The organism is Amycolatopsis sp. VC5-11, from assembly GCF_037034185.1.
Taxonomy (GTDB): Bacteria; Actinomycetota; Actinomycetes; order Mycobacteriales; family Pseudonocardiaceae; genus Amycolatopsis; species Amycolatopsis nivea.
In genome coordinates this window covers 1-226820 of record NZ_JBAGKF010000006.1, presented here as the reverse complement: position 1 = coordinate 226820, position 226820 = coordinate 1, and the positions used below count along the sequence as shown (strand labels likewise).

Here is a 226820-nt window from a genome sequence, read left to right as displayed (position 1 = left end):
GTCGATCTCGACCCCGCGGTTTCCGTTAAGCGCTAATGTCGGCGCTGAGGCGGACCACGGAGGAATGGGTGTCGGAAGACTGGGCGGCGGTCGCGAAGACCATCAACGAGCGCGTCCACGCGCTCGGATGGAAACAACGCGAACTGGCTGAACGCTCGCAGGTCTCCCAGGCGATCGTCCGCGAAATTCAGAACCACACTGTGGAGCGCAAGCGCAGCGACCGGACGCTGGAAGCACTGGCCCTGGCACTCGGCTTGCACCCCCAACACCTGATCGCTGTCTTGCACGGCCGCATCCCGCCCGCACCAGGCCAGCCACGCGAAGACATGGAAGATGCTGTATCGGCGCGGCTTGCCGTCATCGAGCGTCGGCTGTCCGACATCACCGACGAACTGGCGGCACTGCGCGTGGATATCGCCGACGCATTGAGTCGGCCGGACAGGCAGTAGGGGTGCCATGCCCAGGCACGTCGAATGCCTAGGCGGCCGGGAGACCGGTTCGGTTCCGTCTGCGTTCATGCCTCAAGAAAACGGCATCGACACGCGTTTTCGCAGGTGGCTGAAGTTAACTGCGGCCCCATTAACCGCAATTAACTGTGCAGGTCAGAGCGGTTATCAGTGGTGGGCTCCGGATGGCTGAAACAAGGCTTCAGGCGGTTCGCCGAACCCTCGGGTACAAGGCCGATGACGTCATCAAGATGCTGCTTCGCCGCGCCGACTCACTCGCCGTTCCTGTCATGTCGGCGACGAGCCTCAAAACAAAGTTGTCGCGATGGGAGAACGGGCGCGAAGCGGTCAGCCAGCCATACCGGCGGCTCTTCCGAGACGTCTACGGACGCACCAATGAGGAACTTGGCTTCCCGGACGAAGAGACGAACGATGAGGCGGAAGAGCTGATCTCCCGCCTCGCTCTGGCTCGATCCGTCGACGCGGAGACAGTCGAGATCTTCAAACGCCAAGTCGACCAGGCGCGGCATGTCGACCGCCGGTTCGGCGGCGTGGCACTGCTCGACCAGTTACGCAGCAATATCGGACAGCTGCAAAGTCTTCTCAACTTCAGCACGATGCACGGACAACGCGAGGCGCTGGCCGGCGTTCTCACTGAGGCATCCGCGCTCGCCGGGTGGGAAGCGCTTGACCGCAACGCCATTCGGCAGGCATGGGAGCACCACGAGACAGCTAAGGCAGCCGCACGCGAAGCTGGCTCGCCAATCCTGCTGGCGCACTCGACTGCGCAGCAGGCATTCATCTTGATCGACCTCGGCGAGATCGAGCCCGCGGTTGGACAACTCGGCGAAGCACGCGCGATCGCGGAGCGCACCGCGCCACCCGTGTTGCGCGCGTGGATGGCGGCAGCACACGGAGAAGGGCTTGCGGCAGCGGGTCAACGGGACGATGCACTGCGGGCCTTCGATTCGGCGGACACGCACTTGCCCACCGATCCCGTTGATCCGGCGCTGCCGTTTCTGTTCCTCGGCGGCGCTCACCTTGACCGCTGGCGCAGCCATGCCCTGAGCAGGCTCGGCGAAGACGACGCGATCCAGCAACTCGCCGACGCACTGCCCCGCCTGCCACCAGACTTCATCCGGGCCAAGACAGGCATGTTGGTTGACCTGGCTTTCGCGCACGCAGCGGCAGGCAATCGAGACGCAGCGCTCGATCACGCACGCCAGGCACGACGGCTCGCCGCGCAGATCAGGTCGGACCGCCAGCTACGCCGTCTCAGCGGACTGATTCTGCCCGGCAGTGCCGCCGCCATTGCGTGACGCGATGTAGTACAGCAACGGAACCAACGCACCCGCGCCGAGGATTTCCTTGCGCAGAGCCAGTTCCGGAATCTTGGCAAGCGGAACCCATTCCAGGCGACCGACTTCCTCAGTGTCGGTAGGCTCGCCGACCTTCTCGGCGTCGCGCCACAAGTAGACATCGGTCGGTGCCGTCACTTGACCTGGTAGAGGCTCGAAGCCGATCAGATGCTCGGCCTCGCCGAGAGGCTGATAGCCGCTTTCCTCACGAATCTCACGAGCAGCCGTTGCGGCGGGGTCTTCGCCTTCCTCCACCAGGCCGCCGAGCAGTTCGTATCCCCACTGGTCGGTGGCGAACCGATAGCGCCAAAGCATGAGGACCTGGTCCTGGTCGTTCACGATCAGACCGATCGCGATGGGGGCCAGGTGCACGACGTGGTACTCCCAGCGCTCCCCGTTCGGTGCTTGAACGTCGGTCAGCCCGAGGCGCACCCACTTGTTGTCGTAGACGGTCCGTTCGCCAAAGGTCTCCCAGGACCCAACCTCGTCAGTCACCCCGGGAGCCTAGCGCGATTCGATGCGGGCCTTAAGCCGCTCAAGCCGCCGAAGCTGGCGGGCCGAGCCGATGTCCGCGGCAAGTGTCTGGGCACGGCGGAGGTGCGCGTGGGCTTGCTCATGCTCGCGCATCGCTACGAACGCAATCGCCAGGTCAACCCGCAACGCGGTTTCGGCACGCACAAACGTCGGGTCGAGACGGCTAAGCGCGTCAGTCAGGACGTCAATCGCTTCTGGCTCGCCAATTCTGGCCAGCGCGTGGCCACGCCAGCGCCCAAGGTGCACCGCGTCCAACGCGAGGTACGGCCCGGCGTCTTGTTCGCCCTCGTCCGCCAGCAGCGAGGCAGCCTGATCGAATGCCCGCAAGCTCGCCGAACGCTGACCGTCGGCCGCCAGCACTTCGCCTTGGGCGGCAGCCAGCCACGACCTGAGCAGCCTGTTCGTACTCCGGTCCGCGTCCCGCCGTACGGTCTCCATCAAGTCGACCGCCACCGCTGAATCGCCAATATCCAGCAGCACGAACGCCTGGCCCGCGCGCGTGTGCGCCTCGAACGCCCGGCCTGCCGGTTCTTTGGCGGCTGCCGTGCCACTTGCGTAGTGCTGCCACGCCTGCGCAGCGTTGCCCAGGTCGAGCGCCTGCCACCCGGCGAGCGTCCGCAGCTCCGACAGCAAGGCCGCCAGCGCCTCACGGTTAGTCGGCATGACGCTGTGCCCCATCAGCTTGCCGACCTGATCGATCTTCGCGACGACCTCATCGTGCGCGAGGATCGCGCCCAACTGCCGGTCAAGCCGACGCGTGACGTTGAGCTGACCTCGCAAGAGATCAAGGACGGTGTTGTCAACCCGAGCGGACGCACGGAGAAGCGCTCGGAACTCACGGTCGTCGTCAGTGACTTTCCGGGAATCCCGAGGCGGGGCGAGCAACTCGTCAATCCCGACGCCGAAGATCCTCTCCAGCAGTCGCGCGGTGGCGGGCTGCGGTCGGCCTAGCGCCTTGCCGCTGTCTCCGCGCCCCGAGGCCAGTCGCTTCACGTGCCGAGCACTGAGCGTGCCTGGTTCTCCGCAGTCCTTCGCGAAGTTCGTCGCGAAGGCGGAGAACTCGTCGTAAGTCTCATGTCGCCCGCGGATGAGCTGTTCGAGCAGAGTCCGCGAAGTGCGCGGCTCCTGCCCGTCGCTCATGCTGCGCTCCCTGTCCCGTGGCCCTGGCGCGGCACCGCCGTGGCCCCCCAATGGCCTTTCGATGAAATCAGTCTAACTGCGACGCTGATGTCAGCGCATCTATTGGCGTCGGCCGGTCCATTGCGACCACGAGAGGCCGGGTTGCATCGGGAGGTTTCTCATGGGCTGGTGGATCAGCTTCGACGACACAGAGGTCGTCACTGATCCGGAGACTGGCGCAGTCATCTGCGAGGACCAGACTGTCCGGATCTTCGCCGAGTCCATGCTGAGCCACATCGAGCGAGGCGTCACGGTTGAGGCGCTCACCGAGCGGACCGGGCTCGATGAATTCCTGATCCGCGTCGCGCTCGACGTCGCACGGGAGCATCGGTGTCAGGCTGGCACCGGCGAGATCAACCCGGCGCACAGGCACGCTGAATGAAGCAACGCCACAACCGCAGCGGCGGCTGCCGAGCACGCTCCGCACTCCTCGGCGTGGAACTACGCGCCGCACGCGAAGAGAAGCAGTACGGCGTGCGCGAACTGGCACGGCGAATCGGCGTGAATCCGGCGCAACTCAACAGTTGGGAATCGGCCCTGCGGAGCCCAGACATGATGGACATCGCCGGAATCCTCGGCGCGCTCGGCGTAGTCGGCGAGCGGAAAGAACGCATCTTGGCGGTCGCCAGACTGGCCGAGTCCGAAGCTATTGTGCTAGGCCAGGCAGACAAACCGCATCACATTGAGGCCGCGGAGGCATGCGCTCGCATGGCGCGCAGCATTGTCGACTGGCACCCGTTCCTAATTCCGGACATCGTGCGCACCCGCGCTTACGCCGAAGCTGCGCTCCACCTCAGCGCGTTCCCTCGCGAGGCCGTAACGGAGGACCTGCTGAACACTCGGGCGCTGGCCGCCATCGGTCATCTTCACGTGAACGCAGACGTCGCTATCTTCATCGGCGAGCGTGCGATCACGCACACCATCGGCAACCCGCTCCTAGCCTTGCAGCAATTGCGGTCTCTGCTCTTAATGACTGAGCCACAGCGCGCGCCGAACGTCACGATCAACATCGTGCCCAGCCACAACGGCGGAACGGAGCAGGCGTTTACCCGCTACTACACCCACGCCGGGCCGATCACCTACGTCTCGCAGGGGTTTTGCGGCTCGTTCACACTGGACCACCAGGAACTGCACGGTGCGGTCATAGATCAGCTCGCCGCTACTGCCTGCAACCCCCGGGAGTCAGCGATCCTGATCGAAGAGCACATTCAGCGACTTGATCACGAACTTACGGACGGGGACTGAATTCCCTGCGCACACACCAAGGACGCTACGTGAACAAATCATGAGCCTGTAAACAAACTTGGCCCGAAGCTTAAATGGTGATCAAACGTATTACGTCACGTCGTACGAGAGATTAAGTCAGGACTCCATTCGTCATGGCAAATTAGTCAATATGACCTGACTTGAAGGAACCATAAAAACACTACGAGACACGGGCTCCAAAAGAGCAAGCTGTCCACTAGAAGACCCAAGCAATAACATTTGTCTAATTTTTCCATCCCTGCCGGTGACTGACTTAAGAGACAACGGAATCCGGGCTGAGTCAACGTATTCCACAGAGTATCGCTTCGGCCTCAGGTCACCCACAACGCGCAACTCCAGCCACGTCGCAGGTGCTGAAAAATCAGCCCGGTCGGCGGACCCATAGGTCGCCGCCAAAGAGTACAAGAAGTAGTAGATAGAGACCGCAATAGATATACCCACAAGCGCAATATTTCGCCGAACCGAGCGCTCGGACACAGTTCGCGATAGCTTCCCCAAGCGGCCTGCGACCCATTTAGACCTATCCGCAATCCACCTAGATCTCGCAAAACTTCTGTTCAAACGTTTGACGCGTCGCAGATTTGACTTACCCTTTCTCGTTAATTTAAGTGCAGCCTTCCGCACTTCTTCAAGCGTCCTTCTTCTCTTGATAATTTCTGACCAGAGCTCTTTGCGAGATATCAAAACCCCGTTCTGATCAGTCCGCAAGTCAGAATTAAAGAAGCTTCGCACTGTTAGTCGCGCACTTAGGCGCACAATCCTGGAAAGATCCGCGCGGGCAGCCTCTATTTCCGCAACACTTTCTCGCAGCTCATCACTTGTGCGACGTATTTCTACTTCCAAGTCACGCAGTCTTCGCATATTTCGCACAGCGGCGTCAATGGTCGCCGCCGCAAGTTTTGCACCGTCACTTATCGCGCGATATACAGACGTCGCACATACGGCGAGCGTGGTTGCAAATACTAGAATTGGCGTAAGAGAAAGCATTCTTTGCGCCGCATTTAGTGGACTTATTCCCACCTGCGACGGATCCAGATCGAACGCTTTAAAATACTGATACGCTATAACATACGAAAAGAACTCAACTATCAGCACGGTGAGCGAAATGCCAGCGATAACTTTAGCGACGACGCCCTCTCGCGGCGGTTTCGCACTACGTGCGGAGTTCGCGACTTTAGGCGCAATTGGACGCGCACGAACAACTTTCGATCGTGGTAGTCTGGAAACCATTTGACCCTCCCGCCTCAGGTCGCGTTACTCTTTCACCGCGATCCACCAATCATGCGGGTGCCAAAAGTTGAGCTGACTGCTCGCCCAGCTACTCGCGCACACAGTTTACAGCCCGCGAATGCAGCAGGTGCAGACGGCTTCGCGCGCGACGGCGCGCGCATCTACAAAGTTCGACTGCATGCACAAATGATCACCGCTATCGGAACACTCGATGTGTAAAGGCTGGTGCGGCGCACATATTGGTTCGCCAGGTCGCTGTGCGAAGGCTCCGACGCTGCGCTCCCGCCCGACACCGACGTCGGGCACCCACAGCAGGTGCTAGTATTGTTAGTTGACGTACTTCGTGGTCGTCCCACTGGACGTAAGCGGGCACCTCGGCGGCGAACCGCCGGAAATTGGCGTCGAGCCGGTTGTAGGCGTGCTGGCCGCGGTATTCGTCGAGGGTTTCGGCGACCTTCGACTTCTCCGGCGTCACGATGTTGTGCCAGGTGCCCCCGCCGCCGGGGAGCGTGACGGTTTCGGTGAGCGGGCCGTCGGCGTACACCGTGTCGCCGCTGTGCAGGAAGAGGTCCGGGCGGCGGTCGGCCATCGCGGAGAAGATCGTCATGCCGCCGAGGCCTGGGTTGATGCCGTAGTTCTGGCCGACGACGTCGCCGCTCCACAGGATCCGCGTGTTCGCGCGGCCGACCGGCGCGGTGGCGAACCGGCCGGCGACCGGCTCGCTCGCACTGCGGCCGTCGAGGTCCACGGCGGTGACGCGGTAGTGGTATTCGGTGCCCGGGGCCAGTCCGGCGACGCGCACCTTGCCGGTGCCGCCGGTGGCGGGCGTGACGAACGGGCCGGGCACGCGGCGGGCGTGCCGGAACGACGGGTCGCGCGCGACCTCGACCATCAGCCGCGCCGGCCGGTCGGCCCGCGACCACACGATGCCGGAGCTGGCGGTCACGTCCCCGGACGCGACGCCGTGGGCGAGCACCGGACGGTCGCGGCGGACGAGCGGGGCGGCCGAGGCGGAGCCGGGCAGCAGCAGCCCGCCTGCCGCGGCGAGCGCGGGGACGGCGATCCCGGCTTTGAGCACCGAGCGCCGGGAAGGGGTCGTTTCGGTCATGGCGGCCGTTCTATCCGGCGACCACGGCCAAGCGGCCAACTCGGGCTGACCGCCGGGTGAACGGCTCACCCGGCAGGAGGAAGCTCACAGCCGGCCGTCACGCTCGGTGTGCTTCCCGAACCATCTCGTGCTCGCACTCGCTCGGTCCGGACAGCGGACGCTCCACGAACCCGTGCCGTTCGTACAGCGCCATGGCGTGCGCGTTGCCGCCCGCGACGCGCAACGCCAGCTCGCCCGCCCCGCGCCCTTCGCTCCAGCGCACGACGGCCCGGACGAGCGCGTCCCCGACTCCCCTGCCGCGCGCCGGCGGGGCGACCCACATCGACAGCAGCTCGGCTTTGTCGCCGCGCTCGGAAAGATGCCCGCTGACCATCCCGGCCGGAACGCCGTCGAGGTCGGCCAGGACGTTGAGCGACACGTCGCGCAGCCGAGCCCGCCAGCGCGGTTCGGCGTCGCCTTCGCCCTGCCAGTCCGCGAGTGTCGAGCTGAACGCTCCCGGGTCCTCGCGCAGCGCCGCCAGCCGGAGGGCACGCCACTCCGCCCAGTTGTCCACGCTCAGCTCGCGCACCACGATCACACTTGCACCGTCGCCGTGGCGGCCCGGCCGTTACATCGGAATAGGGTGAAACCATGCGCATCGACCGGCTCGACCACCTCGTCCTCACCGTCGCCGACCTCGGTGCGACGGTCGATTTCTACACGCGCGTCCTCGGCATGACCGAGGTGACGTTCGGGGCCGGCCGCAAGGCACTGGCGTTCGGCGCCAGCAAGATCAACCTGCACGAGGCCGGGCACGAGTTCGAGCCGAGGGCGGACCGGCCGACGCCGGGCAGCGCGGACCTGTGCCTGATCACGGCCGATTCGCTGGAACAGGTCGTCGAGGACCTCGCGACGCACGGGGTGCCGGTCGAGGAGGGCCCGGTCGACCGCACGGGCGCGACCGGGCCGATTCGCAGCGTGTACTTCCGCGACCCGGACCGGAACCTGATCGAGGTCAGCGTCTACCGCTGAGCCGCACCTCGCGGGAGCGCGGCGGCGGAGAGCGCGGGGCTCAAGCCTGCGGCTGCTGCTGGCTCGGCAACGTGCCCGCCGCCATCCGGCGCGCGACGTCGCGGCGCAGCCACAGGAACCACACGAACGCGGCCAGGAAGATGACGCCGATGATCGCGATCGCGGGCTGGGTGATCCCGATCCCGATGATCGCCAGCTGCAGCAGCAGGATCACCGGCACCGCCCAGACGTGCTTGAGCATCCCGCACAGCACGATCAGCACCACGGCCAGCGCGATGACCGTCCAGCCGGTGAAGCTCGTGATGCCGCCGCCGAGCTTGGCGACCACCGGCAGCGCGAGCGCGACGGTGATCGCTTCCATGATCAAGGTGCCCGCCATGACGCCGCGGAAGCCCTTCATCGGGTCCTTCGCGGGCGGCTTCACCGGCGGCTGGGGCGTTTCCGGGGTCTCGCTCACGCTGGCTCCTTCCCGAACAGCGTCCGCGCGTCGCCCGCGGTGACCACGGAGCCGGTCACCAGCACGCCGCCGCCCGCGAGCGGTTCCTCCGGGTCGTCGTTCTGCTCCACGAGGCCGATCGCGGTCTCGATCGCGGTCTCCAAGTCCGGTTCGGCGAGCACGCGGTCCTCGCCGAAGATCGACGCGGCCAGTTCCGCCAGGTCCTCGACCGGCAGCGACCGCGGCGACGAACTGCGCGTGACCACGACGTCGGAGACCACCGGTTCCAGCGCGTCGAGGATGCCGCGCGCGTCCTTGTCGGACAGCACGCCGACGACCGCGACGAGCCGGCGGAAGTTGAACTCGTCGGTGATCGTCGTGGCGAGCGCCCGCGCGCCCATCGGGTTGTGCGCCGCGTCGACCAGCACCGCCGGGGCGGCCCGCACGCGTTCGAGCCTGCCCGGGTTCTCGACCTCGGCGAACGCCTCGCGCACCGCCTCGATCACGAGCTGCTTGTCTTTGCCCGCCCCGAAAAACGCCTCGACCGCGGCCAGCGCGAGGGCCGCGTTCGCCGCCTGGTGCGCGCCGTGCAGCGGCAGGAAGATCTCGTCGTAGACGCCGCCGAGGCCCTGCAGCTTCAGCATTTGCCCGCCGACCGCGACCTCGCGTTCGAGCACGCCGAACTCGCTGCCCGCGCGTGCCACCGCGGCGTCGACCTCGACCGTGCGTTTCAGCAGGACGTTCAGCACCTCGGGGTCCTGCTCGCCGATCACCGCGACCGACCCGGGCTTGATGATCCCGGCCTTCTCCGCGGCCGCGTCGACCGCGGTCGGGCCGAGGTATTCGGTGTGGTCCAGCCCGATCGGCGTGATGACCGCGACCTGGGCGTCGGCGACGTTCGTCGCGTCCCACGCGCCGCCCATGCCCGCCTCGAGCACCGCGGCCTCGACCGGTGCGTCGGAGAACGCCGCGAACGCCATCCCGGTGAGCACCTCGAACTTGCTCATCGGCACGCCGTCCTCGCTCGCACCGTCCACCATCGCCACGTACGGCGCGATGTCCTGGTACAGCTCGGCGTAGCGGGCGGCGGAGATCGGCCGTCCGTCGAGCGCGATCCGCTCGGTGACCAGCTGCAGGTGCGGGCTGGTGTAGCGGCCCGAGCGCAGGCCCATCCGGGTCAGCAGCGAATCGACCATCCGCGCGACCGAGCCCTTGCCGTTCGTGCCCGCGACGTGCACCACCGGGTAGCCGTGGTTGGGCTCGCCGAGCAGCGTCATCAGCGCCTGGATCCGGGCGAGCGACGGTTCGAGCTTCGTCTCCGGCCAGCGCTGGTTCAGCTCGGCCTCGGCGGCCATCAGGTCGCGGCGGGCCTCCGGGCCGTTCTCGTCGCCGAACTCGGCCGGCGCGCCCTCGTCGTCGAGTTCGTGCAGCTCAGTGCCCTCTTCGACGGACAGGTCCGGGACCGGGCCGAGCGCCAGGTTGTCGCCGAGCTGGCCGATGCCGCCGATCCCGCCGCGCGCACCGCCGCCGACGGTGTAGGCCGCGTCCGGCGCGTCGAGGTCCGGCTCCAGCTCGTTCCCGGGATCGTCCTCGTCGTCGCTGTGCGCGAGCGCGCCCAGTTCGTCGACCCCCGCGAAACTGTCCGGATCGGCAAGATCCGGCCGCCGGGTCTCCTCGGGCTCCTCACCGCGCGGCACTCGTGCACTCCTTGAAGTCGCTGTCCCGGCGCGGTCGCGCGACCGGGAAGACCAGGCGAAAGGTTCGGCCTGGCACACCGTCGAGCGTACCCGGGGCCGCCTCGCGCCCAGCGCCCCCGGGGCTTCGGCGTGATCGCGCCCGCGGGGATCCGTGGCAAGGTCGGGCGCATGCCCTTCGACCACAACCATCACTACCACCCGGCCCTGCTCCGCCTCCTGCCGCCGGGCCCCGGCCGCGCCCTGGACGTCGGCTGCGGCGACGGCCGGTTCGCCCGCAAGCTGGCCGCCGCCGGTATGACCGTCGAAGGCATCGACACGTCGGCGGAAATGATCACCCGCGCGACGTCCGCCGGTTCCCCAGGACCAGGCACCGCGGAGTACCGCCGCGCAGACGTGACGACCGACCCCCTGGAACCCGAGGCGTACGCGTACATCTCCTGCCTGGCCTCCCTGCACCACGTCCCGTTCGAAACCGTCACGAGACTGCGCGACGCCCTCGTCCCCGGCGGCGTCCTCGCCGTCCTCGGCTGCGCCCGCCCGAGCCGCCCCGGCGACTACGCCCGCGAACTCGTCGCCGTCCCCGCGAACCTCGCGGCCAGGCTGATCGTCTTCGCCGGCGACCGCCTCAACGGCGGCCCGGATCCGGTCGCCAAGGCCCCGGTGCACATGAAATTCCCGCCCTTGACCGACGTCCGCCGCGACGCCGCCCGCCTGCTTCCCGGCAGCACGGTCCGCCCGCTGGTCTTCTGGCGGTACCTGCTGACCTGGCGGAAACCCGCAGATCACCCAGCAGCCGGGTGAAAAGCCGCCCCGACCACCCGATCGGCGGAGAGCGCTCGCGCCCCGCGTGCCGAAAGGTAAAGCGGGTCGACCGCTAGGGAGGACGGGTTCCGCATGCGCACCATCCGAATCGTGCTGGCCGCGATCGCGGCCATCGCACTGCTTCTGTCGACGGCAGCGGCCGCGAGCGCCGCGCCCCGGCACTACCGTCATTACGTCGCCTTGGGCGACTCGTACACGTCGGGCCCGCTCATCCCGCTGCCCAGGCTGGATCCGTTCGGCTGCTTCCGCTCGACGTCCAACTACCCGTCGATGGTCGCGGCCTCCCTGGACGTGGACCGCTTCACCGACGTCAGCTGCGGCGGCGCGAACACCTCGCACATGACCGCCCCGCAAAGCGTGCCGCTGGGCCAGAACGCCCCGCAGTTCTCCGCACTGCGCTCCGACACCGACCTGGTGACGGTCGGCATCGGCGGCAACGATTCGGGCCTGTTCGGCAAACTGGTGGACACCTGCCCGACCTTGCGCGCCTCGGACCCGACCGGAAACCCGTGCCAGAAGCACTTCACCGTCGACGGCGTGGACACGATCAAGGCGCTGCTCCCCAAGACGCAAGCAGCCATCCAGCAAGTACTGGCCGGAATCCACGCCCGCTCGCCGCACGCCAAGGTGCTGGCCATCGGCTACCCGCGCATCGCCCCCGCAGAAGGCTATTGCCCGAACGTCCTGCCCTTCGCGAACGGCGACTACGCCTGGCTCTCGAGCGTGGAAGAAGCCCTGAACGCAGCAGTGAGCAACGCAGTGGAAGCGGACGGCCAATCGTCCTATGTGGACACCTACACCCCGTCCTTCGGCCACGACGCCTGCAAAGGCCCAGGCGTAGCCTGGATCAACGGCAAAGACCTGAACCTGCTAGCCGCAGCCCCCTACCACCCTCTCTACGCAGGGATGGCAGGCGAAGCAAAAGTAATCCGCCAACAACTCCGCTAATACGCCGTGAGGGTCCCCCTGAGGGAATCTGATTCCCTCAGGGGGACCCTCACGGCCCTAAAACCGCACCGCTGCACCCAACGAGCGAGGCACCCACACCACCCCCGCACCCCGATACGAAGCCCAAATGCGGACGGCGGGTGCTTGTCAAGGCATCTTTCCCGCCTTGACAAGCACCCGCCGTCCGTCATCACAATCGGCTTCGGGGTGCCCCACGCAACCAGGGGCGCAATGTCGCCGCCAGGCGACGAGCCGCCTAAGACGCAGGCAACGCAGCCAACCGAGCCTCAATCCGCCCAATATCAGCCACCGCAGTCTCCCGCCGCACCTTGATCTTCTCGATCACGTGCTCAGGCGCCTTGGCGATAAACGCCTCATTCCCCAACTTCCCCTCAGTCTGCGCCAATTCCTTCCGCGCAGCCCCAAGGTCCTTCTCCAACCGCTTCCGCTCAGCAGCAACATCAATAGTGCCGGAAGTATCCAACTCCACAGTCACCACACCACCAGCGAGCGCAACCTCCAACGAAGCACTCACCGAGAACCCGTCCTCAGGCTCAGTAAGCCGCACCAACGACCGAATCGCCCCAGAATGCCCCTCCGGAAACGCCTCCCCGGAAAGCCGAGCAGCAACCTTCTGCCCCGGCTTCAACCCCTGATCCGCCCGGAACCGCCGAATCTCGGTGATCAGCTTCTGCACATCAGCAACCCGCGCATCAGCAACCGGATCCGCATACCCCTCAACCGCCGAAGGCCAAGCCGCGATCACCAACGACTCGCCACCCGTCAGGGCTGTCCACAGCTTCTCCGTGACAAACGGAACGAACGGGTGCAGCAACCGAAGCACAGTGTCCAGCACATGCCCCAGCACCTTCCGCGTAGCCTCGACCCGCGCGGAATCCCCTTGGTACAGCTGAACCTTCGCCAGCTCCAAGTACCAGTCACACAGCTCGTTCCACGTGAACTGGTACAGCGCATTGGCGACCTTGGCGAACTGGAAGTCCTCGAACAACCCGTCCACTTCGGACACCAGCGCCGCCAGCCGCCCGAGAATCCACCGATCCGACTCGGTCAGCTCGACAGCAGGCGGCAACGACCCCTCGACCGTCGCCCCGTTCATCATCGCGAACTTGCTGGCATTCCACAGCTTCGTGCAGAAGTTCCGCGACCCGGCAGCCCACTCGTCGGCCAGCGCCATGTCCGCACCCGGGTTGGCCCCGCGCGCGAGCGTGAACCGGGTGGCGTCCGCCCCGTAGGCGTCCATCCACTCCAGCGGGTCGATGACGTTGCCGCGCGACTTCGACATCTTCTTGCCGTTGGCGTCGCGGATCAGCCCGTGCAGGTAGACGTGGTCGAACGGCTGCCGCCCGTCCATCTCCTGCACGCCGAACATCATCATCCGGACGACCCAGAAGAACAGGATGTCGTACCCGGTCGACAGCACGCTGGTCGGATAGAACTTCGCCAGGTCCGCGGTCTCCTCCGGCCAGCCCATAGTCGACATCGGCCACAGCCCCGACGAGAACCATGTGTCGAGCACGTCCGGATCCTGCGTCCAGCCCTCGCCCGACGGCGGCTGCTCGTCCGGCCCCACGCACACGACCTCGCCGTCCGGCCCGTACCAGACCGGGATCCGGTGCCCCCACCACAGCTGGCGGGAAATCGTCCAGTCGTGCATGTTGTCGACCCAGTCGAAGTACCGCTTCTCGAGTTCGGCCGGGTGGATCTTCGTCCGCCCGTCGCGCACCGCGTCGCCCGCGGCCTGGGCCAGCTCGGCGACCTTGACCCACCACTGCAGCGACAGCCGCGGCTCCACGACCGTGTCGCAGCGGGAACAGTGCCCGACCGCGTGCACGTACGGCCGCTTCTCCGCGACGATCCGGCCCTGCTCGCGCAGCGCGGCGACCACCGCGGGACGCGCCTCGAACCGGTCGAGGCCCTCGAACGGACCGGGCACGGTGACCTCGGCGCGCTCGTTCATGACGGTCAGCATCGGCAGGTCGTGGCGGCGGCCGATCTCGAAGTCGTTCGGGTCGTGCGCCGGGGTCACCTTGACCGCGCCGGTGCCGAACTCCGGGTCGACGTGCCGGTCGGCGACCACCGGGATCTTCCGGCCGGTCAGCGGCAGTTCGATCTCGGTGCCGACCAGGTGCGTGTACCGCTCGTCGTCCGGGTGCACGGCCACCGCGGTGTCGCCGAGCATGGTCTCCGCGCGGGTGGTGGCCACGACGATCGACGCGTCGCCGTCGCCGTAGCGGATCGACACGAGTTCGCCGTCGTCGTCGCTGTGGTCGACCTCGATGTCCGACAGCGCCGTCTGGCAGCGCGGGCACCAGTTGATGATCCGCTCGGCGCGGTAGATGAGGCCGGCGTCGTAGAAGTTCTTGAACACCGTCTGGACGGCCTTGGACAGGTTCTCGTCCATGGTGAAGCGCTCGCGCGACCAGTCGACGCCGTCGCCGAGCCGCTTCATCTGGCCGAGGATCTTGCCGCCGTACTCGGCCTTCCACTCCCAGACGCGCTCGACGAACTTCTCGCGGCCCAGGTCGTGGCGCGAGAGGCCCTCGCCGGCCAGCTGGCGCTCGACGACGTTCTGCGTCGCGATGCCCGCGTGGTCCATGCCCGGCAGCCAGAGCACCTCGTAGCCCTGCATCCGGCGGCGGCGGCTCATCGCGTCCATCAGGGTGTGGTTGAGCGCGTGGCCCATGTGCAGGCTGCCGGTGACGTTCGGCGGCGGCAGTACGATCGAGAACGGCGGCTTCTCCGACGAAGCGTCAGCCGTGAAGTACCCGGCCGCTACCCAGCGGTCGTACATCGGGGCTTCCTCGGCGGCCGGGTCCCAGGCACCCGGAAGGTCGGTTTTCTGCTGCGGAGCGTTCTCGGTCACAATGGACAAGTCTACGAACCCGCCGCGGCGGGGTTACGCAGGGGGAAAGGCGGTGCGCCGATGACTCGGCCGGAGGATCCGGACGACCGGATGGAAACCCATCCGGACCTCATGGACCCGGAGTGGCGCAAGCACGCCCAGCGGGACGCGTGGCTCGGCGCCAAGAAGGACATGAAGAAGCGGCGCAAGCGCGAACGCCGCAACGCTCCGTCGCCGGTCTACGGCCGCGGCGGCGCGGCGCCCAGCCGGTTGCCCGGGATCGCGGCGATCGTCGGCCTGGTCCTGCTGCTCGCCGCGGCGGTCGTGGTGCACCAGGTTCAGCCGATCGGGGTCAACGACGAGAAGATCGGGTACATCGTCGGACTGGGCTCCCCCGCCGCGACGAGCTCTCAGCCGCTCTAGCTCGAAGTCCGTGAAGGGCTCCTTCGGGGAATCAGATTCCCTGAAGGAGCCCTTCACGTCTTTCGGGCCGAGGATGCACAGCTTGGACTCAACAGGCTAGACTGTGCTTATGTCCGATGACCCGCCCGTCCCCCCGCGCGTCGCCGAGTCCGCGGGCTGGATCCGCGGCGTCGTCGGCCAGCTGCACCGCAGGCTGCGGCAGGTCGACAACGCCGAGATCCTCACGCCGACGCAGACCGCCGTGCTCAACCGGCTGCACCGCGAAGGTCCGGGTACCCAGGCCGAGCTGGCGGCCGCGGAGCACGTCCGGCAGCAGTCCATGGCCGCGACGCTCGGCGTGCTCGACTCGCTCGGCTACCTGAACCGCACGCGCGACCCGGCCGACGGGAGGCGCGTCGTGATCTCGCTCTCCGATCTCGGCGCCAAGACCGTCATCGGCATCCGGCAGCACCGCGACGAATGGCTCGCCGCCGCGCTGACCGACGAACTGACCGAGGACGAACTCGAAACGGTCCGGCGCGCGCTGCCCTTGCTGCAGCGGATCGCCCAGCGCTGACCCCCTTAAACCCGAGGAGCACTGACGAACACCGCGACCGCCCCCGCGAAATCCCGTTTCGGCGCGCGCCTGGTGACCCCGCTGGTCGCGAGCGCCGTGCTCAATCCGATCAACTCCACGCTCATCGCCGTCGCGCTCGTCCCGATCGGACAGGCCTTCGGCGCCGGCCCGGGCCGCACGGCCTGGCTGATTTCCTCGTTGTACCTGGCCACCGCGGTCGGGCAGCCGGTCGTCGGACTGCTCGTCGACCGCTACGGCGCGCGGCGCGTGCTGCTCGGCGGCGCGTCCGTCGTGATGGTGGCCGGGATCGCCGGGATGATCCCGATCTCCGTCGAATGGCTCACTGGCGTCCGAGCGGTGCTCGGCATCGGCACCTGCGCCGGGTTCCCGGCCGCGATGGCGGTCCTGCGCCGGCGCGCCGACGAAATCGGCGAAGGCGTTCCGGCGCGGGTGTTGTCCGTGCTGGCGATGTCCGCGCAGACGGTCATGGTGATCGGCCCGACGCTCGGCGGCGTGCTGATCGCGCTCTTCGGCTGGCCGGCGATCTTCGCGGTGAACCTGCCGCTCGCCGGGATTTCCCTCGTGCTGACCCTGTTGTGGGTGCCGAAAGACACCCCGGCGGAGAAGCCGGCCGAGCGGATCGACGTCGCCGGGATCGCGCTGTTTTCCGCCGCTCTGCTGGTGTTGCTGTGCTACTTGATGGAGCCGGGCATCGGCGATCTGTGGCTGCTGGCCGTGGCGATCGTGCTCGGCGGGCTCTTCGCGAGGGTCGAACTGCGCGCCCGGAAGCCGTTCATCGACCTGCGGATGCTCGCCGCGAACGGTCCGGTCCTGCGCACGTATTTGCGGCAGGCACTGAGTTTCCTGGCGATCTACACCATCATGTTCGGCTACGTGCAGTGGCTCGAGGAGGCGCGCGGGTTCGCCGAGTCCGCTGCCGGGCTGCTGCTCCTGCCGATGTCCGGGATCGCGGTGGGCGCGGCCGCGCTGTCCGGGAAGCCCACCGGCGTCCGGCTGCGGCTGCTGCTGGTCGGCGCCGCGCTCCTGGCCGGATCCGTCGCACTGCTGTTCGTCAACGACGGCACCGCGCTGATCTGGCTGCTCGTGCTCGCGGCGCTGTTCGGCCTGGCCCAGGGGCTCACCAGCGTCGCCAACCAGACGACGCTCTACCGCGAAACCCCGGCCGAGACGATGGGCACAGCGAGCGGGCTCTTCCGGACCGCGCAATACCTCGGCGCGATAGTCGCGGCCACGGTCATCGCCCAGTGCTATGGCGGGCACGCCGACTCCGGCGGGCTGCACCGGCTGGCCGTCGTGCTGATCGTGACCAGCGGGTTGCTGCTGATCGTGACCGCGGCGGACCGCGCGCTGCTGCGGGCCGAACGCCGCGAACGGGACCGGCAGGAGGCGGTGTGACCACCCCCGTCTTGGGTTCCGCGCCGCGAAGGCGGACGATGTGCCCATGACTCGCGAAGCTCCGACTGGTGACGTGGACGAAGCCCGCCTCGAAGTGGGCAAGCCGAAAGGCTGGGCGGCCGGCATCCCGGGAGTCGCGGTTTCGCTCGCGCGCGGGGTGGAGCAGATGGGCCCGGTCCGCACCGCGCGCACGCTGCGGCTGCTGAACCAGCGGGACGGCTTCGACTGCCCGGGCTGCGCGTGGCCCGAGCCGCGGCAGGTCGACGGCGAGAAGCGCAAGATGGCGGAGTTCTGCGAAAACGGCGCGAAGGCGGTTGCCGAGGAGGCGACGAAACGCCGCGTCGGCCGGGAGTTCTTCGCCGCGCATCCGGTGTCCGAACTGAACGAGCGCACCGACTACTGGCTCGGGCAGCAGGGCCGGCTCACCGAGCCGATGGTGTTGCGCGAAGGCGGTTCGCACTACGAGCCGATCTCCTGGGACGACGCGTTCGGCCTGATCGCCGACGAGCTGCGCGGCCTGTCGAGCCCGGACGAGGCGATCTTCTACACGTCCGGCCGCACCAGCAACGAAGCCGCGTTCGTGTACCAGCTGCTGGTCCGCGCGTACGGCACGAACAACCTGCCGGACTGCTCGAACATGTGCCACGAATCGTCCGGCGCGGCGCTGTCGGCGACCACCGGCATCGGCAAGGGTTCGGTGTCGCTGGCCGACATCCACCAGGCCGACCTGATCGTGGTCGTGGGGCAGAACCCGGGCACGAACCACCCGCGGATGCTGTCCGCGCTGGAGCAGGCGAAGGGGCACGGCGCGAAGGTCATCGCGGTCAACCCGCTGCCCGAAGCCGGGCTGATGCGGTTCAAGAACCCGCAGAACGTGCGCGGCGTGGTCGGCAAGGGCACGCCGCTGGCCGACGAGTTCGCGCAGATCCGGCTCGGCGGCGACCTCGCGCTGTTCCAGGCGGTCGGGCATCTGCTGCTGCAGTGGGAGGACGCCGCGCCCGGGTCCATTGTGGACCGCGAGTTCGTCGAGAAGTCCACGCACGGCTTCGAGGACTGGGCCAAGCAGCTGCGCGAGATCGACTGGCCGGAGACCGAGAAGGCGACCGGCCTCGAACGCGCGCAGATCGAGCACATCGCGCGGATGATCGCGACGTCCGAGCGCACGATCTACTGCTGGGCGATGGGTTTGACCCAGCACAAGCACGCGGTGCCGACGATCGCCGAGGTCGTGAACCTGGCGCTGGTGCGCGGGATGATCGGCAAGCCGGGCGCGGGGCTGTGCCCGGTGCGCGGCCACTCGAACGTGCAAGGCGACCGCACCATGGGCGTGTGGGAGAAAATGCCCGAGCCGTTCATGGACGCCCTCGACCGCGAGTTCGGCATCACCGTGCCGCGCAACCACGGCTGGGACACCGTCGACTCGATCCGCGCGATGCTCGACGGACGCGGCAAGGTGTTCTTCGCGATGGGCGGCAACTTCGCCTCCGCCACGCCGGATTCGGACCGGACCGCGGAGGCGCTGCGGGCGTGCTCGCTGACCGTGCACGTGTCGACGAAGCTCAACCGTTCGCACGTCGTGCCCGGCCGCAGCGCGCTGATCCTGCCGACGCTCGGCCGCACCGAACGCGACGAGCAGGAATCCGGCCGCCAGTTCGTGACGGTCGAGGACTCGATGTCGCAGGTCCACGCCTCGCGCGGCCGCCTGGCTCCGGCGAGCGACGAACTGCTGTCCGAGGTCGCCATCGTCTGCCGCCTGGCGGAGAAGCTGCTCGGCGCCGACCACTCGGTGCCGTGGCGGTCGTTCGAGAAGAACTACGACCTGATCCGCGACCGTATCGCCGCGGTGGTGCCGGGTTGTCACGACTACAACCGCCGCGTCCGCGAACCGGACGGTTTCGTGCTGCCGCACGCGCCGCGCGACTCGCGGGAGTTCACTGGCACGGCGACCGGCAAGGGCACGTTCACCGTGTCGGAGCTGGAGTATCCGGAGGTTCCCGAGGGCCGGTTGCTGCTGCAGACGCTGCGCAGCCACGACCAGTACAACACGACGATTTACGGCCTGTCCGACCGCTACCGCGGCATCGAGGACGGCCGCCGGGTCGTGTTCGTGCACCCGGACGACCTGGCCGCGCTGGGGGTCGCGGACGGGGAGATCGTGGATCTGGTCTCGGAATGGCGAGACGGGGATCGGCGGGCGCCCAGCTTCCGAGCGGTGGCTTACCCGACGGCGCGGGGGTGCGCGGCGGCGTACTTCCCGGAGGCGAATGCGTTGGTGCCGCTGGATTCTGTGGCGGAGAAGTCGAATACGCCGGTTTCGAAGGCCGTGGTCATTCGGTTGGAGCCGCACCACCACGCGTGACCTGCTCGTGAGCGGCGATCACGGTCAGCACCGCGATCGCCGCTCACGATGCGCCCCCCTTCCGCGCGGTCGCGGATCCGACGGATCACCGGTGTGCAGCGGCCGGCTTCCCGAGGCGAATGCGTTGCTGCCGCTCGATTCCGTGATGGAAAAGCCTGGTCTCGAAGGCCGTGGCGATCCGGTTGGAACCGCACCACCCGACGCAACCGTCGGTGCCTCCACGAAGCGAGTGCGGTGGCACCACCGGATTCCGCGATCTCGTGCGCGGCGATGCCGATTAGAACCGGCATCGCCACGCACGAGGCGTCAGTCGATGCAGTTGTCACCGTCTGACGTGACGGGCGGCGGCTGGTCGCTCTTCACCGGCACACCAGCCGCGGATCCGCCGTCCGACACCCCCGGTCCTGAGTAGACCTTCCCGAGCACCACCTGGATGTGCCCTGCCGGAACGTCCGCTGATTCCTTTGTGGACAGTCCGCCCAGCTCCTTCGCCACCTCCGCGCCCTCGGCGGCGAGCGCGGCCGGGTAGCGCACGATCGACGTCCGCTGCGACGGGGCGTTGCCCGCGGCGGTCGCGGCGAATCCCTTGCCCTTCAACACATCCGCGACGCGTGCGGCCAGGCCGGAGGATCCGCCGGCGTTGGAGATCTCCACCGCTGCCTTCGGTGCGGCGGGCGGCGCGGACGACGACGGGGCGGCGCCGACCAACCCGGCCGCAAACGCTTTCACCTGCGCCGGGTCCACCTGCACCGCGGTCGCCGTGGGATGGGACTTGTCGTAGCGGTAGTCCGGGTTCATCACCGGGACCGTCGTGAACTGGATGCCGCCGCCGGACACCCCGCGCATTTTGCTGACGAAGTCCAAAATGTCCCAGGACTGGTCCAGCACCACCGAGTTCTTCACCGCGTCGATGAGGTCGCTCAGCTTGCCCGGGTCGGCGAGCGTCCCGGCCGAGAGCACCTGGTGCGCCATCGCGGCGAGGAACACCTGCTGCCGCCGCATCCGGCCGAAGTCGGTGCCGGGCAGGTTGTCGCGCTGCCGCACGAAGGCGAGCGCGGCGCCGCCGGAAAGCCGCTGTTTGCCTGCCGGGAAGTCCGCGCCCGAGTTCTCGTCCTTGGTGGCGTGCTTCAAGCACACCTCGACCCCGCCGACCGCCTTGCTGATCTCGGAGAAGCTCAGCAGGTTGACCTCGGCGTAGTGGTCGATGGTGACGCCGGTGAGGTCCTCGACCGCCTGCCGCGTCGCCTTGCGCGCCGCGGTCATCGACTCCTGCTCGATCTTGTCCTTGTCCGTCTCCCCTGCCGCGCGCAGTTTCGCGGCCTCGGCGGCCTTGCCCCGGCCGAACGCGGCGTTGATCTTGCCCTTTCCGCCGGGCATCGAGACGTACGAGTCGCGCGGGATGGAGAACGCCTTGACCTCCTGCTGCCCGTCCGGGATCCGCAGCACGATCAACGTGTCGGTGAGGTCGTCGCCGTTCGCGCCGGCGCGCAGTTCCTCCAGCACGCTCTTCGGCAGCATCTGCCCGTCCGGGCCTTTGCGCGAGTCCCGGCCGACCATCAGGATGTCCAGCGCACCGTCGGCGTGCTTTTGGCCCTCGTCCACCGATCCGCCGCCGCCGATGACGTCGCTGCGGGTGATGTCGTCGAGCGCGCTCAGGGTCGAGAACCCGTAAGCCGTGCCGGCGAACACCACCGTCGACAGCGCCCCGGCGATAACTTTTCCTGCGATCCGCACGCCCCTCTGGACGTCTGGCCGCCCCGAAATGCTGCATTCGTGACACAGCTCACAACTCAGCGCAGGTGCGAGGCTCCGTTCATGTCCAGGATCGAACCGGACGCCCACGGCGTCTCCGACGAGGCCAGGAACACCACCGCCTCGGCGATCTCCTCCGGCTCGGCGACCCGGCCGAACGGGCTCTGCTCGCGTACCTCGTCGGTGACCCGGTCCGCGACGCGCTCGGTCGCGGTGAAGCCCGGAGCCACCGAGGTGACCGAAATCCCGTGCGGCGCCAGCTGGACCGCCAGCGACTGGCCGAACGCATGCAGCGCGGCTTTGCTCGCCCCGTACGGCAGGTATTCGGGCTCGCCGCGGAACGCCCCGCGCGATCCGATGTTCACGATCCGGCCGGGCACGCCGCGGGCGATGAGGTGGCGTGCGACGTGGAACGACACGTTGGCCGCGCCGTAGAGGTTGACGTCGAGCGTGCGCTGCCACGCGTCCTGCCAGTCCGCATAGGACATTTCAGCGATCGGCGTGCGAGTGGCCGGGGTGGTGCCGACCGCGGCGTTGTTGACCAGCACGTCGACCCCGCCGAGCTGTTCCTCGGCCACGTCGGCGATCCACTGCGCGGCGTCGGGGTTGCCGAGGTCGCCGGACACGAGCACGTGCCCGGAGCCGGGCAGCGCCTCGAGCGTTTCGCGCGCGGCCTCCCGGTTGGATCCACAGTGGACAGCGACCCGGTCGCCCCGGGTGGCGAAGGCGACGGCGATGGCGCGGCCGATCCCGCGCGAGGCTCCGGTGACGAGGACGTTCATTTCGCGAACAACTGCGTCTCGTCGCGGAAAGCCTTGAACTCCAGCGCGTTCCCGGCCGGATCGTGCAGGAACATCGTCCACTGCTCCCCCGGTTCCCCGGCGAACCGCTGGTACGGCTCGATCACGAACGCGGTGCCCGCCGCGCGCAGCCGTCCGGCCAGGTCGTGGAACGTGTCGACGTCGAGCACCAGCCCGAAGTGCGGCACCGGCACGTCGTGCCCGTCGACCGGATTGCGGCCCGCTTCCGCGCGGGCTCCCGGGACCACGTGCGTGACGACCTGGTGGCCGTGGAAGTTCCAGTCGACCCACGCGTCCGCCGAGCGGCCCTCGGCCAGCCCGAGCACGCCGCCGTAGAACTCGCGGGCTTTCGGCAGATCGTCGACCGGTATGGCCAGGTGGAAGGCGGGACGGACGGCCATGAGGCACTCCTTCGGCACGGGGATCGGTCTCTCCACGTTGACTGGCAGATGTTCGAATGTCAACATTAGGACGTGGAAGTCACCCCCCTGAGGAAGGCGGCGCGCCGCGGGCTCGCCGACGAGGCCGCCGACCGGGTGCGCGAAGCGATCTTCGCCGGGCATTTCCGGCCTGGCGCGCCGTTGCGCGAAGTCGAACTGGCCGCGTCGCTGGACATCAGCCGCGGTTCAGTCCGCGAGGGCATCTCCCAGCTCGCCCGGGAAGGCTTGGTCCGGTGCGGCTGGCATCGCCCGACCACGGTGGTCGACGTGACCCCCGAGGACGTCACCGAGGTCTATTCGGTCCGCGCCGCCCTCGACCGGCTGGCCGCCGTCACCGCGCGCGCCAACGCGACCGAGACGGATCTCGCCGCCTTGGACGCGCTGGTCGCCGATCTGGCGAAGGCGGTCCGGATCAAGGCCCCCGGACCGCAGTTGCTGGCACTGGACATCGCGTTCCACGACCGCGTGTACGCCGCCGCGGGCAACGGCCGCCTCACCGAGGCGTGGCACGCGGTGCGATCGCAGGTGTTTCTCTTTCAGCTGCAACGGGTTTCGCTCGGCCATGACCATTACCGGGCCCGGGTGGTCGCCGAGCATCGCGAACTGGCGGAACTGATTCGCAACGGCGACCGGGAACGGTTGGCCCAAGTGGCCGAGGCGCACGTCCATTCAGCCCAGGAAAGCCTGCTCGCAGGACTGTGACCCGCCAGCCTGGTTCGGGGCGCGGCGGTCGGCAGGCCCGAGGAACACGCGGAAGGCCGAGTGTGGATCATCGCCCTCGGCGCTCGCCCTGGGATACCCGGTCTCCCCGCGTTTCTCCCCCGGACCACCCCGGAATCTCCACAACTCCCGGGCAGGCTGGGCCGGTGGACCTCACCAGCAGTCCGAACCGGACCAGCCAAGCCGTTCTCGGTGCGCTGCACGCCGTCTTCGCGCTCGTGGCCGCGGTCGCCGCGCTCAGCCTGTGCCTCGCGGCGGCCTTCACCGAATCCCCGCTCAACGTGGTGTACATCATCGGCGTCTTCTGCCGCCTGTACGGGATCTTCGTCTTCCCGCTCGCCGCCGCGACCGGGGCGGTCGCGAACCGTTACGTTCCCCGGCCGTACGCCAGCGTCGTCATCTGGACCACCATGCCGGTGGCCGCGGTGCTCTTCCCGCAGATCACCCTGCTCACAGGGTGGCCGTCGCTGGAGTAGCTTTCGCCCGCGCGAGCGCCTCTTCGATCTTCTTGTTGCTCGTCATGCTCATCGTCACCAAAGTCATCGACACGAGCACCCCAGCCGCCGCGACGTAAGGCACTCGCACTCCGGCCGTCGCGGCGAGCCAGCCGCCCAGTGCGGCGCCCGCCGGTGCGGCCGAAGCCGAGACCAGGCGCGAAGCCGCGGCGACCCGGCCCATCAGCCGTGCGGGCACCACGACCTGGCGCAGCGAACCGCCGAGCACCATGGTCGTCGCCATCGCGCAGCCGCACAGCGCGAACATCGCCCCGGCGAGCCACGGATCCCGGGCGAGACCGAAGACCAGGACCGCGCCGCCCTCGATCACCGCGGTGACGGTGAGCGCGGTGCCGGTGCCCAGCCATTTCTCCAGCGGCCCGGCGAGCACCATCGCGCCCACCAGTCCTCCGGCGGCTTCCACCGCGAGCAGGAAGCCGTAGCCAGCCGAATCGAGCCCCAGCGCGTCCTTCGCGAACACCACCAGAACCGCGCCGAACGCGCCGAAGGCCAGGTTTCCCACCGCGGGCCGCAAAGCGAGGCCGAGCAGCAGCCGATCCTTGACTACGTAAGCGAAACCCTCCTTCGAGTCCGCCCACACCGACCGGCCCGGCGTGCGCTCCGGCACCGGTGCCGGCGGCAGCGTCCGGATCAGCACCGCGCTGGCCACGTACGTCAGCGCGTTCACCGCGAACGGCAGCGTTCTCCCTACGGTGAAAAGGAAACTCCCGACCGGCGGCCCGGCGAACTGCCCGGCCGCGGTGGACGCTCCGCGCAGATAGCCGTTGGCGCGGCGAAGCAAGGTCTGGTCCCGCGCCAGCAAATCCGGCAGGTACGCCTGCGCGGCGGTGTCGAAGAACAGCGTGCCGGTGCCGAGCAGGAACGCGACCACGAACAGGACCGGAATGCTGAGCCAGCCGAACGCGCCGGCGGCCACCGTCGCCGCCAGCAACACTGCCCGGGCCAGGTCCGCGAGCCACATCGTGCGCCGCCGGTCCCAGCGGTCGACCAGTGCGCCGGCGAACAGCCCGGCCACCGGATACGGGGCGAGCACCGCCACCGTCACCAGGCTGACCACCAGCGGATCGCTGTCCAGCAGCAGCGCCAGCAGGGGCAGCGCCGCGGTATACGCGCCGTCGCCAAGGGAACTGACCGTCGCGGCGGTCCACAAGCGACTGAACGCGGGAGGCATTTTCGTCTTGGTCATCGGGCCGCTCCGGGGCCCGGGCGGAAGAACGCGACCGCGACGGTGGCGGCTGCCTCGTCGGCGTCGCGCGCGTCCCGCAGCTCGTCGAGCAGCCCGGCCAGCCTGCGCTCGAACTCCTCGAACTGCGTCTCGCTGATCCGCGTGTGCTGCAGCCGGACGAACCGGTGCGAGCCCTCGGGCGCGGTCGAGAGGTCGTCGAGCGCGTGCTGCAGCAGCACGTCCCGCTGGCCCGCCGCGGGTTCGGGCAGCTCGATGCTCTTGCCGACGTGCGCGTAGTAGCGCTCCAGCACGCCGCGCACCTTCCGCGTGCGCACCACGTGCACGATCCCGGCCCGTTCCAGCACCCGCATGTGGTAGCTGGAACTGCCTTTCGCGATCCCCAGCTGGTCGGCGACCTGCGTGATCGTCGCGGGCCCGTCGCGCAGCACCGCGAGCACACGGTGCCGCACGACGTTGCTCACGGCGCGCAGCTGGTCGGTCGTTTCGACATGGACAGTGTCGTGCGGCGGGACGTAGCCCGCTTGGTCATCCCCAGTCACGGGGCTAATGGTCAACGACTCTTGACCATTTGTCCAGAGCTTATTTCCGGGCAGTGCCGGTCAGCGGGACTCAGCCGCCGAACAGCCCGACCACCTTCCGGATCAGCTCGACCACGCCGTAGCCGAACGGGGCGAGCACCCACAGCCACGCGATCACCAGCAGAACGGTCCGGCCGCTGGAACGGCCCTCGGCACTCGTCATCACGCCTCGCTCCCCACCGCGGTCTGCCCGGCCGGTTCGTGGAACTTCTCCTTCACCGGGCGCACGCATTCGTTCGCGACGAACCCGACCACCAGCAGGCCGATCATGATCCAGAACGACAGCTGGTAGAGGTCCGGCCCGGTCTTGCCCGCCGCCTTCTGGCTGTCCGCGATCCCGTCCACGATGAGCGGCCCGAGCACGCCCGCCGCCGACCACGCGGTCAGCAGCCTGCCGTGGATCGCGCCGACCTGATAGGTGCCGAACAGGTCCTTGAGGTACGCCGGGAGCGTCGAGAACCCGCCGCCGTAGAAGGACAGGATCAGCATCGCGCACAGCACGAACACGAGCTTCGACCCGTTCGTGGTCAACGCGATCACGAGGTACAGCAGCGCGCCGACGCCGAGGTAGAACCGGTAGATGTTCTTGCGCCCCACCAGATCCGAGGCGGACGACCAGACGAACCGGCCCAGCATGTTGGTCAGCGAGAGCAGCGCGACGAACCCGGCGGCGGACGCGGCGCCGACCGGCGCGGAGGTGCCCTTGAAGAAGTCGGTGATCATCGGCGCGGCCTTCTCCAGGATGCCGATCCCCGCGGTCACGTTGAGGCACAAGACAATCCAGAGACACCAGAACTGCGGCGTCTTCAGCGCGTTCGCCGCCGAGACGTTCGCCGTGGAGATCATCGGCTTGGCCGCGGCCTGCTTCACCGCGCCCGCCGGACGCCAGTCGTCGGCCGGGACGCGGACGATCAGCACGCCCATCGTCATGAACACCGCGTACACGATCCCGTGGATCAGGAACGCCGTCGCGATGTCGCCGGTCGTGGGCGAGGTGCCGAGCATCGCCGACGACCACGGCGACGCGATCAGCGCGCCGCCGCCGAAGCCCATGATCGCGATCCCGGTGGCCATGCCCGGCCGGTCCGGGAACCACTTGATCAGCGGCGACACCGGCGAGATGTAGCCGATGCCGAGGCCGATCCCGCCGACCCCGCCGTAGCCGGCCACCACGAGCCAGAACTGCCCGGTCGCGACGCCGAGGGCGGCGAGCAGGAACCCGGCGGAAAAGCAGACTGTGGCGACGGTCATGGCCCAGCGCGGACCGTTTTTCTCCACCAGGGTGCCGCCGAACGCGGCGGACAGCCCCAGCATCACGATGCCGAGCTGGAACGGCAGCCCGGACTGCGTGCCGGACAGTCCGAGGGTCTTCTCCAGCGGCGTCTTGAAGACGCTCCACGCGTAGGCTTGGCCGATCGACAGGTGGATGGACAGCGCAGCGGGCGGCACGAGCCAGCGGGTCCAGCCGGGCGGTGCGACGATGCGGGAACGGGCAAGGAAGCCGGGGACAGCCATCGGCGGTCTCCTCCCAACAGTGACGAGGTGCTGGGAATGGTTTACCAGATCCTCGGCGTTGCGCCGGATGACTGTCGAATGACTTGAGAATGTCTTGTCGATGACAACAAAATTCGACGCCGAAGACGACAACCGGAACGAGTGGAGCAGGCGATGGGCAGAGTGACGGTGCGACGGCCGGTACGGCGGATCTCCGCGGCCGGCGAACGGCGCAGGCCGGACTCGCTGGCCGCCGAAGAACCGCTTGAGCTGCGGGTCGGCGGCAAGGCGCTGGCGGTGACAATGCGCACGCCCGGCCACGACGTCGAACTCGCGCACGGCTTCCTGCTCTCGGAGGGCGTGCTGGGGTCCCGTGAGGACGTGGCCGTGGCGCGCTACTGCGACGGCGTCGACGACCAAGGCCGCAATACCTACAACGTGCTCGACATCGCACTCGCCGAAGGAGTAGCTCCGCCGGACACCGGCGTCGAGCGGAACTTCTACACCACCTCGTCGTGCGGCGTCTGCGGCAAGGCCGCGCTCGACGCAGTGAAGCTGCGCAGCCGGTTCTCCCCCGGGGCGTCGGAGTTCGCGGTGAAGACCGACGTGCTCTCGCAGATGCCGGATCGGTTGCGGGAAAAGCAAAAGGTGTTCTCGTCCACCGGCGGCCTGCACGCCGCCGGACTGTTCACTTCGGACGGTGAGCTCGTCGTCGTGCGCGAGGACGTGGGACGGCACAACGCGGTGGACAAGGTGCTCGGCTGGGCCCTGCAGGCGGGCCGGATCCCGGCGCCCGATCTGGGGCTGCTGGTCTCCGGCCGCGCCTCGTTCGAGCTCGTGCAGAAGGCCGCGATGGCGGGCATCGGGCTGCTCGCCGCGGTGTCCGCGCCGTCGTCGCTCGCGGTCGAACTGGCCGAGGAGAACGGCATGACGCTGATCGGTTTCCTGCGCGGCGACAGCATGAACCTCTACACCGGGGACCAGCGTCTGCTTACCTGATCACGCTTCGGCGGGCACCCAGTTGCCGTGGAAGCCGTGCGGGACGCGGTCCGGCAGGTGGACCGCGGCGACGGTTTCGAGGGTGCCCGCGTCGAGCAGGACGAGATCGCTGCGCGCCTCGGCCGCGTCGTACACGTAGCCCATCAGCACGCCTTCGTCCTCGCCCGCGTCCGCACTGGACGGAACGAACACGAACTCCCCCGGTTCGCGGCCGGGACCGAAGCGGTGTGCATCGACCGAACCCTTGCGGAGGTCGTGTTTGTACACCGCGCCGACGCTGCGCGACCGGTCGTCGAGCGCCGTCGCGTAGCCGTACCGGTGCGGCAGGCCGACGAGACGTTCGTCCACCCGCGGGAACTCCTGGCCGTGGTCGTCGATCCGTTCCTCGACGACTTTCCCGAGCGTGAGGTCGACGGTCCACCGGTCGAGCGTCGGCTCGCCTTCGGCCGGGCCGTGCAGCGCGCGGTCGAACATCTTCGGGTGCCGGACCACGTCGAGCACGATCCGGTCGTCCTCGTCGTAGGCGTTGAGCGGGTGGAAGACGTAGCACTGGCCGACGTCGAACCAGCGGACGTCGCCGTTGTCCCCCTCGCGCGGCATCACGCCGATGCGCGCCGGGTAGTCCGGATTCCACCGGTACGGCAAGGAACTCACACCGCGGCCGGTGCGCGCGGTCAGCGGGTCGGGCACGTCGACCGGCACCGGGGCCTGGTCCGGATCGAAGGTGACCGGCAGGTCGTAGAACACGACATACCGTTCGGTGAGCGAGAAGTCGTGCATCATCGGCGCCCCGGTGACCTCGATGTCGACCGTCCGCCGCGCCCGTCCGTCGGTGCCGACCACCGAGTACTGCACCCGGTTCCCGAGCCCGAATTGGTACGAGACAGCGTGCAGTTCGCCGGTTCGCGGGTCGCGCTTCGGGTGTGCGGTGTACCCGGAGAGGGTGCCGCCGAAGTCGCAGACGCCCAGGGTGTCCAGCTCCTCGCTGAGCTCCCACTGCGGCAGCCCGCCCTCGACCAGCGCGATCGTGCGCCCGGCGTGCCCGATGACGTTGGTGTTGGCCCCGCCCTCGTCGGTGCCGACGCGGCGGCTGCGGTACCACTCGGCCCGGCCGTCGCGAAGGCGTACGCCGTGCACCATGCCGCGACCGAGGAACCAGTGGTGCGTTTCGGGATCCGGGTCGGCCGGGTTCGGCCCGTTCCGGAGATAGCGGCCGTCGAGGTAGTCGGGCAGCTGCCCGGTGACCGTCAGCCGGGTGCTCGTGTACTCGCGCTCGACCGGCGCGAAGTTGCCTTCGAGGAAGTGATTCGCCATGACCCGCTCCGTCCATAACGTGGTTATGGTCACCGGTATAACAGGGTTATGGAATACTGGCAAGCATGAGCGAGCGGACTCGGGGCGAACACGCGCGGACGCAACTGGTCGAGGCGGCGATCCGGCTGCTGGCCGACGGCGGCGCGGAAGCACTGCAGGCCCGCAAGCTGGCGGCCGAGATCGGCGCGTCCACCATGGCCGTCTACACGCACTTCGGCGGGATGTCCGCGCTCATCGAAGCCGTTGCGCGGGAAGGGTTCCGGCGGCTGATCGCGAACATGGCGACGGTCGAGCGCACCGACGACCCGGTCGCCGATCTGTACCAGCTGGCGCTCGCCTACCGCCGCACCGCGGTCGAGCACCCGGAGTTGTTCGCTCTCATGTTCCGCGAGGCGGGCGCGCACGGACAGCCGGTCGGCGAGCTGATGAAGGCCAAGGAGGACAGCGAGGCGGCGTCGTCATTCCGCGGCATGGTCGCCGCCGTCGGCCGCACCATCGACTCCGGACGGCTCCAAGGCGACCCGCTCACCGTCGCCGCACAGGTGTGGAGCGCGGTGCACGGCTATGTCACCCTCGAGTTGCTGGGCCACTTCGGCCGGGGCGACCACGGGGTGACCGAGGTGCTCGCGCCACTCTGCGTGACGCTGGTCGTCGGGCTCGGAGACCGCCCTGCCGCCGCCCGGGCGTCCGTGGGGCTGGTCACAACAACCGAGTGAAGATCTTCCGAAGGCAACGTTTCGTCCCTTCCTCACGTCTTACGCTATATGGGTGAGGGGGATCGGGTGACCGAGGAGACTGAGGGCCGAAGGCGGGTGAGCCGCCGGTCCATGCTGATCGCGGGCGCTTCGGGCCTCGGCATCGCCGGGCTCGCGGTGGGGAGCGCGACCGGCGTCGTGCCGTTCAACCAGGCCATGCAGCGGGCACTGGGCGTCACGTCGTCGACACCGGTGACGCAGCTGGGCAGCATGCGGGTGGAACGCGTCTATTCGCACGCTCGCGGCCGGGAAGTGGACCTCGTTTTCCTGCTGCCGAGCAAGAAGCCGCCGGCCGGTCTGCCGATGTCGCTGATGCTGCACGGCCTGCACGGTTCCGCCCGCTCCGCCGCGCCGAGCGGGCTGCTCAAGCAGCTGGGCAGCGACGTCGCCCGCAAAGCCGTGCCGGCGTACGGTTTCGTCGCGGTCGACGGCGGCGACAACTACTGGCACCAGGTCCGCCCTGGCGACGACCCGATGGCCATGCTGTTGGAAGAAGTCCCGCAATGGCTGCGCGCCCGCGGCTTCGGCGGCACGGACGGCCAGCCGTTCGCGTGCGCCGGAGTGTCGATGGGCGGTTTCGGAGCGCTCCTGTACGCCCGCCGCCGAGCCGAACGCCGCCAACCGCCCGCCGCGGTCGCCGCGATCGCTCCGGCGCTGATCACGTCGTGGCCGGAAATGGCGAAACGCCGCATTTTCACCGGGCTGAACGACTGGACGTCGCTGGATCCGCTGCGCCACCAGTCAGCGTTGCAGGGCATCCCGACGGCGGTTTACTGCGGCACGGAGGATCCGTTCATCACCGGAGTGCGGCGGTATATCGCGGAAACGCACCCGACGATCGGGTATACGGCGCACGGGAAGCACAGCGACACGTTCTTCCGGACGACGGTGCCGAGCATGGTGGGGTTCTTGGGGAAGCATCTGCGGCAGAAGGCGTGATCCTTCTCAGCGGAGAATCCCCAGTTCGAGGAACAGTTCCGGCGACACTGGCCCATACGCGACGTTCAGCGTGTCCAGCCGGTAGTGCCACTCCCCCGCGGCAGACACCGAACAAGCGGTAATTCCCCTGCCACCGCAGCCATTCCCCGCAGGCCAGGTGGTGCGCCGGAGGGCGACGCCAGCGGCGAGGATTCCCCGTGCGGCCTTGTTTCCAGCTTCACCCGCAGGCGATCGGGACCGCATTGCGGCGAGCCGCCTCCGCACCGCCGCGGGATTTCTTCGTCCACGAGGTGCACACCCACTGCACGACCGCATCCACCGCGCCATCCTCCACTGCGGAGGACGCCTACCGCGAGGGAATTACGAGACCCAGCGAGCCACGACCGACATCACCCAGAACCCCACCATCGCCGCCAGCGCCATCAGCAGCGACCACCGCAACTGTTGTGCCCGGGTCTCCGACGAGCGCAGGCGGCGCAGGAACAGCCACGACACCGCGAACAGCGGGATCGGCAGCAGCGGCAGCGCCGACAGCCGGGTGCCGACCGCCACCAGGCAGACCAGCGTGAACAGTGCGAGCATGATCTCGGACGCGCGGATCAGCCACGGGAAGCGCGTCAGCACGGACGCGGCGACCCGTTCGCTCAGCTCGACAATGCCGACCGGAGCGGCGGAAGGCTCGGTCTCGGCGGGTACCGCTTCGCCGGGGTCGGCAGTGTCGTCCCCCCGGGGTGCGGTCAGCGGCACGGTTGTCATCCTGTCCATTATCGCGCCCGCCGCCGACACCCGGACAGCCGACTCCTGCTAACGCCCGGCGGCCGCCGGGTCAGGCCGACTTCTCGCCGCGCTCGCTGCGGGTGCGGCGCGACGGCTGGCGAGCCACGATCGTGGGGTTGACGTTCTCCCGCACGGTCTGCTCGGTGATCACGACCTTCGCCACGTCCTCGCGGCTCGGGATGTCGTACATGACCGGCTGGAGGACTTCCTCCATGATCGCGCGCAGGCCGCGGGCGCCGGTGCCGCGGAGCACGGCCTGGTCGGCGATCGCCTCGAGCGCGGTCTTGGTGAACTCCAGCTCGACGTTGTCCATCTCGAAGAGCTTCTTGTACTGCTTCACCAGCGCGTTGCGGGGCTGCGTCAGGATCGAGACGAGCGATTCCTTGTCCAGGTGGTTCACCGTCGCCACGACCGGGAGCCGGCCGATGAACTCCGGGATCAGCCCGAACTTGATCAGGTCCTCCGGCATGGTGTCGGAGAACACGTCGCTGCCCTCGATCTCGGCCTTGGTGCGGATCTCCGCGCCGAACCCGAGGCCGCGCTTGCCGACCCGCTCGTTGATGATCTTTTCCAGCCCGGCGAACGCGCCCGCGACGATGAACAGCACGTTCGTGGTGTCGATCTGGATGAATTCCTGGTGCGGGTGCTTGCGCCCGCCCTGCGGCGGCACCGACGCGGTGGTGCCCTCGAGGATCTTCAGCAGCGCCTGCTGCACGCCCTCGCCGGACACGTCGCGGGTGATCGACGGGTTCTCGCTCTTGCGGGCGATCTTGTCGACCTCGTCGATGTAGATGATGCCGGTCTCGGCGCGCTTGACGTCGTAGTCGGCCGCCTGGATCAGCTTCAGCAGGATGTTCTCGACGTCCTCGCCGACGTAGCCCGCCTCGGTGAGCGCGGTGGCGTCGGCGATGGCGAACGGCACGTTCAGCAGCTTCGCCAGCGTCTGCGCGAGGTAGGTCTTGCCGCAGCCGGTGGGGCCGAGCATCAGGATGTTCGATTTGGCGAGCTCGACCGGCTCGTCCTTGGAGTCCTTCGGCCCGGACTTGTCGTCGGCCTGGATCCGCTTGTAGTGGTTGTACACCGCGACCGCGAGCGTCTTCTTCGCGTCGTCCTGGCCGATGATGTACTGCTCGAGGAACTCGTGGATGTCGGCGGGCTTCGGCAGCTCGTCGAGCTTCACGTCGCCGGCTTCGGCCAGCTCCTCTTCGATGATCTCGTTGCAGAGGTCGATGCACTCATCGCAGATGTAGACCCCTGGCCCGGCAATGAGCTTCTTCACCTGCTTCTGGCTCTTGCCGCAGAAAGAACACTTCAGCAGGTCGCCGCCGTCACCGATCCGTGCCATGGCCGTTGACCTCGTCCCCTCCGGTGCGCGGGGCGCACCTGCACTACTTCCTGGCGGCCCCGGGACTGCCAGGCGTTCCCGGGACCAACACGCATTGCCATCGACGGTACCCGTCCGAAGGCGCGGTCGGGAACACCCGACCCCTTCGGGCTCGTCGACGACCGACAGTAGACCAGCGGACCGGTGCGCGTCGCGGATTCGCCGCGCACCGGCCCGTCGCGGTCAGTTCGCCGAGGCCTTCCGGTACGGGAGCACCTCGTCGATCAGGCCGTAGGCCTTGGCCTCTTCGGCGGTGAGGATCTTGTCCCGCTCGATGTCGGCCTTGATCTCGTCCGGTTCCTTGTTCGTGTGCTTCGCCAGGATGACCTCCATCTGGCGGCGCACGCGCTGGATCTCGTTGGCCTGGATCTCCAGGTCCGAGACCTGCCCGTAGGTGCCCTCGGTGGCGGGCTGGTGGATCAGCACGCGCGCGTTCGGCAGCGCCATGCGCTTGCCCGGCGTGCCCGCCGCCAGCAGCACCGCGGCGGCCGAGGCGGCCTGGCCGAGGCACACGGTCGAGATGTCCGGGCGGATGTACTGCATGGTGTCGTAGATCGCCATCAGCGACGTGAACGACCCGCCCGGGCTGTTGATGTAGATGCTGATGTCGCGGTCCGGGTCCTCGTGCTCGAGGTGCAGCAGCTGGGCCATCACGTCGTTGGCCGACGCGTCGTCCACCTGCACGCCGAGGAAGATCGTCCGCTCCTCGTACAGCTTGTTGTACGGGTTGGACTCCTTCACGCCGTAGCTGGTGCGCTCGACGTAGGACGGGAGGATGTACCGCGACTGAGGAGTCTGCGGAGCCCGGAAGTCACCCGGGAGCCGGAAGTTGCTCATGATGCTCTCCTGTGTGGTGCTTCGGGGCTCAGTTGCTCGAGGTCAGGCCGCTGTCGCGGGTCAGCACGTGGTCGACGAAGCCGTAGTCCTTCGCCTCCTGCGCGGTGAACCAGCGGTCGCGGTCGCCGTCCTTGATGATCTGCTCGGTGGTCTGGCCGGTCTGCTCGGCGGTGATCTTCGCGAGCTCCTGCTTCCACTTGTTGAACAGGTCCGCCTGGATCGCGATGTCGGAGGCGGTGCCGCCGACGCCCGCGGACGGCTGGTGCATCAGGATGCGCGCGTGCGGGAGCGCGTAGCGCTTGCCGGGGGTGCCCGAGGAGAGCAGGAACTGCCCCATCGAGGCCGCCATGCCCATCGCGTAGGTCGCCACGTCCGGGCGGATCAGCTGCATGGTGTCGTAGATCGCGAACCCGGCGGTCACCGAGCCGCCCGGCGAGTTGATGTAGAACCGGATGTCCGATTCGGCGTCGTCCGCGTCGAGCAGCAGGAGCTGCGCGGTGAGCCGGTTGGCGACCTCGTCGTTGACCTCGGAGCCGAGAACGACGATGCGCTCCTGGAGCAACCGCTCGAACACCGAGTCGGTGAGGTTGAGCCCCGCGGTGCCGGTCCGCCCCTCGGGCATGTGCTGCTTCACGTCTGCCTGCCTTTTCACCGGCGGCGGGCCGGCCGGAGGGCCGCGCCGCCGCTGTCGTGTTCAGATGCTTGAGATCTTGCAACCGACCCTAACGAACTTGGGCGGTGCAGAATGCCTGACACCGCCCAAGTTCGCTCACAGCTTTACTCCGCGGGGGTCGCCGCCGCTTCTTCGGTGACCTGCGTCTCCTCGGCGGGGGCTTCCTCGTCCGCGCCGAACAGCTCGCTCAGGTCGACCTCGGACCCGGACGCGTCCTTCACCGTGGTGCCGCGCACGACGGAGGCGAGAGCCTTGCCGCGGCGGACGTCGGCGTAGATCGCGGTCAGCTGGCCGGACTGCTGGGCCCGCTGCACGTACTCGTCCGGGCTGACGCCGAAGCGCTGCGCCTGGTAGATGATCCGCTCGGTGAGCTCGCCGTCGTTGACCGACGTCTTCTCCTTGTCGGCGATGGTGTCCAGCAGCAGCTGCGTGCGGACGGCCTTCTCCGACTCCTCCTTGACCTCGGCGTTGAACTCGTCGAGGGTGCGGCCCTCGGCCTCGAGGGCCTTGGCGAACTGCGCCTCGTCGTGGTCGAACGGGTGAATCGCGTCGTGCTTGCGGTTCTCGATCTCGGCCTCGACGACCTTCTCCGGCAGCGGCACGTCGGTGCGCTCGAGGAGGATCTCGAGGACCTTGTCGCGCGCCTGGACGCCCTGCTGCATCGTCTTGACGCGGCCGAGCCGGGTGCGCAGGTCCTCGCGCAGCTCGTCGATCGTGTCGAACTCGCTCGCCAGCTGGGCGAACTCGTCGTCGGCCTCGGGCAGCTCGCGCTCCTTGACCGACTGCACGGTGACGGTGACCTCGGCGTCCTGGCCGGCGAACTCGCCCGCGACCAGCTTGGTGGTGAACACCTTGGTCTCGCCCGCGTTCGCGCCGACGATGGCCTCGTCGATGCCGTCCACGAGCTGGCCGGAGCCGATCTCGTAGGACAGGCCGGTGGTGGAGGCCTCTTCGACGGCCTTGCCGTCGACGCTGGCCGACAGGTCGATCGACACGAAGTCGCCGGTCTGGGCCGGGCGCTCGACGCCGGTCAGGGTGCCGAAGCGGGCGCGCAGCTCGTCGAGCTGCTCGGCGACCTCTTCGTCGGTGGTCTCGACGTCGTCGACGCTGATCTCGAGGCCGGCGAGGTCGGGCAGCTCGATCTCCGGCCGCACGTCGACCTCGGCGCTGAACTCCAGCACCTCGCGGTCCTCGAGCTTGGTCACCTCGAACTCGGGCTGGCCGAGCGTCCGGACCTCGCCCGCGCGGACGGCCTCGATGTACTTGGCCGGAATGGCCTCGTTGACGACCTCGTCGAGCACCGGCGCGCGGCCGATCCGGCTTTCCAGGACGCGAGCGGGGACCTTGCCGGGACGGAAACCGGGGACCCGCACCTGCTGGGCGATCTTCCGGTACGCGGCGTCGAAGTTCGGCTTGAGCTCGTCGAACGGCACCTCGACATTGATCTTCACTCGCGTCGGGCTGAGCTGCTCGACGGTGCTCTTCAAGGTCTTCTCCTCGAGCGGTAAACGATGGGGGCGGACAGTCCCTCGGGACCGCCCCGGTCACCTGCTGACCGGGATATCCGAGTCTAGGCCAGAGGGTTGACAAGACCGGCCGCGGGTCACCTGCCGCTCAGCGCGCTCCGATCCGCGCCCGTAGCGTCGGGACGTGGTTTCCGGTCAGCAGAACGAAGGTCCGGCCGCAGCGGCGGCGCGGCTCACCGGTTTGAACACGGACTCGCACGGCGCCTCGGGCACCCTCAGTGAGATCACCCTGACCGACGGCGCCCACCGCGTCGAAGCGGTAGTGAAACGCGGCCACGCCCCCGGCGCGACCCGAGCCGAAGCAGCCGGACTCCGCTGGCTCGCCGAAGCGGACGCGGTCCGGATCCCCCGGGTGCACGGCGCGGACGACACGTGGCTGGTGCTGGACCGAGTGGCGGAGAGCACGCCGTCACACGCGGAGGAGTTCGGCCGCAACCTCGCGCGCCTGCACGCAACCGGAGCCCCAGCCTTCGGCGCCCCACCCCCAGACGGCTTGACGGATGCCTGGATCGGCACCGCACCGATGCGCAACTCACCAGGCGATTCGTGGCCGGAATGGTACGCGGAAAACCGAATCCTCCCGTACGTCCGAATGGCCGCCGAGATCCTTGATACGGACGTCTTCGAACGAGCCTGCACCCGAATCCCGGCAATAGCTGGCCCACCAGAGCCTCCGGCCCGCCTGCACGGGGATCTGTGGAGCGGCAATGTCCTCTGGGACGCACACGGAGCAGTACTAATCGACCCAGCCGCACACGGCGGCCACCGGGAGACCGATCTAGCGATGCTGCACCTGTTCGGCTGCCCACAGTTAGAGCGAATCGTGGCCGCCTACAACGAGTTCGCACCACTGGCCGACGGCTATCGAGAACGAATCGCCCTGCACCAGCTCTTCCCACTCCTGGTGCACACAGTCCTGTTCGGACGCTCGTACGCCAACCAGGCAACCGCCGCCGCCCGCTCTCTGGGCTGACCTGCTGACTTCGCCGTCCGTGAGGACCGCTCCGCCCGCCGCCAGCCACCGGGATGCCGCCCCAATGCGGCATTGGGTGCGTCAGATGCACCGAATGCCACATTGGGTGCGTCCCACGCACCCAATGTGGCATTGGGGCGCTAGCCCCGCCCCAACCCAAACCGCACCGGTGCACCCAACGAGCGAGGCACCCAGCCCTCCCCCGCACCCCGATACGAAGCCTCCCTGCGGTTCGGGGGTGCTTGTCAAGGCATCTTTCCCGCCTTGACAAGCACCCCCGAACCGTCAGCACAATCAAGCTTCGGGGTGCCCCACGCCACCACTCAAAGCGATGTCGCCGCCAGGCGACGAGAAGCCCCCACAGCCCACTCACAGCGAGCACACATCGCCCCCACACCGACGAACCGCACCCTCAAGCCATGACCCCCCGCGCAAGGTTCGCCGCCGCCCGCCCGGCCCGGCAATCCCTGCGCACAAAACTGACCGTCTCCGTAGTAATCCTCCTCTCCCTTGTCTGCCTGACCATCGGCGTGATCAGCGAATTCGCCCTCCGCGCCTTCCTCATGACCCAAACCGACACCCAGCTCTCCGCAGCCACCGCCCGAGCCCTGGACTTCGCCACCCACCCCGGCCCGCCCGGCGGCGAACGCAACCCCCTCGACGCCCCAGGCCAAGGCGCAGGCACCGTCACCGCGCACTTTTCCCCAGACGGCACCAACGGCACCGGCGGCTGGCTCTCCCCCCACGGCCAACGCCTGACCCTCACCCCAGACGAACTAACAGCCCTGCAAGACCTCCCCACCAACGGCCGCCCCTACACCCGCACCATCGGCTCCCTAGGCGACTACCGCCTCACCGCGTTCCCAGTCCCCGACGGCGTAGTCATCACCGGCGTCCCTCTGGCCGCGATGCAACAAACCCTCCTGACCGTCGGCCTGATCCTCTTCGGCGTAGCCGCCGCCGGAGTAACCGGCGCAGCTTTCCTAGGCGCCTTCGCCGTCCGCCGAACCCTCCGCCCGCTGGAGCGCGTCGCGGAAACCGCCTCCCGAGTTTCCGAACTCCCCCTCGACCGAGGCGACGTCGACCTGTCCGTCCGAGTCCCCGCCGAAGACACCGACCCCCGCACCGAAGTCGGCCAGGTCGGCGCGGCGCTGAACCACATGCTCGGTCACATCTCCTCCGCCCTCGAAGCCCGGCACGCCAGCGAACTGCGCGTCCGCCGGTTCGTCGCCGACGCCAGTCACGAACTGCGCACGCCGCTCGCCGCGATCCGCGGGTACGCCGAACTCGCCGGGCGGTCCGGCAGCCACGCCCCGCCGGACGTCGCGCATTCGATGACCCGGATCGAGTCCGAAGCCGACCGCATGACGGCGCTCGTCGAAGACCTCCTCCTGCTCGCCCGCCTGGACGCGGGCCGCCCGCTGGACGTCGCCGAAGTCGACCTGACCCGCTTGGTCGCGGACGCGGTCGGCGACGCGCACGTGGCCGGTCCGCACCACGTCTGGCAGCTTGCGATGCCGGACGAACCGATCCTCGTCCTTGGCGATGTCCAACGGCTGCACCAGGTTCTGGCGAACCTGCTCGCGAACGCCCGCGTCCACACGCCGCCCGGCACCACGGTGGTCACCGCTCTCACGAGATCCGCGGACGGCAGCGCCATAGTGACCGTGACCGACGACGGCCCAGGCATCCCGCCGGAGTTGCAGCCAGCGGTCTTCGAACGCTTCGCGCGCGGGGATTCGTCACGGTCGCGGGCAGCCGGTTCGACCGGACTGGGCTTGGCGATCGCGTCGGCAGTGCTGACCGCGCACCACGGCACTATCGCGATGCGGAGCCGCCCCGGCCAGACGGAGTTCGCCGTGCGGCTGCCGATCGCGGTTCCGGCTCAGCGCACACCGCCCGTGGATGACCGCAAGTCCCACAGCGGGCACACAGGGTAGGCACATCGCGGCCCCAGGTCGTCCCGCGAGGCTGGCCGCATGACCGCAGTCGCGACCCATTCCGCCGTTCCCGCCGCGCCGGTACAGCGCTCCGAACCGAGATGGGTGCGCCCGGTCCTCGTGCTGCTGCTCGTCGCCACGGCCGCGCTGTATCTGTGGGATCTCAGCGCTTCCGGCTGGGCCAACGCGTTCTACTCCGCCGCCGCGCAAGCCGGATCGCAGAGTTGGAAGGCGTTGTTCTTCGGCTCCACCGACGCGGCCAACGGCATCACCGTGGACAAGACGCCAGCCGCGCTCTGGGTGATGAGCCTGTCCGCACGGCTGTTCGGCGTGACCGCGTGGAGCATCCTGGTGCCGCAAGCGTTAATGGGTGTCGGCTCCACGTGGCTGCTGTACGCGACTGTGCGGCGCACTTCCGGCGCGGCTGCGGGATTGCTCGCTGGCGCGGTACTCACCCTCACCCCGGCTGCGGCGCTGATTTTCCGCTTCAACAACCCAGACGCGTTGCTGGTGCTATTGCTGATCGCCGCTGCTTACTGCACCGTGCGGGCAATCGAGAAAGCCAGCCCTCGATGGCTCGTTTTCGCTGGCGTGGCAATCGGATTCGGTTTCCTCGCCAAGATGTTGCAAGCTTTCCTCGTCCTGCCAGCCTTCGCCCTCGCGTACCTCGTCGCCGCACCGATCGCCCTCGGCAAGCGTCTGCTGCATCTGCTCGCCGGACTGGGCGCGGTCGTGGTTTCGGCAGGCTGGTATCTCGCCGTCGTGGCGTTGTGGCCGGCCGCGGACCGGCCGTACATCGGCGGGTCGCAGAACAACAGCCTGCTCGAACTCACCTTGGGCTACAACGGTTTCGGCCGCATCACCGGGGACGAGACCGGCAGCGTCGGCGGAAGTCCGGGCGGCGGTTGGGGCAGCACCGGGCTGTTCCGATTGTTCGGCAGCGAGATGGCAGGCGGTATCGCGTGGCTGCTGCCCGCCGCGGTGCTCGGGCTCGGCGCTGGTCTCTGGTTCACCCGTTACGCGCCGCGCACCGACCGCAGTCGCGCTTCGCTGGTGCTCTGGGGCGGTTGGCTGATCGTGACCGCCGCGGTGTTCAGCTTCATGGGCGGGATCATCCACCCCTACTACACCGTCGCGCTCGCCCCGGCGATCGCCGCGCTCGTCGGGACCGCTGTCGTCCAGCTGTGGCGGATCCGCGGCAATCCGACCGCGGTCGGGCTTTTGAGCGGCGGTGTCGCGCTGACGACGGTAACGAGTTACCTGCTGTTGGACGGCTCTTGGCAACCGTGGCTTGCCCCGACCGTGCTCGTTCTCGGGCTTTTGGCCGCTATCGCCCTGTTTTTCGTTCAGCACTTCGGCCGGATCGCCGCGGTGCTGGGATTGGTCGTGCTGCTCACCGGAACCGGCGCGTACAGCCTCGCCACCGCGGCGACTCCGCACAGCGGCGCGATTCCTTCTGCCGGACCGAATACCCGGCAAATGTTCGGCGGAGGCGGAGGCGGACTCCTCGGCACCACCCTGCCCGGCGCGAATCTGACGGCACTGCTGCGGCAATCCGGCGACCACCGGTGGGCCGCGGCGACCGTCGGGTCCAACAACGCCGCCGGATACCAGCTCGGCAGCGGCGAACCCGTGCTCGCGGTGGGCGGATTCAACGGCACCGACCCGTATCCGACGCTCGCGCAGTTCGAGCAGTACGTCCGGCAAGGCCAGATCCGCTACTTCCTCGGCGACGGCATGACGATGCGCAGGTCCGGCAGCGGAAGCGACGCGGCCGCCCGGATCGTCCAGTGGGTGGCAGAGAACTACCGAATGACCACAGTGGACGGTGTCACCGTCTATGACCTGACTGCCTGATTCCGTGCCGTGCGGCCAAGATCACCCGAGCGGGCGTACGTCGCACAGCGCAGGCACAGGAACACCACAACGTGGCCAAAGCCCGGCGGACGACGGTGAACTCATGAACGCCACCGCCCCCTCCCGCAGCGGCGCCCCGCGGCCCGGGACGACTCCGGTCGGCCTCGGCGGCCCGCATCCCGTGCTCGACGTCGTCATCCCGGTCTACAACGAGGAAGCCGACCTCGAACCGTGCATCCGCAGACTGCGGGCGCACCTCGCCGAACGCGCCGGCTATCCGTACCGGATCACCGTCGCGGACAACGCGAGCACCGACAAAACCCTTGCCGTAGCCGAAGAACTGGCCCGCGAGTTCCCTGAAGTCGAAGTGCACCACCTCGACGAGAAGGGCCGCGGCCGCGCACTGCAAGCCGTCTGGTCCGCCTCGGACGCCGCCGTGCTGGCCTACATGGACGTGGACCTGTCCACCGACCTCGCCGCGCTGGACCCGCTCGTCGCCCCGCTGCTGTCCGGACATTCGGACGTCGCGATCGGCAGCCGCCTCGCCCGCGGCGCCCGGGTGGTCCGCGGGCCGAAGCGAGAGTTCATCTCCCGCTGCTACAACCTGATCCTCCGCGGCACGCTCGCGGCGAGATTCTCCGACGCACAATGCGGGTTCAAGGCGATCCGCGCCGACGTCGCCCGTGCGCTGCTCCCCCACGTCCGCGACACCGGCTGGTTCTTCGACACCGAACTGCTCGTGCTCGCCCAGCGCGCCGGGCTGCGGATCCACGAGGTGCCGGTGGACTGGGTCGACGACCCGGACTCGTCGGTCGACCTCATCGCGACCGCCACCGCAGACCTCAAAGGCATCGCCAGGGTCACCCGCGCGACCCTCACCGGCGAGATCCCCGTGCACCGGCTGCGCGAACAGCTCGGCCGCGAACCGATCGGCGTGGAGGCCCCCGGAGTGTCCCCGAGCCTGGTCAAACAACTCGTGCGGTTCGCCGCGGTCGGCGTCGCCAGCACCGTCGCGTACCTGCTGCTTTTCCTGCTGCTGCGGACCATGGTCGGCGCGCAGGCGGCCAACTTCACCGCGCTGCTCGTCACCGCGATCGCGAACACCGCGGTGAACCGGCGGGTGACGTTCGGCGTCCGCGGCCGGGCCGGAGCCGGGCGGCACCAGTTCGAGGGGCTCATCGTGTTCGGCCTCGGACTGGCGCTGACCAGCGGTTCCCTCGCCCTGCTCAACCACACCACCCATCCCGGGCTCGTCCTGGAGACGACCGTGCTCGTGCTGGCGAACCTCGCCGCCACGGTGCTGCGTTTCCTGCTGCTGCGGGGCTGGGTCTTCAATCCGCGCCGTACCGCTACCGAGGAGTCGTCTTGAGCACTGTCCTGTCCGCCCGGCCTGCCGTCCCGGACGCGCCGGACCGCGCGAAGCCTCGCTGGGTCCGCCCGTCGGTGTTCGGCCTCCTGGCGCTCACCGCTGTCCTGTACTTCTGGGATTTGACCGCTTCCGGGTTCGGCAACTCGTTCTACGCCGCGGCCGTGCAATCGGGCACGCAGAGCATGAAGGCGTGGCTGTTCGGCTCTCTGGATGCCGGGAACGTGATCACTGTCGACAAACCGCCTGCCGCGTTGTGGGTCGGGACGGCTTTCGCTCGTATCTTCGGGTTCTCGAGCTTCACCGTGCTCGCTCCGCAGGCGCTGATGGGCGTCGGGTCGGTCGGGTTGCTCTACCTGACTGTCCGCCGGGTTTCCGGGCCGCTGCCGGGATTGCTGGCCGGGGCGATGCTCGCGCTGACGCCGGTCGCCGCACTGATGTTCCGCTTCAACAACCCGGACGCGCTGCTCACGCTGCTGCTGATCGCGGGTGCGTACTGCACGGTGCGAGCGGTCGAGAAAGCCAGTCCTCGGTGGCTCGTTTTCGCTGGCGTGGCAATCGGTTTCGGGTTCCTGACGAAGATGATGCAGGCGTTCCTCGTACTGCCCGCGTTCGCGCTGGCTTATCTGATCGCCGCGCCGACCGGGCTCGGGAAACGGTTGCTGCACTTGGTTTACGCAGGGATCGCGGTAATCGTGTCGGCGGGCTGGTTCGTGGCGCTGGTGGAGCTCTGGCCTGCGGCTTCGCGGCCGTACATCGGCGGGTCGACCGGGAACAGCCTGCTGGAGCTGGCGCTCGGGTACAACGGGCTCGGCCGGATCTTCGGCGGGCAGGGCAACGGCGGCGGCATGGGCGGGATGGGCGGCGGCCAGGGCGGCGGGAACACCGCGTTCGGCGGCAGCTCCGGTCTCGGGCGGATGTTCGGCGCGAGCTTCGGCACGGAGGTCTCGTGGCTGCTGCCGGCCGCGCTGATCGGCCTGGCGGCCGGGCTGTGGTTCACCCGGCGGGCCGCGCGCACCGACCGGACCCGGGCGTCGCTGCTGGTCTGGGGCGGGTGGCTGCTGGTGACCGGGCTGGTGTTCAGCTTCATGAGCGGCACCGTGCACCCGTACTACGCGGTGCAGCTCGCGCCCGCGATCGCCGCGCTGGTCGCGATTTCCGGGCACGCGCTGTGGCGCGGCCGGGCGCACCCCGCGCCGCGGACGGTGCTGGGCGGGATGATCGCGGCGACCGCGGTGTGGGACTTCATCCTGCTCGACCGGACGCCGGACTGGGTGCCCGCGCTGCGCTGGGTGATCGTGGTGCTGGGGTTGCTCGTGAGCACCATCGTGGTGGTCGGGGTGCCGCGGACGCGGACCGTCTTGGTCGGCCTGGCGGCGGCGATCGTCCTGACGCTCGGGGTCGGCACCGCCGGGTACGCCGCGGAGACGGTTTCCTTGCCGCACAGCGGTTCTATCCCGACTTCGGGTCCTCGGAGCAGCGGAATGGGCGGCGGTTTCGGCGGCGGGATGGACGAGGCCAACGGTTCCGTCGGCCAACTGCTGGGCGGCACGACGACGAAGTGGGCCGCCGCGACGACCGGATCGCAGTCGGCGGCGAGCCTGGAGCTCGCGAGCGGCAAGTCGGTGATGGGCATCGGCGGCTGGGACGGCAGCGATCCGGCCCCGACGCTGGAGCAGTTCAAGCAGTACGTCGCGGCGGGCGAAGTGGCGTACTACGTGGACGGCGGCCGGGGCGGCGGTCCCGGCGGCGGGTCGAACGACATCTCCGAGTGGGTGGCCGCGAACTTCACCGCGACCACGGTCGGTGGCGAAACTGTCTACCAGCTCACCCGGTAAGTCGGGAAATCCTCAGCCTCCTCCCAGGAACGAGGCGCATTCTGGAAAGCACGGAGAGTCATCCGCCGCGAACGTCCGGGAGGTCACGATGGCCGCATACCCACGCTGGCACACCGCGAGCGAGCAGGGCCCGCGCGAGCGCAATGCCGACGCGGTGAGCGCCTACGCGGCCGCTGGGGCGCGCGGAATCACCTTCGCACTCGCCGACGGCGTCGGGGACGACCCCGGCGCCGGGCGAGCCGCCCAGGTCGCCGCCGCGGCTGCCGCACGGACTCCCGTCGAGGCCGGTCCGGTCAAGGCGGTTTTGGCCGCCCAGCAAGCAGTTCACCGGCTGGGCGGCACTGGCGACGCAGTCCTCGTGGTGGCGATGCCGTTCGCCGGCGGATACCGGATCGCGTGGGTCGGCGACGCGCGAGCGTATGCGTGGGACGGGTCGATGATCCACAAGCTGACGCGGGACCACACGATGGCGGAGTACTTCCGCTCGCGGCACCAGCCGTACTCGCCGCGGATGGAGCATCTGGTCACCACGAGCGTCCGCACGACGAAGCCCGAGGAGATCGGCACGACGGAGACGGCGAGCGGCGGCCTCCTGCTCACCAGCGACGGCGTGCACAAGGTCCTCACGCCAGCCACGATCGACGAAATCCTCGCCGACCCGGCCCGCGGCGCCTCAGCGCTGGTCGCCACCGCCATCGCCCTGGGCGGCCGAGACAACGCGACGGCGCTGTTCGTGGAAGCCCCCGACGTGGCCGCACTGGTCACGGAGAGGCTGCACACCGCCGCCTAAGCGCGCTCGCGCATGAGGGCCCGGTACTCGCGGTAGACGAGCACGATGATCACCGCGTCGAGGGCCGCGAAGAACGGCAGCGCGATGGAGTGCGTTTCGAAGGCGCGGTAAATCTCGTACACGACGAACGCCGCGAGCACGAGCATCGCGACCGGATAGGCGCGGATCCACTTGCGCGCGAGCGCCCACACGAGGGCGAGCTTGAGCAACCCGTGCGCCAGCAGGTAGATCACGGCGAACGTCTTGGTCCCCCCTCCGGCGAAATGCTCGGCAGCGGTTTCCAGATGCCGTGCCAGCGTGCCGGAGGGGTCGCCCAGCAGATCGCGGGTGATGACCGCGTTGACGAACCCCGTGACGACCGTCGCGGGGATGAACGCCAGGATCAGCGCCCCGATCAGCTGAAGGCCCCCGTCGAGGCCCTTCAGCGTGATCGCGATCTTGAACAGCCGCTCGGTGGAACGGGTGGAGGTCTCCTCGCTCATCGGTACAGGAAACCGGAAAACCCCGGGACATGCTGGGTTGACGGCCTGGTTTCGCGCGGGTGATCCGGTTTGCGTGCCCTGCTTTGACCGCTGGCCGGGGTATTCCGGTTCGTGCCCTGCTTCCGCCGCAGGCCGGGCTGTTCCGCGCCCCGATTCGGCCGCTGGCCGGGTTGCTCCGGTCCGTGCCCTGCTTCCGCCGCAGGCCGGGCTGTTCCGCGCCCCGATTCGGCCGCTGGCCGGGTTGCTCCGGTCCGTGCCCTGCTTCCGCCGCTGGCCGGGCTGTTCCGGCTCGCGCCCGCCGTGGCTCACCGGTTCCGCTGCGGTTGCGCCCCCTTCACTCGCGAAGCATGGCCGCACCGCCCTTGCTCTGGCAGTCCGCGCAGCGCGTATACCGTTTCGTGTGATCGTGCGGATCCTGCCCGAACACCGGATAACACGCGGCCCCGCACAACCCGAGATACACCGGCCCGCACCGCAGCGGACGCCGCCCGACCTGATGCGCCAGCCGAGCCGCGTTCTCCGGCGCACCCGCCTGCGGCAGCCAGCCGTGCGCGGGCAGGCTCGCCAGGACGATCTCGTTGAGGTGATCGGCCCGCCGGATCAGGGCCCGCCCGAGGTCGAGAAGGCGCTCGCCGAGATCCCGCACCGCGTCCGGTCGCGGATATCGTTCGTCGAGCGCACGGGTCAGGAACCCGAGATCCAACGCCAGGGTGGCTTGGAGGTCCCGAATCCAGGTAACCAACTCGGGGCCGGTGAGCCCTACTGCTGACGTGCGCTGCTCGGGCAGTCTGCTCCAGTGGCCGGTCATGCGCTGTCCCCAGCGAATGCCAGGCCGCCTCGTGCTCCCACTCGGTTGGATGCCCCTCGCGGTGCTGCTGCCGCGGCAGGCAACCCACATGCCGGTGCCATTCCCCAACGCGTTGCCAGCCCCGCCGCCGATGCCAGCTGTGGCGCCACCGCCTCGGGCCGTGGCGGCACCAACCGCGAGGTCCGTGTCCAGCGCTCCAGGGCAGCTTCTTCTCCCGCCAAATCCGGCCCCGCCGCGAACCGCACGCGCAAGACCGGCATCGACCTGTTCACACCAGGCACCGTTCTTCACTCGCGTGGGCCTGTCCCTCCTGGCGGAGCCATTCCTCCGCGCAGTCAGGGCACGTCGGATCGAACCAGTGGCCGCCGAGCTGTGGCACGTCGCTCCGGGCGACCGTGACTTCAGCTCCGCACAGTGCGGTGAACGTTTCCCCGGGTCGCGGCGCGAACGGCCCGTCCAGTGCGTGCCGTTTTCCTTCCGCCTGCTGCCATCTGAACACCGGACTCCTCCCCTTGTGGTGCTTGGAGTCCTATTTCCGATGTCGCCGCCGCGTAACGCAAGCCCCCGTTCCGGGTGATCATCGGAGCCGGGATTTCCCCTTGGCCACAAGGACTTTCCCCACACGCCGGGGAGCGAGCGCGGGTTACCGCCGGGTTAGGTGTCACCAGATGGTGACACCCCCGGGGAGAGCGGACGCCGCCGCGAGCGTTACGGCGCCCGTGCTGCTTCAGCGATGCGAGGCGCGGCAGCAGTCACGGGCACCGCGAGAGGGAAGGCGGCGAGCGTCCGCGCGGGCATCACCTCGCTTTCCGGAGTGCGGTCGCCGCTATGACTGCTGTCGCCAAGCGCATACGCAACCCCCGCGCGCGGGTTGTCACACGACCGTGGCGCGAATTGCCAGGATGCGGGCGCGATCACGACACGGATGGTGGGGTCGATCAGGGTGCCGGGAGCCGCGTCTGGGCCAGGGCCGTAGCGCAAGGCGGCACAGCAGCGGAGTCTGATCGGCAGGACGGACGAGGCCTGGTGGTCATGCAGCGTGGGTACGCCAGCCGGATCAAGCCACGGTGGTGCGGCTGATCAGCACGTCGAGACCCGGGCCGCTCAGATCGTCCGCCGCCGCGCGACGGCCCGCCAGCGTGAGCAGCAAAGCTTCCGCCGGGCCGCGGACTTCGACGCCCGTCCCGGACGTCCAGTCCAGGTCGGTCGCGACCGCGCGCAGACCGGTCAGTCGGCGCGACACCCCGATCGGCGGAGCGCGCAGCGACAGGTCCAGCGCCCGGCGCAACCGCGCCGCCGGGATCGTCCTCGGCTGCCCGAGCGGGCGGCGGATGTCCTGTTGATGGATCAAACCGTCGAGAAACCCGATCATCCCGCCAAATTTTCCCAGGAGCCGTCCCGGCTGCGGGTGTCGACGCATGACGCCGATCAACTCCTCCGGCGCGCGCACCCGGTATTCGGCGAGGCCGATTTCGTTGGCTCGGCTCAGCGACAGCCTCGCGCGGGCGAGCCGCTGCGTCAGCTGGCGTCCGCTCAGTTCGTCGTAGCTCACGACGTGCGCGACGACCGAGCGAACGTTCCAGCCCGCGCACAGTGTCGGCTGGTCCCACTGCTCTGGCGTGAGCGTCTCGAGGAAGTCCGCGAAGTCGGCGCGTTCCTCGCGAGCCAGGGTCCGTACGTCCATGCCCTCCCCCATCTGCGACGGACACTCACCGTAGCAGCGCACCCGTCGCGTTCGCCGGGTTGATCAAGGCGGCGAACCCCAAAGTGGACCTCGGGCCACATTCATCCGATCGGGTCGAATATGTGCGGACAGATAACACCTGGAATAGTCCGGCAGATCGCGAATACCCGTTCCGCAAACACCACGAACGGCGGCTTCGGCGAAGAATTTCCCGCCCCGGGTTAGCGCGATCGGCGACGGGCATGCAAAGATGGCATCACCGCAGGCAGGAGGGGTTAAAAGGGTGGAATATTCCATACCCGGGACGCCCGCCGCGGCCGCCGGAACCAGTTCCCCTCGGGGGCGGGCTGGGAACTGTGTTCCGGCGCTTTTCCGGCGGAGAAGAAAGGAAGCGCAATGACCGTTCCTGGCGCGGAAAATGCAGGCCAGGCATGCCGTCGGACAGAAAAACCGGACAGCCGCGACGACAGACCGTATGCCGTCGCCGTGAGTCAACGCCCCGGCCGGGTGACCGTGACGTTTCATGAACCGGGCATGCCCCAGCCAGCCCCGGTCGTACCGTCGCCGCGGCCGACTACGAGACCGGCCTACCCGTCGTGGAAGACCGCGCGGACGGCGGTCGAACTGGCCGCGCAGCGGGACGGCGGGACTCAGCCGTGGCAGCTGATCGCGCTCCTGCTGGTGCTGCTCGCCGGGGCGACCGCGATCGTCTTCGCGACTGCTGGCGTCCTGGCCGGGCTGGCCACCGCGAGCGGAGTCGCCCTCGTCCACGTCGCCGGCGCCGTGCTGCACAAGCGGCACACCGCGAACCGGGGCACCTGACCACCCTCGAAGCGGACGCCGGCGGCGGCTCAGGGCCGCCCGCGTTCTGCGCTCCCGGTGCCCGGTCGGGCAGGGCCGGGCACCGGGAGACGAGGTTGCCGTTCCGGGATTGACTCTGGGGTCGCGCCGAGTACTGGCGACGGGTGACAGCTGACGGCTCGGCAGCCGAGATCGCTGCCGCTTCGGGATTACGCGAGTTCGGCTCGCACGGGCACGGCTGCTCGACGCGGCTCCGCCCGGCTCGACGGTTGCCCGCCCCACGCTCTCGATCGCCCGCCTGGCTTGGCCCGATCCCTCGACACTGAGCGGCCAACATTGCCCCTTCGGCCTTCCGCTCCCACACGACCGGGCCGCAGAGTCCGACCCCACGATCCCGGTCCAGCAGGCCGCCCCAAGACAACCGCGCGCAGTGGCGCAAACACGACTCCGCCGAACAGCTCAGCCCCTCAACCGCCCCCGACTGTCATCAACTGCAGACACCCAACCCCCTCCACCCCGCAAAAAACCACGAAAAAAGCACCCGCCACCCCACCTCAACAACGAAATCCACAACACCAGCCCGAAATTGCACGTGCGAAAGCACCACCCAATGCACGAGAAGTGTCCATTCAGGTGAAATCCCCGCCGCACACCGCGCCATTGATCCACCAGGCCACTACCCTCAGGAATATTCCGAACACATTCCGTACTTCGCGGAATATTCCATTCACTCATCGAAAACGAGAAAACGAGGGGTTGCAGTGGACGCCTACGACCCGCACGAGCACGAGCAGCACCCGACCCACGCCCCGGCGGCCGGGCCCGCGGCGCGCTTCCCGGACCACGCCTGGCGGAAACCCGCTGCTTGCGGGCCTAATTCCGGCAACTGCGTCGAAGTGAACCTGGCCGAGCACGGGCTGGTCGGGGTGCGGGACAGCAAGATCGGCGACTCTCCCGTCCTGGTCTTCGACCGGGGCGAGTGGGCGCGGTTCGTCGAGGCCGTGCGGCGCGGGGAATTCGACGGCTGACCAGGCACGACAACGCAGCTCTGCCGAAAACGCCGGGAACCTTGCGAAAAAGGCGCCGACCCGGAGTATTGCCCGCCGGGTCGGCGCATTATCATCGGAGGTTCTCACATCGGCCCCTGGACGAAATGACGGAGCCCCTGGTGACCACCCCGATCCGGCAGCCCCCGCCGTCTCTGCGGACCCAGCGTTCCCGGCTGGGGTCCCGGATCCTCAAGTGGCGCACCGCTCGCGGGCTGACCCAGGTCGACCTCGCCGACGGGATCGGCTGCAAGCAGCCCAAGATCCAGAAGATCGAGTCCGGCAAGGCGGGCACCCGGCCCGACGACCTCGAGCGGATCATCGAGGTACTGGCCGTCCCGCCCGCCGAGGCCGATCAGCTGCGGGAGCTCAACCAGGCCAACGATCCGTCCGCGCGGCGTGCCGAGCGGAGGATGATCACGCCGCAGTGGTTCCGCGAGATCCTCGAACGCGAGCAGGCGGCGGCGGAAATCCTCAGCTGGACCGGGAATCGCATCCCGGGACTGCTCCAATCGGAGTATTACATGCTCGCGCAGTTCCAGGCCAGCCGCCAGGAGCGGGTCACCGACCGGGTCGCCGAACGCAAGGCGCGGCAACGGCTTTTCGACGCCTGCCCTGCTCCGCGGACGATCTTCATGCTGGAGTACAGCTGCATCGAGAAACTCGTCTACGGCACCAAGGCCAGCATCGCCACCGATCAGCTCGAGCACATGATCCGGATCGTCGAGACGCATCCCTTCGCCGAGGTCCGGATCCTCCCGCGCGACGCGGCCGCCTACCCGGACGAGGACTTCACCATCCTCCGCTTCGGCCATCCCGACCTGCCCGATTTCGCTTACCAGGAAAGCAAAGTCAAGCTCATCACCGTGCCGCAGGGCCAGGACGAGTTCGCCTCCTACGAGGAGTCGTGGGAAGCCCAGCTCGCCGCCACCCTGTCGCGCGACCAGTCCCTGCAGTACCTGAAGGAATGGGCGAGCCGCTGCGCGACGCCCGTCCGCTGACCCGCAGTCCCGAACGAAAGGAACAGCCACCGGTGGCCGACGAACCCTTCCCGCCTCCCGGGGTCGACCTCGACCACCCGAGCGTCGCGCGGGTGTACGACTACTACCTCGGCGGCACCACGAACTGGACGATCGACCGGGAGTTCGCCGACGAGGTGATCCGCGAGTTCCCGCTGATCCGCCCCATCGCGAAGGCCAACCGGCTGTTCCTGCACCGGCTCGTGCGCCACCTCGTCAAAAAGGGCGTGCGGCAGTTCGTCGACATCGGCTCCGGCGTGCCGACCATGGGCCACGCGCACCAGGTCGCCGACGAACTCGCGCCGGGCGAGAGCCACGTCTGCTACGTCGACTACGAACCGGTCGCCGTCGCGCATTCGGAAACCCTGCTGCGCGAGGCGGGCGACCTCGACCGGCACGCGGTGATCCACGCCGACATGCGCGACCCGGAACGGCTGTGGGAGCAGATCGCGGCGACCGGCGTGATCGACGTCGAGAAACCGCTCGCGCTGCTGCTGATCGCGGTGCTGCACGTCCAGCAGCCGCCCGCCGAGGACAGCGGCGGCACCGAGGACCTCGGGCCGTCCATCGTCGCGCGCTACCGCGATCTGCTCGCCCCGGGCTCGTTCCTCGGCATCTCGCACATCACCGACCAGGGCGTTCCCCCCGACGTGGACGCCGGGCTGGTCGAGCTGAAGCAGCTGTACGACCGGTCGAGCAGCCCGGTGATCTGGCGTTCGCGCGAGGAGATCCAGGCACTGTTCGGGTCTTTCGAGATGCTCGAACCGGGGCTCACCTGGACGCCGTCGTGGCATCCGGAGGAGTCCGGCGAGGGCGCGCCGCAGGTGGAGTTCGAGACGCCGGCGCATTCGGTGATCCTGGCCGGAGCGGCGCGCAAGCCGTAATTCGCTCGCTTCGGGCAGATGCCGCTGCGACCATCGACGCATGCGCACGAGCACTGTGGCGGACCGGATCCGCGAAGCCACCGTCTTGCTCGGGGACGGGCCGGACCGCCACCGCTTCCCCGACCCGACGGGGTGGTGGCGTGCGCCCGGACTGCTGCGCGAACTGGGTCCGGCGCTCGCCGCGCTGTTCGCCGACGAGCAGCCGAATGTCGTGCTGGGCCCCGAATCCCGCGGGTGCCTGCTGGGTCCGCTGGTCGCGGTGGAATTCGGCGCGGGCTTCGTCGAGGTGCGCAAGAACCGGTACCCGACCTGCGATTCGGACCGGTGGTTCCAGCGCACCTCCCCGCCGGATTACCAGGACCGGCACCTGCGGCTCGGCTTCCGCCGCAGTCTGCTCCAAGCGGGCGACCGTGCGCTGTTCGTGGACGACTGGATCGACACCGGCGGCCAAGCCTTCGCCGCACAAGCCCTGGTCGCCGACGCCGGGGCGACGTGGATCGGCGTCGCCGTGGTCGTCGACGGGCTGCGTCGCCACGAGCCCCGCCGGCAACTCCGCGTGCGCTCCCTCCTGCACTCGCGCGACTTCTGATCACCGGAACGCGTCGACGCTGCGGCTCGCCCAGGAAGCGAACGAGGTCGCCGGACGGCCGAGCACCTTCTCGACATCGGGGCTGCTGCGGAGCTCCTCCGGAAGCGGCTGGCCCAGGATGTCGAGCGTGCCGTCGGCGACCGGTTCCGGCATCTGCTGCACCATCTGCTCGCGTGCCTGCGCACGGTCAAGCTCGACGAATTCCAGCGGCTCGCCGAGGGCCGCGCCGAGGATCTCCGCACGCTGTCGCGGGCTCGTCGCTTCCGGTCCGGTAAGGACATAAGTCTGTCCGGCATGACCTCCCCCGGTCAGCGCGGCCGCGGCGACTTCGGCGATGTCGAGCGGGTCCACGGCCGGGAGCGCGACGTCGCCGAACGGCGAGAAAACCTTGCACTGGGCCCGAATCGTCGGGATCCACGCGAAGGTGTTGGTGGTGAACCCGCCGGGGCGAAGGACTGTCCACTCCAGACCGGAAGACCGGACAGCCTCTTCCAACGCGGCGAGCGGCGCGTGCGAAACCGCGTCCGGCCGAGTTCCCGCGGCCTGCGACGACTGCAGGACGACCCGCGAGACGCCAGCGTCGGCGGCCGCCCGCAGGACAGCTTGCCCATCGACGTGCGCGCCCGCGCCGGAGACCAGCAGATACAGCGCGTCCGCGCCCTTCAGCGCAGGGACCAGGCTGCCCGCGTCCGCCAGGTCCGCGACTATCGGGGTCACGCCGGGCCGCGACAGCGGCGGGGACGTCACGCCGCGGGAAACGGCGGTCACGGCGTGTCCGGCTTCGGTCAGAGACTCGACCAGCAGGCGGCCGACGTTGCCCGTGGCGCCGGTGACGACGATCATGACTTGCTCCTCAGCTAGGGGTCGAAAGCGACACAGCGAGGCTAAAAGCCGCCGTACAGTAGGTTCCCCAGGGAAAGTATTGGAGCCGCATGACCACCACCGCGCAGACCGGGGCCGATCCGCTCGCCGCGTGCCGGATCAGCCCGGCCGTCGACCTGCTGTTCAGCCGGTGGACGACCCCGATCCTGTGGACGCTCAGCCAATCCGGTCCGGTGCGGTTCGTAGAACTGGAACGGCGGCTCGGCGCGACTGGGAAGGTGCTCACGCAACGGCTTCGGCAGCTCGAGCGCGACGGCTTGGTGGAGCGGCGCTATTACGCCGAGGTGCCGCCGCGCGTCGAGTACGAGATCACCGAACTCGGCTGGAGCCTGTCCCCGGTGTTCGCCGCGCTCGCCGAATGGACCGACGAGCATCTGCCCGCCGTCGAGAAGGCCCGCGACGCCTACACCGGCCCGCTGCCGCGTTAACCGGCGAACTGCTCGTTCCCCAGCACGCCGAGCAACTGGATCTTCTCGAACGCCTCGCTGCGCGGCGGCGCGGTCAGCACGAGCAACGCCTGCGACTGGTCCTCGGTGAACAGCACCTGGCAGTCCACCTCGATCTCGCCGAGCTGCGGATGCACGAGCACCTTGTGGTCCTCGAACCGTTTCGCCACTTGGTGTTCTTCCCAGATTCGCGCGAACTCCGGGCTCTCGCGGGTCAACGCGCGCACCAGTTCGCCTGCTCGCGAGCGCGGCCCCATCGACCCGTGCACGACGCGCAGGTTCGCCACCAGCGCACGGCTTTGCCGGTCCCGGTCGTGCGCCGGATAGACGAGCCGCTCGTCCGGGTTGGTGAACCACCGGTAGATCTCGCTGCGCGCCAGACCCGTGTACTGCGAGCGGTCCCCGTACAACGCCTCCGCGAACCGGTTCTGCACCAGCACTTCGCCGAGGTTCGACAGGATGAGCGCGGGCGTGTCCGACAGCCGGTCGAGGACCCGCATCAGCGCGGGCGCGACGTGCGTGGCCGCGACGATCGGCGATGGTGCGTTGCGGCCCGCGAGGTGGAACAGGTAGTCGCGCTCGTCGTCGGTGAGCCGCAACGCCCTCGCCAGCGAGGCCAGCATCTGCTCGCTCGGCTGCGGTCCACGTTGCTGCTCCAGCCGCGTGTAGTAGTCGGTGGACATCGCCGCCAGCGCCGCGACCTCCTCCCGCCGCAGTCCCGCCGCCCGCCGCCGCGCGCCCGCGGGCAGCCCGACGTCCTCGGGCCGCAATCCCTCGCGACGGCTGCGGAGGAAGGCAGCCAGCTCAGCTCGATCCATGGGTCCAGTATCGGCTCGGTCCGGCGCCTCAGCCAGGGACCGCCGATCCCCCGATATGCGCTCTCTGCCGCCGCGACGCCGGCCGGCCGAAACTCAGTGGCATGAACATCACCGGAAACACCGTCTTCATCCCCGGCTCGACCAGCGGCATCGGCCTCGCTCTCGCCCTCGAACTGCGGGCGAAGGGCAACACCGTCATCGTCGGCGGGCGGCGCACCGAACTGCTCGCGCAGATCGCCGCCGAACACCCCGGTCTCGACACCGTCCAGATCGACACCACCGATCCGGCGAGCATCGAAGCCGCGGCCAAGGAGGTGCTCGCGAAGCATCCGGACCTCAACGTGCTCGTGCCGATGGCAGGCATCATGCGCGTCGAGGACTGGCACCACCCGGAGTCCTTTGTGGACAGCGCGGAAGCCACCGTGACCACCAACGTCCTCGGCCCGATCCGGCTCATCGCCGCGTTCGTCGAGCACCTGCAAACGCGTCCGGACGCCACCATCCTGACCGTTTCGTCCGGCCTCGCCTTCGCGCCGCTGAAGGCCACGCCGAGCTACAACGCGTCGAAGGCCGCGATCCACATGCTCAGCGAATCGCTGCGGCTGCAACTGGCCGACACCTCGGTGAAGGTCGTCGAGTTGGAGCCGCCGTCCGTGCGCACCGCGCTCCTGCCCGGCCAGGAGGAAAGCGAGTTCGCGATGCCGCTGGACGCCTTCGTCGCCGAGGTCATGACGCTGCTCGAAACGCAGCCGGACGCGACCGAGATCCAGGTCGAGAACGTCAAATTCCTCCGGCACGGCGAGGCCCGCGGCGACTACCACCAGGTGGTGGCGATGCTCAACGCCGCGGACCCGCACGGGAAGTGATTCACAGGTACAGCACGGCGGTGAGCACCATGCCGCCGAGCGCGACCACCCAGGTGTAGGGCAGCGTCGAGGCCATCGCCCGCTCCGGGCGCACGCCGGAGTACTGCGCGGCCCACACCGTCTGGGTGCTGGTCGGGTCGGACACGCCGAACACCTGGTTGTACGACGCCATCAGCCCGACCACGGCGGGCAGCGGGTAGATGCCGCCGGTCACCAGCACGCCCGCGACGCCCGCGCCGAGGCCGAACACGTTGAGCGGCCCGCGGAACAGGCACAGCGGCACGAGAAGCACGAAGACCACCACGAACCAGACGGCGCCGGACGGGCTGATCGCCGACACGATCGGCGTCAGCGCGTTCTTGGCGCCGGGAAGTTTCACCGCCGCGAGCAGCATCCCGATCGCGACGAACAGCGCGATCGGCGGGGCGGCGACGTCGAACGCCTTGTACAGCGAACGCAGCGCGCGGCCATTGAGCTCGCCCCATTTCGTGGTGGCGACCAGCCCGTACAGCACTCCGGCCAGCAACGACGGGACGATCGGCACCGCGAACCCGAGCGCCAGCACGATCGGCAGCAACGGCGTGAGCAGCGCGTACCAGGGCGCGTCGCCGCGCCGGACGCGTGCCTTGGGCCGGTCGAGTTTCACCGCCCACGCGTGCCGCGCGCCGCGGCGAGTCTGGACCAGGACGTAGACGATGCCGACTATCAGCGCCATCGGGAACAGTTTGATCATGATGGATTTGACGTCGGCGACCGGTGCGCCCAGCGCGTCGGAGAGGAACTGCCACACCGGAAGTTCCAGCGGCGAGCCCGCGGAAATGCCCATCAGGACGGTGCCGCCCGCGGCGACCGGGCGCACGCCGACCGCGATCATCGCCGGGATGCCGACCACCCCGGCGAGCATCGCGGCGGGGGCCGAGCCGGTGATGCTGCCGCACAGGATCGACACCGCGAACACGCCCAGCGCCACCACGGACGGCCGTTCGCCGCCGAATTCGACGATCTTGCGCACCAGCGTGCCGGCGATGCCGGTTTCGTCCATCAGCGTGCCGAGCCACGAGCCGAGCAGGACAGCGATCATCGTGGACGCCAACGCCGCGGCGCCCGTTTGCAGGACGCCGGTGAGGATGCTGTTCTTCCCCTCGGCCAGCGGCGCGCCGGCGAGCAGCGAGATGCCGATCGCGAGGAACACCAGTGCGAACGCCGTCGGCAGCACCCGGGTGAGCATCAGCACCACCCCGACCGCCATCAGGACCAGAATCGCGATACCCATGGTCAGTTCCCTCCCGCGAGTGCGGTGGTGAGCAGCAGCGGGCTGACGCTCAAGCTGCTGCGGCGGTGGGCGAAGCGGTGTGCGGCGATCTCTTCGGCCCCGGCGACGTGGCCGCGCACGCGGAACGGGCCGAGCCGGAGCGCGGTGTGGCCGAGCCGCCGGTTCAGCTCGCGGACGTCGAGGCGGTGGTGGGCTGTCTCGTGGGCGATGGCAGCCGTTCGCAACGCTTCGCGAGAGACTTGATACCCGTGCTCAGCGGCGAGTTTTGCCAGTCGGGTCAAGGAATCCGTATACACCGTGACGGTGCCTCCGTGGTGTTCGGCGACCAGGATCTCGTCGCGGCGAACCCCTCCCTCGCGCTCCACGACGTGCACGTCTTCGTCGGTTCCGGCGGCCAGTTCGTCGCCGTAGGCGAGGGCGATCGCGGCCCATTCGCGGAGCTGTTCCTCGCTGCGGTTCTCGTGGGTGGGCGTCGCGCGCAGCAGGTCGACGGCCAGGTCCAGATCGGTGTTCACCGGCGGTCCTCCAGGATCAGGACGACCGGCTCGTCCGCCGCTCGGGTCTTGACCTCGGCTCCGGCCAGCGCGACCAGCTGGTCCCGGTCGAGCACGCCGGACAGGTCCGCGATCTTCGGCCCGACCAGCAACCACACCGCAGGCGCCTGGGAGCCGCCGTCGCCGTAACGGGTGTGCTGGTCGGCCAGCGTCGCCAGGCGCGCTTGCGCGGAGCCGGCGTCAGTGTGCTCGATGACCGAGCCGGTGCCGTGCAACCGGATCACCCCCTCGCCGTCGACCACGCGCACCTGCTCGACGGGCCGGGCGAACCGTCCGAGGAATCCCGCACGCCGCGCTTTTGCGCCAAAGACGCGGTGCCGCGCGGTGCCGTCCAGTTCCCGCACTTCGCCCGGCTGGACCCCGATGCTGCGCGCGACCTCGGCCCTGATCGCTGTTTCGTCCACAGTGGAGGCTCGATCCTTGGTGCGCAGTTCGGTTGCCCCGGTGGCGACCGCACGCACCAGGTTGCGCTGCGGGTCCACCGTCACGTCCACTTCGACGCCCGCGGGGTCCGCGCCTTGGGCCACGACGGCGGATTCCGCTTCGGTGCGCACGGCGAGAATGTCCGCATTGGACGGACTCGGCACGATCCGTTCCACCGATTCCCGCACCAGCGCGAGCGCCGCACCGAGCGGGCTGATCACTTCGGCGTGCGCGGCGATCCGCCAGTCGTGGGAGGATTGCGCGCCGAGGAACGGCGTGACTGCCGCGGCTCCGCCACCGCCGCCGACGAGTGTCGGCCGGTTCAGCCGGTATTCGGCGACCAGTCCGTCCACGACCGTCCGGACCGGTTTGACCGCCTGCTCCAGCACCGTCCGCGCGGCCTCGTCGACCGTCACCCCCAGCGCCGCGGCCAGCGGTTCCATCGCCAACCGTGCCGATTCGCGCTCGGCGCGCGCATAGGCGTCATCCGGGACCACGCCGAGCGCGTTGGCCGCGCAAGTGAGCGTCAGCGCGCAGCGACGACCGCCGGACAGCTCCAGTGCGACGTAATCCGACGGGTCGTCCGGCCTCGGCGACACCGTGGCCAGCTTCGCCCCCGCCAACGCGGAAGCCGGCTCGAAACACGCGTACGGCAGCCCCGCGATGTGCGCGCTGCGGGGCCCGACCTCGGTCACCGCACGCCCGGAGAACCGGATCAGCGAGCCGCCGCCGATGCCGACCGTCCGCACGTCGAGCGCGGGCATATATGTCTCGTGCCCGCCGAGATGTGCGTGCCGCACCTGGACGCGACCACGCCGGATCACGCTGATGTCCGTGGAAGTCCCGCCTGTTTCCAGGAAAACGCCCTCGCTGAGCTTCTCCCCCATCAACGCGCCGGCCACTCCGGCGGCCGGGCCGGACAACGCTGTCAGCAACGGACGGCGACGCATCTCCGGCAGCGACATCACCCCGCCGTCACCGCGCACGACCATCAGCGGCGCAGTGATCCCGGCCCGCTGCACACTGGCCTCGACCACGTCCGCGGTGGACACCATCCGCGGCATGATCCCGGCGTTCAGCACCGCCGTCCGGGCTCGTTTGGTCAGCCCGTACAGCCCGGTGATCTCATGCGTAGCCGTCGCGAGGACTCCGCGTTCCCTCGCCGCGGCTGTCACCGCCCGCTCGCCCTCGGGATCGTCCACACTGAACGGTTCGACGGCGACGATCACCTCGGCACCCTGTTTCACCAGGTCGTCGACCGCGTCCCCAGCCGCCGAGAGGTCGGCGACCGGGGCGAACCGCACCGGCATCCGCCGCCCGGGAGCCAATTCCATTTTGCCGAGCGCAGTGAGCCGCCGGGTGGCGAACGCGTCGAAACCGGTGCCCACGCCGGCGATGCCGACGGTGGCGACGTCGCCTTCCAGCAACGCGTTCGTCGCCTGGGTGGTGCCGTGCGCGAGGAACGACACGTCCTCCGCGCCGACCTCCGCCCGCAGTTTCTCCAGCGCTTCGAGAATGCCGTGGGCGACGCCGTCGTCGTGGTCGTGGCTGGTCGGCACTTTCACCTGGCCGAGCAGTTCGAACGTCCGCGCGTCGACGGCGACGGCGTCGGTGAACGTGCCGCCGACGTCGATGCCGACGCGCACGGGACCGGGATGGAACGCCATTGTCCGCACCTCCTGAGGGAAATCGTGATCAGTAGCCGCGGACGTCGGGCCAGCGCCGTTCGACCCCGGCGCGGTCCAGCACGCGGGCGAACTCGTCGAACCGGTCCTCGCGGATTTGGTGCGGCTGCAGCCCTTCGCGCAGCGCGAACCCGGCGAGGTGGCCGGCGACCTCGCCGACGTTCCACTCCACCGGATGCAACCGGTGACAGCCGTTGGTGATGTGCGTGGTGCCGATGTTTTTGCCCGCGGGCAACAGGTTGCGCATCCGTTGCGGCAGCAATGCGCCCAGCGGCAGTTCGAACGGGACGCTCGGCACGTCGAGGTAACTGTCCCCGGCGGTCGACGGGTGAAGGTCGATCCGGTAACTGCCGACCCCGACCGAATCCTCGCGCCGCTTGCGGCCGGTCGGGCCGAGGATGTCGAGCGACACGTCCTGTTCGACGACTGTGGTGACCGCCCGGATCCGCCTCGCTTCGCGCACGTACGCGGACTTCGCCAGCCCGTCATCGGTGCCGACCACATCCGGGCGCAGCTTCAGGCCGGGGAAACCGGTGCCGCCGTCCAGCCGTGGTGCCTCGGTCTGGAGCCAATACAGCACCGACAGCGAAAGCTGTTTCGCCTCGTAGTGCGCGCGGGCCACGTCCGCGGCGGTCGTGACCCCGTCGATCTCCAGCGCGGGCCGCAGCCAGTAGTCGTTGAGCGGCCAGTTGACCAGGGTGAGGTCGGAATCGAACGCACCCGGCTGGTGCAGCTTCCTGGCGAGGATCCGCCGGAACCCCCACAGTTCCTTGTCCCCGGCGTCGGCGCTCTGGTCGGCGCTCACCGCGAGCGGATCCGTCTCCGGGTTCGGGTCGAAGGTCCGCGGCACCGGCTCCAGCGACCGGGGATCCGGGGCGAGGAACCCGAGCAGCGGGCCCGGCCAGAAGTCCGGCTGGTATTCGCTCCAGACGCCGTACAGTTCCGGCCGGTCGATCGTGTGGTCCTCGCCCGCGTGATGGGACAGCGCGAAGCAGTAGGTGATGCCCTGGAGGTTGCCCGGGTCGGCCTGCTCCGGCGCGTGCGGTTCGCCGTGCTCGGACTGCGCTTCGGCCCCGATCGCGAACTCGGTACCGGTGAGGGGCAAGAGGTCGCCGTTTTCGGTGGCGTCCAATGTGTACTCGGCGCGAACCGTCGTGCGGTTCCCGTCCGGCCCTTCGAAGGTGACCGCCTCGACACGGTCGCCGGTCACGTCCGCCGCGACCGGCCGGTGTCGCAAAAGGACAGTCAGTCGGCCGGACGAGCGATGCGGGGCCAGCATCGATTCCAGCACCGCGAGCGCGACGCGCGGCTCGTGGCACAGTTTGCTGACCCGGCCTGCCCCGGGGTTCAGGTCGGTGAGCGCGGCCGCTTCGGCGCGCAACGGGTAGTGCCGCCGGTAGTAGTCGCGCACCCCTTCGCGGAACCGGCGATACGTCGCGGTGCCGCCGAACTGTTCGATCCAGGGATTCTCGTCCGGGGGCACCGCCTGCGCGGTGAACTGGCCGCCGAGCCAGTCGGTCTCCTCGGTCAGCACGACGCGGTGTCCTGCCGACGCGGCGGCCAGCGCGGCGGCGACGCCGCCCACCCCGCCGCCCGCGACGAGGATCTCCGTGCCGAGTTCAGCCATTGCTCTGTCCTAACCGGATCGTGGTGCGCCGACGTCTTCGCCGGCCACCGGTGGGCACCACAGCAGCTGCTGCCGCGTGGTCGTCTTCTCGGTGACGAGGTCCACGAGCAGGCGCACGGCCAACCGGCCCATCTCCCGCATCGGGACCTCGAATCCGCTCGTCCCCGCCGACCCGCCGAGCACCGCGAGGGACAGGTCGTCCGGAGTGGACAGTCCGGCTTGGTCGATCGCGGCCCGCACCGCACGGTGTGCGGCACCGGTGTCGGTTCCTTCCACGACCACCGCCGTGACGCCTTCGTCAAGCCATTCCCGGATCGGAATCGGCTTTCCGTTGAGCCGGACGATCTTCGTGTCCGGAGCCGCACGCAGCACGCCGCGCTGACGGTCTTCAGAGGACGGTGCCTCGTCCGCCTCCCGGACGTACCGGATTTCCCGGTGGCCGAGGCCGATCAGCCGCTCCAGCACTTGCGCCGAGGCGGTGACGTAATCCGCGCCGATGTACGGGATCTGTCCGTCCAGCTCCGGCCGGCGTCCGATGTAGACCAACGGGAACCCGGACGCCATCAGGCGCGAAACCGGCCCCTCCGGAACGTGCCTGCCGAAAAACAGGCAGCCGTCGGCCATCCGCGTCCGGCGGATCGCCTCCTCCTGCCGCGCGTGCGGCCCGCTCGTGCCGGTGAACAGGATCAGATCCTGGCCCAGCGCCGCGGCTTCCTCCTCGACGCCGGAGAGAATCGGGTGGTACGCGTCGGCCTCGTCGGTCGGGAACGCCGTGCGGAAGGTGTACAGCCCGAGCAGATTCGCCCGCGCCGACGCGAGCCGGGTGGCCGCCGGATTCGGCACGTAGCCCAGTTCCTCGGCCACCCGCAGCACCCGGCTGCGGGTCGACTCGGCCATCCGCACGGTCCGGTTGCCCGCCAGCACGACCGAAACCGTCGCCTGGGACACCCCGGCGATGCGGGCGATGTCGGCTTGGCGCGGCATGCGGTTGCGGCCGGGCACGGGTCACCTCCGAGGAGCGCTAATGCGGATTAGGCGAGGATCTGCGCCGGGCCCGGCACCGTCAAGGCTTCCGGGAGGTTTCTGTCCTGTTTTGCCGGGGCGAGGGACTAATACGTATTAGCACCTTGACAGCGCCTCAGCGGCGCCCGAAGAGTCGCTCCGGGTAACCGCCGATGAAAGGGAGCGTCCGCATGACCGAACTTTCCCGCCGCACCGCCCTGCGCGGCGCAGCCGGAGCGAGCTTCGCACTGGCCGCGCTGCCCCTGCTCAGCACCGGAACAGCGAGCGCAGCGCCCGCCGGGTTCCCGGAGTACCGGTTCGTGCGCACCGCGTTCGACAAAAGCAAACTGCAGTACCCGCCGGCGAGGCGCGAGGTGATCTTTCCGTGCATCCGCGGCGTCTATGACAAGCTCGCCAACCCGCTCGGCCGCTATTACCTCTACTACGCCCCGCACGACGCGCCGGGCGGCATCTGCCTGTCCTATGCGGACAGTCTCGAAGGGCCGTTCGTCGAATACCCGCGCAACCCGATCGTCAAGAACGTCTGGAAGCCGCACTACGACGTGTCGCACGTGTCGTCGCCGTTCGTTCTGTGGCACGAGCAGACCCGCGAGCTGTGGCTGTATTTCCACGGCGAGAACACCACGACTCGCCTCGCGCGGTCAAAGGACGGGATCCACTTCACCTACGACAAAACGGTGCTGTCGACGTCGATGCTGCCCAAGGGCACCACCGAAACCTCCTACGCCAAGGTGTTCGAGCACGACCTGCCTTCGCGCGGCGCGAAGTACGTGATGGTGTTCATGATCAACACCACCGCCAACCACCGCAGCATCGGGTGGGGCTGGTCGGCCGACGCTCGCGATTGGACATTCTCGCAGACGCCGCTGATCCGTCCCGAAGAAGTCGGCGCGAGCAACATCGGCGCGCCGACCGTGGTGCGGCGCAACAATTCCACCTACGTCGTGTACCACGAGAACATCGAGGCCGGCGGGAACATGCTGATCACCGAGGTCGGCAACGACTTCGGCAAACGCGAGCACCTCGGCGTCTTCCACGCTCCGCTCGCGGGCGCGCCGGACAACGGCCGGTGCGCCGCCGCGTCGTTCGGCACGATGAACGGCAAGGAGTACATGTTCTACGAGGCGGGCGAACGGCTCAAGGGCGCGATCGCCATCGCCCGCGCGGTCTAGGCCAAGTACGTCGGCCTCCCCGCCACGATCGTCGCGGACACCGGCATTTCCCGCAGTTCCTTCGTGGACAGTCCACTCGGGTCGGCCGCCGTCAGGACCAGATCGGCCACGTCGCCGACCTGGACGCCGCGGCGGCCGCCCGAGGACGCGGCCAGTGCGTCGGCGAGCGGGATGGCCTGCTCGGGATGCCACGGCGGCCGCTCGTCGTCGGTCCGGCCGACCGCGGCGGCGATCCCGTCCCACGGATCGAGCGGCGCGACCGGCGCGTCCGAGCCGAGTTCCAGCCGGGCACCGGATTCGAGCAGGGCGCGGTACGCGTACGCGCGGTCGGTGCGGCCGTGCCAATGCCAGTCGGCGACGTCGCGGTCGTCGGGCTGGTGCGCGGGCTGCACACTCGCGACCAGCCCGAGCGCGGCGAACCTCGGCACGTCCTCGGGCCGCAGCAACTGCGCGTGCTCGATCCGGCCCGGGCAGCCGACCTCGGCGAACGCGTCCAGCGCGATGGTGTTGGCGTGGTCGCCGATCGCGTGCACCGCCGGGGTCAGCCCGTGCTCGTGCGCGCGGCGCAGCAACGGCACCAACTCCTCCGGCGGCAGCTCCAGCAGCCCGTTCTCGCCGGATCCCGGGTACGAATCGTGGCAGTAAGCGGTGCGGGTGTTGAGCGAACCGTCGACGAACAGCTTGAACGGGCCGACCGTGAGCAGTCCTTCGCCCGCGTCGAGCACGTCCCCGGTCCGGTGTCCTCTTTGGATGGTCTCGTCCAGCAAATACCTTGCGATCACACAGGAAACCCTCGTCGCCGGCTTTGCCGTGGCCGCCCGCCGGGTCCAATCCGTGACCGTGTCCGCGTATTCGTAGTCGACCACCGACGTCACGCCCCGCTTCGCGGCGGCAGCCAGCGCGTCGGCAACCCAAGCGTCCTGGACCTCGACCGGCGCGGTTGGCAACGCGGCCGTGGCGCTCATGCAGTCGTTCTCCAGCAGGACGCCGGTCGGATGCTCGCGGCCGATCAGCTTCAACGCGGCCGGGCTGAGCCACAACGTATGCAAATCCGCGCTGAACAACGCCACCGCGCGGCCCGGGAGCGCGCGCTGCAGCAGATCCTTGTGCGGCCGGTCCGGCCAGAGCCCGTCCCGGAACCCGACGCCGACGACGAGCTCCCCCGCCGGAGCGTCGAGCAGCTTCTCCATCAGCAATTCGACCGCGCCCACCGCGGATCGCGCACCGTCCAGCGGGATGCGCCTGCGGAATCCGGCCCACTGCACGAGGTGCGCGTGCGCGTCGACGAGCCCGGGCAGGAGCGTGCCGCCGTGCCCGTCGAGCACGCGGGCGGCGAACCCGGTCCCAGCGCCCGGTTCCTCGATTGCCGATACGACACCGTCGCGCACCCGAACGTCGGCCAGCGGCCCTTGCAACCCGACCCGGACGCGGCGGAGGAGAAGATCGTCCATGCGCCCAGCCTGCCAGCAGGCCCCGTTCGGGTGAAGCGGGAATTCTGATGCTGGGGCGGGCGTTGAAACGGGTACACGCAATGCATGGCAGCCGTCGCCCGCCGAAGGGTCAGGGCCGGTCAGGAGCGCCGCCTTCACAAGCCGCGCAGGGTTCGACTCCCTCGGTTGCCGCTTTGTTCCGCTGGACCGCGCGGGTCGGGCGGAGTTGTCTTGGTTCGCGGTGGCCGTTGCACAGCTGATCCCCTCGCAGGCTGGGCTTTGAGCGCCGACATCGTCCGCCCGGCCTGACCTGACGCAGCGGAAGCTTCGGTACTTCCGCACGGAGCGCGACCAGCTGACCCCGCTTCGCGCAGGATCTCGCATTCCGCCCGGCGAGCCGCCTCGCCCGCCCCGCAGCCGACACCCGTCGGACTCCGACCGTGAGCCGAACCCGTCCCCGCCGCGACCGAAACACTTAGCCCTTGCGCTAACCATCCCCGCCCGCAATACTTAGCCTCATGGCTCAGTATTCGACCACGCTCGACGGGGTCTTCTCCGCCCTCGCCGATCCGACCCGGCGGGCTGTCGTGCGGCGGCTCGGGGTGGGGCCGGCGAGTGTCGGGGAGCTCGCGGGCGACGCGCCGATGACGTTGCCGTCCTTCATGAAGCACGTGCGGATGCTCGAGTCGCACGGGCTGATCCGCACCGAGAAGTCCGGGCGGGTGCGGACGTGCGTCCTCAACCGCGAGCGGTTCGCGCTCGTCGAGGACTGGCTCGCCGAGCAGCGGCGCGTCTGGGCCGGGCGCACCGACCGGCTCGAGCAGTTCGTCACCAGCCAGGAGGACCAGCCGTGAACCCCGACCTCGATCTTTCCCTCGACCGCGTCATCCGCGCGCCCCGCAAACGCGTCTGGGACGCCTGGACCGACCCGGCCAGCCTCGCCCAGTGGTGGATTCCCGCCCCGCTGCGGTGCCGCGTCGAGGAACTGGACGTGCGTGCTGGGGGTGCGTTCGTCACGCGGATGAGCGAGGACGGCGACACCTTCGTCTCGCATCTCGACGCGTGCTTCCTCGTCGTCGAGGACTACGAGCGGATCGTTTTCACGAACGCCCTCGACAGCTCGTGGCGGCCGGCGAACCCGCAGCCGGTCGCGATGACGGCGGAGATCGTCCTCCGGGATCATCCGGACGGGACGGATTACCGCGTCGTCGTCCGGCACGGGGATCCGGCGGCCCGGGAACGGCACGCCGATCTCGGGTTCGCGGACGGCTGGGGCACGGTCACGGCTCAGCTCGCCCGGGTCGCGGAAAGCGAGGCCTGATGCAGATCTCCCTCACCGCGTTCGTCACGCTCGACGGCGTCAGCCAAGGGCCTGGATCGTCCACAGAGGACACCAGCGGCGAGTTCTCCCGCGGCGGCTGGTTCGTCCCGCATCTCGACCAGGCGTTCGTCCAGCGGGCGTCGGAGTGGCTGGATCTGGCAGACGGACTGCTGTTCGGCCGCCGCACCTACACGTCGTTCGCGCGGGATTGGCCCGCGGTCACGGATCCGGACGATCCGTTCGCCGAGCGGATGAACGCCCTGCCGAAGTACGTCGTGTCGAACACGCTCGAAACCGGCAATTGGGCCCCGACCACCGTGTTGCGCGGCGACCCGGCGACCGCGGTGCGCAAGCTCAAGGCGCAGCCGGGCCAGGAGCTGCAGATACACGGCAGCGCCCGGCTCGGCAACACCCTGCTGTCCGCGGGGGTCGTGGACAAGGTCCGGTTGGTCATGACGCCGACAGTGCTCGGGGCGGGACGGCTGCAGTTCCCACATCCGGTGTCGGCGACCGGGTTGCGGCTCGTCCGGCACGAAGCCACGCCCAGCGGCCTGGTGCTGCTGGAGTACGACGTCACCGGAGCAGCCGCGCTCGACGACTACGACGGAGTCACGAACCTCGCCTCATGAAAGGTGCGCGGCGGAGACCATCGCGCGGTAGACGTCGGTGTTGTCCAGCGTCCCGTCGAGGCGGTCCGAGCCGGGGCCGGTCGCGGTGACCGGGGTCGGCACGCCGCTGTGGTCGCCGCTCGTCCAGTCGACGGTCAGCGAAAGTTTGGTGCCGGGAACGGGAAACGGGCCGTCCTCGTTGCCTTCGGGCGCGCCGTCGGTGTTCTCGATGGCCAGTCCGCCGGTCTCGTGATCGCCGCCGATGATCACCAGGGTGTCCGGATGCGAGCGGGTGAAGCGCAGCACCTCGGCGACGGCCGCATCGAGCGCCCGGCCCGCGTCGAGGACGCCGTGCGCGTTGTTTTCGTGGGACATTCCGTCGATGCCTTCTTCTTCCAGGAACAGGAAGAAGCCGCGCGGGTTGGCGGAAAGCGTGTCGAGCGCCTTCTTCGCCATCACCGGCAACGCGACCTTCGGCTGGTACGCGCCCTTGCCGTCCGGGCCGTAGTCGACCATGTCCTCGTTCGCGAACAGGCCGAGCAGCCGCGGCGCGCGAGTCGCGGCGAGTTCGCTGGCGTTCCGCACGTAGGTGTAGCCGGAGCGCTTCGCCTGCTCGATCAGGTTTCCGTGCGTGCTGCGGCTTTCCTCGCCCGGCTTGTCCGGCCACGCGCCGGGATCGCCCTTCGGCAGCCACCAGTCTTCGCCGCCGCCGAGGAGGACTTCCGGACGGCTTTCGGTGATGTACTGCTTCGCGATGTCGCTCTGCAGATCCCGCGAGGGCACGTGCGACGCGAACGCGGCCGGCGACGCCCCGGTGACCTGCGCGGTGGTGACCAGTCCGGTCGACTTCCCGGCGCGTTTCGCCTGCTCGAGCACGGTCAGCAGACGGCGGCCCTGCGCGTCCTGGCCGACCGCGCCGTTGCGGGTCTTGTGCCCGGTGGCGAGCGCGGTCGCCGCCGCGGCCGAGTCGGTGACGAGTTCTTCCGGGTCGTCGGGGTCGGTGTGCACCATGCCGGTGACCGGGAGCCGGTTCATGACCAGGTCGCCCTTGCGGCCGGTCGTCGCGAGCCGGACGAACTCCCGCTGCGCCGCACCCATGCCGTCGCCCTGGATGTAGACGATGTTGCGCGCTTTCGGATGCCAGCCAGGGGAATCCGCGGCGGGACCGTCCCCGGCCATCGCGACCGCGGGCACCGCTCCGGCCACCGCGAGCACGGCCGCGGTGAGCACCATCGTCTTGCGCATCCGGATCCTCCTTTAGTTAGGAAGCTTTCCTAACATGTTTCCGGATGCGCCGCGAGAGGGTCACCTGAATGGACGTGTCCGCCGACGGTGAACAGCACGCCGCCGGGACCCGGCGCTCATTACGGTGGGTTCTCATGGAGACCGTCACGACGCGCACCGTCGAATACCCGGCCGACGGCCTCACCATGGTCGGGCGTCTCGCGCTCCCCGCGGGCACCGGTCCCCGGCCCGCGGTCCTGATCGGGCCGGAAGGCACCGGCCTCAACGACTTTCAGCGCGCACGGGCCGACGCGCTGGCCGAACTCGGTTACGTGGCCCTCGCGTTCGACATCCACGGCGGCCGCTGGTTCACCGATCCCGACGAGATGCTGGCGCGCTGCCTGCCGCTGCTCGACGACCCGGACCGGATGCGCGACATCGGCCGCGCGGCGCTCGACGTGCTGCTCGCCGAACCGCGGACCGACCCGGACCGGATCGCCGGGATCGGCTACGGCACCGGCGGCGCGATCGTGCTGGAACTCGGCCGCGCGGGCGTCGACCTGCGCGCGATCGGCACGATCAACGGCCTGGTCACCGGCCGTCCGGGCGAGGCAGCGAACATCCGCTGCCCAGTCTGGGCGGGCGTCGGCTCGGAGGACCCGATCATGCCTGCCGCGCAACGGGACGCGTTCGCCGCCGAGATGCAGGCGGCGGGCGTCGACTGGCGGCTCACCGTCTACGGCGGCGCCCAGCACGCGTTCCACCACCCGCCGATCGGCCCGGAGCAGCGGCTCCTCCCCGGCGTCGGCTATCACCCGGTGCAGGCCGAGCGAGCCTGGCGCGACGTCGTGACCCTGCTTGCCGACAACCTCGGCTAACGGGCGAGGAACGGCCCCGGGTCAGCCAAAACGCCGTGGATAGTGCGGCCCGCGGCACCCAGCGTCGCGGCGGAATCGCCGAGTGCGGACGGGCTCAGCACCGGCACCGAACCGCGGAGGCCGGTCAACCGCGTCCGCAGCACGGCCTCCGCAGCGGGAGCCAGCCAGGGAAACAGCGGCCCGAATACGCCGCCGAGCACCACGCGGTCCACATCCACGAGATTGACCGCCGACGCCAGCGCCAGACCTAGAGCCTCCCCCGCTGCCGAAACAGCTGACAACGCCGCGTCGTCGCCCGCGGCCAAGGCGGCTGCGAGAGCGTCCACTGTGGATACTCCGGCCGCGGCGAGCATTGCTTCCTGCCCGGCGTAGGTCTCCAGACAGCCCGCCGCACCGCAGCGACAGGACGGGCCGGACGGGGAAACCAGCACGTGCCCCAGTTCGCCGCCGGTGCCGCGGAACAACCGCGAGTCCACGACCAGTCCCGCGCCGATGCCGATCTCGCCGGACACGTATAGGAAATCCGCCGCCCCGGCACCGAACCACAGCTCGCCAAGCGCACCGAGATTCGCCTCGTTGTCCACCGAAACCGGGACCGGCAGCTCCAACTCGACCGGAACGTTCCGCCAGCCGAGGTTCGGCGCGCTCAGCACCACGCCGTCCCGCACCGGGCCGGACACCGCGAGCACCGCACCGGCGACCGTCAAGCCCAGCTCGCGCGCCTCGGCCAACTCCGCGGAAGCCAGTTCCCGCACCGCCTTCAGCACAGTTTCCGCTGGCACGCCGCGGTTGTCCCGCTCGATGCGAACCGACCGGCGGACCGTGCCGGTCAAGTCCAGGACGCACGCGGCGAGATAGTCCACATTGGCCTCGAGCCCCAGCGAAGCCATCCGCGCGCCGCTCAGCGAAACCTCGACCCCGGGCCGGCCGCGCTCCCCCGCGCGCACGGCGGCGGTCTCGGACAGGTAGCCCGCGTCCAGCAGCGAGCCGACCAAAGTGGACACGGTCGACTTGGTCAGCCCGGTCAGCTCCGCCAGCGCGGCGCGGGTCAGCGGACCGCCGCGGCTGATCTCGCCGAGCACCAGTTCGAGGTTCCGCGCCCGCATCGCGTCGTGCCGGACCGGTTCCATGCAGACCTCCGCTCTTGACGGCCGGGACGACCGTAGCGCAGTATTTAGTCTACAACGTGAACTAAATGAAGGGACGGGCATGGCCGACTACGCCCCCGCACCGGAGGACAAATTTTCGTTCGGACTGTGGACCGTCGGCTGGCCCGCGGCCGACCCGTTCGGCGTCGCCACGCGCCCGCCGCTCGACCCGGTCGAGAGCGTGCACCGGCTGGCCGAACTGGGCGCGTACGGCGTCACCTTCCACGACGACGACCTCCTCGCCACCGAACCGGACCGCGACACCGCGATCGCCAAGTTCAAGCGCGCTCTCGAGGAAACCGGCCTGCGCGTGCCGATGGCGACGACGAACCTGTTCAGCCACCCGGTCTTCAAGGACGGCGGCCTGACCAGCAACGACCGCGACATCCGGCGGTACGCGCTGACCAAGGTCCGGCGCAATCTCGACCTCGCCGCCGAACTCGGCGCGCAGACCTACGTGCTGTGGGGCGGCCGCGAAGGCGCGGAATCCGATGCGGCGAAAGACGTCCGCGCCGCACTCGCCCGGTACAAGGAGGGGCTCGACGTCCTCGCCGACTACGCCGTTTCGCAGGGCTACGACCTGCGGTTCGCGCTGGAGCCGAAGCCGAACGAGCCGCGCGGCGACATCCTCCTGCCGACGATCGGCCACGCGCTCGGGTTCATCTCGCAACTGGAGCGGCCCGAGCTGTTCGGGCTGAACCCGGAGGTCGGCCACGAGCAGATGGCCGGGCTGAACTTCGTGCACGGCATCGCGCAGGCGCTGTGGCAGGGCAAGCTGTTCCACCTCGACCTCAACGGCCAGCACGGCCCGAAGTACGACCAGGACCTGATCTTCGGGCACGGCGATCTCGCCAGCGCGTTCTTCCTCGTCGACCTCCTGGAGCACGGCGGCTACGACGGCCCGCGGCACTTCGACTACAAACCGCTGCGCACCGAGGATCCCGAGGACGTCTGGGTTTCCGCGGCAGCGAACATGCGCACTTACCTGATCCTGCGCGAGAAAGCCCGTGCCTTCCGCGCCGATCCGGAGGTCGCCGAAGCGCTCGCCGCGTCGCGGGTGCCGGAGCTGGCGACGCCGACGCTGTCCGAGGGCGAAACCCTGGACGATCTGGCCGCCGACGAGTTCGACGTCGAAGCGGCCGGCCGCCGCGGCTACCACTTCACCCGGCTCAACCAGCTGGCGCTGGAGCACCTGCTGGGCGTCCGGTAAATCAGGCGACGCGGGCGGCGGCGGTGTTTTACCGTTGCGGGCAACACGTTGACGGAGACGAGTAGCGCAGGGCGCCGCGAGGGACAGAGAGCTGCCGCCGGTGAGAAGGCAGCGTCGCGGCCCTGCGCGAAGACACTCCTGAGTGCGGGGAGGAAATGCCCCGCCGGCCCGGCCGCCGTCACCCGGCCAGAACGAGGCCGCCCACTCGGCGGCGAAGGTGCGGTGGCACCGCGAGTGTCCCTTCTCGCCCGCACCCCCAAGGGGTCGCCGAGTGCGCTCAGGAGAAGGAATGAGTACCCGCACCCCGGTGGCCTGCCTGCGTGACCGCGTGGGCTCCACCGTGACGATCGCCGGCTGGGTGCACCGCCGGCGCGTGCTGAAATCCGTGGCGTTCCTGGTCGTCCGCGACCGGTTCGGCACCGCGCAGGCGGTGTTCGCCGAGCCGCCGGAGGTCGCCGAGGAGACCGTCGTGCGGCTCACCGGGCAGGTGGTCGCCAATCCGCAGGCACCGCAAGGAATTGAACTGCGGGAACCGGTATTAGAAGTGCTGTCCGCGCCGGAAAAGCGGCCGCCGTTCAATCTTTATCGACCCGAAGTGGCCGCTGGTTTGCCGGTGGTGCTGGACAATGCCGCGGTCGCGTTGCGGCATCCGGTGCTGCGGCGGCGATTCGAGGTGGCCGCGGCCAGTGTCGCGGCGTTTCGGCGAGTGTTGGACAGACAGGGATTCACTGAGATTCATACGCCCAAGATCGTTGCCACCGCGACGGAATCCGGGGCGAACGTGTTCCAGCTCGACTACTTTGGCCGTCCCGCTTACCTCGCGCAGTCGCCGCAGTTCTTCAAGCAGGCCATGGTCGGCGTGTTCGAGCGGGTGTACGAGGTGGGGCCGGTTTTCCGGGCCGAACCGCATGACACCGCACGGCATCTGGCCCAGTACACGAGTCTCGACGCGGAACTGGGCTTCATCGCCGACCACCGCGACGTCATGGCGGTGCTGCGCGACGTCGTAGCGGAGATGGCCGCCGCGGCGGGACCGGACGCGCCGACGGTGCCGGAAGAGATCCCGTCGATCGATTTCGCCGCGGCGCAAGAACTTCTGGCCCGGAACACCGGCGAGGACCCGCGCGGCGAGCCGGACCTCGCGCCCGCGCACGAACGATGGCTGTGCGCGTGGGCCGAGCGGGAACACGGGTCGGAATTCCTGTTCGTGACCGGATACCCGATGGCGAAACGGCCGTTCTACACCCATCCGGACCCGGCGGACCCGGCCCGGTCGAACAGTTTCGACCTGCTCTTCCGCGGCCTGGAACTCGTGACCGGCGGCCAGCGGCTGCACCGGCACGCGGACTACCTCGCCGTGCTCGGCGAGGCGGCCGGGCAATACTCCGACTATCTCGACGCGTTCGCGTACGGCATGCCGCCGCACGGCGGGTTCGCGATCGGGCTGGAGCGCTGGGTCGCGCGCGTGCTGGGCGTGGCGAACGTGCGCGGGGCGACGCTCTTCCCCCGGGACCTGCACCGCCTGCGGCCCTGATCGCCCCTCGAAGGTGCCGCTGGCCTGGTACGCGGGGTTTTCGGTCCGTGAAGGGCTCCTTGAGGGAATCTGGCTCCCTCAAGGAGCCTTCACGGAACGTCACTGAGCAGCGAAGGTGAGCGACCCCAGCGCGGTGACCAAGGGCGCCAGCTCCGGCAGCTCCTCCGCCTCGGCGAGCGCGGCCGAAAGCGCCGTGTCGTGCGTCGGGCGGGCGGCGGCCAGCAGCTTCTGCCCGGAGGGCGTGACCTCGGTGTAGATGCCGCGCCGGTCGTCCTGGCACAGGTAGCGCGACAGCAGGCCGCGCTCCTCCAGCCGGGTGACCAGCCGGGTCGTCGCCGACTGGCTCAGCACCACCGCGTTGGCCAGCTGGCTCATCCGCAGGTGGAAGCCGTCCTGGCGGCCGAGCACGTCGAGCACCGTGTACTCGCTCACCGACAGCTCGTGCTCGCTTTCCAGCGCGCGGTTCAGCCGGTCTTCGATCCGCGCGTGCAGCGCCGCCAGCGTCCGCCAGCCTTGCGCGCGCGCCTCGACGGCGTCGTCCGACACCGACATGGTGCACCTCCTCCAGACGGCCCCGGTTGCGGGCGGCCGCGGGCCCCGAGCAGCATCGGCGCAGGTCAATGTGACTGCAAGTATTGCGCGCGCCGGTAGTACTCAGCTGCCACTGTACTCGCGAAACGCCGGGAGGTCCGCCCGGCGGCGTGACCTCGTGCGTCCTCCCCCGGACCCGGCTCAGCTTTTGTCCTCGCCCGACGGCGAGTAAGTTGTCCCCGCTACCCGGGGGAAAGGCGAGCGGCACATGACCGGCACCGGCGATGCGGACGCGGGCACGACCGCGAGACGGTTCGCGCTGGGCCGGTACGGGCCCGCTCCGCTGGTCCTGGCCGGCCGGTACGAGGTGGGCGAGCGGATCGGCGAAGGCGCGACCGCCAGCGTGCACCGCGGCGAGGACCGCGAAACCGGAGGCGAGGTCGCGGTCAAGCTGTTCCACGCCGGAGCGGTCGAACTGGGCCGCAACCGCCGGGACCAGGAGATCGCGGCGCTGCGCGCGGTGCGGCATCCGGGGTTGGTCGGGTTCGTCGACGCCGGAATCGACGAGGGGTACGCGTACCTCGTCATGGACTGCGTGCACGGGCCCAACCTGTCCGAATGGCTGTGCTCCGGGCCGCTGCCCGCCGACCGGGTGGTCGAACTGGGCGCGCAGCTGGCCGAGGCGCTCGCTCACGTCCACGCGCACGAGGTGACCCACCGCGACCTCAAACCCGCCAACATCCTCATGTCCGACGACGGCCCGCGGATCGCCGACTTCGGCGTCGCGCGCATCGTGGACGCGACCCGCGTGACCGACACCGGCGCGGTCGTCGGGACGGCGGCTTACCTCTCGCCGGAGCAGGTGCTCGGCGAGCACCCCGGCCCGGCTTCGGACGTGTACGCGCTCGGGCTCGTCCTCCTGGAATGCCTCACCGGCGTCCGCGAATACCCGGGTACGGCAGCGGAAACCGCGGTAGTGCGGCTGCATCGATCGCCGCGGGTGCCGCCGGGCACGCCGGAACCGCTTGCGAGGACTCTGCGCGCGATGACCATGCGCGATCCGGAAGAAAGACCCTCCGCGACCGCCGTGGCGCGTGCGTTGCGCGGCACGGAAACGTTGCGGCTTCCGATCAAAACGCGGTTGGCCGTCTTCTGCCGCCGCCACCGGGTCTCGCGGCGGCGCGCGGTGCTCGCGGCGGGCCTGCCGGTCGTGCTGGTCGCGGCCGGAACGCTGCTGTTCGCGTCTCCGCTTCGCCCCGGCACCGGGTCCGCGCCGGGCCCCGACCCGGCACCGGTTCCGGTTTCTCCGCCGTCGTCCGCTCCGTCCGATTCGCCGGACCAGGCTCCGCGGCATTCGCCGTCCGCGCCGCCGGTCCGTTCGACGAACGCGGCGACGCCGCCCCCGCAGACCACGACGGTTCCGCCCGGCCCGACGGCCCAGACCACGTCGGCGTCGGAAAGCCAGGCCAGCCAAACGAGTCAGCCGGGCCGGACGCCGCCGAAAACCCCGCCGGGACAGACGAGACCGCCCCGGAACACCGTCACCGGGCCGCCGAGCGACAAGATTCCACATTAGACAGACCGGACCACCCGGTCGGCTGACGCGGCGCAATTGGGTGGCGAAGTCCGTCCGGGCGCGCGATCCTGGTGGCGAGCCGGGGAGGTGGAACCGATGACCGCACACTCGCGTCGGTTCGGACGGCAGTGCCGCGAACACTTCGAGCGCCCGGAACCCGCCCGCACCGCCGAGCCGAAACCGGACACCGAGGCCGTTCCGGAACCGGAGCGAGCGCCGGAGCCGGAGACCCAGCCCGGGAAGTAGCTTTCCGGTGCCGGGCAAGGAAAACGGTGCTTACTCCGCCCGCGGCGCGGCCTCGATCGCCAGCACCGCGATGTCGTCGTGGCCGGAATTCCCGAGCCAGGCCCGCACTGCCTCGCGCAACCGGCGCACGACCTCGCGCGCCGGTTGCCCGACGCAGTCCTCCAGCACCGTGTAGAGCCGTTCGTCGCCGAACAGTTCGGTGGATTCCGTGCGGTTGCGGGCTTCGGTGACGCCGTCGGTGTAGAGCAGGCAGACGTCGCCCTCGTCCAGGTGCGTCGTCGCCTCGGCGAAGCGGGCCTGCGGCGACACGCCGACGAGCGTGCCGGGCACGCTGATCTCCTCGACCCCTCCCCCGCGCCGCAGCACGAGCGGGGCCGGATGGCCGCCGGAGGCGAGGGTGACGTCGAGCCCGGACTCGGCGGCCGCGACCGAACCGAGCACGAGCGTCGCGAACCGGTTGCTGCCGCCGGAGATCAGGAGTTCGTTGAGCAGCCGCAGCATCGTCCGGCCGTCGCGTTCGACCAGATGCAGCGCGGCCAGCGAATGCCGCACCCGGCCGGTCAGCGCGGCGGCCTCGGCGCCCTTGCCGCAGATGTCGCCGACCACCACGAACGCACTGCCGTCGTCGCGGGAAAGGACGTCGTAGAAATCGCCGCCGACGCCCAGCACCCCGCCCGCGGGTTCGTACCACAGCTCGAAATTCGCGCCCTCGACCTGCGCGGGCGGCGTCGGCAGCAACGTCGATTCGAGCCCGCGCGTGGCTTCCTCCTGGCGGGCGTAGCGCTGCGCGTTGGCCAGCGCCGTGCCGGCCGCGTCCGCGAACGCCTCGACGGCTTCGCCTTGCGAGAGGCCGAACGCGGGCTCGCCGCGCCTGCCGAGCAGCACCGCGCCCGCCATGCCGGAGCCGAACGAGACCACTGACACCTCAAGGTGCCCCTCGAACGGCTCGGCGACCGCCGCGGGCAACGCCGCGACCTCGGTCGCGGGCACCGCGCGGACCTCGGGCCGGGCGACGTCGGTGATCGCGTCGGAGACCACGGGCGCGAGCTGGGCCGGCACCCGCCGGATCCGGCCGTGGCCCGCCGCGCCGTGCTCGGTGCAGCTCCACCATTCCCAGCGGCCGCGGGTCGTCGGCAGCAGCACGAAGGCGCAATCGCCCAACGCGGACGCCGCCAGCTCGGCGATCACCCGGGCCGTGCCGTGCCGTCCGCGCGCGAGCGCCAATTTCGGACCGGCCTCGGCGAGGAACTCTTCGGGACGGCGGCGGCCGTCGTCGACCACGGTCCAGGCGCGCCAGCCGCCGGGCAGCGCGCGGATCTTGGCCGGGCGGTGGCCGACCTTGCCGGTGGTCTCGGTCACGCCGACGAGCTCGGCCGGGCCGAGCCGCTGCGCGGACGCGTTGGCCCAGCGCAGGGCGCCTTCCGGGTCCTGGAGGAACACCGGCTCCCGGACGTCGTCGAGCACCGAGCGCCAGAAACCGGCGTGCCCGGGCAGCTCGGCGCCGGGTGGCAGGGCCGACGCCGGAGCGGGCCGTGACACCATGCACGAACCTCCTGCCTCCGGGTCGACCTGACGGTCCTGGTCCTTCCAGGTTGGCACAGTGTGCGCGGGCGGACTGGGTCGAAGTGTAGGGCGAACCGTGGCAGGCTGGGTCGACGACCATGGCTGGCACACGCGTGGTGGGAAGGTCGGCAGAGATGACAGAGACTCCCCAGGCTTCCGGGAGCACCCGGAACTCCGGGGCCGCTGACCCGGATTCCGTCCCGGCGAACGAGGTCGCGGCACTGGAGCGGCTGCTCGCCGCGGTCCACGACCTCGGGGACGGCAACTTCCGGCGGCGGTTCGTGGCGCACGGCGACGGGATCACCGCCCGGCTCGCGTCGGCGTTCAACGACATCGCCGAGCGCAACCAGCGGCTCGTGACGGAACTCATGCGCGTGCGCGACGAGGTGGGCCAGGAGGGCAAGCTCACCGAACGCGTGCGCACCGAGATCGGCCCCGGCGGCTGGGCCACCGCGGTCGACACGGTCAACGGGCTGATCGAGGACGTCAGCCGCCCGGTCGTGGAGCTGGACCGGGTGCTGGGCGCGGTCGCCGAGGGCGATCTGTCGCAGCCGATGGCGCTGCAGCTGGACGGCCGTCCGCTGCGCGGGCAGTACGCCGAGCTGGCGAAGACCGTGAACGGCCTCAACGCGCAGCTGTCGCGGTTCGCCGCCGAAGTGATCCGGCTGTCCCGGGAGATCGCCGGAGAGGGCCGCCTCGGCGGTCAGGCCGAGGTCCCCGGCGTGGCCGGGACGTGGCGCGACCTCACCGACTCGGTCAACTTCCTCGCCGACAACCTCACCGAGCAGGTCCGGAACATCGCCTCGGTCACCACCGCGGTGGCCCGCGGCGACCTGACGCAGAAGATCAACGTCGACGCCCGGGGCGAGATCCTCGAGCTCAAGAACACCATCAACACGATGGTCGACCAGCTCTCGTCCTTCGCCGACGAGGTCACCCGGGTGTCGCGCGAAGTCGGTTCCGAGGGACGCCTGGGCGGCCAGGCGCGCGTGCCGGGCGTGGCGGGCACCTGGCGCGACCTCACCGACTCGGTGAACCTGATGGCGGACAACCTGACCGACCAGGTCCGCAACATCTCGCAGGTCGCCACGGCGGTCGCGGCGGGCGATCTGACGAAGAAGATCGACGTCGACGCGCGGGGCGAGATCCTGCAGCTGAAGACGACGCTGAACACGATGGTCGACCAGCTCTCGTCGTTCGCCGACGAGGTCACCCGAGTGGCCCGCGAGGTCGGCTCCGAAGGCCGGCTCGGCGGTCAGGCGGAGGTACCCGGCGCGGCCGGCACGTGGCGCGGGCTGACCGACTCGGTCAACCAGATGGCCGACAACCTGACCGACCAGGTCCGCAACATCTCGCACGTGACCACCGCGGTCGCGAAGGGCGACTTGACGCAGAAGATCACCGTGGACGCGCGGGGCGAGATCCTCGAGCTCAAGACCACGATGAACACGATGGTCGACCAGCTCTCGTCCTTCGCCGACGAGGTCACCCGAGTCGCCCGCGAGGTCGGCACCGAAGGGCAGCTGGGCGGCCAGGCCACCGTGCCCGGGGTCGCCGGCATCTGGCGCGACCTCACCGGCTCGGTGAACTTCATGGCCAACAACCTCACCGCGCAGGTCCGGAACATCGCGCAGGTCGCGACTGCGGTCGCGCGGGGCGACCTGACGAAGAAGATCGCGGTCGACGCGCGCGGCGAAATCCTCGAGCTGAAGACGACGCTGAACACGATGGTCGACCAGCTCTCGTCCTTCGCCGACGAGGTCACCCGGGTGTCGCGAGAGGTTGGCACGGAAGGAAAACTGGGCGGTCAGGCGACCGTGCCGGGCGTGGCGGGGACCTGGAAGGACCTCACCGACAACGTCAACTTCATGGCCAACAACCTCACCGACCAGGTGCGGAACATCTCCCAGGTCACCTCGGCCGTGGCGCGCGGCGATCTGACGCAGAAGATCACCGTCGACGCGCGCGGCGAGATCCTGGAGCTCAAGAACATCCTGAACACGATGGTCGACCAGCTGTCCGCCTTCGCGGACGAGGTCACCCGGGTCGCCCGCGAGGTCGGCACCGAGGGACGGCTGGGCGGCCAGGCGCGCGTTCCGGGCGTCGCGGGGATCTGGAAAGACCTCACCGACAACGTGAACGTCATGGCCGACAACCTGACCGTGCAGGTCCGGAGCATCGCCACGATGGCGAGCGCGGTGGCGAACGGCGATCTGTCGAAGAAGATCTCCATCGACGCGGCGGGCGAGGTCGCGGCGCTGGCCGGGACGCTGAACGACATGGTCGAGACGCTGCGCGCGTTCGCCGACGAGGTGACGCGGGTTGCCCGCGAGGTCGGCACGGAAGGCATCCTCGGCGGTCAGGCGCGGGTGCCCGGCGTGGCCGGGACGTGGAAGGACCTGACCGAGAACGTCAACTTCATGGCGCACAACCTGACCAGCCAGGTGCGGAACATCTCGCAGGTCACGACGGCGGTCGCGCGCGGCGACCTGTCGCGCAAGATCGACGTCGACGCCCGGGGCGAGATCCTGGAACTCAAGACGACGATGAACACGATGGTCGACCAGCTGTCCGCGTTCGCCGCGGAGGTCACCCGGGTCGCCCGGGAGGTCGGCACCGAGGGCAAGCTGGGCGGTCAGGCCGAGGTCGAAGGCGTGTCCGGCACCTGGAAGCGGCTGACCGAGAGCGTGAACCAGCTGGCGGGCAACCTGACCACGCAGGTCCGCGCGATCGGCCAGGTCGCGACAGCGGTGACCGCGGGCGATCTGACCCGGCACATCACCGTGGACGCGTCCGGCGAGCTGGCGGACCTCAAGGACAACATCAACCAGATGATCGCGAACCTCAAGGAGACCACCTCCGCGAACCGCGAACAGGACTGGCTGAAGACGAACCTGGCGCGGCTGTCCGGGCGGATGCAGGGCCACCGCGACCTCGCGTCGGTGGCGACGCTGATCCTGTCGGAGCTGGCCCCGCTGGTGAGCGCGCAGCAGGGCGCGTTCTTCATCGCGCACGACGACGAGGACGCCGGCGACCCGGACAAGCTGCTCGACTGCATCGCCGCCTACGGCCTCGCCCAGGCGCGCACCGGCCTGCGCTTCCGGCTCGGCGAATCGCTGATCGGCCAGGCCGCGGTGGACCGGCGGACGATACTGGTCAACGGCGCTCCTCCGGAGTACGCGCTGGTGTCGTCCGGGCTCGGCTCGGCGCCGCCGGTCAACGTGATCGTGCTGCCGGTGCTGTTCCAGGGCGAGGTGCTCGGCGTGCTGGAACTGGCGTCGGTCAACGAGTTCTCCGCGGTGCACCTGGACCTGCTGGAGCAGCTGCGGCACACGATCGGCGTCAACGTGAACACGATCCTGTCGAACTCGCGCACGGAAGCGCTGCTGACCGAATCGCAGCGGCTGGCCCAGGAACTGCGCGCGCGGTCCGAGCAGTTGCAGGCCCAGCAGGGCGAACTGCGCCGGTCGAACACCGAACTGGCCGAGAAGGCGGCGCTGCTGGCCCAGCAGAACCGCGACATCGAGGTCAAGAACATCGAGATCGAGCAGGCCCGCCAGGAGCTGGAGGAACGGGCCGGGCAGCTGACGGTCGCGTCGCAGTACAAGAACGAATTCATGGCGAACATGTCGCACGAGCTGCGGACTCCGCTCAACAGCGCGCTGATCCTGGCGAAACTGCTGTCGGAGAACCCGGAGGGCAACCTCACGGAGAAGCAGATCCAGTTCGCGAAGACGATCTGGGCGGCGGGTTCCGACCTGCAGCAGCTGATCAACGACATTCTGGACCTGGCGAAGGTCGAGGCCGGGAAGCTGGACCTGCAGATGTCCGACGTGACGCTGCCGGAGCTGGTGAACTACGTCGAATCGCTGTGCCGCCCGCTGACCGCGGACAAGGGCCTGGAGTTCGCCGTCATGATCGACCCGCCGGTGCCCGGCAGCGTGCACACCGACGAACACCGCCTCCAGCAGGTGCTCCGGAACCTCCTGTCGAACGCCGCGAAATTCACCGACGAGGGCGGCGTACGCCTGCACATCCGGATGGCAGACCCCGAGGAAGTCGAACAGGAATCCCTGCGCTCGGCGGCCGGGATCATCGCGTTCGGCGTCGAGGACACCGGCATCGGCATCCCCGAGGAGAAGCTGGAAGTCATCTTCGACGCCTTCCGCCAGGCGGACGGCACGACGAGCCGCAAGTACGGCGGCACCGGCCTGGGCCTGTCGATCAGCCAGCAGCTGACCGAGCTGTTGAGCGGCGAACTGCGCGTCAGCAGCGTCCCCGGCAAGGGCAGCACCTTCACGCTGTACCTGCCGGTCGGCGCCGCGAACCTGATCGCCCCGACGACCCCCGTGCGCCCGACCCCGAAGCTGCCGGTCCTGCCGAGCACCATCACCGTGGCCGAACCGAACAGCGCCCCGAAACGCTTCAACGGCGAAAAGGTCCTCATCGTCGACGACGACCTGCGCAACGTCTTCGCTCTCGCAGCGGTCCTGGAACAAGCGGGCCTGGAAGTCATCTACGCCGACACCGGCGTGGCCGGAATCCGGGCGCTGGAACGCCACGAGGACACCGCGTTGGTGCTGATGGACGTGATGATGCCGGAACTGGACGGCAACGCCACCATCGCGGCAATCCGAGCCGAAGCGGCCCACGAAGACCTGCCAGTGATCGCCGTCACAGCGAAGGCGACGGAGGAAGACCGCGAACGCACGCTGGCTTCGGGAGCGGACGACTACATCACGAAGCCGGTGGACACTGACCTGCTGCTGGACGTGATCGCCGCCCGCCTGGAGGCGGACGCGGCGTCGTCCTCGAACTCGGAAGTGCTTGGAGCGGGTGACGGGAATCGAACCCGCGTAGCTAGTTTGGAAGACTAGGGCTCTACCATTGAGCTACACCCGCAGCGCCCTCGGTGACCCGGGAGCGAAGCAAGCTTAGCGTGCCCGCTAGGGTGGGTCGTACACCCCCCGGGTACCTGGGTTCCGGAGGCCTTCATGAGGCTCCCGGACCACGGGCTTCGGGGGTGCCGGGATGTGGCGCAGCTTGGTAGCGCATCCGCTTTGGGAGCGGAGGGTCGCAGGTTCAAATCCTGTCATCCCGACCGAGAGGGGCTGGACCTGCGGGTTCAGCCCCTTTTTCGTGCCGCCGGACGCGGCGCGGGAGCTAGCACAGCGCTCAGTGACACTCCTATTTGAGGATTTTCACATGCGCACCCGAGCCCCTTTTCGTGCCGTCCGACGCGGCGATACTCCCGCTTGAGGTTTGCCACCTTCGCGCCGAGCACTGACCTCTGCTCCGCTCGCCTGGCAGGCCTTGATCGACGAGTGATCTACGCCACTCGAGGCGGAGCCAAGAGCTCTCGCACCCATCCGCGGCTGCTGCGACACGGTGCGCTCTTCCGCACCTGGCTCGCCGACCCGATCGCATGACCTGGCATCGGCACCACCGGAGCAATCGCCACGCCGCCACCGATTCAACACCACGTATCAGACGGATCGGCTTTCGCGGTGTTTCCATGCTTCAAACAGGGCAAGCGCCAGCCAGTGACCGTAGCTTCGAGCCATCTCCTCTGCCGTCACCTGCTCGAAGTCAGTGCTTCGACGAAGCGGGTCGGCCCCGCGAGCGAGAAGATAAGCCGTGAGATCGACATGCAATGGATTGCCCGTCTGCACATGACCATCACCTTCGACGTCAATGGCATGCTGCAGGAGCGTCATGCCGTTGCATTCTTCGTCGACATCGACACCTTGATCCAAAAGGTCCCGAAGAGCCGGAAGATCGCCCATCTCTACCGCAATATGTGCGGGCGTCATATACTCGACCACAACAACATCCTATCCACCACTGATGACCTCTGCTTTGATTCCCGGAAATTCTTGGGCGATCGACGAAGTAGGTCAATATTTGAGCTCGGTATCCCAACCACGCGGACATCCGTCCGAACCGACTGTGCTTCACTCTCTGGCGAGGCGAATTTTGCACGGATTCGTCTCCGAACCCCACTTCAGCTCCAGCCCGCCGGGTTCGATCCCGTCTCGTAGTCGACAGGGCTGACGTGTTCCCATTCCTTTCCTGTCGAACTCTCGTAGGCGTGTTGCGCGACGTAGAGCAGGAATTCGGCCTCTGGTCCACCGGTCCCGGTGTATGAACCGAATTTTTCCGGGTCCTCGAGAACAGATCGGTAGGCCTGTTCCCCCGCCAGCACCACCGCTGCCCGGCAGTACAGGAAGGAATCGTTGGAGAGAGGCAAACCGGTGGCGGCCGACGGCACCGCGGCGAACTCGGACCGGTCCAGGTCGTAGAGACGCTGGGCGAGGATGTCCTCGAACTTCTTGATCTCAGCTTCGTCGCGCCTGCCGAGTTCCTCTTCCAGAGGTGCGAAAGCGGCCTGATCCGTCGCCGGCGGGTCCTGCCGCACCAAGGAGACGAGTGCCCAGAACTCGTGGTTGTCCATCAGGGCCTGTTCCCTCCGGGTGAGTTGACAATGTGGCTGAGATTACCGATGCCGCCCAGTTCTTCGATCAATCCGGCTTCAACTCGCTCGCGGTCCTGCTGGGTACCGCGCACATGATCGCCAAGTGCGCACCGCAGTTCATCCACGAACGACCCGCGGCCGTTTCGACTAGGTATAGATTCGGTCGCTGCCCGAATCTACGATTACCCTCATACCACGGTCTTCCAAATCTGCACGGCGATCGAATATCCAGGCAGCGGCCTCGCCGACCACTGCGAATAGATCGGTCATTTTATTTCCAGTCCAATCACTCATCCTTGAGGCCGCCGGCCGATCAGCGCTGGATCTCAGCCAGCCATTCGAAGCCGTCGCACTTGGCGCGCAGTCGCTTGAGGCCTTGTTCCAGGCAGTCGTCGAGGCTGGCGGCTTCGGCGCGGATGAATCCCTGCCCTCCGAGGCCCGCGCCTGACATCACCAACGTCCACGGCTTGCCGCCCTCCCTCATTCTGTCGTCGTCCGCCTTGAGGATTACCGTGACGCCTGCGCGGCACAGCTTATCCATCAACTGCTCGATATCCGTCATATTCGCTCCCATCAATATTCTCTCAAGGCTGTCTAGTTATTTCCTGGGCCCCAGGAAGCGGCCACCGGACGGTGTTGTCGGGGAACGCCTAGCACCACGACGACCTCGGCTGGTTCTGCGGGGTCGTCGCCGTAGACGGATATCGCGTTCAAGTCGCGTTCCACGGGCAATTCCAAACGAAGCTGGCCGTTGGGGTCGTAGAGCACTATCGACGATCGAGCCAGCTGAATCACGCCGCGATGCACCAGCGCGAGCCCCTCCGGAATGACGGGCTCTTCGACACACGCGACAGCAACCAGCCCGCTGGCCGACTGACGAACGGGCACGTGCACTGAATCCTTGCCAGCGTGCACATTTTCGCGTGCGGGGTCCCCGCTCGAGTGGTCGTCAACACTGTCCGGGGAGGAAACCACCAGCAAGCCGAAAGAGAACCGAGCCACGCCGCCTCCGTAGTAGAGGTCGCCGTGGCTGTCGAAGTTCGAAAAGTTAGTCATTTTCACTCCCAACCTGGCCGTTGACGCAACCACTCCAGAGGAGGGAGCAGGATCGGGTACGAGGTTAGTCGGAACCCCGGCGATCGGTGCATGTCGTGAGCCCAGATGCCACGCCTTTCCGTCAGAATTTTCCGCCATTCGTTCGCGAGGCCCACTGAAGCGTTTGTGCGCACCGACACAAATCGCCCTGCCCGCCGCGAGATCCCGCGGGGGTGTAGGACACGGGGTGCGCTCCCGCATTCAGGCTGTACGTCGAGGGTGGCGTCGCCGGGCTCGTCGTTGCGATTGTCGCGATGCTCATCGCAACAGTTTCCCGCGCGCAGGCTTCCGTTCTCGCGGAATGATGTCGAGCGGCTCGTCGTCGAGACCATCGAGGACGGTCTCGACGACTGGGTTTCGCTGGATTGGCTGATCACCAACACAGCACGGGTGGTTCCCGAAGACAGCGATCGCTTCGCCAGGTTCTTCGCCGCCGTGCTCGGCTACCTGCTCCGCAGAGGACTGATGGTCGTGGGCGAGATCGGCGACACCGGCATCGAACCCTGGCCGCCCGCTGCCGTCGAAGACGACCGTGGACCGCGTCGTTCGCGACTGCCAAGCAGTCAACTGGACACCCCGGCTCGGGCTGTGCTGGCTCGCCAAGACGCCGGGCGGGGTGAGCCTCCGGCGGAGCTGGGCTCGGCGACCAGGTCGTGGTGGGGCTGATGGAGATCCAGCATGGCCCTGACAGCCTCCGATGAGATTTTAGCGCCCCACCCGTCTGTATGTCTGCGATCGACGCACAAGGGAGGCTGACATGACCCGAAAGCTGATCTTCGGCATGAACCTGACACTGGACGGCTACGTCGCCGCGACGGGAGACGACATCGGCTGGAGCGGGCCGCCGAGCGAGGAGTTGTTCCAGTGGTGGCTTGATCAGGAGCGCGCGAACAGCATGTCGCTCTACGGGAGCAAGCTGTGGGAGGCGATGAGTTCCTACTGGCCGACCGGCGACCAGCAGCCGGGCGCCACGGCGGCGGAGGTCGAGTTCGCGCGGAACTGGCGGGACACTCCGAAGGTGGTGTTCTCCTCGACGATCGACAAGGTCGGCTGGAACACCCGGCTGTTCGATGGCGACGCGGTTGCCGAGATCGCGCGGCTCAAGGCAGGCGACGGCGGGCCGATGAGCGTCGGCGGCGCGACGCTCGCCGGGGCGGCTATGCGGGCGGGGCTCGTCGACGAGTACGCGGTGGTCACCCATCCGGTTCTGGTGGGTGGCGGTACGCCGTTCTTCAGCGCGCTGGACAGCTGGGTGAACCTGAATCTCGTGGAGACGCGGACGTTTCCCGGCGGCGTCGTGCTGACCCGCTACGCGACCAGGCGGTGATCACAGGGTCGGGGCCAGGCCAAGCCATGGTTTGTCGGCGACCTCGAATCCGGTGAGTTCGGCGATCTTTCCGTCGGCGATGTGCAGGACCGCTAGGTTCAGCAGCCGGTACGCCGGATCGTCGGCGGTCCGGAGGTAGAGCGCGGCGGCGGGCATGCGGTTGACCGTCGTGGCGATGCAGCGCCAGTCGTCGTAGCGCTGGAAGAGGCCGCCGGAGACCCAGCCGTCGACGGCGTCCCGGGCCGTTGTGATCACGGTGCCGGAGTCGGGCAGCATCGCGAAGCGCAGGTCGTGGCGGAGAAGGGACATGAGGCGGTCGAGGTCGTTGCGTTCGTGGGCTTCGATATACGACTTCACCACGGCGCGCTCGCCTTGCGACAGTTCATGGGTGGCGGGGCTGCGCCAGTCCAGGCGGCGGGCGGGTAGTTGCTCGCGCATTGTCACGCGCGCCCGTTGCAGTGCGCTGGTTACCGACGCGACGGTCAGCTCAAGGGCTTCCGCAGCCTTCGGTGCCGGCCAGCCTAGGACGTCGCGCAGGGTGAGGACTGCGCGTTGCCGCGGCGGCAGGTGCTGGACGGCGACGATGAACGCCAGCTCGATCGTCTCCCGTGCGACCACCGATTCCTGCGGGTCTTCGGGGAGCATCCGGTCGGGGTATGGCTGCAGGTACGGCAGTTCGGAGCCCGCTAGGTCGGACGGCACGGGGGTGCGGTCGTTGCGCTTTTCCAGGAAATCGAGGCAGGCGTTGGTCGCGATCCGGTACAGCCAGGTTCGCAGCGCAGCACGGCCGTTGAAGGACTCCCGTTTGTTCCACGCTCGCAGGAACGTCTCCTGTGTCAGGTCCTGGGCGTCTTCGTAGTTCGCGAGCATTCGGTAGCAGTGCACTTGCAGCTCACGCCGGTGGCGCTCGGTCAGCAGCGCGAACCGCGCTGGGTCGTCGGTGTCCGGCGGGCTCATGGTCGTCGATCCTTCCACCAGGGCGAGGGGGTCACCAGAACTGACGACCGGGCGGAGGATTTCTCATCGGTCTGTGAAGGACCCCTTGCGGGAATCCCCGTCCCGCAAGGGGTCCTTCACGGCCGGTGCGCGGGATCAGTCAGTGGCGAGAGCCCGGGTGGCGGGACCGATCGCCGCCCAGCCGCCGGACTGGGCGTTCCAGCGGTAGATGCCGCCGCTGTTGATGCCGTACACGCCGTCGGCGTTGGCCGCGAACGCGTCGCCGGAGCCGCCGATGCGGGCCCAGCCGTTGCCGGTCAGCAGGTTGACGTCCTTGGTGGCCGGTTCGATGCCGAGCAGCGTGTGCGCGCCCGCGTACAGCGCGCTCTGCGCCTTGCCGACGCTCGCCCAGGCGCTGCCGCTGCCGGTCCAGTGGTACACGCCGCCGCCGTTGGCTCCGTAGATGCCGTCGTCGTTGATCGCGAAGCCGCTGCCGGAGGTGCCGATCTTGACCCAGGTGCCGGGTGCGGTCATCAGGTAGAGGTCGCCGGTGCCGGGCACGGTCCGGGCGAGCAGGTGGCCGGCGGCGTAGAACGCGGTCCCGGCGGGGCCGACCGTTTCCCAGCCGGTGCCGGTCCAGCGCAGGACGCCGCCGCCGTTGTAGCCGTAGACGCCGTCGGCGTTGACCACGAACCCGTCGCCCGGGCCGCCGATCTTCGCCCACTGGCCGGGGGTCCCGGTGTAGCGGTAGACGTCGTGAGTGTCGGCGCGGGTCGCGACCACCGCGCTTTCCCCGGCGTAGACCCGGTCGAACCCGGTGCCCAGGGTCGTCCAAGCGCTGCCGGTGCCGGAATAGGCGAGGACCGCCCCGTTGGCGTCGACGCGGTACAGGCCGTGGTGTCCCGCGACGGTGTGCGCCGTGACCCAGTCGCCGAGGTCGTCCACCCGGGCGGCACTCACTGCCGGGTTGGTCGCGGTCTCGCCGAGGCAGTTGTGCTGATACGAACCGGTGATGACGCCGGTGATCCGCCCGTCGGCAGTGAACACCGGCGCTCCGGCGTCGCCTCGGCACACGCCGCTCGTGCCGGACGCCTCGAGGGCCAGTCCGTGGTCCGGTGCGCCGGCCGCGATGGTCAGCGAAGCCGACTGCGGAGCGTCCGGGATCCATTCGGTCGCCGTGCGGCCGAACCCGGCCACCGTCACCTGCCCGCTCGACGGCGGCGGCGTCGCGGCGAGATTCCCCGCGCTGGCCCCGAGAACCGGCGCGACCAGCCGCAGCAACACGACGTCGCGGTCGGTCCGCGTCGCCACGCGGTCCACGGCGATCTGCCGGGTCGGCTTCCCGGTTTCAGTCACCGCGGCGTTCACGGCGACGGCAGGCGGCGCGCCGTCGACCAGTCCGTCGCCGGCGTGCGCCCCGGTCTTGCCGGTGAGGCACGACGCGGTCGTCAGAATCCATTGCGAGGAAACCAGGGTTCCCGTGCAGGCGTGGCCGCCGCTGGTCGCGTCACCCCCGATCGCGAGCCGGACCAGCGAGGACGCCGCGGCACCGGTGACCGGTGCACCCCCGGCCACCGCGTTCGCCGGCGCCGCGGCGGCCAGCAGCCCCGCGGCGGTCACCCCGGCGACACAGCCGGCCAAGCGCGAAGCTTTCCGGTTGAACACCATGAAGAAACCCTTTCGTTCGGACGCTGAATTCCTCCGATTACCGGCCACAGAACAGCGAGGATTTTCCGCACTCGCCGATTACGGCCGGTCCACGCCGGGGAATCCACCGCGGCACGGGAAGCCATTCCTCCGTTTGCCGCATGCCCCTCCCCCGTTTGCCGACGCGCCCCATCCCCTCACGCGCCGCAGATACCATCGCGCACATCAGGCCGCCATTACCGCAGCACGCGGTGACGTACCCCACATTCCGCGGGCTCTGGATACGTGGTTAAGATGCGGCGCTTTGTCGGCGTCCGAGCAGACAAGAATTGTCAGTTATTTCGCCGCGGCCTTTTCCGGTTCCGAATTTCCGCGCGAAGCCGAGCTCAGGCGTTGCCGTTCTCCGAGCCCCCGCCGAACTTGGCCCACACCTTGCTCGCGGTGTCCGCGACCGTCTCCCCGACGTCGGTGAAGACCTTCGTCAGCGGGTCCGCCGAGGCGGTCCAGGAATCCTTGTACGACTTCGCCGCGGACTTCAGGTCGTCCTTCCAGTCCGTGGCGGGCGCGTCGTCGTCCCGGCGCGGGTACTCGCCGGTCAGGATCGCCCGGTACTCCTCGGACGCGGCCCATTTCTGCAGCTGCGTCGCCCGGACCACGGCGAACGGGTGGGTTTCGGTCTCGACGTACTTCAGCTTCAGCAGGCTGTCCCGGATGTCTTCGCCCGACTCGTATTCCGCTCCCTGCTGGAGGAAGGACGGGATGTCGATGCGGGAAGGGTCGACGCCGCCGGCGAGCTGGATCTGCGCGCGCAGCGCGGCGGTCGGGTCCTGGCCGCAGAGCAGGCCCGCGCGGTCGCAGGACAGTTCGGCCTTGCGGTACCACTCGCTCAGCGCCGCGATGATCGCCCGGATGCCGAGCGCGCTGACCGGCGTCCAGGACATCGACATCTGGAGGTTGATCAGGCGCACCATGATCGTGCGGTAGACCGCGTGCCCGGACAGCACGTGCCCCATTTCGTGGCCGATGGCGAACCGCAGCGATTCGTGGCTCAGCCGCTCGACGAGCGCGGTGCTGATCCGGATGAACGGCTCGTCCATGCCGAGCGCGGACGCTTGCAGCCGCGGGTCCTGGTAGACGAACAGGTTCGGCACGGCGGGGAGATCGAGCGTTTCGGCGCATTCGTGGCGCAACCGGTCGAGTTCCGGATACTGCTTCGGTCCCACGCGAATCGACGACGCCAGCGCCATCAGCCGTTCGCCGCGTTCGTTGTAGAAACCGGAGACGGCCTTGATCACCTGGGCGAATCCGGGCATCGCGCGCAACGTGGCGAGCGCGCCGCGGTCCACCGGGTGTTCGTAGGCTCTCGGGCTGATTCCCGGAAAACGGACGGCGGCCCGGCGCACCGGTTCGATTTCTTCAGTCATCGCTCCCCCAATGAAGTCGTTGACAGCAGCCTACTCAACGACGATCACCGGCCGATTCCCCGGCGCTGAACTGCTGTTTCCCATTAACGAAAACGCAGTGGATCACGCAAGGAATATCCGCGTTGTCCAGACCACTGCCCGCGCCGGGCCGGCGGTCGCCGCTGTGCCCGTCCGGCGGGATCGGCCGGATTGGCTACGATTGGGCCACGACTGCGGGGGAGGCGGCGTGGCGCAAGGACCTGAAGAGCCCATCCCGGGCGTGGACCTCGACCGGCCCAGCGTGGCGCGGGTTTACGACTGGTATCTCGGCGGCACGGCCAACTGGGCCATCGACCGCGAGTTCGGCAAGATGGTCCTCTCCGCCTTCCCGGCCGGGATGTACTGCGCCCGGGCCAACCGCGCGTTCCTGCACCGCGCGGTGCGGCATCTCGTGCGCCTCGGCGTGCGCCAGTTCGTCGACATCGGGTCCGGCGTCCCGACGATGGGCAACGTCCACCAGATCGCCGACGAGGTCGCGCCGGATTCCCGCGTCGTCTACATCGACCGCGAACCCGTGGCGGTCGCGCATTCCCGGATCCTGCTGGAGCGCCACGGGGATCCCGAACGCCACGCGGTGATCCAGGGCGATCTTCGCGAACCGGACGAACTGTGGCAGTCCGTCGCGGACACCGGCGTCATCGATCCCGGCCGGCCGCTGGCGCTGCTGGTCACCGCGGTCCTGCACATCCAGCAGCCCGGCCCGGACGGGCGCGACCTCGGGCCGGAGGCCATCGCGCGGTACCGGGAAATGCTGCCCTCGGGGTCGTATCTCGTGCTGTCGCAGATCACCCACGAAGGGTTGCCCGAGGATATCGCCAGGCAGTTGCGCGCGGTGATCCAGCTGTACGACACCAATGTCAGCAAGCACGTGCTGCGCTCGAACGCGGAAATCCGCGCGTTGTTCGGCGATTTCGAGATGCTGGACCCGGGGGTCACCTGGACCGCCGCCTGGCATCCCGAGGAAAGCGGGGTCAACACGCCGGTGGTCGACTTCGCGGATCCGAGCGAGGCGGCGATGCTGGCGGGTGTCGCGCGCAAGCCCTGATCCGCGCCGAAACCGCCTCCCCTAAGCATCACGGATGCAGGTCAGCCCGTAGCAGCATGGCGTTGCGAAGGATCCCGTCCGGCGGGGCGGTCGTGCCGCCGTCCGTGGTCACGTAGAAGGCTCGCCCTTCCTGCCCCGGAACCCAGGCCGCGCTGGACGGCCCGACCAGGCGTTCGTCGAACGGCTCGCCCGCGATGTGCCGGACTTCGCTGCCGTGCCGCGGAATGAGCGGCACCCGGTCGAGCGTGTTGGCGCGATGCCTTGTCACGTAAGCGAATCCGGCCTCGTCGTCGAGGGCGAAGTCGTCGGCGTTGTCGATCGCGGCGACGAATTCCGCGCCACCCGACGGGTCTAGCGTCTCGGGGTCGACTGGCACTCGCATGAAGACTTTCTGCGCGGTGGACGTGTAGTAGAGGTAGCCGGTCCGCGCGCTGTACCGGACGCCGTTGACGCCTGGCTGCCGCGGCGGGGCGATCTCGGCGTCCGGGTCGTCGGCCATGGTGTCGTGGGCCAGCCAGACCCGGGCCTGCCCACTACGAGCGTCGGCATCGAGGTCGACGCGCCAGATCAGCCCGGCGAAGCAGTCGGCGACGGCCAGCACTCCACTGCCGAGCAGGCAGCTGCCGTTGAGTGCGCGCACCCGGTCGTCGAAGGTGAAGACGACCTCCGGGACGACCGGTTCGCCGGGCGCCCAGCCGGTGAGGTCGAGCCGCACCAGATGCGATTCGTGGGTGGTGTAGCCCTCGGTCAGGCTGAGCACGAAGACGTCCGGCTGCACCTCGACGATCCCCGTCACGGGATGGTCGAAGCGGTGCACGAGAACGGGCCGCTGCGGCTCCGGCACGATCCACAGCTCCTGCTGCAGGAGGACGGTGACCAGCACCGAACCGTCGGAGCGGACCGCGAGGTTTTCCGGGAAGTACTTCTCGGGGAAGGACGCGACCGGAGTCAGCGTGACGTCCGGGACGGGAGTCATGGGCATGGCGGGGGTCTCCTGACGCTAAAAGAGGACGGACATCCGCTTTTCTTTTACGCTAGGCTGCCCCGGCGACGGGTGTCAAGGCGAGGAGCGGACGTTGCCGAGGGTGAGCCAGCAGTACAAGGACGACCAGCGCGGGGAAATCCTGGCGGCCGCGCGCCGCTGTTTCCTCCGCGACGGCTTCCACCGCACCTCGATGCAGGACGTCTTCACCGAGGCGGGCAAGTCCGCGGGCGCGGTTTACCGGTATTTCCCGAAGAAGGAGGACATGATCGTCGCGGTCGCCGCGCAGAACCTCGACGACGTCACCGGGGTGCTGCGCGCTGCCCTCGCCCGCGGCGGCGAGCGCGGGGTCGGCGAGGTGATGGCGGAGCTGCTGGAAGCCGTCACCGGCCTGCACCGCGACCGGGAACTGGCGAGCATGGCGGTGCTGGTCTGGTCGGAGGCCCAGCGCAATCCGGAACTCGCCGAGCGCCTCGCCGCCGCGTCGGCCGAGATGAGTGCCGAGGTGGCCGGTCTCGTGCGCAGCCACCAGGAGGCCGGGGCCTGGACCGGTGTGCCGGCCGAGGCGCTCGCGCAGGCGATTTTGGCGCTGCTGCCCGGGTTTCTCTTCAACCTGGCACTGTCCGGACCGGACGGAGTGGCCGGATTCCCGGACGCGGTCCGCACGCTGTTGCCGCAGTGAACCCCGCTTGACGCCCGGCGAGTTTGCATCTGCCGCGGAGAACGAGTGAGATGCCCTGATGCTCAACCCGTCCGAAGTCGCCCCGGTTCCCTGGCGCAACGGCGCAGGCACCACCCGCGAACTCGCCGCCGACGCCGATCCCTCCCGATGGCGGATCAGCGTCGCGGACCTCCTCGAAGACGCGCCGTTCTCGTCTTTCCCCGGAATCGACCGGCTTTTCACCGCTCTCGGGCCGCTCCGGCTGACCGTCAACGGGACCACGACCGACCTCGAGCGCGGCGACCAGCTCCGGTTCGCCGGGGAGGACACGGTCAGCGTCACCCTCGATCAGCCGACCCGCGCGCTCAACGTGATGACCCGGCGCGGGCTGTACCGAGCGGAAGTCGTCCTTCGCTCCCCCGCGGAGAACGGCCCGGACGGCGCGGTCGCGTCGGTCGACCTCGGCGAGCAAATCGCCGATATTTTCCTCACCACGCTGGCATGATGCAGCGATGACCAGCACTGCCCGGCGCATGTTCGAGCTCCTGGAGCCGATCTGCCTCGTCACCTTCTTCGCCGACGAGTGCAACGAAGAACTGGCCGCACTCGGCCACCGCACCTATTGGGACGGATACTTCGCCAGCCGCGCCGCGCCGCTGGGGCGGGTGCCGGCGGAGGTCGTCCACGCGGCGTTCTACAACTTCGCCGAAGGCGAGGCCGCGCGGCACATCCCGAGCGCGTGGGAGACGATCCCGCCCGAGGCTTCCGTCGCCGCGCGGGAACGAGGCAGCGCCGCGTCGGTGCGCCGGATCCTCGGCGACGAACTCGCCGGTTCCCCGGGTCTGGTGCGCGCCGCCGACCTGACCGCCAAGGCCGCGACGAGCGCGCCCACCGTGGGTCGGATGATGTACGCCGGGATGCGCACCCTGCCGATGCCGAGCGATCCGGTCGCCCGGTTGTGGCATTCCGCGACCATGCTGCGCGAGCATCGCGGGGACGGGCACATCGCCGCGCTGGTCAGCGCGCGGATCGGCGGTGCGGAGGCGCACATCCTGTCCGCGCTGGAGATGGGCATCCACCCGCCGGAGTCGTTCGGGCGCGTGCATCACCTGCCGAAGAAGCGGCTGGCCGCGATCATGGACGGCTTGCGCGAACGAGGTCTCGTCGACGCGGAGGGTCGGTTCACCGACGCGGGCCGTGAAGTGAAGCAGCGCATCGAGAGCTTGACCGACGAGCTTGCCGCCGCGCCGTACGAAGCTCTGTCGGCGGCCGAACTCGACGAGTTGATCGCCGCGCTGGAACCGATCACGGAGAAGCTGGTGGCCGCCGGATCGCGGTGACGCGGCAAGAGTCCGGCTCATTTTCGATTCATGCCCGCTCGGCAATGCTTTAGCCTCGTCCGGTGGACCGGGGAGGCTACGCGATGGCGCTGGAGTTCCGGGTGCTGGGCGAGGTCGGCGCGACCGCGGACGGCGAGGTGCTGGCGGTCGGGCACGCGCGGCAGCGGCTCGTGCTGGCCGCGTTGCTGCTCGACGCCGGGCGCGTCGTTCCGGCCGATCAGCTCGTGACCCGGGTGTGGGGCGAGCATCCGCCGTCCCGCGTCGCGAACGCGCTGCAGACCTACGTCGCCCGCCTGCGCCGGGTCCTGCATCCGCACGGCGGCGGGATCGAACGGCGGTCCGGCGGATACGTCATCCCGCTGCCCAGTCCGGACGCGCTCGATCTGCACCAGTTCACCGACCTGGTCAGCCAGGCCCGCGCGACCGCCGACGACGCCGAGGCCGCGCGGTTGTACGAACGCGCCCTCGACAGGTGGCAGGGCGACGCGTTGCTCGGGGTCGATTCGGCGTGGGCCGACAACGTCCGGCATTCCCTTGCCCGCCAGCGCACTGCCGCCGAACTCGACTACGCCGACCGGCAGCTGCGTCGCGGACAGCACGGCGCTGTCCTCGGTCTCCTCGCCCGGCGCGCGGACGAATACCCGCTGGACGAACGCATCGCCGCCGCCCTCATGCGCGCCCTGCACCACAGCGGCCGCACCGACGAAGCCCTCGCGCGCTACCAGCGCACCCGCACGATGCTCGTCGACGAACTCGGCGCCGACCCGTCGCCGCACCTGCGCGCGGTGCACGAGGAAATCCTCGCCGCCCAAACTCCCGGCCCCGCACCGCTGCGGGCGTGGGCCGCGCCGGTCCCCCAGCAACTCCCGTCCCCGCCGCCGCGATTCGCCGGTCGCGAAGACGAACTCCGGCACCTCGACACCCTCGCCGAACCACACGCCACGGTGCCCATCACCGTCCTGCACGGCGGTGGCGGAATGGGCAAAACCGCCCTCGCGCTGCACTGGGCCCACCGGCAAGCGACTGCGTTCCCGGACGGCCGCCTCTACGTCGACCTGCGCGGCTTCAGCCCGGACGGCGACCCGACCGCGCCCGACGTCGCGTTGCGGGGTTTTCTGCACGCGCTCGGCGTCACCGGCTCCGCCATCCCGGCCGAACCCGACGCGCAGACCGCGCTCTACCGCACCCTTCTCGCCGGAAAACGCGTCCTCGTCGTCCTCGACAACGCCCGCGACCCCAGCCAGATCACGCCGCTGCTGCCGGGCGAGCCGAGCTGCGCCGTCGTCGTGACCAGCCGCAACCGCATGACCAGCCTGACCACCACGCACGGCGCCACCCCGCTGGCGGTCCGGCCGCTGCCCGCGGCACACGCCCGAAGCGTCCTGATCGACCGGCTCGGCCCGGACTACCTCGACGCCGACCCCGACGCCGCCGAACAACTCGTCACCCGCTGCGCCGGTTCTCCGCTGGCACTGGGAATCCTGGCCGCCCGGGCCGCCGAACACCCCGACTTCCCGTTGGCCGCGCTGGCCGCCGAACTCACCGACGTGAGCGCGCTCGACGACGGCGATGCCAGCGTCGCCGCAGTCCTGTCGTGGTCCTTGCGCGCTCTCCCGCCGCAGCACGCCGAGGTGTTCGAACTGCTCGGCCTCGCTCCCGGACCGGACATCAGCGTCCGCGCGGCCGCCAACCTCACCGGCTTGTCCCCGAACGCCACCGCGGCGATTCTCCTTGCGCTGGAACGGGTTTCACTGGTGGAGCAGGACGCGCCCGGCCGCTACCGGATGCACGACCTGGTCCGCCTCTTCGCGAGGACCCACACCAGCCTTCCCGCCGAGGCGCGCACCGCGGCGCTGGTCCGCGTCATCGGCTACTACACCGGCACCGCGCTGGCCGGAAACCGGGTCCTGCATCCGCACGGCGTCCTCCCGCCCGGCATCGACACCGGACACGACCATCCCTATCCGCATCCGCCGGCGAGCACCGGAGAAGCTCTCGACTGGTTCGACGCGGACCACGATTGCCTTCTCGACGCCCAGCGCGTCGCCTCCGCACACAGGTGGCACGAACCCGCGTGGCAGATCGCCTTGGCGCTGACTGCCTATCACTACCGGCGTGGATTCCTGCACGAAGACCTCGAGGTCTGGCCTGTCGCGGTGCAGGCCGCCGACGCGCTCGGGACTCCGGAAACCCGCGTCCTCGCGCACCGCCGCTACGGCCTGGCTTGCGCCCGCGGGGCCCGGCACGACGACGCCCTCGCCCATCTCGCGCAAGCGCTGGACCTGGCCGACCGCGGCGAGGACCAGCGCGTCCGGGCAATCATCGAACACGACCTCGCCCAAACCTGGGAACTGCACGGCGACCAGCGCGCCGCGCTCGAGCACGCCCAGCGCTCGCTGGAGCTGTTCCGCCCGCTCGGCAATCCGGTGTGGGAAGCGCAGGCCCAGAACGGCGTCGGCTGGTATCTCACCCTCCTCGGCCAGCACGAGCAGGCCCGGCCGCACTGCGAACGCGCGCTCCAGCTTTACCGGACTGCGAACCACCCGGCGGTGGCCGACGTCCTCGACAGCCTCGCGCACATCGCCCACCACACCGGCCGCCACATCGACGCCATCGAGCACTATCGCGAAGCGCTTGCGCTGTACCGGGAATCCGGCAATACCTATCTGGAAGCCGACACCCTCGAACACCTCGGCCACACCCACCGCGCAATGGGCGACTCCGGCAAGGCGCGCTCGGTGTGGCAGCTGGCGCTCGATCTTTTCCGCGCCCAAGGCCGGTTCGCGGAGGTCAACGCGGTGGAAACGGCGCTGGCTCGGCTCGATGCCGGGAAGACCCGGTCCGCGCCGCACTGAACGTGCGTCCCCTAGCGATCGCGCCGCAGCAGCGCGCGTCCGGTGAGTTTGCGGTCCGCCGCAAGCAAATACGCTACCGGCGATTTCGCCACCTGCTGCCGCCGTGCTTTCGTCTTCCCTGCCAGATAAGGCACTAGCGTCACCGCGACCGCGGCACCCGCTACCGCCAGCTGTCCGCCCGCCGCAGCGACGCTGCCGAGTACGGTGCCCGCCGCCGCGTTGAGGTCAATCTTCTGCACCAGTGTTCCCGCGGACGCCTCGATGCCCATGCCGCGCAACGCTTTGCGGAGTTCGTCCAGCTGCGGCCGGGTCCGGGTTTCGTACAACGCACACAGATGCGCCGCCGCCACTTCCAGGTTCTCCGCTTCCGCGGCGGCTTGCAGCTCCGGGCCGAGGCTCGCCACGTGCGCCTGGAACGCGGCGAGTTCGGCCCGGTGCTTTTCCCGGAAACTGATGAGCTTGTCCGCCGGCACCCGGTCCACATGGGACGGTTCGAGCACCGTCTCGAGCGCGATCTGCAGGTAGGCGCTGGAAACGTTCTCCACCGCCGGCACCGGAACGTGCTCGTCGAACACCAGCGACACCAACCGGTCCAGCGCACCGGTCGCGTGATGCATGCGCGGGTCGTCGGTGACCGGCGACAGCGCTTCGCGGTGGCTCATCGCGTCGGCCAGCACCGCGAGGTAGATCGAGGCCAGTTCCGGGTCGAGGCCGACCCACTGTCCGTCCATCGGCACCGCGAGGCCGAGCCGGACCAGCCCGTCCCGGAGCCCGCCGGTCATTTTCGCGCCCGGGCCGCCGACCGGGACCGCCGTCAGCACCTCGACCGGCGGCGGCCCCATCACCATGTGCTGGGTGATCGGCGGCGCGTACCCTCGCCAGCCCGGCCCGCTCGGGTCTCCGTCGCACGCCCGCGGCTCGTCCAGCCCGTAGCGGTCGAGCAGGCGGCCGGGATCGGCATCGAAAATCTCGCCGAACGACTCGGCGACAACGTTCAGCACGGCGGCGCTCGGCGCGGTCTCCACCAGGAAATCAGTCTCGCCGCGGAGACGGCGGACTAGGTCCCCGTCCCGGTCCGGCGCCGCGGGCGGGCGCATCCGGGCCAGCCGGTCCCAGGTCAGCAGCGCGAGCTTGAGCCAGTTGTCGTTCTGGAAGTGCGTCCACGGGCAGTACAGGCCGAGCGACGGCATGCCTGCTCCTTCACCTGGATTCCGACATCCGGCAAGCTGGGTCCGTGCCCATGGAATCAGCGATCGACAACCACGCCAAGGCCCAGTTCGACTACTTCATCGACGAACACCGCGAAGCGCTCCAGCACTGCCTCGACGGGCTCACCGAGGAGCAGGCCCGCCGGAGGCTCGTGCCGTCGAAGACCACGCTGCTCGGGCTGGTCAAACACGTGACCTTCGTGGAGAAGGTCTGGTTCGACGAGGCCGTCACCGGGCGTTCGCGCGCCGAGATCGGGATCCCGGAAACGCCCGACGAATCATTCGTCCTCACCGACGACGACAGCATCGCGTCCATCCAGCAGGCGCACCGCGAGGCATGCGAAGCCGCCCGTGCAGCCACCGCGCCGCTCGAACTGACCGACATCCTCCCCGGCAACCGCCGCGGCCCACTGCCGCTGCGGTTCGTCTACCTGCATGTGCTGCGGGAACTCGCGCAGCACTGCGGGCACGCGGACATCCTCCGCGAGCAGATCCTCGCGGAGGACGGCGCGACGGCTACTTCTTGACCGGATAAGCCTTCGGCGAGCCGTCCTGGTCGACGCCCGCCGCGGCGTACTTGCTGACCCAGTCCGGCACGAAGCCCACCTCGGTGGACAGGTCCTTGCCGGTCTTCGCGTCGAGGACGATCGGCTGCTTTCCGTTGGTGTAGCCGTACAGCGCGCCGTGCCAGGCGACGGTCAGGCCGCCCGGCGCGACGCGGTTCGCGGCCTGGTCCGGGAGGCTCCACAGTTTGGTCCCGGCCTTCGCGTCGTACGCGGTCAGCACGCCGGAGTCGGTGCAGGCGAGCACCGACTGCTCGTCGTAAAGGCAGTCGCCGTACGAGTCGGGGCCCAGGTTCCGGGTGCCTTCCACGGAGAACTTCTCCGCGCCGGTCGCCGCGTCGAGGAACTTCAGGAAGGCGTGGCCGCTGCTGTACTCGTTGGCCTTCAGGACCACCATCGCCGGATCGGCGGGCAGGATCTCGACCGCGCTCGATTTGGCGGCGCCGACCCATTTCTGCTGGCCGGTGGCGATGTCGAGCGCGGTCGCCTGGACCATCGACTCGTTCTCGGCGACATTCGAGTCGACCCCGACGACGACGTCGCCGTTCACGCTGCCCGCGTCGTAGTCCTTGCGCACCCACAGCTGCTTCCCGGTCGCCGGGTCCAGCGCGACGGTGAGATTGCCCTCCGACTGCGCGAAGCTGGCGATCACGGCCTTGCCGGTGACCGCGACGACGTGCGTGACCGAACGGTCGCCGCTGATCCCGTACTGGTCGTCGGCGATCTTGGTGTTCGTCTGCCAGACCTTGGCCCCGGTCTGCGGATTCACCGCGATGACGGCGAGCGCGAGGTAGCCGGGCGTCGTGCCCTGCTCGGGCATCCGCAGCGGGACGGCTCCGACGGCGAGCTGGTCGGTGACGAGCGGCGGACGCGGTCCGCTCTGCTCGACGAACGGGCCCTTGTGCGCGTTCGGGTCGGCGGCCGGGCCCTCGATCCTGGTGTTCCACTTCTCGCGGCCGGTGAGGACGTCGACCGCGCTCAGCGATTCGGGGGCGATGATGTAGCCGGTGCGGTCGCGCAGCGTCATGAACTTCGACGTGACCGAGCCGCCCATGTTGGCCTGCAGCGCCGTGCGGGGCAGCGCGACGCCCTTGCTCGTGTCGAAGGCCATCGGCGGATCGGCGGTGACCGCTTCCGGCTCGGCGGAGGACGCGGGCGGCTGCCCGGCCGGTCCGGCCTGGTCGGTGGGCAGGGCCGGGGCCGCCCCGCCGCCGCACGCGGCCGTGGCTGCCAGCACCCCCAGACAGGCCGCAGTGATCACCATTCGCCGCATCGGTGTCCCCATTCTCCCGAATGACTGCTCCATCCGGAGTCGTCCGGGAATTTAGCCGACGGAACAGCCGCTTGCGCACGAAATCACGCAAATGCGCCGAGAAAGGCGCCACGGGTCCGAGCGGACCCCCGGACGGGTGACGCACACCCACCCATCCGCGCCCGGTCCGGCTGCGAATGCCTGGCATGACCTCCCGTCTGCGGTTCCTTCCGGCAGCGCTGTGCGGCGTGCTCGCCCTGGTCTCGGCGCTGGCCGCCGGGCACCTGGCCGCATCGTTCGGCAACGTCAACGCCTCGCCGTACCTCGCGGTCGGCAACGGAGCCATCGACCTGACGCCGCTGCCGCTGAAAGACTTCGCGGTGCGGACCTTCGGCACCTACGACAAGGTCGTCCTGCTCGGCGGCATGGCGGCGGTGCTGGTGGTCGTCTCCGCGGCGGCGGGGCTGCTGTCCCGGCGGAAGCCGTGGCCGGGTGTCGCGATCATTGTCGCGTTTGGACTGATCGGCGGGGTCGCGGTGGCCGCGCGGCCGGATCTGACCGCGGTCGCGTTGCTGGCTCCGCTGGCCAGTCTCGTCGTCGGGGTCGCGGTTTTCCTGCTGCTGCACCGAATCGCTGCGCGACAGCAGGCGACGGACTCGTCGCGCCGGTCGTTCTTGCTCGGCAGCGTCGGCACCGTCGTCGGGGCCGGAGTTCTCGGCGGTGCCGGGCAGGCGATCAGCGGAACGAGAGATGCCGCGGCGTCCCGGGAGGCGGTCGGGCCGCTCGTGCCGGCGGTCTCGGCTCCGCCCATTCCCGCCGACGCGGATTTCGCCAAACTCGGCACCCCGGCGTTCCTCACGCCCAACCGGAACTTCTACCGCGTCGACACCGCGTTGTCGGTTCCGCAGGTGCGCACCGAGGACTGGAGCCTGCGGATCCACGGGATGGTCGACCGGGAAATCCGGTACCGCTACCGCGATCTCCGCGACCGGCCGCTGGTCGAGCGCACGGTGACGATGACGTGCGTGTCCAACGAGGTCGGCGGCGATTATGTGTCCACTTCGAACTTCATCGGCGTCGATCTCGCGGATCTGCTGGCGGAAGCCGGGGTCCAGCCGGGCGCGGAGCAGCTGTTCTGCTCCAGTGTGGACGGTTGGACGTCCGGCACCCCGGTCGCGGCCGCGCTGGACCGTTCGCGCGGCGCGATGCTGGCGATCGGGATGAACCGCGAACCGCTGCCGCTGGAGCACGGTTTTCCCGCGCGGCTGGTCACTCCCGGGCTCTACGGGTACGTCTCGGCGGTCAAATGGGTGGTCGACATCGAGGTCACCACGTGGAAGGCCCGGCAGGCGTACTGGCTTCGCCGCGGCTGGGGCGAGCAGGCGCCGATCAAGACCGAATCCCGGATCGACACGCCCAAGGGATTCGCCACCGTTCCGGCCGGGGCGGTGCGGATCGCCGGCGTCGCCTGGGCGCAGCACACCGGGATCGCCAAGGTGGAGACCAAAGTGGACGGCGGGCCCTGGCAGCCGGCCACCTTGTCCGCCGAGGTGAACCGGAACACCTGGCGGATGTGGTGGACCCAGATTTCCGTCAAGCCCGGCACGCACCAGGTTTTCGTGCGTGCGACCGACAAATCCGGCTACACCCAGACCGAGGCCCGCGCCGGAACCGTGCCCGATGGGGCGACCGGATGGCATTCCACGACTTTTATCGCTTCCTGACCAATCCGGTGCCGGCCCGGCGCCGAATCCCTGTCGAACAATCCACTGTGAACGGAGAATTGCCGTGAAGACCCTTCGCCTCGCCGGTATCGGCGCCGCTGCCGCCCTCGCCCTCACCGCGTGCGGCACCAGCACCGACAACAACGCCTCGGGCAGCTCCCCGTCGGCGATGCCCTCGTCGATGCCGTCCTCGGCGCCGATGTCCAGCAGCGACTCCGGTGTCACCACCAACGCCGACGTGTTCGGCCCAGCCTGCTCGAAGCTGCCGCAGGGCAACGCGCCGGGTTCGCTCGACTCGATGGGCCCGCAGCCGGTCGCGTCCGCCGCCTCGACGAACCCGCTGCTCACCAAGCTGGTCGCGGCGGTCAAGGCCACCAACCTGGTCGACACCCTCAACAGCCAGCAGGCCATCACCGTCTTCGCCCCGGCCGACCCGGCGTTCAACGCGCTCGGCGACGCGAAGTTCAAGGAGCTGGCGGCCAACCCGAACCAGCTCGCGCCGATCCTGCAGTACCACGTCGTCGGCAAGCGCTACGACGCCAAGGGTCTCGAACAGGCTGGCACGGTCACCTCGCTCAACACCGCGGGCGGCCCGATCAAGATCGAGGGCTCGGGCGACAACATGACCGTCAACGGCGCGAAGATCCTGTGCGGCAACATCCCGACCAAGAACGCGACCGTGTTCGTCATCGACAAGGTCCTCACCCCGGGCACCAACAAGAACTGAAGCCACCGGGCCCGGCGCGCCTCCCCGGCGCCGGGCCCGGTTTCCCGTTCTAGCTGAGCGAAGAAGCCACGTGCAGATCGACGTTCTTGGTCTCCGGGGCCATGAACGCGCTCACGATCGCGCCCAATGCGGCGATCCCAGCGGCGATGTACATCGTGGCCGACAATCCGAGATTGGTGAGCGCCCACGGTGTCGCGAAGGTGCCGACTGCCGCGCCGATCCGGCTGATCCCGGTGCAGAGCCCCACCGCCGACGCGCGGACCTCCGTCGGGAACAGCTCGTTCGGGTAGATCCATTCCAGAATGGACGGTCCGCCGTTGAACACCGCGTACACCGCGAAGGCGAGCGCGATCAGCCACAACGCGGCGCCCGGTTGCAGACCGAGATAGAACAGTCCGGCCGCGGAAATCGCGAAGCCCCAGATCAGGACGGGACGGCGGCCGAGCCGGTCCACCAGCAGCAGCGCGGCGATATTGCCGACGAAGAAGAAGAAATTGATCAGGCCGTAGCCGAGGTGCGACAGGTTTCCGCCGCCGAGGTTGAACAGTTCGAGGATCTGCGGCCCGAAGGCGTAGATCGCGAACAACGGGACGACCGTGCACGTCCAGAAGATCGAGATGAACACGACCCGCTTGAGATATCCGCCGCGCCACAACGCGGACATCGGGGTTTTCGTTTCGGCTTCCGGGAGATCGTCCAGTGTGGCGTGCTCGCCGATCGTCGTGCGCAGCACCTCCAGCGCTTCCGCGTCGCGGCCCTTGCTGTGCAGCCAGCGCGGCGATTCCGGAATGCTGGTGCGGGCGATCACGATCAGCAGCGCGGGCACCGCCGACGACAGCAGCATCCACTTCCAGCCCTGGTCCACGTTCAGCAGGAAGAACCCGACGAACGCGGCGACGGTGGCCCCGACGAACCACATCGCGTTCAGCCCGCCGACCAGCCGCGCCCGCCACGCTTTCGGCGCGAATTCGGTGACCAGCGCGGTCGCGATCGGATAGTCCGCGCCCACCGCGATGCCGATCAGCAGCCGCAGCACGAACAGTTGCGCGGCGTCGGCGACGAAGAACTGCAGGACCGAGCACACGATGATCGCGATCAGGTCGATCGTGTACATCAGCTTCCGGCCGATCCGGTCGGTGAGCGGGCCGAACACCGCTCCCCCGATGAACACGCCGACCAGCGCGGACGCGCCGATCAGGCCGGACCACAGCGAGTCCATCTGCCACTGCGGGCCGATCTGCACCAGCGCGATGCCGATGATGCTGAGGATGTAGCCGTCCAGGAACGGCCCGCCGGACGAGTACAGCGCGAGCTTGCGGTGGAACCCGTTGAGCCGGGCCGAATCCAGGGTCGCCCGAACAGCGTTGTCCGGTGCGCGGTCAGTCTTCATGTCGGTTGGTCTCCTCGCTGCCGACCGCCGCCACGGCGTCGATCTCGATGCGTTTCGTCCCCCGGAACCCGGCGACCTGGACCGTGGTCCGCGGCGGCAGGTCGATGCCGGCGAAACGGTCGAGGTAGGCCTGGTGGTAGGCGTCGAACTCGCCGAGGTCGGCGAGGAACACCGTCAGTTTGAGCAGCGTGCGCAGGCTCCCTCCCGCGGCCCGCAAGGTGTCCTCGAGGTTGTCGAGGGCGACCCGCACCTGCTCGTCGATTCCTTCCGGGACGCTGCCGTCCCGCCGTGCCGGGACCTGCCCGCACGCCCAGATCACTCCGCCGAACACGGCGGCTCCGGCGTAGGGCCGCGGTCCGTGCGGATGCGCCACCAGCTCGCGCGAGGTCATCGGCCCTCCCGGTGGTCCGGAATCAGGAACCCGCGCGCGATCGAATACGCGAGAGTCCACAATGGAGCTTTCACGGACACGCCATGGGTGACCGCTTCGCGATTCCGCTGTTTCCGTTCCGCCGCGGTGGAAATCACCTGCGCGTCCGGCACCTCGGACAGCGGGCGGATCACCAATCCCGCGACCGGCGGACGTGGTTCAGCGGCGGCAGGAAGCCGCAGCAGATCCCCGCCGGGCGTGACGACTGTGCGGTGTCCACCGTCCGAAAGGGACAGTATCCGCCCGGCCCGTTCGGCGATGTCCAAGGCAGCCCAGTCCAGTACCGGACTGCCCGCCATTCCCGGCACGACCAACGTGCCCACCACGGCGGCCGTTTCGCAGGCGGGCACGAAAGCCTGCAGCGGACCGCGCGAAGCCGGGTCGTGCGCCACGGCGTACCCGTCGCAATGTTCCAGCCGGAGACCGACCCGTCCGGCCGGGATCCGGGCCGTCTCGATGGTCAAGGCGTCGAGCCCGGCAGCCTCGTGGATCTCCGCGGTCGCGATGACCTCGGCCAGGTAGTCCGCCTCGCCGCTGCTCAGCCCCGAAGCCCGCAAGGCACGCAGCGAAACCTCGTGGATCTCCCGGACCGAAACCCGGGTCTGCACGGTTTCGGCCGCCGAGACGCGCTCGGCCCTCGCCGCGGTCATTGCCCGGCTCCGGGGAAGACCGTGTCGAACAGCCGGAGCCAGTTGCCTCCCAGCACCTGCGCCACGACGGTTTCGTCCAGGCCCACTTCCAGCAATCCTTCGGTGAGGACCGGGAAATCGGCCGGTCCGCCGAACCAGTTCGGCCACACCGGCCACTGCGGCTCCACCGGCACCGCGGACGCGGGCCGCCACCGGCCGTTGCGCAGCCAGGCGACGTAGTCCTGCGACCAGTTCCGCGTGCAGTCGCTGCCGAGCGCGACGTGGTCCGGCCCGATCCGCTCGACCAGCCCCGCGACCATCTCGCAGAACTGCCGCCGGGTCGTCTTCTCGCCGCCGATCACGTTGGGGTACAGGCAACAGCCGAGCACTCCGCCGCGCGCGGCGAGCGCGTCGATGACATCGTCCGGCTTGTTGCGCGGCGAATCCGCGAAGGACAGCGGGTTCGCGTGCGTGATCGCGACCGGCCCGGCCGAGGCGTCGATCGCGTCGCGGCTCGTGCGGTTCCCGACGTGCGACAGGTCGACCAGCATCCCGACGCGGTTCATTTCCGCGACGATGAACCGGCCGTACGCGGTGAGCCCGGAATCGTGCTCGTCGTAGCAGGCGCCTCCGACGAGGTTCTGGATGTTGTAGGTCAGCTGCGCGATGCGCACGCCGAGCCGGTGGAAGACCTCGACCATCCGGTAGTCGTCGCCGAACGGCGAGGTGTTCTGGAAACCGAGCAGGACGGCGAGCCTGCCGTCGCGCTTCGCCTGCCGGATGTCGTCGGCGTTCCCGGCGAGGACGACCAGATCGGCGTTGTCCCGCGCGAGTTCGTACCAGTCCGCGACCGCGCGCAGCGTTTCCTGCGGGCCTTCCCAGACCGCGCAGGTCGCGTTCACCCCGGTGACGCCGCCGGCTTTCAGTTCCTCCAGGACTTTGCGGTCCCAGTTGTTGATCTGCAGTCCGTCGACGACAGTGAGGTCGCCGTGCTCCAGGGGGTCCACTCAGGACTCCTTTCCGGGCTTGCGGGTGAACAGCCAGTCGTCGTCCACTCCGGACTCGACGTCGCGCGCCCGGGGCGCGCCGGAGAACAGCGTGACGCGCAACCAGTCGGTCGACTGCGGGCTGTAGTTCTCCATGCCGTAGAGGGCGAGCTGGAATCGCTGCAGGTGCAGCGGGAGGAAATCGTCGGCGAGCAGGTTCGCGCGGACCTCGCCGTAGCGAAGCCCGGCGACCGACTGCACGCGCGCGACGATGCCGCGATGCCACGGGAATTCCAGCAGGAACTCCGCGACCGAACGGCCCGCGTCGGCACCGGCCAGGTCGTGCCGGAGGGCGTGCACGGCGCGGGCGATGTCGATCGGATGCTCCATCGATTCGCCCGGGTCCTGGCCGCGGTTGCCGCGCCGGGGTTCTTCGTTGTCCTCGGCGGAGAACCAGAACCGCGCCTGCTCGTTCGGGTCGGCGAAGTCGAACTCGCGGGTCCAGTCGTACCGGTCGGCGAGCAGGTCGCGCAGCTCGCCGCAGGACTGGGCAGGGTCGACGCGCCGTCGTTGGTCACAGGTCAGCAGGTGCTCGATCTCCGAGTCGAGCGAGTCGTCCAGTTCGACCAGGACAGTGTGCAGCACGGCCCGGGCCTCGGCGCCGAACTCCGCGGCCCGGTCGTCGAGGTCCCGCCACCGGAAGCCGCCCGCGGGGAATTCGCTGAGCAGCGAGGCGATTCCGGCGAGACGTTCAGCCAGTTCGGGGCCGGTCAGGTACGGCGCGGTCGTCAGGGTGTCGCGTTCGGCGAAGTACCGGCGGGCGCGGTCGAGCAGTTCGCTCGCCCGCCGGACCGCACCGGCGTCCGCCTCCGCGTCGAGGGCATGGGCCAGCGGGAGTTCCCGTGCCGAGCACCAGGCGTCGAGGATGTGCGGATGGTTCACCACGAACGGGACCATGCCGAGTCCGGTCGCGTTCCCGAGGCCGAGGTACCGCCGCCAGTCGCCGGAAAGCTTTGCCGCGGCGGGGTTTCGCCGGGCGGCGCAATGCTCGACCAGGTCGTAGCTGAACTCGCGCAGCAGCCACGCGGCCAGCATTTGCGCGCGGTAGGGCACCTGCAGCGGCGGAATTTCGGCAAGCCGGTCGAAGTCGGCGAGACCGAACTTTCCGTTGCTGTAGAAGGCGGTGCTGCGCAGGATGTAGCAGTTGTCGCCCATCGTGGCGCAGTCTGGCTGTTCACCGGCGGCCAGTTGAGCTGCGACGTACTCGAAGAACCGTTCGCTCCGGTTCGCCCGAGTCCACACGAGCGTCGCAGCGTCGGCGCGGCCAGCTTCCTGCCGTGGTACTTCACGGCGCAGCTCTGCCATCCGAGTGTCCGGAACTGGGCCTTCCACCAGCGCGGCAGTGACATCCCACCGCTTCGCGATCACGCGGTCAGTGCGCTCGTTTTCCTGCAGTACCGTGGAAAACACCGTGAAGTGCAGCAGAGTGCCGTCCGCGTCGATCCGGTACACCGCCTCGCCGTGACCGCTGTCGTCGAACTCCCACCGGGTGCGGGACACTGCCCAGCGTTCCCGAGCGGCCTGCCGGAGGAACGACCGCGCGAAGCTGTGCCGGGTGTAGCGGGCAGCGCCCAGTTCCGCCGGGGCGAGCGCGGTGTCCGCGGGCCGGGTCACGATTGTTCCCGGGGCGCGGACGTCCGCAGGTACGCGGTTTTGGTCCAGGTGAAGAACTCCGCGGCGGATTCGCCGTTCTGCTCGCGGGGCGCCGGGAACGACGAGTCCTTGAGACCGCCGAACGGCGCGTGCACCTCGGACCCCGTGTTCGGCGCGTTGACCTTCACGATGCCCGCGTCCAGGTCGCGCAGGCACTGCCGCACCGCGCGCTCGTCGTCGGTGAACACCGCCGCGGTGAGCCCGAACCGGGTGCCGTTCGCGAGCCGGATCGCCTCGTTCAGGTCGGCGGCGCGCAGCACGGTGGCGACCGGGCCGAACACTTCCTCCTGGCTGATCGTCAGTTCGGGCGTCCCGGCCAGCAGCGTCGGTGCGACGAACGCCCCGCCCTGCGGGCAGTCCGCGCGGGCCAGCACCGTCGCGCCTTCGTCGACCGCCTGCTGGATCGCGCCCTCGACCTCTTCCGCCGCCCGGGCGGACACCAACGGCCCGATCTCGACTCCCGGCGTCGTGCCCGAGCCGACAACGAGCCCCTTGACCCGCGCGGACAGCTCGGCGACCAGCCGGTCGTAGGCGTCCCCGACCGCGATGATCCGGCGGGCGGCCGTGCACTTCTGCCCGGTCCCGCTCATGGACGCGGTGACCAGCGCCGCGGCGGCCTGGGCCGGGTCGGCGTCGGGCAGGACGATCGCCGCGCTGTGCCCGCCGAGTTCGAGCTGCACCTTCGCCCCGCGCGGCACGACCGCGGCCAGGATCGCCCGGCCCACCGGCACCGACCCGGTGAAGGTGACGCCGGACAGCTCCGGCCGTTCCACCAGCTCAGCGCCCAGCGATCCGGGCGCGAGCAGCAGGTTGAGCACGCCGTCCGGCACCCCGGCCTCGATCAGGATCTCGGCGAACGCGACCGCCAGCGCGACCGTGTCGCTGGCCGGCTTCCACACCACGGAGTTGCCCCACAGCAGCGCGGGCGCGAGCTTCCACGCCGGGATCTGCACCGGGAAGTTCCACGGCGTGATCACGCCGACGACACCCAGCGGACGGCGCACGGTCCGCACGACCTCGTCCGGGTTGCCGGAGGGGTAGAGCACGCCGTCGGCACTGCGCGCCCGGCCCGCGTGATAGTGCAGCGTCTCGACCGAGGCAGCCACCTCGCCGCGCGACTCCGCCAGCGTCTTGCCCTGTTCGCGGGTCATCAACGCGGCCACCGATTCGGCGCGCTGGGCGAGCAGTTCCGCCGCCCGCCGCAGCACGAGACCGCGCGCGATGGTGCCCTGGCGATCCCACTCCGGCTGCGCCGCGACCGCCGCGCGCACCGCCTCGTCCAGCAGTTCCGGACCGGCCGTCCGGTACTCGGCCACGATCTGCGCGGGATCCGCCGGGTCGGCACTCCGCGCGACCGGTCCGTCGCCGGGAACCCACCGTCCCGCTACGAAGTGCTGCAACGACAATGCGTGATCCACGGGTGCTCCTCGACGTTCGCGACGGTGCTTGTCGTCCATGACGCTAAGTCGCGCGGAACACAGAGTGAAGTATCTATTGCCTACTCACTGATAAGGAACCATTATCAGCGGCGTGGAACTCCGCCAGCTTCGCTACTTCGTCGCGGTCGCCGAGGAACGCAGCTTCCGCCGCGCCGCCGAACGGCTGCACCTCGCCCAGCCCGCGCTCAGCCAGCAGATCGCGAAGCTGGAGAAGGAGCTGTCCGTGCGGCTGCTCCTGCGGACGACCCGCAGCGTCGAGCTGACCGAACCCGGCCGCGTGCTGCTGACCGAAGGCCGTCGGGTGCTCGCGGACAGCCAGCACGCCCTCACCGCGGTCGCCCACGCCGCTCGAGGCGAACTCGGAGTGCTGCGGATCGGGTTCGTCAGCTCGGCGGCGCTCGAAATCGTGCCCGCCACGGTGCTGAAAATGCGTCGGCAATGGCCGAACGTCCGATTTGAACTGACCGAATCGACCACGGACGCGCAAATCGCCGCGCTCGGGGACGGTCAGCTCGACGTCGGCATCGCCCGCGAAGTCGGCGAAGCCGCCGGACTGACCGTGCACCCACTGGGCCGCGAACGGCTGATCGTGGCCGTGTCCGAGACGCATCCGTTGGCAGACAAGGAAACCGTCGAGATGGCGGAACTGGCCGACGAGCCTTTCCTCGCCTTCCCGCGCACGCGCGTCTCGCGGCTGCACGACCACATCGAGACGCTGTGCCTGCGCGCCGGATTCCGGATGCGCGTGGTCCAGGAAGCCGTCCAATTCCCGACCATGCTCGGCCTCGTCGCCGCCGACACCGGCATCGCGATCGTGCCAAACGCCTTACGCGCCTTGCAGCTCCCCGGACTGCGCTACCTCACCCTCACCGACCCCGGCGCGTTCTCCACCGTCTCGGCGATCTCGCGCACCGACCACGAGAACAACCCCGTGGTCGACCGTTTCCTCAGCGTCGCACGTGCCGGATGATGACGCGGTGGACTTCGAACCGCTGCGCCCGCGCGCCGGATCCCGGACGCGCGTGCGCCGCCGACACCGGCATCGCGATCGTGCCGAACGCTTTGCGCGCCTTGCAGCTGCCCGGACTGCGCTACCTCACCCTCACCGACCCCGGCGCGTTCTCCACCGTCTCAGCGATCTCGCGCACCGACCACGAGAACAACCCCGTGGTCGACCGTTTCCTCAGCGTCGCACGTGCCGGATGATGACGCGGTGGACTTCGAATCGCACCGCGGCGAACTGACCGCTTACTGCTACCGGATGGCCGGCTCGTTCCACGAGGCCGAGGATCTGGTGCAGGAAACGCTGCTGCGCGCGTGGAAAGCCCGCGACCGGTACGACCCGGCCCGCGCTTCGGTCCGGACCTGGCTGTACCGGATCGCGACGAACGTCTGCCTGACCGCGTTGGAAGGCCGGGCCCGGCGTCCGTTGCCCTCCGGTCTCGGCGCCGCCAGCGACGATCCGGGCGCGCCGCTGCAACCGGCGATGGACATCCCGTGGCTGCAGCCGTTCCCCGACGCCCGCTGCGATGCCGACACCCGCGCCGGACTGCGGCTGGCGTGGGTCGCCGCGACCCAGGTCCTCCCGGCGCGGCAACGGGCGGTCGTCGTGCTCCGGTCGGTGCTCGAATTCAGCGCGGCCGAGGTCGCCACCCAGTTGGAGACGACCGTTCCGGCGGTCAACAGCGCACTGCAACGCGCCCGCGCCGCGCTCGCCGACGCGGGCGCGATGGACGAGATCGCCGAACCGGACGACGCGGAAACCCAGGCCGTGATCGACCGGTACGCGCAAGCCTTCGAGGCCGCCGACGTCGAGGCGCTCGTCCGGCTGCTCACCGACGACGCGATCCTGGAAATGCCGCCGGTCCCGCTCTGGTTCCGCGGCAGCGACGACTACGGCCGGTTCATGCACCGGGTCTTCGAAATGCGCGGCGTCGGCTGGACCGTCCGCGGCCTCACCGCCAACGGGCAGCCCGCGCTCGCCGCCTACACCCCCGACGGCCAGTTGCACACTCTCCAGGTCTTCACCGTGGTCGGCGGGCGGATTTCGCACAACGCCGTGTTCGCCGATCCGCGCGTTTTCCAGGCGTTCGACCTGCCGGCGAAGATTTTTTGAGATTCGCCGATGAGTTCGGCCGGGGCCGCCGGTAAGTACTGGCGACACCGATTGAAGGGATCTCCGCCATGAGCGTCATCGTCATCGCCTTCACCACCCTCGACGGCATCTCGTCCGACCCGGACGCCTCCTCCGGCGCCCCGGACGCCGGCTGGGCTTTCCGGCACGGCCCGGAGTCCGTCGCGGGCGACAAATTCCGCCTCGGCGCCACGCTGGACGACGGGGTCCTGCTGCTCGGGCGCAAGACCTGGGAGCTGTTCTCGCACCTGTGGCCGCACCGCGACGACCCGTTCTCGCAGCGGATGAACGCAGTGCCCAAGCTGGTCGCCACCAGCACGCTGGCCGACACCAGCGCGTGGCAGAACTCGTCGGTCCTCGACGGCGACCTGGTCGACGCGGTGAAACGGGAAGAGCGGGACGTCGTCGTCACCGGCAGCCTGAGCGTGGTGCACACGCTGATGGCTGCGGACCTCGTCGACGAGTACCGGCTGCTGACCTTCCCCACCATTTTGGGCCACGGCACCCGCCTTTTCCCGGACGGCACCGGACCCGCGCACCTGGAATGCGTGTCGGTGGAGCGCGTTGGCGCGGCGACGCTTTCGCGGTATGTGCGGGAAAATTCGGTGGAGGGTTCCGAGCAGTAGGCCCTAGCGTCGGGGCAATGTTGCTGGTTGTCTCGGGCGCGTCCTGCGTCGGCAAAACCACCGCTCGCGTGCACGCGCGGCCTCTGCTCGGCGACACGTACGAGACCGCCGAACTGAGCACGCTGGGCCCGATCCCGGCCGTGCCGACCGTCGCGTGGCGGCAGGAGCAGGTGGAAATCGCGGTGCAGCGCGCGATCGCGCTCGAAGCCGAAGGCAGGCACCTGCTGCTGGCCGGCGATCCGATACCGGTCGGCGAAGCACTGGCGGCGCCGAGCGCGGACCGGATCGACATCGCCGGCTGCCTGCTCGACCTCAGCGACGACGCCCACCTGGCTCGGCTCGCCCGCCGCGGCGAGCCGAGCCCCGCGAACCAAGCATTCGCGGCGTGGCTGCGCGCGCACGCTCACAACCCGGGTCATCTCCCGGAAGCTGTCACGACGGACGCCTGGCCGGAGATGCGCTGGGACCGCTGGGTCGGGCGCGTGCCGGGTCCGGACTGGGCGATGACCGTGATCGACACGTCCTCCCTCGGCCCGGCGGAGGTCGGCGAGGCGGTCGCGGACTGGTGCCGCCGCGCCGTGGCGGGCGAGGCTCCGGTTTTCCGCTCCGGCTGGTTCGCCCGCTGACTGTCCGCGAACCCAGGTCGTCGCTCAGTCCGCGTAGCCGTGCTGATGCGCGTAACGCACCGCCTGCGCCCGGGTCCCGCAGCCGGTCTTCGCGAAGATCCGGTTCACATGCGTCTTCACCGTCGCCTCGCTGACCTGCAGTTCCCGCGCGATCTCCCGGTTCCCCCGGCCCGCCGCGACCAGCTTCAGCACGTCCACCTCGCGCGCGGTCAGTCCGTCCTCCGGCGGTGCGGCCGGGCGCCGGGCCGCGGCCAGCAACGTCCGCTGCACCGACAGGTCCATCACGGTCTGCCCGGCCGCCGCCGCGTGAATGGCGCGGCCGATCTCGTCGCCGTTCGCCGCCTTCGTCACGTAGCCGACCGCGCCCGCGTCCAGTGCGCGCACGATCGACGCGCTGTCCGCGTAGGTCGTGAGCACCACGACCCGGGTGCCCGGCAGGTCCGCGATGATCCGCCGGGTCGCCGCCGCGCCGTCGCAGCGCGGGAGGTCCAGGTCCATCAGCACGACGTCCGGCTGCAGCCGCAGGGTCTCCTCGATCGCCGCGATCCCGTCGCCCGCCTGTCCGACGACCTCGATCTCCGGCAGCAACCCGACCAGCAGCACCAGCCCCTCCCGCACCGCGGGCTGGTCCTCGGCCACGAGCACGCGCACGATCGTCATGCCGGGATCCTCACCGACAATCGCCAGCCCGCGCCATGCGGGCCCGCGGTCACCTCGCCGCCGACCAGCTCCGCTCGCTCGCGCAGACCGGTCAGCCCGTATCCGGCACCGGGCAGGCCGCTGCCGGACCCCGTCCGGTTGACGACCGTCATCGTCACCTCGCTGTCCAGATAGGACAGTTCGACCGACACCGGCGCGCCCGCCGCGTGCTTGCGCGCATTGGACAGTCCTTCTTGGACAGTGCGGTACAGCAGCAGGGTGACGTCCGCGGGGAGTTCGCGCGGTTCGCCGGTCACCTGGATCGACGCGTTGTCCGGCAGCGAGCCGAACAACTCCGGCAACGCCATCGGATCGCCGCGCAACGCGTGCACCGCCCGCCGAGTCTCGATCAGTCCTTCCTGCGCCAGCTGCCCGGCCTTCCGCACGCACGCGGCGAGTTTTTCGTCCGGGGACGGCAACTCGGCCACCAACCGCGCCGCGGCCTGCAAATGCAGCGAAAGCGCCGAGAGCGAATGCGCCTGGATGTCGTGGACCTCCCGGGCGAGCCGGGCGCGTTCCTCCAGCGTCGCGCCCCGGGCGACGGCCTCCTGGGTGAGCCGCGTCTGGTCCAGCAGGTCCCTGGCCTGCCGAGCCTGCACCCGGTACTGCCGCCGGTTGAGCCCGAGCAGCACCACCACGGCCACCGCGAGCGCGTTCCCCGCCACGAGCTCGCCCGGCTGCCCGGCGAGGTATCCGCCGACGGCGGCTGCGACCCCCACGACCGCAGCCACCGTGATGATCTCCGCCGGGGTGATCGCCGCCAGCGAGGACAGCACGAGCAAGGACAGGCAGACCAGCGACGGTCCGGTGAGACTCGGGTCCGCGACCGCCACGACCGTGCCGAACAGCGCGGCCAGCGAAAGCAGCACGACCGCCGCCCGCGGCCAGCGAAGGTCCAGCGCCCCGAACGCCAGGCCGCTCGCGACGGAAGCGGCCAGTGGCGCCCACTCCCACTCCGCCGGGGGCTGCGCGGTGACGAGAATCGCGACGAACGCGACCGGCGTGAGCAGCCGCATCAGGACCAGCGGCAGCCGAGTCATCGCATTCCCTCCCCTTGGGCTTCTTCGCAGCTCAGCGTAGTCAGGCCCGCACCGGCTGCCCATCGCGGACGGCTTCGAGCTGCCGGGACCGCCACAGCACCCCGCCGGCCCGCACCGCGACCATCGCCAGCGCCATCAGCACGAAGAACAGGCCGACACCGTCCTTGTCCAGATGCGCGCTGACCAGGAATTCGCCGACCTTCACCGCGAACGGGCGCACGTTCTCCACCGCCCACACGAACACCAGCCGCCCGCCCAGCACGGCGAGCCAGATCAGCAGGTACGGCCAGCCCGCCCAGGTCTGCACGCGCCCGGTGTCCGGGCTGCGCTCCACCCGCGTGGTCGCGATCAGCCCCACGCCGGCGACTCCGCCGACGACAGCCCCGACCAGGCCGGCCGTCAGGTTCGGCGCGGTGAGCGAGATCCCGCCGGTGAAGTACAGGACCCCGATGACGGTGCACGAAACGAACGGCATGATGCCCATGACCAGGTTGTGCCGATGGCGGCCCACCTGGGTGAAAAGAACGAGGGCGAGCAGGATCCCGCCCATGATGAGAGCGTCAGTCATCACGGCCTTCTTCTGGAGTAAGGCGGGCCGGAACACCCGCGTTCCCGACGCTAGGGAGCGGAGCCCGCCGAATCGTCCAACCATCGACCGAATCCGGGTGGACGTGACGTACACCCGGAATGCCGGGCCCGGCCGGCCCCCGCCGGTACACTGTGGAGCGTCAGCGGCCGAAGACGGCTGGGCGCGACCAAAAGCCGTGGAGCCTCACGAACGATGATTACCGCACTGCTGGTCCTCTCGACCGCGGTTCTGCTGCGCGCGCTCGCGGCCAAACGGCTCGACCGGTGGAACATCGCCGCTCCCGTGCTGATGGTGCTGTGCGGGGCCGCGACCGCGTTGTTCGCGAGTCCGGCGAAACTGCTCGAGGTCTTCGACACCGAAATCGCGCAGCACGTCGCCGAACTCATTCTCGCGATGCTGCTTTTCGTCGACGCCACCGAGGTGCGCGGCGGCCGGCTGTGGGGACACGCGCCGGGCCTCGTCGCGCGGGTGCTGTTCTTCGCGCTGCCGCTGAGCCTCGGCCTGGCCATGCTGGCCGGCTGGGCGTTCTTCCCGGGTCTGTCGTGGCCGTTGCTGCTGATCGTCGCGTGCATCGTCATCCCGAGCGATTTCGCGGCCGCCGAACGCGTCGTGCGGGACCGAACTCTCACGCCGCAAGTGCGCAGCGTGCTGAATGTCGAAAGCGGTTACAACGACGGATTGGTCTCGCCGCTGTTCCTTTTCGCACTCATTCTCGCGCGCAGCGACAATACGGCCAATACCGGCGGGAAAGCGCTCGCGACCGCTTTGCCGTTCGCGATCAAAGCCATTGTCGCCGGAGCCGTCGTCGGCACGGCGATCGGCATCCTGCTGTTCCTCGCCGTCCGCGCCGGCTGGACTTCCGGACAGGGACGGCGCATCGCCCTCCTCACGACTCCCCTGCTGACCTACGCGGCGACAGTCGCCATCGACGGCAACGGATTCGTCGCCTGTTTCGTCAGCGGGATCGCCTTCCGCTACGTCTACCGCGCCTTCGCCGCACGGCACCTCCGCATCTCGGACAGCCACGCCCGCGAGCACTTCGCCCGGCCGTCGGAGGACCTGCAACTGCTCGAAGAGGTCACCGGGATCCTGACCATGGCGATGTGGTTCGTCGTCGGCGGCGCCGCGGTCGTCGTGGTGTCCTTCGGCATCGCGTGGCAGCCGGTCGTGTTCTGCCTGCTCGCGCTGACCGTCCTGCGGATCGTGCCGGTGATGCTGTCGCTGAGCCGGACCCGGATGCCGCACCGGGACCGGTTCCTCGTCGGCGCGCTCGGCCCGCGCGGCACGACGTCGGTCGTGTTCGGGCTGCTGGCGATCAACGGCCTGACCGGCGAGGAGAGCGACCTCGTCCTGACCCTGACTGTGGTCTGCGTCCTCGGCAGCGTCGCCCTGCACGGGCTCGGCTCGACGCCGCTCATCACCCGCCTGATGACCCCGCGGACGCACCGTCAGTCTCAGTAGGAAGTACGCACAGTGACCATTTGGCAGACTGAGAATCCCTAGGCAGTACACAGGTTTCGCGGAAATTCTCCCCCGCGCGGGTGGTCTCTGGACGATTCATGTAGCGTTCCGTGACCGCCGACAGAGTAAGGGTCAAGCGCGACGCACCACGTCGCAGTTCCGCGCAGAGGACCCCAGCTCATGTCCGCACCCACGCTCGCCGAACCACGAACCGGACGGCACCGTTCCGGCAGCGTGCGCGTCGTCGCCGTCATCCCCGCGCACGACGAAGAAGCCCAGATCGCGCACACCGTCGCCGCGCTGCGCGGACAGGACCGGAGCGTCGACGAGGTTTTCGTCGTCACCGACAACTGCACTGACAACACCGCCGCCGTGGCTTCGATCGCCGGCGCCCGGGTGCGACCGTCCACAAACAACACGCACAAGAAGGCCGGCGCCCTCAACCAGCTGCTCGCCTGGCTGCTGCCGCGCCTGGACGAGGACGACGTAATCCTCGTCCAGGACGCCGATTCCACTTTGGACCCGCAGTTCGTCAGCACCGCACTGCACCACCTCGACCACGGATACGGCGGCGTAGGCGGAGTCTTCCGCGGCGGACCGGGCGGCGGTTTCGTCGGACACCTCCAGCGCAACGAATACGCCCGCTACGCCCGCGACGTGCACCGGCTGCGCGGAAAATGCCTGGTGCTGACCGGAACCGCGGCGATGTTCCGGGTCCGCACCCTCCGCGAAGTCGCTGACGCCCGGCTAGCCGGGCAGTTGCCCGCAGGCGACGGCCGCGGCGGGATCTACGACACCACCGTGCTCACCGAGGACAACGAACTCACTTTCGCCCTGCTGCACCTCGGTCACCGGGTGATCTCGCCCAGCGCGTGCACGCTGGAAACCGAGGTCATGACGAGCTGGAGTGCACTGTGGACACAACGCCTGCGGTGGAAGCGCGGCGCGGTGGAGAACTGTGTCCAATATGGACTGACCCGCGTCACGTGGCGGTACTGGGGCAGACAGCTGATGACGATCGCGGGCGTGCTGGTCAGCGGGATCTACCTGACCGCCCTCGCGATCGCCCTGTTCCGCGGCGGCCTGCACCTCAACCCGTGGTGGCTCGGCATCTCGGCGATCTTCGTAGTGGAGCGGGTAGTGACCGTGCGCTACCGCGGCTGGCGCCGGATGCTGCTCGCCGCGTCGATGTACGAGCTGGTGCTCGACTATTTCCTGCAAGCCTGCCATCTCAAGGCATACGCGGACGCGCTCCTGCGCACCCGCAAGAACTGGTGAACACCCGGACGGAAGAGAGAACCCCATGTACCAGAAAATCGGCGCGGCCTCGGCCGCGGGAATGACCGGCGGACTCGCGTTCACCGGAGTGAACGTCCTGTGGCTTCTGCTGGCGGGATTCGCTTTGCTGGCAGCGGGAACAGCCATGCTGCGGATCCTGCCGAAGGTCCGCAACCAAGACCGATGACCGGCCGCGGACAGCGATTTCCGTTCCGCGTGCACCAGGCCGCGCTGGGCGAGCATGTCGCCGCGATCTGGGGCTGGGACGACGAAACCCAGCGCCGCTACCACGACCACGCCTTCGCACCCGGCCCGCGATACCAAGGCCGAGGAATCGGCGGCGGCTGCTCCGCTGGCTGATCGGCGTCGCGGCGGATCCTGCCGAAAGCCCGCAACCAGGACCGGTGACCGCGCTACCCTGAACACATGCCAGGCAAGATCGGCCTGCGTCCGACAACGCCCGCGGACAGCGATTTCTGCTTCCGCGTCCACCGGGCCGCGCTGGGCGAGTACGTCGCCGCAATCTGGGGCTGGGACGACCAAACCCAGCGCCGCTACCACGACCGCGCCTTCTCCCCCGGCACATGGCAGGTGATCACGATCGACGGCGCAGACGCCGGCCTGCTCGCGGTCGAGTACCGGCCGACGGAGATCTGGCTCGGCCGGATCGAACTCGACCCGCGCTACCAAAGCCAAGGAATCGGCGGGCGGCTGCTCCGCTGGCTGATCGACGTCGCGGCGGAGCGGAAACAGCCGCTGGTACTCGAAGTCCTAGACGTCAACCCCCGGGCACTCGCGTTCTGTCTGCGGCACGGTTTCCGCGAAACCGGCAGGCGCGGACGGAAAATCCTCCTGGCCCGAAACCCGGACCAGGAGGATTGACCGAGCGGTCCGGCCTCAGCCCGCGTCCGTCACCGTCCCCGTGACGTCCACGTCCGGGCCGGATTCCTTCGGCTCGCCCGTCACCTGCAGCAGCACGTGCTTCGCCGGGTCCGCCCCGTCATGCCGCACAGTCGGGATCGTCAGCTCACCGCTCGTCTTGCCCGCCGGGATCTGCACCACTGCCGTCAATCCGGTCTCCGACAACGGCTGCTTCTTCGCCGGATCGAGGCCGTGCTCGATCAGCCACTCCGGATCGACGTCGGAGGTCATCAGTTCCGGCCGGTTCTTCGGCGCCTTCACCTGCCCGAGCACGCTGACGTCCGAATCGGCCACTGTGGACAGCCGGACCGGCCACGTCAGCGCACTGCCCTCCACCGCAGTCACCTCGGACTGCCCGACGCTGATCTTCGGAGCCGGGTCGTCGTTCTCGACGTTCAGCGAGCCCTCCGCCGACCCGATCACCGTGCCGCGGGTGGCCTGCACCTCGGCCAGCATCCGGTACGGCCAGCTCCACCGGGTGTTCCCGGCGACCGTCACGGGCAGGTCGAGCGTGTGCTGTCCCGGCGCGAGCGTGACCGCTTGATAGGTCCACTTCACTGACATCGGCGAGACCGTGTCCGCCCGGAAGACGCGCAGCGAACCGCCGCCGTCGCCGGTCACGGTGACCGGGATCTGGTATGTCTTCGAGCCGGAACCGCCTTCCTTGACCGTCATCGAACCGAGGTCGATCCGGGTCAGCGGAGCCGGGTTCGGGTCGGGCAGGCCGGGACGCCAGGCGTACGCGTCCAGCAGCCACGCCTCGCCGCCCGCTGTCCGCGGCGTCAGCTCCAGGCTGGCCACCTCCAGGTGCGGCGGCAGCGGGACCCGGACTTCCTGGCCCCAGAACGATTTCGTGCGTTCGTTCCCGGCCAGTCCGGCCACCGTCACCGCACCCAGTTTTGTGCGTTTCCCCCGCGTGTCGAAGACCGCGACGTCGAACGACTCGGCCGGGACGTTCTCCGGCGCGATGAGCCGCATCGCCAGCGCCCGCGCACCGTTCGGCGAAACCGGTTGCGGCAGCTGGATTTTCGCCGGTGCCCCGGCCGTCGCGGAGCGCACGTGCACGGCGGTCCGCGACGGATCGGGAGCGTCGTCCAGCCCGACGAAGTGCGGCGATTTGGACGCGCCGGAGTCGACGAGGCACCGCCGGTCCGGACCCACTTGCTGGCAGACGTCGCCGCTCCCGGTGACCTTGGTCGACGAATCCGGGACCAGCACCGGAGTCCGCGCGCCGCCGAGAGCGTGGGACAGCACGTGCGCCGGATCGGCGGACGGCGCGCGCACGCCGGAACCGTCCAGCAGCGGCTCCATGCGCAGATCGTGCTTCTGGAACAGATGCGCCGCAGCGGCGACATAGGTCGCGCCGACCGCTCGCTGCTGCGCGTCCGTCAGCCGCGCGGGCATGCCGGGCGAGCAGTACGGATCCGGCTGCGGAGAAAAGAAATCGTCCTGCGCCGGAGCCACCGCGACGCCGGGCGTCCATTCCGAGTTGAAGTAGTTGTGGTTGGCGCCCGAGATGTACAGCGCGCTGTGCAGAGCCGTGCCCTGGCTGACGCCGCGCGTACCGTCGACGTATTGCTGCCCTTGAAGACTCGAAACGTCGCCGTCGCAGGAGGGCAGGAAGGTGACCGACGGGACGTCCGGCACCGGGTTGAACCCGAACACGGTCGGCGCGATGAGCACGTCGCCGCGGATCTTCCACCGGACCGGCCCGGAGAACCCGGTGTCGCCCGGCGGCGGATACAGGCTGTCCATCGCCGCGCGGTTGACGCCCTCGCCGCCGCGGGAATGCCCCACCAGCACCACATTCGACAGATCCGCGGCCGGCGAATCCCGGACGATCTGCGGTGCGGTCGCGCGGTCACTGCCGGACCAGTCCGCCCAGTGCGCCAGGTGCAGCCGGACCAGCGACGACCGGGCCTGCGCGCCGCCGTCCTGGGCCGCGTGGTCGAGCGCGTTGATCGCGTCGGCCGAAACGGACACTGTCACGAATCCCTGCGACGCCAGCAATTCCTGGGTCTGCAGGTAGCCGCGGTAGCTCGGGATCGGCAGCATCCCGGCCTTGCACGGCCAGGCCGTCGAGTAGTCGCCCGGATCGGCCGGGTGGTAGCAGGGCTGGTGACGGCCGTGCAGGAACACCACCAGCGGCCGGTTCCCCGGCGCGTGCCGGGGCGCGACGACCAGGCCCTGCATCTCGATCGGCCCGTCCAGCCCCGGCAGCCGCACCGGGTCGAGCGAATACTCGCCCTTGACCGTCGAGAACTGCCCGGGTTTACCGGGATCCACCGCATTAGCGGGCAGCTCGGGCAGCGGCACCGCGGCCGGTTGCTTCGCCGTCGCGCGAGGCGGATTGGTCAGCGAACGGCCGCCGACGCGCACCTCCAGCCCGCGCAGATCGCGGATCCCGCCGGCTGGCAGCGAGAACGTCCGCAGGTCGGCCTGCGGCTGGGCTCGGCCGAGCAGCTTGCCGCCGGACCAGAACTCCACCGCACCGTCGCCGAACAGCGGTTTCGGCGCGGTCCAGAGCAACTGGCCGTCGGCGACGCGCCACTCGGGCGAAGCTGCCGGACTCGCCGCTGCCGACGGCGCCAAGGTGACTGCCAAGACGGCGGCTGCCGCGATGGGGACAAATTTACGCAGAAGGACCTTCACTGGGTACTCCCTCCCCGATGATCTTTCCTTTCTACCGGGAAAGCAGCCCGCCGTGCCAGAACGGCGACGAGGGTCCTGTGCACTCAACACCGACGACCCGTGCACCGTCCGGGCCTGGAAGCCTTGCTGCGCCAAGCGTTCAGGCCCGCATAGCCGTCTCAGCCCATTCCTCGAAGCTGGTCAGCGGAATCCCGAGTTCCCGCGCGAACTCGGGCCGCGCCGGTTGCCCGAGCGCGTTCAGCATCGCGTGGGAGAAGCCCATCGGCGGCATCCCCGCGGCGAGCGCCTCCTCGACGGTCATGTCCGGCACCGACAACGGCACGCCCAGCACCCGGGACAGGATCGGCGCGATCTCGGCCATCGACCGGTAGTCGCTCGCCAGTTCCAGTTCGACCCGGTGGAACCGCTCCGGTTCCGCGATCGCCGCCGCGGCCGCCCGGCCGATGTCGCGCGTCGCGGCCAGCGACAGCCGGGTTTCCGGACGCAGGATCGTCACCAGCCCGCCCTCGATGCCGCGCGGGAAGACGTACTGCGTGGACGGCAGGAAGTTCTCCATGAAGAACCCCGGCTTGAGCAGGGTCCATCGCGGGAATTCCGCCGCCCGGAGCCGATCCTGGATCGCTGCCTTCGCCTCCATCGCCGGTGCCAGGAACGCCCAGCGCTCGTCGGCCAGTTCCGGCGATCCCGCGCCGCTCACCGAGGTGTGCACGAACTGCGGCACGCCCGCGTCTTTCGCCGCCTCGAGGAGATTCACCGCCGGGGTCACCTCCCCGGCGAAATCCGGCTCGGCCCCGCTCATGTCCGGCATCTGCACGCTGAACACCGCCCGCACGCCCTTCACCGCCCGGGCCAGCCCGTCCCGATCGAGCAAATCCCCGACGACGAGCTCCGCGCCCGCCGCTTCGACCGCCTTCGCCCGGTCCGCCGCCGGATCCCGGACCAGCGCGCGGACGGGAACGCCCGCCGCCAGCAGCTCGCGCGCCGTCGCGCCGCCCTGCCGTCCCGTCGCGCCGACGACCAGTACCGGTGCTGCCTCACTCATGATTCTCCCTGGGAACGCTAAGTGGCGGGGCCCGCCATTTCGTGTCCGCTACGATACGGCGGGGCCCGCCACTTAGCAAACCCGGAGGTCACGCCATGCCCGGCCAGCAGCGCGCGGACGCGCGGCGCAACTACGCGCGGATTCTCGAGGTGGCCGAGGCGGAGGTCGCTGCGCACGGGGCGAACGCGTCGCTGGAGCAGATCGCGCGCACCGCCGGGGTCGGCTCCGCGACCGTGCGACGGCACTTCCCCACCCGGCACGCACTACTAGAAGCCGTTTCGCAGGAACGGATCGCGCTGCTAGCCGCGCGTGCTCAAGAACTAGTGGGGGAAGCCGACAGCCGCCGCGCACTCCTGGAATGGCTGGACGACGTGGTCAGCTACTGCGTGACCGCGCGCGGCCTCGCCGCCGCCCTCGCGTACGACGTGCCGGATCCGACGCACGGAAACTCCTGCTCGATGACGCTGGAGGAATCCGCGGCGCCGCTAGTGGCCCGCGCCGCTCGCGACGGGGCTGTCTCGCCGGAGGTGACGGTCGGCGACCTGATCGCGTTGATCGTCGGCATCACGCTCACGACCGAACGCCATCCGGAACCGGCCGCCGAAGCCAGCCGGCTGTTCCGGATCGCGGTGGCGGGAATCAGCCCGCAGCCGGGTCGAGGCTGACGGCAAGCCGCTCCGCGACCGAGCGCGGCTCGCGGCCGAGAAGCTCCGCCAGCAGGGTGCCGGACTCGACGAAATAGCCAGCGCGGGAAGCCTGGTACCAGGTCAGCATCAGCCGCGCCAGCTGTTCCGGGACGCCGACCGCGACCTGGTCGGCAACCCACCGTTCGTCTTCCACGACAACACGTTTGACGCTACGACCGGTGAGCCGCGAAGCGATCCCGGCGAAGTCGTCGAAGGTGACCGCGGCCGGAGCGGCGAGCGTGACAGGGCCGTCGATGACGCGGGTGCCAGCGAGGACAACCGCAGTGGCCTCGGCGATGTCCGCACGGTCGGTGTACGGGACGGGCCCGTCTGCCGGTTGCGCGATCTCGCCGGTCCGCTGCCACGGGCCGAGCACCTGGTCAAGCGGGCCGTAGGCGCCGTTGCGCAGTGCGGTCCAGGCGACTCCGGAGTCGGCGAGGATCGCTTCGGTGGCGATGTGGATGTCCGACGGCCTGTACGGGTTTCCGGGGACAGCTCCGTGCTGGCTCGTGTAGACGATCCGCCGGACCCCGGCCGCCACAGCTGCGTCGACGGCGCCTCGGTGCAGGCTGACCAGGTCGGCGGCCGGATCGTTGCCGGACACCAGAAGGACCTGCTCCGCACCGGCGAACGCGTCGCGCAGCGCGGCCGGATCCTCGTAGGAACCCTGTCGCACGCGCACCCCACGGTCGGCGAAGTGCTGCGCCTTCGCGGGATCCCGGACACTGACGCCGACCTGGTCGGCGGGTACGCGCTTGAGGAGGTGCTCGACGGTGGTGCCGCCCAGCCCGCCGGTAGCGCCGGTGACAACGATCATTTCTGCCCCTAGATCTAAGTTGACCCCACTGGTCAACTTCTCCTCTCCCGACTTTAGGTAAGCTGACCAAGCGAGTCAACTTACGCCGCGAGGCGACAGCGAGAGGGAGGGCGAAGTGCCTTCGGAGTCCGGGCTGCGCGCCGACGCCAGGCGCAATTCCGAGCAGATCCGCGCCGCCGCGATCGGCGCCTTCCAAGGCCGCGGCCTCACGGTCCCGTTGGAGGAGGTCGCGCGAGCGGCGGGGGTCAGCAAGGCCACGATCTTCAACCGGTTCGGCGGCCGGATCGGGCTCATCGAGGCGGTGATCGAAGAGGTCGTCGCGGCGGAACTGTTCGCCGTCATCGATCGCACGCGGGCCATCGACGACGCCAGCGAGCGGATCGCCTCCTACCTCACCGAACTGCGCGACCTCCAGTACCGCCAGCCCGCCGTCAACGACGTCCTGTTGCAGATCTATCCGCACTCGCCGCAGCTCATGGAGATCTGCCGGGTCGGAAGCGAGGCGAACGAAGAACTGGTCGCGGCGGCGCGGGCCGCGGGCGCGGTGCGGCCGGAGTTCACCGCAGGCGATCTCCACGCGCTCGTCGTCGACAACGCCCTCGCCCTCAAGCACGGCGAACGGCCTGCCCGGGACGCCTACGACCGGCGCACCGCCTACCTGCTGGACGGAATCCGCCGGTAACTAGGGCCGCCCCGCCACCGCGTCCACCCCGGCGAGCAGCAGCTCCAGCCCGAACTGGAACCGCTCCTCGAAATCGAGCATCGATTCCACCGGCCCCGCCTCCAGGTGCACGTACTTCCGCGCCCCCAGCACGCTCTTCAGCACCTCGACCTCGTCGCCGGTCGCGCCCTGCTCCTCGAGCGTTTCGCCGAGCACGAAGCAGAAAACCGCGCTCGTCGCCCAGATCGCGTGCTTGCGCGGCAGCCCGGACGCCAGCAGGCCGCCGAGCAGACTGTCCACGAAGGTCAGATTGCTGCGCTTCGCCGCGTAGTTCCCGCCGACGATCCGCGCCCCGTCCCGATGCGCGAGCAGCGCCGTGCGCAATCCGGCGGCCATGCTCCGCACGCGGCTCTTCCAGTCGCCGTCCCCGGCGGGCAGCTTCGCCACCGCGCCGGCGAGGATCGCCTCGGCCATCTCGTCGATCAGCGCGTCCTTGCCGTCGAACAGGCGGTAGATCGCGGGCAGGTGCAGCCCCATCCGGTCGGCCAGCTGGCGCATGGTGAGGGCCTCCAGCCCGCCCGCGTCGACCAGGTCCAGCGCCTCGGCCACCGCCCGCTCGGCGCGCGTCGCGGCGATTCCCGCCCGTTTCGTGTCGGTTGACATGTTAACGATGTTACCAATACTCTCGGCGAGGCGCGGAGTAACAACGTTAACAAAGGGAGGGAAGCCGATGACCTCGAACGCCGGAACCGCCGGGCAGCTGGACGTCTTCGTCCGGCAGCTGCGCTGGGAAGCCGACGGCGTCGTCTCGCTGGACCTGGCGGCCGCCACCGGGAAACCGCTGCCGAACTGGGAGCCCGGCGCGCACATCGACCTCGTGCTGCCGAACGGCGTCGAACGGCAGTACTCGCTCTGCGGTCCGCCCGGCGAACGCGCGTACTACCGGATCGGCGTCCGCCGGGAACGCGCGAGCCGCGGCGGATCGGAATACGTGCACGCGTTTCTCCGCCCCGGCCAGCGCGTCGCGATCAAGGGCCCGCGGAACAATTTCGGCTTCCACGCCGCCCAGTCGTACGTCTTCGTGGCCGGCGGCATCGGCATCACCCCGATCCTGCCGATGGTCCGCACCGCGGCGGCCAAGGGCGCCGACTGGCAGCTGTACTTCGGCGGCCGCACCAGCACGTCGATGCCGTTCCTCGACGAACTCCGCGGCTACGGCGAGCGCGTGCACTGCCATCCGTCGGACACCATCGGCCGGATTTCGTTGTCCGCACTGGAAAATCCCGTCGAAGCCGGGGCGAAGGTCTACGCCTGCGGACCGGCTTCGCTGCTGTCCGATTTGGACACCGCGGCCGAGAACTGGCCCGCCGAAGCACTGCGCCTGGAACGCTTCAAAGCCCCGCAGGCTCCGCCCGCGGAGAACAAGCCGATCGAGGTCGAATGCGCGGCCTCGAAGAAGACCGTGTCCGTCGCCGCCGACGAAAGCATTGTCAGCGCACTGGAAAAGGCCGGCATCCGCCCGGTGACCTCGTGCCGGTCCGGAATCTGCGGCTCGTGCGAGACCAAGGTGCTCGACGGCGTCCCCGACCACCGCGACGGCATCCTTTCCCCGAGCGAACAAGCGGCAGGCGACCGGATGTTCGTCTGCGTGTCCCGCGCCCGCACCCCACGCCTCGTCCTCGACCTGTGACGGGAGAGCCCATGACCACCGCAGCCGACGCGTACAGCCCGATCACCATGGCGCGCATCCGGGAGATCATCGGTTTCCCGGACCAGTTCATCGCCGAGAAAAAGGAACCGCAGCTCGGCGAATTCGCCATGCGGTTCATCGCGCACAGCCCGTTCTTCTGCGCCGCCACCTTCGGCGCGGACGGCCTGATGGACGTCAGCCCGAAAGGCGACCCGCCCGGTTCGGTGCGGGTCCTCGACCCGTGGACGCTCGCCATCCCCGACCGTCCCGGCAACAAGCTCGCCGACACCTTCGAGAACGTCACCGCCACCTCGTCGATCGGGCTCGTGTTCTTCGTGCCCGGCCTGCGCGAGGTGATCCGCGTCAACGGCGACGCCTTCGTCACCGACGATCCGGAACTGCTGAGCATGCTCAGCGCGGACAACAAACCCGCGGTCCTCGCGACGGTCGTCCGCGTGCGCGAAGTGTTCGGTCAGTGCGGAAAAGCTGTCATCCGGGCGAAATTGTGGGAGGGCGACACTCGCGGCCTCGCCGAGGCAGCGACCCTCGGCGGCGATTTCTACACCCTCTCCATCGCCGAACAGGCGCAGAAAATCAACAACAGCCTCGGCGACCTCGTGAACGGCGGCCTGTACGACGTGGTCGACGAAAACTACCGGACCGAGCTGTTCTAGAAACTCCGTTGCTCCCACCGCGAAGCGTTGCCTAGTATCCGTTTTGTGCGATCCCGACCGGCCTTTCCCACCGACGACACCATCACCCGCGTACTCGCCGAACAGTGGCAGCCCGTCTCCGAGATCGCTTACCTGCCTTGGGGTTTCGGCGCGCACCACTGGCGCGCCGACTCCCTGTTCGTCACGCTGGACCAGCTCGAACCCCGGCACACCGCGGCGTCGCTGGAAAGCACCTACGCGAGCGCCGCCGAACTGGCCGCCGCCGGGCTGGAGTTCGTCTGCGCCCCGGTGCCGACGCGGTCCGGCCGGTTCACCGTCGACACCGGAGCCGGTGCGCTCAGCGTCACCCCGATGCTGGACGGCCGCAGCCCCGCGGAAGACGAGGTCGACAAACCGGCAATCCTCGCCGCGCTCGACGCCCTGCACCGCACCCCGCCGCCCGCCGGACTGCGCGAGTGGGCACCAAAGGTCGGCCCCGGCTTCGCCGACGAACTGCGCGCCCGCACGGCCGAACCCTGGACGTCCGGCCCGCTGGCCGAAGAAGCCCGCACCGCCCTCGCGTCCCGCGGCGACGCGATCAAACGCTGGAACGACCGCTACCTCGAACTGGCCGCTTTTGCCGCCTCCCGGCGCGGCTCCTGGGTCCCAACCCACGGCGAACCCCACCACGGCAACCAGGTCGCCACGCCTGAGGGCCTGCGCCTGGTCGACTGGGAAACCCTCGCCGTCGCCCCGCGCGAACGCGACTACGCCGACCTGCCCGGCACCCCGGGTCTGGACCCCGCAATGCTGGAACTGTTCGCCCTCGACTGGCGGCTCTCCGAACTGCGCGAGTACGCGGACTGGTTTTCCGCGCCACACACCGGGAACGAGGACGACGTCATCGCGTGGGAAGGGTTGCGCGAGGAACTGGGCCTCGCCTGACCGAGGTCCCGGCAGCTGTTCTCCTTGGCAGTCACGGCGTTTCGGGTGATGAGGCCGACCGCTCTGCCGACGGTATTGCGCAGTGCCAGCCCGTGCCGAGTCCGCGGAACGAGCAGCGCGGCGACAAGGTTGACGCGCCGATGCTTCGGGTCCACCTGCCGCCGGTGTTTCGCCTCGTAGACCTGAAAAGCCCGGGCATGATCGCCAGGATGCGCGGCGAGCGCTTCGGCCAGCGTCTGCGCACCGGTCACGGTCGTAGCCGGGCACCCGCCCGCCGCGGAAGGTGAACGTCGCGAGCGGCTTTCCCCTAGACGGATGGACAGTGAGCATCCGGCCAGGCGCGGTCGACCTGCTGACCGCGGAGCGCCGCGGCGCCTGACCCAGCGGCCGTCGTTCACCGACCCGCCCTGATCACCGGACGCGGACAACGAGATCCGGCTGCCGGAACCCTCCGGCGTCGACCCAGCGTCCGCCGTCGAGGCGACCGGTGGCGGCCACCCGGTCGAGCTGGCCGGGCGAGCAAAACCTGCGGCCGTCCCCGCCCCCGACGATCTCCCCGGTGTCCGCGAACAGGTGGATCTGCCGCGTGAGCGTCCATTCGCAGCGCACGACCGGCCGACGCAAGACAGCTTCGAACCAGTTCGCCGCCCGCGTCGCCAGGTCTTCCGGCCCGCCGGTCGCGGCGAACGCCAGCTTGGTCGGCTCGTCCGGCAGGGTGAACAACTGGTTGTGCACCTCGTCGCCGCGCAGGGTCCGGCCGTCCAGATGCACCCCGAGGGTCATGAGCACGCAGTGCGCGACCGGATCGGACAGGTCCAGGGAAGCGATCAGCGGAAGCTCCGCGTCGGGCGGATCCACTCGGCTGTCGAGCGGGCTCGCGCGCCAATGAGCCGCGCGAATCCGCAGCGCCTCGACAAAGCGGCGCTCAGTCTCGCCGAGCTCGCCGTCGTATTCGAACCATTCGTCCGCCACATCCGGAAGCATGCCAGCGCAACGACTAGGTATCCAGCAATTCCGGCACGAAAATCTCCTCCACCTTCATCAGCCTCTTCGACAATCCCTGTTCGAAGTGCCACCGCAGGAAAGCCTCCACCGACCGCCGGTTCTTCTCAATTCCGTACGGCCACCAATCCTCCCCGAACAACCGGCGGTTCTCGTCGTACAACGCACTGAACCACGGCACCATCCCGGCATCGCCCATGTGATTGAAAATGCGCCCCCGCCGGTAATCCGCCATCGCGACTTCCTTCGCGTCGACAAACCCCCGATACAGCCGCTCCGCCAGACCCGGATTCTCCGCCAGCAGATCCCGCCGGACGACCACCGCATGCATGATCGGCCGGATTCCGGTCCGCCGGTAATACTCGCGTTCCACCGGCACGTAATCCGGGAACAACTGCGCCACCTCCGGCGAATCCTCCCGGATGCCGCGCGGCGGATCCGCGGTAATGAACGCGTCGATCTCCCCGCTCTCCAGCATCGGCCCGAGCGCTTTCCCCGCCGGAGCCTGCCGCACCTCCACTTCCGCGGGGTGCAGTCGCGGAACGAAATCGAACCACTCCATCGGCCAGTCGAATCCGCCGATCACCCACCGGCTCTGTTCCGGCCGCACGCCGTACTCGTCGGACAGCATGCCTTTCGCGACGACGCCCGCGTCGTGCCCGTACGTCGCGAACTCGCCGATCGTCTTGCCGATCAAATCGCGCGGCTCCCGGATGCCGCTGCGCGCGTTGACGTAGATCGCCGAATGCCGGAACTGCCGGTTCGGGAACACCGGCAGCGCAACGAACGGCGGATCCGGCAGGTCCAGGGTGCGCAGATAGAACGTGAGCCCCAGTTCGGCGACAGCGAACTCCCTGCCCCGCACCATCCGCTCGAACAGGTCCGAGACGATGTCGGCAGTGTGCAGGGTCGCGTCGACGCCCTCGAAGCGGACCCGGCCGTCGAACAGCGGGCGGGTGTTGTCGTAGCGGTACAGGCCGAAGTCCAGCCGCAGGTCAGTCATGACGTGCTCCTCTCCGTCCGGTCTCATACTAAACGCGTTTACTATCTTCGGGCAACCGCTACGATGCCTCCCGATGGACAAGGACGCGCTCGCCGAACTCTTCGCCACCGCCTCGCTCGGCGCCCCCGAGAACGCGGTGGGATTCGTCATGTGGCGCGTCGTGCACCGCTACGTCCGCGAGGTCGACCAGGCCCTCGCCCCGCTCGACCTGACGCACCTGCAGTTCCAGACGCTCGCGCTCGCCGGCTGGCTCAACCGCACCGGCGGCCCGGTGACCCAGTCCGGGCTCGCGACGTCCGGCGACATCCACCCGATGCAGGTGTCGCAGATCCTGAAAACGCTGGAGCGCAAGGGATTCGTCGCCCGCGCGCGCAGCGCCGAGGACGTCCGCGCCAAACGCGTCGAGGTCACCGACTCCGGCGGAGCCGCCCTGCGCGCCGCGATGCCGCTCGTGATCGAGGTGCAGCACCGGATCTTCGGCGACGAGGGGCTGCCCGGCGGAAGCCTGCTGAACACCTTGCTGCGCCTGGACAATTCCTGACCGAGGCCCTTGCCGGGCTGCTACGGTGGAAGCGCACCTGTCTCGGGGAGGGACGATGCCGGGAGCTTTCACCGACCGCAAAGCACAAGAACGCTACTTCGCCGTCTACGCGCGAGTCCTGCGAGAATGGCCGGTTCCGTCCGAGGAACTGGACATCCCGACGAAGTTCGGCCCCACGCGCGTCCGGCGCAGCGGTCCCGGGCACGGCACGCCGATCGTGCTGCTGCACGGCATCATGGGCTCGTCCCTGTCCTGGTACCCGCACCTCGCCGAACTGGCCGCCCGTCATCCGGTCTACGCCGTCGATTCGATCGGCGAACCGGGCCACTCGGTCGAGACCGTCTCCGTCAGCACCGACGACGACCTCGCCGCATGGCTTTCTGAACTCCTCGCCGCGCTCGGCCAGGAAAAGGCGTACCTGGCCGGGGTTTCGCGCGGCGGGTACCTGGCGCTGAACCTCGCGACCCGTTCCGCCGACCGGATCGCGGGCGTCATCGGCCTGGAACCGGCCGGCTTCGCGGAGATCAGCGTCCCGAAGTTCCTCCTGTGGAGTTTCCGGGAGATCTTCCGCTGGCTCCTGCCCGCCGCGATCCAGCGCCGGATCGTCGCCGGCGATCCGACCGTGCGGCGCACCTTGCGGCCCTTGCTGTTCGCCAGCCTGAAGTACAAGGCGCACCTGCCGCCGCAGCACGTCTTCACCGACGACGAACTCCGCGCGATCGAAGTCCCCGTCCGCCTGGTCCTCGGCGAACGCAGCCATATCCATCGCGCGTCCGAAGTCGCCGCCCGGGTCGCGAAGCTGAATCCCCGCATCAGCACGGAAATCGTGCCGAGAACGACGCACGCGCTAACGCTTCAGCAGCCCGACCTCATCACCACACACGTTCTCGACTTCGCCGAAACAGACCCAGCCTGACGTCAAACCTGCCGCGCCGTCGCCATCGCCCGCTCCGTCTCCCAGAACGCCCGCATCGAAACGACCAACCCGTCCTCGTTCACCCGATACACGAACACCCCGTCGGTGTCGACGCGATAGCCACCAGGCAAGTACGTCGTGATCGTGCCGACGTTCGCGACCTCTGAACCCGCCGCGTGCGAATCGCGGATCACGAACTCGAACTTCTCGACGTTCCCGATCGTCTTGTCCCAGAACGCGGAAAGGCCGTCGGGGCCGTGGTGGCCCTTGCCCTCCTCGTCGAACATCGACGGGCCGACCGGGTCCTCGACGACCGCGTCCGGGGCGAACAGCGCGAGCCAGCCGTCCTTGTCCCCCGCGGTCGCCGCCGTCATCGACTTGAACGCCGCTTCCCGCGCGGGCGGCTGCTTCGCCGCGGGGTCCCAGCAGACCTCGACTCCCATGTCACTCCTCGATTTTCGCGATGATCTCGTCGCCGAACTTGCGGATCGCGTCGACCTTCGGGCCGAGGTCCGCGTCGAATCTGTGGCCCTCGAACACCCACGGCATGGTGATCGCGTCAGTGACGCCCGCCTCGGCCTGTTCGCGGAACCCGTCGAGCCCGAACCGGTCGACGCACACCGCCTGGAACTCGAACGGGTCGTCGGCGCGCCCGCGCTCGGCGAGCAGGCCCTTGAGCTTGCCGATGGTGTCGCGCAGCTGGTCGAGCGTCATCATCGCGGACGACCAGCCGTCCGCCACGCGCGCGGCCCGGCGCAGCGCGACGTCGGTGTGCCCGCCGATGTAGAACGGCACGCGCGACGGCGGCGCCGGGCTCATCTTGAGCTTGTCGAAGTCGAAGAACTCGCCGTGGAACTCGACCATGTCGCCGCTGAGGATCAGCCGCAGCACCTCGATGGCCTCGTCGAACCGTTTGCCGCGCCGCTGATACGGCGCGCCGCACCATGCGAATTCCTCCGGCGACCAGCCGATCCCCAGCCCGAGGCCGAACCGCCCGCCGGTCAGCGCGGCGACCGAGTTGACCTGCCGGGCGAGCAGCACCGGATTGCGCGAGCCGAGTTTCAGCACCGACGTGTAGAACCGGATCCGCTCGGTCACCGCGCCCATCGAGGCGGTCGCGACCAGCGGATCCGCCCAGGGCGTGTTCTCGTCCCAGAACCGGCTGCCGTCGGGCGTGTAGGGATAGTCGGCGGACACTTTCTCGGAGTAGAAGAGCGAATCGGGCAGCACGATCGAGGAGAACCCGGCCTCCTCGGCGGCGCGGGCCAGCCCGGTCAGCTGGTCGAGCGGGCTCATCGCGATCGACAAGGAGAACTTCATGCCGCGGACTATAACGTGTTCTAGTTTTGTCGGCCACCGCCCGATCGGCGGCGCCGCCGGGAACTCTCCGCGCACGGTCCGCGTTGTCCGTTTCAGGGACGGCTGCCCGGCCGTCGCGTCAGATCGAGACACGGAGTGACCCATGGGCACCGCGATCCTCCTGATCGTGCTGGTCGTCGTCATCGTCGGAGGCGGGTTGTACCTGGCCAGGAAGCAGGCCGCGGCCAAGCAGAGCCAGCTCGAGGACGCCAAGGCCGACGCGCGCCGCCTCGTCGAACGCCTCGGCGGCCAGGTCCTCAACATCACCGGCACCGACACCGCCTCCCAGCAGGCGATGGCCGACGCGAGCGAGCGCTACAACGCCGCCGGTTCGCAGCTGGAGCAGGCCAAGACGGTCGAACAGGCCCGGCTGGTGAAGGAAACCGCCGTCGAGGGCCTGTACTACGTGCGCGCCGCGCGCGTGGCGATGGGCATGGACCCCGGCCCGGCGCTGCCGGACGAGGCCGAACGCGAACGCGCGGGCAAGGTCACCGAACACCGCGAGGTGGACGTCGAGGGCCAGCGCTACGCCGCCTCGCCCGACCCCGGCCAGGACACGCCGTACTACTACCCCGGCGGCCGCGTCGCGGGACGCCCGGTGCCGCAAGGCTGGTACAGCGAGCCGTGGTGGAAGCCCGCGCTCGTGGCGGGCGCGTGGGGCCTCGGCTCGATGTTCCTGTTCAGCGCCATGTTCTCCGGCATGAGCGGCATCGCCAGCGCGTCGGCCTGGGAATCCGGCTACGACGCGGGCCAGGCGGACGCCCTGGACGCCGGCGGCATGGACGGAGCGGACGGCGGCTTCGACGGCGGGGGCTTTGACGGCGGCGGATTCGACGGAAGCCAGGACTTCGGCGGAGGTTTCGACGGAGGCGGCTTCGATGGCGGCGGGTTTGACGGCGGAGGCTTCGACTTCTGACCGGTGAAACGGCGAAAGGCCCCGCGGCAGGCGTGCCGCGGGGCCTTTGTCGTTCCCGCAGGAGGAAACTGGCCGGATGCCCGACAGCGAACGGAAGAAGCAGTCGAACCTGCACCGGACCACGGTGGACGCCGTGGCGGCCTACCTCGCCGACGAGGACGCGGATACCTACAACCTCACCGACGCCGCCGTCCGCCAGGACGCGTTGCGAGCGGCGCTGTATCTGGTCGCACTGGCTGCGAGAGCGGTCACCGCCCTCGCAGAGGCGACCGGCCGCACACCGCAGGAAGCCCTGCGCTCGATCGAGCGTTGACGAACACTAAGCGGGCAGAAACACGAGAGCTGCTCTCGCTTCGAACCGCCGAACTCACGCAGGCTGACAGGTCGGACACCAATAAAGATTCCGCGCCGCCAATTCCTTCTGCGCCACCGGCGTCCCGCAAATCAAACACGGCATCCCGGCCCGCCGGTACACGTAAACCTCGCCCCCGTGCCGATCCTCGCGGGGAGCCCGCCCCATCGCCGCAGGCAAATGCTCGGGCGCGACCGTGTCGATCCGGCCGACCCGGACCCCGGCGCGCATCAGCGTCACCAGGTCCGCCCACATGTCGTCCCACAGCGCGCGGTCCAGCGACCGACCGGGGACCATCGGCGAAATCCCGTGCCGGAACAGCACTTCCGCGCGATAAACGTTCCCGACCCCGGCCAGCACAGCCTGATCCATCAGCAACGCGGCGATCGTCGTCCGCGAGCGCGAAATCCGCTCCCACGCGCGATCCGGCTTCGCGTCGCGGCGCAGCGGGTCCGGGCCGAGGCGGGCCTTGATCGCGTCGACCTGCGCCGGATCCAGCAGTTCGCACCGGGTCGGGCCGCGCAGATCGGTCCAGTGGGTGCGGCCGACGAGACGCATCCGCACCTGGCCGACCGGCTCGGTCTCCGGCAGCGGCGCTTCGCCGAAGGTGCCGTACAGACCTAAGTGGACATGGACTGTCCCCGCCGGACCGTAGTCGTGGAACAGGTGTTTCCCGTACGCCTCAGCGGAAACGAGCACCTGCCCGTCGAGTTTCTCCGCCTCCGCGGCGAACCGGCCCTGCGGACTGCTGACCGCGACCGGTCCGCCTGCGTAGCGGCGTTTGTGGAGACGGGCCAGCCGATGGAGCGTGTGCCCCTCGGGCATCAGGCCTCCGGCAGGGCGGGCGGGGTGCCGGTGCGCTCGTAGTCGAGCAGCTGCTGCACGCGCCGCGTGTGGCGTTCGGCCGGGTCCACCGGCGTGGCCAGGAACGCCTCGACGATCTCGGTCGCCTGCTCCTCAGTGTGCATCCGGGCGCCGACGCCCAGCACCTGGGCGTGGTTGTGCTGCCGGGTCAGCTGCGCGGTTTCGACGCTCCAGCCGAGCCCGGCGCGGATGCCCGGCACCTTGTTCGCGGCGATCTGCTCGCCGTTGCCGGACCCGCCGATGACGATCCCGAGGCTGCCCTCGTCGGCGGCCACGCGGCGCGCGGTTTCGACGCAGAACGCCGGGTAGTCGTCGGCCGCGTCGTAGACGAACGGACCGATGTCGGTCACCTCGTGCCCCTGTTCGCCGAGGTGGCGGACAAGGTGGTTCTTCAGCTCGAAACCGGCATGGTCGGATCCCAAGTAGACACGCACAGCGGGAGTGTGCCATCTCGCCGCCGACCCGGCATGCTCCGGGGGTGGACATCGCAGCGCAGCACGGCACGGACGTGCGACTCGAATGGGGCGGCGAAGGTGTCGAAATCCTCGGCCCGGAATGCGCCGTGCTGATCATCGTCGACGTGCTTTCCTTCAGCACCACAACGGATCTCGTCGTCGGTCGCGGCGGCCGCGTGCTTCCGGTGCGGTGGCGCGACGAACGCGGGATCGCCGAGGCGCGCGGAGCGGGAGCGGTGGTCGCGGGCGAAGAGGAATGGACGCTCCGGCCGTCTTCTGTGACGGAGATCCCGTCCGGCACGCTGCTCGCCCTCCCCTCCCCCAATGGTGCGACGCTCTGCGCGGCCGCGGCGAAAACCGGCGCGCACGTATTGGCCGGTTGCCTGCGGAATGCGTCGGCGACCGCGGCGGAAGCCAGGGAAATCGCCGACGGACGGCCGATCGGCGTCATTCCCGCCGGGGAACGCTGGGGCGTCGACATGTTCGGAGAAGGCGCGGAATTCGGTCCCCTGCGGCCGTGCGTCGAGGACCAGCTGGGCGCGGGTGCGATCGTCAGCGCGCTGCCCGGCTCGTGGTCCGCCGAAGCCGCGCTCGCCGCGGCCGCCTACGCGGCCACCGATGTTCCGACAGCGCTGCGCACCTGCACCTCCGGCCGGGAACTCGCCGCGACCGGCCACGGAAACGACGTCGTTCTCGCCGCGCAGCAGGACGTCAGCGCTAGCGTGGCGAGGCTGTCGCGCGGAATCCTGGAGGGGCAATGAGCTGGACCGAGGTGGCCGACCGGGTTTTCGCCCGCCGGTACGACGAACTGGACCTCACGACCGGCCTAGTGCTCGGCCAGGAGAAGTGCCTGGTGATCGACACCCGCGGCGACGTCGACCAGGGCGCCGAATTCGCCGCCGCGGTCCGCGAGCTGACCGAACTGCCGTGGTCGGTCGTCTACACGCACGCGCATTTCGACCACGCCTTCGGCACCACGCCGTTCCTGCCCTGCGACGTCTGGGCCCACCCCGGCTGCCTGCAGGCCATGCTGAAAAACGGCGAAGCTGACAAGCAAACCTGGGCCGCGCACTACCGCAACGAAGGCAAGCCGGAGATCGCCGACGCCATCGAACGAACCGGACTCATGCCGCCGGACCGTCTGGTACCCGACCGCGCCGAACTCGACCTCGGCGGCCGCACCGTCACGCTCGTGCACCCCGGCGTCGCGCACACTGACCACGACCTGCTGGTGCACGTGCCGGACGTGGATGTCGTCTTCGCCGGAGACGTCGTGGAACACGGCCCGCACGGCTTCACCGCGTACTCGTTCGGCCCGGACGATCAACTCGACGCGTGGGCCGCGGCAATGGACGCGCTGCTCGCGCTCGAACCGCGCGTCGTCGTGCCCGGCCACGGCGACCCGGTGGACGAAGCGTTCGTCCGGACGCATCGCGACGGGTTGCTGCGGCTGCACGAGCTGAAGACCGCCAAGACGCCGATCGAGGAAGCGGTGAAAACCTCGCCGTATCCCGAAGACGTCACCAGGGCCGCGCTGGGGTGCTGATCGCGGAAGAAACGCGACCAGCACCCGCGAACGCGCGTCAGTCGAAGTTCAGGTCCCCGGTCCGGGTGCGCTTGAGCTCGAAGAAGTCCGGGTAGCTCGCCAGCGCGACCGCGCCGTCGAACACCTTCAGCGCGTCCTCGCCGCGCGGGATCGACGACAGCACCGGGCCGAAGAACGCGCTCCCGTTGACGTGGATGGTCGGCGTGCCGACGTCCATGCCGACCGGGTCCATGCCCTCGTGGTGGCTCTTGCGCAGTGCCTCGTCGTATTCGGTCGATTCGCCCGCCTCGGCGAGTTCGGCGGGCGCGCCGATCGCGGCCAGCGCCTCCTTGATGACGAGCTTGCGGTCCTCGTTGTGCTGGTTGTGGTAGCGGGTGCCGAACTCGGTGTAGAAGTCGCGCACGGCTTCCTGCCCCTGGGTCTGCGCCAGCGCGGTCGCGACGCGGACCGGAGCCCAGCCCTCGCTCAGCAGCTCCTTGTACCGCTCGGGCAGGTCTTCGCGGCCTTCGTTCAGCACCGACAGGCTCATCACCCGGAAGGTCAGGTCCAGCTCGCGGTGCTTCTCGACTTCCAGGATCCACCGCGACGAGATCCACGCGAACGGGCAGATCGGGTCGAAGTAGAAGTCCACCGTGGTGGGCTGGGACGAGTCAGTCATTTTTCACGGGCTCCTCGGCGAGGCTGCTCCCCGGCGCGCGCCGGGGACGGGGCCAACCCCCGCACTGCGAGCCAACGCGGCGGCCCCTCCGCATTGTTCCCTGGTCGCCCCTTCCCGGCCCGTCATGATTGGATGCTGAACGTCGTGCCCACCGGATCCGAAGACCAGAGGTGCCCGTGCCCGCCCCCAACCTGACGCGTGACGAAGCCAAGCAGCGCTCCGGCCTGCTGGACGTGTCGTCCTACGACATCGAGCTGGACCTGACCGACGGCAGCGGCCGTCCCGGGGAGAAGACGTTCCGCTCGACCACCACGGTGCGGTTCTCCAGCAGCCGTCCCGGCGAAGCGTCGTGGATCGACCTCGTCGCCGAAGGCGTCCGCTCCGCCGTGCTGAACGGCACTGAGCTCGACGTCAGCGGCTACGCCGAGGAAAAGGGCATCGCGCTGCCCGGCCTTGCCGCGGAGAACGAACTCGTCGTCACCGCGGACTGCCGCTACATGAACACCGGCGAGGGCCTGCACCGGTTCGTCGACCCGGTCGACGACGGCGTCTACCTCTACACCCAGTTCGAGACCGCCGACGCGAAGCGCATGTTCGCCTGCTTCGACCAGCCGGACCTCAAGTCCGTCTACCGGCTCGCGGTGCACGCCCCGCGCGACTGGAAGGTCGTGTCCAACGCGCTCGTCGAAAGCGCCGAGGACACCGAGGACGGCGCGCGCCGCACGCAGTTCGCCGAATCCGAGCGCATTTCCACCTATCTGGTGGCGCTCGTCGCCGGCCCGTACGCGGAGTGGACCGACGAGTTCCGCGACGAGCACCGCACCATCCCGCTCGGCATCTACTGCCGCGCGTCGCTCGCCGAGCACATGGACGCCGAGCGGCTGTTCGTCGAAACCAAACAGGGTTTCGCCTTCTACCACGAGAAATTCGGCACCCCGTACCCGTTCTCCAAGTACGACCAGCTGTTCGTGCCGGAGTTCAACGCGGGCGCGATGGAAAACGCCGGCGCGGTCACCTTCCTCGAGGACTACGTCTTCCGCAGCCGCGTCACCCGCTACGCCTACGAGCGCCGCGCCGAGACGCTGCTGCACGAGATGGCGCACATGTGGTTCGGCGACCTGGTCACCATGCGCTGGTGGGACGACCTGTGGCTGAACGAGTCGTTCGCGACCTTCGCGAGCGTGTTCGCCCAGGCCGAGGCGACCGAGTACAAGAACGCCTGGACCAGCTTCGCGAACATCGAGAAGTCCTGGGCCTACCGCCAGGACCAGCTGCCCTCGACGCACCCGATCGCGGCCGACATCGTCGACCTGCACGCGGTCGAGGTCAACTTCGACGGCATCACCTACGCCAAGGGCGCGAGCGTGCTGAAGCAGCTGGTGTCCTACGTGGGCATCGAGCACTTCCTCGACGGCCTCAAGGTGTACTTCGGCAAGCACGCGTGGGGCAACGCCACGCTCGCCGACCTGCTGGCGGCGCTGGAGGAAGCGTCCGGCCGCGACCTGTCGTGGTGGAGCGCGGAATGGCTGGAGACCACCGGCCTCAACTCGCTCAGCCCGCGCTACGAGATCGCGCCCGACGGCACCTTCGCGTCGTTCGCCGTCGTGCAGACCGGCGCGAAGCCGGGCGCCGGCGAACTGCGCACGCACCGCGTCGCGGTCGGCGTGTACGACGAGGACAGCGACGGCAAGATCGTCCGCACCCGCCGCGTCGAGCTGGACGTCACCGGCGAGCGCACCGAGGTGCCGGACCTGGTCGGCCAGGCCGCGGGCAAGCTCGTGCTGGTCAACGACGACGACCTGACCTACTGCCGGATGCGGCTCGACCCGGCGTCGCTGACCACGCTGATCGACCGGATCGGCGACATCACCGAATCGCTGCCGCGCACGCTGTGCTGGTCGGCCGCGTGGGAGATGACGCGCGAGGCCGAACTGAAGGCTCGCGACTTCGTGACGCTCGTGGCGCGCGGGATTCACGCCGAGAGCGAGGTCGGGGTCGTGCAGCGGTTGCTGCTGCAGGCGCAGACGGCGCTCAACTCTTATGCGGACCAGAAGTGGGCCGCGGCGGAGGGCTGGCCTGCGTTCAGCGGCCGGTTGCTGGAGCTGGCCCGGACCGCGGAGGCTGGGTCGGACCATCAGCTGGCGTTTGTGAACTCGCTGGCCGGCGGGGTGTTGAGCGAGGACATTCTCGCGGAAATCGCCGGGTGGCTGGACGGGTCCGCGCCGTTGCCGGGTCTCACTGTCGACACCGATTTGCGGTGGCGGTTGCTGCAGGCGCTGGTGGCGCACGGCAAGGCTGGTGCGGACGAGATCAATGCCGAGCAGGCGCGGGACGACACTGCGGCTGGGCGGCGGCATGCTGAGCGGTCTCGGGCGTTGCAGCCTACTGCTGAGGCTAAGGCGGATACTTGGCAGCGGGCTATTTACGACGACGAGATTCCTAATGCGGTTTCTGACGCGTTGATTTCCGGGTTCTCGCATCCGGGGCAGAAGCATTTGCTCGGGGATTATATTGAGCGGTACTTCGAGGTTATTGACGATGTCTGGGCTCGGCGGTCCAGTGAGCGGGCGCAGCCGACGGCGATTGGGTTGTATCCGTCTTGGGCGGTTGAGCCTGCGACGGTGAATGCTTCGGATGAGTGGCTTGCAGGGGATCATCCGGCGGCGTTGCGGCGGCTTGTTTCCGAGGGGCGTGCTGGGATTGTCCGGGCGTTGGCTGCTCGGGATTTTGACAGTCAGGTCTGACTTCTCGTCGCCTGGCGGCGACATCGGCTTTGGTTGCGTGGGGCACCCCGAAGCTTGATTGTGCTGACGGTTCGGGGGTGCTTGTCAAGGCGGTAGAGAGGCTGGGTGCCTCGATGGTTGGGTGCGCCGGTGCGGCTGGGTTCGCGGTTTGGGGCTAGTGGCGGTGGGGTTCACGGTGTGCGGCTAGCGCCCCAAAGTGGCATTGGGTGCGTCAGATGCACCCAATGTGGCGTTCGGTGCGTGGGATGCACCCAATGTGGCGTTGGGTGCGTTCCGGCGGCAGGTGCGATTGAGCTCGTGGGGATTGGGGCGTGCGCCCCAAAGTGGCATTGGGTGCGTCTGACGCACCCAATGTGGCGTTCGGTGCGTCCCATGCACCCAATGCGGCATTGGGGCGGCATCCGGCGGCTGGCGAGCTGGGCAGGCGGCCCGTGAAGGGCTCCTTGAGGGAATCCAAGTCCGTGAAGGAGGCCCTCACGCACGGGTGGCGGGTCGTGAGGGGAACCCTGGGGGAATCAGAGTCAATGAGGGTGGCCCTCACGAACGGCGGCACCGCCGGAGGGCAGAACGTAAAAGAGCCGTCCCGCTGAGTGCGGGACGGCTCTGGTGTGGGATGTATCAGTGCTTCGGCGCGGGGCCAGCTTGGTCGCTCAGCATGCGCAGGGCATTGACCAGACCGCCGGTCAGGTCGCCTTCCTTGAAGGACGCCACCATGCTCGCCACGGCCAGGTTCGCGCCTCGGTCGGGGAGGCGGGAGTGGGCGCGCTCGCCGGTGACGATCTCGATCGCGCGCTGGGCGGGGGAAACGCCGAGCAGCACCGCGTTCGTCGGGTCGTCGGTGGCGGCGTGCAGCTTTTCCGCGCCGGCCCGGGTGTCTTCGCCCAGGTCGCCCAGGTAGATGCTGAAGTCGAGGCCCGTTTCGCGCGTCGCGAAGGTGAGGGCCTCGTCCAGGCGGGCGAGCTGCTGCACCGTGAACGGGCTCGTCGGGGCCGCGGGCTCGTACATTTTCGCGGCGGACAGCCTGCCGCTGTTGGTGATGACCTCGCCGAAGGCCAGGTCCTTCTCCGCGACCGCGGTCTGGGTCACTTCACCACTTGCCACGAGCGCCTCCTGCGGCCGTCGAAGCGCCCGCGGGCGCCGCATTCACGTCAACCGCCGGGCCATGGCCGGCTCCTACGCCGTCCGGGTTGGCGGTCCACCACATAGCGGGGTACTCCCACGGCTGCCCCGGCCGGTACCGCGGCGTCCCCGAGAACTTCTTCCGCAAGGTCGCGGCGCCGACCACGAAGTAAATGGCCCCGGGGATGACCGCGTAGACCAGGATCGTCTCGACAACGTTCACGCCGGTGAGCGTATCGGATGCCTCCGGCAGCCACCGCGCGACACCGGCGACCGGGGGCGACCGTTCGTCGCCGCCGAGGCGCCGTCCGCCGCTTGGCCCGCGTCCGCTGGAACGTTGGGGCGAAGGGCTGCGGGCCGAAAGATGGCAACTCGCCGTACAGGCGGCCGTACCGGGCGATAGCGGCTTGTCCGAACCTTGAAATCCTCGTAGCTTTTTCACCTGTACGGGCCTTGTGCCCGCCTCCCCAGCCCCAGCCCGTCACGCACCGGTCCCAGGAGGACACCTCATGCAGAGCGTCCAGCCCCCCGCTCAGGCGATCACCGAGACCATTTCGTCACCCAGCGAGACCGGATTCGTGCCCGGAACGCGGGTCACGTCCGGCACCAGGGTTACGCGCGGCACTCGGGTCACCCGCGGAACCCGGGTCACCGCGGGCACTCGCGTGACAATGGGTACCCGGGTCACCATGGGAACTCGAGTCACCAGGGGAACCCGCGTTACGCGCGGGACCCGAGTCACGGCCGGCACTCGCGTCACGATGGGCACCCGCGTCACGCGCGGAACCCGCGTCACCCGGGGCACTCGCGTCACGGCAGGCACCCGCGTCACCTGCGGCACGCGCGTCACGATGGGCACGCGCGTCACCCGCGGCACCCGGGTCACCGCCGGAACTCGCGTCACCATGGGCACGCGGGTCACCCGCGGCACTCGCGTCACGCGCGGCACCCGGGTCACGATGGGCACGCGCGTCACCTGCCAGGCCGACTACAGCCTCGCCGCCTGAGCACCGCCAGCACCGGAACAGGGACGTCGAGCACGGTCCATCGGCTCGCCCCGGCCGCCGCACAGGCAGCCGGGGCGCCGGCGTGTCCGGGAACGGGCGGCTAGGCCGCCGACCCGAGATACGGCCGCCACAGCGGATCGGCCTCTTTGGAATGCGCCAGCAGCCGCCAGTGCGGGCCGTGCGGGGCGCGCGGCACCACGCGCAGCCGCCAGCCGATCTCCGACAGGAGCCGGTCGGCCTTGCGGTGGTTGCACTTCGCGCAGCAGGCGACGCAGTTGGTCCAGCTGTGCGGACCTCCCTTGCTGCGCGGGACGACGTGGTCGATAGTCTCCGCGCGGCCGCCGCAGTAGGCGCAGCGGTGCCGGTCGCGGTGCATCAGCCCGGCCCGGGTGAGCGGCACCTGCGCCCGATACGGCACCCGCACGTACGTGCTGAGCCGGATCACCGAGGGAACGGGCAGCGACACCGTCGCGGCGTGCAGTTCGACGCCGCCCGGATCGCCGTGGACGACCTCCGCCTTGCCGCACATGACGAGCACCACCGCGCGCCGCATGGGCACCGCGGTCAGCGGCTCGAAAGTGGCGTTGAGCAGGAGGACCCGGCGCCGCCCCCACGCCGGGGCGACCGGATCGCGGGCTCTACGCTGTCCGGGCGGACGGGATGCTCCCCCTGGACGGGTCCCCGGCCCGGACGGGACGGAGCCGCCGGATGCGGACCCTCCCGGGCAGGCACGCAGGATCGCCTCCGGCGGCAGCTCGGCCATGGCTTGGCCGGCGCCGCCGAGGGGGACGGGTTGTCGGTCTGGCACTCGACCACCTCCACCGGTGCAGGCATAGTCGACCACACATCAGGGCCCCGGCGCACGCGTGTTCTGTGACGTGTCACATACCCGCGACCCGGCGGCCACTCGCCGGCCGCCTGTGCGCCGCCGGGACAAGCAACGAGAAAGGACTTTCCCCGCCAGTGAATGCCGTGCTCAGCGCCCCACCCCGCTGCATCTCCGAATCCGGGACGTGGTGTGCCCAGGTCTATTCGGTCACGCACAACGAGTGGCTCGCCGCGTCGGCGGGCTGGCTCGTCACGAAGCCGCTGCGGATCATCCTGATCCTGGTCATCGCCTTCGTGGTGCGGTATCTCACAAGGCGGGTCATCAACCGGGTCACCACGCTCCCGGCCTCGGGCAGCGAAGGCAAGATCCCGACACTGCTGCGGCCGCTGCGCGAACGCGCGCCGGACATGCTCGGCTCGGCGGTGACCGAACGCCGCAGGCAGCGCGCCAAGACGATCGGCTCGGTGCTGAAGTCGATGGCGACGTTCCTGATCTACGGCCTCGCGTTCATCCTCGTGCTGGGCGAACTGGGCATCGACCTGGCCCCGATCATCGCCTCGGCCGGCATCGTCGGCGTCGCGCTCGGGTTCGGCGCGCAGAACCTGGTCAAGGACTTCCTTTCCGGGATGTTCATGATGATCGAGGACCAGTACGGCGTCGGCGACGTCGTGGACATCGGCGAGGCCACCGGGACCGTCGAGGCGGTCGGCCTGCGCATCACCACGCTGCGCGACCTGAAGGGCACCGTCTGGTACGTCCGCAACGGCGAGGTGCTGCGCGTCGGCAACTCGAGCCAGGGCTTCGCCTACGCCGTGGTGGACGTCCCGCTGAGCTACTCCGCGGACGTCGACAAGGCCACCGAGGTGCTCAGCGGCGCGGCCACGAAGGCGGTCGAATCGGACGCGCTCTCGGTGAACGTGCTGGAGCCGCCGGAGATGCTCGGCGTCGAACAGGTCACGCCCGAGGGAATCGTGTTGCGCCTGACGGTCAAGGTGCGACCGGGCAAGCAGTGGGCGGTGCAGCGGAAGCTGCGCGGGCAGTTGCTCGGCGCGCTGGAGGAGGCCGGTTTCGAACCGCCGCTCGGCCGGTTGCTGTCGTCCATGCAGGACAAGCAGTCGGGCGCGCCGCGCAGCTGAGGCAGGGCAAGATGGAGGTGTGTCGACTGTGAGCGAGCCGGAACCGGCGAACCTGTACGAGGCGGTGGGCGGCGAACCGACCTTCCGCCGGATCATCAAGCGGTTCTACGAGGAAGTGGCCCGCGACGAGGTGCTGCGCCCGCTCTACCCGGAGGAGGACCTCGGCCCGGCGGAGGAGCGGTTCCGGCTGTTCCTCATCCAGTACTGGGGCGGTCCGCACACCTACTCCGACCAGCGCGGCCACCCGCGGCTGCGGATGCGGCACGCGCCGTTCAAGATCGGCCCGATCGAGCGCGACGCGTGGCTGCGCTGCATCCGGATCGCGATCGACGAGGAGAACCTGCCCGAGCCGTACCTCAGCCAGCTGTGGGCGTACCTGGAAATGGCCGCGCACAGCATGATGAACAGCTTCGTCTGATGAGACGCAGGGTCGCGGGACGGCGGCCGGACCGCCTTCCGCGGCCGTCGTGGTGGTCGGACGCGGTGTTCTACGAGATCTACGTGCGGTCCTTCGCCGATTCGGGCGAGGACGGCATCGGCGACCTCGAGGGCATCCGCAGCAAGCTCGGCTACCTGGAGCTGCTGGGCGTCGACGCGCTGTGGCTGACGCCGTTCTACCCTTCGCCGATGGCCGACCACGGCTACGACGTCGCCGACCCGCGCGGCGTCGACCCGATGTTCGGCACCCTCGGCGACTTCGACGTGCTGCTCACCGAGGCGCACCGGCGCGGCATCCGGGTCACCGTGGACGTCGTGCCGAACCACACGAGCAACCGGCACGCGTGGTTCAAGTCCGCGCTGGCCGCCGGGCCGGGCAGCCCGGAGCGGGAGCGCTACCACTTCCGCGACGGCCGCGGCCCCGGCGGCGCGGAGCCGCCCAACAACTGGATCAGCGTGTTCGGCGGCCCGGCGTGGACGCGGGTGCCGGACGGGCAGTGGTACCTGCACCTGTTCGCGCCGCAGCAGCCGGACCTGAACTGGGCCAATCCGGACGTCCGCGCCGATCTGGAGCGCACCCTGCGGTTCTGGCTCGACCGGGGCGTGGACGGCTTCCGGATCGACGTCGCGCACGGGATGGCCAAACCCGCCGGGCTGCCCGACATGGACCCGGACACGCCCGCGCACGGCGGCGGAGTGCTGGGCGACCCGCGCTTCGACGACGACGGCGTGCACGAGGTGCACCAGCTGATCCGCAAGGTGCTCGACGAGTACCCGGACGCGATGGCGGTCGGCGAGATCTGGGTGCAGGACGAGGAGCGGCTGGCCCGCTACCTGCGGCCGGACGAACTTCACCTGGCGTTCAACTTCCGCCTGGTGCTCACCCACTTCGACGCGGACGCCGTGCGCACGTCGATCGAGCGGTCGCTGGCGGTGCCGCGCTCGGCGGGCGCACCGGCGACCTGGACGCTGTCCAACCACGACGTCTGGCGCGCGGCCAGCCGTTACGGCGGCGGCGCGGCCGGGGTCCGCCGGGCGCGCGCGATGGCGCTGGTGGAACTCGCCCTGCCCGGTGCGGTCTACCTGTACCAGGGCGAAGAGCTGGGCCTGCCGAACGCCGACCTGCCGCTGGAGGCGATGACCGACCCGCGCGCCCGCTCACAGGGCCCGGAATTCAGCCGCGACGGCGAACGCGTGCCGCTGCCTTGGGAGGGCACGCTCCCGCCGTACGGGTTCTCGCGCACCGCGCAGACCTGGCTGCCGATGCCCGCGGACTGGGCGTCGCTGACCGTGGAACGGCAGCTCGAGGATCCGGAATCGACGCTGTCGCTGTACCGGCGCGCGGTGGAACTGCGCAAACATCACCCGGCGTTCCGCGGCGGCGACGAACTGCAGTGGTTCGGCGCGCCCGCGGGCTGTTTCGCGTTCCGCCGCGGGCGGGGCGGGCTGATCTGCGCGCTCAACACCTCGGCCAGCTCGATCGCCCTGCCGCCGGGAGAGGTGCTGCTCACCAGCAGCCCGCTGATCGACGGCAGACTCGCCCCGGATTCGGCCGCCTGGCTCGGGTAACCCAGGTCAGACGCGCACCCGCCTCCAGCCCGAGCATGTCGAGCAATCCCCACAGGTCATCGGCATCTCGGCAGGGCGGGCAAGGTGTTCCTGAGGGTCGCCCAGATCCTGTTCGGCCGGGGCGGGCTGATCTGCGCGCTCAACACCTCGGCCAGCTCGATCGCCCTGCCGCCGGGAGAGGTGCTGCTCACCAGCAGCCCGTTGATCGACGGCAGACTCGCCCCGGATTCAGCCGCCTGGCTCGGGTAGCCCAAGCCCGGCGGCCGCCCCGGTCAGGTCAGACGCGAGCACCCGCCTCCAGACCGAGCATCGCGAGCAATCCCCGCAGGTCATCGACATCGTGCGCGTGCCCCGCGACGGTGCGGGCAGCGTGCTCCTGCTGGACGCGCAGGTCCTGTTCGGCGGACACCCGGGCACGGGCGAATTCACTGGTTTCGGCGGACAGCGGACGTCGTTCCGAGCGCATGTCGCTCCTCGTCGAGGTGGAAGGGGCCACCGGCGGCACCGCGGGGGCGGGCCCGCCGGGGACGACGCCGGCTCGAACGCCGGCGCACGATGAGACTTCTCGACGGTGCTGACGCTACTCCCCGCCTCCGACCTGCCCGCGAGCCGTCCCCGCCGCGCGCGTCGCGACGTCCACAGTGGACCCTTCGGGCGACGGCCCTGGTGAGACCGGCCCGGGCGTGCTTTACTGAAGACGGTCGTGTTTTGTGTTCGTGCGGTGGGTACGTCCCGCAGCCACGCTCGCAAGATGTAGCGGGCGTGGTGTTTCTCTTTTCGGAAGGCACACCGTCGGTTGCCAGGCCCGGATGCCGAGGTGGCATCTGTTGTGAGTCCGATGGAGATCGTTTTTATGACGCAAGGCACCGTGAAGTGGTTCAACGCCGAAAAGGGCTTCGGGTTCATCAGCCCGGACGACGGCAGCGCCGACGTCTTCGTGCACTACTCCGAGATCCAGGGCAACGGGTTCCGCAGCCTTGAGGAGAACGCGCGCGTGGAGTTCGAGGTCGGCCAGGGCCAGAAGGGCCCGCAGGCCACTGGCGTTCGCGCCATCTGAGTTTCCCCGGTGTTTCCCCTGGTGCGGAAGGCTTTCCGCACCAGGGGACCCGCGCCGAAGCGGACTTTTCCGCCCACGGCAGCCGAAACAGCTCGGCACCCCGGTGCGGCCCGGTGAGTTTTCCCGGCCGCACAAGGTCTTCCGCGTTCCGGGAACCCGGACGCGAGATCACCCGTTGACCAGGGCAGGTCGCGACTGGCCTCGAGGCCCTCCCCTGCCTGGCCAGTACGCAACGCACGGCGCACCCCCGAGGCGGCCCCCTTCCGCCTGGTCCGCGCCGCGGCATCGGCCTCGGCCCCGCAGAGCGCGGCGGCCGGACCAGCTCGAGTAGGAGCGTTACCCATCGACACCCAGAGCACCGTCCAGCGTCCCCCGAAATCGCCGCAGCCCATGCTCGCCGGCCACAAGACCGGCACCGAGGCCTTCCTGGTGAAGCTCTTCGCGGTCGTCCCCCTTCTCGCCGTCGCCGTCGCGGTCCCGCTCGCCTGGGGCTGGGGGCTGAGCTGGCTCGACGTCGGCCTCGCCGCCGCGTTCTACTGCGTCAGCGGCCTCGGCATCACCGTCGGCTTCCACCGGTACTTCACCCACGGCGCGTTCCGCGCCCGCCGCGGGCTGCGGATCGCGCTCGCCGTCGCGGGCAGCATGGCCATGCAGGGACCGGTGATCGACTGGGTCGCCGACCACCGCCGCCACCACGCCTACTCCGACCGCGACGGCGACCCGCATTCGCCGTGGCGCTTCGGCACGTCGCCCGCCGCGCTCGCGAAGGGCTTCTGGCACGCGCACATGGGCTGGCTGTTCGGCCGCGACCGGACCAACCCGCGCCGGTTCGCCCCCGACCTGCTCGACGACGCCGACCTGAAGCGGATCGACCGGCTCTTCCCGGTGCTGACCGTCGCGACGCTGCTGGGACCCGCGCTGCTGGGCGGGCTCATCACGATGACCTGGTGGGGCGCGCTCACCGCGTTCTTCTGGGCCGGGCTGGTCCGGGTCGCCGCGCTGCACCACGTAACCTGGTCGGTCAACTCGCTGTGCCACCTGATCGGCGAGCGCCCGTTCGAGGCCCGCGACCGGTCGGCGAACTTCTGGCCGCTGGCGATCGCGTCCTTCGGCGAGTCCTGGCACAACTCCCACCACGCCGACCCGACCGGGGCCCGGCACGGCGTCGGCCGCGGCCAGCTCGACATCTCCGCGCGGCTGATCTGGATGTTCGAGAAGTTCCGCTGGGCCTCGCACGTGCGCTGGCCCCGGCCCGAACGCCTCGCCCGCAAGCTCAAGGCCGCCTGAGCGTCCGGTCTCTTGTGGTCCGTGAGGGGAATCCGATTCCCTCAGGGTGGCCCTCACGGACCGCTGATCTTCGCGTCGCGGGCCCGTCAGGACCTGCGGACTCGCTCCTCGAGCCGGGTCCGCAGGTCGCCGTGACTGGACACCGCCAGCACCGGTCCCGGCTTCCCGGCCGTCTCGGCCGAGCTCACGACCTCCGCGACGAACCGCCGCACCCGTTCCGGCGCGGGCGTGACGTCGCCGCCCAGCTGGGCCACCGGCTGCGGGGATTCGGCGGGCGTCGTCTCCACCGCCACCGACCAGCCCTGCCGCATGGTCCACAACAGCATCAGATCCCGGCCGGGGAAACGCGGGGACCGGCCGCTCAGCGCGACGTACGCGGTGATCGTGTCGGTGACCTCGCACGACGTGCACTCCACCGACACTCCGACCGCGGCGGCGACCTCGCGCACGTACGCGGCCAGCGCCTGCCGCAGGACCTGCGGATCGTCGGCGGTGGGCAGGGACATCGGGCGTTCCGGACCGGACAGGAGCATGGGTCTCCTCTTCCGCCGCCGCTTCCGCTTCGCGCAGCAAGCGAACCGGGGTTTCGCCTCGCGCGAAGGCCGGCGGTCGCGATGATCGGGGTCGCACCGGATCGGGCATCCGGCAGCTGGACCGGACTCCGACTCTACCCGCTGGGACAAGCCCGCAGCCGAGATCAACCCGTCTGGCCGCCGCGGAAATCGCTCGATCGGCCGCGTCCGCAGGAGAAATCCTTGCTCGACGTGGCGATCCGCCCGGCACACTGTCCACTGAGGACAGCCGGGTTCAGCCCGATTGGCCGCCGAAATCGCCGCCGTCGGCCGACTCCGCGATCGACGTCGCCACCCACGCGGCGAACAACCCCGCCTGGACGTACGGCGCGGCCTCGCCGACCGCGCGCACCACCGACCGCGCACGCCCTGGCGCGGGTTCGGCTTCCGGCGCGGGATCGGCGTCCGCGGGCCGGTCGGTGCGCCATGGCGTCTCCTCGGGCCGGACCTCGGCGAGGAAGTCCGCGGTCGGGTCGCCGTCCGGTTCGGTCATGCGGTTCACGATGACATCGCCGGACGGCTCCCGCCAGCAGAATCGTCAGAACAGCAGCGGCAGCAACGCTTGGCGCCGCTTCAGCACCGCACCGTAACGGGCGTCGAGGCGCAGCCACGAATCAGTGGCGGTCACCCGGACCACGTCGCCGTCGATCGACGAATCGAACAGCCCCATCCCGGACAGCGCGAACAGGCACCGCATCTGGACCTTGACCTCGAGGTCTCCCCCGGTGACGGTCAGCACCGCCTGGTCCATCAGCGAGGCGGGCGGCGTGCCGTGCGGCCCGGCGTTGTCGCGGGCGAGCGCGACGCCGCGGTCGGCCAGGTCCGACACCACGTCGACCGGCAGCTCGTCGACCTTCTGCCACCGGTCGGACACCGGCAGCTCGGCGTGCCACAGCAGGTCGCGCGCCGGGCCCGGGTCCATCACCTCGCCGCCCGCGACGGCGAGCGCCGCGAGCAGTTCGTTGCCGGACACCGTGACGTCCGACGGCGTCACCGTCCCCGCCACCGCGCGGGTCGCGAGGACCTCGAACGGCGTGGCCGTCCACGCCTCGACGACGTCGTCGCCCCGGCGGCGCAGCCGGACGGCGGTCGTGCCGTCCAGCCGCACCGCGCGGGCCACGAACGCGCTGAGCGTCTCCCGGTCGCCCGGATCGGGAATCCGCAGCTCAGGCATCGGCCAGCACCCGCTTGAGGAATTCGGATTCCTCGTCGCTGAGCCGGCGCGGCCGGAGGTTGGCCGTGTCGTACGGGGCCAGCACGGTCTCGGCGGTGACCGCGACCGGATCGGTCGCGTCCGGACCGGTCCGCACGACGTACCCGAGCGTCACCGTCGAGGCCTTCAGCTCGGTGAGCGTGATCTCCACGCGCACCGAGCGGCCGGGCGCCGCGACGATCGGCGCGCGGTAGTGCACCCCGAGCTTCACGACCACGACGCCCTTCGGCAGTTCGGTGAGCCCCGCGCGCTCGGCTTCGCCGAACAGCACAGGCACCCGGGCCTCTTCGAGCAGCGTCACCACGTTCGCGTGGTTGACGTGCCCGTACACGTCCATGTCCGACCATCGCGGCTGGACGTGGGAAACGAATGTCACCGCACCGTGCTCCGGATCTGGCGCGCGGCCACGGACAGCGTCGCGAGGTCGAGCCGCCCGGAACGGGTGATCTCGTCCAGCGCCACGCGCGCCCGCGAAAGCCGCGACGCGTTGGCCTTCTCCCATTGCTCGATCTGCTCGTCGACGGACAGGTCCTGGTCGCTGTGCCGCAGTGCGTCGAGCGCGATCGCGCGCAGGGAACCGTACACGTCGTCGCGCAGCGAGAGCCGGGCGAGGGCGTGCCAGCGGTTGCCGCGTTCCAGCGCGCTGATCTCGGTGAGCATCTTGTCGATGTCCAGGTGGTCCGACAGCGCGTAGTACAGCTCGGCGGTGTCCGCCGGGGTGTGCGTCGCGTCGAGCCCGACCTGCTGCTCGGCCAGCTCCGCCACCTCGACCACGTCGAGCAGGCCGTAGCTGTGCAGCAGCAGCGCCACCCGGCGGGCGAGGTCGGCGGGCACGCCCTGGTCGACCAGCGCGGCCGCGTCCTGCTCCACCGACTCCAGCTCGCGCCCGCGCAGCAGCTCGCCCAGCTTCGGGCCGAGTTCCGCGAGCACCGGGCCGAACCGGTTGATCTCGGCCAGCGGCGCGAGCGGCTGCGGGCGGTTGGTGAGGAACCAGCGCGCGGCCCGGTCGAGCAGCCGCCGCGTCTCCAGCACCATCCCGTCCGCGACTTCGGTCGGCACCACGTTGTCCAGCGCGTCGATCTCGGCCCACAGCTTCGGCAGGTCGTAGACGTGCGTGACCACCGCGTACGCGCGCACCGCGTCGGTGGCGGTCGCGTTCATCTCCTCCATCAGGCGGTAGACGAACGAGATGCCGCCGCCGTCGACCAGCTCGTTGGTGATGAGCGTGGTGATGATCTGGCGGCGCAGCGGGTGCTGCGCGATCGCCGCGGCGAACCGCTCCCGCAGCGGGGCCGGGAAGTACTCCGGCAGCCTGCGGGTGAACACCTCGGACTCGGGCAGGTCGGAGGCGAGCAGCTCGTCCTTGAGGTCGAGCTTCACGTGCGCGAGCAGCGTCGCCAGTTCCGGCGAGGTCAGGCCCTCGCCCGCCTTCTCCAGCGCGCGGAACTGCGACGGGGTCGGCAGCGCCTCCAGCTTGCGGTCGAACGCGCCCTTCGCGACCAGCGCGGACACCTGCCGCGCGTGCACCGACACCATCGGCCCGGCGTGCGCCCGGCTGACGCCGAGCACCGCGTTCTGCCGGTAGTTGTCCGCGAGCACGAGCGAGCCGACCTCGTCGGTCATCTCGCCGAGCAGCTCGTTGCGCCGCGCGTGCTCCAGCTCGCCGCCCGCCACCAGGTGGTCCAGCAGGATCTTGATGTTGACCTCGTGGTCGGAGCAGTCGACGCCGGCCGAGTTGTCGAGCGCGTCGGTGTTGATCTTGCCGCCGGCGCGGGCGAATTCGATGCGGCCGAGCTGGGTCAGGCCCAGGTTGCCGCCCTCGCCGACGACCTTCACGCGCAGCTGGTTGCCGTTGACGCGGATCGCGTCGTTGGCCTTGTCGCCCGCCGCGGCCTGGCTTTCGCTCTCGGCCTTGACGTAGGTGCCGATGCCGCCGTTCCACAGCAGTTCGACCGGGGCCAGCAGGATCGCCTGGATCAGGTCCATCGGCGCGAGCTTCGTGACGCCCTCGTCGAGGCCGAGCGCCTCGCGGACCTGCGGGGTGATCGGGATGGTCTTGGCCGACCGCGGGTAGATCCCGCCGCCCTCGCTGATCAGCGAACGGTCGTAGTCGTCCCACGAACTGCGCGGCAGGTCGAACAGCCGCCGCCGCTCCGCGTAGGACGACGCGGCGTCCGGGTTCGGGTCGAGGAAGACGTGCATGTGGTTGAACGCCGCGACCAGCCGGATGTGCTTGGACAGCAGCATCCCGTTGCCGAAGACGTCGCCCATCATGTCGCCGATGCCGACGACCGTGAAGTCCTCGGTCTGGGTGTCCTTGCCCAGCTCGCGGAAGTGCCGCTTCACGCTCTCCCACGCGCCCTTGGCGGTGATGCCCATGGCCTTGTGGTCGTAGCCGACCGAACCGCCGGAGGCGAACGCGTCGCCCAGCCAGAAGCCGTATTGCGCCGAGACTTCGTTGGCGATGTCGGAGAACTTCGCGGTGCCCTTGTCCGCCGCGACGACCAGGTAGCTGTCGTCGGCGTCGTGGCGCACCACGTTCGGCGCGGGCACGGTCTCGCCCTCGACGCGGTTGTCGGTGAGGTCCAGCAGGCCGGAGATGAACATCCGGTAGCAGGAGATGCCCTCGGCGAGCTGGGCGTCGCGGTCGACCCCGGCGTCGCCGGTGGGCCGCGGCGGGCGCTTCACCACGAAGCCGCCCTTCGCGCCGACCGGCACGATCACCGCGTTCTTCACCGCCTGCGCCTTGACCAGGCCCAGGATTTCGGTGCGGAAGTCCTCCTGCCGGTCCGACCAGCGCAGGCCGCCGCGGGCGACCTCGCCGAACCGCAGGTGCACGCCCTCGACGCGCGGCGAGTACACGAAGATCTCGTACTTCGGGTGCGGCTCGGGCAGCTCCGGCACGCCGCTCGGGTCGAGCTTGAGCGCCAGGTACGGCCGCGGGTTCCCGTCGGCGTCGCGCACGTGGTAGTTCGTGCGCAGGGTCGCGTTGATGACCGCGAGCATCCGGCGCAGGATCCGGTCCTCGTCGAGGCTCGTGACCTCGTCGACCATCGAGGAGATCTCGGCGGTCAGCGATTCCTCGTGCGTCTTCCGGTCCACATCGGACAGTTGCGGGTCGCAGCGGGTTTCGAAGAGCCGCACCAGTTTCGTCGCGACCTCGGTGTGCTTGACGACCGTGTTCTGGATGTAGGACTGGGAGAACGGGCTGCGCGCCTGCTGCAGGTAACGCGAGTACGCCCGCAGCACCGCGGCCTGGCGCCAGGTGAGCCCGGCGCGCAGGACGAGCCCGTTGAGGCCGTCGACCTCGGCGTCGCCGCGCCACGCCGCGTGGAACGCGTCCTGGAACCGCTCGCGCACCTCGACCGCCGCCGCCTCGTCGGCTTCTTCGAGGCCCTTCTTGTCGACGCGCAGGCCGAAGTCGTAGATCCAGCTGGCCCCGCCGTCCTCGCGGAACAGCTCGTACGGCCGCTCGTCCACCACCTCGACGCCCATCGCCTGCAGCACCGGCAGCACCTTGGACAGGGTGACGCCCTCGCCGCGCAGGTAGAGCTTGAACCGCCGCTCGCCGGGTTCGGCGTCGGCGGGCAGGTAGAACGACAGCGCGAGGTCGCCCTCGTCCGCGAGGGTGTCGAGCTTGGCCAGGTCGGCCAGCGCGTCCTCGGCGGTGAAGTCTTCCTTGTACGCCTCGGGGAACACCGCGCCGAAGCGCTGGCCCCGGTCGACCGCGGACTCCTCGCCCATCATCCCGATCGGGCCGCCGTCGCCGACGCGCTCGCGGCGTTCGGCGATGATCGCCTCGACCAGCCGGTCGTCCCAGCTGCGGACAACGGTGTTCAGGCGTTCCTGGATCCGCAGGGTGTCCGGCTCGAGGGCGTTCGACGGGTCGGTGTGCACCATGAAGTGCACCTGGGCCAGCAGCGTTTCGCCGACGCGCGCGCTGTACTCCAGCTGCGTGCCTTCGAGTTCTTCCAGCAGCACTTCCTGCATCGCCAGCCGCGAGCGCGTGGTGTAGCGGTCGCGCGGGAGGTAGACGAGGCAGGAGTAGAAGCGGCCGTACGGGTCGCGGCGCAGGAACAGCCGCAGCCTGCGGCGGTCGGACAGGGTGATCGCGCCGGTGGTGGTGTAGAAGAGCGAATCGGTGTCCGCGGAGAACAGGTCCGCGCGCGGCCAGTTCTGCAGGACCTCCAGCATCCGCTGGCCGGAGAACGACTCCATCGGGAACCCGGCGCGGTGGATCACCTCGCGCACGCGCTGGCCGACCACCGGGATGTCGAGCACGTTCTCGTGCAGCGCGGTGGTGGTGAACATGCCGAGGAACCGGTGCTCGCCGGAGACCTTGCCGTGCTCGTCGAACGTCTTCACGCCGACGTAATACGGATAAACCGGACGGTGCACGGTGCTCGGCGCGCTGGCCTGGGTGAGCACGAGCAGCGACGGCGCGAGCGCGTCGACCGAGCTGTCCGGGCCCGCGGTGAGGCTGCGCGCGGCGAGGCTGTCCTGGCGCAGCACGCCCAGCCCGGACGCGAGAACCGCGCGCAGGGCGGGCTCGTCGCTGTCCGGCTGCGGGCTGTCGACCAGCTCGTACTTGCGGTAGCCGAGGAAGGTGAAATGGCCGTCGGCGAGCCAGCGCAGCAGGCGCGCGCCCTCGGTGACTTCGTCGTCGCTGGGCAGCTTCGGCGGGTGCTGCTCCAGCGTTTCCGCGAGCGAGCAGGCCGTCTGCGCCATCTTCTCGGCGTCCTCGACGACCTCGCGCACGTCGCCGAGCACCGACGTCAGCCGGTTGTCCAGCTCGCGGGCCCGCTGCGGGTCGGTGACGAGGTCGATCTCCACCAGCATCCACGATTCCGCGGACGCGCCAGCCGGCGGATCGGCCGGGTCGGCGTCGAGGTGCAGGCCCTCCAGCTCGCCGGTCAGGCCGCGGCTCACCACGACGATCGGGTGCACGATGCGCTGCACCTGCACGCCGTCGCGGGCGAACTCCGCGGTGACGCTGTCCACGAGGTAGGGCATGTCGTCGGTGACGACCTGCACGACGGTCGCGTCGCGCGTCCAGCCGTCCTCGGCGGTGGTCGGGTTCAGCAGCCGGACCGCCGGGCGCCCGGGCATGCGCTGCTTCGCCAGCTGCAGGTGCGACCGCACCGCGCCGACGAGCGCTACCGGATCGTCGCCGACGATCTCGTCGGCCGGGATGTGCCGGTAGTACAAGCGGATCAGGTCCGCGATCTCCGGCGCCTGCGCCGCGGCGGTGTCGATCAGCTCGTCCCGGATCTGCTCCGGGCTGGCTGTCGTGCGGCGGGCGGCGCCGGCTTCGGTGCCGACATCGGGCGGGGACGAAACTCCCGTCGAGCTCATTGAGCAACTCTCCAGTATGCGAGACCGAGATGCGTCCGTCACCACAACGTGCCGGACATCCCTCACCCTAATCCGCCCGGAGACGCCCCTGTGCGCGGCGGGGAAAGACTTAAGGTTCGTTTCAGGGGTCCCCGGCGCCGCGCTCGCGCGGGATCGGTTCAGCTACCGGCGGGTTCGGCACGGGCGGTTTCCGGCAAAAGGCTTGGCACGAGGCCGGAGCGCCGGTTTCGCGGCCGCGGCGGCCGCTTCGGGATCGGTTCAGTGCCCGTATCGCCCGCGGCGGGAACGGAAAAGGTTGCGTCCCTCCCCTGCGAGAATTCCCACCCGTACGGGCTAATTCTTCCGTTGCTGCGGAGGGAGCCGGGGTTTCAGGATGGGGCGCCCGCGAGGTGTCCGCAGATGGCGGACGGGGCAGCTTGTGCTGCTTCGTCGCGGCGCGTCCAACCAGTGAGTGGGAAAACCGCTTGGCGCAGCGCGGAAAACGGGACGATCTTCCGCTCCGGCGCGGAGTGCTCCCGCAGAGGTACGTGAGGGTGGCCCTCACGTACCTCTCGATGCCGGAGCCGCGGGATTCTCCGCGTCGGCGAGGTTTTCCGCCAGCAGGCTGCCCTCCCACAGCGGTCCGTGAAGGACTCCTTGAGGGAATCTGATTCCCTCAAGGAGTCCTTCACGGACCACTCGAGGTCGCGTCCGCGTGAATCGTTGTCCCGCTGCGGAATCTGCCCGGCCGGGCCAGCGTTTCCCGTGCGGTGCAAGAACTTTCCGGCGCGCGTCAGTCGCCGTTGTTGCGGTGGCGGTCCGCGGTCGCGCGGCCGTTGATCGGCTTCGGCTCGTCGTTCGGGCCGAGGCGTTTCACCAGCGCGGCCGCGCTCGCGGTGCCCGCCTGGTGTTCGGCGAGGGCGCGGGCGAGCAGTTCGGCGAGTCCGGCGTCCGGCGGCGGTTCGTCCTCCGCGATGGCTCGCGCGTAGCCCTCCGGGAACGGCTGCTCCGACGGCGTCCACGCGTCGATGTCGGACAGCGGGTCCAGCGCCGGCGGCATCCGCAGCCGCGGCAGCCAGGGCTCCTCGGCAGGCTCCGGTTCCTCCGGACGCGGCGCGGGGGCCAGCTCCGGCTTGTCCTTCGCCTTGTCCTTCGCCGCGGGTTCCGGTTCCGCCTCGGCGGATTCGGAACGTCCGGGCTCGTCGGCCCGGCGCCGTCCGCCGCCTCCGCCGCTCGCGGTGATGCCCAGCCGGTCCAGCACGGACTTCGCGGCGACCGAGCCGTGTTCGGCGTCGTGCCGGGTCTTGCGGCCGCGGGTGTCGCGGCGGGCCGCTTCCTCCTTGGCCCACTCGGCGCTTTCCCACAACGGCGCGGCGGGCTCGTCCGCGGGAGCCGGGGCGAGCGGAAGCTCCGGCAGGATGTCCGACAGATCCGGCATCCGCAGCGAGAACCGCGGTGCCTCCTCGGCCGGAGCCTGCGCTTCCGCGGCGCGCCGAGGAGTCTCGGGCCGCGTTTCAGCGGCCGCCCGCACCGGCTCCTCGGACTTCGTCTTCTCTTCCCGACGAGCGGGCGCGTCCTCCGCCGACCGACGCGCGGCAGGCGGCTTCTCCGGCCAGCGCACCGCGGTCTCCTCGGCAGGCTGCGCCGTCTCCGCCCGGCGACGACCCGGCGTGGCCTCAGCGACCTCGGCAGGCCGTGCCCCAGCGCTCTCGGCGACCTCCGCCGGACGTCCCGACGCCGCTCGCGAAGCCTCCGTCCGGCTGACCGGCTCCGCAGCCGCCCGCTTCCGCGGCGCGGGCGCGTCGGCGCTCTTCCGCCCGAACGGCCGCGCCCATCCCGGCAGCACCGGCGACTTGCGGTCCTCGGCCCGCCGCCGTCCGCCGGTCCGCGGAGCCTCCTCGGCCTCTTCCCGGATCGCCGGGAGCACCGAAGTCTGCTCGACCTCCGTCTCCGCCGCGGCCCGCCGGAACGACCACGCCGGCTTCTTCTCCCCCGCCTCGACCCACGCCGCGGCCGAAACCGGCGCCGCGGGCACCTCGACCTGCGCCGGAACGACCGGCAGCGGAGCCGCGACCGGGTCCGGCCGCTCGGCGGGGACGTCCCGGATCGCCGGCATCACCGAGGTCTCCTCGGCCGCGACCCTCGGCTCGACCTCCATCGACACCGGGCGGCCGTCGCGCGGGGCGGACGCGGCGAGGACGTCGTCGAGGTCCATCGACGCGACCGACTCGGCGCCCAGCTCGCCCGCGATCAGCCCGCACGCCTGGCGCCGGGCCCGCGCGTGCACGTGTTCCGCGGCCCGCGCGCGGTGCAGGCATCCGATGGCCTCTTCCGCGCTGCCGAACCGTTCCTCGATCTGCGCCAGCTCCAGCCACAGCCGCGCGGTGACCGCCGCGAGCCCGTGCCGGTCGGTGGCCGCGACGGCCTCCCCCACCAGTTCGGCAGCGGCGTCACCGGCGCCGGAAGGCAGGTGAATGCGCGTCGCCACCGCCAGCCGCAGCCACGCCGCGGGCGCGACCCCGGCGGCCCGGACCGGCTCCCGCAGCACGGGTTCGGCGATGTCGTAAGCCATGTCCGCGTCGCCGCGGTCGAGCAGCGTGCTGACCAGCTGCAGCACGAGCCGGATCCGGACGAGACCGCCGTCGTCGCCGGGCCGGTCCATCTTCTCCAGGAACCCGAGCCCGGTCCGCGCGGCGTCCGCGGCCGCGGTGAGGTCGCCGTGCCGGCGCCGGTGCGCCGCGGTCCCGTTGCGCAGCAACGCCCGCATCAGCAGCCGGTCGTCCGCGTCGAGCGAATCGTCGGCCACCAGCAGCCGGTCCGCCTCGACGAGCACGCGGTCCAGTTCCGCCTTCCGGCCGAACGGGGCGAGGCACCCGACGAGATGGCACAGCGCTTCCGCGCGCAGCGACGGCGGCACGTCCTCGGACAGCACCGGCCGCAGCGCGGCCAGCCCCATCAGCGGAACGCCGAGGCTGCGCGAGCACACCGCGAGGTCGACGCGCAGCCGCGCCGCCGTCGTGGCGTACCCGGCGTGCTCGGCCGCGCGCAAAGCCGCGACCGCGCGGCCGACCGTGGACGTCCGCGCCCCGGTCCGCACGCGCGCGGACACCACGAGCGCTTCCGCCCGGATCCAGTGCCCGTCCGCGCCCGCCGCCTCCGCGAGCGCGGCCGAGCGTTCGCCGAGGACCAGCGAAAGCTCGGGCGCCCGGAAGCGGAGCGATTCCGCCCGGTCGATGAGCCGACCGAGGTCGGCGAGGGTCCCGCCACTGGCAACGGCGGGCCGCCCGTCCGCGGTCGCGGACGGGCTGGGCCGGTTGTGCCTGCTGGTTTCCACTCGGGACCCCCGCGCCGGTCAGTCGCGCTTCAACTTGCGGTGGGTGACCCGGTGCGGACGAGCCGCTTCGGCGCCGAGGCGCTCGACCTTGTTCTTCTCGTAGCCCTCGAAGTTGCCCTCGAACCAGAACCACTTCGCCGGGTCCTCGTCGGTGCCTTCCCAGGCGAGGATGTGCGTCGCGACCCGGTCGAGGAACCACCGGTCGTGGGAGATCACGACGGCGCAGCCGGGGAACTGCTCGAGCGCGTTCTCCAGCGAGCCCAGCGTTTCGACGTCCAGGTCGTTCGTCGGCTCGTCCAGCAGGATCAGGTTCCCGCCCTCTTTGAGCGTCAGCGCGAGGTTGAGCCGGTTGCGCTCGCCGCCGGACAGCACGCCGGCCGGCTTCTGCTGGTCCGGGCCCTTGAAGCCGAACGCGCTCACGTAAGCGCGCGAAGGCATTTCGGTCTGCCCGACGTGGATGTAGTCGAGCTTGTCCGACACGACCTCCCACACGGTCTTCTTGGGGTCGATCCCGCCGCGGCTCTGGTCCACATAGGACAGTTTGACCGTCTCGCCGATCTTGACCGAGCCGCCGTCCGGCTCCTCGAGCCCGACGATGGTCTTGAACAGCGTGGTCTTGCCGACGCCGTTCGGGCCGATCACGCCGACGATGCCGTTGCGCGGCAGGTCGAAGGAGAGCCCGTCGATGAGCACCCGGTCGTCGAAGCCCTTGCGCAGCTTCTCGACCTCGACCACGACGCTGCCCAGCCGCGGGCCCGGCGGGATCTGGATCTCCTCGAAGTCGAGCTTGCGGTGCTTGTCCGCCTCCGCGGCCATCTCCTCGTAGCGGTCGAGCCGCGAACGGGACTTGGTCTGGCGCGCCTTGGCGTTGGACCGCACCCATTCCAGCTCGCTCTTGAGCCGCTTGGCCAGCTTGGCGTCCTTCTTGCCCTGGACCTCGAGCCGCTCGCGCTTCTTCTCCAGGTAGGTGGAGTAGTTGCCCTCGTAGCCGACGACGCGGCCGCGGTCGAGCTCCATGATCCACTCGGCGACGTTGTCCAGGAAGTACCGGTCGTGGGTGACGGCGAGGACGGCGCCCTTGTAGGTGGCCAGGAACTGCTCCAGCCACAGCACGCTTTCGGCGTCCAGGTGGTTGGTGGGCTCGTCGAGCAGCAGCAGGTCGGGCGCGGAGAGCAGCAGCTTGCACAGCGCGACGCGGCGGCGCTCGCCGCCGGAGAGGTGGGTGACCGGCTCGTCCGGCGGCGGGCAGCGCAGCGCGTCCATCGCCTGCTCGACGGTCGAGTCGAGCTCCCACGCGTCGGCGTGGTCCAGCTCCTCCTGGAGCTGGCCCATCTCCTCCATCAGCGCGTCGCTGTAGTCGGTCGCCATCAGCTCGGCGATCTCGTTGTAGCGGTCGAGCTTCTGCTTGGTCTCGCCGAGGCCCTCCTCGACGTTCTGCCGGACGGTCTTCTCCTCGTTCAGCTCCGGCTCCTGCATGAGGATGCCGACGCTCGCGCCCGGCTGCAGGAAAGCCTCGCCGTTGCTGGCCTGCTCGATCCCCGCCATGATCTTGAGAACGGTCGACTTGCCGGCGCCGTTCGGGCCCACGACGCCGATCTTGGCTCCGGGGTAGAACGCGGTGCTCACGTCGTCGAGGATCACCTTGTCCCCGACGGTCTTGCGCACCTTCTTCATGGTGTAGATGAACTCGGCCATGCCACCGATCGTAGAGTGGCTCCTCCGGCGGCCTGACGGCGGTTACCACCGCGCTACCGAGGGTCAGGTCGTCCTCACTCCGGCGATATCAAATCCGGGGAGTCATTCCGCCCGTTTGCCCTCGGCGAGGTTCTTCAGCATCGCGTTGTAGGCGGCGAGTTCTTCGCCGCCGGTGGTCTCCTCGCGCCGGTCGCGCCGCTTCGCCTCGCGCTCGTCCTGGCGGGCCCACTGCACCAGCAGCGCGATCAGCACGAGCAGCACCGGCACCTCGCCCGAAGCCCACGCGATGCCGCCGCCGAGGCGCTGGTCGGTCAGCAGGTCGCCGACCCACGGCAGCTTCAGCGCCGTGTAGAACTCGCGGCCGATCACGGTCTGCATGTTCATCAGGATCACGCCGAAGAACGCGTGGAACGGCATGGCGCCGAACATCATCCCGAGCTTCCCGATCGGCGGCAGCCGCCGCGGTGCCGGGTCGACGCCGATCACCGGCCAGTAGAAGACGTAGCCGACGAGCAGGAAGTGCGCGTTCATCGCCAGGTGCGCCCAGTGGTAGTTGAGCGCGCTGTCGAAGAGGCCGGAGAAGTACAGCGCGTAGAACGACCCGACGAAGAGCAGCAGGGCGACGATCGGGTTGGTCAGGAACCGCGAAACCGGCGAATGGACGGCGGCCAGCAGCCATTCGCGCGGTCCGGGAGGCGCTTCGCGGCCGGCTGGCGGGAGCGCGCGCAGGGCAAGCGTGACCGGGCCGCCGAGCACCAGCAGGACCGGCGCGACCATCGACATCAGCATGTGCGTGCCCATGTGCACGCTGAACATCGCGGGCGCGTACCGGCCGATGCCCGACGAGGTGGCCAGCAGGATCACCAGGCAGCCGGCGAGCCACGCGACGGTCCGGCCGACCGGCCAGGTGTCGCCGCGCTTGCGCAGCCGCCGCACGCCGGCCAGGTAGAGCCCGGCGAGAACGATCGCGAGGGTGCCGTAGATCAGATCGAACCGCCAGTCGGTGAGCAGCCGCCAGAACGTCGGCGGGCCCTGGAGGTCGTAGCCGATGAGGAGTTCGACGGTGCCCGGCTGGGTGACCGCGTCGGCCGGCGGCGGCGTGCGGGCGAGACCGGACGCGATGCCGATGGTGACGAACATGATCAGCACCTCGACGGCGGCGAGCCGCAGCAACTGGCTGCCGCCCTTGCCGTCGACGAGGTTCGCGACGCCGCGGCTGCGCTGCTGCTGGCCGAAGACGCCGAGCAGCAGCAGCGCGACGATCTTGGCGACGACGAGCAGGCCGTAGTCGGTGGTGAAGAGGTCGCCGAGGTTGATCCGGACCAGCGCGTTGACGATGCCGGACACCGCCATCACGATCCAGCAGACCAGCGCGAGCTTGGAGAACCGCTGCGCGGCGAGGCTGAGGTTCTTGCCGCGGCGCCAGCCGAGCGCGAGCACGGCGAGCAGGCCGCCGACCCACAGCGCGGCCGCGACGAGGTGGAACAGGAGGCTGTTGGTGGCCAGGTCGTGCGAACCGCCGCTGGCCGAGTGCCCGGTGACCGCGACCGGGACGAGCCCGGCGACGGACAGGAAGAACAGCACCGCCGTCCAGCCCCAGCTGAGCACCAGGCGGCAGCCGAGGGCGAGCAGGATCGCGATCAGCGCCGTCCACAGCCACGCCTTGGGCTGTTCGATCGCGCCGACGAGGCTCAGCAGGGTGTCCGGGGACAGGACGTCGCCGAACGGCTTGCCCGCGCTGTCCGCGGCGGTGAAGGCGACGGACAGGATCGAGGCGGCGAACCACACCCACGCGGCGATCCCGGCGGTGCGGACCGCGGCGTACCCCTCGGGCGCGAGCGTGCCGGATTTCTGGGGCGGCACGAGGAAAGCGGCCAGCAGCAAGGCGCCGACGCACACGACCGACGCCGCTTCGGCGAGCACCCGGACCACCGTGACGCCGTAGCGGGTGACGAGTCCCGGGTCCGGCAGCCCGGCGATGACGTAGCCCGCGCCGCCGGTGAGCGCGACGAGCCCGACCGCGACGACCGCGCCGAGCACGACTCCGACCGAAAGCAGCGGGAGCACGCTCGTCTTGCGGCCGCGGTTCGGGGCGGGTTTCGTCACAGGTTCCGAGCTCACGGTACGAGAGTAGGCCGGTCGCGCGCGCGGCGGTGCGCGGGGCGGGGCGCTCGCCGGGTTTCGCGCCGGAACGCTCGCTTGCGGTGTTTGCGCTGGTCGAGGCGGGTTGCCGGACGGAATCCGGTGCACGGCAACGCTTTCCTCTATGCTCCGCCGATGACCAGCAGCCGTCGCCGCCGCCCTACGCTGGACGACGTCGCGGAGGCGGTCGGGGTGTCGCGCGCCACTGTGTCGAACGCCTACAACCGGCCTGACCAGCTGTCGGCGCAGTTGCGGGAGCAGATTCTGCGGGTGGCGGGTGAACTCGGTTACCCCGGCCCGAACCCGACCGCCCGCAGCCTCGCCACGAGCCGCACCGGCGCGATCGCTTTCCTGCTGGATTCGTCGCTGTCGGCGGCCTTCTCCGACCCCGCGCTGTCGATCACCCTGGACGCGCTCGCGAAAACCGTGGAACCCACCGGGAACGCGCTGTTGCTGCTGCCCGGCCGCGAGGCCCAGGAAGGCCCGCCCGCGTCGCGAGTGCTGGCCGCACAAGCGGATATCGCCGTGGCGTACTCCCTCGCCGACGGCACTCCCGCGCTGGAAGCCGTGCGGACCCGGGGTTTGCCGCTGGTGGTCATCGACCAGCCGCCCCTCCCCGACACGGCCCGAGTCGGCTGCGACGACCGCGGCGGCGCTTCGTTGGCCGCCCGCCATTTAGTGGAGCTCGGCCATCGCCGCTTCGGAATCCTGGCCGCCCCGCGTCTTTCCGCGGTGACCAGCCCTTTCCACGGCACCCGCGAACGTCTCGCCGGATACCTCGACACGCTGGCCGCCGCCGGAATCACCGACGTCACCATCACCGAAGCCCCGTGGCTCTCCGCCTCGACCGCCCGCGCCGCCGCGACAGACCTGCTGACCGCCTCCCCGCGTCCGACAGCCTTGCTGTGCATGTCCGACCAGCTGGCCTTCGCCGCGATCGCCGCCGCCCACCGGCTGGGCCTGCGGGTGCCTGCCGACGTCTCGATCGCCGGCTTCGACGACACCCCGCAAGCCGCGTGGTCTGAACCACCCCTCACCACCGTGCGGCAAGACCTGGCAGGCAAGGGCCGGGTGGCCGGAGAACTGGTGATGGACCTCCTCGCCGCCGCCCCGGTTCCGCCACCTGTCGAGCTACCGGTCTCGCTGGCCGTCCGGGAAAGCACGGCCGCGATTTAGCAAGACCGCTCGGCGATCTGTGGACAACTAGGTCTCGTCCGGGTGACGCGAAACTACTTGTCCACAGACGTAGGAATGCGGGCAGACAAATCGCGGGGAACCCGCCAAGGTGGAGACATGCCCGGATTCCCGGGATACCCGCCGGCTCCTTCGCCCGGCATCGCTTCGATTGAGGGGGAGTTCCCACGATGTTCCGCCGTCTGCTGCCGTCCCTGCCGTTCCCCGGCCGCCGCTCCCGGCCCGCCGCCGCGTCCCGCCTGCCCGGGGTATTGCTGCTGGTCACCGCCGGTCTCCTGACCACTTCCGGCCTGGCCCAAGCCACCCCGGCCGTTCCGCCCGCTCCCGCCTGCGGTGCGGGCGAGTTCTGCCTGTGGGACACCGAAACCTATTCGGGCGGCGTGCAGAGTTATGACCTGCGCACGGCAAATCCGGGTGATTGCATTCCCCTGCCCGAGGGATTCCAAGGCCATTCCTTCGTCAACCGGATGACCCGCGACGTCACCATCTACCAAGGAGCAGACTGTTCTACGGAAGGCGATTTCATCACCTATCCGGGCGGTGGCACGTACGTCCCGCAGTCCCCGTTCGCGGTGCGTGCCCTGAAAGTGTGGGAATAAGCCCCGCCCTCCCGAGACCGGGCCAGGCGAACGAGGCCGCTCCAGGCCGAGTCGACTCGCAGCCTTAGTGCCGCCTGTCCCGGGGGCCGCACCCCCGAGCGGCCCCAGGCCCGTGGGCGCGCAGCCCGGAACCACTGCGCCCACGGGCCCCTCGCCTCCCGCTCCCAGCCCCCGACCCGGGGGCGGGAGGCGAGGCTCCCTGTCCTCCACCGCGGCCCATGCGGTTCGGCCCCGTTCGAGTGCAGGTCTGCCTTGCTCTGCGGGCTGGCCGCTGCTCTCAGCAGGACCCGCCTGTCGCCCGGACCTGGCAGCGACGTTCGCGCTCCGACCCGACGCCAGGATTCCCGCGCGGAACCTGACGGCAGGAGCTCGCACACCGACCTGACGTGCGCGGACGTGATGTCCGAGTTCGTGCGCCCCCGCCTGCCGGGCCGAGGTGGTCCAGCACCGTTCGAACACCCTGGAGCCCGACCGCAACCGCCGAACCGCCCAATCGCCCCCGCCCGGGTCAGACGCCTTACATCACAAGATCGCCACAGTCTGCCGAGCCGCACCGCCCGCCCCCGAACCCCGTCCCGCCGCCCCGCTCAGGAGATCCAGGTGCGCAAGCTGCACAAACCCCAGTCCAGCCGCAGCAGCGGGCCGCTCCCCCGCGCAGTGCGTACCGGAACCGTCGCACGCTGTGGCATTCCGCCCCCGAAGACCCGCAAATCCGACGAACGGAAGCTGAAACGATTCGACGGTGTCGAACGATCGAGAGATTGGCGATGACTAAGCTGCCCATGCTGGAGGTCAGCAGCTGTCAGCCACCCGGGCCCTCGTAGCTCAGCTGGATAGAGCAAGAGCCTTCTAATCTCTAGGTCGCAGGTTCGAGTCCTGCCGGGGGCACAAACGGCCTGGTCAGGGGAATCCCTGGCCAGGCCCGGCCGAAGGCCGGAAATCAGCCGGCCCATGCCTTTGCCGGACGCGGTCGAAGCGCATCCGACGTCTCCGGCAAGGCATTGCCCCGAGTCGGCACTCCCGCCCGTTCAGAAGCACCCCGCCGTCACTCGGCATCACGACGCCTCAACCAGGTCGAACCGCACTCGTGATCTTGCCCTCAGCCAGCTCACCCACGCCAGGAACCCCTATGTCCGACCGTCCCAGTCCCAGCCGGCGAACACGGAACCGAGCAGCCCGAGTTCTCTTCGAGGAAGCGCGCCGCGCCGGGCTCGTCCAGCGGCATCTCCGCAAACTCCACTACCTCGCCCGTCACCCGCGATCACTGACCGCGAGCACACCGCGACCTGCCGAGAACCTGCGCGCCGCCGAGGTGCCGGCCCAACCGACCGGAGTCCGCCGGTCACCCGGGCAACTCACCCTTGGCATCGATCTCGCTCGCCAGCCGGTAACGCCGTCGTACCGACCGTCCACAAAGACCACCGCAACGGACGAAGCCGCCTAGCCGCCAACCACATTGGGCCAGCCCGCTCCGACGACAAGAGCCAGCTTTCCCGCTCTCGCATCAGCGGAGGCGAACGCGGGTATCCGCGCTTCTCGTACCCGAAGCCGCCCAGCGCGTAACAGGGCTGGATTGGCAATCGGGCTGGTCGAATCAGCGCATCGGGGCAACCAGAAGCCGGACGCCGCCGAGCGGAAGGCGTAACCGCTGGATCCCCTCCGGCCACGACATGGACAAGACACGCTGAGCTTCCCGCCTGAGCCCGCCCAGAGGTCGAGTGACGATCACGACGCCCCCTGGAGATGTCCGATCATCGCGGTGGCGAACTTCTTCGCGATGCTGCAGGGGTCCTTCTTGTTCGAACCCATGCTGATGTTCGGCAGGACCGAGACGGCGAGCTGGTCGGTGACGCCGACCCAGAGGGTGCAGATGCCGTTCGAGCGGCTGTCCTCGGTACCGGCGAAGACGGCCGGGTAGCCGTTGACCGTGGTGGGTTCGAAGTAGGCCTGCTTGGCCTTCTGGTCGTAGATGTCGCTGATCCCGCGCTTGTTCTGCTCGATCGGCGTGTTGTTGACGAAGTTCAGGTTGCTTCCGGAGGAAGTCCAGCGGCACCCGTTCAACACGCCGGAGCTCTTCTCGCCGGGATACTTGAGACCGACCTGTGCTGCCTCCGCGGCGTTGAGCACGCTGCACGGATCGGCGAGCAAGTCCTTGGTAGGCAGAGGGGCCGGAACCTTGGGCCCCGAGCCGCCGCTGTCGGCCGGGCTGCTGGCCGGCGGCTGAGCAGTTCCTCCGGTCCCGCCGGTCTCACCGCCGCAGGCGGAGGCGGCGAGCAAGCCGATCGTGGCGACGGCAGCGGTGGCGAGTCGGACGGTGCGGTGCGGCATCTGGTGCTCAGACTCCCTTAGCCTGCTGGTTCAACGTGTCGCGATTATCTTGCCCCACCCAGCTTCAGTGCTGCGCGGTCGCGATCCGGGCTCCTTGACGACGAGGAAGTCTCCGTGATCACCATCGAGATTGTGCCCGCCCTTCACACAAGGCGCGGCCTGCCACGCCGATATCGTCGAGACCCGCCCGAGGCTGATGAGGCCGGCGGCGGTGAAGGCGCTCTGTCCGCATGCGCCGAACCTCGAAGAACCAATTCGCGGCTGACTTGTCCGCGAGCGGAGGACCCGGACCGCCGCATCGGGCGTGGCGTGCCATCTCCGCAGGCACCTCGGCCACCGGGCAGGTCCGTCCACAGTAGACGGACGTATCCGCGGTCAGCCGCCCCTGGAACACCCACAGCCGAGTGCTGCGTCCAGTACGCACGCCGACTGGTCGCCCCGCGACGCAGTCAGTGCATGGACATTCCGCCGTCGACCGCGAGCGTCGTGCCGGTGACGTAGCCGGACGCCGGTGACGCGAGGAAAAGCATCGCCGCGTCCAGTTCGTGTTGTTCTCCCATCCGGGCGAGTGGGCTCGTGGAGCGGATGAACTCCGTCAGCCCCTCGCTCGGCACTTCCGCGGTCATCTCGCTCTGGAAGTAGCCCGGCGCGAGCGCGTTGACGCGAATTCCCCTGCGGCCGGACCACTGCTGGGCCAGGTCGCGGGTCAGGCCGATGAGCCCGGCCTTGCTCGCGGCGTACGCGGCTTGCGGGACATAGGATTTGATCAGCCCCAGCACGCTGGCGACGTTCACGATGCTCGACCCCGGCCCCATCGCGCGGCCGCACGCCTGGGCCATCCAGTAGGCGCCGTTCAGGTTGACGTCGATGACCTTGCGGAACTCGTCCGGCTCTTCGCGCAGCGCGGGTACTGCGGTGCCGATGCCCGCGTTGTTGACCAGCACGTCGACCTGCCCGAACTCCGTCAACGCGGCCTCCACGAGCCGGTCGCACTGACGCGGGTCGCGCACGTCGGTCGCCACGGCCAGCGCTCGCCTGCCCCGTTCGGCCACCGCGGAGCGCGTCCGGTCGAGGAGTTCGGTCCGGCGCGCGGCGAGTACCAGGTCCGCCCCCGCGTCGGCCAGCGCGAGCGCGAATCCGGCGCCCAGCCCGGAACTCGCCCCGGTCACCACCGCGACTTTGCCGTCCAGCCGGAACAGGTCCAGTACCGACATCACGCCACTCTCCTTCGCCTTCCTCGCGACGGGCGCCGCGAGCGGCTAATGTACGTTAGCCTTACACTGACGGACAACCAACGCCCTTGATCTCACTCAGCTAACCTCAATTAGCCAGGAGGACCGCATGGCCGTCGATTTCGCGCAGGACCCCGAGGTGCTCGCTCTGGCGGACCGGACCAGGCAACTGGTCAAGGACACCGTCCTGGACGCGGAGAAAGCGTCCAGCGGCGTCCTGACCGGCGACGAGGGCGAAGCCGTGCGCGGCAAGCTGCAGCAGGCCGCCAAGGACGCCGGCGTCTTCGCGCCGCACGTCAGCGCCGAGTACGGCGGCCACGGGCTGGACATGCGCGGACGGGCCCCGGTGTTCGAGGAAGCCGGTTACTCCCTGCTCGGGCCGCTGGCGCTCAACATCGCCGCGCCGGACGAGGGCAACATGCACATGCTGGAGCGGATCGCCTCTCCGGAACAGCGGGAGCGGTACCTCCGCCCGCTGGCGACCGGTGCGGTCCGGTCGTGCTTCGCGATGACCGAACCGGCGCCGGGCGCGGGCGCGGATCCCGCCGCGCTGACCACCCACGCGGCGCGGGCGGCGGGCGGCTGGGTCCTCAACGGCCGCAAGTGGTTCATCACCGGCGCTGATGGTGCTGCTTATGCCATCTGCATGGCCCGGACGTCCGGCGCGCCCGGCGACCGCGGCGGCGCGACGATGTTCTTCGTCGACGCGGACAACCCCGGCATGCGGATGGTGCGCCACATCGAGACGCTCGACGAATCGCTGTACGGCGGGCATTGCGAACTCGTCTTCGACGACTGCTTCGTTCCGGACGACGCCGTGCTCGGCGAGGTCGACCGGGGCTTCGAGTACGCGCAGGTGCGGCTCGGCCCGGCCCGGCTCACGCATTGCATGCGGTGGCTCGGGATCGCCCGCCGGGCACAGGACATCGCACTGGAGCGCGCCAACGAACGGCGGCTGTTCGGTTCCCGACTGGCCGAACTGGGCATGGCGCAGCAGATGATCGCCGACAACGAGATCGACATCGCCGCGGCCCGCGCACTGATCCTGCAGGCGTGCTGGGAAATCGACCTGGACCAGCCGTCGGCGCAATCGGTCTCCATCGCCAAGACCTTCACCGCCGAGGCGGTGTACCGGACGGTCGACCGCGCGCTGCAGCTCTGCGGTTCGCTGGGCGTTTCCGGCGATGTGCCGCTGTCCCGGTTCCTGCGGGAGGTCCGGCCGTTCCGGATCTACGACGGCCCGTCCGAGACGCATCGCTGGGCGATCGCCAAGCGCGCGGCTAAGCAGGCGAGGACGGCCGCGGATGCCTGATTCGCCCGTCGGCCTCGACGTACCCGCGCTCGAGGCATACCTGCGACGCACAGTCCCCGGCTTCACCGGCCCGGTGGAAGCGGAACTGCTGTCCGGCGGCCGTTCCAACCTCACGTATCTGCTGCGCGCAGACGGCGTGCGATGGGTGTTGCGCCGCCCGCCGTTGGGCGGCTTGACGCCGTCCGCGCACGACATGGGTCGCGAGTACCGGGTCGTCGACGCCCTGCAGAACACCGCCGTCCCCGTCGCCCGGACGGTTGCCCTGTGCGAAGATCCAGCGGTGCTTGGTACGCCGTTCTCCATCGTGTCGCATGTGGACGGTCCGGTACTGCGCACCGCGGCCGACCTGAACCCGCTCAGCGACGCCGAACTCGCCGATATCGCGGAGACGCTGATGACGACCATGGCCCGGCTGCACGCCGTGCCCTATGCCGAGGTCGGCCTGAGCGGGCTGGGCAGGCCAGCCGGGTATCTCCGGCGTCAGGTCGACCGCTGGGCCGACCAGTGGCGACGGGTCGCGACCCGCGAACTCGACGACCTTCAGACCCTGCACGCCCGCCTCTCCGCCGCGGTGCCCGCCGAGTCCGGCGCCGCCATCGTCCATGGCGACTTCCGCATCGACAACGCCATCCTCGGCACCGGCCGCCCGGCCGAGGTACGGGCAGTCGTCGACTGGGAAATGGCCACGCTCGGCGACCCGCTCGCCGACCTGGCGCTGAGCCTCGTCTACCGCGATCCGGCGTTCGCCCCGGTCCTGCCGGGCGGCGCGGCGTCCACCGACGACCGCCTGCCGTCCTGGGAAACCCAGGCGCAGTACTACGCACGCGAATCCGGCCGCGATCTGTCCGATCTGGACTTCCACCTGGCGCTCGGATACTTCAAGATCGCGGTGATCGCCGAAGGGATCCACGCCCGGCACCTGGCCGGCCAGACCGTCGGCGACGGGTTCGACACCGTCGGACAAGCCGTCCCCGAACTGGTCGCGGCGGGCCTGCGCGCCTACCCGGCAGCATGAGCTCCGAAGAGCGGATCGACCAGATCCGGGACGCGGCACTCGCTCTGTTCGCCGAACGCGGTTACCTCGCGACGACGATGGCCGACATCGGGTCCGCCGTCGGGATCCGCGGCCCCAGCATCTACAAGCACGTGCCCTCGAAACAGCACCTGCTGGCCGAAATCATGACCGCCACGATGCGCGACCTGCAGACCGGCTTCGACCAGGCAACCGCAAGCACCGACGACGCAGTAGACCGCTTCCGCCGCGCGGTGGACGCCCATGTGCGTTTCCACGCCCGGCGACGGCTCGAAGCCTTCGTGGGAACGCGAGAAATCCGTAACCTGGAACCGGAACCGCATGACCAGGTGGTGGCACAGCGAACCCGCTACGAGAATGGATTCCGCGAACTGATCGAAGAAGGCGCCGCGGCCGGGGTGTTCCACACTCGGTCGCCGAAGCTGGCTTCTTACGCGGTTCTCGACATGGGAATGGGCATTTCCGTCTGGTACCGGGAGGACGGCGACCTCGCGGAGGACGCGCTGGCGTACGCATACGACGACCACGCACTGCGTCTCGTCGGCTACCGCCAGGCTGCGGGAGACTGACGCATCAGCGCGATCGGCACTGGTCTCAACTGCTCAATTCCTTCGATCGAGCCAGTGCCGTCCGTCTGATTCGTTTCGTGCGCCCTGAAGAAGCCAGGTACTCGAGCACCTGCTGCCGAGAGGAAGAGGTCGCGGCCCGCAGCTGCAGCCACGGCGACCAGCGCTCCATCGAAGCTGGCTCCACCTGATCACCAGGCCGCGAAACGAGCGCATCGAGCACCGACAGGTCCGCCATGCGCGCTCTCACGAACTCTTGTGAATTACCAACAGGAAGCGCGCTTGCCACCATCTCGCGAAGCGGCTCGGGAAGCTCCTCGATGCACTTCAAGGCAACCGAAACAGCGATTGCCTCGTCTGGCTCATGGCCTAGCGCTGAGATCAGTTGGTCGGCTCTGCCAGGAATCCGCAGGGCGGCGGAATATACGCGCCAGCGAGCATGGCCGCTTTCGAACGAATCCTCCTCCAGCCCGGTCTCATGCGCCAGCTTTCGCAGATCGCGCACGAAATCTTCTTCGAGCATCAGAAGCCTCCCGGAGGGCTGGGACGACGAGGGACCATACTCTCGCGGCAGCATTTCGGGAATCGGAATATTCGGACGGCCGCCGAGCATTCACACGGTCGGCGCGGAGGCGCGCCCGAGTCCGCGACGCTCAGCCAGGCCTACCATCTGGCACTGAGATCTGGCTCACAACTGGACCTGTCGCTGGACCTCGCCGTCCTCTTACCGTAGTTCTGGTATACCAAATTGCCTCCGGGACACCGCATCCGGAGCCGGGCAACCGACCCGGCCGCTGTCGTCCCGGCGGGTGCCGTCCCAGGCTTCAGGAGGTCTCATGCTCGGAAGTCGCTGGTCTCTCGTGATCGCTCTAGGCCTGCCCGGGCTGGCGATCTTCGTCGGCGTGCCGCTCTGCAGTCAGAGCACCGCCACCGTGTTCGGCATACCACTGGTGTTCGCGTGGCTGTTCGCTTGGCTGCCGCTGACGACGCTCTGTCTGTGGGCGTCGTGGCGGTTCTTCGATCGTGCGCAGTACCGGCGAGTGGAAGGCGGAGAAGAATGATCGCAGCGGTATTCGCCGTCGTCATGGCGTTGTCGATCGGGGTGGCGCTGGCCGCTCGCCGCGGCGGGACCGGCAAGGGCGCAGTCGCCACGCTGGTCGCCGGGAGGGCGTTGCCGAGCCGGTTGATCTTTTTCCTCGCTGTGGGCGAGATCTACAGCATCGGCACCATGCTCGGCTTCCCGGGCGGCATCTACGCCAAAGGCGCCTCCTACGGGATCTGGTTCATCGGCTACATCCTGGCGGGCTACGTCCTCGGCTACTTCCTCGCGCCGCTCGTGTGGCGCGCGGGCAAGGCGTACGACGCGGTCACCGTCGCCGACGTCATGTACGGCCATTACCGCAACCGGCTGCTGGAACGGCTCACCGCGGTCTCGTTCGTGCTGGCGCTGGTGCCGTGGGCGATCTTCCAGTTCATCGGGCTGCAGACGGTCCTCACCGGGCTGGGCATCCCGGTCACCCGCCTGGAGGCGATCGTCGGAGCGGGGGTCATCGCGTTCGTCTACGTCGCCGCGTCGGGCATGCGTTCGACCGCGTTCGTCGCGATCGTCAAAGACGTGTTCATGCTGCTGGGCATCATGCTCGCCGGCATCGCGGCGGTGATCGCGGCGAAGGGCGTGCCCGGAGTTTTCGCCGTGGTCGAAACGGCGCCGCGGCTGGCCACCGTCGGCGGCGCCGGGCTGGTCTTCGCGATGACCACGATTCTCATGCAGTCCTTGCAGTTCTACCTCACGCTGCCCGCGCAGTTCCTGTTCTCCGCGCGGTCCGAGGCCGGGGTGAAGAAGTCCGTGATCTGGATGCCGTTGTACATGCTGATGTACCCGTTGCTGGTCTTCGCCGCCTATTACGGCCTGCAGACCAGGCCCGGCCTGCACAACGCCGATTCGGTCTTTCTCGAGGTGACCCGCGAACTCGCGCCGGACTGGATCGTGGGCCTCGTCGCGGCGGGAGCCGGGCTGGCCGGGGTGCTGGTGCTGGCGGGCAACGCGCTGATGTTCAGCGGCGTGCTCACCCGCAACATCCTGCCGAAGCGCTCGCAAGCGGCCGCGCAGGGCAGGCTCAAGCCGATCATGGCGGCATTCCTGGTCGGCACGGCGGCGCTGACGACGTTCGCGTCCTCGATCATGCTGACGTTCCTCAACCTGGCGCTGTCGCTGACCGCGCAACTGGTGCCGGCCTGGCTCGGCGTGCTGTTCTTCCGCAAGCTGCGCGCGGTCCCGCTGGCTGTCGGGCTGATCGCGGGCTGCGTCACCGTGGCGTTCTTGTACTTCAGCAAGGCTCCGGTCGGCGGAGTCGTCAACAGCGGACTGATCGCGGCCGCGGTGAACGCGGCGGTCGCGGCTGGTTTGTCCGCCCTGTATGCGGGCAAACCGGTCGACCACGAGACCCCGATCGTCCGCCGGGCGCGCGAAATCCTTTCGCCGGCGAGGAAAACAGTCCAGCCGGTTCCGGCGAACGGCGAACGGTGAGGCAGACATGGTTCGCATCGTGACGCGTTCGGATGTCGAGGCAGTCCTCGACCTGCGCGAGGTGATCGACGCCGTCGAGGACGCGCACCGCCAGCTCGTGCTCGGCGGAGCCACCCAGCCCGGCCGCTCGTGCGCGCCGATCCCCGGCAACGACGGGCTTCTCGTCCCGATGACGGCCACAGTGGACGGTGCCGGGGGCGTCAAACTGCTGGCCGACCTGCCAGGGAATCCGGTGGCAGGCAGGCCGCGCCAGCAGTCGACGATCACCCTGCTCGACAGCGCGACCGGCCGCGCCGAAGCCCTGCTGGACGGTGCGGTCATCACCCGCTACCGCACCGCGGCGGCTTCAGCGGTAGCGACCAGAGCACTGTCCAATCCGGACAGCTCAGTGCTCGGCTTGATCGGGGCCGGTGCACTGGCGCGAGCGCACCTGGCGGCCATCTCCTGCGTCCGTCCGATCAGGACAGTGGTGGTCTGGAGCCGTAATCCCGCGACCGCACAGGCGTTCCGGGACGAGACAGCCGATTCCGGGTGCGAAATCCGCGTGGCGGACACCCCTGCCGAAGCAGTCCAGGCCGCCGACGTGGTGTGCACGCTCACCCCGTCAGTGGACCCGATCGTGCACGGAACCTGGCTGCGCGCGGGCCAGCATCTGAACGTGGTCGGCGCGCCGCCCCGCCCCCGCCACCGCGAAATCGACGCGGAATGCCTGCGGCGCGCCCGCGTCGTCGTGGACAGCAGGCATACCGCGTTGACCGAGTCGGGTGCCACGCTCACCGCGCTGCACGAGGGCGTCATCAGCAAGGAGCACCTGACAACTGAACTAGGAGAAGTGCTGGCGGGAGTCTGTCCTGGGCGCACTAGGGAAAGTGAGATCACCCTGTTCAACTCGGTAGGGGTGGCGGTCCAGGACATCGCTACGGCGGCGTTGGTATTGCGGCGCGTCGTAAGCAAAGGGCTCGGCGTCGAAATCGCACTGGACCGATGACGGCGCAGTGCGGCAACAAACTTCGCTGTCCACAACGATGATCCTCGGGCGGAACGCAGCTTGCGCCCGGGTCTCCTGGGCGCAAGACCTCCGCCTCAGTGATCGAGCAGATCGTCAATCCTCACGACCGGTGCTGAAACCGGCTCCGCCAACCGGTCGAGGACTGTCAGGAACGCCTCTTCCGACACCACCGGAACGCCGAGTTCACGCGCCTTGCGCGCCTTGCCCGACAGCGAGTCAGGGTCTGCCGCCACCACGACGCGAGTCTGCCGGCTGACGCTCCCGATTACTCTCACGCCTGCGGCTGCTGCCTGCGCGATGATCTCTTCGCGCCCCCGCGCCATGCTCCCGGTCAACACCACCTTGTCTCCTGGTCTCAGCGCCAGCCCGCCGAGTCTGCCGCCGGAAGGCGCAACGGAAGAGGCCGCCGCGCGTTCCTCGTCCAGGATTTGGTCCACCACCACGTGATCGAGCGCGAGAAGCGTCGCGACGGTGAGCAGGTCGTGTCGTTCCTCGTCGGTGACCACCTCGTCGGCCCATGCTTCCCGGGCAAGATCGCGCATATAGCTCAAATGCAGTGCGACCAATTCGTTGCGGCCCAGGCCGAGATCGTGCGCGAGGTCGACGAGCATGTCCCCCTCTGTCGAGGAGATGTCCCGGTCGAGCAGCGCCGCGTCGAGCATGGCCAGATACGCGTCGGCGACAGGTTCCTCGTCGCGCGGCATCCGCTCTACCAGCCGTGCGAGAAAATGCGGTTCCACGTGTCCTGGTTCGCTGCGCCTCACCGCAGCCGCGGTGCCAACCGGAATCCGCGGCCAGTCCCAGAACGCGGCGCCCACCTGCGCTTCGGTGAGCATCACCGCGTCCGGCGCACAGCGGATGAAGTACCCCAGCAGTTCGGCCGCTGCCAGTGCGTCGTCACGCGCGCTGTGCCAGGAACGTTCGGGCACGCCTGCCGCCGCGCAGCAGTCGGCCAGAGAGCGCCGAGAACCCAGGCGGATCCGGCCGGCCGCGCGCATTGTGCACAGGCCCGACGAGGATTCGAACGGCGTCTCGATGCCGAGGCGTTCGAACTCGGACCGAAGGTGCCTGGCGTCGAACGACCAGTTGTGCGCGACGGCGACTCGTCCGCGCAACCGCGCCACGAGATCGCCGGCCACCTCGCCGAACAACGGGGCGCGCCGCGCGTCGACGGCGCGGATGCCATGCACGTTCTGCGGGCCCAGATCACGCTCCGGATTGACCAAGGTCGACCATTCGCCGGTGATCGTGCCGTCCGGGCTGACGTGGACGACGGCGATCTCCGCGATCCGGTGCTGCCATCCGCCGGTGAGGATTCCGGTGGTCTCGGTGTCGATGACGGCGTAACCGTGCACGGCCTTCACAGCGGCAACCTCGTCGCACTCGCGACCTGCACCGCGCTCAGCCAGCTCGGCGGCAAGGGTTCCACCTCGCCGTGCGCCTCCCGCACATAACGACGGCGGTTCTTCGCCTTCTCAGTCTCAGCCCACACCGACGCCACCCACCTCAACGTCCGCGCGATCGTCAGCGCCTCCGACACGACAGGGTTCCCCTCCGCGGTGCGCACCCCGGCAATCCGCCGCAGCTCCTCGAAGCTGCCGACCTCAACGCCGTCCGACAGTTCGTGCACCCACTCCAGATCGGTAATCGCCTTGTTCCGCGCGCGTTCCTCTTCGACGGTGCCCGCGTACCTCCGCCGACGCTCGACGATCTCCCCGAACGCTTCGACCGGCGAGAATTCCTGGCGTTTCCACCAGCCGTTCCGCTCCGGAAGATCCGCCGCCGCGGTCAACTGCTCCAACCAGCCCGGCACTGTCTCCGGATACACGTCGGCGACAGCGCGGCGTTCGAGGAACGACAGAACGCGCCGTGCCGCCGAGCGAGCACCGAACACCTCCGAGACCGGCGAGACCCAGGCTCCCGTCAGCGCACCCACCGCGCTGACGTGCCACACGGCGAGCGACTCCACGCCGTTGTCTCCCCCGCCAATCGCGAGCACCGCAGCTCCGGGAACTTGGAACGCCGCAGCATCACTCGCCGCGACTTCGTCAGTCACCGCGTCCGTCATCGAACCTCCTCTTCCGACAACAACAGGTCGTCGCTGCGGCGAATCCGTTACACGGAGCAGCCCGCGCGAGAGCCGAAATGCAAGCGACACAATCGTTGCGAGCAGGCACAATCAGCCTCACTTGACGACCACGGAGGCAAGCACGTGCCCGGCCAGCTCATTCCCGACCGCTCACCCACGAAACCTGACGCGCCAAACATGCCGCGCCGTGACGTGCGGGCCAGCTTCACTGACCACACCATCACCGTCTATCAGGCGTACTCACCGCAAATCGCCGACGCGGCAGTTGAAGCGCAGACGTTCGTGGCGCCGTTCAAGCGCGAGCGGATGACCTGGATCAAACCTTCGTTCCTGTGGATTATGTACCGGGCCGGGTGGGCCGCCAAACCGGGGCAGGAACGGATCCTGGAAATCCAGCTCACCCGGGACGGCTTCGAATGGGCGCTCGCACACGCCGCCCTGAGCAGCTACGAATCCGGGACCTACGCGAGCCAGCAGCAGTGGGCTGAGCGCAAAAATGCCAGTCCGGTGCGGATTCAGTGGGATCCGGACCGATCGGTGACACTCGCGCCGCTCAACCGGCGCGCTGTCCAGATCGGGCTGTCCGGCGAGGCTGTCGACCGCTATCTCGACCAGTGGATCACCAAGATCACGGACATCACCCCGTTCGCGGAGTGGGTCCACCGCCAGGTCAGCGATGGCCGTCTCGATGCTGCGCGGGAGGAACTGCCGGTCGAGCGGGTTTATCCCGTGCCCGCGCCGATTCTCGGCCTGATCGGGGCCAGCGAGCCTCAAGTCGACGAGCCCGCGTGAAGCTGTCCGCGTTGTGGCGGGAGCAGTGGCCCCAGTGCCGTCCGCTGCCCGACGGCCTGAAGCACGCCTACCCCGACCGATGGGTGCGTTTCCACAGCCTGCCTGAATCCCAGCGCTATCCCGGCACCGACGCCGAGTACGCAATCGTGCTCGACCGCTACAACAAGGTTCTGGACGAATTGTTCGGCGGGCAGGAGGTCTGGATCGTCACGGCCGACTGGTCAGGGTCGCCTGAGCCCCCGGAGTTGTCCGGGCGACACGCGCTCTGGAATCCGGGTGCCCAGCGTTGGACGACTGTGCGCGCGAACGAGGGTGAAACCGACCCGGAATTCATCGTCTACACCCATCTCTACGCGGGCCGCCGACGTTGGCGTACGGGGCTGGTGGACCTCCTGCTCCGCGCCGTTGCCGACGAGGTCGCCGCCCACGTGATGATCGCCAGCCTGTCGTTTGACCGCGTGCACCATCCGTACGACGGAGGTGCCGACGTCCTGCTGCCCACGACCGGCGAACGCGACGAACTGAAACGTCGCCACGCCGACTGGCTTTCCGCTCACCCCTCCGGTTTCTGAGCGGCCAGCGCCGCCACCATCTGGTCGTAGACCCGGGCCGCCCGGGCGTCGAGTTCCTCCGGCGGCACATCGAGGTCCCGGGCGAACGCCGTGCGGAAGATGCAGTAGCCGAAGTAGGCGGCGGCAGTCATGGCGTGCATGACTTCTCCGTCGGCGTCGGCGGGGAGGCTGCCGTCGCTCTTGTCTCGTTCCAGGGCGCGGCGGGTGAGGTCCAGCGCCGGGAACGGGGTTAGTTCGGGGTCCTCGTCGAGGGCGAGCAGCGCTTCGAGTTTGACCAGGTCCGGCTGCCGGAGCGCCCAGTGCCACATCGCTCGCCGTCGTTCAGCGAAGGGCTGTTCCCAGTGTGTGCTCGGGTCAAGGCGGTCTTGTTCGAGCATCTGGGCGATCGCCGCGCGCAGCAGTGCCTGGCGGCTGCCGAAGTACACGTAGATCTGCCCATGGTTGACGCCCGCCTCCTTGGCGACCTCGCGGAGGTTGATTCCCGCGAGCACGCCGTCGCGGCGAAGGAGCCGCAGGGCGGCGGCGAGCAGATCGGCCTTCGTCTCCTCGCGGCTGCGCCGCCGGCGTCGGGTTGGTGCGGTGCTCGGCTGCTCGGTCACGCCGTCCCCTCGTAAGTTACTCGTCAGTACGCCTTGTTGTGCCTCGGGCCACTCTATACGGTTCGTTACCAACGTTTCGTTAATAACACTTCGTTGGGAGTTGTGGTGGAAGCAGAGCTGCCGTTGCGGGGCGTGCGGGTGCTGGACGTGGCGACGGTGCTGGCCGCGCCGGTGACGGCCACGTTCCTCGGCGATTTCGGCGCCGAGGTGGTGAAGGTGGAGGAACCGGGCCGCGGCGATTTCACTCGCGGCCGGGCCGCCGAGCGGGGCGGCCGGTCGTTGCAGTGGCTGCAGGAGGGCCGCAACAAGAAGTCGGTCACGGTGGATCTGCGCCAGCCCGCCGGACAGGACCTCGTGCGCCGGATGGTGCCGCACTTCGACGTCGTGATCACCAATTACCGCCCGCCGACGCTCGAGAAGTGGGGCCTCGACCCTGAAACGCTGCAGGCGCTCAATCCCCGCGCGGTGCTGGTGTACCTGACCGGCTACGGCTTGTCAGGCCCCTACCGCGACCGGGGCGCGTTCGACCGGATCGCCAGCGCCTTCGCCGGGTTGACCGACGTCAGCGGCGAACCCGGGCGGGCTCCGGTCCGGTCCGGCTACGCGGTGATCGACTACATGGGCGCGTACCTTTCCGCTTTCGCGGCGATGGTCGCCTTGTACGAGCGGGACGTCAACGGAGGCAACGGCCAGGTCGTGGATCTGGGCCTGTACGAGGCCGGGTTCCGCGCGGTCGAGGACGCGCTGCTCGACTTCTCGGCGAACGGCCGGGTGCGCCGTCGGATGGGCAACCGCAATCCGCACGTGGTGCCCGCCAGCGATTTCGACACCGCCGACGGACGGCGGATTTCCGTCCACGCCGGCACCGACCCGTTGTTCCGCCGGCTCGCCGCGGTGATCGGCCGGCCGGAACTGGCCGCCGATCCGCGGTTCGCCACCCGCGCCGCTCGCACCGAGCACGCCGACGAGCTGTACGCGATCATCGCCGGCTGGGTCGCCGAGCAGCCGGCGGACGAGGCGACGCGGGTGTTCAACGACGCGGGCATCCCGTCCTCGCCGATCATGACGATCGCCGACATCGCCGCGGACGTCCACTACCGCGAGCGCGGCACCATCGTCGACGTCGAGGACCCGGAGCACGGCACGGTTTCCATGGCCGCGCCGATCCCCCGGCTGAGTGCCACCCCGGGACGCATCAGCTCGCTCGGGCCCAGCCTCGGCGCGCACACCGACGACGTTCTCCGCCAGCTGCTCGACCTGCGCGACGACGACCTCGCGACCCTCCGCCGCGACGGCGTCATCTGATTCCGGCAAAGGAGCCGATCATGCCTTTCGCAGCGCCGCCGTCCCCGGATGCGCCCCGGTCGATCCGCCGCCGGGCCTGGGCGGTCACCGCGCTCATCGCGGTCTTCATGGTCATCAACTTCGCGGACAAGGCGGTGCTCGGGCTCGCCGCGGTGCCGATCATGCGCGAATTGCACCTGTCCAACAGCACCTACGGCCTGCTGGCGAGCAGTTTTTACCTGCTGTTCAGCATCACCAGTCTCGCCGCCGGACTGCTTTCCGCGAAGGTCGCCAGCCGCTGGATCCTGTTCGCGCTGGCGGTGTGCTGGGCCGTCGCGCAGGTGCCGGTGCTCGTGTTCGCCGCGGTGCCGACGCTGTTCGCCAGCCGCGTCCTGCTCGGCGCCGCCGAAGGCCCGGCGTCCGGAATGAGCATGCACGCACTGTACAAATGGTTTCCCGACGAGCGCCGCAGTTTGCCCACCGCGCTGCAGCTCACCGGCGGCTCGGCCGGCATCTTCGTCGCCGCGCCGCTGCTCACCTGGATCATCACCGATTACGGATGGCGGGCCGCGTTCGTCGTTCTCGCGGTGGTCGCCGGACTTTGGGCGCTCGTGTGGCTGCCGATCGGGCACGACGGGCCGTACGCCGCACCGACGGCGGCTGCCACGAACACCGAACCAGCACGTGTCCCGTACCGCAAATTACTGCTCAACGGCACGGTTTTCGGCGGGTTCGCCAGTGCTTTCGGCGCTTACTGGTCGCTGGCGCTCGGCTCGTCCTGGCTGCCCGCGTACCTGCAAACCGAAGCCGGATTCGGCCCGAAGACCTCGGCGACGGTGATCAGCCTGCACGCCGCGCTGAGCATCGTGCTCATCCTCACCGTCGTCCCGGCGACCGGCCGGCTCGTCCGGCGCGGGGTCTCGAGCCGGTGGGCCCGCGGTGCCACGCAAGGGATCGCGGTCGCGCTCGCCGGCGTCTGTATGGCGTTGTTCCCCCTCACGACGTCGGACGGCCTGCGCGTCGTGCTGATCATGATCGCGTTCGCGGCGGGCAGCCTCGCCTATCCTCTTGGGTACCTGACGGCAGGCGAACTCGTGCCCGTCCGGCAGCGGGGCACGGTTTTCGGGCTGGCTGTCGCGATCAGCACGCTTCCCGGGATCATCGCGCCCGCGGTCACCGGCAGCCTCATCGACCACTACGGCTATCCGGCCGCTTTCGCCGTCGGAGCCGCCATCATGGTGCTGACTGGCGCTTACGCCGCTTTCGCCATCCGACCGCAACGCGACGCCGCGCGCATCGGCCTTTCCCCAGCGTCCAACATCCGCCCAGCGACCAGCCCGGCTCAGGAGCACGCGTGACCGACCTGTCCTTCGCCACCGCGACCGAACTCGCCGCAATGATCCGCGCTCGCGAACTCTCGCCGCTCGAACTCATGCGCCACACATTGGACCGCGTGGCGTCGATCAACGGTGACCTCAACGCGGTCGTGTCGCTCGACCCCCAACGCGCGCTCGACGAGGCGACGGCGCTGACCGACCGGCTCGCGCACGGAGCCGAGCCCGGGCCGCTCGCCGGACTTCCGATCGCGGTCAAAGACCTCGAAGACGCCGAGGGTTTCCCCACCACCCGAGGGACCAAAGCTTTCCGCGACGCTCCGCCCGCCGCCTCCGACAGCGTCCACGTCGCCCGGCTGCGCGCGGCGGGGGCCATCGTGATCGGCAAGACTAACGCTCCCCCGATGGGAGCCGCGATCGCGACCCACAACGAAGCCTTTGGCATCACCCGAAACCCGTGGAATCTCGACAAGTCGCCGGGCGGTTCGAGCGGCGGGGCCGCCGCGGCCGTCTCCGCCGGACTGGTTTCCCTCGCCACGGCAGGCGACGGCGGCGGTTCCACCCGGATCCCCGCCGCGCTCTGCGGCATCGTCGGGTTCAAGCCGACCCGCGGCCGCATTCCCCACGGCCCGGCCGCGATTCCGTCCTGGACGCAGCACAGCTGTCTCACGCCGATGACCCGCACGGTGCGCGACGCCGCGCTGCACCTGGATCTCGCCGCGGGGTTCGACCCGGCAGATCCGTACTCCCTCCCGTGTCCAGTGGAGTCCTATGTCGACGGACTGGAGCAGCGGCCGCCCGCGCTGCGGATCGTCGTCCACCGCACCCTCGGCGTCGCCGAGCCCGAACCGGCGGTGCTGCACGCGCTCGACCGCACGATCGAGGTCCTGCGAGAACTCGGCCATGACGTCGTGGAGGACGAAATCGCCCATCCGCACGCTCAAGACTTCCCGGCCGCCGTCCAGCTGCGCCAGAAAGTCCTTGCCTACCAGCGGTTCGCCGCGGTCGCCGAGGAGTTCTCCGCGCACCGCGACCGGTTCGAGCCCTGGTTCGCGGACCTCCTCGACCACGGAAGTTCCGTCACCACAGCAGAACTCTCGCGCTACTGGGAACACCGCGGGCAGCTCGACCGCTGGGCCGCCGGACTCTTCGACCGTTGCGACCTGCTCCTCACCCCGACCACCCCGACCACCGCCTGGCCCGCGGAAGGCCCTGACGTCCAGCGGCGGACGATCCCGATCGCCTTCACCGCGCCGTTCAACGACACCGGCAATCCCGCGATCAGCGTCCCCACCGGTCTCAGCCCGGACGGCCTGCCATGCGCGGTCCAGCTCGTCGCTCCGCACCACCGCGACGATCTCCTGCTCCGCGTCGCGGCTGATCTGGAGCAGGTGCTCGGCGCGCCTCGCCCGGGAATAACAGCCCGGCGATAGCGTTGCGCAGCTGCATGATCAGCGTGCTCTGCTACGGCGATTCCAACACCTACGGCCAGCGTTCCGAGGAAACGGACAAGGGACGGTGGCCCGCGGACATCCGGTGGACCGGCCAGCTGGCGGCCCTCCTCGGCGGCGGATACCACGTGCTCGAGGAGGGCCTCGGCGGCCGGACCACCGACCTCGACTACCCGGAATCGATGAACCGGCCGGGCCGCAACGGACGCACCTACCTCCTGCCCGCTTTGCTGAGCCACAACCCGGTCGACGTCGTCGTGCTGATGCTCGGCACCAACGACTTGAAGATCCAGTTCGGGCGAACGGCAGCGGAAGTGGTCGCCGCGATCGCCGGACTGCTGGACGACGTGGCCGCGCACGGGAGGACGGATGCCGGACGCGCACCCGAGGTCGTGCTGGTGTCGCCGCCGCACATCGACGTGACCGCGCCGGACTTCGCCGACGTCAACGGAGCCTTCTACGACGCGACATCGGCCGCGAAAGCGCTACAACTGGCCGGACCGCTCGCGGAACTCGCGGCGGCGCGCGGTGCGACGTTTGTCGACGCGGCGACCATGGCGGAGACGGGAGCCGACGGGACGCACTTCAGCGTGCCCTCACACGAACGGTTCGCCCGGGTGATCGCGGGCGAGGTGCGGCGCATCGCCGGTTGAGCAATAGTCAGACCAGCAGAACCCGCCGTCCGCGGGTGTGTCCTGCCTGGCTGTCCGCGTGCGCCGCCGAAGCTTCGGCCAGCGGGTAGGACTTGTCGACCGGGATGTGGAGTTTGCCGCGCTCGATCAGGTCGACGGTCTCGGCCAGGGCTTCCTGCATGTTCCCGCCCGTCCCGGCGAACCGGATGCCCAGCATCGGGGCCTCCAGGTCGGCGATCGTGATCACCTTGTCCGGGTCCCCGGTCAGGTCCAGCAGGCCGCGGATCACGCCGGTGCCGTTGAGGTCGAGGGCGGCGTCGACCTGGCCGAGCTGGCGCACCCGGTCGACCCAGCCCTCGCCGTAGGTGGTCGCGATGGCGTCCAGGCCGCGCACGTAATCCTGATTCGCGGCGCTGGCCGTGCCGATCACCTTGATTCCCCGGTCCCGGGCGACCTGCAGCACCGCCGACCCAACTCCGCCCGCGGCGCCGCTCACCAGCAGCGTCTGTCCAGTTTGGACACCCACCAGCCGGAGGACGCGGAGCGCCGTCTCGACCACCGACGGGTATCCGGCCGCTTCGGCGAAGGTCAGCCCGGACGGCAACGGCGCCCAGGAATTCAGCACGGCGAACTCGGCGTAGGTATTCGAGCCTCGGCCCAGCACCGGGTCCCCGACCGCGATGCCGGTGACGCCTTCGCCGATCTCGTCGACCACGCCGGAGGCGTCCTGGCCGACGCCGGAGGGCAGTTCGATCGGGCGGATCCGCTGGAACTGGCCCTCGCGAGTGCGCCAATCGTGCGGGTTCACGCCGGCCGCCCGCACGGCGACGCGGATCTGGCCGGGTCCGGCGTGGAGTTCGGGGACTTCGTCCAGCTCAAGGACTTCGGGACCGCCATAGGCTGCGAAGCGCACTGCTTTCATGCCGCCAACTTAACAACAACGGTTAGCGTTTTGCAACCGTTGTTGTTAAATGAAGAACATGGCGACCGCCGACGAAAGCCGAGAGCTGACCGCCGCACCGGGCCCGCCCGACGGCTGGATTCGGCCTCCTGACCGTGACTACTGGGCCTAACCCCGAGCAGTCCGCACCCGCACCGCGCTCCCCGCGCAGACGATCACCGCCAGCCCGCCCAGCATGGTCTGCCAGGTCAGTTCCTCGCCCAGGAAGACCGCTGCCCACGCCAGATTCAGCACTGGCTGCACCAACTGCACCTGGCTGACCCGGGTCATCGGCCCGAGTCCCAGCCCCCGGTACCACGCGAAGAAGCCCAGATACATGCTCACCACCGCCAAATAGGCGAAAGCGGCCCACTCGCCCACTGTCGCATGTGGAGGGTGGTTCGCCACCGACACGACGGTCAACGCGACCATCAACGGCGAGGCGACCACCAGTGCCCACGAAACCGTTTGCCAGGCGCCCAATTCCCGCGCGAGCAATCCGCCTTCCGCATAACCCACCGCGGCGGCCAGTACCGCGCCGAAGAACAGTGCGTCCGACCATTGGAGTCCGCTGAGACCGCCGCCTTGCAGGACGGCGAAGCCGATCGCCGCGACGGCGCCGACGGCGGCCAGGGCCCAGAAGGTTACAGGCGGGCGTTCGCGCGTGCGGAGCACCGCCACTACCGCCGTCGCGGCGGGGAGCAGTGCGATGACGACGGCGCCGTGGCTGGCGGAGGCTGTGGTGAGGGCGTACGAGGTCAGCATCGGGAAGCCGATCACCACTCCGCCCGCGACGACGGCGAGGCGGAACCATTGCGTGCCGCGCGGGAGGCGTTGTTTGGTGGCGATCAGCGCGACGCTCGCGAGCACCGCGGCGACCACTGCTCGCCCGGAGCCGATGAACATCGCCGAGAGGCCGCCGTTTTCCACCGCGACCCGGGTGAACGGCACGGTGAACGAGAACGCCACGACACCGAGCAGGCCCCACCAGAGACCGGCCCGGGGTAGCGCCGGTGCCGCCGGGAGAGTAGCGCTATCCTTCAGTTTCATGTCCGACGATAGCAGCTCCCGGATCGCTTCGACACTGCGCGAGTGGATCGCCACCGCCCCGGCGGGCGCGAAGCTGCCGTCGTCGCGGGAGCTGGTCGCGCGGTATTCGGCCAGTCCGGTGACGGTCCAGAAAGCACTGCGCAGCCTGTCTTCCCAGGGACTGGTGGAGAGTTTGCCGGGAGTCGGCACGTTCGTCCGCGCCGCGCCCGCCACCGGGTCCGGCGACTACGGCTGGCAGACCGCGGCGCTCGGCACGCCCGGGCACGGGCCGCTCAAACAGCCCGCATCGCTGCAATCGGTCTCCACGGGGACAGTAGCGCTTCATTCCGGCTACCCCGACCCGGAGCTGTTGCCGGAGCGGCTCGTCCGGAGCGCGTTCTCCCGGGCAGCGCGAACGGCAGCGCTGGTCGGACGGCCACCGACCGCGGGCGTTCCCGAACTGCAGGCCTGGTTCGCCGCGGAACTGCGCTCGGCGACCCCGGCCGGGATCGCGCCGGTGAACCCGCGAGACGTCGTGATCACCCCGGGCAGCCAGAGCGGCCTGGTCACCGCCTTCCGCGCGCTGGTCGGGCCGGGGCAGCCGCTGCTGCTGGAATCCCCGACGTACTGGGGCGCGATCCTCGCGGCGACGAAAGCGGGCGTCGCGGTGGTTCCGGTGCCGAGCGGCCCGAACGGACCGGATCCCGACGCGCTGGACCGGACGTTCGAGCAAACCGGCGCGCGGGCCTTCTACGCGCAGCCCAGCTTCGCCAGCCCGACCGGCGCGCTGTGGCAACCCGATCTCGCCGACCGCGTCCTCGACACCGTCCGCCGGCACGGTGCTTTCCTGATCGAGGACGATTCGGCGCACGATTTCGGCATCACCGCGGAACCGCAGCCGCTCGCGGGCCGCGACGACGACGGCCACGTGGTCTACCTCCGCTCGCTCACCAAGAGCGTCTCCCCCGCGATCCGCGTCGCCGCGCTGATCGCCCGCGGCCCGGCACGCGACCGGATTCTCGTCGACACGCTGGCGGAATCGATGTACGTCAGCACGGTGCTGCAGACCGTCGCGCTCGACGTCGTGACCCAGCCCGCCTGGCGCACGCACCTGCGCCGGGTCCGGCACCAGCTCAAGACCCGCCGCGACCTCCTGCTCGCCGGTCTCCGCGAGCACGCGCCCGCGGTGCAAGTGGAATCCGTGCCGCAGGGCGGGTTGAACCTCTGGGCGCGGCTGCCCGGCACGGTCGACCTGCCGCGCGTGGTCCGCGATTGCGAGTCCGCCGGCGTGGTGATCGGCCCTGGCGACGAATGGTTCCCCGCCGAGCCGACCGGACGGTTCATCCGGCTCAACTACGCCGGGCCGAATCCGGACGCGTTCGCCGACGCCGCGCGGGTGATCCAGGAAGCGGTCGAGGCGAACGCCTGACCACTAGCCGTTTTCCGCGCGCAGCGCCGCTTTCTGCACCTTCCCGGACGGCGTCAGCGGCAGGCTGTCGCGGAGCACGATCTGGCGCGGGACCTTGTAATCCGCCACCTGCGCCGCGCAGTACTCCTTCAGCTCCGCCTCGGTGACAGCCGAATCCTTTGCCGGGACAACGTAATACCGGCCGATCTCCCCCAGCACCGGATCGGGCACGCCGACCCCGGCCGCCAGCAGCACCCCCGGATGCGCGGCGAGGACGTTCTCCACCTCGACCGGGTAAATGTTGAATCCGCCTTGGACGAACATGTCCTTGGCACGGCCGTGCAGCGTCAGGTAACCGTCCTCGTCCGCGCGGGCCATGTCGCCGGTGTGCAGCCAGCCGTCCGCGTCGATCGCCGCGGCGGTTTCCTCCGGCAGATTGTGGTAGCCAGCCATCATCGACGGGGTCCGGAACAGCAATTCGCCGGTTTCGCCGATCGGCAGCGCTTCTCCGGACGGGGACGCGATTTTCGCTTCCACGCCGGGGAAAGGGACGCCGATCGAGCGTTCAGTCGCTTCCGTGCTGGCATTCCACGGCGTCATCACCACGGCACCGGACACCTCGCTCAGCCCGTACAGATTCATCACGGTCGCCTTCGGGAACGCAGCCGTAAGGCGTTGCAGCAAAGCAGGTTCCGCGTTCGCACCACCGGTGACGACCACGCGGATCGCCGAAGTGTCCACACCGGCGAAACGCTCGTGGTTCAGCAGCAGCGTGTGCATCGTCGGCACACCGACCCACATCGTGAGGCCAGCCGTCCGGAACAGATCAGCGGCGGCACCGGCGTCGAAGGACGGCAGCAGCACCGTCCGGCTGCGCGCGACCAACGCGGACAGAATGCAGCAAGTGATGCCGCTGACGTGGTTCAGCGGAACGGCTACCGGCAACACGTCGTCGGCGCTCAACTGCAGGTGATCGGCTTCCGCGGCGGCGGACGCCAACTGGCCGCGGTGTGTCAGCGTCGCGCCTTTGGGACGACCGGTGGTGCCGGAGGTGTAGATGATCATCACCGGGTCGTCCTTCTCGACTGCCGCCGAAGCAGCGGCCAGCGCGTCGGCGTCCGGTTCCGCCGTGCCCACTTCGGCGAAAGTCGCCGCGAAAACGCCCGGCAGCGCGAGGTTTCCCAGCAGGGCAAGGAAATCGACGTCGCCCGCCGAAGGTTCGGTCACCACGAGACGCGCGCCGGAATCGTTCAGGATGTGCGCGAATTCGGTTTCCCGGTACCGAGGGCTCAATCCGACGACTACGGCGCCGATCTTCGCCGCGGCGAAGTAGACCGCCAGCCACTCCGGCGTGGTGCGCCCGTTGACCGCGATCCGGTCGCCGCGCCGCACGCCCCGCCGCAGGAAATCGGCGGCGATCCGGTCCGACCAGGCGTCCATCTCGCCGAACCGGAGGTCCCGGGACCCGGCCGTCCAGCCGACGGCGTCCGCCGGGGCGGTGCGGAGCAGGTCGTGGATACGCGTCATCGCTCGTCCTCACTGGGTCAGGTGGACGGCGAGGAAGTCGAGCTGATCCGCGACGACCTTTTCGACCACAGGCGGATGGTAGACGGTGAAGTGATCCGCATCGTAGTGCTTCAGCACGGCGCGCGGCGCGTCCTCGGCCACCGCGGCGGCGATCGACGGATCGATGAGGTTTTCGCGGTCGCAAGCACAGATCAGCAAGGGGCACCGCACCCGCGAGGCCTGCGCGGCGGCGTTGTAGAACACCATGTCCAGCCCGGACGCGGCGGTGATCCGGTTGTCGAACTCATCGCCTTCGGGCGTCACCGATTCCCAGCCCGCCAACGCTCCGGGCTGATTCACGAAGGCCAGCTCGCCCGGGCGGCCGACCAGCGGAACGTACCGGCGCGGCAGCCGCAACGCGGACCGCACCAGGTCCGACCCGATCGGCCCGGTGAAGCGTGCGAGGTGCCGCAGCCCGGCTCGCGCGACGACGGCCCGGCCGCTGAACACCGGACACTGCACGACCGCCGCGGCCAGCGACGGATGCCGCGCCGCCGCGGCGAGCACGTGACTGGACCCGAACGACGTGCCCCACAACGCGATCCGGCCCGCGTCGATCTCCGGCCGGGAGCGGGCGAACGCCAGCGCCGCGTCGACGTCCTCGGCGTACCGGCGCTGGCTGACCAGCTGCCGGGGCTCGCCGCCGGACTCGCCGAGGTGCCGGAAATCGAACGCCAGCACGGCGAAACCCGCCGCGGAGAACCAGGTTTCGTACTGGCCGAGCATCATCTCGTGGGTCGCGCCGCCGCCGTGCACGAGCACGACGGCCGGATGCGGACCCGCCCGGTCCGGGAGGGTCAGCCAGGCCGCGCACTGGTCGCGGCCGGAACGGAAAGCAGTGCGCACGATCCCTCCATCAAGTACGTTGTACGTGAACTTAGCTTAAACACGTACCTTGTACTTAATCAAGGAGAAGCATGCCCGCACCGCGGAAGTTCACGCGCGAACGGCTGCAGGCCGCCGCGCTCGCACTGGTCGACGCCGCCGGGCTGGACGGCCTGACCATGCGCAGCCTCGCGACCGAACTCGGCACCGGGCCGATGACAATCTACAACTACGTCGACGGCCGGGACGGGCTGGAACACCTCGTCACGGAAGCGGTGATGGCGTCGGCGACCTGGCCGGATCCGTCCGACGACTGGCGCGCCGACGTCCACGCCGTCGCCGAGGGAATGTGGCGGGCGGTGCGGGCGCATCCGCACGCCATCCCGCTGATTCTGACCCGCCGCAGTTTCGACCTGCCGACCCTGCGGCCGGCCGAGGCGCTGGTCCGGGCGCTGGTCCGGAGCGGACGATCCGGGACCGAGCTGCTGGTCGCGTTCCGCACGGTGTCCGCCTTCGTGGCCGGCTTCGCCCAGGCCGAACTGGCTGGTCCGCTGTCGCGCGACGCGGACTCCGCCGAGACCGCCGACCGGATCGCGGAACTGGATCACGACGAGTTCGCCGGGCTCCGGGAGATCGCCGAAGCCGCCGCGCGAAGCGATCCGGAAACCGAGTTCACCGACGGAATGCGCGTGCTTTTGGCTGGCCTGCACGAAAAAACCCGGTGACCGCCGAGGCAGCCACCGGGTTTTCTCCCGGGCTCAAGACAGGTGATGCACGTCCTGCAGCCCGTACACCGGCGTCTCAAGCCCTTCGAAGCGCGCCTTCAACTGCAGCGCCAGATACAGCGAGTAATGCCGCGACTGGTGCAGATTCCCGCCGTGGAACCACAATCCCTCCTGCTGGGTGGGCTTCCACATGTTGCGCTGCTCGCCCTCCCACGGGCCCGGGTCCTTCGTCGTTTCCGAGCCCAGTCCCCAGCATTTGCCGACCTTGTCCGCGGTCTCCTGGCCGACCAGGTCGGCGACCCAGCCGTTCATCGAGCCGTAGCCGGTCGCGTAGACGACCACGTCGGCTTCCAGCTCCGTGCCGTCCGACAGCACCACCGAGTTCGCGGTCAGGTGGTCGACCTGGCCGTGCGCGAGCTTGATGCTGCCGTTGGCGACGAGTTCCGACGCGCCCACGTCGATGTAGTAGCCGGAGCCGCGGCGCAGGTACTTCATGAACAGGCCGGAGCCGTCGTCGCCCCAGTCGTGCTTGAAGCCCGCCGCCTCGAGCCGGGCGTAGAAGTCCTTGTCGCGTTCGTGGATCGCCTGGTACACCGGGATCTGGAACTCCGGCATGATCCGGTACGGGATCGACGCGAAGATCAGGTCGGCCTTCTCGGTGGTGACGCCCGCAGCGAGCGCGCGCTCCGAGTACAGGTCGCCGAGGCCGAGGTCCATCAGCGAATCCGACTTCACGATGTGCGTGGACGAACGCTGCACCATCGTCACGTCCGCGCCGTGCTCCCACAGCGCCGCGCAGATGTCGTGCGCCGAGTTGTTCGAGCCGACGACGACCGCCTTCTTGCCCGCGTACGCGTCCGGGCCGGGGTGCTGCGACGAGTGGTGCTGGTCGCCCTCGAACTCGTCCATGCCGGGGAACGACGGCAGGTTCGGCTTGCCGGACATCCCGGTCGCGAACACGACGTGCCGCGGCGTGAGGACCACCTGCTCGCCGTCGCGGTCCACCGTGACGTGCCACTGCTTCGCGTCGTCGTCCCACACCGCGGAGGTGACCGCCGAACGCGTCCAGTACGGCACCTCCATCAGCTTCGTGTACATCTCGAGCCAGTCGGCGATCTTGTCCTTCGGCGCGAACACCGGCCAGTTCTCCGGGAACGGCAGGTAAGGCAGGTGGTCGTACCAGACCGGGTCGTGCAGGCAGAGGTTCTTGTACCGCTTGCGCCACGAATCGCCGGGCCGGTCGTTGCGCTCCACCACCAGCGACGGCACGCCGAGCTGGCGCAGCCGGGCGCCGAGCGCGATCCCGCCCTGCCCGCCGCCGATCACCACGACGTAGGGCTGCCGGCCGTAGCCGAGCGTCTCCTGCTCCTCGGCCCGCTTCTCCGCCCACGACCGGCGGCCGCGGACCACGCCGTGCTCGACGCCCTTGGGCCGCCGTTCGCGCTGCGACTCCTCGAAGCCCTTCAGCTCGCGCAGGCTGGTGAGCAGCGTCCACGCGCCTTCTTCCTTCAGCCGCAGATGCCCTTTCGCGCGTCCGGCGGCGGTTTCGAACTCGATCCACGCCTCGGTGACCCCGCCGGCCTCGGTGGCCGGTTCGCTCGTGCGGAAGCCGCTCGGATCGGTCGTCTCCAGACAGCCGCCGAGGAGGCCGGCGATCCCGTCGCGGCCCTCGACGGTCTTGAGGTTCCAGGTGAACGAAACCAAGTCGCGCCAATAGGAATCGACGGCGAACAACGCCGAGGCAGCCTCGATGTCGCGAGCGGCCAGCGCGGCCTCGAACCGGGCCAGCCAGTCCTCGACCCGGGCCTGCGGCGTGCTCGCCTCCGCGATCCGGTCGACTGTCTGTGTCATCGCTACTCCTCGGACGTCGCTGTCGTGGGTGTAGCGCCGATCACACTCCTCCGGCGAAGGGTGCGGCAAGGGTTGCAGCGTGTTGCACGCGCCCGGTACGTGGAAACATCGGCGCAGGTCACCTATGCTGGGCGGCTAGCGCGACGGTGCGGGAGGTGACTGTGGTGGTGCACAGTGCGGTGCCTCCGGGCCGCAACCTGCCCACCCACGCCCGCGACCTGGTCCGCATGCACGAGGCCGTCATCGGCGGCAGCCGTCCCGCGGTGCCGCCGCGTCCGCTGGTCTCGCGTTCCTGGTCCCGCGTGCTGAGCCTCGGCCTCACCGCCGACGGGATGAACGCCCGCGATTCGGTGCCCGGCGACGAGGTCGAACGCCGCAGGCACGGCTCCCCGCTGCGGCACGTCATCGAAGACCTCCGCCAGGTCGTCGGCGCGACGTCCGATTCGGCGCACATGCTGCTGGTAGTCACCGACGCCGACGGCATCATCCTGTGGCGCGAAGGCTCGTCCGCCATCCGGCGCAAGGCGGACACGCTGGGCTTCACCGAAGGCTCCGAATGGACCGAATCCCGCGTCGGCACGAACGCGATCGGCACCGCGCTGGCCGAAGCCGCCCCGATCGAACTGCTCGCCGGCGAACACTTCGAGCAGAACCAGCACCCGTGGTACTGCACCGCCTCGCCCATCCACGACCCGCGCACCGGCGAACTGCTCGGCGTCATCGACGTCAGCGGCCCCGCGCTCACCCTCCACCCCGCCATCGGCGCCCTCGTCGAAACCGGCAAGCGGCTGGCCGAATCGCAACTGTGGCGCACCCACCGCCAGCGCCTCGAACGACTGCGCCAAATGGCTGAACCTGTCCTCTCCTCCGGCCCCGCCCTGGTCGTCGACGAGGACGGCTGGGTCGCGCACAGCGTCGGCGTCTCCGCGGGCGAACGCATCGCCGCCCCTCAAGCGGGCCAGGTCGTCGCCGTCCCCGGCCTCGGAGCCTGCCTCCCCGAACCCGTCGCCGACGGCTGGCTCGTCCGCCCCGCCGACACCGCGCGCACCGTCCGACTCGACCTCGACCTCACGCCCGCACCCCTGCTGAGCCTCCAAGCAGGCGACACCGGCTGGCGCCGCCCGATCACCAAACGCCACGCGGAAATCCTGGTCCGCCTGGAAAAGGCCGGCCGCGACGGCCTGTCGGCGGTCGCGCTCAGCCACGCCCTCTACGGAGACGCCGAACACCTGGTCACCGTCCGCGCCGAGGTGTCTCGCCTGCGCCGCCTGCTCGGCGCCATCGTCGACACCCGCCCCTACCGCCTGGCCGAAGGCGTGCGCATGACTGTCCACGCAGGACAGTGACCAGCGAAGTCCCCGAAACCGGGCCCCCCGTGCGACGTCGCCGAGGCATCCGCTAATGTTTACGACACGTTGCACAGCAGCAAGCGCGATTAGCTCAGCGGGAGAGCGCTTCCCTGACACGGAAGAGGTCACTGGTTCAATCCCAGTATCGCGCACTCCAGTCCACCCCAGGCTGGTGCGTTGCACAACGGGCGATTAGCTCAGGGGGAGAGCGCTTCGTTCACACCGAAGAGGTCACTGGTTCGATCCCAGTATCGCCCACTCGACTCGAGGCGAGCTGTGCCCGCACAAAGCGCGGGCCTGCTCGTCTCGTCGTGTTTTCTGGGGGTGCAACCCCCAGGCCCCGCCCGGAGGGGCTTCGCCCCCCGGCCCCCCCAAAGCGCGTGGTTCCGTCGGTCTTGTCGGTGCCGGTGCGGGTCAGGGGTTGCGGGGGTTTGTTTTGGTTGCGGCGGTGTTGCGGGTTTTCTTCGTGCGGGCGTGTTCGGCTAGCAGGGCGAGGGTCTGAGGGGACGCGGAGAAATCGGCTAGGCGTCGCTGCATCCAGTCGCTCGCGGCGGACAGGGCGGCGGCGTCCGGGGGCTGGCCGTTTTCGGTGTCCAGCCACAGTTGCCAGTCTCGTACTCGTTGGCGGACGAACGCGCGGTCGTTTGGCGGTGCTAGGCGGTCTGCTTCGGTGACGATGTCTGCCGACTGCTGCTGGAATTTGGTCGGGTCTGCGGTTTTTTCTGCGATGTAGTCAAGCAGGTTCACCACTGCGGTCTTGGCTGTCAGTGGTTCCGGGTCCCGTGCCAGCACCGCGGCCAGCTCTCGAGGGTCGGTGCTGTCCGCCGCGATGACGCGGCGGTAGGCGGAACGGACGTGCTCGTCCGCGATCGCGGCGTCCACTTCGACGTCGGTCAGCTCGGCGGCCGCGAACAAGGCGGTCAGGTCGGCTCGCAGCGTCGTCACTTCGTACGTCCTTCGAGCACGGCTTGGCCGGTCAGAAGCTCCAGGGGTCGGGGTGCGGGGTTCTGGTGGGGTCCGCCGACCAGATGAGGCGGCTTTCCACGTCGGGAGCCGCCAGGGTCCGCAGGCGGTCGGCCGCCCATTCGTTCCAGTAGAGCTTGGTCGACTGCGGAACCCGGAAAACCGGGAGGCCGGAGGGCACCGCGTCGGGGCGGAACACCGATTTCCGGATCACCCCGTCCCATTCCGGCTCGGACGACTCGCCGAGATCCAGGCAGTCGACGACCTGCTCGACGAGAAAAAGGAACCACTCGTCGCTCTCCTTGCCGTCGACAATGAGCGGCAGCAAGCTTCCGGAAGCCTCGAAATCGGCCCGGAACTCGTCGGCGACGCGGCGGCCGACGATCGGGGCCTCGTCCGCGCCCGGCGAGAACTCGACCGGCCGCCAGCCCGGGTCGCCGACCCACTCCGCGTGGATCCCGCGCGGATAGTCGTCCGGCGAGCCCGACAGCATCCAGCGGACGACCTTCGTCAGTTCGCCCCCGATGGTCAGCGCGCGATACTCCCCGCGGGCTTCGCTCACGCTCGGCAGCAGGCGGCACACCGCCCGGCCACGTGGGATGTCGGCCATCACGCGGTCCAGTATGCCCCAGGCCCCGGCGCGCCGCTGGAAAGCTCGCCCAGCACCGATTTCCCGATGCCGCGCAACTCGTTCCGCAGCAGCCCGCCGATCGCGGTCTGGCTGAGACCGCGCGCCTGGCCCTGTGCGACGACGCCCTGCAGCCGGTTGTAGACCTTCTCGTGAAATCCGCCGCGGTGGGTGTAATTGTGCGGCGTCGGATGCCCCAGCGGAATGCCGTTCGCCGGGTCGTTGATGTCGACCTTGTGCGCGTCCAGCAGATCCCGGCTCTTCGCGCCCCACGCCCACTGGTTCTTGGTCCCGCCCGACGGCACGATGTGCGCCGCCGCCTCCCCCGGTGCCGGAGCGCGCCCCTCGGCCGCCATGTTGTTGCGCAGGATCGCGGCGTTCTGCTTGCACGTCAGCAATCCGAGATAGTCCAGCCACGCCATCGGGTTGATCGCGTACGAACGCTGGTTCGGACCGCCGGCGAGGCCGAGCGGGTCGGCGCTGGCGTACTCCGCGGTGGCCGGGTCGTAATGCCGGAAGTAGTTGTAGTGCCAGCCGGTTTCGGGATCGAAGTACTGTCCGGGGAACCGCAGCGGCGTGTCGGCGGTCGAGTCCGGGGCCCGGCTGGTGACGCCCCACACGGTGCGCCGCGCGTGCCACGCGACGGCGCCGCTCTCGTCGACCAGTTCGGTGGGAGTGCCGAGCACGTCGGTGACGATCGCGAAAAACCGTTCGTCCACCACATGTTGCGGAGCGTCCGCCGCCGTCCGGCGTTCGACCTGGCTCACCGGACGCACCCCGTCGCGGTCCCAGGTCGTGGTCGTCACGTCCGGACGGTCGACGGCACGAGTGCTCTGTTCGACGAGATGCACGCCGTCCCAGGCGAAAACGGTTTCTTCGGCCACGCTCACGCCGTCCGGGCCGAGCCGCTCCTTGGCGATCCGCCGCCCGAGCGGGTCGTGCCGGTAGCGCCACCTGGTCCCGTCCGGGGTCGTCACGCCGGTCAGCCGGTCGTCGGAGTCCCAGGTGTAGCTCCAGACCCGCCGCTGCCCGGACAGCGTGCGGCTGGAACGTTCGACGATCCGGCCCTGCGCGTCGTGCCGGTAATGCACGGCGCCGCCGCGGCGAAGGACGACGCCCGCGTATTCGCGACCGCCCTGAGGGGCAGGGTCCTGATCCGGCCACTCGGCGCTGCTGACATCGCCGAATTCGTTGTAGGCGTAGCGTTCCGTCCATCCGGCCCCGCGCACCGCGGTGACGCGTCCCCAGCGGTCCAGGTCGTACTGCCGGGTACCGGCGAGCTGGTCCTGAATACTGGTGACAACACTGTCCGCGCGGTAGTGGTAGGCGCGCCGCTGACGGGACCGGGCGGAGGCGTCGGTGACCTGCTGCCCGACGAGGCGGTGGTTCGCGTCCCAGCTCTGGTTCACCATCGCGCCGCCGCCGAGCTGACGGCGGACCTCGCGACCGGCCGCGTCGTAGCTGAGCCGGACCGTGTGGCCGTCGGTGCGGACCACCACCGGCTGGTCGTTCCCGTTGTACTCGCAGCCGGTCCGCACCCCGGCCGGGGTCACACGCAGGATCCGCCTGCCGAGCAGGTCGTACCCCGATTCGACGGCCCGGCCGTTGCAGCTTTCCCTGAGCACCCGCCCGAGCGCGTCCCGCTCGAGGACCAGTTCGGCGTCCGGCCCGGCCGCCCGGACCAGCTGATCGGCCGCGTCGAACTCGTACGTCGTGACCCGGCCGCCGACGCTCTTCTCGATGACGTTCCCCCGCGCGTCGTGGCGGAACGTCATGACTTCGCCCGCTCCGTTCGTCCGCGCGATCAGCTGGCGGGCCGGGTCGTAGGCATAGGACGACGTCCGCCCGCCGAAGTCGGTTTCCGAAACCAGGTTGCCCGCCGCGTCGTAGTCGTACCGCCATACTCGGCCGCGGGCACCGGTGACGGATAGCAGGCGCAGTTCGGTGTCGTACGCGAATTCCAGCCGGGACCCGTCGACGTCGATCTTCGCGGACGGCGAGTCGAAAAAGGTGTACTCGGTGCGGATGGTCTGGCCGAGCGCGTCGACGTAAGCGATCTCGTTGCCCTCGCCGTCGTACCGCCAGTGTTCGGTGGTCCCGTCCGGCTGCGTGCAGGACAGCAGCTTGCCCTCGACCGTCCAGGAGAACCGGGTGATCCCGCCGAGCGGGTCGGTGACCGTGCTGATCCGGCCGAAGACGTCCCGGGTGTAGCGGGTGGTCGCGCCGAGAAAATCCGTGACGGCGACCGGTTGGCCCGCCGCGTCGGATTCGACGCGGCGGGTCTGGCCGAGCGCGTCGGTCAGCCCGGCCGGATGCCCGCGGCTGTCGAGGTGGTACCGGGTGACCGCTCCCGCGGGATCGGTGACGGCGGCGAGATTGCCGCGTTCGTCGTACTCGTTGCGCCACACCGTCCCGTCCGGCCCGGTCAGCACGACCGGCTGGCCGTCGCTGTCGTACTCGGCGGTCGTGGTCCGGCCGTCCGGGTCGGTGACGGCGATCAGCCTGCCGTCCTCGTCATAGCGGAAGCGCGTCGTCTGCCCGAGCGGATCGGTGCGCGACAGCAGCCGGTCGTACCGGTCCCGCTCGGTGACGACCGTGTGTCCCAAGGGATCGACCGCGCGGACGAGCTGCCACGCGTCGTTGAAGTGGTAAGTGGTGACCTGTCCCAGCGAATCGGTGTAGGTCGTAGTCCGGGCCGCCGAGTCGTAGCCGATGGAACAGGCCAGCGCCCCGCCGGTGCCGTCGGTGCGGACGCAGCGGCCGAGTTCGTCGAAAACGTAGGCATACCAACGGTCGTTGCGGTCGGTCCACTTGACCACGCGCCCGTGGCTGTCGTACTCGAACCGGACCGGCAGACCCGAGGAGTTGAGGATCTCGGCCAGCCGGCCCGCGTCGTCGTAGCGATAGCGCACCAGGTCGATCCCGGCCCCTGCGTCCGGGCCGAGCAGGCGAAGCCCGGTCACCAGTCCGTTGCCGCTGTCCACCGCGATCCGGTACCCGCCCGAATGCCGCAGCAAAGTCGGGACGCCGTTCTCGTCGCGGTCGACGTCGATCCGGTCGCCGTTGCGGTCGGCGATCGACGCGAGCGGCAGCACGGTGATCGCGCCGGCTTGGTGCGAGGGCGAGAAACTCAGCGTACGGCGGAGTTCCGGGCAGTCGATCGCGTAGCCGCCGTCCGGCGTGCGCGCCAGCGGCCACCGCGCGCCTTCCTCCGGCAGCACCGGCGAACCGTCCTCGGGCGGGACCGGGTACGCCAGCAGCACGCCGTCCGGGGCGGCGTACCAGATCCGCGTGCCGTCCGACTCGAGCCGCTCGTCCAGCGTCGAGGCCCAGGACGGGCCGAAAAACCGGCCGGCGCGGTAGGAGGACAGGTGCGCCCTGGTCACCACGAGCGGCAGCGCGCCGGGCAGTTCGACGTCGGTCTGCACCATCAGCATGTCGCCGGTGGCCAGGTCGATCGGGTCGCCGCCCTCGCATTTCCCGTCGTTGGAGCGGCCGTCCTTGCGCGGCTCGCCGTTCTCGTGCACAGAGCCTTCGCCGTCCGGATTCCCGGTGCGCGCCTCGCTCGGCGAGGTGTGCCCGTCCGGCGCGGCAGCGGGATCGTCGGCGTGCGCGGCCTGCGTACCGTCGCCGCTGGGTTCCTTGCCGTGCGGGGAAGTGTGCGGATCCTCGGCCGACGACACGTGGGTCGCGTCGCCGGCTTCGCCCCGTCCGCCGTGGAGTTCGGCCAGCACCTTCTTGATCGACGCGAAGATCTCTTCGAGCTTCGACATCAGCGGCCGCAGCTTCTCGACCGAGTTGATCAGCTTCTTGATCAGCGCGCCGATCTTCTCCAGCCACGCCGACACCTGCTCGACGACCTGCGCCACCACGACCGGCGTGCCGAGCCCGAGCGAGCACACCTCCTCCAGCGCGTCCTGGATGAAGTCGCCGACCGCCTGGGTGATCATGTCGCGGACCAGGCAGCGCACCGCGGCGGTGATCACGCCGACGACCTCGACCACCGTGCTGATCGTGTTCGCGCACGTCGCGGCGGCGTTGATGTGGTCGATCTTCTTCCCGATATTGGCCCGGTACGCGTCGGCCGCCGCGCCCTTCCAGTTCGCGGTGTCCTTCTGCACGGTCGCCGCGAGATCCTTCGCCGCCTGCTGCGTGGCCTGGCCGACGTTCTTCCAGGTCTGCGAGTACGCCGAGATCTGGTCGCCGTCGCCCGCCAGCTGGTTCAGCGCGTCCTGCAACGGTTTGACGTGCTCGATCAGCCAGTTCAGCCCGTAGGAGATCAGCGTGCCGACCGGGTTCATCGCCATGGTCAGCATGTCCAGGCCGGTGCCGAGGGCGGCGATCCCGCCTTCGATCCACGAACCGGACTGCACCCCGTCGTACACCCCGGCGGCGTCGTCGAGGACGTTGATCCCGCTGTGCCAGGTGGTCGAGTCCTGCCGCTGCGCCACCAACGGGTTGCTCACGAGAGATTCTTCCCGAGGCCGTTGATGGTCTGCGTGTGGTTCTGCTCAGCGGTCTGATACGTCGTCACGGCCTGGTTCACCGTTTGCGCCACCTGGCCCATCGCTTGCTGCGCCAACGCCAGCGTCGCCAGCCCGGGCGCGCTCACCGCGAGCACGATCGGCACGAACAACGGCCCGGTGATCAGGCCGTACGCCTGCACCCCCACCGTCACCTGCTCCGCCGCGGCCAACGCCTGCCCGAGTGTTTTGCCGACCTGCTCCACCGCTTGCGCGTGCTTGGCGAGATCGTCCGGATGGACCTCGTAGCCGCCGGAACCGTCACCTGCCATCGGATCATCCCCGTGTCATGAAGGACTGGCCGAAGCCGTCGTCGCCGTCGTCGGAGTCGCCGGGAGGCCTGCGCACCGGAGGCGGCTTCGGCGCGGATTCCTCTTCGAGGCCGCCGAGATTCCGGACGTTGCGGTCCTCGCCGGGATCCGGTTCCTCCGGCTCCGGCTCGGGAAACTTGGCCCGGTAGTTGCCGACGATCGTGTCCATCGTCTGCCGGTCGTCGCCGATCGTCTCCGCCATGACCTCGCCGAGCCGGTCCGGCAACCGCGCCTGCGCGCGCCGCAAAGTCGTCAGCACCGCAGCGGCGACCTGCGCACCGGAGCACTCCCGGACCTGATCGGTGATCCGCAGATCGGTCACGTTCCCCGCGGAGTCGACCGTGACCGTGACCAGACCGTCCTTGCCCGTCTCGGTCACCGAGACCTGCCCGACCGCGGCCTGCATCGCTTGGTACCGCTGGGCTTTCTGCTTCGCCTCGGCCACCATCCGGTCCACGCGCGCCGCCGCGTCGCCGGCGTCACCGGACAGCGGATCGCTCATCCCCGCATCCCCCGTTCCCCCGGTTTTCGGACCCACCAGAGGAAACCACCGGCGTTCGAGGCACATGGTTCGCGCAGGGCAAGTTAGCTCGAATAGCCGAGCCGTTATGAGCGGTTAACTCGCCGTTTGCCCGGAATGCCCGGCAGTCCGTCTCATCGGCATGACGTGCGGGCGGCGTCCGGATTGCCGGGATCCGGCGCGATCGCGGCGAACCGGAAGTATTCATCCGCGCGCCAGATCCGGGACACTCGGCTCGTTCATGATCTCCCCCGGGCGAGCGGCGGCCGGTAAATCCGGGCGACCGCTGTCTCGCCGCGAGCACATGGAGGAACACGACATGGCGGGTACGAGTCGCCGGAACTTTCTCGGCATGGCGGGCGCTTCGCTCGCCGGGGCGGCGGCCGGAGGGCTGCTGCCCGGGTCCATCGGGAAGGCGCTCGCGGTCGAACCGGCCCGCCGGTCGGGGACCATCGAGGACGTCGAGCACGTCGTCGTCCTCATGCAGGAGAACCGGTCCTTCGACCACTACTTCGGCACCATGCGCGGCGTGCGCGGCTACGGCGACCCGCGGCCGCACCTGCTGCCCAACGGGCGGCCGGTGTTCTACCAGCCGCCGGCGAAGACGCGCACCTCCCGCTACAACGGCCGCGGCCTTCCCGACGACGCCGAGTACGTGCTGCCGTTCCCGCTCGACGCCCTGCGCACCAGCGAGCACATCGCCGGCACCGACCACAGCTGGGGCAGCGGCGAGCCGCTCTGGAACGGCGGACGCTATGACGGCTGGGTGAACGAGAAGCAGGACGTGTTCACCATGTGCTACCAGCAGCGTTCCGAACTGCCCTACCACTACGCGCTGGCCGAGGCGTTCACCATCTGCGACGCCTACCACTGCTCGGTTCCCGCCGACACCGCGCCGAACCGGATCATGCTCTGGTCGGGCACCATCGACACGCAGAACCGGCTCGGCACCAACCCGAACGGCCCCGGTCTGGACGAGCGCGCGAACACCAACGGCTACACCTGGACCACCTACCCCGAGCGGCTGCAGAAGGCCGGCGTCACCTGGAAGCTCTACCAGGGCGGCAGCGGCATCCCGGGCGAGCCGACGGACAACTACACGGACAACTCCCTCGAGTTCTTCGCGCAGTACCACCCGCAGGAGGGCGCGTCCGGCCCGCTGGTCGAGCAGGGCGTTTCGACGCACACGCTCAAGGAGTTCCGCGCCGACGTGCAGGCCGGGAAGCTGCCGCAGGTCACCTGGATCGTCCCGCCGTACAAGTACAGCGAGCACGCCGCCGCGTCCGCCAGCGACGGCGCGTACTACCTCAATCTCGTCCTCGACGCGCTGGTCTCGAACCCCGAGGTGTGGAGCAAGACCGTCTTCTTCGTGAACTACGACGAGAACGACGGCCTGTTCGACCACGTCGTCCCTCCGATGCCGCCGCTGGTGAACCAGCCGGGCACGGACGGCCTCGTGTCGCGGGCGCTCTCGGCCAGCCTCGCCGACGAGTTCCTCGACTTCGACAAGCTGCGCCCGAGCACCGGGACCGGCCCGAGCGGCCACCGGCTGGCCGGAAAGCACCCGGCCGGGCTCGGTTCCCGGGTGCCGATGTTCGTCGTGTCGCCGTGGTCGCGCGGCGGCTGGGTCTGCTCGGAAACCTTCGACCACACGTCGGTGCTGCGTTTCCTCGAAGCCCGGTTCGGCGTGGCGGAGCCGAACATCAGCGCGTGGCGCCGGTCCGTCTGCGGCGACCTCACCTCGGCGTTCGACTTCTCCCGCCCGCAGACCAAACCGGTCGTCACGCCCACGCCCGCCCCGCTGCCGAGCAAGAACCAGCCGTTCTCGGTGAAGCTGCCGCAGGCGATGCCGAAGCAGGAGCCGGGCGTCCGTCCCGCACGGGCGCTGCCGTACCGGTTCACCACCGCGCTCGCCGGAAAGCGCGACGGGCACTCGGTTTCGGTGCGGTTCACCAACGACGGCACCGTGGGCGCGCACTTCTACGTCTACGCGCACGGCGACTCGCCCCGCCGCTACACGGTCGCCGCGCACGACACCCTCACCGACACCTGGGAAGGCGCGCCGGGCACCGACGAGCACGGCAAGTACGACCTGCGCGTCACGGGCGCAAACGGTTACCTCGCGCAGTTCACCGGCACCACCGCGGACACCACCGAACCCGAGGTTTCGGTGTCCACGAACAATTACGGTGCCCCGCTGCTGACCCTGACCGTCACCAACCCGGGCCGGCAGCGCCGGAAACTGAAGCTGCGCAACGATTACAGCCGCGGTGCCGCCCGCACGATCGTGCTCGGCCCGGGCGAAACCCGCCGGGTACCGTGCGAAACGGCCTCCGCGTTCGGCTGGTTCGACATCTCGCTGACCGATCCCGCCGCGCCGGGCTACCTGCGCCGGTTCGCCGGACACAACGAGACCGGCCGACCGAGCTTCAGCGACCCGGGTCCGCGGCGCTGATCACCGCTGCACACGTTCGCGCGTAATGGAAACGCCCGGCCGGGCAGTCCAGGCCGGGCGTTTCCGCGTGCCGATCGCTTCGTCGCTTGAGCCGGGCCACGCCCGGCGCGGGCGGATCGCGCAGGCTCTCCCCTGACGAAGCGGCTAAAGTCCGGCCATGAAGCGCGCATCGGCGGCCGACGGGCTCGACCTCTACCTGCCCGTGTCCACCACCCGTCCAGCGCACGCGCTCGAAACGGCGTTGCGCGCCGCGGTCGTCGACGGCCGTCTCCCGGTGGGCACCCGGCTGCCCGCCTCGCGCGCACTCGCCACCGATCTCGGCATCGCCCGCAGCACCGTCTCCGAGGTCTACTCGCGACTCGCCGCCGAAGGCTGGCTGGAAAGCCGCGTCGGAGCCGGAACGTGGATCGCCGGGTTCCCTCGGCAGGCGCAACCAGCTGCCGCGCAACAACAATCGCCGCCCGAATACGAACTGCGCGGCGGCCTCGCTGACGCCGGAGACTTCCCGCGCAGCCAATGGAGCGCGCAAACCCGGCGGGCGCTGTCGGAAATGCCGGTCTCCGCGTTCGCCTACGCACCGCCCGAGGGAGTGCCCGAACTCCGCGACACCCTCGCCGGATACCTGGCCCGCACGCGCGGCGTCACCGCGGGGGACATCGTGATCGGCAGCGGCTTCGGCGACCTGCTTTCGTTGACCTGCCGCAGTATTCGCGCGCGCGGCGGCAAGCGGATCGCCGTCGAGGAGTACGGGCACGAACGGCACCGGCGCATCATCGCCGAGTCCGGTTTGGACATCGTCCCGATTCCGGTGGACGCGGAAGGCGCGGACCTCGACGGCACGAAGGCCGACGCGGTCTTCCTCACCCCGGCCCACCAGTTCCCGACCGGCGTCCCGCTCTCCCCGGAACGCCGCCGGGCCGCCGTCGAATGGGCGAACGCGCGCGACGCGCTGATCCTGGAAGACGACTACGACGGCGAATTCCGCTACGACCGCCGCAGCATCGGCGCGCTCCAAGCCCTCGCGCCGGATCGAGTCGTGTACCTGGGCACGTCGAGCAAAGCCCTCGCCCCGGCCGTCGGCGTCGCCTGGGCCGTGACCCCGCCCGACCTCCTCCCCGAGTTGCTCCGGCAGCGAAGCCTCAGCGGCGTCACGCCCAGCGGTCTGCACCAGCAGGTCCTCGCCCGTTTCCTCGATTCCCACGAGTACGACCGCGCCGTCCGCCGCCGCCGCGCCACGTTCCGGACGCGCCGCGAACTGTTCGCCCAGCTCCTCGCCGAACGAACTCCGGACCTGCGGCCCGGCGGTCTCGCCGCAGGTCTGCAATGCCTGGTCGAACTCCCGGACGCCGCCGCCGAGGAACGCGCGCTCGCCGCCGCCCGCCAGTTCGGCGTCGCCCTCGAAGGACTTGCCGACTACCGCGCCCCCGGCGGCAACCCGGACCGCGCCGGAGTCGTCATCGGCTACGGCGCGGTGTCGTCCGCCCGCGCTACGCGTGCCCTCGCCTTGGCCGCCGACGCGCTGGCAAATGGTCTGAGTTCTTAGCTCCAGATTGGCCGGGAACCCGGTCCATTCGAGACCTAATCTAGGTCCATGACAACGACGATCCCGATCCCGCAGCGCCTCGATTTCGACGCGCTGGCCCCGATTTTCTCCCGTGCGATGAGCACTTTGGACGACGCCGCGACCCAGCAGCTCGACCACGCCGAGATCGACCCGGGCCTGCGCGAGTTGGTCCGCCTCCGCGCGTCCCAGATCAACGGCTGCGCCTACTGCGTCGACATGCACTCGCAGGCCGCGCGCAAGGAAGGCGTCACCGCCCAGCGCGTCGACGCACTCGCGGTCTGGGCGGAATCCGGCCTGTTCACCGCTGCCGAGCGGGCCGCGTTCGCGCTCACCGAGGACGTCACGCGCCTCTCCGAAACGCACGTGCCCGAGTCGACCGTTTCCGAGGCCGTCGAGGCATTCGGCGAGGAAGGCGCGGCCGCGCTGATCGCGCTCATCACCGCCATCAACATGTGGAACACGGTCGGCGTCTCGACCCGGTGCTGGTCGGTCAGCCCGGCATGACCAGCGCGCGCACGGCGATCCGGCGGCTCGCCACCGCCCAAGCTCTGACCTCGGCGGGCGACGGCGCGGTGCTGGCCGTGTCCGCTGTCCACTTCACCACCAGGGTCGGCCTGCCGGCCGGAATCGTGGCGCTCGGGCTGTCACTCGGCGCCGCGACGAGCCTGACCACCACCGTTCCGTTCGGAACGCTGCTGGACCGGATCGGCGCCCGCCGCGCACTCGCCGCGGCGACCGTCGCCGCGGTCGCGGGCCTGCTGCTGTTCGCCGTCGCGCACACTGTTCCGCTGTACATCGCCGCGTGCGCGCTCTTCGCCTGCGGGCAGAGCGCGCTCGCGGCGGGCCGCCAAGCCGTCGTCGCGACGGTGGTGGCTCCCGAAGGCCGCGTCCGAGCCCGCGCACTGCTGCACACCGCCGTGAACATCGGCATCGGCGCGGGCTCCGGCGTCGGCGCACTCGTCCTGGCCGCCGGCACCAACGCGGTCACCGTTTTCCTCGTCGACGCCGGATTGTTCGTCTTCGCCACCGCGCTGTACCTGCACGCCGGACCGGACGCGCCCACCGAACGCCAGACCGGGTGGCCGGCTTTGCGCGACCGCCGCTACGTCACCTTGACGGTGCTCGCGGCGGTCACCCAGCTGACCATGCCGATCCTCAGCGTCACGCTTCCACTGTGGATAGTCACGCGCAGTTCCGCTCCACAATGGACGTCCGCGGTGGTGCTGCTGGCCAACACCGTCCTCGTCGTGCTGCTCCAACTGCCGATCAGCCGCCAGGTCCGCGACGCCCGCACCGCACGCCGATCCCTAGCCGTGGCAGGGATCTTCCTGATCGCCGCCTGCTCCGTCTTCGGCTCGCTCGGCGCTTCAGCGCACCCGGTAGTCCTGGCGCTCGTCGGCGCGCTCCTGCTCACTCTCGCCGAAACGACCGCATCCGCCGGTGCCTGGCATCTCGCGTTCAGCCTTGCCCCCGAAGGACATCAGGGCCAATACCAAGCGCTGTTCGCCACCAGCACCGCGCTCGCGCGCATCACCGGCCCGATCGTGCTGGTCCCGCTCGTGCTGACGTTCGGCTTCCTCGGCTGGACGCTCGCCGGGCTCGGGATGCTGGCCGCGGCCGCCGCACTGGCGGCCATGGCCGTCCCGCGGCGGAGCCCTCAGCGGAAAGCCGACTGCCCGGTGATCGCCTGACCGACCACCAGCGTGTGCATCTCGACGGTGCCCTCGTAGGTGAGCACCGATTCGAGGTTGTTCATGTGCCGGATCACCGGGTACTCCAGCGAAATCCCGTTCGCGCCGAGGATCGTGCGCGCGGTGCGGCAGATCTCGATCGCCTCGCGGACGTTGTTCAGCTTGCCGAGGCTGACCTGTTCCGGCCGCAGCACCCCGGCGTCCTTGCGCCGTCCCAAGTGGATCGCCAGCAGCAACGCCTTCGTGCACTCGAGCGTCATGTCGACAAGTTTCTGCTGCGTCAGCTGGAACGCGGAGATCGGCTTCCCGAACTGCGTGCGCTCCTCGGCGTAGGACATCGCCGCCTGCAAGCAGGAACGCGCCGCGCCCACCGAGCCCCAGACGATGCCGAAGCGGGCTTCGTTGAGGCAGCTCAACGGCCCCTTCAGCCCGGTGACCTCCGGCAGCACCGCATCCGCGGGCAGCCGCACGCCGTCGAGGACAAGCTCGCTGGTGATCGAAGCGCGCAGCGACAGCTTGTGCTTGATCTCCGGCGCCGAGAAGCCCGGAGTGTCCGTGGGCACCACGAAGCCGCGCACGCCCTTGTCGGTCTGCGCCCACACCACGGCGACGTCGGCGACGCTTCCGTTGGTAATCCACATCTTCCGGCCGTCGAGGATCCAGTCGTCGCCGTCGCGCCGCGCGCGGGTGCGCATGCTCGCCGGGTCCGAGCCGGCGTCCGGTTCGGTCAGCCCGAAGCAGCCGATCGCCTCGCCCGCCGCCATCGACGGCAGCCACTGCTGCTTCTGCTCCTCCGAACCCCACTTCCAGATCGCGAACATCGCGAGCGACCCCTGCACCGACACCAGCGAGCGGATGCCCGAGTCGGACGCTTCCAGCTCCAGGCAGGCCAGGCCGTACTCGGTCGCCGACATCCCGGCGCAGCCGTAGCCCTCCAGGTGCATGCCGAGCACCCCGAGCGAGCCGAGGTCCTTGGCGAGACCGCGGACGTCGGGCAGTTCGCCGCGCTCGAACCAGTCGCCGACGTACGGGTCGATCCGGTCGGCGCAGACCCGGCGGACCGCGTCCGCGATCGCCTTCTCGTCTTCGGTGAACAGGTCGCCGAGCCCGGCGGGGTCGCGCGGATCCAGCGGCGGCAGGGACTTCGTGGCGCTCATTTCTTCTCCTCTGCGAGCCAGCGGCGAATCTCGTCGCTGTGCTGCCCCAGCCGGGGCGGGGCGGTGTAGCGGGCGACCGGCGTCTCCGAATAGCCGATCGGGTGACGGACCTGGGGCGGCGAGTCGCCGACCGGCACGGTGGGCGCGAGGCCGAGCGATTCCGCGAGCTTGAACCCGTCCGCGAGATCGCCGACCGCACCGGCGGGCACGCCGACCTCGGTCAGCCGCGCGGCCCACGCCGCCACCGTGTCGGTGCCGAGCTGCAGTTCGAGCGCGGCGCGCAGCTCCGGACGGTTGCGCACGCGTTCGGCATTCGTCGCGAACCGCTCGTCGTCGGCCAGCTCCGGAGCGCCCAGCACCTCGGCGAGCTTGCGGAACTGCCCGTCGTTGCCACAAGCCAACGCGAGCACGTCGTCCTTGCAGCGCAACGTTTCGTACGGCGCGATCGACGGATGCGCGTTGCCCATCCGCTGCGGCGCGCGTCCGGTCGTGAGATACGACGAGGCCTGGTTGGCCATCGAACCGAGCAGACTGGACAGCAGATTCACCTCGACCCGCTGCCCCCGCCCGGTCTGCTCGCGGGCCCGCAGCGCGGCGAGAATGCCGATGGTGGCGTCCTTCGCGGCGAGCACGTCGACCAGCGCGACGCCGACCTTCGCCGGTTCGTCGGTGCCGGTGACGCTCATCAGACCGCCCATCGCCTGCACGAGGAAGTCGTAGCCGGGCAGGTCCGCGTCGCCGCCGAAGCCGGAAACCGAGCAGTACACGATGCCGGGATTACCCACGCGGACGGATTCGTAGTCGAGCCCGCGCCGTTGCAGCGCGCCGGACCGGAAGTTCTCCACGAGCACGTCGGCGCGCTGGGCGAGTTCGCGCGCCAGCACCAGGTCGTCCGGATCGCCGAGGTCGAGCACGACGGACCGCTTGGACCGGTTGGCGCATTCGAAGTACGAGCTGGAGTGCGCGGTCCACGGCGGTCCCCAGCCGCGCGTGTCGTCCCCGGAGCCGGGCCGTTCGACCTTGATCACCGTCGCCCCGAGGTCGGCCAGGTTCACGCACGCCAGCGGACCGGCCAGCACCCGGCTGAAATCCGCGACGACGACACCGTCCAGTGGCATGCTCACGAGCGCACCTCCTCGCTACGCATACTGGCATCGAAATACGTATTTACGCAACCCGCAGGTCCGGGTAGAGTTCCCGATCACCCGAGGAGAGAAAGCACCGATGCCGACGCACCCCACGCCGGACGGCCGCCCGAGGCCGCACCACCGGATGATCGACCGGGTGTCGACCATCCTGGAGCGGGCCGCGCGCTCCCGGAACGGGGTCACGCTCACCGAGTTCGCGCGCGAGCTCGACGCGCCGATGAGCTCGATCCAGGGCCTGGTCAACGGCCTCGTCGCCACCGGCTACCTCGACGAGCACGACCGCCGCTACTCCCTCGGCCCGGCGCCGTTCCTGCTCGTCCGCCTCGTCGGCCGCCCCACCGTCACCACGGTGTCGCACGAGGACCTCGAAGCGCTGCACGAGGAAACCGGGATGACCGCGGTGCTGGCGATCATGGTGGGCAGCGACCTCTATTACGTCGACTACGCCTCGCACGACCCGCGGTACGCGTATCTCGCCGAAGGTTTCGTGCGCCGGTCGCCGATCCGCACGTCCACCGGCTGGATCTTGCTGGCGGCCATGGAAAACCGGGACCTGTGGCCGCAGATCGGCGCACTGCCGCCCGCGGATGCCGAACTGGTCGAACGCTTCGTGCAGGACCTGACCCGGATCCGCACCGAAGGCCTGGTCGCCGCGCCGAGCGCATCGACCGAGGCGGACGGCGTGTCCGTCGCCGTGGTGGAGGACGGCCGGACCGTCGCCGCGGTCGGGATCATGGGCAGCCACGCCGAAGTGGCCGAGCGCAAGGACGAGTTGATCAAAGTCCTTACCCAGCACCGTCGTGAGTGGCAAAGCCGGTTCTAACCGGTTTCAACGCTCACGATCGCCGTCAGCACGCCGCCGTCCGGATCCAGGTCGCGTTCGACCTCGGCCAGCCGGGCCGTCGCCCGCTGATGCGCACTGCGTCCGCGCGGCGCGAGATACACCCGGACCCGCCGCCGGTCCTCCGCGTCGACCTCGCGGTACGCGGCCGCGGTGGTGACCAGCCGGTCGACCACGCGCGTCAGCGTCGGCCCGGTGACCAGCGTGTGCCCGGCGAGTTCGGTCATCGTGAGCCCGTCGCCCGCGGCGAGCGCGTCCAGTACGAGCCAGCCGTCGAGGGACAGCCCCTCTTGCTTGAGCAGCGGTTCGATCCGCAGGGTGACCGCGCGTGCGGTGCGGGTGAGCGCGCGGATCAGCGACGCCTCGGCCGCCTGTGCCTGCCTCATCTCGCCCGCCCTCGTTCCGCCCTTGCGCAAATGCCTCCGCATTGTAAGACTTTCAAATGGAAGCAAGTCAACCGGCAAAGAAGCCCGGAGCCGGCATGGGACTCGGAGTCGCCAGCCGCGCGAGCGCGTTGCGCGTCGCGCTGGTCGTCCCGCTGCAGGGACCGGCGGGCCTTTTCGGGCCTTCGTGCGAGGCGATCAGCGAACTCGCGGTCCGGGAACTCAACGACGCGGGCGGGATCCTCGGTCGCGAGGTCGCGCTGGAAGTCGTCGACGGCGGCGCTCCCCCGGCCCAGGTCGCCTCGGCCGTGCGCCGGCTGGTCGACGCGGGCGAGGTCGACGCGGTCACGGGTTGGCACATTTCCTCGGTCCGCAACGCCCTCGCGCCGGTCCTCGCCGACCGCGTTCCGTACGTGTACACATCGCTCTACGAAGGCGGCGAAAGTCGTTCTGGCATCTACTGTTCCGGCGAAATCCCGCGTGTGCAGATCCAGCCCGCGCTGCGGTGGCTGCGCGACAACTGCGGCGCGCGCACCTGGTTCGTGGCGGGCGACGATTACGTGTGGCCGCGCGGTTCCGCGGACGCGATCCGGCGCTACGCAAGGGAACTCGATCTCCAGATCGTCGGCGAAGCGTTCGTCGGACTCGGCTCGGGCGACATGGCCCGGCTTGTCCGGCGCGTCGAAACCTCGGCGTGCGACGGCGTTCTGATGCTGTTCGTCGGACAGGACGCGGTCCGGTTCAACCGCCGGTTCGCCGCGCGCGGCCTCCACGAGCAGATGCTCCGGTTCAGTCCGCTGATGGAAGAAAACATGCTGCTGGCCAGCGGAGCCGAAGCGACCCGGAACCTCTTCGCGTCCGCCGCGTACTTCCGCTCCCTCGTCACCGCGGACGCGATGGACCTGCTCGGCCGCTACGTCCGCCTGCACGGCCCGGCCGCGCCGCCGCTCAACAACGCGGCCGAATCCTGTTACGAGGGCTTGCATACGCTCGCCGAACTCGCCCGCCGGGCAGGCACTCCGGACATGCGCGCCTTCAACGCCGCGATCGACGGCGTCGCCTACGACGGACCGCGCGGCACCGTCGAATTCCACGGCCAGCAAGCCGCCCAGCACGTGCACCTCGCCGCCGCGCAAGGCTGCGACTTCGATCCGATCACCCGGCTCTGACCCGTCCCGCTCCGCTCTTGACGCCCGCCGTCCGCCCATTTATTTTCACTTGACAGTATTTCATCTGGTACCAACTGAGGAGCGTGCGATGAACAACGTCGGCCTGCTCTACGTCGGGGCGGTACTGCTGGTCAACGGGCTGATGCTGCTCGGGCGCGTGCCCGCGCGGTCGGCCGCCGCGCTGAATCTGTTCGTGGGCGGGCTGCAGTGCGTGACGCCGACGGTGCTGATCATCCAGGCGCACGGGGATTCCGAAGCGATCCTCGGCGCGTCCGGGCTGTTCCTGTTCGGCTTCACCTACCTGTACGTCGGGATCGCGAACCTCGCCGGTCTCGAACCCGAGGGCATCGGCTGGTTCTCGCTGTTCGTCGCGGGCGCCGCGATCGTGTACGCCGGCCTGGCGTTCTGGCGGCAGGACGATCCGGTGTTCGGCGTCATCTGGCTGTCCTGGGCCCTGCTGTGGGGCCTGTTCTTCCTCGTGCTCGGGCTCGGCCGCGAGGAGCTGACCCGGTTCACCGGCTGGACGACCGTCCTGCTGAGCCAGCCGACCTGCACGCTGCCCGCGTTCCTCGCGCTCACCGGCGGCTACCGCTCCACCGCGACCGCCGCCCTCATCGCGGCGGCGATCGCGATCCTGCTCGTCGCCCTCGCCGCGGTGCTCGGGTTCCGCGGCCAGCCCCGCTCCGTCCCCGACCGCGCCGCGGCCGCGGCCTGACCCTCCACCAGAAGGAGAAATCCCATGCGACACGGTGACATTTCCTCGAGCCCGGACACGGTCGGCATCGCGGTCGTGAACTACAAGATGCCGCGGCTGCATTCGAAGGCCGAGGTGCTCGACAACGCGCGCAAGATCGCCGACATGGTGGTCGGCATGAAGAGCGGCCTGCCCGGAATGGACCTCGTCGTGTTCCCCGAATACTCGACGCAGGGGATCATGTACGACGAGCAGGAAATGTACGACACCGCGGCGACCGTCCCCGGCGAGGAGACCGCGATCTTCTCCGCCGCCTGCCGCGAAGCAGACACCTGGGGCGTTTTCTCGATCACCGGCGAACAGCACGAGGACCACCCGAACAAACCGCCGTACAACACCTTGGTGCTGATCGACAACCACGGCGAGATCGTGCAGAAATACCGGAAAATCCTGCCGTGGTGCCCGATCGAGGGCTGGTACCCGGGCGACCAGACGTACGTCACGGACGGCCCGAAGGGGCTCAAAATCTCGCTGATCATCTGCGACGACGGCAACTACCCGGAAATCTGGCGGGATTGCGCGATGAAGGGCGCCGAGCTGATCGTCCGCTGCCAGGGCTACATGTACCCGGCGAAGGACCAGCAGGTGCTGATGGCGAAAGCCATGGCGTGGGCCAACAACTGCTACGTCGCGGTCGCCAACGCGGCCGGATTCGACGGCGTGTACTCGTATTTCGGCCACTCCTCGATCATCGGTTTCGACGGCCGGACGCTCGGCGAAACCGGCGAGGAAGAATACGGCATCCAGTTCGCCCAGCTGTCGCTTTCGGCGATCCGGGACGCCCGCGAGTACGACCAGTCGCAGAATCACCTGTTCAAACTGCTGCACCGCGGTTACTCAGGCGTGCACGCGGCCGGCGACGGCGACAAGGGCGTCGCGGACTGCCCGTTCGAGTTCTACCGCACGTGGGTCACCGACGCGCAGAAGGCGCAGGAAAACGTCGAGGCCATCACGCGCAGCACGATCGGCGTGGCCGAATGCCCGGTCGGCCAGCTGCCCGCGGAAAAGACCAAGCAGGCCTGATCCCCCGCTAGCTGCCGGTTTTTCGGTTCAGGGAAAGGACACCATGCCGTTCATCACCGACAGGTACCACGACCAGAACCGGAACCGGCAGCCAGCCGCTCCGGCCGCCGCCCCCGCTCCGTCCACTCCGGACACTCCCGAAGCGCTCGCACAACGCCTGCGCAGCCGCGTCCTGGGCCAAGACCCAGCCATCGACGCCGTCGTCCGCGCGATCACCCTGGCCCGCGCGGGCGCGACGGAACCCGACCGTCCCCCCGCGACTGTTCTTCTCCTCGGCCCCACCGGCGTAGGCAAAACCGAACTGGTCCGCCAGGTCGCCGCCGCCCTGCGCTCCGGCCCGGACGACCTGTGCCGAGTGGACATGAACTCCCTCGCCCAGGAGCATTACGCAGCCTCCTTCAACGGCGCCCCGCCCGGATACGCGGGAAGCAAGGAAGCCTTCACCGTCTTCGACCGGTCCACTGTGGAGGGTGACCCGTACACCCCAGGAATCGTCCTTTTCGACGAGGTGGAGAAAGCCCACCCTACTGTTCTGCGCGCCCTCCTGGGCGTACTGGACAACGGAATCCTCCGTCTCGCGAACGGCCAGGAGAAAATCTCCTTCCGCAACAGCTTCGTCTTCCTCACCTCGAACCTGGGCTCAAAGGAACTCGCCCGCCGCCGCGGTTCCCGCTGGCGCTCGCTCCTGGACCGCGGCCACACCCGCCGCACCGTGGTCGACAAAGCCCTCCAGTCGTTCTTCGACCCGGAATTCCTGAACCGCATCGACGAAACGGTGATCTTCGACGAACTGGACCGCACCACCATCGAACAAGTCGCCCGCCTCGAAACCGACCTGCTGCGCACGAGACTCCGCCGCCGCGGCGTCGACCTCCAAGTAGACGACTCCGCCGTCCACCTCCTCGCCGATCAAGGCTTCGACCCGATATACGGCGCCCGCGGCCTGCGCCGGACCCTGCGCACCCACCTGGCCGCCCCGGTGGCTGCGGAAATCATGCGCGTACGCCCGACCGGCACCGCCCCGCTGCGGATCACCGCAACCGCCTCGGCCGGATCCATCCGCACGACCGCCACCGATCCGGAGCTTTGACACCACGCAACCACCTCAGCCGGCACCCACCCGCGCCGCCGACCCGGAGTCTCGACACCGCACGACCACCTTCACCGGCACCATCCGCGCCACCACCAACGATCCAGAGCCTCGACACCGCACGACCACCTCAGCCGGAACCCACCCGCGCCGCCGACCCGGAGCCTCGACACCACGCAACCACCTCGACCGGAACCCACCCGCACCACCACCGACCCGGAGTCTTGACGCCGCGCGACCACCTCTCTAAGTTCTCCGGACATAGGACGTCGGACATCCCATGTCCGGAGCGAGAGGCGGTCCCCCGGTGCTCCCGAGAACAGTCACGCTTGCGCTCGCCGCAACCCTCTTAAGCCTCACCCCGACCCCGCCCGCCCACGCGAGCGGCAGCTGCACGTCGTCGACCCCGTTCGTCTCAGGTGCCGAGGGCTACCACACCTTTCGCATCCCCGCGGTGGTCCGCGCAGCGAACGGCTCGCTGATCGCCTTCGCCGAAGGCCGCCGCGACTCCCCCGGCGACTCCGGCGCGATCCAAACCGTAGCCAAAACCTCCCGCGACGGCGGCTGCACCTGGGGCGACCTGCGGATAGTCGACAGCAACGGCGAGGCCACCGCCGGAAACCCGACCCCCGCGGTAGCCCGCAACGGAGACCTGGTGCTCCTGACTGTCCACAACGGACCCGTCAGCGAGAAAGCCATCATGTCCGGCACCGTGTCCGCACAAGACACCCGCCGGGTTTTCGTCCAACGCAGCCCCGACAACGGCCGCACCTGGACCCCAGCCCGCGACATCACCGCCACGACGAAACTCCCGTCCTGGCGCTGGTACGCCACCGCCCCCGGCCACGCCACCGTCCTCAAACACGGCCGCCACGCCGGGCGAATCGTGGTCCCCGCCGACCACTCCAGCGCCCCGCCCGCAGGTTCGGCGGACGTGGGAACCGAAGCCAAGTACTACGGCGGCCACGATCTCTACAGCGACGACAACGGCCGCACCTGGCACATCGGCTTCACCGACGACCCGACTGACGGCGTCCTCGCCCCCAACGAAACCACCGCCACCGAACTCCCCGACGGCACGGTGTATTTCTCGAGCCGCAACCAAGGCTCGGCCCCGGAACACCGCCTGGACGCCTACAGCACCGACGGCGGCACCACTCTGACCCGCCCCTACCAAGTGCAGCCAACCCTGTCCGGCCCGAAGGTAGAAGGCAGCGTCCTGCAAACAACGAACCGCCGCGTACTCCTCTATTCCGGCCCGTCCGATCCAGCGTCCCGCCGCACGATGCAACTGAGGACCAGCTCAGACCGCGGCAAAACCTGGCACCCGTCCACCGTTCTCGCCGACGCCCCCGCCGGCTACTCCGACCTGGTCCAACCAGACCGTTTCACCGTCGGAGTCCTGTTCGAAACGGGCGTCACCAGCGCGTACGAAAAGATCGAATTCCGCCGCTTGCCCCTTTCCTGACAGGGGTCGCCGGTAAAATCGCGCGCATGACGGACCCGTGGCTACGCCGCTTCCACCCCGCCGACGACGCCCCCGCCCGCGTGGTGTGCCTCCCGCACGCAGGCGGCGCGGCCCCGTTCTTCCACCCGCTGTCGAAGGCGCTGTCTCCCGCTGTCGACGTCCTGGCGGTGCAATACCCCGGCCGCCAGGACCGAATGGCCGAACCGGCTTTGCGCACCATCGAAGAGCTGGCGGACGGCGTCACCCAAGCCCTGCTGGCGTGGCTGGACCTCCCGGTAGTGCTGTTCGGCCACAGCATGGGCGCGACGCTCGCGTACGAGGTAGGGCTGCGCCTGGAATCGCGAGGCACCCCAGCGGAAGCAGTAGTCATCTCCGGCCGCCGAGCCCCGTCCCGCCTGGTCAACGAACAAGTCCACCTCCAAGACGACGACGGTTTGCTGTCCGAGATCGAAGGCCTGGCAGGCACCGACCCGAAGGTCTTGCGAGACCCCGAACTGCGAGAACTGTTCCTGCCAGCCCTGCGGGCGGACTACACGGCTGTCGAGACGTACCGCCCAAGCCCAGGCCCGCTAGCCGCACCCATCCACGCCCACACCGGAGACGCCGACCCGCACGCCCCCGTAAACGACGTGCAAGCTTGGTCGTCCCACACCACCGGAGATTTCACCCTGACCACCTACCCAGGCGGCCATTTCTACCTGGTGGAACACGCGGCCGCGCTGACCGACGCCCTGCTGAAACTGACCACGAGCGGGTTCTAACTCTGGTCCCACTGCCTGCCTCCCGCGACTCGGCTGTCGGCACACTTCCGCCGCTCCACTGGCCAATTCACCACCCGAGCCTCGACCCCTCACCGGCCCGCCCAGCGCCTCTTGCCTACTTCGCCACCCAACCGCAGCCCCCGCACCAGCCCGCCCAGCACCACTCGCCGCTTCACCACCCAAACCCCAGCCCTGCACCAGCCCATCCCGCACCACTGCAACCCGCCGCACGGCCCGCTCGAGCCGCCGGGGCGGCGGCCTCCCCCGCACCTCCCCGTAGGCTGCGCCCATGGAATTGCGCAGGATCTTCGCCGGTTTGGGCCGCAGCAAGGCATTCGCCGCGTTCGGCCAAGCGATGATGCCCGCCGACCGCCTGCTCCTCCGCATCAGCGGCGGCCGCGTAGGCGTAGGCGCGGCAGTCGGATTGCGCACCCTCCTGCTCACCACGATCGGCCGCACCTCCGGCGAACCACGCCAGGTCCCGCTGCTGTACGTCGAACGCCCCAGCGGATACGTAGTAATCGGCTCCAACTGGGGCGGCGAACACCACCCCGCCTGGACGGCAAACCTCCTGTCCCACCCCGACGCGACAGTCTCCGTCCACGGCCGCACCGTCCCCGTCCGAGGCCGTCTCCTAAAAGACGCCGAACGCCAGGAAATGTGGGATGCAGTCGCCTCTTACTGGCCCGCCTACGACCGCTACGCCGAACGCGCCGCCCACCGCGAAATCCGGGTCTTCCTCCTGGAACGCACAACCCCAGCCGCTTGACAGGACTTGTTCCGTTCCGGATTCGCCGGTCCTCCCGCCTGCTCCGCTCCGTTTCGTTTCGTTTCGTTTCGCCAAGGCTCGCCCAGCCGACTCTCCCCGGCTGGATCTGCAGCCGTGAGCCGCACGCTCAGCGCGTGAGCGGCCCCGACAGCGACCCGGCTCACCAACTCCGGGCTCTCGACGATCAGCGGAGCCGCGCGGCAATGCCGTCCAGCAGACATTCGAGGCCAAGCTCGAACTGCGCGTCCTCGGCCGCCGCCGCGGCGACCTTCCGCGCGTCAGCGGAAGCATGCGCCTCCGCCGCCTGACCCAAGCCCGCCTGACCCGAGCCCGGCCGACCTGAGTCCGACGGACCTGAGCCTCGCCGACCTGAGCCCTGCCGCTCCGTGTCCTGCCGACCCGTGTCGTCCTGGCCCACGCCCTGCTGGCCCGAGCCCCGGCGGCCCGACTCGACCGCCCGACCGGCCCCGGCAACCTCGCGGTCCACCTCGGCACCCCGGCCAGCCCCGGCCTCGTCCACACCCGCCCGGGCACCCGGACTACCGACACCAACCGCCCGGCTCGATGCGTCCGGCTCCGCGTCCGATCCAGCACCGTCCGCACCAACAGCACTGTCCGCACCGGTCTCACCCGCCGCGTCGTGCCGCTCGGCCAGGAAGCTCTCCAGCACCCGCACGAGCAACGGATACGGCCCGTCCTCCGACGGGACGTCGCCGAACCAAGCCCGCGCCTGCCGCTGCACGTCCACCACGTCGACGAACGCGTTGCGCTGCCACATCGCCCGCTCTTCCGCCCACTGCAGCGCCTGACCGGTGACGTAGCCGTCGAGCAGCCGCGCGTACCCGAGCGCCGACGCGAGGTCCTGGCCCAGCCGGTCGAACGTCGCCAGCACGAACTCAGTCCGCCGGCTCGCATTCGGCCCCGCCGGAGGTCGCTGGTGCACGAGCCGCGCGTACCACGGATGCCGCTTCGTCATCGCCCACGTGTCGACCGCGACGGCCGTCAGCTCGCCCCGCCAGTCCTCGCCCGGGACTTCCGGGGTGCGCACCTCGGCGTTAGCCAGGTCCAGCATCAGGTCCACCAGACCGTCTTTGCTGTGCACGTAGCGGTACAGCGACATCGGCGTGGACGCGCCCAGCTCCTTCGCCACTGCCCGCATCGTGAGCGCCTCCGCGCCGCCGTGATCGGCCAGGCGCACGGCCGCGTTGACGATGTCGACTCGTCCGAGACCCCATCCGCGTTCCGGCGGCTCAGGCAACAGCCAAATCGGCGGTGTCGGCCCTTGATCTCCCATTCATCTCCCTGTCTCCAGCCCGCTTGCGTACACAGTACATCGTCATGTACAACGTACACAAGATGTACGACGTACACGACCCTGGGGGTTATGAGATGACTGCACGAATTCCTGTTCTGATCTGCGGCGGAGGGATCGCCGGACTCACCGCGGCGCTGCTGCTGCACCGCGAGGGAGTAGCGCCGGTGCTGGTCGAGAAGCACGCTGGCACGTCCCCGCAGCCGAAAGCACGCCGGTTCAACCCGCGCAGCACCGAGGTGTTCCGCTGGCTCGGCCTCATGGACCAGGTCGAGCAAGCGAGCGCACCGCTCGCGTCGTTCACCGGAATGCTCTCCGGCACCACGCTGGCCGACGCGACCTGGCCGGAGGCCAGCGAAACCTTGCGCGAACGGCTCGTCCAGCACTCGAAAATGCCCGACCTCAGCCCCGCGCCGAGCGTGTTGTGTCCGCAAGACGTGCTGGAACCGGTGCTGAGGCAGGCCGCGGTCGAGCGAGGCGTGTCGGTTCGCTTCGGCACCGAACTGGTGTCGTTCGAACAGGACGACACTGGGGTCACGGCCCACCTGCGCCCGGCTGACGGCGAGCCGTACCAGGTCAGCGCCGAATATCTGATCGCGGCGGACGGCGCGCGCAGTCCGATCCGCACCGCGCTCGGGATTACGCGCAGTGGGCACGGGCACCTGGCGGACAACCTGGACGTCTGTTTCCGCGCCGACCTCGCCGAACTCGTCCGGGACAAACCATTCAACCTGTGCCGGATCGAAAACCCGGCCGCCTCCGGCGCGTTCGTGTCGGTCAACGGCACCGACCGGTGGCTCTTCTCCACCTCCGACTTCCCCGGGTCGGATTCTCTGGGCGAGGACGGCTGGCGGGAGTTGCTGCGCACCGTCGTCGGCGTGCCGAACCTCGAGATGGAAGTGCTCAGCCGGATGCATTGGGAATCCGGGATGTACGTGGCCGACCGCTTCTCCTCCGGGCGGGTCTTCCTGGCCGGCGACGCTGCGCACGCCATGCCGCCGATGGCCGCCGCAGGTGCGAATACCGCGATTGCAGACGTAGCCAACCTGGCCTGGAAGCTCGCCGCGGTGCTGGCCGGCACGGCGACGCCTGCCCTGCTCGACACCTATCACGTCGAGCGGTACCCGATCGGGTACGCGACGGCGGAGTTCTCCAGCATGGCCAGCGGCCATCTCGGCACCATGCTCGCCACGATCACCAGCGAGGACGCGCCGCGCATCGACCCGCTCGCTGCGCTGTTCGGCGTGCAATACGAACAGGGTGCCTTCGTCCCGGACGGACGCGGTCCCGCACCGGAAGACCGCTACGCCCCGGCCGGTCGCCCAGGCACCCGGGTGCCGCACGCCTGGCTCGACGCCACGACGTCCACAGTGGACTTGGCGATTCCTGGCCTCACCTTGCTCTGCGGCCCGGACAGTGCTCGGTGGACGGCCGAAGCGAACCGGCTAGGCCTCCGCCTCGTCCCGGTCGCGGACGAGGCGTGGCTGTCCGAGACGGAACTGCCTTCAGACGGCGCGCTGCTGCTCCGGCCGGACGCCATCGTCGGCTGGCATTCCTCGTCGGAGGTCCCGCTCGCAGACGCCCTGTCTCGCCTGCTCAACACCCCTGCGGAGGCAACTGTGTGATCTCTTCGACGGTGCTCGGGTTCGCCCGCCCCGCGCATTGAAGCTGCCCACCTGCGACGCATGAAAGGAGCATTGATCGAACACACCTGAGAGCGCGGACCCTCGGTGCCGGTACCTTGCCAGCCCGCTTCGGCACCCCACCGGATGCGATCCGCCGCTGCTTCTCCCGACCAGGTCGAACCGCGCCACCGTGCCAGCCCGCACCTACCGCGGCTCGTGCCTGAACGAGACCGCAGCAGCTGCCGCCGATGACAGCGAGGATCGCTGCGGCCCGCGCCAACGGCATGCTCCTGCGTGCGAGAGAAGTCCAGAGAGCCAGGACCAGGGTCAACGGAGACGCTGGAGCAGCTACCGGCTATGCGTGAACGCTGGGTGCGCGAGCTGATTGCGAAGGTCGCCGCCGAGGGTGCTCGGTGCCTCGGGCGCCGAGAACCTTTCGCAGCCTGCATGAGGTGGAGGCCCGCTAGCGACCTGCACGGTCGTCCGCCGACCTGGCGCAGTCGGCACGTCGCGTGGCGTGCGCCGACCGACCTGGCGTGGTCGGCAGTTCGCATAGCGTGCGCCGACCGACCCGATGTGGTCGGCACTTCGCGTGGCGTGCGCCGACCGACCTGGCGTGGTCGGCAGTTCGCATAGCGTGCGCCGACCGACCCGATGTGGTCGGCACTTCGCGTGGCGTGCGCGGACCGACTTGGAGTGGCCAGCCCTTCGAGCGGCATGCGCTGGCGTGTGCGCTCGTGTCCGCAGCAGGCCGGAGCGGCGATCGCCCGACACGCGGACCTGCGCTGGCAGCCTCGCCGCGAGCATCCCGAGCTGAGCGGCGCGCTCCGCGTGCGGAACGGTCGCTGCACGTGCGGGGGCAGTCGCTCCAAGCTGCCGTCACCACAGGCGTCGGTTCATTCAGCCCGTGTCAGTAGCCGCCCAGACAAGAGCCGTCGAGTCAAGAAGCTGTCAGGAGCAACCGTCAAGTCGAGCAAAACCGCGTCAACAACCGTCGCTCCGAGCGGGCCGGAGCCGCCGCCCGCAGCAGGATCGAACACAACCCCGTCAGGAGGAGACAAAACCGATGACGACCCCGTTCACTCGAACCGGGACGGGTCACCTGCCCCGTGCCGCACGACCTCCGCCTCTCCGGAGGAGAAGTCGATCACCGTGGTGGGTTCCACGCCGCAGTCGCCGGAGTCGATGACGGCGTCCAGTACGTGGTCGAGTTCTTCCTTGATCTCCCAGCCCTGGGTGAGGGGCTCGCCGGAATCGGGCAGCAGCAGCGTGCTCGACAGGATCGGCTCGCCCAGTTCGCCGAGCAGTTCCTGGGTCACCACGTGGTCGGGGATCCGCACGCCGACGGTCTTCTTCTTGGCGTGCAGCAGCCGCCGCGGGACTTCCTTCGTCGCCGGGAGGATGAACGTGTACGCGCCGGGGGTGCTGGCCTTGATCGCCCGGAACACCGCGTTGTCGATGTGGACGAACTGGCCGAGCTGGGCGAAGTCCTGGCACACGAGCGTGAAGTGGTGCCGGTGGTCGAGCTTGCGGATGGTGCGGATCCGCTCCATCCCCTGCTGGTTGCCGATGCGGCAGCCGAGCGCGAAGCACGAGTCGGTCGGGTAGGCGATGAGCCCGTCGTCGCGCAGCAGGTCGACCACCTGGGAGAGCGCGCGGCGCTGCGGGTTCTGCGGGTGCACGTCGAAGTAGCGGGCCATTGCCCGAGCTTAGGCGTGCCGGCCGGGCCGGGCGCGCGGGCTCTCCGGGGGCCGGGCATTGTGACGGGCGAGGAGGTACGTCCGTGCATGCTCTCTGGTCCACCGGCGAACAGTGGGAACTGCTGCCGCCGGTGCTGCTCGCCCTGCTGCTGAGCACGGTGATCGGCATCGAGCGCGAGGTCGGCAACAAGCAGGCCGGCCTGCGCACGCACACGCTGGTCGGCGTCGGGTCGGCGGTTTTCATGCTGGTGTCGAAATACGGTTTCGCCGATTTGCTCGGCATCGAGCACGTGGCGCTCGACCCGTCGCGGATCGCCGCGCAGATCGTGTCCGGCATCGGGTTCGTCGGCGGCGGGCTGATCTTCGTGCGCCGCGACGCGGTGCGCGGCCTCACGACCGCGGCGACCGTCTGGCTCGCGGCGGCCGTCGGGGTCGCGTGCGGTGCCGGACTGCCGGTGCTTGCTGTCGCGACCACCGCCGGGCTCGTCGTGATCACTCGCGGATTCCCGCCGCTTTCCCGGTTCGTCGCGCGCCATCGGCGGCAGCCGCCGATCCTTCGGTTGAGCTATAACGACGGGCACGGCGTGCTGCGGGCCGTACTCGCGGCTTGCACCGATCGAGGCTGGGCAGTCCACCGGGTGGCGGTCGATCGCGAGACAGTTTCCGAAGAGGGGCAACGGATCGCGGTCGTCACATTGCTGTTGCAGGGGCGCGGCGATCTCGCCGACCTCACCGCGGAACTGGCCGAATTGCCCGGCGTGCGAAGCACTGCGACGGGCACCGAAGACCCGCTCGAAGATTGACCCGCCCCAGGCTCCCACGGATCGCCGGACTTCAGGCACACTGGAGGCAGTGCGGAAACCCCGGTGCGGCAAGAAAAACGAGCGCCGAGGAGAAACCATCCAAATGGGAGGTGAGAGCATGGCCCCCGGCGGTGGCGAGGACCTGATGGCCGTCCGGCCGTCCTTCGACTCGGCTTGGCGCGGCTATCAGCGCGGCCAGGTCGAAGAATTCGTCACGTGGGTCGAGGCGGAATTCCGGCGCCTCGCCGCGGAACGCGACGCCGCGGCACACCAGGCGGCCGAACTCGCCGAGCGCAATCGCGAACTGCGCGCGACGGTCGACCGGATCAGCCGCACCCCCATCGAGCCGGACGCATTGCAGGAACGCTCGCGCCGGATGGTCGAGTTGACGCGCGAGGAAGCCGCAGAGATCACCGCCCGCGCCGAGGACACCGCCGCGCGGATCATCGCTGACGCCAAGGCAGAAGCCGTCCGTCTCACCGAAAAGGAACGCGCGCTCGTCGAAGCTGTCGCCGCGGATCGCGAGCAACAGCGGCGAGAACACGAAGATCTCCTGCGCCGCGCAGTCGAAGAACGCCAAGCCGCAGACGAAGCGGCGGCGAAGGAACGCAAACGGCTCGAAGAACACCTCACGCGCACCTTGGCCGACCGCCGCACCGACGCACTCCGCGAAATCGCCGACCGCACCGCCGCCGCCCGAGCCGAAGCCGACTCGCACGTCCGCCAAGCCACCGACCACGCGACCCGCATCGTCGCCGACGCCGAACAGCGGGTCGCCGAACTCGCCGCTGTCCAGCAACGGGTGAAAGCCGCCCTGCGCGGAGCCCGCGAACTACTGGCGACCGCGAACGCCGACCTCGCCCCGGACGGCACCCCCGTGCCGAATCAGCGACGTACCTCCGCACTCACCGAAGTCGCCGAGGCCGCCCCGACGGGCTAAGCACCAGGCTCGAGCGGCACAGCAGCTCTGCGGTCAACCCCCGCGAACGCCGACGTCGAGCTGGTCTGACGGCCGGACCGGTGCGCTCACCGACGTCGCCGATGCCGTCCCGATTGACCGAACGCCCCGCGCGCGGCAGGCACGGCTGGCGCGGCGGGCAACCACCGCGAAACTCCGACCTCTCGACAGCGGCCGGAATAGTCTCGGCGTCCGGGTGGCCCGCGATGATGGACCGAGGATGCCGTCAACCCGCGCCAGACCGATGCCGGACCTCTGCGCTGAGCGAAGTCGTTGAGGGCGCCACCACTGGCTGAACGCCCGCCCCGGATACGCCGGGTGGGTATACTTGACGGTGAACCAACGGGGATGCCGAGAAAAAGGGACGATGTGCGATGACCGGCTACGGCAGTGAACGAGAGGCCTACCTCAAGCGCCTTCGCCGGATCGAAGGGCAGATCCGCGGCCTGCAGCGCATGGTCGAGGAGGACAAGTACTGCATCGACATCCTGACGCAGGTGTCCGCGGCGACGAAGGCGCTGCAGTCCTTCTCGCTGGAGCTGCTCGACGAGCACCTGGCGACTTGCGTCGTCCAAGCGGCGGCTGCGGGCGGGGAGGAAGCGGACTTGAAGGTGCGCGAGGCCTCGGACGCGATCGCCCGGTTGGTGCGTTCCTGAAGTAGCTTCCCCAGTACGCGGCCCCCGCTCGGTGTTTCTTCCCAGTCGGCGAAGCGCTTCGCAGCCGCAGGTAGAGAACAAGTTCGGGTGCTCAGAAGCATAGGCTGGGGTCGGCGCGAACGGACCCTCGCCGCGGTTACCGGCTGGCTGAGGTGTTTCTGAGGTAGTTCCCGGCTGGTGGCGCAGGGCGAGCCAGCAAGGCTGCTGCCACGACCGGGCCGATCGGTGCGGACAGCCACGCAAGCGAGCAGCGAGCGCAGACGGCAAAACGGGCCAGCAGCGAAAACTCCCGCCGCTGGCCCGTCGCCGTTAAGCCAAGTCGGACCGGAACCGTCGCAGCAACTGGCCGGTCCCGCTCTGCACCACGCCGCCCGGAACCGCCGCCGGCTGTTTCCTGGCGCAACCACGCCGACCGAAACCGGCACAACCGCTCACCGGTCCCGGGCACACCACGCCGACCCGGCACAACCGCTCGCCAATCCCAGGCACACCACGCCGACCCGGCACAACCGCTCGCCGGTCCCAGGCGCGCCACGCCGATCCGAACAGTCGCGGCTGCTCGCCTATCCCGGGCGCAGGACGCCAATCCGAACAGTCACGACTGCTCACCGATCCCGGGCACAGCAGGCCAAGCCGAACGGTCACAACTGCTGGCTGGTCCGAGGCGCACCGCGGTGCCCCGAACCGGCACGGCCGCTCGCCGGTCCCAGCCACATCAAGCCGTCCCTAATCGGCACGGCCGCTGGCGGTCTCAAGGCACATCAAAGCCGACTGAGACCGCCGCGGCCGCTGCGATGGTCCCGGCCAGGTCAAGCCGACCGGGACCATCGCAGTCGCTGGCCCGTCCGCAGGCAAACCATGCTGACCGAAACAGTCACCACCACGGCCCGGCCAAGCCACTCACTGGTCCAGGCACATCACGCAGCCCGGAACCGCCGCAAGCGCAGGCTGTTCGAGACCACGAACACGGACGAGAAGGCCATCGCCGCGCCTGCGATCATGGGGTTGAGCAGGCCGAACGCTGCCAGCGGCAGTGCGGCGACGTTGTAGGCGAACGCCCAGAACAGGTTTCCCTTGATCGTGCCCAGCGTGCGCCGGGCCAGGCGGATCGCGTCTACTGCTGCGCGCAGGTCTCCTCGGACCAACGTCAGGTCGCCGGCTTCGATTGCTGCGTCCGTTCCCGTGCCCATCGCCAGGCCGAGGTCGGCTTGGGCGAGGGCGGCTGCGTCGTTGACGCCGTCGCCGACCATGGCCACCACTCGGCCTTCGGCTTGCAGGCGCTTCACTACAGCCACCTTTTCCTCGGGCATTACCTCGGCGACCACCTCGGTGATGCCCGCGGCGTCGGCGATCGCTCGCGCGGCACCGGCGTTGTCGCCGGTCAGCAGTACCGGCTTCAGGCCCAGCGCGCGGAGTTCGGCGACGGCTTGGGCGGACGTCGGCTTGATCGTGTCCGCGACCACCAGCACGCCGCGTGCCTCGCCGTCCCATGCGACGAAAACTGCCGTCGCGCCTCGTTCTTCTGCTGCGGTCTTCGCCGAGGACAGCTGGTCGTCGACCTTCACGCTCCAGTCGGCCAGGAAGGCTGCGCGGCCGGCGAGGACGGGTGTGCCGTCCACGAGGCCGGAGACGCCTAGGCCCTCGGTGTTGCGGAACTCGGTCGCCGACGGGAGGTCGCCGACTCGTTCGCGGGCGCCGTCTGCGATTGCTTTCGCGATCGGGTGTTCCGAGGCGTGCTCGACTGCCCCTGCGTAGCGCAGCAGTTCACGTTCCGTGACACCCTCGCCGACTTGGATGTCCACCAGGCTCATTCGCCCGGTCGTGACGGTTCCGGTCTTGTCGAGCACCACGGTGTCGACCCGGCGAGTGGATTCGAGCACCTCCGGGCCCTTGATGAGGATCCCGAGCTGGGCACCACGGCCGGTGCCGACCAGCAGGGCGGTCGGGGTCGCGAGGCCTAGGGCGCACGGGCAGGCGATGATCAGCACCGCTACCGCGGCAGTGAACGCCTCCGTCACGTTTCCGCTGGTCAGCAGCCAGGTGACCAGCGTGCCCACAGCCAGCACCAGCACGATCGGCACGAATACCGCCGAGACGCGGTCGGCCAGTCGCTGGACCGCGGCCTTGCCGTTCTGTGCTTCCTCGACGAGCCGGGCCATCTGCGCGAGCTGCGTGTCCGCGCCGACCCGCGTCGCGCGCACTGCGATCCGGCCGCCGACGTTCACCGTCGCGCCCGTCACGCCGTCACCCACTGCGACCTCGACCGGTACGGATTCCCCGGTAATCATGCTGACGTCGACAGCCGAGCTACCGTCGGTAACCACACCGTCAGTAGCGATCTTCTCGCCGGGCCGCACCACGAACGTGTCCCCGACCCGGAGCTGGTCGACCGGGATCCGCTGCTCGCGACCGTCGCGCAGGACCGTCACGTCCTTCGCGCCGAGTTCGAGCAGGGTCCGCAGCGCGGCACCGGAGCGCCGCTTGGACCTTGCCTCGAAGTAGCGTCCGGCGAGGATGAACGTGGTGACGCCCGCCGCGACCTCGAGGTAGATGTTGTCGGTTCCCGAGCCCCCGGACACGCTGAACTCGAAGCCGTGCCGCAAGCCCGGCATGCCCGCCATGCCGAAGAACAGCGCGTACAGCGACCACAGCGTGGCGGCCGAGACGCCGAGCGAGATCAGCGTGTCCATCGTCGCCGCGCCGTGCCGGAGGTTGGTCCAGGCAGCGCGGTGGAACGGCCAGGCACCCCAGACCACGACCGGCGCGGCGAGCGTGAGCGACAGCCACTGCCAGTTCGTGAACTGCAGCGCGGGGACCATCGCCAGCACGATCACCGGCACGGTGAGGATCGCCGAGTACAGCAGCCGGTCGCGCAGCGGCCGCGTTTCGTCCTGTTCGGGTTCTTCCGGCTTCTCCGGTTGCGGCGCTTGCGCGGTGTACCCGGTCGCTTCGACGACGCCCACCAGGTCGTCGACCGAAACGGTGGAGGGGTATTCGACGTGCGCCTTCTCGGTCGCGTAGTTGACGCTCGCGGTGACGCCGTCGACCTTGTTGAGCTTCCGTTCGACCCGAGCAGCGCACGACGCGCAGGTCATCCCGCCGATGGCGAGTTCGACCGACTGCACGGGGGCTGGTGTCGTGGTGCTCATGTCACTCCTTTTTACGCGACGACCTGGTAGCCGGCCTCAGCGACGGCGGCCTCGACGGCCTCGCGCGAGATCGGCTCCACGCTGGTGACCTTCACGGCGCCGGTGGCGAGGTCGACGTCGACCGTCTGCACGCCGGCCAGGCCGCCTACCTCCTCTTTCACCGATCCGACGCAGTGCCCGCACGTCATGCCCTCGACGGTGTAAGTCGTTTCGGTCATCGCCACACTCCCTATCGTCTCTCCGCTTGCTCCTCCTTTATACCCCTAGGGGGTAGCGGCATGCCAGGGGACCCTGTCGTGAACCCGGTTACCCGCCGGGAGAGACTGCAAGGATGCGGAAGATCTACGCGATCGGGATCGGCGCCGGCGACCCGGAACACCTCACGGTGCAGGCGGTCGACCGGCTCAATCGCGTCGACGTCTTCTTCGTGCTCGACAAGGGCAGCGCGAAGGCCGACCTGGTGCAGCTGCGCCAGGAGATACTGGAGCGGTTCGTGAGCCGCCCGGGGTATCGCGTGGTGAGCGCGAAGGACCCCGATCGCGACCGGAAGCCTGCCGACTACCGCACCGCGGTCGCTGACTGGCACCAGCTCCGCACCGACGTCTACGAGCGGCTGATCCGCGACGAACTGGCCGACGGCGAGACCGGCGCGTTCCTCGTCTGGGGCGACCCGGCGCTGTACGACAGCACCATCGCGTTGATCGAGGCCGTGCTGGCGCGCGGGAACGTGGCGTTCGACTACGAGGTCGTGCCGGGGATCAGCAGCATCTCCGCACTGGTGGCCCGGCATTGCACGACGATGAACCAGATCGGCCGTGCCGTGCAGCTCACGACCGGTCGCCGGCTGGCCGAGGGCTGGCCGAGTGACGCCGACGACGTCTTCGTGCTGCTCGACGCGCACACGACGTTCGATCAATACGCGGACCAGGGGCTGTGGATCTACTGGGGTGCGTACGTCGGGACTCCGGACGAGATTTTGCTGTCCGGGCCGTTGGACGAGGCGCTGGCGGCGAAGATCCGGGAGACGCGGGCCGCGGCTCGGGAGCAGCACGGGTGGATCATGGACACGTATTTGCTGCGCCGACCGGAGTGAGGGCGGCGGGCCGTTCTCACGGTCCGCCGGTTTTTGGGCATAAAAAAGAGGCGGGGCTCCGGGAAAACCTTTTCAGGTTCTCAACCGGAGCCCCGCCCCTTTTTCTTAA

Annotated in this window: 213 protein-coding genes, 5 tRNA genes and 1 pseudogene; 116 read left to right on the top strand and 103 right to left on the bottom strand. The window is 69.5% G+C overall.

Annotation, left to right across the window (positions count from 1 at the left end; all coding sequences use genetic code 11):
- Positions 1 to 68: 68 nt before the first annotated feature.
- Positions 69 to 449: an XRE family transcriptional regulator gene (locus tag WA670_RS20600; protein ID WP_237600711.1), complete on the top strand. Its 381-nt coding sequence runs from the start codon at positions 69 to 71 to the stop codon at positions 447 to 449.
- A gap of 182 nt (positions 450 to 631) precedes the next feature.
- Positions 632 to 1765, top strand: a complete 1134-nt coding sequence (locus tag WA670_RS20595; protein WP_336158572.1) for a tetratricopeptide repeat protein — start codon at positions 632 to 634, stop codon at positions 1763 to 1765.
- Here WA670_RS20595 and WA670_RS20590 read toward each other — a convergent pair.
- Both WA670_RS20590 and WA670_RS20585 read right to left on the bottom strand, forming a co-directional pair.
- On the bottom strand, positions 1712 to 2299 hold the full coding sequence (locus WA670_RS20590) for an NUDIX hydrolase (protein ID WP_336158571.1): 588 nt from the start codon (positions 2297 to 2299) through the stop codon (positions 1712 to 1714). The genes WA670_RS20595 and WA670_RS20590 overlap by 54 nt on opposite strands.
- A 9-nt stretch (positions 2300 to 2308) precedes the next feature.
- Positions 2309 to 3478, bottom strand: coding sequence for a hypothetical protein (locus WA670_RS20585; protein WP_336158570.1), 1170 nt, complete (start codon positions 3476 to 3478; stop codon positions 2309 to 2311).
- A 160-nt stretch (positions 3479 to 3638) separates the two neighbouring features.
- On the opposite strand from WA670_RS20585, the gene WA670_RS20580 reads away from it, so the two are divergent.
- Both WA670_RS20580 and WA670_RS20575 read left to right on the top strand, forming a co-directional pair.
- Complete coding sequence (locus WA670_RS20580; RefSeq protein ID WP_336158569.1) at positions 3639 to 3899, top strand: hypothetical protein; 261 nt, start codon at positions 3639 to 3641, stop codon at positions 3897 to 3899.
- Positions 3896 to 4762, top strand: coding sequence for a Scr1 family TA system antitoxin-like transcriptional regulator (locus tag WA670_RS20575; RefSeq protein WP_336158568.1), 867 nt, complete (start codon positions 3896 to 3898; stop codon positions 4760 to 4762). Before WA670_RS20580 ends, WA670_RS20575 begins: the two co-directional genes overlap by 4 nt.
- Before the next feature lie 1588 nt (positions 4763 to 6350).
- On the opposite strand, the pseudogene WA670_RS20570 reads toward WA670_RS20575, so the two are convergent.
- Both WA670_RS20570 and WA670_RS20565 read right to left on the bottom strand, forming a co-directional pair.
- Positions 6351 to 7121, bottom strand: a pseudogene (locus tag WA670_RS20570) (alkaline phosphatase D family protein); the annotation flags it as partial.
- 97 nt (positions 7122 to 7218) lie between these two features.
- On the bottom strand, positions 7219 to 7698 hold the full coding sequence (locus WA670_RS20565) for a GNAT family N-acetyltransferase (protein ID WP_336158567.1): 480 nt from the start codon (positions 7696 to 7698) through the stop codon (positions 7219 to 7221).
- A 53-nt stretch (positions 7699 to 7751) separates the two neighbouring features.
- Between WA670_RS20565 and WA670_RS20560 the strand changes: the two genes are divergently transcribed.
- Positions 7752 to 8132 (top strand): VOC family protein, encoded by a 381-nt coding sequence (locus WA670_RS20560; protein WP_336158566.1) that lies wholly within the window; start codon positions 7752 to 7754, stop codon positions 8130 to 8132.
- A gap of 40 nt (positions 8133 to 8172) precedes the next feature.
- On the opposite strand, the gene WA670_RS20555 is transcribed toward WA670_RS20560, so the two are convergent.
- Together WA670_RS20555 and folC are read right to left on the bottom strand one after the other, a co-directional pair.
- The gene (locus WA670_RS20555) at positions 8173 to 8532 is read right to left on the bottom strand and encodes a DUF4233 domain-containing protein (protein WP_051172901.1); all 360 of its coding nucleotides are present in this window, start codon (positions 8530 to 8532) and stop codon (positions 8173 to 8175) included.
- 53 nt (positions 8533 to 8585) lie between these two features.
- Positions 8586 to 10265, bottom strand: coding sequence for a bifunctional tetrahydrofolate synthase/dihydrofolate synthase (gene folC, locus WA670_RS20550; RefSeq protein ID WP_336158565.1), 1680 nt, complete (start codon positions 10263 to 10265; stop codon positions 8586 to 8588).
- 168 nt (positions 10266 to 10433) lie between these two features.
- Between folC and WA670_RS20545 the strand changes: the two genes are divergently transcribed.
- Both WA670_RS20545 and WA670_RS20540 read left to right on the top strand, forming a co-directional pair.
- Positions 10434 to 11066, top strand: coding sequence for a class I SAM-dependent methyltransferase (locus WA670_RS20545; RefSeq protein ID WP_336158564.1), 633 nt, complete (start codon positions 10434 to 10436; stop codon positions 11064 to 11066).
- A gap of 93 nt (positions 11067 to 11159) precedes the next feature.
- Positions 11160 to 12035, top strand: coding sequence for an SGNH/GDSL hydrolase family protein (locus WA670_RS20540; RefSeq protein ID WP_336158563.1), 876 nt, complete (start codon positions 11160 to 11162; stop codon positions 12033 to 12035).
- A gap of 256 nt (positions 12036 to 12291) precedes the next feature.
- On the opposite strand, the gene WA670_RS20535 is transcribed toward WA670_RS20540, so the two are convergent.
- Positions 12292 to 14919 (bottom strand): valine--tRNA ligase, encoded by a 2628-nt coding sequence (locus WA670_RS20535; RefSeq protein WP_336158562.1) that lies wholly within the window; start codon positions 14917 to 14919, stop codon positions 12292 to 12294.
- A 60-nt stretch (positions 14920 to 14979) separates the two neighbouring features.
- Between WA670_RS20535 and WA670_RS20530 the strand changes: the two genes are divergently transcribed.
- From WA670_RS20530 to WA670_RS20515, 4 genes are all read left to right on the top strand, one after another.
- Positions 14980 to 15321 (top strand): hypothetical protein, encoded by a 342-nt coding sequence (locus WA670_RS20530; protein ID WP_336158561.1) that lies wholly within the window; start codon positions 14980 to 14982, stop codon positions 15319 to 15321.
- Positions 15322 to 15430: 109 nt separating this feature from the next.
- Positions 15431 to 15877 carry a MarR family winged helix-turn-helix transcriptional regulator gene (locus WA670_RS20525; RefSeq protein ID WP_037364487.1) on the top strand — a complete coding sequence of 149 codons (447 nt, stop codon included), beginning with the start codon at positions 15431 to 15433 and terminating at the stop codon, positions 15875 to 15877.
- Between the two features lie 72 nt (positions 15878 to 15949).
- Positions 15950 to 17293 (top strand): MFS transporter, encoded by a 1344-nt coding sequence (locus WA670_RS20520; protein ID WP_336158560.1) that lies wholly within the window; start codon positions 15950 to 15952, stop codon positions 17291 to 17293.
- A 46-nt stretch (positions 17294 to 17339) separates the two neighbouring features.
- On the top strand, positions 17340 to 19652 hold the full coding sequence (locus WA670_RS20515; protein ID WP_336158559.1) for an FdhF/YdeP family oxidoreductase: 2313 nt from the start codon (positions 17340 to 17342) through the stop codon (positions 19650 to 19652).
- 306 nt (positions 19653 to 19958) lie between these two features.
- On the opposite strand, the gene WA670_RS20510 is transcribed toward WA670_RS20515, so the two are convergent.
- From WA670_RS20510 to WA670_RS20500, 3 genes are read right to left on the bottom strand one after another with little or no spacing between them, the layout of a single operon-like run.
- The gene (locus WA670_RS20510) at positions 19959 to 21386 is read right to left on the bottom strand and encodes an LCP family protein (protein ID WP_336158558.1); all 1428 of its coding nucleotides are present in this window, start codon (positions 21384 to 21386) and stop codon (positions 19959 to 19961) included.
- A 56-nt stretch (positions 21387 to 21442) separates the two neighbouring features.
- Entirely contained in the window at positions 21443 to 22186 is a 744-nt protein-coding gene (locus WA670_RS20505) for an SDR family NAD(P)-dependent oxidoreductase (RefSeq protein WP_043837271.1), read from the bottom strand.
- Positions 22183 to 22605, bottom strand: a complete 423-nt coding sequence (locus WA670_RS20500; RefSeq protein ID WP_336158557.1) for a VOC family protein — start codon at positions 22603 to 22605, stop codon at positions 22183 to 22185. Before WA670_RS20500 ends, WA670_RS20505 begins: the two co-directional genes overlap by 4 nt.
- 72 nt (positions 22606 to 22677) lie before the next feature.
- Between WA670_RS20500 and WA670_RS20495 the strand changes: the two genes are divergently transcribed.
- Both WA670_RS20495 and WA670_RS20490 read left to right on the top strand, forming a co-directional pair.
- Positions 22678 to 23346: a GntR family transcriptional regulator gene (locus tag WA670_RS20495; RefSeq protein WP_336158556.1), complete on the top strand. Its 669-nt coding sequence runs from the start codon at positions 22678 to 22680 to the stop codon at positions 23344 to 23346.
- A gap of 164 nt (positions 23347 to 23510) precedes the next feature.
- Entirely contained in the window at positions 23511 to 23840 is a 330-nt protein-coding gene (locus WA670_RS20490) for a hypothetical protein (RefSeq protein ID WP_134663059.1), read from the top strand.
- On the opposite strand, the gene WA670_RS20485 is transcribed toward WA670_RS20490, so the two are convergent.
- The 4 genes from WA670_RS20485 to WA670_RS20470 form a co-directional block, all read right to left on the bottom strand.
- A complete protein-coding gene (locus tag WA670_RS20485; RefSeq protein WP_336158555.1) occupies positions 23815 to 25065 on the bottom strand; it encodes an MFS transporter in 1251 nt (416 codons plus the stop codon). The two genes, WA670_RS20490 and WA670_RS20485, sit on opposite strands and share 26 nt — an antisense overlap.
- The gene (locus WA670_RS20480; protein ID WP_037813829.1) at positions 25062 to 25604 is read right to left on the bottom strand and encodes an ArsR/SmtB family transcription factor; all 543 of its coding nucleotides are present in this window, start codon (positions 25602 to 25604) and stop codon (positions 25062 to 25064) included. The genes WA670_RS20485 and WA670_RS20480 overlap by 4 nt, the downstream gene beginning before the upstream one ends.
- 70 nt (positions 25605 to 25674) lie before the next feature.
- Positions 25675 to 25806 (bottom strand): MFS transporter small subunit, encoded by a 132-nt coding sequence (locus WA670_RS20475; RefSeq protein ID WP_255443335.1) that lies wholly within the window; start codon positions 25804 to 25806, stop codon positions 25675 to 25677.
- Positions 25806 to 27158: an OFA family MFS transporter gene (locus WA670_RS20470; RefSeq protein ID WP_336158554.1), complete on the bottom strand. Its 1353-nt coding sequence runs from the start codon at positions 27156 to 27158 to the stop codon at positions 25806 to 25808. Before WA670_RS20470 ends, WA670_RS20475 begins: the two co-directional genes overlap by 1 nt.
- Positions 27159 to 27311: 153 nt before the next feature.
- Between WA670_RS20470 and fdhD the strand changes: the two genes are divergently transcribed.
- Positions 27312 to 28136, top strand: coding sequence for a formate dehydrogenase accessory sulfurtransferase FdhD (gene fdhD / locus WA670_RS20465; protein WP_037813836.1), 825 nt, complete (start codon positions 27312 to 27314; stop codon positions 28134 to 28136).
- Here the strand turns inward: fdhD and WA670_RS20460 are convergent, their stop codons facing one another.
- A complete protein-coding gene (locus WA670_RS20460; RefSeq protein ID WP_336158553.1) occupies positions 28137 to 29450 on the bottom strand; it encodes a carotenoid oxygenase family protein in 1314 nt (437 codons plus the stop codon).
- A 65-nt stretch (positions 29451 to 29515) separates the two neighbouring features.
- Between WA670_RS20460 and WA670_RS20455 the strand changes: the two genes are divergently transcribed.
- Positions 29516 to 30166: a TetR/AcrR family transcriptional regulator gene (locus WA670_RS20455; protein WP_275294794.1), complete on the top strand. Its 651-nt coding sequence runs from the start codon at positions 29516 to 29518 to the stop codon at positions 30164 to 30166.
- A gap of 48 nt (positions 30167 to 30214) precedes the next feature.
- Complete coding sequence (locus WA670_RS20450; protein ID WP_043837252.1) at positions 30215 to 31144, top strand: alpha/beta hydrolase; 930 nt, start codon at positions 30215 to 30217, stop codon at positions 31142 to 31144.
- Between the two features lie 360 nt (positions 31145 to 31504).
- On the opposite strand, the gene WA670_RS20445 is transcribed toward WA670_RS20450, so the two are convergent.
- The 5 genes from WA670_RS20445 to tig all read right to left on the bottom strand — a co-directional run bounded on the left by WA670_RS20445 (position 31505) and on the right by tig (position 36302).
- Positions 31505 to 31900, bottom strand: coding sequence for a hypothetical protein (locus WA670_RS20445; protein ID WP_235147034.1), 396 nt, complete (start codon positions 31898 to 31900; stop codon positions 31505 to 31507).
- A 70-nt stretch (positions 31901 to 31970) separates the two neighbouring features.
- Positions 31971 to 33266 carry an ATP-dependent Clp protease ATP-binding subunit ClpX gene (gene clpX / locus WA670_RS20440; RefSeq protein ID WP_037813853.1) on the bottom strand — a complete coding sequence of 432 codons (1296 nt, stop codon included), beginning with the start codon at positions 33264 to 33266 and terminating at the stop codon, positions 31971 to 31973.
- A gap of 222 nt (positions 33267 to 33488) precedes the next feature.
- Positions 33489 to 34142 carry an ATP-dependent Clp protease proteolytic subunit gene (locus tag WA670_RS20435; protein WP_009081146.1) on the bottom strand — a complete coding sequence of 218 codons (654 nt, stop codon included), beginning with the start codon at positions 34140 to 34142 and terminating at the stop codon, positions 33489 to 33491.
- A 28-nt stretch (positions 34143 to 34170) separates the two neighbouring features.
- Entirely contained in the window at positions 34171 to 34776 is a 606-nt protein-coding gene (locus WA670_RS20430) for a ClpP family protease (RefSeq protein WP_037813861.1), read from the bottom strand.
- 143 nt (positions 34777 to 34919) lie between these two features.
- Positions 34920 to 36302 (bottom strand): trigger factor, encoded by a 1383-nt coding sequence (gene tig / locus WA670_RS20425; RefSeq protein ID WP_037813864.1) that lies wholly within the window; start codon positions 36300 to 36302, stop codon positions 34920 to 34922.
- A 163-nt stretch (positions 36303 to 36465) separates the two neighbouring features.
- On the opposite strand from tig, the gene WA670_RS20420 reads away from it, so the two are divergent.
- The 6 genes from WA670_RS20420 to WA670_RS20395 all read left to right on the top strand — a co-directional run bounded on the left by WA670_RS20420 (position 36466) and on the right by WA670_RS20395 (position 45105).
- A complete protein-coding gene (locus WA670_RS20420) occupies positions 36466 to 37314 on the top strand; it encodes a fructosamine kinase family protein (protein WP_336158552.1) in 849 nt (282 codons plus the stop codon).
- 419 nt (positions 37315 to 37733) lie between these two features.
- Positions 37734 to 39254, top strand: a complete 1521-nt coding sequence (locus WA670_RS20415) for a sensor histidine kinase (protein ID WP_336158551.1) — start codon at positions 37734 to 37736, stop codon at positions 39252 to 39254.
- 39 nt (positions 39255 to 39293) lie between these two features.
- Positions 39294 to 41111 (top strand): glycosyltransferase family 39 protein, encoded by a 1818-nt coding sequence (locus tag WA670_RS20410; protein ID WP_336158550.1) that lies wholly within the window; start codon positions 39294 to 39296, stop codon positions 41109 to 41111.
- A 103-nt stretch (positions 41112 to 41214) separates the two neighbouring features.
- Positions 41215 to 42480 (top strand): bifunctional glycosyltransferase family 2/GtrA family protein, encoded by a 1266-nt coding sequence (locus WA670_RS20405; protein WP_037813871.1) that lies wholly within the window; start codon positions 41215 to 41217, stop codon positions 42478 to 42480.
- Positions 42477 to 44315 (top strand): ArnT family glycosyltransferase, encoded by a 1839-nt coding sequence (locus WA670_RS20400; protein WP_336158549.1) that lies wholly within the window; start codon positions 42477 to 42479, stop codon positions 44313 to 44315. The genes WA670_RS20405 and WA670_RS20400 overlap by 4 nt, the downstream gene beginning before the upstream one ends.
- An 88-nt stretch (positions 44316 to 44403) precedes the next feature.
- Positions 44404 to 45105 (top strand): PP2C family protein-serine/threonine phosphatase, encoded by a 702-nt coding sequence (locus WA670_RS20395; protein ID WP_336158548.1) that lies wholly within the window; start codon positions 44404 to 44406, stop codon positions 45103 to 45105.
- Here WA670_RS20395 and WA670_RS20390 read toward each other — a convergent pair.
- The 4 genes from WA670_RS20390 to WA670_RS20375 form a co-directional block, all read right to left on the bottom strand.
- The gene (locus WA670_RS20390) at positions 45102 to 45587 is read right to left on the bottom strand and encodes a DUF2127 domain-containing protein (RefSeq protein ID WP_336158547.1); all 486 of its coding nucleotides are present in this window, start codon (positions 45585 to 45587) and stop codon (positions 45102 to 45104) included. The two genes, WA670_RS20395 and WA670_RS20390, sit on opposite strands and share 4 nt — an antisense overlap.
- A 334-nt stretch (positions 45588 to 45921) precedes the next feature.
- Positions 45922 to 46395: a hypothetical protein gene (locus tag WA670_RS20385; RefSeq protein WP_134729668.1), complete on the bottom strand. Its 474-nt coding sequence runs from the start codon at positions 46393 to 46395 to the stop codon at positions 45922 to 45924.
- A 268-nt stretch (positions 46396 to 46663) separates the two neighbouring features.
- Complete coding sequence (locus WA670_RS20380; RefSeq protein ID WP_336158546.1) at positions 46664 to 46894, bottom strand: zinc finger protein; 231 nt, start codon at positions 46892 to 46894, stop codon at positions 46664 to 46666.
- A gap of 558 nt (positions 46895 to 47452) precedes the next feature.
- Positions 47453 to 48079: a maleylpyruvate isomerase family mycothiol-dependent enzyme gene (locus WA670_RS20375; protein WP_336158545.1), complete on the bottom strand. Its 627-nt coding sequence runs from the start codon at positions 48077 to 48079 to the stop codon at positions 47453 to 47455.
- 534 nt (positions 48080 to 48613) lie between these two features.
- Here WA670_RS20375 and WA670_RS20370 point away from each other — a divergent pair.
- The 5 genes from WA670_RS20370 to WA670_RS20350 all read left to right on the top strand — a co-directional run bounded on the left by WA670_RS20370 (position 48614) and on the right by WA670_RS20350 (position 52418).
- Entirely contained in the window at positions 48614 to 48901 is a 288-nt protein-coding gene (locus WA670_RS20370; RefSeq protein WP_336158544.1) for a hypothetical protein, read from the top strand.
- Between the two features lie 740 nt (positions 48902 to 49641).
- Complete coding sequence (locus tag WA670_RS20365) at positions 49642 to 49908, top strand: DUF397 domain-containing protein (RefSeq protein ID WP_043828224.1); 267 nt, start codon at positions 49642 to 49644, stop codon at positions 49906 to 49908.
- A 140-nt stretch (positions 49909 to 50048) separates the two neighbouring features.
- Positions 50049 to 50927, top strand: coding sequence for a helix-turn-helix domain-containing protein (locus WA670_RS20360; protein WP_336158543.1), 879 nt, complete (start codon positions 50049 to 50051; stop codon positions 50925 to 50927).
- Between the two features lie 32 nt (positions 50928 to 50959).
- Entirely contained in the window at positions 50960 to 51829 is an 870-nt protein-coding gene (locus WA670_RS20355; RefSeq protein ID WP_336158542.1) for an SAM-dependent methyltransferase, read from the top strand.
- A gap of 40 nt (positions 51830 to 51869) precedes the next feature.
- Positions 51870 to 52418, top strand: a complete 549-nt coding sequence (locus WA670_RS20350; RefSeq protein ID WP_037813891.1) for a phosphoribosyltransferase family protein — start codon at positions 51870 to 51872, stop codon at positions 52416 to 52418.
- Here the strand turns inward: WA670_RS20350 and WA670_RS20345 are convergent, their stop codons facing one another.
- A complete protein-coding gene (locus tag WA670_RS20345) occupies positions 52419 to 53261 on the bottom strand; it encodes an NAD(P)H-binding protein (RefSeq protein WP_336158541.1) in 843 nt (280 codons plus the stop codon).
- Between the two features lie 89 nt (positions 53262 to 53350).
- Between WA670_RS20345 and WA670_RS20340 the strand changes: the two genes are divergently transcribed.
- The gene (locus WA670_RS20340; protein WP_336158540.1) at positions 53351 to 53728 is read left to right on the top strand and encodes a winged helix-turn-helix transcriptional regulator; all 378 of its coding nucleotides are present in this window, start codon (positions 53351 to 53353) and stop codon (positions 53726 to 53728) included.
- On the opposite strand, the gene WA670_RS20335 is transcribed toward WA670_RS20340, so the two are convergent.
- Positions 53725 to 54564, bottom strand: coding sequence for a helix-turn-helix transcriptional regulator (locus WA670_RS20335; protein WP_336158539.1), 840 nt, complete (start codon positions 54562 to 54564; stop codon positions 53725 to 53727). The genes WA670_RS20340 and WA670_RS20335 overlap by 4 nt on opposite strands.
- A gap of 101 nt (positions 54565 to 54665) precedes the next feature.
- Between WA670_RS20335 and WA670_RS20330 the strand changes: the two genes are divergently transcribed.
- Positions 54666 to 55430, top strand: coding sequence for an SDR family oxidoreductase (locus tag WA670_RS20330; protein ID WP_037813898.1), 765 nt, complete (start codon positions 54666 to 54668; stop codon positions 55428 to 55430).
- A gap of 1 nt (position 55431) precedes the next feature.
- On the opposite strand, the gene WA670_RS20325 is transcribed toward WA670_RS20330, so the two are convergent.
- From WA670_RS20325 to WA670_RS20305, 5 genes are read right to left on the bottom strand one after another with little or no spacing between them, the layout of a single operon-like run.
- A complete protein-coding gene (locus WA670_RS20325; protein ID WP_336158538.1) occupies positions 55432 to 56703 on the bottom strand; it encodes a transporter in 1272 nt (423 codons plus the stop codon).
- 2 nt (positions 56704 to 56705) lie between these two features.
- Positions 56706 to 57218: a hypothetical protein gene (locus WA670_RS20320; RefSeq protein ID WP_336158537.1), complete on the bottom strand. Its 513-nt coding sequence runs from the start codon at positions 57216 to 57218 to the stop codon at positions 56706 to 56708.
- Entirely contained in the window at positions 57215 to 59347 is a 2133-nt protein-coding gene (locus WA670_RS20315; protein WP_336158536.1) for a hydantoinase/oxoprolinase family protein, read from the bottom strand. Before WA670_RS20315 ends, WA670_RS20320 begins: the two co-directional genes overlap by 4 nt.
- Before the next feature lie 28 nt (positions 59348 to 59375).
- Positions 59376 to 60992: an FAD-dependent oxidoreductase gene (locus WA670_RS20310; RefSeq protein ID WP_238605116.1), complete on the bottom strand. Its 1617-nt coding sequence runs from the start codon at positions 60990 to 60992 to the stop codon at positions 59376 to 59378.
- A gap of 9 nt (positions 60993 to 61001) precedes the next feature.
- Complete coding sequence (locus WA670_RS20305) at positions 61002 to 61994, bottom strand: LacI family DNA-binding transcriptional regulator (protein WP_336158535.1); 993 nt, start codon at positions 61992 to 61994, stop codon at positions 61002 to 61004.
- A 191-nt stretch (positions 61995 to 62185) separates the two neighbouring features.
- On the opposite strand from WA670_RS20305, the gene WA670_RS20300 reads away from it, so the two are divergent.
- Positions 62186 to 63187, top strand: a complete 1002-nt coding sequence (locus WA670_RS20300; RefSeq protein ID WP_336158534.1) for a hypothetical protein — start codon at positions 62186 to 62188, stop codon at positions 63185 to 63187.
- Here WA670_RS20300 and WA670_RS20295 read toward each other — a convergent pair.
- Positions 63184 to 64638: an amidohydrolase gene (locus tag WA670_RS20295; protein ID WP_037813910.1), complete on the bottom strand. Its 1455-nt coding sequence runs from the start codon at positions 64636 to 64638 to the stop codon at positions 63184 to 63186. The two genes, WA670_RS20300 and WA670_RS20295, sit on opposite strands and share 4 nt — an antisense overlap.
- Before the next feature lie 497 nt (positions 64639 to 65135).
- Here WA670_RS20295 and WA670_RS20290 point away from each other — a divergent pair, with 497 nt between their 5' ends.
- Genes WA670_RS20290 through WA670_RS20280 form a run of 3 tightly spaced genes read left to right on the top strand, consistent with a single transcriptional unit; the run spans position 65136 to position 66567 of the window.
- Positions 65136 to 65471: an ArsR/SmtB family transcription factor gene (locus WA670_RS20290; protein WP_134663085.1), complete on the top strand. Its 336-nt coding sequence runs from the start codon at positions 65136 to 65138 to the stop codon at positions 65469 to 65471.
- On the top strand, positions 65468 to 65938 hold the full coding sequence (locus tag WA670_RS20285; RefSeq protein ID WP_275293659.1) for an SRPBCC domain-containing protein: 471 nt from the start codon (positions 65468 to 65470) through the stop codon (positions 65936 to 65938). The genes WA670_RS20290 and WA670_RS20285 overlap by 4 nt, the downstream gene beginning before the upstream one ends.
- Positions 65938 to 66567 carry a dihydrofolate reductase family protein gene (locus tag WA670_RS20280; RefSeq protein WP_336158533.1) on the top strand — a complete coding sequence of 210 codons (630 nt, stop codon included), beginning with the start codon at positions 65938 to 65940 and terminating at the stop codon, positions 66565 to 66567. The genes WA670_RS20285 and WA670_RS20280 overlap by 1 nt, the downstream gene beginning before the upstream one ends.
- Here the strand turns inward: WA670_RS20280 and WA670_RS20275 are convergent.
- Complete coding sequence (locus tag WA670_RS20275) at positions 66562 to 67791, bottom strand: alkaline phosphatase (protein WP_238605106.1); 1230 nt, start codon at positions 67789 to 67791, stop codon at positions 66562 to 66564. The genes WA670_RS20280 and WA670_RS20275 overlap by 6 nt on opposite strands.
- A gap of 134 nt (positions 67792 to 67925) precedes the next feature.
- Here WA670_RS20275 and WA670_RS20270 point away from each other — a divergent pair, with 134 nt between their 5' ends.
- Positions 67926 to 68648, top strand: coding sequence for a dienelactone hydrolase family protein (locus WA670_RS20270; RefSeq protein WP_037813918.1), 723 nt, complete (start codon positions 67926 to 67928; stop codon positions 68646 to 68648).
- Here the strand turns inward: WA670_RS20270 and WA670_RS20265 are convergent.
- Positions 68645 to 69778, bottom strand: coding sequence for an ROK family transcriptional regulator (locus WA670_RS20265; protein ID WP_336158532.1), 1134 nt, complete (start codon positions 69776 to 69778; stop codon positions 68645 to 68647). The two genes, WA670_RS20270 and WA670_RS20265, sit on opposite strands and share 4 nt — an antisense overlap.
- A 79-nt stretch (positions 69779 to 69857) precedes the next feature.
- Between WA670_RS20265 and xylA the strand changes: the two genes are divergently transcribed.
- The gene (gene xylA / locus WA670_RS20260) at positions 69858 to 71006 is read left to right on the top strand and encodes a xylose isomerase (protein ID WP_134663091.1); all 1149 of its coding nucleotides are present in this window, start codon (positions 69858 to 69860) and stop codon (positions 71004 to 71006) included.
- A 289-nt stretch (positions 71007 to 71295) separates the two neighbouring features.
- A complete protein-coding gene (aspS, locus tag WA670_RS20255; protein WP_336158531.1) occupies positions 71296 to 72540 on the top strand; it encodes an aspartate--tRNA(Asn) ligase in 1245 nt (414 codons plus the stop codon).
- A gap of 99 nt (positions 72541 to 72639) precedes the next feature.
- Here aspS and WA670_RS20250 read toward each other — a convergent pair whose 3' ends face one another.
- Positions 72640 to 73092, bottom strand: coding sequence for a MarR family winged helix-turn-helix transcriptional regulator (locus WA670_RS20250; protein WP_037813922.1), 453 nt, complete (start codon positions 73090 to 73092; stop codon positions 72640 to 72642).
- A 247-nt stretch (positions 73093 to 73339) separates the two neighbouring features.
- Here WA670_RS20250 and WA670_RS20245 point away from each other — a divergent pair, with 247 nt between their 5' ends.
- A complete protein-coding gene (locus tag WA670_RS20245) occupies positions 73340 to 74647 on the top strand; it encodes a serine/threonine-protein kinase (protein WP_336158530.1) in 1308 nt (435 codons plus the stop codon).
- A 96-nt stretch (positions 74648 to 74743) separates the two neighbouring features.
- The gene (locus tag WA670_RS20240) at positions 74744 to 74893 is read left to right on the top strand and encodes a hypothetical protein (protein WP_336158529.1); all 150 of its coding nucleotides are present in this window, start codon (positions 74744 to 74746) and stop codon (positions 74891 to 74893) included.
- Positions 74894 to 74923: 30 nt separating this feature from the next.
- Here the strand turns inward: WA670_RS20240 and WA670_RS20235 are convergent, their stop codons facing one another.
- The gene (locus WA670_RS20235) at positions 74924 to 76357 is read right to left on the bottom strand and encodes a PP2C family protein-serine/threonine phosphatase (RefSeq protein WP_336158528.1); all 1434 of its coding nucleotides are present in this window, start codon (positions 76355 to 76357) and stop codon (positions 74924 to 74926) included.
- Between the two features lie 467 nt (positions 76358 to 76824).
- Between WA670_RS20235 and WA670_RS20230 the strand changes: the two genes are divergently transcribed.
- Positions 76825 to 81333: a HAMP domain-containing protein gene (locus WA670_RS20230; protein ID WP_336158675.1), complete on the top strand. Its 4509-nt coding sequence runs from the start codon at positions 76825 to 76827 to the stop codon at positions 81331 to 81333.
- Here WA670_RS20230 and WA670_RS20225 read toward each other — a convergent pair.
- Positions 81285 to 81358 (bottom strand) — tRNA-Gly (locus WA670_RS20225). The two genes, WA670_RS20230 and WA670_RS20225, sit on opposite strands and share 49 nt — an antisense overlap.
- A 125-nt stretch (positions 81359 to 81483) precedes the next feature.
- Between WA670_RS20225 and WA670_RS20220 the strand changes: the two genes are divergently transcribed.
- Positions 81484 to 81557, top strand: a tRNA-Pro gene (locus WA670_RS20220).
- Between the two features lie 385 nt (positions 81558 to 81942).
- On the opposite strand, the gene WA670_RS20215 is transcribed toward WA670_RS20220, so the two are convergent.
- From WA670_RS20215 to WA670_RS20200, 4 genes are all read right to left on the bottom strand, one after another.
- Complete coding sequence (locus tag WA670_RS20215; RefSeq protein WP_336158527.1) at positions 81943 to 82281, bottom strand: ankyrin repeat domain-containing protein; 339 nt, start codon at positions 82279 to 82281, stop codon at positions 81943 to 81945.
- A gap of 179 nt (positions 82282 to 82460) precedes the next feature.
- Complete coding sequence (locus WA670_RS20210; RefSeq protein WP_336158526.1) at positions 82461 to 82910, bottom strand: DUF4240 domain-containing protein; 450 nt, start codon at positions 82908 to 82910, stop codon at positions 82461 to 82463.
- 334 nt (positions 82911 to 83244) lie between these two features.
- Complete coding sequence (locus tag WA670_RS20205; protein ID WP_205673178.1) at positions 83245 to 83493, bottom strand: hypothetical protein; 249 nt, start codon at positions 83491 to 83493, stop codon at positions 83245 to 83247.
- Between the two features lie 32 nt (positions 83494 to 83525).
- Entirely contained in the window at positions 83526 to 83987 is a 462-nt protein-coding gene (locus WA670_RS20200; protein WP_134729642.1) for a hypothetical protein, read from the bottom strand.
- A 258-nt stretch (positions 83988 to 84245) separates the two neighbouring features.
- On the opposite strand from WA670_RS20200, the gene WA670_RS20195 reads away from it, so the two are divergent.
- Together WA670_RS20195 and WA670_RS20190 are read left to right on the top strand one after the other, a co-directional pair.
- Positions 84246 to 84692 (top strand): hypothetical protein, encoded by a 447-nt coding sequence (locus WA670_RS20195; protein ID WP_336158525.1) that lies wholly within the window; start codon positions 84246 to 84248, stop codon positions 84690 to 84692.
- 91 nt (positions 84693 to 84783) lie between these two features.
- Complete coding sequence (locus WA670_RS20190; protein WP_336158524.1) at positions 84784 to 85353, top strand: dihydrofolate reductase family protein; 570 nt, start codon at positions 84784 to 84786, stop codon at positions 85351 to 85353.
- Here the strand turns inward: WA670_RS20190 and WA670_RS20185 are convergent, their stop codons facing one another.
- The 3 genes from WA670_RS20185 to WA670_RS20175 all read right to left on the bottom strand — a co-directional run bounded on the left by WA670_RS20185 (position 85354) and on the right by WA670_RS20175 (position 89360).
- Complete coding sequence (locus WA670_RS20185) at positions 85354 to 86310, bottom strand: RNA polymerase subunit sigma-70 (RefSeq protein WP_336158523.1); 957 nt, start codon at positions 86308 to 86310, stop codon at positions 85354 to 85356.
- A 135-nt stretch (positions 86311 to 86445) separates the two neighbouring features.
- Positions 86446 to 87957 (bottom strand): S1 family peptidase, encoded by a 1512-nt coding sequence (locus WA670_RS20180; RefSeq protein ID WP_134729634.1) that lies wholly within the window; start codon positions 87955 to 87957, stop codon positions 86446 to 86448.
- A gap of 365 nt (positions 87958 to 88322) precedes the next feature.
- Positions 88323 to 89360 carry a M48 family metallopeptidase gene (locus WA670_RS20175; RefSeq protein WP_134729633.1) on the bottom strand — a complete coding sequence of 346 codons (1038 nt, stop codon included), beginning with the start codon at positions 89358 to 89360 and terminating at the stop codon, positions 88323 to 88325.
- A gap of 259 nt (positions 89361 to 89619) precedes the next feature.
- Between WA670_RS20175 and WA670_RS20170 the strand changes: the two genes are divergently transcribed.
- Positions 89620 to 90444, top strand: coding sequence for an SAM-dependent methyltransferase (locus tag WA670_RS20170; protein ID WP_134729718.1), 825 nt, complete (start codon positions 89620 to 89622; stop codon positions 90442 to 90444).
- Between the two features lie 28 nt (positions 90445 to 90472).
- Here WA670_RS20170 and WA670_RS20165 read toward each other — a convergent pair whose 3' ends face one another.
- Positions 90473 to 91426 carry a hypothetical protein gene (locus tag WA670_RS20165; protein WP_336158522.1) on the bottom strand — a complete coding sequence of 318 codons (954 nt, stop codon included), beginning with the start codon at positions 91424 to 91426 and terminating at the stop codon, positions 90473 to 90475.
- Positions 91427 to 91529: 103 nt separating this feature from the next.
- Here WA670_RS20165 and WA670_RS20160 point away from each other — a divergent pair, with 103 nt between their 5' ends.
- From WA670_RS20160 to WA670_RS20145, 4 genes are all read left to right on the top strand, one after another.
- The gene (locus tag WA670_RS20160; RefSeq protein WP_336158674.1) at positions 91530 to 92108 is read left to right on the top strand and encodes a TetR/AcrR family transcriptional regulator; all 579 of its coding nucleotides are present in this window, start codon (positions 91530 to 91532) and stop codon (positions 92106 to 92108) included.
- Positions 92109 to 92166: 58 nt separating this feature from the next.
- A complete protein-coding gene (locus WA670_RS20155; RefSeq protein WP_037813958.1) occupies positions 92167 to 92592 on the top strand; it encodes a HutD/Ves family protein in 426 nt (141 codons plus the stop codon).
- 7 nt (positions 92593 to 92599) lie between these two features.
- A complete protein-coding gene (locus WA670_RS20150; protein ID WP_134663104.1) occupies positions 92600 to 93427 on the top strand; it encodes an SCO6745 family protein in 828 nt (275 codons plus the stop codon).
- 62 nt (positions 93428 to 93489) lie between these two features.
- Positions 93490 to 96282 (top strand): AfsR/SARP family transcriptional regulator, encoded by a 2793-nt coding sequence (locus WA670_RS20145; protein ID WP_336158521.1) that lies wholly within the window; start codon positions 93490 to 93492, stop codon positions 96280 to 96282.
- A gap of 11 nt (positions 96283 to 96293) precedes the next feature.
- Here WA670_RS20145 and WA670_RS20140 read toward each other — a convergent pair whose 3' ends face one another.
- Entirely contained in the window at positions 96294 to 97472 is a 1179-nt protein-coding gene (locus WA670_RS20140; protein ID WP_336158520.1) for a DUF6236 family protein, read from the bottom strand.
- A 50-nt stretch (positions 97473 to 97522) separates the two neighbouring features.
- Between WA670_RS20140 and WA670_RS20135 the strand changes: the two genes are divergently transcribed.
- On the top strand, positions 97523 to 98017 hold the full coding sequence (locus WA670_RS20135) for a DinB family protein (RefSeq protein ID WP_336158673.1): 495 nt from the start codon (positions 97523 to 97525) through the stop codon (positions 98015 to 98017).
- Here WA670_RS20135 and WA670_RS20130 read toward each other — a convergent pair.
- Positions 98007 to 99326, bottom strand: coding sequence for an outer membrane protein assembly factor BamB family protein (locus WA670_RS20130; RefSeq protein WP_336158519.1), 1320 nt, complete (start codon positions 99324 to 99326; stop codon positions 98007 to 98009). The two genes, WA670_RS20135 and WA670_RS20130, sit on opposite strands and share 11 nt — an antisense overlap.
- A 176-nt stretch (positions 99327 to 99502) precedes the next feature.
- Here WA670_RS20130 and WA670_RS20125 point away from each other — a divergent pair, with 176 nt between their 5' ends.
- Together WA670_RS20125 and WA670_RS20120 are read left to right on the top strand one after the other, a co-directional pair.
- On the top strand, positions 99503 to 101029 hold the full coding sequence (locus tag WA670_RS20125) for a molybdopterin-dependent oxidoreductase (RefSeq protein WP_442893111.1): 1527 nt from the start codon (positions 99503 to 99505) through the stop codon (positions 101027 to 101029).
- A 64-nt stretch (positions 101030 to 101093) separates the two neighbouring features.
- Positions 101094 to 101756 (top strand): fasciclin domain-containing protein, encoded by a 663-nt coding sequence (locus tag WA670_RS20120; protein ID WP_336158517.1) that lies wholly within the window; start codon positions 101094 to 101096, stop codon positions 101754 to 101756.
- Positions 101757 to 101805: 49 nt separating this feature from the next.
- Here WA670_RS20120 and WA670_RS20115 read toward each other — a convergent pair whose 3' ends face one another.
- The 6 genes from WA670_RS20115 to WA670_RS20090 are packed head-to-tail and all read right to left on the bottom strand — an operon-like array spanning position 101806 to position 108322.
- Positions 101806 to 103146 (bottom strand): MFS transporter, encoded by a 1341-nt coding sequence (locus WA670_RS20115; protein WP_037813975.1) that lies wholly within the window; start codon positions 103144 to 103146, stop codon positions 101806 to 101808.
- Positions 103136 to 103537, bottom strand: coding sequence for a RidA family protein (locus tag WA670_RS20110; protein ID WP_134663108.1), 402 nt, complete (start codon positions 103535 to 103537; stop codon positions 103136 to 103138). Before WA670_RS20110 ends, WA670_RS20115 begins: the two co-directional genes overlap by 11 nt.
- A complete protein-coding gene (locus tag WA670_RS20105) occupies positions 103534 to 104226 on the bottom strand; it encodes a hypothetical protein (RefSeq protein WP_336158516.1) in 693 nt (230 codons plus the stop codon). The genes WA670_RS20110 and WA670_RS20105 overlap by 4 nt, the downstream gene beginning before the upstream one ends.
- On the bottom strand, positions 104223 to 105212 hold the full coding sequence (locus WA670_RS20100; protein ID WP_037813984.1) for a membrane dipeptidase: 990 nt from the start codon (positions 105210 to 105212) through the stop codon (positions 104223 to 104225). The genes WA670_RS20105 and WA670_RS20100 overlap by 4 nt, the downstream gene beginning before the upstream one ends.
- Positions 105213 to 106865 carry a hypothetical protein gene (locus tag WA670_RS20095; RefSeq protein WP_336158515.1) on the bottom strand — a complete coding sequence of 551 codons (1653 nt, stop codon included), beginning with the start codon at positions 106863 to 106865 and terminating at the stop codon, positions 105213 to 105215.
- Positions 106862 to 108322 (bottom strand): aldehyde dehydrogenase family protein, encoded by a 1461-nt coding sequence (locus WA670_RS20090; RefSeq protein WP_336158514.1) that lies wholly within the window; start codon positions 108320 to 108322, stop codon positions 106862 to 106864. The genes WA670_RS20095 and WA670_RS20090 overlap by 4 nt, the downstream gene beginning before the upstream one ends.
- A 112-nt stretch (positions 108323 to 108434) precedes the next feature.
- Between WA670_RS20090 and WA670_RS20085 the strand changes: the two genes are divergently transcribed.
- The 5 genes from WA670_RS20085 (at position 108435) to WA670_RS20065 (ending at position 111729) form a co-directional block, all read left to right on the top strand.
- Positions 108435 to 109313: a LysR family transcriptional regulator gene (locus WA670_RS20085; RefSeq protein ID WP_336158513.1), complete on the top strand. Its 879-nt coding sequence runs from the start codon at positions 108435 to 108437 to the stop codon at positions 109311 to 109313.
- Entirely contained in the window at positions 109313 to 109549 is a 237-nt protein-coding gene (locus WA670_RS20080) for a hypothetical protein (RefSeq protein WP_336158512.1), read from the top strand. The genes WA670_RS20085 and WA670_RS20080 overlap by 1 nt, the downstream gene beginning before the upstream one ends.
- Positions 109550 to 109556: 7 nt before the next feature.
- On the top strand, positions 109557 to 110459 hold the full coding sequence (locus WA670_RS20075) for an RNA polymerase subunit sigma-70 (RefSeq protein WP_336158511.1): 903 nt from the start codon (positions 109557 to 109559) through the stop codon (positions 110457 to 110459).
- A gap of 68 nt (positions 110460 to 110527) precedes the next feature.
- The gene (locus tag WA670_RS20070) at positions 110528 to 111103 is read left to right on the top strand and encodes a dihydrofolate reductase family protein (RefSeq protein ID WP_134663113.1); all 576 of its coding nucleotides are present in this window, start codon (positions 110528 to 110530) and stop codon (positions 111101 to 111103) included.
- A gap of 17 nt (positions 111104 to 111120) precedes the next feature.
- Positions 111121 to 111729 (top strand): hypothetical protein, encoded by a 609-nt coding sequence (locus WA670_RS20065; RefSeq protein ID WP_336158510.1) that lies wholly within the window; start codon positions 111121 to 111123, stop codon positions 111727 to 111729.
- 24 nt (positions 111730 to 111753) lie between these two features.
- Here WA670_RS20065 and WA670_RS20060 read toward each other — a convergent pair whose 3' ends face one another.
- From WA670_RS20060 to WA670_RS20050, 3 genes are read right to left on the bottom strand one after another with little or no spacing between them, the layout of a single operon-like run.
- Complete coding sequence (locus WA670_RS20060; protein ID WP_336158509.1) at positions 111754 to 112389, bottom strand: response regulator transcription factor; 636 nt, start codon at positions 112387 to 112389, stop codon at positions 111754 to 111756.
- Positions 112386 to 113468 (bottom strand): sensor histidine kinase, encoded by a 1083-nt coding sequence (locus WA670_RS20055; RefSeq protein ID WP_336158508.1) that lies wholly within the window; start codon positions 113466 to 113468, stop codon positions 112386 to 112388. The genes WA670_RS20060 and WA670_RS20055 overlap by 4 nt, the downstream gene beginning before the upstream one ends.
- 40 nt (positions 113469 to 113508) lie before the next feature.
- Positions 113509 to 114036 carry a DUF1453 domain-containing protein gene (locus tag WA670_RS20050; protein WP_336158507.1) on the bottom strand — a complete coding sequence of 176 codons (528 nt, stop codon included), beginning with the start codon at positions 114034 to 114036 and terminating at the stop codon, positions 113509 to 113511.
- Between the two features lie 213 nt (positions 114037 to 114249).
- Between WA670_RS20050 and WA670_RS20045 the strand changes: the two genes are divergently transcribed.
- The 5 genes from WA670_RS20045 to WA670_RS20025 all read left to right on the top strand — a co-directional run bounded on the left by WA670_RS20045 (position 114250) and on the right by WA670_RS20025 (position 117678).
- The gene (locus WA670_RS20045) at positions 114250 to 115518 is read left to right on the top strand and encodes a cation:proton antiporter (protein ID WP_336158506.1); all 1269 of its coding nucleotides are present in this window, start codon (positions 114250 to 114252) and stop codon (positions 115516 to 115518) included.
- A 180-nt stretch (positions 115519 to 115698) separates the two neighbouring features.
- Complete coding sequence (locus tag WA670_RS20040; RefSeq protein WP_336158505.1) at positions 115699 to 116796, top strand: glycosyltransferase; 1098 nt, start codon at positions 115699 to 115701, stop codon at positions 116794 to 116796.
- A gap of 25 nt (positions 116797 to 116821) precedes the next feature.
- The gene (locus WA670_RS20035; RefSeq protein WP_158691359.1) at positions 116822 to 116983 is read left to right on the top strand and encodes a hypothetical protein; all 162 of its coding nucleotides are present in this window, start codon (positions 116822 to 116824) and stop codon (positions 116981 to 116983) included.
- On the top strand, positions 116980 to 117156 hold the full coding sequence (locus tag WA670_RS20030) for a hypothetical protein (RefSeq protein ID WP_158714497.1): 177 nt from the start codon (positions 116980 to 116982) through the stop codon (positions 117154 to 117156). The genes WA670_RS20035 and WA670_RS20030 overlap by 4 nt, the downstream gene beginning before the upstream one ends.
- A 66-nt stretch (positions 117157 to 117222) precedes the next feature.
- Positions 117223 to 117678: a GNAT family N-acetyltransferase gene (locus tag WA670_RS20025; RefSeq protein ID WP_336158504.1), complete on the top strand. Its 456-nt coding sequence runs from the start codon at positions 117223 to 117225 to the stop codon at positions 117676 to 117678.
- 15 nt (positions 117679 to 117693) lie between these two features.
- Here WA670_RS20025 and WA670_RS20020 read toward each other — a convergent pair whose 3' ends face one another.
- Complete coding sequence (locus WA670_RS20020) at positions 117694 to 120321, bottom strand: hypothetical protein (protein ID WP_336158503.1); 2628 nt, start codon at positions 120319 to 120321, stop codon at positions 117694 to 117696.
- A 187-nt stretch (positions 120322 to 120508) separates the two neighbouring features.
- Complete coding sequence (locus WA670_RS20015) at positions 120509 to 121411, bottom strand: NmrA/HSCARG family protein (RefSeq protein ID WP_336158502.1); 903 nt, start codon at positions 121409 to 121411, stop codon at positions 120509 to 120511.
- A gap of 95 nt (positions 121412 to 121506) precedes the next feature.
- On the opposite strand from WA670_RS20015, the gene WA670_RS20010 reads away from it, so the two are divergent.
- Positions 121507 to 122076, top strand: a complete 570-nt coding sequence (locus tag WA670_RS20010; protein ID WP_336158501.1) for a TetR/AcrR family transcriptional regulator — start codon at positions 121507 to 121509, stop codon at positions 122074 to 122076.
- On the opposite strand, the gene WA670_RS20005 is transcribed toward WA670_RS20010, so the two are convergent.
- A complete protein-coding gene (locus WA670_RS20005; protein ID WP_336158500.1) occupies positions 122051 to 122914 on the bottom strand; it encodes an NAD(P)H-binding protein in 864 nt (287 codons plus the stop codon). The two genes, WA670_RS20010 and WA670_RS20005, sit on opposite strands and share 26 nt — an antisense overlap.
- Before the next feature lie 115 nt (positions 122915 to 123029).
- Here WA670_RS20005 and WA670_RS20000 point away from each other — a divergent pair, with 115 nt between their 5' ends.
- Positions 123030 to 123596, top strand: coding sequence for a TetR/AcrR family transcriptional regulator (locus tag WA670_RS20000; protein ID WP_336158499.1), 567 nt, complete (start codon positions 123030 to 123032; stop codon positions 123594 to 123596).
- On the opposite strand, the gene WA670_RS19995 is transcribed toward WA670_RS20000, so the two are convergent.
- Positions 123597 to 124238 (bottom strand): TetR/AcrR family transcriptional regulator C-terminal domain-containing protein, encoded by a 642-nt coding sequence (locus WA670_RS19995; RefSeq protein ID WP_336158498.1) that lies wholly within the window; start codon positions 124236 to 124238, stop codon positions 123597 to 123599.
- Between the two features lie 67 nt (positions 124239 to 124305).
- Here WA670_RS19995 and WA670_RS19990 point away from each other — a divergent pair, with 67 nt between their 5' ends.
- From WA670_RS19990 to WA670_RS19980, 3 genes are read left to right on the top strand one after another with little or no spacing between them, the layout of a single operon-like run.
- The gene (locus WA670_RS19990; protein WP_336158497.1) at positions 124306 to 125265 is read left to right on the top strand and encodes a PDR/VanB family oxidoreductase; all 960 of its coding nucleotides are present in this window, start codon (positions 124306 to 124308) and stop codon (positions 125263 to 125265) included.
- Positions 125266 to 125276: 11 nt separating this feature from the next.
- Positions 125277 to 125939, top strand: a complete 663-nt coding sequence (locus WA670_RS19985; protein WP_336158496.1) for an MSMEG_1061 family FMN-dependent PPOX-type flavoprotein — start codon at positions 125277 to 125279, stop codon at positions 125937 to 125939.
- A 45-nt stretch (positions 125940 to 125984) separates the two neighbouring features.
- The gene (locus tag WA670_RS19980) at positions 125985 to 126863 is read left to right on the top strand and encodes a phosphotransferase family protein (RefSeq protein WP_336158495.1); all 879 of its coding nucleotides are present in this window, start codon (positions 125985 to 125987) and stop codon (positions 126861 to 126863) included.
- 411 nt (positions 126864 to 127274) lie between these two features.
- Here WA670_RS19980 and WA670_RS19975 read toward each other — a convergent pair whose 3' ends face one another.
- Both WA670_RS19975 and WA670_RS19970 read right to left on the bottom strand, forming a co-directional pair.
- Entirely contained in the window at positions 127275 to 127835 is a 561-nt protein-coding gene (locus WA670_RS19975) for a hypothetical protein (RefSeq protein ID WP_134663126.1), read from the bottom strand.
- Positions 127836 to 127860: 25 nt separating this feature from the next.
- Positions 127861 to 128868: a 4,5-dihydroxyphthalate decarboxylase gene (locus WA670_RS19970; RefSeq protein ID WP_037814025.1), complete on the bottom strand. Its 1008-nt coding sequence runs from the start codon at positions 128866 to 128868 to the stop codon at positions 127861 to 127863.
- Positions 128869 to 128941: 73 nt separating this feature from the next.
- On the opposite strand from WA670_RS19970, the gene WA670_RS19965 reads away from it, so the two are divergent.
- Together WA670_RS19965 and WA670_RS19960 are read left to right on the top strand one after the other, a co-directional pair.
- A complete protein-coding gene (locus tag WA670_RS19965) occupies positions 128942 to 129409 on the top strand; it encodes a MarR family winged helix-turn-helix transcriptional regulator (RefSeq protein ID WP_037814027.1) in 468 nt (155 codons plus the stop codon).
- 55 nt (positions 129410 to 129464) lie between these two features.
- Positions 129465 to 130325, top strand: a complete 861-nt coding sequence (locus WA670_RS19960; protein WP_134729578.1) for an alpha/beta fold hydrolase — start codon at positions 129465 to 129467, stop codon at positions 130323 to 130325.
- Positions 130326 to 130327: 2 nt separating this feature from the next.
- Here WA670_RS19960 and WA670_RS19955 read toward each other — a convergent pair whose 3' ends face one another.
- Positions 130328 to 130768, bottom strand: coding sequence for a nuclear transport factor 2 family protein (locus WA670_RS19955; protein WP_037814033.1), 441 nt, complete (start codon positions 130766 to 130768; stop codon positions 130328 to 130330).
- A 1-nt stretch (position 130769) separates the two neighbouring features.
- Positions 130770 to 131645: a TIGR03619 family F420-dependent LLM class oxidoreductase gene (locus WA670_RS19950; RefSeq protein WP_134729576.1), complete on the bottom strand. Its 876-nt coding sequence runs from the start codon at positions 131643 to 131645 to the stop codon at positions 130770 to 130772.
- A 142-nt stretch (positions 131646 to 131787) separates the two neighbouring features.
- Here WA670_RS19950 and WA670_RS19945 point away from each other — a divergent pair, with 142 nt between their 5' ends.
- Positions 131788 to 132600, top strand: a complete 813-nt coding sequence (locus tag WA670_RS19945) for a hypothetical protein (RefSeq protein WP_037814038.1) — start codon at positions 131788 to 131790, stop codon at positions 132598 to 132600.
- A 76-nt stretch (positions 132601 to 132676) separates the two neighbouring features.
- Positions 132677 to 132913: a hypothetical protein gene (locus tag WA670_RS19940; protein WP_051729013.1), complete on the top strand. Its 237-nt coding sequence runs from the start codon at positions 132677 to 132679 to the stop codon at positions 132911 to 132913.
- Positions 132914 to 132967: 54 nt separating this feature from the next.
- Here the strand turns inward: WA670_RS19940 and WA670_RS19935 are convergent, their stop codons facing one another.
- Positions 132968 to 133777 (bottom strand): Fpg/Nei family DNA glycosylase, encoded by an 810-nt coding sequence (locus WA670_RS19935; protein ID WP_134729574.1) that lies wholly within the window; start codon positions 133775 to 133777, stop codon positions 132968 to 132970.
- On the bottom strand, positions 133777 to 134250 hold the full coding sequence (locus WA670_RS19930; protein WP_275293618.1) for a ribose-5-phosphate isomerase: 474 nt from the start codon (positions 134248 to 134250) through the stop codon (positions 133777 to 133779). The genes WA670_RS19935 and WA670_RS19930 overlap by 1 nt, the downstream gene beginning before the upstream one ends.
- Positions 134251 to 134294: 44 nt before the next feature.
- Between WA670_RS19930 and WA670_RS19925 the strand changes: the two genes are divergently transcribed.
- Complete coding sequence (locus tag WA670_RS19925; protein WP_336158494.1) at positions 134295 to 135032, top strand: 2-phosphosulfolactate phosphatase; 738 nt, start codon at positions 134295 to 134297, stop codon at positions 135030 to 135032.
- Complete coding sequence (locus WA670_RS19920) at positions 135029 to 135817, top strand: MBL fold metallo-hydrolase (RefSeq protein WP_134729568.1); 789 nt, start codon at positions 135029 to 135031, stop codon at positions 135815 to 135817. The genes WA670_RS19925 and WA670_RS19920 overlap by 4 nt, the downstream gene beginning before the upstream one ends.
- A gap of 37 nt (positions 135818 to 135854) precedes the next feature.
- On the opposite strand, the gene WA670_RS19915 is transcribed toward WA670_RS19920, so the two are convergent.
- Complete coding sequence (locus tag WA670_RS19915; protein WP_037814050.1) at positions 135855 to 136475, bottom strand: mycothiol-dependent nitroreductase Rv2466c family protein; 621 nt, start codon at positions 136473 to 136475, stop codon at positions 135855 to 135857.
- Between the two features lie 176 nt (positions 136476 to 136651).
- Here WA670_RS19915 and pepN point away from each other — a divergent pair, with 176 nt between their 5' ends.
- Positions 136652 to 139219, top strand: a complete 2568-nt coding sequence (pepN, locus tag WA670_RS19910) for an aminopeptidase N (protein WP_238605048.1) — start codon at positions 136652 to 136654, stop codon at positions 139217 to 139219.
- Positions 139220 to 139837: 618 nt separating this feature from the next.
- On the opposite strand, the gene WA670_RS19905 is transcribed toward pepN, so the two are convergent.
- From WA670_RS19905 to WA670_RS19895, 3 genes are all read right to left on the bottom strand, one after another.
- On the bottom strand, positions 139838 to 140320 hold the full coding sequence (locus WA670_RS19905) for a DUF5130 family protein (protein WP_043829473.1): 483 nt from the start codon (positions 140318 to 140320) through the stop codon (positions 139838 to 139840).
- On the bottom strand, positions 140307 to 140561 hold the full coding sequence (gene ctaJ, locus WA670_RS19900) for an aa3-type cytochrome oxidase subunit CtaJ (RefSeq protein WP_037814055.1): 255 nt from the start codon (positions 140559 to 140561) through the stop codon (positions 140307 to 140309). Before ctaJ ends, WA670_RS19905 begins: the two co-directional genes overlap by 14 nt.
- Before the next feature lie 309 nt (positions 140562 to 140870).
- Positions 140871 to 141044 carry a hypothetical protein gene (locus WA670_RS19895; protein WP_235146640.1) on the bottom strand — a complete coding sequence of 58 codons (174 nt, stop codon included), beginning with the start codon at positions 141042 to 141044 and terminating at the stop codon, positions 140871 to 140873.
- A 55-nt stretch (positions 141045 to 141099) separates the two neighbouring features.
- Between WA670_RS19895 and WA670_RS19890 the strand changes: the two genes are divergently transcribed.
- Positions 141100 to 141345, top strand: coding sequence for a hypothetical protein (locus WA670_RS19890; protein ID WP_235146639.1), 246 nt, complete (start codon positions 141100 to 141102; stop codon positions 141343 to 141345).
- Between the two features lie 100 nt (positions 141346 to 141445).
- On the opposite strand, the gene WA670_RS19885 is transcribed toward WA670_RS19890, so the two are convergent.
- Positions 141446 to 141898, bottom strand: coding sequence for an HNH endonuclease (locus WA670_RS19885; RefSeq protein WP_050788293.1), 453 nt, complete (start codon positions 141896 to 141898; stop codon positions 141446 to 141448).
- 410 nt (positions 141899 to 142308) lie between these two features.
- Here WA670_RS19885 and WA670_RS19880 point away from each other — a divergent pair, with 410 nt between their 5' ends.
- The 4 genes from WA670_RS19880 to WA670_RS19865 all read left to right on the top strand — a co-directional run bounded on the left by WA670_RS19880 (position 142309) and on the right by WA670_RS19865 (position 145566).
- Positions 142309 to 143310, top strand: a complete 1002-nt coding sequence (locus WA670_RS19880; RefSeq protein ID WP_336158493.1) for a mechanosensitive ion channel family protein — start codon at positions 142309 to 142311, stop codon at positions 143308 to 143310.
- A 28-nt stretch (positions 143311 to 143338) separates the two neighbouring features.
- Positions 143339 to 143728, top strand: a complete 390-nt coding sequence (locus WA670_RS19875; RefSeq protein ID WP_369806064.1) for a globin — start codon at positions 143339 to 143341, stop codon at positions 143726 to 143728.
- On the top strand, positions 143728 to 145317 hold the full coding sequence (locus tag WA670_RS19870) for a glycoside hydrolase family 13 protein (protein WP_134729564.1): 1590 nt from the start codon (positions 143728 to 143730) through the stop codon (positions 145315 to 145317). The genes WA670_RS19875 and WA670_RS19870 overlap by 1 nt, the downstream gene beginning before the upstream one ends.
- An 84-nt stretch (positions 145318 to 145401) precedes the next feature.
- A complete protein-coding gene (locus tag WA670_RS19865; RefSeq protein ID WP_167754159.1) occupies positions 145402 to 145566 on the top strand; it encodes a hypothetical protein in 165 nt (54 codons plus the stop codon).
- Between the two features lie 28 nt (positions 145567 to 145594).
- Here WA670_RS19865 and WA670_RS19860 read toward each other — a convergent pair whose 3' ends face one another.
- Positions 145595 to 145783 (bottom strand): hypothetical protein, encoded by a 189-nt coding sequence (locus WA670_RS19860; protein WP_009081303.1) that lies wholly within the window; start codon positions 145781 to 145783, stop codon positions 145595 to 145597.
- A gap of 387 nt (positions 145784 to 146170) precedes the next feature.
- On the opposite strand from WA670_RS19860, the gene WA670_RS19855 reads away from it, so the two are divergent.
- Complete coding sequence (locus tag WA670_RS19855) at positions 146171 to 146374, top strand: cold-shock protein (protein WP_037814060.1); 204 nt, start codon at positions 146171 to 146173, stop codon at positions 146372 to 146374.
- 390 nt (positions 146375 to 146764) lie between these two features.
- Positions 146765 to 147661 (top strand): acyl-CoA desaturase, encoded by an 897-nt coding sequence (locus tag WA670_RS19850; RefSeq protein WP_043829466.1) that lies wholly within the window; start codon positions 146765 to 146767, stop codon positions 147659 to 147661.
- An 86-nt stretch (positions 147662 to 147747) separates the two neighbouring features.
- On the opposite strand, the gene WA670_RS19845 is transcribed toward WA670_RS19850, so the two are convergent.
- From WA670_RS19845 to WA670_RS19810, 8 genes are all read right to left on the bottom strand, one after another.
- Positions 147748 to 148194 carry a DUF6292 family protein gene (locus WA670_RS19845; RefSeq protein WP_199817689.1) on the bottom strand — a complete coding sequence of 149 codons (447 nt, stop codon included), beginning with the start codon at positions 148192 to 148194 and terminating at the stop codon, positions 147748 to 147750.
- Positions 148195 to 148468: 274 nt separating this feature from the next.
- Positions 148469 to 148726 (bottom strand): hypothetical protein, encoded by a 258-nt coding sequence (locus tag WA670_RS19840; protein WP_037814249.1) that lies wholly within the window; start codon positions 148724 to 148726, stop codon positions 148469 to 148471.
- Between the two features lie 45 nt (positions 148727 to 148771).
- Positions 148772 to 149407, bottom strand: a complete 636-nt coding sequence (locus WA670_RS19835) for a hypothetical protein (RefSeq protein WP_336158492.1) — start codon at positions 149405 to 149407, stop codon at positions 148772 to 148774.
- Positions 149400 to 149822 carry an acyl-CoA thioesterase gene (locus WA670_RS19830; protein WP_037814068.1) on the bottom strand — a complete coding sequence of 141 codons (423 nt, stop codon included), beginning with the start codon at positions 149820 to 149822 and terminating at the stop codon, positions 149400 to 149402. The genes WA670_RS19835 and WA670_RS19830 overlap by 8 nt, the downstream gene beginning before the upstream one ends.
- Positions 149819 to 154801 carry an NAD-glutamate dehydrogenase gene (locus tag WA670_RS19825; RefSeq protein ID WP_336158491.1) on the bottom strand — a complete coding sequence of 1661 codons (4983 nt, stop codon included), beginning with the start codon at positions 154799 to 154801 and terminating at the stop codon, positions 149819 to 149821. The genes WA670_RS19830 and WA670_RS19825 overlap by 4 nt, the downstream gene beginning before the upstream one ends.
- A gap of 772 nt (positions 154802 to 155573) precedes the next feature.
- On the bottom strand, positions 155574 to 158114 hold the full coding sequence (locus tag WA670_RS19820; RefSeq protein ID WP_336158490.1) for a hypothetical protein: 2541 nt from the start codon (positions 158112 to 158114) through the stop codon (positions 155574 to 155576).
- A gap of 18 nt (positions 158115 to 158132) precedes the next feature.
- Complete coding sequence (ettA, locus tag WA670_RS19815; RefSeq protein ID WP_037814074.1) at positions 158133 to 159809, bottom strand: energy-dependent translational throttle protein EttA; 1677 nt, start codon at positions 159807 to 159809, stop codon at positions 158133 to 158135.
- Between the two features lie 102 nt (positions 159810 to 159911).
- The gene (locus WA670_RS19810) at positions 159912 to 161930 is read right to left on the bottom strand and encodes a cytochrome c oxidase assembly protein (RefSeq protein WP_336158489.1); all 2019 of its coding nucleotides are present in this window, start codon (positions 161928 to 161930) and stop codon (positions 159912 to 159914) included.
- 156 nt (positions 161931 to 162086) lie between these two features.
- Between WA670_RS19810 and WA670_RS19805 the strand changes: the two genes are divergently transcribed.
- The 3 genes from WA670_RS19805 (at position 162087) to WA670_RS19795 (ending at position 164632) form a co-directional block, all read left to right on the top strand.
- Positions 162087 to 163127: a LacI family DNA-binding transcriptional regulator gene (locus WA670_RS19805; RefSeq protein ID WP_336158488.1), complete on the top strand. Its 1041-nt coding sequence runs from the start codon at positions 162087 to 162089 to the stop codon at positions 163125 to 163127.
- A gap of 188 nt (positions 163128 to 163315) precedes the next feature.
- A complete protein-coding gene (locus tag WA670_RS19800) occupies positions 163316 to 163744 on the top strand; it encodes a peptidase inhibitor family I36 protein (RefSeq protein ID WP_336158487.1) in 429 nt (142 codons plus the stop codon).
- 814 nt (positions 163745 to 164558) lie between these two features.
- Positions 164559 to 164632, top strand: a tRNA-Arg gene (locus WA670_RS19795).
- Positions 164633 to 165469: 837 nt separating this feature from the next.
- On the opposite strand, the gene WA670_RS19790 is transcribed toward WA670_RS19795, so the two are convergent.
- A complete protein-coding gene (locus tag WA670_RS19790; RefSeq protein WP_043831439.1) occupies positions 165470 to 166072 on the bottom strand; it encodes a DUF3558 domain-containing protein in 603 nt (200 codons plus the stop codon).
- A 449-nt stretch (positions 166073 to 166521) separates the two neighbouring features.
- Positions 166522 to 167286, bottom strand: a complete 765-nt coding sequence (locus tag WA670_RS19785) for an SDR family NAD(P)-dependent oxidoreductase (protein WP_336158486.1) — start codon at positions 167284 to 167286, stop codon at positions 166522 to 166524.
- 127 nt (positions 167287 to 167413) lie between these two features.
- On the opposite strand from WA670_RS19785, the gene WA670_RS19780 reads away from it, so the two are divergent.
- Genes WA670_RS19780 through WA670_RS19770 form a run of 3 tightly spaced genes read left to right on the top strand, consistent with a single transcriptional unit; the run spans position 167414 to position 170218 of the window.
- Positions 167414 to 168616: an acyl-CoA dehydrogenase family protein gene (locus tag WA670_RS19780; RefSeq protein WP_336158485.1), complete on the top strand. Its 1203-nt coding sequence runs from the start codon at positions 167414 to 167416 to the stop codon at positions 168614 to 168616.
- Positions 168609 to 169631 carry a phosphotransferase family protein gene (locus WA670_RS19775; protein ID WP_336158484.1) on the top strand — a complete coding sequence of 341 codons (1023 nt, stop codon included), beginning with the start codon at positions 168609 to 168611 and terminating at the stop codon, positions 169629 to 169631. Before WA670_RS19780 ends, WA670_RS19775 begins: the two co-directional genes overlap by 8 nt.
- Positions 169628 to 170218, top strand: coding sequence for a TetR/AcrR family transcriptional regulator (locus WA670_RS19770; protein ID WP_336158483.1), 591 nt, complete (start codon positions 169628 to 169630; stop codon positions 170216 to 170218). The genes WA670_RS19775 and WA670_RS19770 overlap by 4 nt, the downstream gene beginning before the upstream one ends.
- 25 nt (positions 170219 to 170243) lie before the next feature.
- Here the strand turns inward: WA670_RS19770 and WA670_RS19765 are convergent, their stop codons facing one another.
- Positions 170244 to 170738, bottom strand: coding sequence for a hypothetical protein (locus WA670_RS19765; RefSeq protein ID WP_336158482.1), 495 nt, complete (start codon positions 170736 to 170738; stop codon positions 170244 to 170246).
- A gap of 313 nt (positions 170739 to 171051) precedes the next feature.
- Between WA670_RS19765 and WA670_RS19760 the strand changes: the two genes are divergently transcribed.
- The 3 genes from WA670_RS19760 to WA670_RS19750 are packed head-to-tail and all read left to right on the top strand — an operon-like array spanning position 171052 to position 173730.
- Entirely contained in the window at positions 171052 to 171276 is a 225-nt protein-coding gene (locus WA670_RS19760; protein ID WP_037814089.1) for a DUF3311 domain-containing protein, read from the top strand.
- Positions 171273 to 172742, top strand: coding sequence for a sodium:solute symporter family protein (locus tag WA670_RS19755; protein ID WP_275294720.1), 1470 nt, complete (start codon positions 171273 to 171275; stop codon positions 172740 to 172742). Before WA670_RS19760 ends, WA670_RS19755 begins: the two co-directional genes overlap by 4 nt.
- 19 nt (positions 172743 to 172761) lie before the next feature.
- Positions 172762 to 173730: an ornithine cyclodeaminase family protein gene (locus WA670_RS19750; protein ID WP_336158481.1), complete on the top strand. Its 969-nt coding sequence runs from the start codon at positions 172762 to 172764 to the stop codon at positions 173728 to 173730.
- A 95-nt stretch (positions 173731 to 173825) separates the two neighbouring features.
- Here WA670_RS19750 and WA670_RS19745 read toward each other — a convergent pair whose 3' ends face one another.
- The gene (locus WA670_RS19745) at positions 173826 to 175106 is read right to left on the bottom strand and encodes an exonuclease domain-containing protein (protein WP_336158672.1); all 1281 of its coding nucleotides are present in this window, start codon (positions 175104 to 175106) and stop codon (positions 173826 to 173828) included.
- Between the two features lie 5 nt (positions 175107 to 175111).
- Positions 175112 to 175819: a DUF6218 family protein gene (locus tag WA670_RS19740; protein ID WP_336158480.1), complete on the bottom strand. Its 708-nt coding sequence runs from the start codon at positions 175817 to 175819 to the stop codon at positions 175112 to 175114.
- A gap of 144 nt (positions 175820 to 175963) precedes the next feature.
- Between WA670_RS19740 and WA670_RS19735 the strand changes: the two genes are divergently transcribed.
- Positions 175964 to 176632: a DUF4291 domain-containing protein gene (locus WA670_RS19735; RefSeq protein WP_442893110.1), complete on the top strand. Its 669-nt coding sequence runs from the start codon at positions 175964 to 175966 to the stop codon at positions 176630 to 176632.
- The gene (locus tag WA670_RS19730; RefSeq protein WP_336158479.1) at positions 176629 to 177204 is read left to right on the top strand and encodes a DUF3885 domain-containing protein; all 576 of its coding nucleotides are present in this window, start codon (positions 176629 to 176631) and stop codon (positions 177202 to 177204) included. The genes WA670_RS19735 and WA670_RS19730 overlap by 4 nt, the downstream gene beginning before the upstream one ends.
- Here the strand turns inward: WA670_RS19730 and WA670_RS19725 are convergent.
- Positions 177186 to 177803 (bottom strand): TetR/AcrR family transcriptional regulator, encoded by a 618-nt coding sequence (locus tag WA670_RS19725; protein WP_275294724.1) that lies wholly within the window; start codon positions 177801 to 177803, stop codon positions 177186 to 177188. The genes WA670_RS19730 and WA670_RS19725 overlap by 19 nt on opposite strands.
- A gap of 105 nt (positions 177804 to 177908) precedes the next feature.
- On the opposite strand from WA670_RS19725, the gene WA670_RS19720 reads away from it, so the two are divergent.
- The 4 genes from WA670_RS19720 to WA670_RS19705 are packed head-to-tail and all read left to right on the top strand — an operon-like array spanning position 177909 to position 182525.
- The gene (locus WA670_RS19720) at positions 177909 to 179108 is read left to right on the top strand and encodes a CaiB/BaiF CoA transferase family protein (RefSeq protein ID WP_238605020.1); all 1200 of its coding nucleotides are present in this window, start codon (positions 177909 to 177911) and stop codon (positions 179106 to 179108) included.
- 20 nt (positions 179109 to 179128) lie between these two features.
- Positions 179129 to 180445, top strand: coding sequence for an MFS transporter (locus WA670_RS19715; RefSeq protein WP_238605018.1), 1317 nt, complete (start codon positions 179129 to 179131; stop codon positions 180443 to 180445).
- The gene (locus WA670_RS19710) at positions 180442 to 181854 is read left to right on the top strand and encodes an amidase (protein ID WP_336158478.1); all 1413 of its coding nucleotides are present in this window, start codon (positions 180442 to 180444) and stop codon (positions 181852 to 181854) included. The genes WA670_RS19715 and WA670_RS19710 overlap by 4 nt, the downstream gene beginning before the upstream one ends.
- A 14-nt stretch (positions 181855 to 181868) precedes the next feature.
- Positions 181869 to 182525 carry a GDSL-type esterase/lipase family protein gene (locus WA670_RS19705; protein ID WP_336158477.1) on the top strand — a complete coding sequence of 219 codons (657 nt, stop codon included), beginning with the start codon at positions 181869 to 181871 and terminating at the stop codon, positions 182523 to 182525.
- Between the two features lie 7 nt (positions 182526 to 182532).
- Here WA670_RS19705 and WA670_RS19700 read toward each other — a convergent pair whose 3' ends face one another.
- Both WA670_RS19700 and WA670_RS19695 read right to left on the bottom strand, forming a co-directional pair.
- Positions 182533 to 183426 carry an NADP-dependent oxidoreductase gene (locus tag WA670_RS19700; protein ID WP_336158476.1) on the bottom strand — a complete coding sequence of 298 codons (894 nt, stop codon included), beginning with the start codon at positions 183424 to 183426 and terminating at the stop codon, positions 182533 to 182535.
- A 147-nt stretch (positions 183427 to 183573) separates the two neighbouring features.
- A complete protein-coding gene (locus WA670_RS19695) occupies positions 183574 to 184494 on the bottom strand; it encodes a DMT family transporter (protein WP_336158475.1) in 921 nt (306 codons plus the stop codon).
- Here WA670_RS19695 and WA670_RS19690 point away from each other — a divergent pair.
- Positions 184493 to 185902, top strand: a complete 1410-nt coding sequence (locus WA670_RS19690; protein WP_336158474.1) for an aminotransferase-like domain-containing protein — start codon at positions 184493 to 184495, stop codon at positions 185900 to 185902. The two genes, WA670_RS19695 and WA670_RS19690, sit on opposite strands and share 2 nt — an antisense overlap.
- 3 nt (positions 185903 to 185905) lie before the next feature.
- Here the strand turns inward: WA670_RS19690 and WA670_RS19685 are convergent, their stop codons facing one another.
- Both WA670_RS19685 and WA670_RS19680 read right to left on the bottom strand, forming a co-directional pair.
- Positions 185906 to 187408, bottom strand: a complete 1503-nt coding sequence (locus WA670_RS19685; RefSeq protein WP_336158473.1) for a class I adenylate-forming enzyme family protein — start codon at positions 187406 to 187408, stop codon at positions 185906 to 185908.
- Positions 187409 to 187417: 9 nt separating this feature from the next.
- The gene (locus tag WA670_RS19680; RefSeq protein WP_238604996.1) at positions 187418 to 188293 is read right to left on the bottom strand and encodes an alpha/beta hydrolase; all 876 of its coding nucleotides are present in this window, start codon (positions 188291 to 188293) and stop codon (positions 187418 to 187420) included.
- Positions 188294 to 188364: 71 nt separating this feature from the next.
- Between WA670_RS19680 and WA670_RS19675 the strand changes: the two genes are divergently transcribed.
- A complete protein-coding gene (locus WA670_RS19675; protein ID WP_238604994.1) occupies positions 188365 to 188997 on the top strand; it encodes a TetR/AcrR family transcriptional regulator C-terminal domain-containing protein in 633 nt (210 codons plus the stop codon).
- A 33-nt stretch (positions 188998 to 189030) separates the two neighbouring features.
- Here WA670_RS19675 and WA670_RS19670 read toward each other — a convergent pair whose 3' ends face one another.
- On the bottom strand, positions 189031 to 190848 hold the full coding sequence (locus tag WA670_RS19670) for a flavin-containing monooxygenase (protein ID WP_134663155.1): 1818 nt from the start codon (positions 190846 to 190848) through the stop codon (positions 189031 to 189033).
- Between the two features lie 161 nt (positions 190849 to 191009).
- Between WA670_RS19670 and WA670_RS19665 the strand changes: the two genes are divergently transcribed.
- The 3 genes from WA670_RS19665 to WA670_RS19655 all read left to right on the top strand — a co-directional run bounded on the left by WA670_RS19665 (position 191010) and on the right by WA670_RS19655 (position 192455).
- A complete protein-coding gene (locus tag WA670_RS19665) occupies positions 191010 to 192194 on the top strand; it encodes a GAF domain-containing protein (protein WP_037814121.1) in 1185 nt (394 codons plus the stop codon).
- A gap of 83 nt (positions 192195 to 192277) precedes the next feature.
- A tRNA-Val gene (locus tag WA670_RS19660) sits at positions 192278 to 192349 on the top strand.
- Between the two features lie 34 nt (positions 192350 to 192383).
- Positions 192384 to 192455 (top strand) — tRNA-Val (locus WA670_RS19655).
- Positions 192456 to 192611: 156 nt separating this feature from the next.
- Here the strand turns inward: WA670_RS19655 and WA670_RS19650 are convergent.
- The 5 genes from WA670_RS19650 to WA670_RS19630 are packed head-to-tail and all read right to left on the bottom strand — an operon-like array spanning position 192612 to position 199124.
- Positions 192612 to 193142, bottom strand: coding sequence for a hypothetical protein (locus tag WA670_RS19650; RefSeq protein WP_336158472.1), 531 nt, complete (start codon positions 193140 to 193142; stop codon positions 192612 to 192614).
- Positions 193143 to 193173: 31 nt separating this feature from the next.
- The gene (locus WA670_RS19645) at positions 193174 to 193770 is read right to left on the bottom strand and encodes a hypothetical protein (RefSeq protein ID WP_336158471.1); all 597 of its coding nucleotides are present in this window, start codon (positions 193768 to 193770) and stop codon (positions 193174 to 193176) included.
- Positions 193770 to 198254, bottom strand: a complete 4485-nt coding sequence (locus tag WA670_RS19640; RefSeq protein ID WP_336158470.1) for a DUF6531 domain-containing protein — start codon at positions 198252 to 198254, stop codon at positions 193770 to 193772. Before WA670_RS19640 ends, WA670_RS19645 begins: the two co-directional genes overlap by 1 nt.
- Entirely contained in the window at positions 198251 to 198583 is a 333-nt protein-coding gene (locus tag WA670_RS19635; RefSeq protein ID WP_134663158.1) for a type VII secretion target, read from the bottom strand. Before WA670_RS19635 ends, WA670_RS19640 begins: the two co-directional genes overlap by 4 nt.
- Positions 198584 to 198587: 4 nt before the next feature.
- Complete coding sequence (locus WA670_RS19630; protein ID WP_043829430.1) at positions 198588 to 199124, bottom strand: YbaB/EbfC family nucleoid-associated protein; 537 nt, start codon at positions 199122 to 199124, stop codon at positions 198588 to 198590.
- A 337-nt stretch (positions 199125 to 199461) separates the two neighbouring features.
- Here WA670_RS19630 and WA670_RS19625 point away from each other — a divergent pair, with 337 nt between their 5' ends.
- The 4 genes from WA670_RS19625 to WA670_RS19610 all read left to right on the top strand — a co-directional run bounded on the left by WA670_RS19625 (position 199462) and on the right by WA670_RS19610 (position 204852).
- Positions 199462 to 201597 carry a phosphocholine-specific phospholipase C gene (locus WA670_RS19625; protein WP_336158469.1) on the top strand — a complete coding sequence of 712 codons (2136 nt, stop codon included), beginning with the start codon at positions 199462 to 199464 and terminating at the stop codon, positions 201595 to 201597.
- Between the two features lie 157 nt (positions 201598 to 201754).
- Positions 201755 to 203140 (top strand): MocR-like pyridoxine biosynthesis transcription factor PdxR, encoded by a 1386-nt coding sequence (gene pdxR, locus WA670_RS19620; RefSeq protein ID WP_238604985.1) that lies wholly within the window; start codon positions 201755 to 201757, stop codon positions 203138 to 203140.
- Positions 203141 to 203188: 48 nt separating this feature from the next.
- Entirely contained in the window at positions 203189 to 203665 is a 477-nt protein-coding gene (locus WA670_RS19615) for a carboxymuconolactone decarboxylase family protein (RefSeq protein WP_336158468.1), read from the top strand.
- On the top strand, positions 203614 to 204852 hold the full coding sequence (locus tag WA670_RS19610; RefSeq protein ID WP_336158467.1) for an MFS transporter: 1239 nt from the start codon (positions 203614 to 203616) through the stop codon (positions 204850 to 204852). Before WA670_RS19615 ends, WA670_RS19610 begins: the two co-directional genes overlap by 52 nt.
- Here WA670_RS19610 and WA670_RS19605 read toward each other — a convergent pair.
- Both WA670_RS19605 and WA670_RS19600 read right to left on the bottom strand, forming a co-directional pair.
- A complete protein-coding gene (locus WA670_RS19605; protein WP_336158466.1) occupies positions 204819 to 206009 on the bottom strand; it encodes an acyl-CoA dehydrogenase family protein in 1191 nt (396 codons plus the stop codon). The two genes, WA670_RS19610 and WA670_RS19605, sit on opposite strands and share 34 nt — an antisense overlap.
- Positions 206006 to 207127: a CaiB/BaiF CoA transferase family protein gene (locus WA670_RS19600; protein ID WP_336158670.1), complete on the bottom strand. Its 1122-nt coding sequence runs from the start codon at positions 207125 to 207127 to the stop codon at positions 206006 to 206008. The genes WA670_RS19605 and WA670_RS19600 overlap by 4 nt, the downstream gene beginning before the upstream one ends.
- Positions 207128 to 207233: 106 nt before the next feature.
- On the opposite strand from WA670_RS19600, the gene WA670_RS19595 reads away from it, so the two are divergent.
- Positions 207234 to 207980, top strand: a complete 747-nt coding sequence (locus WA670_RS19595; protein WP_037814136.1) for an IclR family transcriptional regulator — start codon at positions 207234 to 207236, stop codon at positions 207978 to 207980.
- Here the strand turns inward: WA670_RS19595 and WA670_RS19590 are convergent.
- Positions 207977 to 208384 carry a MarR family winged helix-turn-helix transcriptional regulator gene (locus WA670_RS19590; RefSeq protein ID WP_167754156.1) on the bottom strand — a complete coding sequence of 136 codons (408 nt, stop codon included), beginning with the start codon at positions 208382 to 208384 and terminating at the stop codon, positions 207977 to 207979. The genes WA670_RS19595 and WA670_RS19590 overlap by 4 nt on opposite strands.
- 95 nt (positions 208385 to 208479) lie before the next feature.
- On the opposite strand from WA670_RS19590, the gene WA670_RS19585 reads away from it, so the two are divergent.
- The 7 genes from WA670_RS19585 (at position 208480) to WA670_RS19555 (ending at position 215415) form a co-directional block, all read left to right on the top strand.
- Positions 208480 to 209550, top strand: coding sequence for a substrate-binding domain-containing protein (locus tag WA670_RS19585; protein WP_134663163.1), 1071 nt, complete (start codon positions 208480 to 208482; stop codon positions 209548 to 209550).
- A gap of 88 nt (positions 209551 to 209638) precedes the next feature.
- Positions 209639 to 210265 (top strand): AmiS/UreI family transporter, encoded by a 627-nt coding sequence (locus WA670_RS19580; protein WP_037814139.1) that lies wholly within the window; start codon positions 209639 to 209641, stop codon positions 210263 to 210265.
- Positions 210266 to 210289: 24 nt separating this feature from the next.
- Positions 210290 to 211327 carry an aliphatic amidase gene (locus WA670_RS19575; protein WP_037814141.1) on the top strand — a complete coding sequence of 346 codons (1038 nt, stop codon included), beginning with the start codon at positions 210290 to 210292 and terminating at the stop codon, positions 211325 to 211327.
- Positions 211328 to 211370: 43 nt separating this feature from the next.
- On the top strand, positions 211371 to 212417 hold the full coding sequence (locus WA670_RS19570; RefSeq protein ID WP_336158465.1) for an AAA family ATPase: 1047 nt from the start codon (positions 211371 to 211373) through the stop codon (positions 212415 to 212417).
- A 454-nt stretch (positions 212418 to 212871) separates the two neighbouring features.
- Positions 212872 to 213885, top strand: a complete 1014-nt coding sequence (locus tag WA670_RS19565; RefSeq protein WP_336158464.1) for a sialidase family protein — start codon at positions 212872 to 212874, stop codon at positions 213883 to 213885.
- A 26-nt stretch (positions 213886 to 213911) separates the two neighbouring features.
- Positions 213912 to 214646, top strand: coding sequence for a thioesterase II family protein (locus tag WA670_RS19560; protein WP_336158463.1), 735 nt, complete (start codon positions 213912 to 213914; stop codon positions 214644 to 214646).
- A 289-nt stretch (positions 214647 to 214935) separates the two neighbouring features.
- On the top strand, positions 214936 to 215415 hold the full coding sequence (locus WA670_RS19555) for a nitroreductase family deazaflavin-dependent oxidoreductase (protein ID WP_336158462.1): 480 nt from the start codon (positions 214936 to 214938) through the stop codon (positions 215413 to 215415).
- A gap of 184 nt (positions 215416 to 215599) precedes the next feature.
- On the opposite strand, the gene WA670_RS19550 is transcribed toward WA670_RS19555, so the two are convergent.
- Positions 215600 to 216709 carry a TetR/AcrR family transcriptional regulator gene (locus WA670_RS19550; protein WP_336158461.1) on the bottom strand — a complete coding sequence of 370 codons (1110 nt, stop codon included), beginning with the start codon at positions 216707 to 216709 and terminating at the stop codon, positions 215600 to 215602.
- Between the two features lie 95 nt (positions 216710 to 216804).
- Here WA670_RS19550 and WA670_RS19545 point away from each other — a divergent pair, with 95 nt between their 5' ends.
- Positions 216805 to 218352: an FAD-dependent monooxygenase gene (locus tag WA670_RS19545; protein WP_336158460.1), complete on the top strand. Its 1548-nt coding sequence runs from the start codon at positions 216805 to 216807 to the stop codon at positions 218350 to 218352.
- Positions 218353 to 219431: 1079 nt separating this feature from the next.
- Here the strand turns inward: WA670_RS19545 and WA670_RS19540 are convergent.
- Positions 219432 to 220052 (bottom strand): L-threonylcarbamoyladenylate synthase, encoded by a 621-nt coding sequence (locus tag WA670_RS19540; protein WP_037814148.1) that lies wholly within the window; start codon positions 220050 to 220052, stop codon positions 219432 to 219434.
- A gap of 83 nt (positions 220053 to 220135) precedes the next feature.
- Between WA670_RS19540 and WA670_RS19535 the strand changes: the two genes are divergently transcribed.
- The 3 genes from WA670_RS19535 (at position 220136) to WA670_RS19525 (ending at position 222469) form a co-directional block, all read left to right on the top strand.
- Complete coding sequence (locus WA670_RS19535; RefSeq protein ID WP_134663171.1) at positions 220136 to 220855, top strand: MgtC/SapB family protein; 720 nt, start codon at positions 220136 to 220138, stop codon at positions 220853 to 220855.
- Between the two features lie 118 nt (positions 220856 to 220973).
- Positions 220974 to 221795: a DivIVA domain-containing protein gene (locus tag WA670_RS19530; protein WP_336158459.1), complete on the top strand. Its 822-nt coding sequence runs from the start codon at positions 220974 to 220976 to the stop codon at positions 221793 to 221795.
- A 392-nt stretch (positions 221796 to 222187) separates the two neighbouring features.
- On the top strand, positions 222188 to 222469 hold the full coding sequence (locus WA670_RS19525; RefSeq protein WP_009081418.1) for a metal-sensitive transcriptional regulator: 282 nt from the start codon (positions 222188 to 222190) through the stop codon (positions 222467 to 222469).
- A gap of 917 nt (positions 222470 to 223386) precedes the next feature.
- Here WA670_RS19525 and WA670_RS19520 read toward each other — a convergent pair.
- Complete coding sequence (locus tag WA670_RS19520; RefSeq protein ID WP_336158458.1) at positions 223387 to 225618, bottom strand: heavy metal translocating P-type ATPase; 2232 nt, start codon at positions 225616 to 225618, stop codon at positions 223387 to 223389.
- 11 nt (positions 225619 to 225629) lie between these two features.
- On the bottom strand, positions 225630 to 225836 hold the full coding sequence (locus WA670_RS19515) for a heavy-metal-associated domain-containing protein (RefSeq protein WP_043829400.1): 207 nt from the start codon (positions 225834 to 225836) through the stop codon (positions 225630 to 225632).
- A 113-nt stretch (positions 225837 to 225949) separates the two neighbouring features.
- Here WA670_RS19515 and cobF point away from each other — a divergent pair, with 113 nt between their 5' ends.
- Positions 225950 to 226711 carry a precorrin-6A synthase (deacetylating) gene (gene cobF, locus WA670_RS19510; RefSeq protein WP_134734568.1) on the top strand — a complete coding sequence of 254 codons (762 nt, stop codon included), beginning with the start codon at positions 225950 to 225952 and terminating at the stop codon, positions 226709 to 226711.
- Positions 226712 to 226820: the final 109 nt, after the last annotated feature.

Excerpts from the sequence above, each read along its gene's own strand:
- WA670_RS20595 (WP_336158572.1), top strand. The coding sequence starts at position 632 with ATGGCTGAAACAAGGCTTCAGGCGGTTCGCCGAACCCTCGGGTACAAG.
- WA670_RS20585 (WP_336158570.1), bottom strand. The coding sequence starts at position 3,478 with ATGAGCGACGGGCAGGAGCCGCGCACTTCGCGGACTCTGCTCGAACAG.
- WA670_RS20580 (WP_336158569.1), top strand. The coding sequence starts at position 3,639 with ATGGGCTGGTGGATCAGCTTCGACGACACAGAGGTCGTCACTGATCCG.
- WA670_RS20575 (WP_336158568.1), top strand. The coding sequence starts at position 3,896 with ATGAAGCAACGCCACAACCGCAGCGGCGGCTGCCGAGCACGCTCCGCA.
- WA670_RS20560 (WP_336158566.1), top strand. The coding sequence starts at position 7,752 with ATGCGCATCGACCGGCTCGACCACCTCGTCCTCACCGTCGCCGACCTC.
- WA670_RS20555 (WP_051172901.1), bottom strand. The coding sequence starts at position 8,532 with ATGAAGGGCTTCCGCGGCGTCATGGCGGGCACCTTGATCATGGAAGCG.
- WA670_RS20545 (WP_336158564.1), top strand. The coding sequence starts at position 10,434 with ATGCCCTTCGACCACAACCATCACTACCACCCGGCCCTGCTCCGCCTC.
- WA670_RS20540 (WP_336158563.1), top strand. The coding sequence starts at position 11,160 with ATGCGCACCATCCGAATCGTGCTGGCCGCGATCGCGGCCATCGCACTG.
- WA670_RS20530 (WP_336158561.1), top strand. The coding sequence starts at position 14,980 with ATGACTCGGCCGGAGGATCCGGACGACCGGATGGAAACCCATCCGGAC.
- WA670_RS20525 (WP_037364487.1), top strand. The coding sequence starts at position 15,431 with ATGTCCGATGACCCGCCCGTCCCCCCGCGCGTCGCCGAGTCCGCGGGC.
- WA670_RS20515 (WP_336158559.1), top strand. The coding sequence starts at position 17,340 with ATGACTCGCGAAGCTCCGACTGGTGACGTGGACGAAGCCCGCCTCGAA.
- WA670_RS20505 (WP_043837271.1), bottom strand. The coding sequence starts at position 22,186 with ATGAACGTCCTCGTCACCGGAGCCTCGCGCGGGATCGGCCGCGCCATC.
- WA670_RS20500 (WP_336158557.1), bottom strand. The coding sequence starts at position 22,605 with ATGGCCGTCCGTCCCGCCTTCCACCTGGCCATACCGGTCGACGATCTG.
- WA670_RS20485 (WP_336158555.1), bottom strand. The coding sequence starts at position 25,065 with ATGACCAAGACGAAAATGCCTCCCGCGTTCAGTCGCTTGTGGACCGCC.
- WA670_RS20475 (WP_255443335.1), bottom strand. The coding sequence starts at position 25,806 with ATGACGAGTGCCGAGGGCCGTTCCAGCGGCCGGACCGTTCTGCTGGTG.
- WA670_RS20470 (WP_336158554.1), bottom strand. The coding sequence starts at position 27,158 with ATGGCTGTCCCCGGCTTCCTTGCCCGTTCCCGCATCGTCGCACCGCCC.
- fdhD (WP_037813836.1), top strand. The coding sequence starts at position 27,312 with ATGGGCAGAGTGACGGTGCGACGGCCGGTACGGCGGATCTCCGCGGCC.
- WA670_RS20460 (WP_336158553.1), bottom strand. The coding sequence starts at position 29,450 with ATGGCGAATCACTTCCTCGAAGGCAACTTCGCGCCGGTCGAGCGCGAG.
- WA670_RS20455 (WP_275294794.1), top strand. The coding sequence starts at position 29,516 with ATGAGCGAGCGGACTCGGGGCGAACACGCGCGGACGCAACTGGTCGAG.
- WA670_RS20450 (WP_043837252.1), top strand. The coding sequence starts at position 30,215 with ATGGGTGAGGGGGATCGGGTGACCGAGGAGACTGAGGGCCGAAGGCGG.
- WA670_RS20445 (WP_235147034.1), bottom strand. The coding sequence starts at position 31,900 with ATGACAACCGTGCCGCTGACCGCACCCCGGGGGGACGACACTGCCGAC.
- clpX (WP_037813853.1), bottom strand. The coding sequence starts at position 33,266 with ATGGCACGGATCGGTGACGGCGGCGACCTGCTGAAGTGTTCTTTCTGC.
- WA670_RS20435 (WP_009081146.1), bottom strand. The coding sequence starts at position 34,142 with ATGAGCAACTTCCGGCTCCCGGGTGACTTCCGGGCTCCGCAGACTCCT.
- WA670_RS20415 (WP_336158551.1), top strand. The coding sequence starts at position 37,734 with ATGACCCCCCGCGCAAGGTTCGCCGCCGCCCGCCCGGCCCGGCAATCC.
- WA670_RS20410 (WP_336158550.1), top strand. The coding sequence starts at position 39,294 with ATGACCGCAGTCGCGACCCATTCCGCCGTTCCCGCCGCGCCGGTACAG.
- WA670_RS20405 (WP_037813871.1), top strand. The coding sequence starts at position 41,215 with ATGAACGCCACCGCCCCCTCCCGCAGCGGCGCCCCGCGGCCCGGGACG.
- WA670_RS20395 (WP_336158548.1), top strand. The coding sequence starts at position 44,404 with ATGGCCGCATACCCACGCTGGCACACCGCGAGCGAGCAGGGCCCGCGC.
- WA670_RS20390 (WP_336158547.1), bottom strand. The coding sequence starts at position 45,587 with ATGAGCGAGGAGACCTCCACCCGTTCCACCGAGCGGCTGTTCAAGATC.
- WA670_RS20385 (WP_134729668.1), bottom strand. The coding sequence starts at position 46,395 with ATGACCGGCCACTGGAGCAGACTGCCCGAGCAGCGCACGTCAGCAGTA.
- WA670_RS20375 (WP_336158545.1), bottom strand. The coding sequence starts at position 48,079 with ATGGACGTACGGACCCTGGCTCGCGAGGAACGCGCCGACTTCGCGGAC.
- WA670_RS20370 (WP_336158544.1), top strand. The coding sequence starts at position 48,614 with ATGCCCCAGCCAGCCCCGGTCGTACCGTCGCCGCGGCCGACTACGAGA.
- WA670_RS20350 (WP_037813891.1), top strand. The coding sequence starts at position 51,870 with ATGCGCACGAGCACTGTGGCGGACCGGATCCGCGAAGCCACCGTCTTG.
- WA670_RS20345 (WP_336158541.1), bottom strand. The coding sequence starts at position 53,261 with ATGATCGTCGTCACCGGCGCCACGGGCAACGTCGGCCGCCTGCTGGTC.
- WA670_RS20340 (WP_336158540.1), top strand. The coding sequence starts at position 53,351 with ATGACCACCACCGCGCAGACCGGGGCCGATCCGCTCGCCGCGTGCCGG.
- WA670_RS20335 (WP_336158539.1), bottom strand. The coding sequence starts at position 54,564 with ATGGATCGAGCTGAGCTGGCTGCCTTCCTCCGCAGCCGTCGCGAGGGA.
- WA670_RS20330 (WP_037813898.1), top strand. The coding sequence starts at position 54,666 with ATGAACATCACCGGAAACACCGTCTTCATCCCCGGCTCGACCAGCGGC.
- WA670_RS20325 (WP_336158538.1), bottom strand. The coding sequence starts at position 56,703 with ATGGGTATCGCGATTCTGGTCCTGATGGCGGTCGGGGTGGTGCTGATG.
- WA670_RS20315 (WP_336158536.1), bottom strand. The coding sequence starts at position 59,347 with ATGGCGTTCCATCCCGGTCCCGTGCGCGTCGGCATCGACGTCGGCGGC.
- WA670_RS20310 (WP_238605116.1), bottom strand. The coding sequence starts at position 60,992 with ATGGCTGAACTCGGCACGGAGATCCTCGTCGCGGGCGGCGGGGTGGGC.
- WA670_RS20300 (WP_336158534.1), top strand. The coding sequence starts at position 62,186 with ATGACCGAACTTTCCCGCCGCACCGCCCTGCGCGGCGCAGCCGGAGCG.
- WA670_RS20295 (WP_037813910.1), bottom strand. The coding sequence starts at position 64,638 with ATGGACGATCTTCTCCTCCGCCGCGTCCGGGTCGGGTTGCAAGGGCCG.
- WA670_RS20290 (WP_134663085.1), top strand. The coding sequence starts at position 65,136 with ATGGCTCAGTATTCGACCACGCTCGACGGGGTCTTCTCCGCCCTCGCC.
- WA670_RS20280 (WP_336158533.1), top strand. The coding sequence starts at position 65,938 with ATGCAGATCTCCCTCACCGCGTTCGTCACGCTCGACGGCGTCAGCCAA.
- WA670_RS20275 (WP_238605106.1), bottom strand. The coding sequence starts at position 67,791 with ATGCGCAAGACGATGGTGCTCACCGCGGCCGTGCTCGCGGTGGCCGGA.
- WA670_RS20270 (WP_037813918.1), top strand. The coding sequence starts at position 67,926 with ATGGAGACCGTCACGACGCGCACCGTCGAATACCCGGCCGACGGCCTC.
- WA670_RS20265 (WP_336158532.1), bottom strand. The coding sequence starts at position 69,778 with ATGGAACCGGTCCGGCACGACGCGATGCGGGCGCGGAACCTCGAACTG.
- xylA (WP_134663091.1), top strand. The coding sequence starts at position 69,858 with ATGGCCGACTACGCCCCCGCACCGGAGGACAAATTTTCGTTCGGACTG.
- aspS (WP_336158531.1), top strand. The coding sequence starts at position 71,296 with ATGAGTACCCGCACCCCGGTGGCCTGCCTGCGTGACCGCGTGGGCTCC.
- WA670_RS20250 (WP_037813922.1), bottom strand. The coding sequence starts at position 73,092 with ATGTCGGTGTCGGACGACGCCGTCGAGGCGCGCGCGCAAGGCTGGCGG.
- WA670_RS20245 (WP_336158530.1), top strand. The coding sequence starts at position 73,340 with ATGACCGGCACCGGCGATGCGGACGCGGGCACGACCGCGAGACGGTTC.
- WA670_RS20240 (WP_336158529.1), top strand. The coding sequence starts at position 74,744 with ATGACCGCACACTCGCGTCGGTTCGGACGGCAGTGCCGCGAACACTTC.
- WA670_RS20230 (WP_336158675.1), top strand. The coding sequence starts at position 76,825 with ATGCGCGTGCGCGACGAGGTGGGCCAGGAGGGCAAGCTCACCGAACGC.
- WA670_RS20210 (WP_336158526.1), bottom strand. The coding sequence starts at position 82,910 with ATGGACAACCACGAGTTCTGGGCACTCGTCTCCTTGGTGCGGCAGGAC.
- WA670_RS20205 (WP_205673178.1), bottom strand. The coding sequence starts at position 83,493 with ATGACGGATATCGAGCAGTTGATGGATAAGCTGTGCCGCGCAGGCGTC.
- WA670_RS20200 (WP_134729642.1), bottom strand. The coding sequence starts at position 83,987 with ATGACTAACTTTTCGAACTTCGACAGCCACGGCGACCTCTACTACGGA.
- WA670_RS20190 (WP_336158524.1), top strand. The coding sequence starts at position 84,784 with ATGACCCGAAAGCTGATCTTCGGCATGAACCTGACACTGGACGGCTAC.
- WA670_RS20185 (WP_336158523.1), bottom strand. The coding sequence starts at position 86,310 with ATGAGCCCGCCGGACACCGACGACCCAGCGCGGTTCGCGCTGCTGACC.
- WA670_RS20180 (WP_134729634.1), bottom strand. The coding sequence starts at position 87,957 with ATGGTGTTCAACCGGAAAGCTTCGCGCTTGGCCGGCTGTGTCGCCGGG.
- WA670_RS20175 (WP_134729633.1), bottom strand. The coding sequence starts at position 89,360 with ATGACTGAAGAAATCGAACCGGTGCGCCGGGCCGCCGTCCGTTTTCCG.
- WA670_RS20165 (WP_336158522.1), bottom strand. The coding sequence starts at position 91,426 with ATGCCCATGACTCCCGTCCCGGACGTCACGCTGACTCCGGTCGCGTCC.
- WA670_RS20155 (WP_037813958.1), top strand. The coding sequence starts at position 92,167 with ATGCTCAACCCGTCCGAAGTCGCCCCGGTTCCCTGGCGCAACGGCGCA.
- WA670_RS20150 (WP_134663104.1), top strand. The coding sequence starts at position 92,600 with ATGACCAGCACTGCCCGGCGCATGTTCGAGCTCCTGGAGCCGATCTGC.
- WA670_RS20140 (WP_336158520.1), bottom strand. The coding sequence starts at position 97,472 with ATGCCGTCGCTCGGCCTGTACTGCCCGTGGACGCACTTCCAGAACGAC.
- WA670_RS20135 (WP_336158673.1), top strand. The coding sequence starts at position 97,523 with ATGGAATCAGCGATCGACAACCACGCCAAGGCCCAGTTCGACTACTTC.
- WA670_RS20130 (WP_336158519.1), bottom strand. The coding sequence starts at position 99,326 with ATGCGGCGAATGGTGATCACTGCGGCCTGTCTGGGGGTGCTGGCAGCC.
- WA670_RS20125 (WP_442893111.1), top strand. The coding sequence starts at position 99,503 with ATGCCTGGCATGACCTCCCGTCTGCGGTTCCTTCCGGCAGCGCTGTGC.
- WA670_RS20115 (WP_037813975.1), bottom strand. The coding sequence starts at position 103,146 with ATGAAGACTGACCGCGCACCGGACAACGCTGTTCGGGCGACCCTGGAT.
- WA670_RS20110 (WP_134663108.1), bottom strand. The coding sequence starts at position 103,537 with ATGACCTCGCGCGAGCTGGTGGCGCATCCGCACGGACCGCGGCCCTAC.
- WA670_RS20105 (WP_336158516.1), bottom strand. The coding sequence starts at position 104,226 with ATGACCGCGGCGAGGGCCGAGCGCGTCTCGGCGGCCGAAACCGTGCAG.
- WA670_RS20080 (WP_336158512.1), top strand. The coding sequence starts at position 109,313 with ATGACGCGGTGGACTTCGAACCGCTGCGCCCGCGCGCCGGATCCCGGA.
- WA670_RS20070 (WP_134663113.1), top strand. The coding sequence starts at position 110,528 with ATGAGCGTCATCGTCATCGCCTTCACCACCCTCGACGGCATCTCGTCC.
- WA670_RS20065 (WP_336158510.1), top strand. The coding sequence starts at position 111,121 with ATGTTGCTGGTTGTCTCGGGCGCGTCCTGCGTCGGCAAAACCACCGCT.
- WA670_RS20060 (WP_336158509.1), bottom strand. The coding sequence starts at position 112,389 with ATGACGATCGTGCGCGTGCTCGTGGCCGAGGACCAGCCCGCGGTGCGG.
- WA670_RS20055 (WP_336158508.1), bottom strand. The coding sequence starts at position 113,468 with ATGACTCGGCTGCCGCTGGTCCTGATGCGGCTGCTCACGCCGGTCGCG.
- WA670_RS20050 (WP_336158507.1), bottom strand. The coding sequence starts at position 114,036 with ATGACTGACGCTCTCATCATGGGCGGGATCCTGCTCGCCCTCGTTCTT.
- WA670_RS20045 (WP_336158506.1), top strand. The coding sequence starts at position 114,250 with ATGATTACCGCACTGCTGGTCCTCTCGACCGCGGTTCTGCTGCGCGCG.
- WA670_RS20040 (WP_336158505.1), top strand. The coding sequence starts at position 115,699 with ATGTCCGCACCCACGCTCGCCGAACCACGAACCGGACGGCACCGTTCC.
- WA670_RS20035 (WP_158691359.1), top strand. The coding sequence starts at position 116,822 with ATGTACCAGAAAATCGGCGCGGCCTCGGCCGCGGGAATGACCGGCGGA.
- WA670_RS20030 (WP_158714497.1), top strand. The coding sequence starts at position 116,980 with ATGACCGGCCGCGGACAGCGATTTCCGTTCCGCGTGCACCAGGCCGCG.
- WA670_RS20025 (WP_336158504.1), top strand. The coding sequence starts at position 117,223 with ATGCCAGGCAAGATCGGCCTGCGTCCGACAACGCCCGCGGACAGCGAT.
- WA670_RS20015 (WP_336158502.1), bottom strand. The coding sequence starts at position 121,411 with ATGAGTGAGGCAGCACCGGTACTGGTCGTCGGCGCGACGGGACGGCAG.
- WA670_RS20010 (WP_336158501.1), top strand. The coding sequence starts at position 121,507 with ATGCCCGGCCAGCAGCGCGCGGACGCGCGGCGCAACTACGCGCGGATT.
- WA670_RS20005 (WP_336158500.1), bottom strand. The coding sequence starts at position 122,914 with ATGATCGTTGTCACCGGCGCTACCGGCGGGCTGGGCGGCACCACCGTC.
- WA670_RS19995 (WP_336158498.1), bottom strand. The coding sequence starts at position 124,238 with ATGTCAACCGACACGAAACGGGCGGGAATCGCCGCGACGCGCGCCGAG.
- WA670_RS19990 (WP_336158497.1), top strand. The coding sequence starts at position 124,306 with ATGACCTCGAACGCCGGAACCGCCGGGCAGCTGGACGTCTTCGTCCGG.
- WA670_RS19985 (WP_336158496.1), top strand. The coding sequence starts at position 125,277 with ATGACCACCGCAGCCGACGCGTACAGCCCGATCACCATGGCGCGCATC.
- WA670_RS19970 (WP_037814025.1), bottom strand. The coding sequence starts at position 128,868 with ATGACTGACCTGCGGCTGGACTTCGGCCTGTACCGCTACGACAACACC.
- WA670_RS19965 (WP_037814027.1), top strand. The coding sequence starts at position 128,942 with ATGGACAAGGACGCGCTCGCCGAACTCTTCGCCACCGCCTCGCTCGGC.
- WA670_RS19960 (WP_134729578.1), top strand. The coding sequence starts at position 129,465 with ATGCCGGGAGCTTTCACCGACCGCAAAGCACAAGAACGCTACTTCGCC.
- WA670_RS19955 (WP_037814033.1), bottom strand. The coding sequence starts at position 130,768 with ATGGGAGTCGAGGTCTGCTGGGACCCCGCGGCGAAGCAGCCGCCCGCG.
- WA670_RS19950 (WP_134729576.1), bottom strand. The coding sequence starts at position 131,645 with ATGAAGTTCTCCTTGTCGATCGCGATGAGCCCGCTCGACCAGCTGACC.
- WA670_RS19945 (WP_037814038.1), top strand. The coding sequence starts at position 131,788 with ATGGGCACCGCGATCCTCCTGATCGTGCTGGTCGTCGTCATCGTCGGA.
- WA670_RS19940 (WP_051729013.1), top strand. The coding sequence starts at position 132,677 with ATGCCCGACAGCGAACGGAAGAAGCAGTCGAACCTGCACCGGACCACG.
- WA670_RS19935 (WP_134729574.1), bottom strand. The coding sequence starts at position 133,777 with ATGCCCGAGGGGCACACGCTCCATCGGCTGGCCCGTCTCCACAAACGC.
- WA670_RS19920 (WP_134729568.1), top strand. The coding sequence starts at position 135,029 with ATGAGCTGGACCGAGGTGGCCGACCGGGTTTTCGCCCGCCGGTACGAC.
- WA670_RS19915 (WP_037814050.1), bottom strand. The coding sequence starts at position 136,475 with ATGACTGACTCGTCCCAGCCCACCACGGTGGACTTCTACTTCGACCCG.
- WA670_RS19890 (WP_235146639.1), top strand. The coding sequence starts at position 141,100 with ATGGGCACCCGCGTCACGCGCGGAACCCGCGTCACCCGGGGCACTCGC.
- WA670_RS19885 (WP_050788293.1), bottom strand. The coding sequence starts at position 141,898 with ATGCGGCGCGCGGTGGTGCTCGTCATGTGCGGCAAGGCGGAGGTCGTC.
- WA670_RS19870 (WP_134729564.1), top strand. The coding sequence starts at position 143,728 with ATGAGACGCAGGGTCGCGGGACGGCGGCCGGACCGCCTTCCGCGGCCG.
- WA670_RS19860 (WP_009081303.1), bottom strand. The coding sequence starts at position 145,783 with ATGCGCTCGGAACGACGTCCGCTGTCCGCCGAAACCAGTGAATTCGCC.
- WA670_RS19855 (WP_037814060.1), top strand. The coding sequence starts at position 146,171 with ATGACGCAAGGCACCGTGAAGTGGTTCAACGCCGAAAAGGGCTTCGGG.
- WA670_RS19850 (WP_043829466.1), top strand. The coding sequence starts at position 146,765 with ATGCTCGCCGGCCACAAGACCGGCACCGAGGCCTTCCTGGTGAAGCTC.
- WA670_RS19845 (WP_199817689.1), bottom strand. The coding sequence starts at position 148,194 with ATGCTCCTGTCCGGTCCGGAACGCCCGATGTCCCTGCCCACCGCCGAC.
- WA670_RS19840 (WP_037814249.1), bottom strand. The coding sequence starts at position 148,726 with ATGACCGAACCGGACGGCGACCCGACCGCGGACTTCCTCGCCGAGGTC.
- WA670_RS19835 (WP_336158492.1), bottom strand. The coding sequence starts at position 149,407 with ATGCCTGAGCTGCGGATTCCCGATCCGGGCGACCGGGAGACGCTCAGC.
- WA670_RS19825 (WP_336158491.1), bottom strand. The coding sequence starts at position 154,801 with ATGAGCTCGACGGGAGTTTCGTCCCCGCCCGATGTCGGCACCGAAGCC.
- ettA (WP_037814074.1), bottom strand. The coding sequence starts at position 159,809 with ATGGCCGAGTTCATCTACACCATGAAGAAGGTGCGCAAGACCGTCGGG.
- WA670_RS19805 (WP_336158488.1), top strand. The coding sequence starts at position 162,087 with ATGACCAGCAGCCGTCGCCGCCGCCCTACGCTGGACGACGTCGCGGAG.
- WA670_RS19800 (WP_336158487.1), top strand. The coding sequence starts at position 163,316 with ATGTTCCGCCGTCTGCTGCCGTCCCTGCCGTTCCCCGGCCGCCGCTCC.
- WA670_RS19790 (WP_043831439.1), bottom strand. The coding sequence starts at position 166,072 with ATGCCGCACCGCACCGTCCGACTCGCCACCGCTGCCGTCGCCACGATC.
- WA670_RS19785 (WP_336158486.1), bottom strand. The coding sequence starts at position 167,286 with ATGTCGGTACTGGACCTGTTCCGGCTGGACGGCAAAGTCGCGGTGGTG.
- WA670_RS19780 (WP_336158485.1), top strand. The coding sequence starts at position 167,414 with ATGGCCGTCGATTTCGCGCAGGACCCCGAGGTGCTCGCTCTGGCGGAC.
- WA670_RS19775 (WP_336158484.1), top strand. The coding sequence starts at position 168,609 with ATGCCTGATTCGCCCGTCGGCCTCGACGTACCCGCGCTCGAGGCATAC.
- WA670_RS19770 (WP_336158483.1), top strand. The coding sequence starts at position 169,628 with ATGAGCTCCGAAGAGCGGATCGACCAGATCCGGGACGCGGCACTCGCT.
- WA670_RS19765 (WP_336158482.1), bottom strand. The coding sequence starts at position 170,738 with ATGCTCGAAGAAGATTTCGTGCGCGATCTGCGAAAGCTGGCGCATGAG.
- WA670_RS19760 (WP_037814089.1), top strand. The coding sequence starts at position 171,052 with ATGCTCGGAAGTCGCTGGTCTCTCGTGATCGCTCTAGGCCTGCCCGGG.
- WA670_RS19755 (WP_275294720.1), top strand. The coding sequence starts at position 171,273 with ATGATCGCAGCGGTATTCGCCGTCGTCATGGCGTTGTCGATCGGGGTG.
- WA670_RS19740 (WP_336158480.1), bottom strand. The coding sequence starts at position 175,819 with ATGACGGACGCGGTGACTGACGAAGTCGCGGCGAGTGATGCTGCGGCG.
- WA670_RS19715 (WP_238605018.1), top strand. The coding sequence starts at position 179,129 with ATGCCTTTCGCAGCGCCGCCGTCCCCGGATGCGCCCCGGTCGATCCGC.
- WA670_RS19705 (WP_336158477.1), top strand. The coding sequence starts at position 181,869 with ATGATCAGCGTGCTCTGCTACGGCGATTCCAACACCTACGGCCAGCGT.
- WA670_RS19700 (WP_336158476.1), bottom strand. The coding sequence starts at position 183,426 with ATGAAAGCAGTGCGCTTCGCAGCCTATGGCGGTCCCGAAGTCCTTGAG.
- WA670_RS19690 (WP_336158474.1), top strand. The coding sequence starts at position 184,493 with ATGTCCGACGATAGCAGCTCCCGGATCGCTTCGACACTGCGCGAGTGG.
- WA670_RS19695 (WP_336158475.1), bottom strand. The coding sequence starts at position 184,494 with ATGAAACTGAAGGATAGCGCTACTCTCCCGGCGGCACCGGCGCTACCC.
- WA670_RS19685 (WP_336158473.1), bottom strand. The coding sequence starts at position 187,408 with ATGACGCGTATCCACGACCTGCTCCGCACCGCCCCGGCGGACGCCGTC.
- WA670_RS19675 (WP_238604994.1), top strand. The coding sequence starts at position 188,365 with ATGCCCGCACCGCGGAAGTTCACGCGCGAACGGCTGCAGGCCGCCGCG.
- WA670_RS19670 (WP_134663155.1), bottom strand. The coding sequence starts at position 190,848 with ATGACACAGACAGTCGACCGGATCGCGGAGGCGAGCACGCCGCAGGCC.
- WA670_RS19645 (WP_336158471.1), bottom strand. The coding sequence starts at position 193,770 with ATGGCCGACATCCCACGTGGCCGGGCGGTGTGCCGCCTGCTGCCGAGC.
- WA670_RS19635 (WP_134663158.1), bottom strand. The coding sequence starts at position 198,583 with ATGGCAGGTGACGGTTCCGGCGGCTACGAGGTCCATCCGGACGATCTC.
- WA670_RS19630 (WP_043829430.1), bottom strand. The coding sequence starts at position 199,124 with ATGAGCGATCCGCTGTCCGGTGACGCCGGCGACGCGGCGGCGCGCGTG.
- WA670_RS19625 (WP_336158469.1), top strand. The coding sequence starts at position 199,462 with ATGGCGGGTACGAGTCGCCGGAACTTTCTCGGCATGGCGGGCGCTTCG.
- pdxR (WP_238604985.1), top strand. The coding sequence starts at position 201,755 with ATGAAGCGCGCATCGGCGGCCGACGGGCTCGACCTCTACCTGCCCGTG.
- WA670_RS19615 (WP_336158468.1), top strand. The coding sequence starts at position 203,189 with ATGACAACGACGATCCCGATCCCGCAGCGCCTCGATTTCGACGCGCTG.
- WA670_RS19605 (WP_336158466.1), bottom strand. The coding sequence starts at position 206,009 with ATGAGCGCCACGAAGTCCCTGCCGCCGCTGGATCCGCGCGACCCCGCC.
- WA670_RS19600 (WP_336158670.1), bottom strand. The coding sequence starts at position 207,127 with ATGCCACTGGACGGTGTCGTCGTCGCGGATTTCAGCCGGGTGCTGGCC.
- WA670_RS19595 (WP_037814136.1), top strand. The coding sequence starts at position 207,234 with ATGCCGACGCACCCCACGCCGGACGGCCGCCCGAGGCCGCACCACCGG.
- WA670_RS19590 (WP_167754156.1), bottom strand. The coding sequence starts at position 208,384 with ATGAGGCAGGCACAGGCGGCCGAGGCGTCGCTGATCCGCGCGCTCACC.
- WA670_RS19585 (WP_134663163.1), top strand. The coding sequence starts at position 208,480 with ATGGGACTCGGAGTCGCCAGCCGCGCGAGCGCGTTGCGCGTCGCGCTG.
- WA670_RS19580 (WP_037814139.1), top strand. The coding sequence starts at position 209,639 with ATGAACAACGTCGGCCTGCTCTACGTCGGGGCGGTACTGCTGGTCAAC.
- WA670_RS19575 (WP_037814141.1), top strand. The coding sequence starts at position 210,290 with ATGCGACACGGTGACATTTCCTCGAGCCCGGACACGGTCGGCATCGCG.
- WA670_RS19570 (WP_336158465.1), top strand. The coding sequence starts at position 211,371 with ATGCCGTTCATCACCGACAGGTACCACGACCAGAACCGGAACCGGCAG.
- WA670_RS19560 (WP_336158463.1), top strand. The coding sequence starts at position 213,912 with ATGACGGACCCGTGGCTACGCCGCTTCCACCCCGCCGACGACGCCCCC.
- WA670_RS19555 (WP_336158462.1), top strand. The coding sequence starts at position 214,936 with ATGGAATTGCGCAGGATCTTCGCCGGTTTGGGCCGCAGCAAGGCATTC.
- WA670_RS19550 (WP_336158461.1), bottom strand. The coding sequence starts at position 216,709 with ATGGGAGATCAAGGGCCGACACCGCCGATTTGGCTGTTGCCTGAGCCG.
- WA670_RS19545 (WP_336158460.1), top strand. The coding sequence starts at position 216,805 with ATGACTGCACGAATTCCTGTTCTGATCTGCGGCGGAGGGATCGCCGGA.
- WA670_RS19540 (WP_037814148.1), bottom strand. The coding sequence starts at position 220,052 with ATGGCCCGCTACTTCGACGTGCACCCGCAGAACCCGCAGCGCCGCGCG.
- WA670_RS19530 (WP_336158459.1), top strand. The coding sequence starts at position 220,974 with ATGGCCCCCGGCGGTGGCGAGGACCTGATGGCCGTCCGGCCGTCCTTC.
- WA670_RS19525 (WP_009081418.1), top strand. The coding sequence starts at position 222,188 with ATGACCGGCTACGGCAGTGAACGAGAGGCCTACCTCAAGCGCCTTCGC.
- WA670_RS19520 (WP_336158458.1), bottom strand. The coding sequence starts at position 225,618 with ATGAGCACCACGACACCAGCCCCCGTGCAGTCGGTCGAACTCGCCATC.
- WA670_RS19515 (WP_043829400.1), bottom strand. The coding sequence starts at position 225,836 with ATGACCGAAACGACTTACACCGTCGAGGGCATGACGTGCGGGCACTGC.
- cobF (WP_134734568.1), top strand. The coding sequence starts at position 225,950 with ATGCGGAAGATCTACGCGATCGGGATCGGCGCCGGCGACCCGGAACAC.